We start from the raw sequence: 230,686 nt of genomic DNA, 5'->3' as shown, positions 1-230,686 counted from the left end.
CGAGTGCCACCAGCTCCTTGCCCTTCTTTACCAGCGCGTCGAAATCCGGCTGACGATCAGCGGTGCACGGAGTCATCAGGGCCGGAATGGTGCCGGTAAAAATGTTGTCGCTCATCTCGTTTCCTCACATTCAGATAGGGTCAATTGCCAGTGCTGGCAACCTGGGCCGTACGCGCGCTCGCCGTCTCGTCGGTGCTTCACGTCACCCGGACGGCGGCTGGCCGCCTCTTGTTTGCCTCGGTGCCGAAACGTTGCCTCCGGTTTCGACCGAGAGTCAGCCATCGACGAGTGCCATTCTAGTCAGTCCGGATATTTTATACAATATAAAATAAAAAGGGCGTGACGCGGAGCGTTGTTTCGAGGAGTGGGAAGGGTGGAGAACCGCGTTCTGGCGGCCTTCGGCGGGGACGGCGGGTGCACTCGACAAAGCTAGTCGACGCCGCGTTCCGGCTCGCCTGATGGCCTTGGCAGCCCGACTGAGGCTCCGCAAGCTTATCCCCGCCGCACTTTCCTTCGACCAAAAACATCCGTCTCGCAGGCTTCCATCCCGGTCGGCGTACCCCCCGCCCGCCGTGTCGCATTTCTGCCGAAAGCATTTTTGAGATTGCATGGATTGGGTATTGGATATTGTATAAAATCTTTCGGCGCGCTTACTCGCGAACCGCCCCGTCAAGGGAAATGGAAGACAACGAGAGGAGATACGGAGATGACAAGTCAGGTTGGCGAGGCAGTCTCGCCCGGTAGTGCGGCAGCCGTGCAGGACACGGCGTCGAAACGGGAATTGAAGCGGGTCGTCGCGGCGTCGATGGTTGGGTCGGTGGCGGAGTGGTACGAGTTCTTCCTGTATGGAACGGCGTCGGCGCTGGTGTTCGGCACGCACTTCTTCAAGAAGACGGGCAACCCGATCGACGGCCTGCTCGCCGCGTTCGCGCTGTATGCGGTGGGGTTCGCCGCGCGGCCGATCGGCGGGCTGGTGTTCGGTTACTACGGCGACAAGTTCGGCCGCAAGTACCTGCTGCAGGTCAGCCTGATCGTGGTCGGCATCACGACCTTCCTGATGGGCTGCCTGCCGACCTTCGATGCGATCGGCTATTGGGCGCCGGTGCTGCTGGTGTCGCTGCGGCTGATCCAGGGCTTCGCGTTCGGCGGCGAGTGGGGCGGCGCGATCCTGCTGGTCAGCGAACACAGTCCCGACAACCGCCGCGGCTACTGGGCCAGCCGGCCGCAAGCCGGCGTGCCGGCCGGCAATCTCGTCGCGACCATCATCCTGCTGGTGCTGTCGAGTTCGCTGTCCGAGGCCGACTTTCTGTCGTGGGGCTGGCGCGCGGCGTTCTGGTTCTCGGCGGTGGTCGTGCTGATCGGCTTCTGGATTCGCCGCAAGGTCGACGATGCGCCGATCTTCAAGGAAGCGCAGGCGCGCCGCGCGCAGAAGCAGGAAAAGCAGCTTGGCGTGGTCCACGTGCTGAAGTATCACTGGCGGCAGGTGCTGATCGGTATCGGCGCGCGGTTCGCCGAGAACATCCTGTACTACATGGTCGTCACGTTTTCGCTGACCTACCTGAAGCTGGTGGTCGGGGCCGACACCACGCGGATCCTGAAGCTGATGTTCGCGGCCAACGCGATCCACTTCTTCTTCATTCCGCTGATGGGGCTGCTATCGGACTTCGTCGGCCGCAAGCCCGTGTACCTGACGGGCGCGGTGCTGACCGCCGGCTGGGGCTTCGTCGCGTTTCCGATGATGGATACCGGCAACGACTGGATCATCATGGCCGCGATCGTGCTCGGTCTGTTCATCGAATCGATGACGTACTCGCCGTATTCGGCGCTGATGACCGAGATGTTCCCGACCAACGTGCGCTATACCGCGCTGTCGCTGTGCTACCAGGTCGCGCCGCTGATGGCCGGCTCGCTCGCACCGCTGATCGGGCTGTCGCTGCTCGAACGCTATCACTCGTCGACGCCGATCGCGCTGTACCTGGTCGCCGCGGCCGTGATTTCGATCGTGTGCGTGGGTGTCGCGAAGGAAACGCGCGGCAAGTCGCTGCGCGATGTGGATGCGGAGGCGAGCCGGCGCACGCATGTGTGACGCGGGGGTGACGCGGGCGTGATCGCTGATGGGAAGCCACCCGGGAGGGTGGCTTTTTTGTGGGGTATCGCCGGTTGGGGCGCGGGGAGGAATGGCGGCGTTCGTCATTCATCCATTCACCGTCACCCTCCGCTGGTTCGGCCGACCGAACCGGTTCGCGATGTACGGGTTGCCCTCACGCAAGAACCTCACCAGTTGCGGCAACAATGCAGGGCGAGGGTGTACTTCATCGGGACATTGATCCGGCGGCTGCGCGTCTGCGAACGGAAATTCGCGAAAGACCGACGCTCTTCATAGGATGCTCGGCGCTCATTTCGTCGAACCGAGAACACTGGACCGGATTACCTTTCGGGATCAGCGCACCTTTGGACACTCACCAGCGCCAGCGCCTCGAATATAGCGGGCGTGCGTTCCAGGCGGGCAATCGTCCGCGCGCCTTCGAGCGCGGCTACCAATGCAGCGGCGGTGGAGGAAGCGCGCGGGGGAGCGAAACCGCACGCTCTAAAGTGCTCCGCAATAATTTCGGTCGACTCAACAAATCCGCGCGCTACCCGTTGGGTGAGCTCGGCGTCGAGCGCGGGCAGCTCATTCGCCAGATTCTGCATCAGACATCCATACTGGAAATCAGAAGCGACCATTTCAGCCGCGAATGTCCTGAAAATCTGATGAACAAAATTCAGGGCGTCACCCGTCGTACTCGCCGAGATGTCTCGCAATACAGCGATTCGATCCGCAATGTAACTATCGATTGCTTCTTCTGCGAGTTGCGCCTTGCCGCGCGGAAAGTGGAAGTAGAACGATCCTTTAGGCGCACCGCTTTCTTCAAGGATCTGGGTCAATCCCGTCGCAGTGTAGCCCTGGATGCGAAACAGTCGTTGGGCCGTGGCAATCGCGCGAGCGCGGGCGTCAGTCTTACGTGGCATGCCGAGAACATAGCACGTTTCACTTGATGGTTCTATGGCGATTGGCATACTATGGTGATCACCATATACGGAGCCCCGGTGATGCCTCCCGACCCAATCGCAAGTCAAGAAGGTTCGCTCAGTTGTGCGCAGCCTGCCGAGATCGCGGCACGAATAACCGAAACCCGCCGGCCGAATCGTTCGTCGCGTGCGTCTTCGCTGACGCTGGAGGCAGCGCTCGCACGGGGACGGGGCGTTCCATCATGAGCCGTCCACTTCGCTTCCGGCCGTCGGCGTCCAGACGAGCCTTCCTGGCGATGGGCGCGGTCAGCCTGTTTGTCCCCTTGATTCGACCTGTCCACGCAACCCCGATAGGAGGAGTTGACTTGTCCACATCAACATATGGCAATGGAACGCTTCCGAAGAGGGTCCGCTCGCGCATGATCCACGGGGTCAACGGCCTCGATGTCCATATTCTCGAGGCCGGTTACGAAAACCCCGGCCGGCCGCTCGCACTGCTTCTGCACGGTTTTCCCGACTTGGCTTACGGATGGCGACACCTGATCCCGATTCTCGCCGACGCCGGCTACCACGTCGTGGCGCCCGACCAGCGGGGTTTTGGCCGCACCACCGGTTGGCTGAACGACTATGACGCACCGCTGGCACCCTTCAGCCTTTTGAATATGACGCGTGACGCTCTCGGATTGGTTTTGGCGTTGGGGTATCGGCGTACGGCAATGCTCGTCGGGCACGACCTCGGCTCGCCCGTCGCGGCCTATTGTGCGCTAGCCCGACCTGACGTCTTTCCCTCGGTGGTGCTGATGAGCGCACCGTTCCCCGGTCCGCCGACGCTTCCGTTCAACATTGCGGAAAGCGAGATATCGTCGGTTCAACCGAACACTGGCAATCAAAAGTTGGCGGCCGCGCTGGCGGCGCTCGACCCGCCGAGAAAGTATTACCAGCAATACCTGAGCACACGTGAGGCGAATCATGACATGTGGCAACCCCCACAAGGCTTACACGCGTTTCTTCGTGCATTTTTCTACGTCAAGAGCGCCGACTGGCCGGGCAACAAGCCGCATCCGTTGAAGGCGCCAACCGCCGCCGAACTTGCGCAAATGCCCACCTATTACGTCATGGAACTCGGCAAGACGATGCCCGAGACCGTCGCTCCATTCCAACCTTCCTCCGCCGAGGTCCTGGCCGGCAAATGGCTCACCGAGCCGGAACTTGGGGTGTACACGGAAGAGTACGGCCGCACGGGGTTTCAAGGCGCCCTGCAGGCTTATCGTGTCCTTTCCGATCCTGGCCTGAACGCCGAGTTGCGCCTGTTTTCGGGCAAGACGATCGATGTCCCGTCGCTCTTCATTGGCGGCAAGAGCGATTGGGGCACGTATTCGGCGCCGGGCGCGCTCGACCTGATGAGGACGAAGGCGACGACGAGAATGGCGGGAATCGAGCTGATCGACGGCGCTGGTCACTGGATCCAACAGGAGCAGCCGGGTCGGCTCGGCGAACGCCTGCTCGCCTTCGCCAAGGAGGTGGGTGGGGCGGATCACACGCGCAGTTAAGTTGAGGAATGGCTATCGTTGCTCGTGCAAATATCGCCCGGCTTCCAGACCACCGTCCCGTCCGTCACGCTTTAGTGAAGCGTCTCGGGTTGGATGGTTCCAGCTCTATCATTAGCCTCTGGCTCCTCCGCCCTCGATCGGGGAGTAACGCTTGCTCCTCGACGTTGAACGACGTCTCGGTGCTGGATGCACTTAACGACTGAAAGACGTCCCTACGCCGGACACCTACTTCGCGTCGGCCCCGAAGGAAAGATCGGTGCAGCTTTACACCACCAAACCGGCGTTCGTTGATGCCTGCGACCTGACCGGTGTGGCGCTATGCGTGTCGCTGGTGCTTTGAGATGCGACTGACGACGAGGTCGCGTGTGCTTAGCGCGCGCCGACGCGCTCGTTCTTGCCCATCAGCTCAACAACGAAGTCAAGAAAAGCCCGCGTCTTTGCCGGCAGGTGATGCCGGGACGGGTAGTACGCGTATAGCGGAAATCGCTCGTCTGCCCATTCGGGAAACAGATTGATCAATTGGCCGCTCGCGATCAGGGGCTCGGCACCGAGCAGCAACATCTGCGCAATTCCGGAACCGGCGAGGCATGCGTTGAGCAGGGCGCCCGGATCGTTGACCGTGAGGCGTCCCCGCGTGTCCACCACAATGCGTTTTCGCCGGCGATGGAATTCCCACGCGAACGGCTTGCCTGTCTCCGGGTTGCGAAATTCAATGCATCGGTGGCTTCGGCTTTCCAGGTCCTCGGGTTTTGTCGGTCGTCCCCAGCGAGCGATATACGCGGGCGACGCGACCGTAACAATGCCGGTATCGAGCAACTTTCTTGCGATCAGCGTAGAGGCTCGGGGCTCGCCGAATCGCACGGCGATGTCGAAGCCATCCATGACGAGGTCGCCAAGACTGTCTCGCGCGATGAGCTCGATTTCGAGTTCCGGGTGCGCGTCCATGAACGCATCGAGTTGCGGCCCAAGAATGGTCCGGTAGACGACAGGATCCAGATTGACTCTCAGCTTTCCACGCACAGCGGAGGCGCTACCTGCCGCGGCCGCGGCTGCTTCCTCCAGCCCGGCGAGATGGGGCATGACCTGCTCGTAAAAGCGGCGGCCCTCTTCAGTGAGCGAGACGGAGCGTGTCGTTCGGTTGAAGAGCCGGATGTTCAGCTTTTTTTCCAGCCGCGCAATCGCGCGACTGACGCCCGGCGGCGTCATTCCGATGACTTCCGATGCGGCCGCGAACGTCCCCATGTCCACCACGGCGGCGAACACGCTGATGCTGCCGGACAGCTTCTCGTTACTGGATCTCATGATTGCTCGAGTGAATACGGGCGGTGGATCACGACCGACCAACTTGCAGGCCCACGCGCCAAAGCTGCACCGTGCAGCAACGCAGGATAACGCCGTTGATCATGCCGCATTGATGACTCGTTGTCACTTATCTGATGCCATCCATGTCATTTTGTTTCGGTCTGCGTTTGTCCAGAATGCGTGTCACCGAGACACCCGATGTATCCACACATGGAGAACGAGCAATGTATGCAATAACAGGAATCACCGGCCAGGTCGGCGGCGTACTGGCCCGCGAGCTGTTGGCCACGGGGCAGCCGGTGCGCGCGGTCGTGCGCGATGCGACGCGGGCAGGATCATGGGCAGAGCGAGGTTGCGAGATCACGACGGCGTTCATGGAAGACGCTTCGTCGCTCGCCGCCGCGTTCGAGGGCGCCACCGGCGTTTTCATCCTGCCGCCATCGGAGTTCGATCCGGCGCCCGGGTTTCCCGAAGCGCGGAAGGTGATCGAGGCTGTATCCGCAGCGCTCCTGAAGGCGCGGCCCGAAAAAGTCGTTTGCCTGTCGACGATCGGCGCACAGGCCGACGAGGTCAATCTGCTCACGCAACGCACGCTGATGGAGCAGGCACTGCGCGAGATGCCGATGCCGGTGACGTTCCTGCGGCCTGGCTGGTTCATGGAAAACGCCGCATGGGATGTCGCGTCCGCGCGCGACGATGGCGTCATTGCCAGTTACCTGCAGCCGCTCGACAAGCCCGTGCCGATGGTCGCTACCGCGGACGTAGGCCGCGTTGCGGCCGAACTGCTCCAGCAGACGTGGCGCGGTGTGCGTGTGATCGAGCTCGAGGGCCCGCGCCGGGTGAGCCCCAATGATCTCGCACTGGCCTTCGCGCGCGTGCTGGGTGCGCAGGTACGCGCGGAAGTTGTCGAGAGACAGACGTGGGACGCGCTGTTCCACGGGCAGGGCATGAAGCATCCTATGCCCCGGATGCGCATGCTGGACGGCTTCAACGAAGGCTGGATCGATTTCGAAAGTAATCCTGATGGAATCGTGCGTGGTCGCGTCGAACTGGAGACGGTTCTACGAGAGCTAGTGTCGCGTGCGATGTGACCGGAGCCTCGATCCGTCGGATTGGCCGATCGCCATGTCTTGTACGGAGCGATCGGCAACTTGGAACTATACTGGGGCAACCTGGAGGGTTCCATGACTGATCACGACAGACTGCATCCGCTACGTCCGTTCCTGAAAAATTGGGTTTGGGAGCATGGCCGAATCGGGACTCGCTATCTGGACTGCGTCGACTGCGAAATCAAGTTTGATGAAGGCAAGAAGTCGCATTTCGCAGCGGAAAAATATATCTACGTGCCCCTTGGCAATGGCGCTGACGACGATGCGTCTGTGGAGGGGCCCGCAATTCAGGAGGCCGGCCTTGCCCGGTTTTTGCGGGCTGCGCAGTTGGGTAAGCCGGAAGAAGCCGGTTCTGTAGCGGAGGTGCAGCGCGCAGTGCAGGACTGCGTCGAGATTGGCCTGTTCAGTGCGTACCAAGGGGAGGCTCGCGACGCATTTGCCCGATACGCGCAGGAACCCATGTTCGACGACGAAATCCGCGCGGCGGTTGTCGACGACATCCGGCGTGTTTATGTCGGCATGCGCGAGCAACTTGGGCTGTACGATTTTAGTGTGCTATACGGCTTGCCCCAGCCACTGCTTATCGGCGACGCGCCCTTTATTGACTGGCGCGTATCCGCGAGTCCGGCACTTCCGTTCGTGTCGCTTCCGCTGGGACCTTACTGCCTGCTGGTCGGCGCGCCATCGGGCAGGAAAAGCCGCATCGGCCCGGTGGTCTGGAAGGCCGCTGCCACGATGGGCCCGTTGAAAGACCACAACCGCCGGATCAAGGAGCAGGCGCGTCTGTGGCTGGTGGCGACTACGGATGATCAACTCGTTGCTGTGCAAAGTCGCATGGCTGCGGCTAGAGGGGCCGGGGAAGGGGAAGGGAAGCCCTGAGTGATGTATACGGTGATCAATCTATCGGAGCCGGCGGCGCTCGAAGCAGCATCGGTATTGAAGAAAATGGTGTGAGGGCACAGTTCGTCGTCTCCCTTCCTTTGCCGCGCAATTTTGATCTCGACGAGTTGCGGCAGTTTCTTATGGAGACGGCAAACGTCGCCAGACGCATCTCGAACACCTTTGTTGTCGCGGCAGAACGGGAGCTTGAAAGCGATATCGACAGAAAGGTCGACGATGGACTACCAAAGGTCCTTGCAGAGGATTGGACATGCGAGCGGATTGTTGTCCCAAGGCATCTGATTTCGGTGCCTCTCAGATGTTTCGCAACGTTGGTCGAGTCGGATCAAGCCATTCTGCTTAAGCGAACGTCAATGCCATGAATCGATGGGGGACTTCGCTGTCAGTTCATTCAAAAACTGTTTACTTTTTCTTGAAATGAGAAAGCGACTTCCATCGATTGACGCGTCAGTTCAGAGTCACAACGGGAACAAGACGCGAGCACCTGATCGAAAGCAAATGGAATCGGCGCGTCCGTTATCCGAGGATTTGATTGTCTCGTACGAGCGGCTTACCTCCATATGGCTATAGCCATGGTCGAGCACCAGACTGGCTGCTTGCTGTTTGAACTCCGGGGGAAAACGGACGTCCGTGCTTGTTCGTCAGACACCGCTTCATGGCGACCATTCTCGCCAAAATCAGTGTCCGAATTCATTCGACCACTACACATCTGATAAATCCATCTACGATTCGGCCCAGCGGGCCGGCCTTATTGTGCGAGGCTCGGCGAATGGTGATGTCGGCACCTGGATCTTCTACGACACCGCTAGCCAGACCCTCACGCTCGACCGCTCTAGGTCCGGCAACATCCGATTCTCGAACGCGTTCAGCAAGCAGCACATTGTCTATATGCCGTTGGAGAACGGGAAGTTGCGCCTTACTGGTCGACCGGAATTCAGTGGAAGTGTTTACGGGCGACGGCCGTACCGTCATCACCGACCTCATCTTTCCGGCACCCGACGACAATCGCGTTTCGGTCTTCGCCGACAACGGCGAGGCGACGTTCAGCGATATGACGATTACCCGTCTCGCTGATCCACGCGGTGCAAAGCAATAGTGCCATGCGTTGGATCGAAAGCTGGGCCCGCCAGAACGCATCGCATCTACAGCAAGGACTTGCCTGGTTCTCCCGGACGTGCCGCGTTGAGAACGCCAAGTGTATCGCTGCCGTCAAGGCATGCAGGATGGTCCGTCACGCCGAACGGCGCGCGACTTTGAACTATGTATGTAGTTCCACGGATGCCGGCTGTAGGGCCAATCCCATCGGGCATCGGCCTGACACAATCAAGCGGTTGACACCTTCAATTGCGTGCTCTTGACTAGACTCGCATTTCGTAAAAATTACGGTGTGCTACCAGCTATTACTCAGGAGAGAAATGATGATGAGTAGCTGTTTTCCGCAGAGCCGGCTGCTCCGCCCCCACCTGCTCGCGAGCGCAGTTTCTGCCGTCGTGATGATGATCGCCACGACACCAGCTCAGGCGCAATTCCCAGCCCCGACACCTCACTCCCAACAGGCATTCGATCCGGCTGCCAGCTTTACCTCCCGATGGACAAGGGCGGATGCCCGGCAGATCAAGGCCATGTCCCTTCCCACTACAGTCGGCGGGAACTCGCTGCCCCCGGCCCTCACCATGCCGAACATCCGCGCGGACTTCCCTGACACCAATGCCGACTTCTGGGTATGGGACACCTGGCCGCTCGCGGACCTGCACGCAGTGCAACTCAGCTACAAGGGCTGGGACGTGATTTTCTCGCTGACCGCCGATCGCCACGGCGGCTATTCGTTCGATGACCGGCACGTGCATGCGCGCATTGGATTCTTTTATCGCAAGACGGGCATTCCCGCGTCACAGCGGCCCGCGAACGGCGGATGGATCTTCGGCGGCCATCTGTTCCCGGATGGCTCGAGCATCAGGGTTTTCAGCCCCACCGTGCCGATCACGCAAAACGCTGAATGGTCCGGCTCTGCCAGGCTCACCAGCGGCGCCAACGTGAGTCTCTACTACACGGCGCTGGCGTTCAACAAAACGTCCCCGAACGGCCCGGACATCACCCCGCCGGTCGCGATCATTGCGCGCGCGGACGGCCATATCCACGCGGACGCCACGCATGTGTGGTTCGACGGTTTCAATGATCACCAGGCGCTGCTGCAACCCGACGGTGTCCTGTATCAGAATGGTGCGCAAAATAATTTCTACAACTTCCGTGACCCGTACGTGTTCCTCGATCCGGCTCATCCGGGCGACACGTACATGGTGTTCGAGGGCAACACCGCCGGCCCGCGTGGGGCGCCCACGTGCACTGCCGACGACCTTGGCTATGTATCCGGCGACCCGTTCGCCGAGACTGTCGCAGCTGTGAATGCTTCCAGTGCGGTACTGCAGAAAGCGAACGTTGGCCTCGCGATCGCGACGAATCCTCAGCTCACTGCATGGAAGTTTCTTCCACCGATTCTTTCCGCGAACTGCGTGGACGACCAGACCGAGCGGCCGCAGATCTATCTGAGCAACGGCAAATACTATCTGTTCACGATCACCCACCGCTCGACCTATGCGACTGGCGTCGACGGGCCGGATGGCGTGATGGGTTTCGTCGGCAACGGGATCCGCAGCGATTTCCTGCCGATGAACAAGGGCAGCGGCCTGGTGCTCGGCAACCCGACCGACCTCACTCAACCTATCGGCTTTCCGTTTGCGCTGGATCCAAACCAGAATCCACGTACATTCCAATCGTATTCGCACTATGTGATGCCGGGCGGCCTGGTCGAATCCTTTATCGACGCAATCGGTCCGCGGCGCGGTGGGTCGCTCGCGCCGACCGTGAAGATCAACATTGGCCTCACGACGTCGGCGGTTGATCTGACCTATGGCACTGGCGGTCTGGGCGGCTACGGTGATATCTCTGCCAACCAGCCGGCTCTCGGCCGGGGCGGTGCGAACAATGGAAAGGGAGGCGGCAACGCGCCGTAAGCTGCGCCTGATTGTTACAGGGTAAGTTTCGCGGAGAGCGGCATACCCGTATGCTACCCGTCTCGATCCGGGTGCGGCCACGAGGCCGCACCTTACTTGCTTTGCGACTGCAAATGCCGGTGCGCATCGCGCGAAAAGTCCGGGTGTGCCGGCCATCTGCAATACGAGCATTCCTGCATGATCAATCCGGCGGTCATTTTCCAACGCCGGGCACGTTACGATCAGACCGTCTTCAAACTCGAACTGTTGCGCCGCGTGTTCACAAACAGCGGGTGCCGGTAAGGTCCAGTTGTTGATATTGCCTATCGGCGTGTCAAAGTGCGGGCCGAAGGGCAAACAGCCCCGGCGTGAAACACACATGAAACCGGGGCTGTCGGGTACGTCAATGCAGTTGTCGCTTTAGATCGGAAAGTTCCGAATGCATCGTACTGACTGCATTCATGATCTTGGCATCAAGACTGCCGGCCTGTTGGCAAGCACGCTCTGCACGATCACCGATTCGTTCGAGATCGTCGACGCATTGCCGAATACGATCTTCATCGTTGGACGCCATGAGCTTCTTCGCCGATTTGCATTCCTTGTCCAACTCATCCACCCAGTTGATCAGGTCCTTTGGAATCGTCCTGTCGGCGTGACAGGTACGTGATGCCTCGCTCACGGTTTGCTGCAGATGGGTAAAGCGCTTTTGGATTTCACTGGTTTGCAACATGATGAACTCCTCCTTGAACGTCGGTTCCAGATGAGCTCAGGCAGCAGATAACTCCGGCGTCGCCCGTGGTATCGCCAGTCGCTCGCTTCGATCGGCCGGCGGCAACACTGCATTGCATCGAAGCTGCAACTGCAACCGAGCCCGCGGAACGTGTAAGTTCTAGTGTAGGCCACTCCCGCAGGGAGTAGTAATCCGGGCAGGCCGCCAAGATGCGACATCGACGGATACTCCGTGCACCGCCGCCGGCGCAGGCTGATTGCTCGAGGCAATATCTCCTGTGCGCTCGCGCCCTGTGAGCTGCAAGGAGCTGCAAAGGCTCCTTACCCCGAATACGCATGGCCTTGGATGCCGGACTCGTCGTCCCATCGGTAAGCGATCGATAAAAGACAGAAACCGGCCAATTTCAGCCGTTCGACACGGACGCTCGGATCGTTGACAATCGATGGCCAACCCCGCCGGCAGGCCTACCAACCGCACGTGGCGACCATCCGCGTCGGGCCATTTCGTTCTCTGACATCACGCTCCGCCGCCCAATACGGCCGCCGGAAGCCGCTCACGTTCAAACCGGAACGGCTGGAGCGCAACGTGGGGCGGACAGTGACCGCACCCTACGCGTTGGTCTCTCCCGTCACCAGGTCCTGAACGTCTCTCGGCCGAAGGATTTTCTCAACCAGGCGTGCCGACATCTCGCGGCTCAACAGTCTCTGCAAATTGGCAAGCAGCCGGTTCCGGGTTCCAACAATCCGATGGCTCCGATTGCGATCCAGCGCCCACAAGGCATCCTGCACCACACTCGCGACAGGCATCGGCGTGCCGACGGCCGCCTCCTGCGCGCCAACGACATCGAAAAAGGCGGTTTGCGTCGCCCCGGGACATAAGGCGACGACCCGGATGCCGCGATGCCGGTTCTCAGCCCAAACGGCTTCTGAAAATGACAACAGAAAGGCCTTGGTTGCGCCGTAGACGGCCATATAAGGATCGGGCTGGAATGCGGCTGTCGACGCGACGTTGATGACCACGCCAGCGGAACGCGCCTGCATCCCCGGCAGCAGAAGATGAGTCAGCTCGATTGCGGCCATGCAGTTCACCAGCACTTCGTCGCGTTGGCGCGTCCACGGAATCGTTTCGAAGCGCCCGTAAGCCGCAAAGCCCGCATTATTGACGAGTACATCGATGACTTTGCCGGTCACCTTCAGGTGGCAATCGATCGTGTGTACGGCATCAGTTGTGCTCAGGTCGGCCGTCAGGAAATCGGCGTCGCACGCATAGTCGCGTCGCAGTTCCGCGGCCAGATCGCGCAGCTTGTCGCGAGAACGTGCGACCAGCAGAAGTCTCGCACCACGTTTGGCCAATGCATAGGCAAACGCGCGCCCGATACCCGACGATGCACCCGTGACAAGTGCTGTTTTTCCGTGAAAATCGAAACGATCTCTCATAGCCCGCGGATGGAGTGGAAGGTGACTTGGACTGTAAACCGTTGACTACAGGCAACGGTCAAGCCTTAATGACGGTCCACAACATTGAATGGAGGCAGCATGCGCATCGGCGAACTATGCAAGCGGGCGGGCGTTTCGCACGATACCGTGCGCTACTACGAGCGAATGGGGCTGCTGGACAAAGCAACACAACCTCACGCGACAAATACGTACAAGCACTACTCCGAACGCTCGTTACAGCGGATACAGCTGATTATCCATGCGAAGGCATTGGGCTTCACGCTCACGGAAATTGGCGACGTCATTCATGTATGGGACAGTCCGACATTCGGTGTTGCGAAAAAGGTCGCTTGCCTGCAAGCAAAGCTCACAGAAATCGACGAAAAGAGCCGCGCGCTGACCCTGCTGCGCGCAGGGCTGGTGAATGCGCTGGCCAAAGTTGGCAGCGATTGTGTCGAAGGACACATCGCGTGGTGAGGCGCTGTTGGTGAAAGCGACAAACCGACTCAAGCAAGAGTGTCAATGGCCGCTTCGGTTTCAGGCGAGCGTCCGCTCCGGATCGGCAAGCGACATCCGCGCAGAACCCTTCTGTTGTCTGAGCGAGCGGCACGGCGGCGTGACCATAGGCATCCGCCGCCCCCCAAGACCCCTCTGCTAATATTGTAGAAAATATGCAATATCCGCCGCCGCACCGGCGCTTGCCTGTCCGCCTTCCCCCAGTCCGAATCGCAACATGAACGAGAAACGCCCTGCTCTTGTCTACGCCACGCGCGCCGAAGCCGCAGCGAACGAATTGCGCCGCCGTATCCTGACAGGGGAGTATGTCGACGGTTACCAGCTTCGCCAGGATGCGCTCGCGACCGAACTCGGCATCAGCCGCATCCCCCTGCGCGAAGCGCTCGTGCAGCTCGAGAGCGAAGGGCTCGTGAAGATCCTGCCCCACAAGGGCGCGATTGTGTCGGAGCTGTCCCCGGATGACATCACCGAACTCTTCGAATTGCGCGCGCTGCTGGAACCCGTGCTGCTGAAAAAATCGATTCCGAAGCTCACCGCCGACGATTTCGCGCGGCTCGATGCGATTCTCGCGGAGTACAGCGAAGTGCTGCATGCGAGCCAGTCCGGACGCTGGGGCGAACTGAACACCGAACTGCATCAACTACTGCTGTCGCGTGCCGACCAGCCGAAGACCACGGCGATCGTCGCGTCGCTGCTGCAACAGACCGACCGTTACACGCGCGTGCAACTGTCTCTATCCGAGGCCGCGCGCGACGTGGCCGAATCGGAACACGCCGAACTCGTCTCGTTGTGCCGCAAGGGCGATGCGCGCGCGGCGGCGTCGCTGCTCAAGCGGCACATCGAGCATGCGGGCGGTGAGTTGAATGCGTTCCTGCGTGACCGGCGGCTGGGTCGTTAAAGTCGTGAGGGGCGCGATAGCCGACATCCCGCACTGACGACCGACGCTGAAGCAGGGTCGCATGCGATGCGCGGCCATCCGGGCATCGCCGAATTCCGATTAGCCGCCGCCGATTCCCTGCAACACCTTGCCGGTTCCGCCGCATACCGCGCATTTCTGCCCTTCGACCATGCCGGTGCCGCGGCATACTCCACACAGATCCTCGCCGACGCCCGGCGCATCGGGCGGCCCTTCGTCGCCCGGATTCAACGGCGGGTCTTGATTCTGGCCCGTCGGCGTTCTGGTCGTCTGCATAGCACACCTCCTTTCGCGTTTCCGACGTCGCTGCGAACACGCATCACCCGTGCCCGCTGCGACGACACGCGCGCCATCTCCGGCCCACGTGCCCAAAGCGCATGACAGGCGCACCGCCCGATGACGCGACGCTCCGCGTGATTACCGGAGAATCGACGTCATCGCATCGTCATTACAACGACGGCGCCCATGTCGAGCCGAACGGGTTCGACTGGTCGATGCCGGGGAAGTCGACGAACGCCTTGCTGCAGTCGAGCACGTTGCCGGGGCGCGCGTTGCGGGTGGCCTCGCCGTTCGCGACGATGCGGTTCGCGCTCGACGCGAACACGGGCAAATTCACGTTGTGCAGCGTGAGGTTCGCGTCGGGTGCGATTGTCGAGATCCCGTCGGGAGTGTCGGCGGTCGCGACGAGCGCCGCGAATAGGGCGAGCACGCGCGGGCGGGCGCTCGACCCGGAAAGTCGGGATGCCATGACGGATGTCTCCTGGTGAGGCAGTGTCCGCGGACGCTGCCGGGTTGGTATCGGGTCGGTCGAGGCGGGGCGGCGGCGTGGGCCGTAGCCGCCCTTGTGAACAGTCATCCTATGATGTGAGGCAGGGAAACGAAAGACGGCATTCGGCATCAGGAAAACGACGCAACCTATCTCCGATTCAAATACAGACCCATTTCCGGAAAACGTTTCGCGAGCATCCGCCTAAACAGAGAACGCTTTTCCCCCTATCCCTCCGTGAACCCGCTACAGAGGCGCTTATAGGGGTATGCACCAAGTGAGTTAAACGATTAACCGACGTACATTCGCTCCCACACGTCATACAACGTATGACTGCGATTCCTCGAAGGCCTAAGCCAGACCCCTGCGAAAGCCACCCGGATCGCCGCCAAATAGCGAGCTACAACCGACAAGGAGACTGACGATGACGCACCGATTCCCCCGCTCCCGTACCGCACTGGCCGTCGCGCTGATGGCCGGCTTCGCGATGTCCGCGCAGGCCCGCGTATTCCGCTCGGCGGACGTGCACGGCGACAGCTTCCCGACCAACATGGCGGTCAAGTACATGGGCGACGAGCTGTCGAAGCTCACGGGCGGCAAGGACTCGATCAAGGTGTTCGGCAACAGCGCGCTCGGCTCGGAGAAGGACACGGTCGACCAGGTCCGCATCGGCGCGATCGACATGGCGCGCGTGAACGGCGCGTCGTTCAACGAGATCGTGCCGGAGTCGCTGATCCCGTCGTTTCCGTTCCTGTTCCGCGACGTCGACCATTTCCGCAAGGCGATGTACGGCCCGGCCGGCCAGAAGATCCTCGACGCATTCGCGGCGAAGGGGATGATCGCGCTGACGTTCTACGAGAGCGGCGCGCGCTCGATCTACGCGAAGCGTCCGGTGCGCACGCCGGCGGACATGAAGGGGCTGAAGGTGCGCGTGCAACCATCGGACCTGATGGTCGACGAGATCCGCGCGATGGGCGGCACGCCGACGCCGATGCCGTTCGCCGAGGTGTACACGGGCCTGAAGACGGGCCTCGTCGACGCGGCGGAAAACAACCTGCCGTCGTACGAGGAAACCAAGCACTTCGAGGTGGCGCCCGACTACTCGGAGACGCAGCACGCGATGACGCCGGAAGTGCTGGTGTTCTCGAAGAAGATCTGGGACACGCTGTCGCCGCAGGAGCAGGCCGCGATCCGGAAGGCCGCGGCCGATTCGGTGCCGTACTACCAGAAGCTGTGGACCGCGCGTGAGGCATCGGCGCAGCAGGCGGTGACGAAGGGCGGCGCGAAGATCCTGCCGGCCGCGCAGGTCGACCGCGCGGCCTTCGTGAAGGCGATGCAGCCGCTGTGGGCGAAGTACGAGAAGACGCCGCAGATGAAGCAGATCGTCGACGAGATCGAGGCAACCAAGTGACCCGTCGCACTTCCCTGAACGGCGCGGCGGCCGTGGGCTCGCCGGACGCGGCCGCCGCGGACGGTGCGGCGCCGGGCCGGCCGCGCGTGGCCGCGCCGCTGTTGCGCTGCGCGAACGACCTGCTGTTCCGCGCGCTGGCGGTGATCGCGTCGCTGTGTCTCGCGGCGCTCACGCTGCTGGTGTTCTACGCGGTGGTGATGCGCTACGTGTTCGAGAACGCGCCCGATTTCGTCGAGCCGATCGCGCTGCTGCTGGTGATCGTGATCGCGATGTTCGGCGCGGCGATGAAGGTGCGCGACGGCGGCCATATCGGCCTCGACTCGTTCGTGCGACGCCTGTCGCCGGGCCCGCGCACCGTGGTGATCGCGATCCAGCATCTGAGCCTGATCGCATTCGCGATCGCGATCATGGTCGGCTGCGGCAGCATGGCCGCCGAGACGATGGCCGACCGCATCCCGATCATCGGGCTGCCCGAAGGCGTGCGCTACCTAATCACGATTCCCGCGGCGATCGCGATCGTCCTCTTCTCGCTCGAGCACCTGCTCGCGCTTCGTCGTTCTTCGTCGGGACAATAACGCCATGGAACTCGCGATCCTGTCCGTCAGTTTTCTGATTTTCCTCGTGCTTGGCGTGCCCGTCTCGTTCGCGCTCGGCATTTCCTGCGTGCTGACCTACCTGGTCGAAGGGCTGCCGATCGCGACCGCGATGCAGTCGATGATCTCGGGGATGAACGCGTTCTCGTTTCTCGCGGTGCCGTTCTTCATCTTCTCCGGCGAGCTGATGCTGCATGGCGGCATCGCGGACCGGATCCTGCGCTTCGCGCAGGCGACCGTCGGCCATTTCCGCGGCGGCCTCGGGATGGCCAACGTGGTCGCCTGCACGCTGTTCGGCGGCGTGTCGGGCTCGCCGACCGCCGATACGTCGGCGATGGGCGGCGTGGTGATTCCGCTGATGAAGCGCGAAGGCTACAGCGCGGCTTACGCGGTCAACGTGACGACGCACGCGTCGCTCGCCGGCGCGCTGATGCCGACCTCGACCAACATGATCATCTACGCGTTCGCCGCGCAGGGGATCACGGGGATGCTGCACGGCCAGCAGGTAAGCGGCGTGTCGATCGGCGACCTGTTGTTCTCCGGGCTGCTGCCGGTGTTGTGGGTGATGGGCTTCGTGCTCGTCGCCGCGTACTGGCAAGCGGTGCGTCACGGCTATCCGCGCCGTGAAGACGGTTCGTCCGCGCTGCCGTCGTTCCCGGGCTGGTATGCGGTGCTGCGCAGCTTCGTCGGCGCGGTGCCGGGCCTGATGGTGATCGCGATCATCCTCGTGTGTGTCGCGAAGGGGATCGCCACCGCGACCGAAGCGGCCGCGATCGCCGTCGTGTATTCGCTCGTGCTGACCGCGATCGTGTACCGCACGCTGACCGTCGCGAAGCTGCGCCGTGCGCTGTCGCATGCGGCGCGCACGACGGGCGTCGTGCTGCTGCTGATCGCCGTGTCGAACATGCTGCGCTTCCAGATGTCGTACCTGGAGATTCCGGATGCGATCGAAGGGCTGCTGAAGCAGTCGACCGCCGCGCCGTGGCTGATGCTGCTGTACATCAACATCATCCAGGTGTTCCTCGGCACGTTCGTCGACATGGCCGCGCACATCCTGATCACGACGCCGCTGTTCCTGCCGATCGCGATGGCGTGCGGCGTCGGACCGGTGCAGTTCGGGATCATGCTGCTGCTGAACTGCTCGCTCGGCCTCGTGCACCCGCCGATCGGCTCGGTGCAGTTCGTCGGCTGCGCGATCGGCAACGTGTCGATCGGTGAGACGACGAAGATGGCGTGGCCGTACTACCTCGCGATCTTCAGTGCGATCAACATCGTCACGTACATGCCGTTCTTCTCGACCTGGCTGCCGAGCCTGATCAGCGGCCACGCGGTGTTCTGACCGCCTGCCTTGCATATCGCGGCGCCGGGCGACCTCCGGCGCCGTCATCACGTCAACGGTTTTTTCACGTATCGCGTATCACGGATAGCGTATCCATCCCCATGAACCACAACACAGCATGGCGCGCCGTCGCGGCCGCCGCATTCGCGCTGGCCGCAACGCTCGCGCATGCCGCGACGTATGCGTACGTATCGAACGGCGACAGCCGCGACATCTCGGTGTTCGGCGTCGACACGTCGAGCGGTGCGCTGCGCGCGATCGAAACCGTGCCGGTCGACGGCACCGTGATGCCGATGGCGTTGTCGCCCGATCATCACCGGCTGTACGCGGCGCTGCGCTCGACGCCGTATCGCGTCGTCAGCTTCGCGATCAATCCGCTCGACGGGCGGTTGATCGAGCTGGGCCGCGCGCCGCTCGCGGACAGCATGGCGTATGTGTCGACCGATGCGTCGGGCCGATACCTGTTCTCCGCGTCGTACGGCGGCAACCTGCTCGCGGTCAACCGGATCGCCGAGAACGGCGTGGCCGGCGACGTGCAGCAGACGATTAAGACCGGCCCGATGGCGCATGCGATCCGCCAGTCGCCGGATGGCCGCTACGCATTCGCGTCGGTGCTCGGCGCCGACGCATGGCTGCGCCTGCCGTTCGATGCGTCGACCGGCAAGCTGACCGACACGGCCGAGCCCGCGTACCGGCTGCCGGAGAAGTCGGGCCCGCGCCATTTCGTGTTTTCGTCGAACGGGCGGTTCGCATACCTGATCGATGAGCTCGACGGCAAGCTGCACGTGCTTGCGCTGTCGCATGGCGGCGCCGATGCGCGGCCGATTCAGACGGTGTCGATCCTGCCGCCGGATTTTCATGGCGACAAGCCGTGGGGCGCGGACCTGCACCTGACGCCGGACGGCACATTCCTCTACGCGTCGGAGCGCACGTCGAGCACGCTCGCGGCGTACCGTGTCGATGCGGCATCAGGCAAGCTCGCGCGAGTCGGTACGTTCGCGACCGAGCGGCAGCCGCGCGGCTTCGCGATCGATCCGTCGGGCACGTATCTGCTCGCGGCCGGGCAACTGTCGCCGACGCTCGCGGTGTATCGCATCGACCGGCACACCGGCCACCTCGACGCGATCGGCAAGTATCCGGTCGGCAAGGGCGCGAACTGGGTCGAGATCGTCACGTACGACGGGACGAACTGATCCGCGCGACGAAGCGCAATCGACTCAAGTTGAACCAGCCGCTGTCGTTAACCGACTAGGGATAACTTCGAGAGTCGATTCACCATGCGCGATCTGAAGGTAAAAAACAGTTTGCTCGCCGTGCTGGCCACGTTTGCAGCGATGATCATCGTCGGCGGCATCGTCGGGGTCGTTGCGCTCGGCAGCGCGAACACGAACGCGAAGCGCCTGCACGCGATCGCAACGCAGACGTCGCTCGTCAACGACGCGTACAAGGACAGCACGCGTACCCGCTCGGCGCTCGTGCGCGCGTATTCGGCACTGAAGGAACACAACGACCCGGCGCAGCGCGACTCGGCCTTGCAAAGCGCGCAGCGCACGTTCGATCTGTCGGCGAAGGAAACGCAGGCGTTCAAGGACACCGCGCCGATCGGCAGCCTCGGCGCCGACCTGAAGCAGGCACTGGTCGAATCGTCGACGCATCTCGCGGGCGTCCTCGCCCGCGCGAGCGACGCGCTGCGCAATGGCGATACCGCCGCGTATGCCGAGATCAACGACAAGGAAATCACGCTCGCCGGCCAGGTGTATTCGGCGAACGTCGAGAAATTCCAGCGCACGGCCAATAAGCTGGCGGAAGACACGATCGACGACGACAACGCCGCGTACACGCGCATCGTCGCGATGGTCGGAATCGGTGTCGCGCTGGCGCTCGCGCTGATCGCCGCGACGCACTTCGCGTTGCGCGCGATCGTGTCGCGACCACTCGCGAACGCGGCCGCGCTGCTCGACCGGATCGCATCGAACGACCTGACCGTGAACGTGCCCGATGCCGGCCGCAATGAGATCGGCCAGTTGTTCGCGGCGATGAAGCGGATGCAGGCAGGCCTCGCGACGACCGTCACCGGCATGCGCGACAGCAGCGACGCGATCCATACCGCCGCGCGCGAGATCGCCGCGGGCAACCTCGACCTGTCGAGCCGCACCGAACAGCAATCCGCGTCGCTCGAGGAAACGGCCGCGAGCATGGAGCAGCTGACGTCGACGGTACGCCAGAACGCGGACAACGCGCAGCAGGCGAGCACGCTCGCCGCGAGCGCGGCGGATCTTGCCCAGCAAGGCGGCGAACTGGTCGGCCGCGCGGTCGACATGATGGGCGTGATCAACACGAGCTCGCAGAAGATCGCGGAGATCACCGCGATGATCGACGGCATCGCGTTCCAGACCAACATCCTCGCGCTCAACGCGGCGGTCGAATCGGCGCGCGCGGGCGAGCACGGGCGCGGCTTCGCGGTCGTCGCGGGCGAGGTGCGCACGCTGGCCCAGCGCAGCGCGGGCGCCGCGCGCGAGATCCGGCAGTTGATCGGTGCGTCGATCGACGACGTGCGCGACGGCAATGCGCTCGTGTCGCAGGCGGGGCGCGCGATGGACGAGATCGTGTCGTCGGTGCGGCGCGTGGCGACGATCATGACCGAGATCACGACGGCCACCGTCGAGCAGAGCGCGGGGATTGACCAGGTCGGCCAGGCGGTCACGCAGATGGACCAGATGACGCAGCAGAACGCGGCGCTCGTCGAACAGGCCAGTGCCGCGGCGAGCGCGCTCGAGCAGCAGGCCGGTTCGATGCAGGCCGCGATGTCGGTGTTCCGGGTTGCGCGGGCGCGGTGAATGGCTGGCCGGAGCGGCCGTGTGCGGATTGGCGTGTGAAACGGCACTGCCGCCCACCGCCCACCGCCCACCGCCCACCGCCCACCGCCCACCGCCCACCGCCCACCGCCCACCGCCCACCGCCCACCGAACACCGAACACCGAACACCGAACACCGAACACCGAACACCGAACACCGAACACCGAACACCGAACACCGAACACCGCCCGCACGTGCCCCCGGGCATGAACGCTCAATCCTGACGAGCATCCACCGCGGCGTCGCCGTCCGACCTGTCATCGGCCGGCCGATCGTCGCGCCAATGCGCAAGCTCGCGCCACAGCGCCGCGCGCGCATGGTCGCGCGGCGGCAGCTCGATCACGTACGCGACGCCGCGCACGTTGACCACCGCGCCGGAGTCGGGCAGTGCGGCCGGCATACCGGGAAATGACGGATCGTCGTCCGGTTCTGCGGCGAGGCCCGGGCAGGGCGGGTGGGGCGATTTCATGCGAGTTCTCCGTGGCGCATCGAATCGGCGCATCAGTAACGGACTCGCCCGATCAGGCCGAGCGGGTCGATCGCGTGCTGGACGGCGCCGGCGAGTTGCCGTTGCGCGGCCGGCACGTGCTTGCGGTAGTACGCGACGTTGACCGGGCCAATTCCGTGTTCCGCGCTGAAGCAGCCGCCGGCGCGCACGACGCGCTCGTACAGCGCGCCGCGCAGCGCGACCTGCTGCAACGGCCCGTAGCGCTGCGCGTCGTCATGCGGAATCGACACGACGAGGTGACAGCCGCCGTCACCGAAATGGCCGAACGCGTGGCAGCGCAGCGACGGATGCGCGTCGGCGAGCCACTGCTCGGCGCCGGTGACGAACGCCGCCAGCGCGCCGCGCGGAAACGATACGTCGAACGACAGCGGGATCCCTTCCTGCGCGACCGCGACCGGTAGCGCGTCGCGAATCCGCCAGAAGCGTTCGGCCGCCCCGCAGGCCGCATCGAGCACCACACGCTCACCGGCCAGCGCTTCGAGCGTTTCCAGCGCGCGCGCTTCGAGCAGTGCGTCGAGCCCCGGCATGCCGGTCGCGATCTCGACGAGCGCATGGCACGCGGCGGCGTCCGTCGCGCACGGAATGCGCAGGTCTGGACACGCAGCCGCGACGCATCGCACGGCCGTGGCCGACATGAATTCGAACGCCGACAGCAGCTCGCCGAACGCGCGTTCGAACGCGAGCAAGCCGGCGAGCGCCGCGTCGTACGACGCGAATGCGACGAACACTGCGCACGACGAGCGCTCGATCGCGGCGAGCGCGAACGACACGGCCGTCACGAGCCCGTTCGCACCGTTCGCGCCGATGAAGCAGTGCGCGACGTCGAAGCCGGCGTTGCGCTTGCGCAGCGGCGCGAGCGCGTCGATCACGGTGCCGGCCGCATCGGCGAGCACGACCTCGACGCCGAGCAGGTTGCGGCGCACGTCGCCGTACTTGATCAGGCGGCTGCCGCCCGCGTTCGCGCCGACGAGGCCGCCGGCCGCCGGATCGCTGCCGAGATCGATCGGCAGGCAGAGGCCGGCTTCGGCCGCCGCGCGGTTGATTTCGGACAGGCGCACGCCGGCGTCGACCGTGATGCTGCGGTTCGCCGCGTCGAACGCGCGGATCGCGCGCATCCGATCGAACGACACCACGCATTGCGTGCCGCTGCGATCGGGTATCGCGGCGCCGACGAGCCCGCTGCGCGCACCCTGCGCGACCAGCGCGATCCGGTGTGCGGCCGCGACCTGCGCAAGCGTGCTCGTTTCGGCGGTCGACGCCGGGCGCGCGACGCCGAGCGCGGTGCCGCCGTACCGCGCGGCATCGGTCGCATACGGCTCGCACGCGTCGCTGTCGAGCCAGCCGTCGCCGAGCGCCGCGGCGAGCGCGTGCCGTTGCGCGCCGCGTTCGGGCAGTGCGCTCATCATCAGTGCGCGTGCGCGAGTTGCCGGCGCAGGCGGCCGCGCACGATAACGAGCGCGAGCAGCGGCACGACGCCGCCCCACAACGGGCTATGTCGCATCGTGATCGACACCGCGAGCGCGACCGCCGTGACCGCGAGCATCACGAACGACAGCGAGCGGACGCGCGCCTGATCGGCGGCCGTGCCGTCGACGAAACCGCCCGCCGACCACGCGGTGTGCACGATCCCGACCACCAGCACGCAGACGAGCATCGCGGCCGGCCCGAGTTCCTCGCCCCACAACCGGCTACCTGCCGGCGACACGATCGCGAGCACCGCGCCGATCACGAGGAACAGGTCGACGCCGAGCGCGATGCTGTTGCGTTGCGCGCGCCGCATCAGCCATGCGCCATGCACGAGCGCGAGTACGCCGCCGATCAGGAACGCATGCGTCCAGCGCTCACCCGGCTGGCCGGGGCCGAGCCGGCCGTAGAACAGGAACACGATCGCCGGCAGGAAGTTGCTCGCATGCAGCAGGTAGTCGGTTATGGGATTGTTCGCTTTCATCCGGTTTTCTCCATCGTCGAAACAGCGGCCGACGCGTCATGCGTCATGCCAGCGGAACAGCCGCGCGGCGGCAAACAGGAACAGCGCCGTGCTCGCGGCCATCCCGAGCAGTTGCGGCGCGAGTTGCACGTACGATGCGCCGTCGAGCAGCGTGCCGCGCAGCGCGACGGCGAACTGGTTGGTCGGCAGGAACGCGAGCGCGGTTTTCAGCCAGGCCGGTGCGTCGTGCATCGGAATCGTCAGGTCGCTGAAGAACAGCAGCGGGTAGTAGGTGACGTTGCACGCGAGTTCGGCGGCCGCGAGCGAGCGCGTGCGGCTCGCGAGCAGCACGCCGATACTGAGCAGCATCGCCGCGCCGAGCAGCACGATCGGCAACGCGCGCAGCCCGTCCGGGCCCGCGATCGGCAGCGCGATGCCGAATGCGACGCGCGCGACCGTCAGCAGCACGAGCGCGGACAGCGCCATCATCACCATCCGCGCGACGATCAGCGCGGCCAGAAACACGCCGCGCGACACGGGGAAGCACACGTAGAGCTTGAACGTATTGCGTTCGCGCAGCGCGGCGATCGCGGTCGTCGTCGAGTTCAGCCCGATCGCCATGAACGCCATCACCAGCAGGCCGGTCGCGAAGAACGCGCCGTAGTCGAACGGCCGGCGCGCGGGCGCGCTGTTCTCGAAGCGCGCCTGCGCGGCCGGCACGCCGAGCCGCTGCGCGGCGCAGCGCGCGAGCGCGATCTCGACGACCCGCGACGCGGCCTTCACCGCGAGCGAGCCGTTGAAGTCGTAGCGGATCGTCGCCGGCGTGTGTTCGTCGGCACCCAGCACGACGGTCACGCGATCGGCAGCGGTGCCGCGGCCGAACGTCGCTTTCACCGTGTCGCTGTGCGACAGGCTGTCGACGATCTGCGCTTCGCATGCGCGGCTGTAGGCGCTCGGGCCGCCCGGCACGTCGAACGCGATGTCGGCCGTGCCGAGCGAGCCCGAGCCGCCGAACGCGAACAGCATCACGCTCAGCAGGAACACCGGGAACACCAGCGTCCAGAACAGCGACGAGCGGCTGCGCAGATAGCCGAGCAGCTCGTTGCGCACGAGGATCAGAAATACCTTAGTCACGGGCCGGGCCCTCGGTGCACAGACGCAGCAGGTCGCCCGGCGTGCTGGGCGCGAGCGCGAGATGCTGGATGCCCCGTTCGCCGACGATCCGGTGCACGTTCGGATGCAGCGTCGCGTCGCCGAACACTTCGACGACATGCGAAGGCGATACGCGCACGCCGGTCACGCCGGGCAGCGCGGCAAGCCGCTTGCGCAAGGCGCGCGCATCGGCTTCGTCGCGGCAATGCAGCTCCGCGCGCGCGTCGCCGACAAGCTCGGCGCGCAGCGTGTCCTTGTCCCCCTGGTAGCGTATGCCGCCGTCGCGCACCCACACGAGATCGTCGGCGGCGGCCAGCTCTTCTTCGGAATGGCAGATCATCGCGACGCTCGTGCCGCGCGTGCGGTCGCCGAGCAGGTCGATCACGACGCCCGCATAGCGGCGGTCGAGCCCGGTGAATGGTTCGTCGAGCACGGCCAGCTCGGGCCGGTGCGCGAGCGCGACGTACAGGTCCACGCGTTGGCGCTGGCCCTTCGACAGCGCGCGGCACGGCTTGTCGAGCAGCTCGGCGATGCCGAGCGCGGTGGTGATCGCAGGGTCCGCCTGTACGTACATCGCGCGATGCAGCGCGACGATCTCGGACACGCGCAGATGGTCCGGATACTCGACCTTCTGCAATTGCGCGCCGAGCCGTCGCAGCGAACGCGTGTCGCGCATGAAGCGCGTGGCCGGCTCGTCCAGCACGCGCACGTCGGCCGCGCCGCGCCGGAAGCCGAGCAGTGCTTCGAGCAGCGTGGTCTTGCCGGACCCGTTCGGCCCGACGATCGCGGTGATCGCGCCGAGCCGGAACCGCACGTGCTGCGCGCGGAAGCGGAAATCGCCGGCCGTGACGTCGAGCGCACGCGCGCCGAGCGCCGCGGCGGGCACCTGCGCGTCGGGCAGCGGCTGCGCGCCCGAACGCTGCGGCCGGTCGAACGCGGGCGGCGGGCCGAACAGCGCGCGCACGGAGGCGAGTAGCGAGTCGCTCATCGTCGGCATCCTGTCAGTCGAACAGCATGACCTGCGTGTCGCGCGCGCCCCGGTACGGGTTGCGGCCATGCGCGACCAGCATGTTGTCGACGACGAGCACGTCGCCGGACTGCCACGGGAACGACAGTTCCTCGTCGTCGAACGCATCGTAGACGGCCACCAGATCGTCGAACGGCATCGGCGAGCCGTCGCCATAGCGGATCTCATACGGGAACGCCGCGCGCGCGCCGTACACGCGCTGCAGGTAGCGATAGCTGAGTTCGCCCATCGAGCGCGGGTTCGGGTGTTGGGCGCTCGCCTGGTTGAACCACACCGTTTCGCCGGTGCGCGGATGCGCGCGCAGCGCGCTGCCGACGTGCGAGACAGTCACGCTGCCGTCGTCGAGCCAGCGGCAGCCGACGCCGCGCGCCGCGCACAGCCGCTCGACCTCGTCGCGCTCGGTCGTGCCGAACGCGTCGTCCCACGGCCGGTGGTATTCGGCGAACGGCAGGTTCGGATTGGCGGCGAGCCCGTGCGCGCGATCGCCGGGCGCCGCGAAATTGCGCAAATACATCACGCCGCGCGCGGCGAACCGATCGCGCAGCGCGGCCGGCACACGCGCCGTCACGCGCCGCATGTCGCAGATCGGCGTTTCGCCGCCCGCGTCGGCCGGTTGCCGGCAATAGAACGCGACGAGGCGCGGGAACGCGGGCATATAGGCCATTTCCTGATGCAGCCCGATCTTGAACGGCGGCGGCATGCGGGTCGACTCGTACACCTGGCCGTCGAGTTGCCTGCGCGGCGCGGCGCCCGCCGTATAGCCGTTCGCGTGTGTCGGATACAGCGCGCCGAGGCGGCCGAACGCGGCGGTGTCGGGCACCGCGAAGCCGCGCCACAACAGTGCGCCGCACGCGTCGAGCAGTGTGTCGATCGTATCGAGCCGCGAGCGGTACCACGCGACGAACATCTCCGGCGAGGTCGCGAGTTCCGCGCTGCGCGGCGTCACGCACAGCGGCAGCGTCGCGCCGGGCGCGACCGGCGCGCAGTGGACGTCGTCGGCGCCGAGCCGCATCGCGGCGTGCGCGGCGAGGAAGGCGAGATCGGTCATCGCTCAGGCCAGCGCCGGTTTCTTCAGCAGGATTTCGAAGCCGAGCGCGCCGAGCCCCGCGCTCGGGCTATAGATCGACGCGACGTCCGCGAGACCGGCCGCGGCGACGAGCGCATGCGCTTCGTCGAGCGTGATCTTTTCCTCGACGTGCGTCGGCGGATAGTCGGCCGCCGCGCGCATCTCGGTGAAGCGATCGAGCAGGTGCTGCGGCGCGTCGCGACGCATGTCGTGCACGAGCGCGATGCCGCCCGGCGCCAGCACGCGATACATCTCGGTCAGGCTCAGCGCCTTGTCCGGCAGGTGGTGCAGCGTCGCGCGGCCGACCGCCATCGTCAGCGTGCCGTCGTCGAACGGCAGCGCGAGCGCGTCGCCCACGCGCATCTCGATCGTGTCGTCGAGGCCGAGTTCGTGGATGCGCGGGCGGCCTTCGTCGAGCATCGCCGGGTCGAGGTCGATGCCGACGTAGCGCCAGCCGCGCATCGCCGGATCGGTCGCGAGGCGCACCGGCACGACGCCGGTGGCCGTGCCGATGTCGGCGATCACGCCGGGCGTCATCGCGCGCGCGAGCTGGCGGATGCGGCTGATGAACAGCAGGTCCCACGGTTCGAGCGTTTCGGTGGCGAAGCGATCGTAGTCGTTCGCCGGGCGCAGGTTCTTGAGCAGCATGACGTTCCTTTGGCTGAAGGGGGCTGAAGGGTGGAGGATCACAGCCAGCCGACCGGCACGGCGGCCAGCAGCCGTCGAGCGGTCGCGCTGTTGACGCCGAACGCGGGACGGCGCCGGCGCTCGACCGCATGCGCGGCCATCGCCGCGATGCGCGCGCCGAGCCCGACGCCGACGCCCCACGACGGCGCCGTAACGCCGAGGTCGAGCAGCGTGGCCGCCGTCAGGAAATCGATGTTCGGTCGCAGGGCGCGGCGCGCATCGGCCTGCGCGCAGCACGCGTCGAACAGCGTCAGGTACGCGCCGTCGAAACCGCGTTCGGCGAACTGCCGGCGCATGTGCGGCGGACGCGGATCGGCGACGAACAGCGGATGGCCGAAGCCGTACAGCGTGCGTTTCGCGTCGAGCGCCGCATCGATCGCCGTGCGGCCGGCGGCGTCGAGCGCCGCGTGCGGCGCGGCGGTGCCGTCCGGCACCGAGCGCGCGAGCGCGCCGAGCCAGTGCATCGCCTCGAGCGCGGCGCCGACGTGCGACGGGCCGCTCGCGAGGAAGCCGGCCGCGATCGCCTGCGTCAGCGTGACGCCGGTGCCGATCGCGACGCGCGGCGCGAGGACGGTCGGCGTGATGTAGCCGAAACCGGCGTGCCACGCGACCAGCAGCATGTCCATCGCGGCTTGCGCCGGCGCGTCGTCGCGGGTCGCGCCGGTCAGCGCGAGCATCCGCTGCGCGTGGGTCGATGCGTGCTCGAGCGACGCGGCCGCGGCGTCGTCGCGGGCGGCGAACGGGCGGCCTTCGATCGCGGCATGCAACAGGAACGGCGCGGCGGCCACGCACAGCAGCATCGCATCGAGGTCGGCATTGTCCGGGGCGTTGTCGTCCACACGTGCGAGCACGTCATCGAAGCCGCGCAGCAGGCCGGACGCGGCCGCGAACACCGGCGCGACGCCGGCCGCGCCGAGATTCGCGGCGACGCACTGCGCGGTCGAGCCGGGCGCGAGCGCGGCGGCGAACGCGGCCAGCCGCGCGCCGAGCGCCGCCTGATGCGTGCGATGCGCGTCGCTGCCCGGCGCGACGTCGAACCACAGATGCGCGAGCGCGCCTTCGAACGTCGTCGCGCCGATCAGCGTGTTCAGGTCGAGATCGCGCACGCGCAGCGCTTCGGGCTCCAGCGTCGCGCCATCGATGTCGGTGCCGCGATGGCGGCTGGCCGGGCGGCCGAGCAGGTTGCGCGGCGCATCGCCGGTTGCGGCGGTTGCGATCGTGTTTGCAGTGGAAGCGAGCGTCGTATCCATGTCATTCCGCCTGGACGAGTTCGTCGCTGCTCACGCTGATCGCCGCATGCGCCATCGCGGCCAGCACCGCCGCATGCTGATCGACCACCGGCAGCACGTTCGCGAAGTAGTAGCGCGCGCTTTTCAGCTTGCCGCGATAGAACGCGAGTTCGGCCGGCGCGTCGGCCGTGTCGGGTGCATCGAGGCGGCGCGCGGCGATCGTGGCCGATTCGAGCAGCACCCAGGCGGACGTGACGACGCCGAACATCTCCAGAAAGCGCGTGTAGAACTGGCTGCTGCGGTGCGTATGACCGTCCTGGACATCGCGCGCGATGTCGTCGAGCGCGGCGGCGATCCGGTCGGCGCCCGCGCGCAGCGCGTCGAACAGCGGGCGCAGTTCCGCGTGGGTGCTGCCGTGATGCTGGTGCGCGAGAAACGCGTCGAGCTCGTCGCGGTAGTACTGGATCAGCCGCGAATGGCGGCCGAAGCCGAGCTTGTCGCGCACGAGGTCCTGCGCCTGGATGTAGTTGGTGCCTTCCCAGATCGACAGGATCTTCACGTCGCGCGCATTCTGCTCGACGGGGCTCGCATCGGTGTAGCCGAGCCCGCCGTGCACCTGGATCGCGGTTTCGCAGATCCGCCATGCCTGGTCGGAGATGAACGCCTTGCAGATCGGCGTCAGCAGCAGTTGCAGCTTGCGATGGCGCTCGATTTCGGCCGGATCGGCGTCGGGTGTCGCCTCGAGCATCGCCGCGCGCGTCGCGGTCGCGGCGAGCTTGCCGAGCAGGCCGCGGCAGCCGTCGACGCGGCTCTTCATGTCGACCAGCATCCGCTGCACGTCCGCATGCTCGACGATCGCGACGCGCGCCGCATTCGTGTTCGACGCACGCTCGATCGGCCGGCCCTGCAGCCGGCGGCCCGCGTATTCGACCGCATGCAGGTACGCGCTCGACGCAACGCCGACGCCGAACATCCCGGTGCTCATCCGCGCCTGGTTCATCAGCGGCATCAGTTGCAGCAAGCCGACGTTGCGGCGGCCGCCGAGCAGCCAGCCGCGGGTCGTGCCGTTCGCGCCGAACACGAGGTGCGTGTTCGCGCAGCCCTTGAGCCCCATCTTGCGCGGCAGGCCGATGCAGTCGACGTGGTTCGGCTGCAGTTCGCCGGTTTCCTCGTCCGGCCAGAAGCGTGGCACGACGAGGCACGACAGCGAGAACGAGTCGGGCGACGCGCTGTCGATACGGCCCAGCACGAAGTACAGCGTGTTTTCCGTCAGCTCGTGCATGCCGGCCGAGATGTAGACCTTCTCGCCGTCGACCGCGTAGATGTCGCGTTCGAGCGGTGTCGCGCGCAGCGCGACCGCGGTGAGATCGGTGCCGGCCTGCGGTTCGGTCGCGCAGAAGCACGCGTCCCAGCGGTACGCCTCGAGCGGCGCGATCAGCGTTTTCTGGTGCGGCGTGCCGTGCATCTGCAGCAGCTTGACCGCGGGACGCGTGAAGCCGCCATACGTCATGAACGACGGATTGGCGCCCATGAACATCTCGTAGATCATCTGCGTGACGATCGGCGGCAGCCCGTGCGCGGTGCCGAACAGCGTGTTCGACCATTCGTCGCGAAAGCGCGCCCACAGCGCGTGGAAATGCGACGGGATGCGCACCTGGCCGTCGTCGAGGAGCGTGCAGCCTTCGACGTCGGCCTGCTGGTAGCTGCGCCCGAGGTCGAGCGCGAAGTCGCGCGCGCGTTCGAGCAGGGCGTCGATCGACGCGCGATCGTGCGTGCTGTAGGGCCCGCGTTCGAGAAAGTGCCGGTCGGCCTCGAACAGTTCCCACAGAAAGAAGCGCAGTTCGCGCAGGCTCACCTTGTATGCGCTCATCACGCTTCTCCCTCGATATCGAGCGCGGCGTCGAAGCCGCCGGTCAGGTCGACCACGGCTGCGCCCGCCGCGCCATGCAGCGCCGCGTCCCACACGAGCACCGTGCGGCGCTCGCCTTCGTCGAGCGCGCCGGCGAGCCGGATCAGCGCCGCCGCCGATTCGGCCGACGACAGGTGGCCCGATGCCTCGTGCTGGACTCGTGCGGCGAGCGGGATCGATGCGGCGTCGGCCACGCGCGCCGCGAAGCCCGGATCGAAACCGGGCGGCACGCACCAGTCGATGTCCGTGGTGCGCAGGCCGGCCATGTCGAGCGCGCGGCGAATCGCGCGGGCGGCGACCGGTGCGAGCGTGTCGCGCAGTGCGGCCGGCGCATCGGCCCACGGATCGGCGATCGACGGCCCGAACTCGACCGCGACCGCGCGCACGCCGCCCCATGCCGCCGGCTCGGGCGCCGGGCCCGCGCACGACACGAGCAGCGCGGCGGCCGCGTCGCCGTAGCCGACCAGATCGCCGAACTGGCGGAAGAATGGATACAGCCACTTGTCGCTGAGGATCACGAGCGCCTGGTCGCCTTCGTTCAGCAGTCCTTCGAGCAGCGTCAGCGCCGAGTACCAGCCGAGCGTGCCGTTCTGGCCGAGCGCGAACGGCGTCACGCGCTGCAGCCCGAGCTCGTACTGCATGCGGCCGACGACCGAATCGCCGATGCCTTCGTTGAGCGCGCAGCTCGCGACGATCACGTGCGTGGTGCGCGCGAGCTGCGCGGAGCCGAGCTGGTCGCGCAGGTCGAGCGCCGCGTCGGCGGCGAGATCGGCGAGGCTGCGCCCGGGTGGCGCGACGCGCAGCACCGGGCGGCCGCCGGGTGCGAGGCGCACGCCTTCCTCGGGCGTCAGCGCACCGAGCCCGCGCGGCCGCGCGAAGCGCGCCTGCGGCAGCAGCAGGTGACGGTAGCCGGGATGGCGCTCCTGCGCCTGGATCGCGCTGAATACGACGGCGGGCGGCAGCACCACGACGCCGCCGGACAGCGCGAGCGTGCCGGGCGCGGCGATACGGCGCGCGCCCACGCGGGTTTCGTCGAGCGTCGACGGGGTCATGCGGCGGTCTCCTCGAGGTTGGGGCTCGCGAACGTGTCGCGATAGCGCGCTTTGAGCGCCGGGCGATCGATCTTGCCGTTCGGATTGCGCGGCAGCGCGGGCAGCGGCTCGACGACGAGCGGGCTCATGTAGGTCGGCAGCGCTTCGCGGCACGCGCGTGCGATGTCGGCGCGGCATGCATCCGCGTCGAGCGTCGACACGACGCAGGCGGCGATCGCCTCGCCGAGCGCCGGGTGCGGCACGCCGAATACCGCCGCTTCGGCGATGTGCGGCAGCGCGAACAGCACGTCCTCGACTTCGGTCGGGCTCACGCGATAGCCGGACGTCTTGATCATGTCGTCGCCGCGCGCGACGAAGTACAGGTAGCCGTCCGCGTCGCGCCGCACGATGTCGCCGGACCACACGGCGACGTCGTGACGCGGAATCTCGCCATGCCGGCGCGGCAGCGCGCGAAAGCGCTGCGCGGTCAGCTCGGGCCGGTTCCAGTAGCCGAGCGTGACGAACGCGCCGCGATGCACGAGTTCGCCGGGCTCGTCGGCCGCGCATTCGCTGCCGTCGGCGCGCAGCACGAGAATCTCCGCGTTCGGCACGGCCTTGCCGATCGACGTCGGCCGCAGCGCCGCATCCGCGGGCGGCAGGTAGGTCGAGCGGAACGCTTCGGTCAGTCCGTACATCAGGTACGGGTCGGCGTGCGTGAACAGCGCCTGCAGGCGCTGCAGCAGCGGCGTCGCGAGGTGGCCGCCGGTGTTCGCGAAGCGGCGGATCCGCGCGCGTGCGGTGTCGCTCCAGCCGGCGGACGCGAGCTGCATCCACAGCGGCGGCACGCCGGTGATCGACGTGACGCCGAACGCGTCGCAGTGGCGCGGCACCTCGGCCGGCTGCAGGAAGTCGAGCGGCGCATAGCAGGCGCCGGACGCCAGCGCGGTCGTGAGCTGGCTCAGGCCCGCGTCGAAGCTGAGCGGCAGCACGCCGAGCACGACGTCGTCGTCGGCCAGTTGCTGGTACGCGGCGACGCTGAACGCGCCCGACACGAGATTGCGGTGCGACACGACCACGCCCTTCGGCTTGCCGGTCGAGCCGGACGTATAGAGCAGCGCGGCCGGATCGTCGTCGACGGGCCGGCCGGCCGCATGCGATGCGTCGTCGGCGCCCGACGCGAAGATCGCGGCGGTCAGTTCCTCGATCAGGAGCGCACGCGCAGCGACGAGCGTCGCGAGCGTTGGCAGCCGCTTGAGGCGTTGCGCACCGGTGACGAACAGCGCCGCGCCGCTGTCGGTGACGATGTGTTCGATCTGCGCTTCCTTCAATTGCGGATTGACCGGCACGAAGATCGCGCCGAGCGCGTTGGCCGCGAGCATCGCGACCACGGTTTCGATGCGCTTGGGCGCGTAGATCGCGACGCGCTCGCCGGGCCGGACGCCGCGTGCGGCGAGCACGGTGGCGGCGCGCCGCACCGCGTGCGCGAGCTGTTCGTACGTCATCCGGCCGCCGCCGTCGGCATATGCGACATGGTGCGGCCAGTGCTGCGCGCCGCGCTCGAGCAGGTCGGCGATGCTGATCAGTGCGTTCATGATCGGCTCCTTGGGAGGTCTAGGCGGGCCGCACGTAAACGTGCGCGGCTTCGTGGGACAGGAAATGCGCCATCGCGTACGTGCGGTGATACGCGCCGCACCGGGCGAACACGGCGATGTCGCCGACCTGCGGCGGTGCGCCCGTGTCGTCGCGGCCGATCACGTCCGCGCGGCTGCAGGTGCTGCCGACGTAGAGGGTCGGCACGCCGCGCGACGGTGGTGCGGCGCCGCGGCGCACGAGCGACGGCGCGGCGAGCCGGCGCATCACCGATTCGGTCTGCGCGAGCAGGAACGCATGCGACAGGCCGCCGTCGCACACCGCGATCGTGCGGTCCTGCCACGGCTTGACCGCGACGACCCGCGTCGCGAACACACCGGCGTCCGCGAAGATCGCGCGGCCGGCTTCGTGCGCGAGCGTGTAGTCGCCGGCCAGCGGCGCGAGCGCGGCCGCATAGCGTTCGAGTGCGGCGTCGCCCGGATGATCGTCGGCAAAGCCGCCGCCGAGGCTGAGCGCACTGAGCGGCGCGCCGTTGGCGGGCGCGAGATCGCGGGCGAGCGCGGCGAGCCGCTCGGGCAGCACGAGCGTATCGGGCTGCGTCGCGTCCTGGCGGATGAACGAGTGCGGGCCGGAGAACACGTGCAGCCCGGCCGCGGGCAAGCCGGCGGCCGCGAGCGTGCGCACCGCGTCGTGCGCTTCGTTCGGCGTCATCCCGAAGTGGTCGTGCCACAACGCACGCGCGTGTTCGCCGGCGAGCGCGCCCGCATTCATGCGCAGCAGCACGGCGCCCGGCGTGGCGCCGCCGGCCGCCGCTTCGCGCGCCAGCGGCACGAAGCGCGCGACCGCGTCCGGGTTGTCGAGCACGAAATGACAGCGCGATGCGAGCCCCGCGCGCATGAACATCTCGTCCATCGACGGGTTGTTCAGGTAGCGCGGCGTGCGGATCCGGCCGATCATCGCGTCGAGTTCGCCGCGGCTCGCGAGCTCGACACCGTCCTCGTACGCATGCGCGCAGCGCGCGAGCATGTCCTGGTTCGGGTTCGCCTTCAGCGACACGATCAGCTTCGTGCCGAGCCGCGCCTTCAGCGACCGGTAGCGCGCGATCGCGACTTCCGGCTCGTACACGTAGCAGGGCGTGCGCAGGTCGGCGAGCCAGCCGTAGTCGGGCGCGGTCGGAAGCGGGCGCTCAGGCGTCATGGCGGCCCACCGGATGAAGCGTGGCGGCCGCATAGGCGCCGCAGTTCGACTGCATCACGCCGAGCACGCGCTTGCCGTGCGCGACCGCGTCGAGCCCGACGTCCGCGACGTTGATCGGGAAATCCGAACAGCACGCGTGGCCGCGCGCATGGATGTTGTGCGCATACAGCCGCTCCGCCGGCACGCGCATCGCGCGGCACAGCGCGTTCCAGCCGGGCAGATCCGCGTTGTGCGGCAGCACGAGCTCGTACGCGTCGAGCGCGTGCGGCTCCAGCGCGACCGCGGCGTCGATCGCCTTGCGCGTGTATGGCCACTCCATCATGATCAGGTCGGCCTCATTCGCGGCGACGGTGTCCGAGCCGCGATGCCATTTCGCATGCGTCTCGATCGCGATCCCGCCGAGCCGGTTCTTCGTGCTGTTGCGCGCGATCAGCATCGCGGCCGCGCCGTCGCATTGCACGCCCGTCATCTGTCGCATCCGGAAATCCTCGCCGTACACGCGGTCGGACGACACGAGCAGCGCCGCGTCGAGCTGTGGATGACGGCGCATCAACGCGCGGATCGTCTCGATGCCGGCCGCGACCGACACGCAGTTCAACTGTGCGACGGAGCCGAGCCACAGCGGCTCGATCCCGAACCGCGCGGCGAGTTCGTGCGGCAGGCTGCGCGGCGCCGGCGGCACGCTGAACTGCTGCGTGTGCACGTGCACGATCGCGCCGATGTCGGACGGCTGAACGCGGGCCGAGTCGAGCAGGCGGCCGGCCGCCGCGATCGCGAGGTCGGTTTCGCTCGTGTCGAGCGCCATGTGGAAATAGCGGCTGCCCGACTGCGCGATCGCGGCCGCGCGCTGGGCCGGATAGTCGCGTTCGGCGGCCCAGGCCTCGATGTCGACGGGCGGGCCCGGCAGCTCGTAGGCCACCGCGTCGATGCCGATCCAGAAGCCGGGGTCGCGGGATGCTTGGGAAGAGGCCATCGTCATGTCAGTTGAGCGGCATCGCCGCGTAGTCGAGGACGTCGAGTTTTTCGAAGGTCGCCTGCACGGTCGGCGTGAGCAGGCCCATCTCGCGGATCGTCGGCACGAGCCGCCGGAAGATCGAGCGGCGGATCGAGCTCGACACCGGCGATTCGCGGACCATCGCGCTGCATTCGCGCTTCGACAGCCCCATCGGTTCCCAGATGTCGTCCGCGCACAGGTGCTCGTACAGCACGGCCGCGCCTTCGCACACGAATTGCTCGCGCTCGCGCAGCTCGTGCGCGCTCATCTCCGCATACACGCGGCACAGCGTGATCCGGCCGACCGCGAAGTGGCGCGACTCGTCGCGCTGGATCCGCATGAACAGGTCCTTGATGAACGGGTCCGTGCTGTACGCGACGACGCTCTGGAAGATCGACAGCGCGATGCCCTCGACGAGCACCTGCATCCCGAGGTTCGTCATGTCGAGCGCGCTGCTCGTGATCGTGTCGTGCAGCAGCCCCTTCAGCGAACGGCTCATCGGGTAGCTGACGTCGAGCTTCTCGTTGACGAGCTTCGCGTACGCCTCGACGTGGCGCGCTTCGTCCATCATCTGCGCGGCCGCGCACAGCCGCGCGCTCAAACCGTCTTCGGCCGACGCGAGCTTCGACGCGCAGATCAGCGCCGCCTGCTCGCCGTGCAGGATCTGCGACAGCAGCCAGCCCTGCGCGTGGTGGCGCACCTCGCGTTTGTCCGCGTCGGACAGCTTGCCCCACAGCTCGGTGCCGTAGATCAGCAGCGTCGGGTCGGGCATCCCGAGCGGGTTGGCCGGATCGAGTTCGTGGCTCCAGTCGACGTCGGTCGCGACGTCCCACTGCGCGGCCTTCGCCTTCTCGTACAGCCGGTTCAGCGCCTCTTCGCGCAGCGCGTAGTCGTTCGACATCAGCGCGTCGACGGGCATCGACCAGCGAATGTCGGCCGTGTCCTGCATAACGGTGAGCGTGTCAGTCATGTCATGGTCTCCCCGGCAGCGCGGCGGCGCCGGAATGATGGGCGGAATCGGATAACGCGGAAAACGCGGGTTGCGCGGAAAGCGGGACGGCGTGCGGCTCGACACGGATCGCATACGCGGGCCACGGGCCGCGCAGCTGCGCGTCGAACGCATCGGCGAGCCGCGCGGGCCAGATCGCGCAATGCACGCGGTTGTCGCCGGCGAACTCCGCGTCGCGCAGGATGCGGTCGCCGATCCACACGACCGGCGTGCCGCGCGTCGCATCGCGCAGCGCCTCGCCGTACAGGTTCACGCCGAGCAACACGTGCGGCGCGAGCAGCTCGGCCGGCAGCGCGCCGAAGTACGGCGCGCAGACTTCGATGAACAGGCGCGCATCGGCATGCACGGCGGCGCGCACGCGCCGTGCGAGGTCCGCGAGGAACGCGAAATACTGGACATGGTCGAGCAGCACGCGGCGCTCGCCGTTGGGCATGCGGTGCGCATCATGGGCGTCGCCCGCGGCTTCCGCGAGGGCCGCGCGCGCATAGTCGGCCGGCGTGTCGAGCGGCATCCGGTACGCGCTCGCGGCCACAGTGACCGGCTGCCGCGCATCGCGCTCGATCCGGTAGGTGAAGTGAACGGGGCGCACCATGTCAGGCCTCGCCGTCGAGAGAGAGCAGGGCGTCCGGCGCGAACGCGACGTCGGCGATCGCGTAATAGCCGTTCAGCGCGAGCGAGCAGACGGCCGCGCGGCGCGGCGTGTCGCCGTCGCGATGCGCGAGCAGCACCGACAGCCACGGATCGCTGCCGAACGCATGACCGAACAGCCCGTGGCCGTCGGGCAGCAACGGGGTCGTGCCGACCGACGCGAGCAGCGCGCGGCGCGACGTGGCCGGAAAGAACGGCAGCGCCGCGCGCACGCCGGGCCGCGCCGCGCAGAATCCGCGGATGTCGCGGCCGAGCCGCACGACCGCGCTCGCGGGCGGCGCGGCATCCGCGAGCACCGACGGCGTCGCCTCGCGGCCGACGTCGACGAGCAGCGTGCACACGCCGAAACCCGAGCGGCCCCACGCGGGGTTGCCGTGCCAGTACGTATAGCCGTGCACGTCGATATCGACGATCTGCAGCAGCAGCGTGCGCGGCCCCGTCTCGGCGGCCGTCGCGAGCGTGCGGCGCAGCACGTAGCCCCAGCCCGCGCACTCGTACGAGCACGTCATCCAGTCGGGCCCGTAGTCGTTCGCGCCGGCCAGCGCACGCGCGAACACGCGATGCTGCGGCGAGTCGTTCATCAGCAGCATCGACAGGATCGTCGAACTGAGCACGTAGTCGTCCGCGCCGATCGCGCCGCACACGCGTTCGCGCTCCGCGCAGGCGAGTGCGCCGATCACCCGCGCCGTGTCGTCGAGCGGCACGGCGTGGCCGTCGCGCGACGGCGCGACGCGCCGGTACGCGAGCGCCTGCACCGTCAACGCGGTGGCCGGGGCCGGCAGCGCGGCGTCTTGCGCCGCCGCGGTGGCAAGGGGCGCGAGCATCGCCGGGTCAGGCCGCGTGCTGCTGGCGACGCAGTTGCGCGTCGAGCTGCTGCAGCGTCGTGTACTGCGTGATGTTCAGCGCTTCCGGATCGATCGAACCGTACAGCTGTTCGCAGAACACGATCAACTCGACGATGTTCAGCGAATCGATGCCGAGCTCGCCGATGCCGGCGTCCGTATCGACGGTTTCGACGTTGAGGATCTTCGCGACTTCGCGGGACAGGATGTCGAGTGCGTCGGCCGGAACGTTCTGGGTCGTCATGAGAGGAGCTCCTTGGGTCTTGAGTTGGGTTGATCGGGATCGATCGGCCTGTCGCGGGGTCAACTGCCGGCTTCGCAGCGCAGGCTCTTGCGAAGCTCGTGATAACAACGGTACGAACTGCCTTCCATTTTCGAAAACGCGAGCAGGTCGCGCTGGTCGTCGAACGTCGCGACCTTGCCGTCGCGCACGAGCGCCGTCAGGAACTCGTTCGATAGCAGCTTGATCGCGAGCACGCGCTGCACCTTGCCGAAGCTGTAGTTCGCGTAGTCGGTCTGCGCGTGCGCGGCCGCGGCGATGAAGCTGTGCACGGCGCGCGCGTCCGCGTCCAGCTCGACGCGGCCGGTCGCCTCCAGCCAGCCGATGTGCGCCATCAGCGCGCGCACGAAATACGGCCGCACGACGGTCAGGTACTTGTTGAATACGGTCGGGCCGCCGATCCGCAGGCGGTCCTCGGCGTGCACGCGCACCTGGCCGGCGACGTTCGCGAGCTGCAGGTTGCCGGCGAGGAACGGCGCGCCGCACGTCACGCGCGCGAGCTTGCGGTATTCGTCGGGCCACACGAGATACGCGGCCGGGAACATCACGCCCGGCAGGCGGGCGGCGACGACGGCCATGCAGTCGCGGTGCGCCTCGATGCCCCACACCTTGTCGACCGCGAGCGCGAGGCCCTGGTCGTCGCTGCGCACCGCGGTGCGCCACGCGGCGAGGGTCGGGCCGCCGCCGTCGCTCATCAGGAACGCGAAGTTGTGGCCGGCATCGATGCAGTCGCACGCGCGGCGGTTCTGGTCGTCGGAGAAGAACAGCCCGAACATGATGCGGATGAACGCGCGCATGAACGGCTTGAACAGATGGTGGAAACCTTCGCGGCCGATCTGCGCGAGCAGCGCCTCGGTGAGCGGCGCTTCGTCGTGGCGCAGCGGCGTCGCGGCCGACGAGTCGGGCAGCACGTCCGGCGTCGCGGCCCGCAGCGCGATCACCATCTCGCTGTCGAGCAGCCGCACGGCGGCGGCTTCGACGAGCCGGGCGGCCGCGCGCGGCGGCGTCGCGATCAGGTCGAGGTGGCGCAGCACCGGATACGCGGCCTGCTCGGCCACGCGCGGCACGCGCGGCGACAGCAGCGCGGCGGACGAAGCGGACGAGGCGGGAACGGAAAGCGTGGACATGGCGGAGTTCCTGTCAGAAGCGCACGCGCACGGCGGCGTCGATTCGGGTGGCGAGACCGACCATCCGGTACTCGGAGTGGCTGTCGGAGAACGCGTGCGACACGGCGACGTCGACGCTCACGCGCTTGTTCACGTCGGCGACGACCTGCGCGATCGCGAGCAGGCCTTTGTCTTGCGGCGAATAGACGCCGCGCAGCGAATACTCGACGCGGCCGATCTTCTTGCCGAGTCGCGCGAACAGGTAGTCGCGCAGGTTGCCGTCGACGCTGACGAAGTTCGCGGTGCCGCCGAGGCCGGCCAGGGCCGCGCCGGGCGCCGCGGGCAGCAGCGCGTTGTTCGCGCGCACCGCGCCGACCATCCGGCGCCATTGGCTCGCATCGAAGCGCGCTTCGTCGTGCGACCACTCGACGATCAGCGACAGGTTGCCGGGCAGCGCGCTCTGCATCCCGAGCGCGCTGCGCCACATGTACTGGCGGTCGTTGCGGCGATCGATGGCGTCGTACGCGGCCGGCACATCGAGCGGCGTGCCGTTCGCGATGAACGCGGGCAGTGGCCGCGTCGTGCCGCGCTCGACCCACGCGCTCGCATAGACGGTGTTCGACCTCGCGACGTCGAACGACAGCGTCGCGCCGGCGCCGCCGCGGCCCGCATGGCGGCCGACGAGCAACGCGGCGGAGCCGCCCGACCCGTTGTATGCGCCGCGCACGAGCTGCGTCGCGCCCTCGACGTCGCGGTTGTCGACATCGTTGCGCAGCGTGCGGTTCTGGCCGGCGATGAACTGCAGCGTGGTCTGCTCGCCGGCCCATTTCGCCTCGACGAGCGGCGTGCCTTCGACGTCGCCGTAGCGGTCGTAGATGTCGGCCGTCGCCGCGCGCTTCTGGAAAAAGCCGAGCGGGAAGAACGCCTGCGACGTATCGAGCGTGTCGATCCGCTTGCCGGCCGTCAGCGTGATCCCGTTGTCGAACGCGTAGCGCACGCCGACCTCGTTGAAGCGGGTGGCCTGTGCGCCGAGCGAGTGATTGCTCGCGACGACGCGCGCATTCATGAACAGGTTCTCGCCGTCGATGCGCGCGAGCACGCCTGCCTGCTGCTGGTTGCGCGGCTCGTCGCCGATCAGGCTGCCGAGCAGCGCGTGGCCGTCCATGCTGTCGACCGAGCGCGCGTACGCGATGCCGTTCAGGGTGCTGAGCTGTTCCATCAGCGATGCTCCGTGCGCGAACGGGCAGCCGAGCGCGAGCGGCACGGCAAGCGCGGCACCGTGCCAGTTGCGGCGGGTGCGGCCGGCGCGATGGCGCGATCGGCGAGGGCGGTCACGATGAGCGTCGGCATCGGCGTCGTACTCACTGACCATCGGCGAGCGTGTCGGGATTGAACCAGCCCGACGGAATGCGGTGCGGCCCGCCGTCGAGAATGTCGACGACGCTCGCGCGCTGCTTCTCGATCTCGTTGCGATACGTGATCTTGCGGATCACCTTGCGGCCGTTCGCATCGACCGGCGCCGAGAAATCGGCGCTGCGAAACAGCAGGCCGCTCGCGAGGAAGAACTGCGCGCGCACCGGCACGTCGGTGTCCGGCACGACCCACAGCTTGATGGTCGGATAGACGTTGTCCGGGTCGGTCGCGGTGAGGTCGAGCTCGGTGGCCGGCTTGCCGGCGATCGTCGTCTTGCCGGGCGCGGTGCTCGCGCGATAGCTGTCGGCCCAGTGCGTGCGCGTGATGTCGCTGATCACGACTTCGCCCTGCAGCCGCTGCATCCCGTTGATGCGCACGGCGCTGCGCGTGTTCGGCACGTAGAACCAGTGGCCGCGCGTCGTCGCCAGATACTTCTGGCCGTCGTTCTCGCCGCTGCGGGTCAGCGCGAGCGTGTCGCCGTTGCCGCGCGTGTAGACGAGGTAGCGCGTCGCGTCGCCCGACTGGCCGCCGACCACGTTCGTGATCTCGATGTTGGTCTGCGTGTCGGCGGCCGTGCTGCGATACGCATCGGCGCGCGCGAGCATGGTCTGCGCGGCGCCCGGCGCGTCCGACGCGCGGGCGGCCGGTGCGCACGCAACCATCGTGGCGAGCGCGGCGAGCGTCGCGCGAATGAGGCGAATGCGGGTCATGGGGCGAGTCCTTCGAGGATGTTGCGTTTGGCGAGCCCGAGCGTCGCGAGTACCGCGGCAGCGACGCCGAGCACGACGAACGCGCATTCGACGGCGGCGATGGCGGCCGGCGATACCGCGAATTCGAGCAGGATCGGCTTCACGCGGCCCGGCGGCGCGGGCAGGTGGATCTGCGCGTGGTTGAGCGCGACCATCGCGAGCAGCGCGACGGCGATGCCGGCGGCGGCGCCGAGCAGGCCGAGCAGCGCGGTTTCGCGGATCAGCACGCCGCGCACCGTCGACGCCGGCACGCCGAGCGCGCGCAGCGTGGAGATTTCGCGGCGACGCTCGACGATGCTCATCAGGATCCAGTTGCTCATCGACAGCAAAATCGTCACGCACAGAATCGCGCCGAACACCGAGAACTGGTTCCTGTACAGCGCGACGACCTGGTGATAGAGCGACACGAGCTGGTCCCAGGTCCGCACGTCGAGTTGCGGCAGCGCGGCGCGCAGTGTCGCGGCGGCGGCCGGTGTGTTCGCGGTGTCAGACAGGAACACCGCGATGCGCGACGCACGGTCGGTGCGCAGCAGCGCCTGCGCCGCGCCGAACGTGACGTCGACGATCCGCTCGTCGACATCCTTGTTGCCGGTGCTCATCACGCCGACGATCTGCGCGTCGGTCGCGTTGATCCCGCCGTGCGCGGTCGACGCCATCAGCTGCACGACCGAGCCGACATGCACGCCGAGCTTGCGCGCGAGCTCCGCGCCGACGACCACTTCGGTGCCGGCATTCGTTGCGGACAAATAGCGGCCCGACAGCACCGTGTGATAGTCGAAGAAGCCGGGCGGCTCGCGGTTCGGCTCGACGCCTTCGCCGACGAAGCCGTAGCTCAGGTCGCCATTCGACACGAGCCCGTCGAAGTCGATCCCGCGCGCGGTGGTCGCCACGCCCGGCAGTTTCGCGACGGCCTGCGCGGCGGCGGCCTGTTCGTCGGCGGTGAGCCCGTACTGCAGCGGGCGCTCGCCGATCAGGTCGAGATAGCCGTGGTGCAGCAGCTGCACGTGACCGACGCCGCTGTCGATCGACCCTTCGCGCACCGCGTCGAAGGTCGCGATCACGTAGCCGAGCGCGACGCTCGACGCGAACGCGGCGACGCCGATCATCGCCATCGTGAGCAGGGTCCGGCGCCGGTTGCGCCAGAGGTTACGCCACGCAAACGTCGACCAGTTCACGGTTCACTCCCGGTACGCCGTCGCGCATCTCGATGCGGCGAGGCAGGCGCGCGCACAGACGATCGTCGTGCGACGCAATCAGAAAGGCGGTGCCCAGCGTGCGGTTGGTGTCGAGGATCAGCTCCGCGACGGCCCGCGCGTTGGTGCTGTCGAGGCTCGCGGTCGGCTCGTCCGCGATCACGATCGCGGGCTCCTTCGCCAGCGCGCGGGCCAGCGCGACGCGCTGCTGCTCGCCGCCGGACAGTTCGCCGGGGCGATGACGTTCGCGCGCGGCCAGGCCGACCGCGTCGAGCATCGCGCGGGCGCGCTCGCGGCGCGTGCGCGGCGTGCCCCATGCGAAGCAGCCGAGCTCGACGTTTTCGAGCGCCGACATCACCGGAATCAGGTTGAACTGCTGGAACACGAAGCCGATGCGCTCGCGGCGAATCCTTTCGAGCGTGTCGGGCGCATTGTCGATGCGGCGGCCTTCGATCCAGCGTTCGCCGCTCGTCGGCACATCGAGGAAGCCGGCGAGGTTGAGCAGCGTGCTCTTGCCGCTGCCCGACGGGCCGACCAGCGCGACGACGTCGCGCGGGCCGATCGACAGCGTCGCGCCGCGCACCGCGACGACGTGCCCGGCGCCTTCGTACACGCGCGTGACGTCGCGCAGCTCGAGCACCGGCGGCGGCGCGGCGGTCTGAGCGGCCGTCATGCGTACGCTCCTTGCTGAGCTTCGGCTCCGACGCCGGCCGCCGTCTCGCCCGGCGCGGCGATCACGGCCAGCGCGCCGGTCGCATACAGATCGCGACACTTCAGCCGCTGCAGCTTGCCGCTCGTCGTGCGCGGCAACGAGCCGGGTTCGACGAAACACAGATCCTGTGCGGCGAAGCCGATCCGCGATGCGAGCAGCTGCTGGCATTCGGTGCGCGTCTGCGGCGTGGCGTCTGCCGGCCGTGCCTCGATCGCGACGACCAGGCGTTCGGTGCCCGTCTGCGGATCGGGCAGCCCGAAGGCGATGCAGGTGCTCTTGCGCAGCGCCTGATGCGCGGCCAGCGCTTCCTCGATCTCGTGCGGGAAGTAGTTGCTGCCACGAATGATGATGACTTCCTTCTTGCGCCCGAGGATATGCAGCTGACCGTCGGCGACGTAGCCGATGTCGCCGGTGCGGAACCAGCCGTCGGCGGTCAGCGGCGCGGCGATCGCGCCGTCGTCCGGGTTCAGGTAGCCGAGCATCAATGACGTGCCGCGAATCGCGACTTCGCCGACCGTGCGGGCCGCGAGCGGATGGTCGCCGTCGTCGAGGATGCAGAACGCCATGCCTTCGATCGGCGTGCCCATCGCGAGCACGGTTTCAGTTTCCGCGTGCGGGTCGCGGTTGTCGTCTTGCGTGACTGGTTGAGCCGCGCGTTGCTCGATCAGCGTGCGCCGGCCGATCGTGTCGGCGATCACGTACGGCGCACCGTCGATCGTGCCTTCATGCCACGCGCGGTGCATCGATACCGCGAGCGTCGATTCGGCCATCCCGTAGCACGGCTGCAGCGCCGATGCGGCGAGGCCATAAGGCGCGAACGTCGCGGCGAAATCGCGCAGCGTGGCTTCGTCCACGCGTTCGCCGCCGATGAAGATGTTGCGGCACGCGGACAGGTCGACGCCGTCCATCGCGGCTGCATTGAAGCGGCGCACGCAGTAGCGCAGCGCGAAGGTCGGCACCGACGTCGTCGTCGCGCGCGTCGACGCGATGCGCTTGAGCCAGCCGAGCGGGTTACGGATGAAGCTGTTCGGCTGCATCATCAAGAGCGGCGCGCGGTAGTGCAGGTTCGACAGCAGCGTCAGCAGCCCCATGTCGTGATAGAGCGGCAGCCACGACGCGGTGCCGTCGCCGGCCGCGATGTCGAAGCGCACCGATCCGCCGATGCCGAGCACGTTCGCGATCACGTTCTCGTGGCTGAGCACGGCCGCTTTCGGATGCGACGTCGAGCCGGACGTCAACTGGACATGATGCGGATCGCGGCCATGCTTCGCGCTGATCAGCGCGCGCGCGCCGCTGTCCGCGGCCATCGACAGCGTCGCGAGATCGACCACGCGCGTCGACGCGGCCGGAAATGCAGCGTCGTGCCACGCGGCGGCCTGTGCGTCCGCGGCGACGACGACGCGCGGACGATACCGCTCGCACGCGACGTCGACCACCTGACGCCCGGCCGCGGCGCGTCGTGCGGGAACCGGCACGGTGCACGGCAACGCGCCGATCATCACGCAGGCCATCATCGCGACCGCATGCTCGACGGACGCCGGCAGTGCGAGCATCACCATGTCGTTCTCGTGCACGCCGAGTTCGCGCAGCGCGCCGGCCTCGCGGAACACCGCTTCCGCGAAACGCCGGTACGTGATGCCGGCTTCGTTGCCTGCATCGTCGACGAACGTCATGCGATGCGTCGCACCGTCGACGTTCTCGAGCGACTCGATCAGGCGATGAATGGTGGATGCGCACTTCGTCACGAGGATTCTCCCGTTGCGGAACACGGCCGCTCGCGCCACGGTGCCGGCGGCGCCGTTCGTCGAGTGAGGAGGATTCTTGCCGCATCGACGCGAGCCGACAAACGGAATCTATGCAGGCAATGCATGCGCGGCACGCATCCACGAGGTGAACGGTCGGTACGCATTCGACCGGTCGTCTAATTCACGATGTGGTGCGCTCATGCGCGGGCGTCATGCAATGCGTTCGGAAAATTCGTTTGTCCGCGGCATCGACTCACAGAAGAATTGCATCCCGGCGCGCGCCAGCGTTGCCGTGTCATGGTGCCGGGCAGGGTCCGGCCAAGGAGAGCGCTTTGTCCGTCACCTCATCGCTTGTCGCCCGCCAGAAATCGGCTACAGACATGAAGAGCCGCCCGAGCAACGTGGTTTTCTCGCTGAAGCTGGCGGTCTACGTCGCGCTTCTCGCGCACGGCATGCTGTTCGCGCTGTCTGCGTTCGTCGTCCTGAAGATCGTCGGCGTGCTGCTGATCGGTGCGACCTATGCGCACGGCGTCGAGCTGCAGCACCAAGCGCTGCATTACCAGGGGTTCCGCAGCAAGCGGCTCAATACGGTGTTCGGCGTGCTGGTCGGCATGCCGATGCTCGTGTCGTTCCATGCGTACCAGGACAGCCACCTGCGTCATCACCGGTTGCTCGGCACGCCCGAGAACAAGGAGTTCTTCGACTATGGCGACCAGTACGGCGCCAGCCCGGTCGTGAGCGTCGGGCTGTGGGCGTGGCGGCTGTCGATGGCCGCGCACTATCTGCAGTTCGCGAAGAACGTCGCGAAGCTCGTCGTGCCGGGCGCGCGCTTCGGCGACAACCCGCTCGTGTCGCGGGCGATTCGCCGCGATCATCTGCTGATGGTCGCGGCGATCGCGCTGCTGGCCGGCGTGTCGGTCGCGCTGCATACGTGGTTCGTCGTGTGGGTGTGGGTCGTGCCGCTCGTGCTCGTCGCGACGCCCGTGCATGCGCTGATCGAGATGCCCGAGCATTACCGCTGTGAGCTGACGAGCACCGATCCGTTTCGCAACACGCGCACGATCGAAAGCAATGCATTCATGACGTGGTTCACGAACGGCAACAACTATCACGTCGAGCATCACATGATGCCGAACCTGCCGATCGAGCGGCTGCACGATCTGCACGGCGTGATCGCGCCACGCATCCGCCATTACCACCGCACCTATCGCCAGTTCTACTACGCGTTGCTGCGCGGCCGGCTGGCGCCGCGCACGGTGGACGACGACGCGGACGAGCGCGAAGCCGATGCCGACGCGGCCGCGCCGGCATCCACGCAGTCGGCATGAGCGCATGAGCGCCGCGGCCGGTCACGAACCCGAACGCTTCCCGATGACGGTGACGACGATGCTCTATCCGGAACTTTTCAGATCGCTCGAGGCCGTGCGCTGGGACATGGAGAAGGACATTCCGTGGGACAGCTTCGACGCGTCGCTACTCACCGACGAGCACGCGAAGACGATCAGGATGAACGCGATCACCGAATGGTCGGCGCTGCCCGCAACGGAAATGTTCCTGCGCGACAACCAGCACGACAGCGACTTTTCCGCGTTCATGAGCGTGTGGTTCTTCGAGGAGCAGAAGCATTCGCTCGTGCTGATGGAATACCTGCGCCGGTTCCGGCCGGAAATGGTGCCGACCGAGGAAGAGCTGCACGCGGTGCGCTTCCCGTTCGATCCGGCGCCGCCGCTCGAGACGCTGATGCTGCACTTCTGCGGCGAGATCCGCCTGAACCACTGGTATCGCTGCGCGGCCGACTGGCACACCGAGCCGGTCATCAAGCACATCTACGAAACGATCTCGCGCGATGAAGCGCGCCATGGCGGCGCTTACCTGCGCTACATGAAGAAGGCGCTGAACAACTGCGGCGACGTCGCGCGCGCGGCGTTCGCGAAGATCGGCGTGCTGATGGCGTCGGCGCGCCGCACCGAGAAGCCGCTGCACCCGACCAACCTGCACGTGAATCAGGCGCTGTTCCCGCGCGACACCGTGCAGTCGCGCCTGCCCGATCCGGAATGGCTCGAGCGCTGGCTCGACGAGCAGATCCGCTTCGACGGCGAGTGGGAAAAGAAGGTCGTCGACCGGATCCTGCACAACCTGTCGATCCTGTTCGAGCGCACGTTCGCGACCGCGCAGGAGTTGAATCGCTATCGTCGCGAGGTCACGGCGCGCGTGCACGACACGGCAGACAGCGTGTAGCCGGTCGCGCGGGCTGCCGCGCGGTGGGCGGAACGGGGCCATGAAGCGCCGGGCGGCGACGCTGTCCGGCGAGCTCGGCCATTGGCGCGCGTAATCGACCAGATCATTTTTTAAAAACGGTGTGACAAACCGCCGCATATTTTCGTGTTTAGCCGGTTCAAATAAACACTCGAATGCCGATTTTCGGATGGGGTGGAACCGGATCCAGTGTTTATGAAATTCCCATAATCCGGGAAATTGATTATAAAGACAGGTAATTGAAATTGTATTGTAGGCGCATATTTTTCTGTCCGCCGAAGCCTCGGAACAGACGAATGAACACCGAATTTCATACTGGAACCCTTATGTGGAGGGCGTTTATGGCGTAATTTCCCGGGTCGATCAATTGATGGTTCGATTTACAGAATTAATATTTCATAATGCTAATGTAAGAATAAGATGTTGAATCGACGTTGATATATAAATATGAGTGTCACGGTTGAAAGCAAGAATGATAATCGTCTATGCTTCGCTATAAAATCGTTTCCGGTTTCAAATGGAAATAAAACGATCTCAGGGAGACGGAAGGCGACTTGTCTGTTGGTAATGTCATTTTGAGGCGGCGGTATGGCGAATGTGAGATTGGCAAAACGGTTGCGAGGGATGCCTTCGCTTGATTTCCTGAGGGGCTTCGAATGCGCGGCGCGGCATTTGAGCTTCACGCGGGCAGGGCAGGAGTTGAACGTCACGCAATCCGCCGTGAGTCGCCAGGTCAAGGCGCTCGAGGAGCAGCTGCGGATCGAGCTGTTTCACCGGCACATCCGTTCGCTGACATTGACCGACAAGGGGCGCGAGCTGTACGACGCGATCTCGATTGCGTTGTCCGATCTGGAATCGGTCGTGGGCAAGCTGTCGTCGAGTGTCGGCCAGCGCTCGATCTCGCTGTCGACCACCGTGTCGTTCGCGGCGCTCTGGCTGATTCCGCGTCTCGGTTCGTTCCGCGCAAGCTATCCGGACATCGATGTGCGCGTGTCCGCGACGAGCGAAATCGAGGATCTCAAACGCAAACGTTTGCACCTGGCGGTGCGCTATGCGGGCCCGTGCACGCCGCTCGACGACACGCAGGTGCTGTTTCGCGAACGCGTCGTCGCGGTGTGCAGCCCATCACTCGCGACGGCCGTCGGCGGCCGTCCGTCGATGACGCCGGACGATCTCGACAAGCACGTGCTGCTGCATCTCGACGATCCGCGCGGCGAATGGCCGTGGTATGCGTGGAGCAATCTGCTGAAGGCGCTCGGCGTGCCGCGGCTGCGGCCGGTCGGTGCGCTGCACTTCAGCCAGTATGACCAACTCGTGCAGGCCGCCGTCGACGGGCACGGCATCGCGATCGGCAGGCGCCCGCTGATCGACGGTCTGCTGAAGCAGGGCCGGCTCGTCGAGCTGTTTCCCCACTGCACCGTTCCATCGGGCAGCTATGCGGTCGTGCAGAACCCCGACGCGTGCAACGAATTCGACATCGCGGTGCTCACCAACTGGCTGCTCGACGAAGCCAGCGTTCCGCCCCAGGCGCCCCCGGACAACGCGGGCAGCAACGTGCTGCCGCTGTATCGCGTCGGCTAGCGCCCGCGCGCCGCGTGGATGGCCGCTCCGCGCTCGCGTCGCGCGGCGCGTCGTTGCCGCCGCACGCGTCACGCGTCATCCGCAAACGCCGCTACCTGTGCGATGATTCGCGGCTTCGCGTGCGTCGCAATACGCCGCTGACCCAGGCGCCCGGTTGCGGGCCGCCGTCGATCGTCCATACGTACATGAACCCGGAGGCGCGATGCCCACACTGACCATCCAGCACAGCACACTGCATTACCAGGATCACGGCACCGGCTTTCCGGTGCTGCTCGGGCACAGCTATCTGTGGGACGCGGCGATGTGGGCGCCGCAGATCGACGCGTTGTCCAGCCGCTATCGCGTGATCGTGCCGGACCTGTGGGGGCATGGCGCGTCGGGCCCGCTGCCCGATGGAACGCAGACGCTCGACGATCTCGCCGCACACGCGAGCGCGTTGCTTGATGCGCTGGAGATCGAGCAATGCGCGGTCGTCGGCCTCAGCGTCGGCGGGATGTGGGGCGCGCGGCTCGCGTTGCGCGAACCGCGGCGCGTGCGCTCGCTCGTGCTGATGGATGCGTCGCTGGAAGCCGAGCCCGACGCGACGCGCCTGCGCTACTTCGCGATGCTCGATGCGATCGAGGCCGCCGGCAGCGTCGTGCCGCCGCTGCTCGATGCGATCGTGCCGCTGTTCTTCCGGCCGGACGTGAACTTGGCCGACCCGGTGCCGAGCGCGTTTCGCGCGGCGCTCGCGAAGCTGCCGGCCGACCGGCTGCGGGAATCGATCGCCCCGCTCGGCCGGCTGATCTTCGGGCGACCCGATACGCTGGCCGCGCTCGCCGACCTGGACGGCGAACGCACGCTGCTGATGTGCGGCGCGGGCGACATGGCGCGCCCGCCGTCCGAGACGGTGAAGATGGCGAGCGTGATCGGCTGCCGCCACGCGCTGGTGCCGGACGCCGGCCATATCTCGAACCTGGAGAATCCCGCGTTCGTCACGCGGATGCTGCTCGACTGGTTCGACGAACAGAAGCTCGCGGCGGGCTGACCTTCATGCGCGCGACGCCGGCGGCGGATGCCGCGCGGCGTCGTGTGATGCGGGCCTGCGTGATGCGGCCCGGCGTGATGCGCGTAACGCGTGTTACGCGCGTTCGCCGATCGGCGTGAACTTGCGGTCGCGCACGCGCCCTTCGTCGGCGCCGCGGCGAATCAGGTCCTGCGCTTCCGCGCGGCTCGCGACGCACGGCGCGGAGCCGGGCAGCGGCCGCCGCGCGGTTTCGCGCAGCGCGAGCACCGACACGATGCCGATGAACGACGCACCCATCAGGTAGTAGGCCGGCATCATCAGGTCGCCGGTGCGATCGACGAGCCATGCGGTGACGAGCGGCGTCGTGCCGCCGAACAGCGACACCGACACATTGAAGCCGATCGCGAGCGCGCCGTAGCGGATGCGCGTCGGGAACAGCGCGGGCAGCGCGGACGGCATCACGCCGGTGAAGGTCGACAGCAGCGTGCCGTAGATCAGCATCCCGCCGAACACGGGCAGCATTCCGCCCGTACGGATCAGCAGCAGCGCCGGCACCGACAGCACGAGCAGACCCACGCAGCCGGCCATCATCACCGGCTTGCGGCCGACGCGGTCGGACAGATGGCCCGCGTAGAGCGTCATCGGCATCATCAGCAACATCACGATCAGCACCATGAAGAGGCCGTGCGTCTCGTTGAAGTGCAGCGTCGCCGACAGGTAGTTCGGCAGATACGACAGCGCCATGTAGTCGGTCACGTTGAAGATCAGCACGAGGCCGACGCACTGCAGCAGCGGCCTCCACTGTTCGACGAGCAGCGTGCCGAACGACTGCTTCGGGCGCGCTCGTTCGTCCGCTTCGCGCGATTCGGCTTCCTTCTTGAACGCGGGCGTTTCCTCGAGCCTGAGCCGCACGTACAGGCCGACGAGGCCGAGCGGCCCGGCGATGAAGAACGGCACGCGCCAGCCCCACGACAACAGTGCTTCCTGCGACAGCGTGGCCGTCAGCACCGCGACGGTGGCCGCGCCGAGCGTGTAGCCGATCAGCGTGCCGAACTCGAGGAAGCTGCCCATGAAGCCGCGTCGCCTGTCGGTCGCGAACTCCGCGATGAAGGTGGCGGCGCCGCCGTATTCGCCGCCGGTCGAGAAGCCCTGCACGAGGCGGGCGACGAGCAGCAGCACGGGCGCCATGATGCCGATCGATGCGTAGCTGGGAATCAGGCCGATCGCGAAGGTGCCGACGGCCATCATGATCATCGTGGCGGCGAGCACGCGCTGGCGGCCGATGCGATCGCCGAGCGGGCCGAACACCATGCCGCCGAGCGGGCGCACGAGGAACGCGGCCGCGAACGTGCCGAAGGTCGCGAGCAGCTGCGCGGACGGGCTGCTCGACGGGAAGAACACCTTGCCGAGCGTGACGGCGATATAGCTGTAGACGCCGAAGTCGAACCATTCCATCGCGTTGCCGAACGCCATGGCCCCGACCGCGCGTTTCAGGACGGCCGGGTCGACGATCGTGATGTCGTCCAGCTTCAGGGCCTTGCGCGAAGACCGGGCTTTCGCGGGGTGCGCTTGCGATGAACTCAAGGAACGCTCCTGGAAGGAGCCTTCGCGGCCGGCCGAGCGGGCGCACGGGGGGCGGGCGCGGAACCGTCGGGGACGAAGGCGGTTGTCTCTGGATCGCCGTGATGTCGAGCGCGCGGCGCGCGCCACGCGACACCCGGCAAGGGTGTGTTGGTGTAAAGCAGTGTAGAGAAACGGGGAAAGCGGACTATCGGTCATGCGCCCGGAAACCGGTCGTAAACGACACGGATGGCGCAGGCGGGCAACTCGTTGGGCGGCGCCTGCAAGGGGGGCGGCGGTCCGGGCAGCGTCGACGGTGGTCTATACCGGAGGCGAGGCGCGGGGGCGGCGGTACGTCGCGCGATCGTGCAGGCATGATGCGGCTGAGCACCCCGACCGATACATCGCGCACGGATTCGCACGCGCAATGAAAGCCGCGTCGAATCCGATGTGCGGTTGCGCCATCGCGCGGCGAACGCGGCGAACGCGACGAACGCGACGAACGCGACGAACGCGACGAACGCGACGAACGCGACGCAATATGATTCGGACTACGAATGCAGAAGGGCGGCAGTTCGGCGAAGGCAACCGCCGCCCGCGCACATCAGAACACGTGACGAATCCCGAGGTTCGCGCCGACGGTCGTCCCGGTGACCGCGTAAAGCGCGTTGTTGATCCCGAGCCCGGTGTTCATCGCGCCGTGGTTGTTGACCATCGCGACCTGCGCGTACAGCGCAGTGGCCTTCGACAGGCTGTAGGTCGTGCCGACAGCCGCGAGCAGCGAGTGATTGGCCGTGTCGTTGCGGTCGCTGGTGAACCACACGCCACCGTTCAGGTCGACGGCCGGCGTCGCCTGGTAGTCGAGGCCGCCGCCGTACACGTTGTTGCTGAACGATCCGCCGACCTTGTAGCTCGCGAACGACGCCTTCGCGGTGACCGGGCCGAACCGGTACGCGGCGCCGATCGTGCGGCCTACGAACGCGACGGTGCTCGGCGTCGGCGTCGGGTTGGTGCCGTCGTTGCCGTCGTAGAACGCGGCGTTGATCATGAAGCCGTCATGCTCGTATTTGACGCTCGCCGAATACTGGCGCCCGGCCTGGAAGTCGCCGGCCTTGCCGCCGAACGCGAACATCGCGCTGCCGGCGAGGCCGGCGATCGTCGGGCTCGTATACGACACGGCGTTCGGATTGAACAGGCCCGTCACGAGCACGTTGTCGACGTAGTTGATCAGCCCGCTGCCGAAGTGCGAGAAGTTGCGCGGATCCGAATCGAAGATCGCGAGCAGGAACGGCGAGTACTGCACGCCAGCCTTGATCGTGCCGAAGCCGCCGTCGAGCCCGACCCACGCCTGGCGACCGAAGAAGTTGCCGTTCGAATGGGCGAACGCGCCGTTGGTGACGGCAAAGCCGCTTTCGAGCTGGAATTTCGCCTTGAGGCCGCCGCCGAGATCTTCGGTGCCGGTCATCCCGAAGGTCGTCGGCGTCATGCCGGTATCGGTCATCGCGAACTGATGGCCGGCGTTCGCGCCGGTGGCGGCGTCGAGCGTCTTGCTCGTGTACAGCAATGCGGCGTCGAGGTTGCCGTACAGCGTCACGGCGCTTTGCGCGAAGGCGCCGGTGCTGGCCATCGCGCCCGCCAGCGCGGCGCAACCGATCACGATTCTGTTTTTCATTGGGATGTCTCCAGTGTTGTTGTACGTCCATGCATCGAACAGGGATGTGACGCACGCCGCGCATGGCGGGTCCGTCGTGCAGGCCGCGCACGCAGGGTGGGGCGCGGCGGGACGCACGTGCGCGGCCGGGTGTCGGCCGCGCGCGACGCGTTCATGGCCCGGATGGGCGCCGGAACGCGCGTGCGTCGAGGATGTAGGGGAGGCCGGCCGGTGCCGGCCTCGTGATTCAGAGCGACTGGCCGAGCTGATCGAGGATCGCCGGGTTCTCGAGCGTGGACGTGTCCTGCGTGATCGCCTCGCCCTTCGCGAGCGAGCGCAGCAGGCGCCGCATGATCTTGCCCGAGCGCGTCTTCGGCAGGTTGTCGCCGAAGCGGATGTCCTTCGGCTTCGCGATCGGCCCGATCTGCTTACCGACCCAGTCGCGCAGCGTCTTCGCGAGCGCCGCCGCTTCCTCACCTTCCGGACGCGAACGCTTCAGCACCACGAACGCGACCACCGCCTCGCCCGTCGTGTCGTCCGGACGGCCGACCACCGCCGCTTCCGCCACCAGCTCATGCGAGACCAGCGCCGACTCGATCTCCATCGTGCCGAGCCGGTGGCCCGACACGTTCAGCACGTCGTCGATGCGGCCCATGATCGTGAAGTAGCCGGTGTCCTTGTCGCGCACCGTGCCGTCGCCGGCCAGATACAACCGACCGCCGAGTTCCTCCGGGTAGTAGCTCTTCTTGAACCGCTCCGGATCGCCCCAGATCGTGCGGATCATTGCCGGCCACGGCCGCTTGACGACGAGGATCCCGCCTTGCCCGTTCGGTACGTCCTGGCCGGTCTCGTCGACCACCGCGGCCATGATGCCCGGCAGCGGCAGCGTGCACGAACCCGGCACCGTCGGCGTCGCGCCCGGCAGCGGCGTGATCATGTGGCCGCCGGTTTCGGTTTGCCACCACGTGTCGACGATCGGGCAGCGCTCCTGGCCGACGTGCTTGTGGTACCACATCCACGCTTCCGGATTGATCGGCTCGCCGACCGTGCCGATGATGCGCAGGCTCGACAGGTCATAGCTCTTCGGGTGCACCTTGTCGTCGGCTTCGGCGGCCTTGATCAGCGAACGGATCGCGGTCGGCGCGGTGTAGAACACGCTGACCTTGTGATCGCCGATCATCTTCCAGAAGCGCCCGGCGTCCGGATAGGTCGGCACGCCCTCGAACACGACCTGCGTGCCGCCGCACGCAAGCGGCCCGTACGTGATGTACGTATGGCCCGTGACCCAGCCGATGTCGGCCGTGCACCAGAACACGTCGGTGGGCTTCCAGTCGAAGGTCCACTTCATCGTCTGCGCGGCCCACAGCAGGTAGCCGCCGGTGCTGTGCTGCACGCCCTTCGGCTTGCCGGTCGAGCCCGACGTATACAGGATGAACAGCGGATGCTCGGCGCCGACCCATTCCGGCGCACATGTGTCGGACTCGGCGTCGGCGAGTTCGTGCATCCACAGGTCGCGCCCGGCGTGCCAGTCGACCTTGCCGCCGGTGCGGCGATAGACGATCACGCTCTTCACCGCGTCGCAGCCGCCCATCGCGATCGCTTCGTCGGCGATGCTCTTGAGCGGCAGCGTCTTGCCGCCGCGCGCCTGCTCGTCGGCGGTGATCAGCGCGACCGCGCCGACGTCGACGAGCCGCTCGTTCAGCGATTTCGCGGAGAAGCCGCCGAACACGACCGAGTGCGTCGCGCCGATGCGTGCGCAGGCCTGCATCGCGACGATGCCTTCGATCGACATCGGCATGTAGATGACGACGCGGTCGCCCTTCGCTATTCCGCGTTTCTTCAGCGCATTCGCGAAGCGCGACACGCGTGCGAGGAGATCGGCGTAGGTGACGCGCGTGACGGTGCCGTCGTCGGCCTCGAAGATCACCGCGACGCGCTCGCCGTTGCCGGCTTCGACGTGACGGTCGAGGCAGTTGTACGACGCGTTGAGTTCGCCGTCGTCGAACCACTTGTAGAACGGCGCGTCGCTCTCGTCGAGCACCTTCGTGAACGGCTTGTGCCACGAAAGGCCTTCGCGGGCGAGACGCGCCCAGAAGCCTTCGTAATCGCGCTCGGCTTCGGCAGCCAGCGCCTGGTAGGCCGGCATGCCGGAAATGGTCGCGCGCTCGCGCGTGTCGGCCGTCGGTTCGAAGATCCGGCGTTCCTGAAGGATCGATACGATGGCGGTCAAGGTGTTCTCCATGGAAATCGTAGTGTGTGGCTTGACGGTTGAAATGCAACTTGCATGCCAATCGCTCGGATATTCGGCCGGAACGGCGTGTGTGCGCGGTGCGATGCTGTTGCTGCCTTTCGATCTGCACTGCAAATCAATGATGAAGGGAGCGGCCCGTGTACCTGCCGGCTTTCCGCTTGCGTCGAAATGCAGCAGACGTGTTGCAGGCTTCAACACGGCGTGCGATTAGTGACGAGCGCTGCCCGCGATGCCGCCGAGTACTACGCGATGAACGACCGGAGCAGGCCGAGCGTGTCGGACGCTCGAAGGCGGGCGAGCGCCGACGCCTCGATCTGCCGCACGCGTTCCGCGGACAGGTTCAGCTGGCGGCCGATGTCGCGCAGCGAGCAGCCTTCGTCCGTGTGCAGCCCATAGCGCAGCTTGAGGACCATCGCCTCGCGCGGCGGCAGCCGGTCGATCACCGCGGCGATCGTGCTGCGCAACTGGGTGGCGCCGGCCGCGTCTTCGGGAGAAGGCGTCGACGTGTCCGGCGCGACGTCGGCGAACGTCATGTCGCCTTCCGGCGAGACCGGCACGTCGGCCGACACCGGTTCCTTCACGATGGCCATCAGGTCGCGCACCTTGTCGACCGGCTCGCCCATGTGGACGGCCAGTTCGGCCGGCGTCGCCGCCGTGCCCGCGCGCTGGCGATGCTCGCGCGCGAGCCGCGACAGCTTGTTCAGCGCGTCGACCGTATGCGTCGGCACGCGGATCGTGCGGCCGAGATCGGCGAGCGCATGCGTGATCGCCTGCCGGATCCACCAGGTCGCGTAAGTCGAGAACCGGAAACCGCGCCGGTAGTCGTAGCGCTCGATCGCCTTCAACAGTCCGATGTTGCCTTCCTGGATCAGGTCCGCGAACGGCAGGCCGCGATCCGGATAGCGCTTCGCGATCGACACGACGAGCCGCAGGTTCGCATCGAACAATCCCGCCTTCGCCGGCTGCATCGCGCGTTCGATCGCGCCGAGTCGTGCATCGAGCGACGCGGTTGCGCCGGGCGGCAGTTCCGATGCGGGCGCCGCGCGCAGGATCGCGTCGCGTGCATCGACGAACTCGGCCGCGCGTCTCGTCAGCGTCGGCGCGCAGGCCGGGTGTGCGGCGATGCATGACGCGAGCCAGCCGGCGTGATCGTCGTCGGCCGCGTGCGCCAACGACGGCGGGACACCCACGTCGGCCAGCATCCGCTCCAGTCGGCCGCGCAACGCGCGGTGCCGGCGTGCGCGGCCGCGCAGCGGCTCGCTCATCCGTTCGAGCGCGCGGGCGGACAAGCCCAATGTGCGGAGCAGTGCCGCGGCGTCGCGTACGTGCGAGCGATACGCGGCGCAAGCGCTGCCGCCGGACGCCAGTGCCGCGCGCATGCCGTGCGCAAGTGCATCGATGCGTGCGAGCTGCGCCGCCACCGCGTCGCGCCAGCTCGAATCCTCGGTCTGCGTATCGGCCTCCGTATCGTCGTCGCGCGCGGGTTCGCCGGCGGCGGTGGCCGACGTGCCCGCCTCGGCGTGATCGGCCGCCGTGTCGTCGTGCGGGCCATCGTCGAGAAAGATCACATAGGTCGACGCGGCGGTCCGGCATTGCGCGATCTCGACGCGAATCGACACGAGCGCGTCGAGCGCATCGGGGTCGCCGCACAGCGCCGCGGCCGACGCGGCGCGGCCACGCTCGATCCGTCGCGCATACGCGAACTCCTCGTCGCGCGTGAGGAGCGGCGTCGTGCCCATCTCGCGCAGATACAACCGGACGGGATCGGTCGTGCGCGGCGCGAGCAGGTCGGCCGCGACGAGCGTGCCGGCGCCGTCGGTCCATACGCGCGCGGGCGGTGCGGGCCGGAAGTAGCGCTCGAGCGTCCAGCCGCTTGCAGTATCGGCGCTGTCGCACACCGCGATCCCGAGTTCGCCGAGCACCGCCGCCACCGCATCGACGCCGCTGTCATTCGCATCATCGTCGGGTAGCCCGTCGATGATGTCGCCGCGCGTGACGAAGCCGCGCGACAGGCCGGTCGCGATCAGTGCGTGGAGGTGCGCGACGGCGTGCGGCGCTGCGCCGTCGTCGCGGCCGGCCGTGGGCACCACCGCGTGCCGCGCCGGCATCCCGTCGCGCGACGCGTCACGCGCGCTTCGCATACACGTTGCACCAGCCGTCCGCCGCGACCGACTTGCCGCCGAACATCGGGCACGTGCCGCTCGCATCGGCCGCTTCGCCCTTGTAGAAGCGGCAGTTCGAGCAGCGCTGTCCGGCCTGGTATTTCGGGAACTGCGCGGGGTCGACGCTGGACGCATGCGCGCGATAGCCGAGCGTCTTCGCGGCGGCGTCGTTCTCGTCGACGAGCGGCGGCGCCGCATAGGCGGTGCGGCCCGCGGCGAGCGCGGCGCACAGGCCGATGGTGTTGACGATGAAGGTTCTGCGGGAGGTGGAGTGCGTCACGGTCGTGTCCTGGTCAAGATGAAATCGTGGGGAAGGGCGCGGCCCGCATTGCGTGGCGGAGCCGCTTGCCCGGTGTTACTGGCTCGCGTTCGCGTCCTTGTGGGCGGCGGGGCCGGCGATGAGCGGCGCCGTCGACGCGCGTGCGGCATCGGCCGTCAGCTTGTTCTTGCTGGCGATATAGCCGTTCGATGCGAGCAGGAAGGCCATCAGGTCCGCGTAGTCCTCGTCCTTGAGCTTGCCGGGCTGGTCGGCCGGCATGTTGGTCGCCATGTAGCCGAACACGCCGCCGATCGTCAGGTGCGAATGCGACAGCGGCGCGAACGACGTGCCGCTCAACGCGGGCGCGGTGTTGCCTTCGAGGTCGGCGCCGTGGCACTTCGCACATGCATTGCCGTAGAGTTCCTTGCCGTGCGCGGCCTGTGCGGCGTCGAACGCGGGTGCGGGGTCGCCGGCGCCCGCCGCGACGCGGATGAAGCCCCCGCCGGCAGTTGCGTTGCGCGCGCGCAGGAGGCCGCCCGATTGACGGCCGCCGGCGGCCGTCGCGCCGTCGAGGAAGCGCGCCGGCGTGCGCGATTCATGCGACTCGTGCGCTTCGAGGGCGCTGCCGGGCAGTGCCCACTTGCGGGTCAGCGCGGCGAGCCGGCCGTTGTTCTTCATCTGCGTGAGGGCCGCGTCGATGCGCTGCTGCAGCGCGGCCGAGCGCGGTGCGAACGCGAACGTGAGCTGCCACTCGGCATACGGCGACGACGTCGCACCGATGCGGAACGCCTGCTTCGGATGCGCGGCCTGATACGCGACGACCGCCGGATACCAGACGATCGCGCGATGCGCGCGGCCGCGGGCGACCGCGTCGACGGTTTGCTCGGACGTGTTCTCGAGATCGAAGCGCGCGTCCTTCTGCTGGACCGCGATCAGCTGCGCGGGGCTCGCGTAGGTGGCCGCGACGATTTCGCGGCCGGCCGTCGGCGTGCCGGCGTCGCGGCGCGTGACGCTCACGTAGCCCGATCGCAGGTAGCCCTGCGAGAAGAGCAGCTTCGTATCGGATGCATCGGCGATCGCCGAGCGCGGGAAGCCGGCGAGCACGTCGCAATCGCGTTCGAGGATGCGGGCGAGCTCGTGCGCGGACACGCCGTCGTCGTCGCTGCCGCCCGCGTCGTGCGCGGAGAAGGTGGCGGCGATGCCGGCCGCGCGGAACACGTCACGGGCGATGGCCTTGTCGAGCGCGGCCGTCGGCGTGCCGGGCAGCGAGCAGACGCGCACCGGCGTCGCGGCCGTGGACGGCACCGGGAGCAGCGCCGTGCCTGCCGCGAGCGCACAGGCCACGGCGAGACGGGAAAGTGGAAGGTTCATGATCGTCGCTCGGTTGGAAACGGGGGAGGCACCCGCGCCGTCGGCGCGGGCGCAATACGGTTGGCCGGGTGGAGATCAGCCGCGGTCGAGGGCGAACACGTACAGCGTGCCGCCGCGCGGCACGTCGTCCGCCGCCTTGGCCATCGGGCCGCCCCAGATCGGGTTCGCGCCGCCGTAGCCGGCCAGTACCGCTACGTACTCCTTGCCATCGACTTCAAACACCGACGGCTGCGCGATGATCCCGCTCGCCAGCTTCGGGCTTTCCCACAGCACCTTGCCGGTCGACACGTCGAACGCGTACAGGTGGCCGTCGAGCGAGCCGCTGAACGCGAGGCCGCTTGCGGTCGTCGCGACGCCGCCGTTCCACGGCAGCTTGCTCCAGTGGCTCCATACCTTCTTGCCGGTGTTCACGTCGATCGCCTGGAGTTCGCCGTAGCCTTCGCTGCCCGGCTCCGGCTTGATCTCGAAGCCTTCGCCGAGATACGGCAGCCCTTCCATGTAGTTGACCGACTTGCCCGACAGGCTCATGCACGCATGCAGTGACGGCACGATCGCGAGATGGCGTTGCGGGTCGTACGACACCGACCACCAGTTCTTGCCGCCGAGGAAGCTCGGGCACGTGTCGATCGTCGTGCCGACCTTCGGATACTTCGCGGGATCCTGGATCGGCGCGCCGTCTTCCGTGTAGCCGGTGACCGAGGTCGCCTTCACAAACGGTTCCGCATAGATCAGCTTGCCGGTGTCGCGATCGATCGCGTGGAAGTAGCCGTTGCGGTCCGCGTGGATGATCGCGTCGTGTTCCTTGCCCTTGTACTTGATCGTCGCGAGCACCGGCGTGTTGACGCCGTCGTAGTCCCAGGTGTCGTGCTTCGTGTACTGGTAGTGCCACTTGAGGTCGCCGTTCTTCGGGTCCAGCGCGAGCAGCGAATCGGAGTACAGGTTGTCGCCCGGGCGCAGGTCCGCGAGCCACGGCCCCGGGTTGCCGACGCCCCAGTACAGCGTGCGCGTCGCCGCGTCGTAGGTGCCGGTCAGCCAGGCCGGTGCGCCGCCGTGCGCCTGCATGCCGTCGGGCCAGGTATCGGCGTGCTTCTCGCCCTGGCCGGGGATCGTGTAGCGCTTCCACAGCAGCGCGCCGTCGGTCGGGCTCAACGCGGCGATGAAGCCGCGCGCGCCGTACTCGCCGCCCGAGCTGCCGACCACGATTGCACCGTCGATCGCGAGCGGCGCGAGCGAGAACGAGTAGCCGAGGCCTGGCTCGAACATCTGCTTCTTCCACACGAGCGCGCCGGTCTGCGCATCGAGCGCGGCCACTTCGCCGCTCAGCATCGCGACGTAGACGTTCTTGCCGTACAGCGCGACGCCGCGGTTCACGACGTCGCAGCAGGCCGTCTTGAACGACTCCGCGCCGAGCTTCGGTTCGTATTTCCACAGCTGCGCGCCGGTGGCCGCGTCGAACGCGTACACGTTGTCCTTCGGCGTGGTCACGAACAGGTAGCGCCCGTTGACGATCGGCGTGGCTTCGAAACCCTGCTTCAACTGGGCCGGAAACTTGTAGCTCCACGCCTGCGTGAGCTGCTTCACGTTCGACGGATCGATCTGCTTGAGCGGCGAATGCGACTGGCCGTTGTACGTGCGGTAGTAGGTGAGCCAGCCGGGATCGCGTTGCGCGTCCGTGAGGCGCTGGTACGTGACGGCCGGATAATCGGCGGCGGCGTCCACGAGGCCGGGATTCAAGGCGATGGCGACGGCTGCCGCGATGCCGATCGTTGCCAGTCGGCGCGTCGAAGCCGAGAGTTTTTTCATGGTTGTCTCCTGAGTCATTGTGGTCGCACCGCGGCCAACTCATGGCCGGGCCGGCAAGGGTGGGGATCCGGGTCCAGTGCGCAGCCAGTCACGCAAATCGCATGCCATTGCGGCGGAAGCATTGCCACGCAAGGCGTAGCGGGCGATTGGGCGCGTGGTCGCGACGCATGCGGCGCAGCGCGGGCGATCCGCGGGTGTTGCGTTCGGGGACAGTCGCGGGCGGAGTGTTGCGAAACATGACAGTGGGTTGATGGGGGTGCGGGTGCATCGCGTGCGGTGGAGCGTGTTCGTTTGGTGAGGTCTTTGGAGGCGTGAATGCGCGGCGCAAAGCTCGCGATCGCCATGGACGGAGCGCAGGGTTCGCGTATGGTGTTGTGCCGGCGACGATGCGCACGCTACCGGCAGCTCTGGGCCGTGCACGCGAGGCGTGCGTGGCGACCGGGTTGCCGCGTCCCTGATCCAGATCGACACAGGTGCGACTGCGGTGACACGGACTGCATAGGGACGCGCCGCGCGCCGTTGCGTGGCAGCGGCTGCATGCCGCCGGCTAGCCGGTGCATGTGTCGGTCTGCTTCTTGCCGCTGTCGACCTCAAACGATCGCGTGCGATGACACAGTGCATTGACCGTTCCGATGCTGCCCGCAGCTCCGGCCGATCAAAGGAGCGTCGATTGCCGTCCACGCATCGTTACGGATAACGACATAAATAAATGGCGGAAGGAGACATGGAGATAAAGGAAGCCGAAGCGTCGAAGCGCCGCTTCGTCGCCGGGCGCGCGCTATGCGTGGGACTGAGCGGGCGATTCGGCCGGCGAGGGTGGGTCCGCGACGGCGGTCAGCATCTCACGCACCGCACGCGCGACGCCATGCGCGAGCGCGTCGTCGCTCGCAAGATGCCCGGCCTGCACGCGTTCGACGATGGCGGCCGGCACCGCGCGTGCGAGACGGTCGACGTTGTCGACCGGGCACACGCGGTCGCGCGTGCCGTGCACGGCATGCAACGGCACGCCGGCCTGTGCGGCTGCTCGCGCCAGCGCGAGCAGCCGGCGCTCGCCGAGCCAGCATGCACGTTGCAGGTAATGCGCCTGGATCCGGTATTTGTCGATCAGCCGGTCGACGGTGCGTTGGGTCGGGCGCGCCCCGCGTGCAGGCCGCCCGGTCAGGATCGCGTCTTCATACGCGCTCCACGCGAGCGCGAGCGCGCGTTGCCGCGCCGCACCGGCGCCCGGCTGCAGACGCCGCGCGCAGCAGCCGATCAGGCGATCGGCGCGCGTCGTGCCGGCGGCAGCGGTCAGGCGCTGCCATTCCCGAGGTGCCCGCACGCGTGCGCCGATGAACAGGCCGCGCACTTCGCGCGACGACGTGAGGAACAGCCCGCGCAGCACGACGCCGGTCACGCGCGACGGATGCTGTCCCGCGTACGCGAGCGCGAGCGCCGCGCCCCACGATCCGCCGACGACACCCCAGCGCGCGATGCCGAGCTGCACCCGCAGCGCGTCGAGGTCGCCGATCAGCCGCATCGTGTTGTTATGACGCAGGCCGCCGCGCGGCGTCGACGCGCCCGCGCCCCGCTGGTCGACCAGCACGACGCGCGTCCGCGTCAGATCGAACAAATGCAGCACCGCTGCCGGTCGGCTGCCGCTGCCGGGGCCGCCGTGCAGCACGACGACGGGCTGGCCGAGCGGATTGCCGGCTTCGGTCCACGCGATCCGGCATGCGTCGCGAGACAGCGCGGGCGGGGAGGCGGAAGTAGCGCGGCGCGGTCGGTGTGATCGGTGCGTCATGTCGTCAGAGCGTCGGGGCGTCGGGGCGTCGGTGCGTCATGTCGTCATTGCGTCGGGGCGTCGGGGCGTCGGCGCGTCATGTCATCAGAGCGTCAGAGCGTCGGTGCGTTATGTCGTCGAGGCGTCGGGGTTGTCGGAATCAGGGTAATGACCGAGGCGGCAGGGACCACAAACGGGCCGCGCCTTGACCGACATCAAAGCTAGAATCACGCCAGCGACGACGATCGGAATCATCCGGTAACGGCGACGGGTGCATCCGCATTCGCAATGCCTCTCACGTCGGCAGTCGTCGCGAGCGTCCGGCGCTTGCTTGCATCTTGCTTTCATTGGGCATCGACGCAGCGATCCACGACGCGCGGTTGAAGCAGCCTAGCCACCGTGGCCCGAAGTTTGCTTGATTCAGGACAAACAGTCCGGCAGCGACCGGAAGGATCCCCGGAGGAGACAATGCGCGATGACGTTCATCCGACGGCCAACGCACGGGCCACGCATGCGCCCGGCTGGCCGACGCCGACGATCCAGAAGTCCCATGAGCGGTCCGAGACGTTCGGCCTGCAGGCGACGGCACGTCCCGACTACGACCTGCTGTCCGGCGCCGCGCTGTCGCTCAAGCGCGAGCAGAACCGCGTGCTGTGCGTGCATGCGATGCCGGTGATGGAGACGCTGCACGAGCAGATCGTCAATACCCAAAGCATGATCGTGCTGACCGATGCGGAAGGATTGATCCTGCATTCGATCGGCGACGACGATTTCCTGCGGCGCGCGGAACGCGTCGCGCTCCGTCCGGGCGCGAACTGGGCGGAGAACCGGCAGGGCACCAACGCGATCGGCACCGCGCTCGCGGAGCTGTGCCCGATGGTCGTGCACGGCGACCAGCACTTCCTTGCGGCGAACCATTTCCTGACCTGCTCGAGCGTGCCGATCCTCGATCCGTACGGCGACGCGATCGGCGTGCTCGACGTGACGGGCGACCACCGCAGCTATCACCAGCACACGATGGCGCTCGCGAAGATGTCGGTGCAGATGATCGAGAACCACCTGTTCACGACGACCTTCCAGGAGACGCTGCAGGTGTCGTTCCACGGCCGCCCCGAATTCCTCGGCACCTTGATGGAAGGGATCGTCGCGTTCACCGCGGACGGCCGCTTCCTGTCGGCCAACCGCAGCGCGCAGTTCCAGCTCGGGATGCCGCTCGCCGCGCTGCGCGCGCATACGCTCGCGTCGCTGTTCGACGTGACGAGCGCGCAGCTGATCGACCGGATGCGCGCAAGCACCGAGCCGCACGTGTCGCTGAACCTCGGCAACGGCGCGGTGGTCTGCGCGCGCGTGCAGTTCCGCCGCGCGATGCGGGCCGAGGGCAGCCGGCCCGCCGAAGTGCACGATGGCGCCGCGCCGGCCGCGCGGCCGCCGGCTGCGCAAGGCGCGGTGAACCTGTCGCGGCTCAGCTATCTCGACACCGGCGATCCGCAGGTGGCGGCGGTGATCGCGAAGGTCCGCAAGGTGATCGGCAAGGACATTCCCGTGCTGATCACCGGCGAGACCGGCACCGGCAAGGAGCTGCTCGCACAGGCGATCCACAACGACTCGCCGCGCCGCGATGGGCCGTTCGTCGCCGTCAACTGCGCATCGATTCCGGAGACGCTGATCGAATCCGAGCTGTTCGGCTACGAGGAAGGGGCGTTCACCGGCGCACGCCGCAAGGGCGCGACCGGCAAGCTGCTGCAGGCGAACGGCGGCACGCTGTTTCTCGACGAAATCGGCGACATGCCGTACCCGCTGCAGGTGCGGCTGCTGCGCGTGCTGCAGGAGCGCATCGTCAACCCGCTCGGCTCGACGAAGGCGATCGGCGTCGACATCGCGATCATCTGCGCGACGCACCGCGACCTGCGCGACATGATCGCGCAGAACCGTTTTCGCGAGGACCTGTATTACCGGCTCAACGGCCTCGTCGTGCGCCTGCCGCCGCTGCGCGACCGCACGGATCTCGCGGTGGTCGTCCAGAAGATGCTGCAACGGGAAACGCTGTCGGGGCCCGGGCGCCGGCCGTTGAGCGTCGCGCCCGACGTGATGGCGCTGTTCGAGCGCTGCGCGTGGCCGGGCAATTTCCGGCAGCTCGCGAACCTGCTGCGTACGGCGGCCGCGATGGTCGACGACGACTGCGAGATCCGCTGCGAGCATTTGCCGGACGATTTCTTCGACGACGTGCGGCGCGACGACGGGCCGGCGGAACAAGGCGCCTGCGCGCCGCCGCCGCTCGCCGCGCCAGCGTCAGCGCCCGCGTTCGCGGCCTGCGATGCGCGGTTGCAGGACGTGGCCGCGTCCGCGATCGCGGCCGCGCTCGCGCGCCATGGCGGCAACGTGTCGGCCGCCGCGCGCGCGCTCGGCGTGTCGCGCAACACGATCTACCGCAAGATGCCGGCCGCCGGCCCCGATGCGCTGGAATCCGACGAGCGCTGACGGCGGCGCGAGTGTCACAGGGGTGTGTCAGGTTGCAACACCCGGTGTTCAAGGATTCAACACCTGCTCAACCGGACACACATGCAGCACACCGTCCGAGCAAGGTTGATGAAATTACGTTGTATGGAAATAGAAAGAATGTCGGTGGCGTGACCACCCGGCGGCTGCCGCATGTCCTCGCGCGCCGCCGCGCGACGCAAATCGCGCCCCGGCATGCTCCTTGCTGAATAGGTATCGGCCGCTCGATCGATGCGGTTGTTATCGACTCACCAACTCAACCAGGAGACACATCATGCAGTGGACCACGCCGGCTTATACCGACCTGCGTTTCGGCTTCGAAATCACGATGTACATCGCCAACCGCTGATCGACGCGCGCAGTGCCGCCCGCATCGACGGACACGATGCGGGCGGCACCGGGAGCATACGCAGATGAAGATCAAGATACTCGGCTCGGGCGCCGGCGGCGGATTGCCGCAATGGAACTGCAATTGCGGCAACTGCCGTCGCGCGCGGGCCGGCACCGACGGCATCGTGCCGCGCACCCAATCGTCGATCGCGGTCAGCGGCGACGGCGTCGACTGGGTGCTGGTGAACGCGTCGCCGGACATCCTCGCGCAGCTGCGCGCCGATCCCGACCTGCAGCCGGCCCGCGCGATCCGCGACAGCGCGATCGTTGCCGTCGTGCTGTGCGACGCACAGATCGATCACGTGACGGGCTTGCTGATGCTGCGCGAGCGCACGTCGCCGTTGCCGCTGTACGCGAGCGCCCCCGTGCTCGACGATTTGTCGACGGGGCTGCCGCTCGTGCCGCTGCTCGGCCACTACTGCGGCGTCGACGTACACCCGATCGTGCCGGGCGAACCGTTCGCGATTCCCGGCGCCGGCGGCATCCGCTTCACCGCCGTGCCCGTCGACAGCAAGCCGCCGCCTTATTCGCCGCGGCGTGCGGCGGCCGTTCCCGGCGACAACATCGCACTCCTGATCGAAGATACGGCCACGGGCCGCCAGGCATTCTACGCACCGGGGCTCGCCGACGTCGACGACGACGTGCGCGCCGCGATGCGCGACGCCGATCTCGTGCTGGTGGACGGCACGTTCTGGACCGGCACGGAAATGATCGACCTCGGCCTGTCGTCGAAGCACGCGGCCGAGATGGGCCATCTCGCGCAGTGCGGCGATGCCGCGCAGCCGGGGATGATCGACCGGTTGCGGCCGTTGCCCGCGCATACGCGCAAGGTGCTCACGCACATCAACAACACGAATCCGATTCTCGACCCCGGTTCCGCGCAGCGTGCGCAGTTGCGTGAGCACGGGATCGAGGTCGCCCACGACGGCATGCAATTCGAGGTCTGACGATGAACGCACCGATTCCCGCCGCGGCGCTGCACGCGACGCCGTGGAGTGCGCAGGAGTTCGAGGCGCGCCTGCGCGCGCTCGAATCGCGCTACCACATCCATCACCCGTTCAACCGGCGGCTGAATACCGGCGCGTGCTCGCCCGAGCAGATCCGCGGCTGGGTCGCGAACCGCTTCTACTACCAGATCAGCATTCCGCTGAAGGACGCGGCGATCCTGTCCAATTGCCCGGACCGCGATACGCGCCGGCTGTGGGTCGAGCGGATCCTCGATCACGATGGTCACGGCGGCCAGGAAGGCGGGATCGAGGCATGGGCGCGCCTCGGCGAAGCGGTCGGCATCGAGCGCGCGGAACTGTGGTCGCTCGTGCACGTGCTGCCCGGCGTGCGGTTCGCGGTCGACGCGTACGTCAATTTCGCGCGGCATGCGCCGTGGCAGGAAGCCGTGTGCTCGTCGCTGACCGAGATGTTCGCGCCGCAGATCCATCTCGACCGGCTCGCGGGCTGGCCGTCCCACTATCCGTGGATCGAGGCGGACGGGCTGCAGTATTTCCGCAGCCGCGTGCCGCTCGCGCAGCGCGACGTCGAGCACGGGCTCGCGGTGACGCTGAACCATTTCACGACACCGGACGCGCAACGGCGCGCGCTCGACATCCTGTCGTTCAAGCTGGATGTGCTGTGGTCGATTCTCGATGCGATTGAAAAGGCCTACCCCGCATGAACTCCAACGACGCCGTCAGCGGCGTGCCGCTGCGCCCCTCGCTGAGGGGCATGTACCGCCTGCAGTGGGAGGCGGCCCAGGATGCGTACGTGCTCCTGTATCCGGAAGGCATGGTCCGGCTCAATCCGAGCGCGGGCGAGATCCTCGCGCGCTGCGACGGCACGCGCGAGCTCGACGACATCATCGACGAACTCGAGCGGCTGTTCAGCACGTCTGACCTCGCGTCGGACGTCTATCGCTTCCTCGATCATGCGCGACTGCGCGGCTGGCTCGACTGACATGGACACGACACCCGCACCGACCCGGCCGTCCACGCCGCTGTGGCTGCTCGCCGAACTCACGTACCGCTGTCCGCTGCACTGCGCGTTCTGCTACAACCCGGTCGATTTCGCGACGCACGGCGCCGAGCTCGATACCGACGCATGGCGCACGGTGATCAGCGACGCGCGCGCGCTCGGCGCCGCGCAGATCGGCTTTTCCGGCGGCGAGCCGCTGCAGCGCGACGACCTGGAGGTGCTGGTCCAGCATGCGCGATCGCTCGGTTTCTATACCAACCTGATCACGTCGGGAGTCGGCCTGAACGCCACGCGCATCGATCGGCTCAAGGCGGCCGGGCTCGATCATATCCAGCTGTCGCTGCAGGATTCGACGCGTGAGCTGAACGATTTCCTGACCAGTACGCGCACCTTCGACCTCAAGCGCGACGTCGGACGGCTGATCAAGGCGCACGGCTATCCGATGGTGCTGAACTGCGTGCTGCACCGGTACAACCTGCCGCACGTCGGCCAGATCATCGAGATGGCGCTCGACCTCGGCGCGGATTTTCTCGAGCTCGCGAATACGCAGTACTACGGCTGGGCGATGCTGAATCGCGACCAGCTGATGCCGACCGCCGAACAGCTGCGCGAAGCCGAGGAAACGGTCAATCGCTACCGCAAGCTCGTCGGCGAACGATGCAAGATCCTGTTCGTCGTGCCCGACTACTTCGAGCAGCGGCCGAAGGCCTGCATGAACGGCTGGGGTTCGGTATTCCTCGGCGTCGCACCGGACGGCACCGCGCTGCCGTGCCACGCCGCGCGCGGGTTGCCCGGCCTCGTGCTGCCGAACGTGCGCGACCGGTCGCTGAAGGAGATCTGGTACGACAGCGACGCGTTCAACGCGTTTCGCGGCGACGGCTGGATGCGCGACCCGTGCCGCACCTGCGACGAGCGCCATACGGATCATGGCGGGTGCCGGTGCCAGGCGTACATGCTGGCGGGCGATCCGGCGGAGGCTGATCCGGTGTGCGCGAAGTCTGCGCATCACGGCCAAGTCGAGCAGGCCGTGCAATTCGCGCGGCGGGCGGGGCGGCAGGATGAGCGTCCGCTGATCTTTCGCAGTGTGGCTAATTCGGTCGGGCGCTGAGCGGGACGGGATTCGCGATCGGCGCGCGTCACTTGCTCGATCGTTTCCTCGATTGCCGCGCAGCCTGCTCGAGCAACGCCGCGAACGCCGCTTCATCCGCACGCAGCCCCCTCGGCGTGCGCCGCACCTCCAGCGTCGCGAGCAACCCGGCCTCGAATGTATCGAGCACCACCGGGTGGATGTAGCAGCGCCGGCACACGGCCGGCGTGTTGCGTAATGTGTCGGCGACCGTCCGCACCGTCTCGACGATCTGCTTGCGGGCATGCGTGACGCCCTGATGCGGGATGCGCCTCAACAGCGCGAGCGCCTGCACGCTGCCCGCCCACGTCCGGTAATCCTTCGCGGTGAACTCCGCACCCGCTGCGTCGCGCAGATAGTCGTTCACGTCGGACGAGCCGACGGAATGGCGCACACCGTCGTCGTCCAGATACTGGAACAGCTCGTGCCCCGGCAGCTCCGCGCAGCGCCGCACAATGCGGCCGATGCGCGGATCCTCAACGGTCACGTCGTGCTCGATGCCGCTCTTGCCTGTAAAACGCAGGCGCACCTGGCCTGGCCGGATCGTCACGTGTCGCTTGCGCAGCGTCGTCAGCCCGTACGACGCGTTCTCGCGCGCATATTCGGCGTTGCCGATCCGCGCGAGCGTCGTGTCGAGCAGCCGCACGATCGTCGCGACGATCTTGTCGCGCGGCATCCCGGGTAGCGCGAGATCGCGGTCGACACGCGCGCGGATGCGCGGCAGCGCACGGGCGAAGGCCGCCATCCGCGCGTACTTGTTCGCGTCGCGCGTCTCCCGCCACAGCGGGTGATAGCGATATTGCTTGCGTCCGCGCGCATCGCGGCCGGTCGCCTGCAAATGGCCGTTGGGGTCCGTGCAGATCCACACGTCGGTGTACGCGGGCGGAATCGCGAGCGCTTTGATGCGGGCGATTTCGTCGGCGTCGCGGATCCGTTCACCGTCCTTCGTGTAGTACGCGAAACCGTTGCGCAGCCGCCGGCGCGTGTAGCCGGGGCGGCGGTCGTCGACGTGGCGCAGCCGCACGGTCGAACTCGCGACGGCGGCTGCAAGAGCTTCGGCGGCACCGCGTGGCGTGGGCTTCTTCATGCTGCGATGCGCCAATCGATCGGAGCCTCCACGCGCAGCGTGCTGCGTTCATGCATGGCGGGCATTGTTGTTCTCCTTGTTGCGGGCGGCCCGCCGCGATGCGCGAGCGGTCCTGCCAGCGCCGCAGCAAGATTCGTGCGCCGTCTGTGGATTTGCCGCCGAGCCGACTTCGCGCGTTCCGCGTTGCCTGCACGACGGCCGCTGCCGCGACCGCCCACACGCGGGCTGACGCCATTCCCGCACAACCCCGCCAGCAGCCCACCACCCCTTAGGTGTTTATACGTATGCCGATACCGATATCGCTTCAATCCAAGATTTCATTGGAAGGTTATCGGACTTGTTCCTAGACTGATCCGGGGCATGCATACCGGGTTGGCGCGCAAGCGCAGGCCGGGCGAGCCCGCACCGCATCCGCGCCACGCAGAATCAGAACAGCGCAGCACAGCACCGCGCAAGGCCGGCGCAGCGGCATACAACGACACCATCGGAGACGGACCATGACATTCATCAGGAAGCTGGCGGTCGGCGCGATCGTCGCCGCGGCGACGGTGCTGGCCACCGGCGCGCACGCGCAGCAAAAACCGATCACGCTCGGGTTCTCGCAGGTCGGCGCGGAGAGCGCATGGCGCACGGCGAACACCGTGTCGGTGAAGAGCGCGGCGAAGGACGCCGGCATCAACCTGAAATTCTCAGACGCGCAGCAGAAGCAGGAGAACCAGATCCGTGCGATCCGCTCGTTCATCGCGCAGAAGGTCGACGTGATCGCGTTCTCGCCGGTCGTCGAGTCGGGCTGGGAGCCGGTGCTGACCGAAGCGAAGGCCGCGCACATCCCGGTGATCCTGACCGATCGCGGCGTCGACGTGAAGGATCCTTCGCTGTACGTGACGATGATCGGCTCCGACTTCCTCGAGGAAGGGCGGCGCGCCGGCCACTGGATGGAAGAGCGCTACAAGAACGACGCGGGCCCGATCAACATCGTCGAGCTGCAGGGCACGGTCGGCTCCGCGCCGGCCAACGATCGCCGCGCGGGCCTGCTGGAGGTGATCAAGAGCAATCCGAAGTTCAAGGTGATCGCGTCGCAGAGCGGCGACTTCACGCTCGCCGGCGGCAAGCAGGTGATGGAAGCGTTCGCGAAGACCTACGGCAAGCAGATCAACGTCGTCTACGCGCACAACGACGACATGGCGCTCGGCGCGATCCAGGCGATGGAAGAAGCCGGCATCAAGCCCGGCAAGGACGTGAGCGTCGTGTCGTTCGATGCGACCAAGGGCGGCTTCCAGGCGATGGTCGCCGGCAAGATCAATGTCGACGTCGAATGCAGCCCGCTGCTCGGCCCGCAGCTGATGACGGCGGTGAAGGACGTGGTCGCCGGCAAGCAGCTGCCGAAGCGCATCGTCACGAACGAGACGGTGTTCCCGATGAACGTCGCGGCGCAGGTGCTGCCGACCCGCAAGTACTGATTCTTGACGGACGCGGGCGGCGGCGCGGGCTGCCGCCGTCCGGCAACCGCTTCGAAGCGAGGGCGTTCCATGACGAATCCGCCGGTGGTCGAGATGATCGGCATCGACAAGGCGTTTCCAGGTGTCCACGCGCTGCAGCGCGTGAACTTTCGGCTGTTTCCGGGCGAGATCCATGCGCTGATGGGCCAGAACGGCGCGGGCAAGTCGACGCTGATCAACGTGCTGACCGGCGTGCACGCGCACGACGCGGGCGAGATTCATGTCGGCGGCGCGCCGGTGCGCTTCGCCGCGCCGCGCGAGGCCGAGGCGGCCGGGATCCAGACGCTGTACCAGGAAGTGAACCTGTGCGCGAACCTGTCGGTCGCCGAGAACATCTTCGCGGGCCGGCAGCCGATGCGGCGCGGCGCGATCGACTGGAAGACGATCCATGCGCGTGCGCGCGCGGCGCTCGCCGAGCTCGACCTGTCGCTGGACGTCACGCGCTCGCTCGACGCGTATCCGATCGCGGTGCAGCAGATGGTCGCGATCGCGCGGGCCGTGTCGGTGGACGCGCGCGTGCTGATACTCGACGAGCCGACGTCGAGCCTCGACGACGGCGAGGTCGCGCGGCTCTTCGACGTCCTGCGCCGGCTGAAGGCGTCGGGCATCGCGATCCTGTTCGTCACGCATTTTCTTGAACAAACCTATGCGGTGTCCGACCGGATCACGGTGATGCGCAACGGCGAGCGCGAAGGCGAGTATCTCGCGCGCGACCTGCCGGTCGACAGCCTGGTCGCGAAGATGACCGGCCGCGCGCCGATGTCCGGCACGCTGCAGGCGGGCGCGGCGGCCGTGCAGCGCGATGCCGGCGCGGCCGCGCCGTTCCTGTCGATGCAGCAGGTCGGTCGGCGCGGAATGATGAGCCCGCTCGATCTCGACGTGCGGCCCGGCGAAATCGTCGGGCTGGCCGGGCTGCTCGGCTCGGGGCGCACGGAAACCGCGCAGTTGGCATTCGCCGCGGAGCGCACCGACACCGGTGCGATCGAGATCGACGGCGCGCGCACGCGGCTCGCGTCGCCGCACGACGCGGTGCGCCACGGCATCGCCTATTGCCCAGAGGATCGCAAGAAGGAGGGGATCGTCGCCGCGCTGTCGATCCGCGAGAACATCGTGCTCGCGCTGCAGGCGCGGCGCGGCTGGTGGCGGCTGATCAGCCGCGCGCGCCAGCGCGAGCTCGCCGATACCTACATCGCGCGGCTCGGCATCAAGGCGCGCGACGCGGAGCAGCCGATCGGGCTGCTGTCGGGCGGCAACCAGCAGAAGGTGCTGCTCGCGCGCTGGCTCGCGACGGAACCGAAGCTGCTGATTCTCGACGAGCCGACCCGCGGCATCGACGTCGCCGCGAAATTCGACATCATGGAGCGCGTGCTGGCGCTGTGCGCGCAGGGGCTCGCCATCCTGTTCATCTCGTCGGAGATCAGCGAAGTCGTGCGCGTGAGCCACCGGATCGCGGTGCTGCGCGACCGGCGCAAGGTCGCCGAACTGAGCGGCGCCGACGCGTCGGAGGAACACGTGTACCAACTGATCGCGGGAGGCCGGTCATGATGCGGCTACGCACATTGCTTCGCCATCCGCTCGTATGGCCGCTGTTGACGCTCGCGCTGCTGCTGGCGCTCGACGTCGCGCATCGGCCGGGCTTCCTGTCGATCTCGCTGCTCGACGGCCACCTGTTCGGCGCGCCGATCGACATTCTCAATCGCGCGGCGCCGCTGGTGATCGTGTCGCTCGGGATGACGCTCGTGATCGCGACGCGCGGGATCGACATCTCGGTCGGCGCGATCGTCGCGATCGCCGGCGCGGCCGCGGCGATCGTGCTCGACGGCGACCCGTCGCGGCTCGGTATGGCGCTGGCCGCCGCGCTCGGCGTCGGCGTGCTCGCCGGTGCGTGGAACGGCGTGCTCGTCGCGTTCGTCGGGATGCAGCCGATCATCGCGACGCTGATCCTGATGGTCGCCGGACGCGGCATCGCGCAGTTGCTGACCGGCGGGCAGATCATCCCGATCGGCGCGCCCGGCTACCTGGAGATCGGCGGCGGCTATCTCGCGGCCGTGCCGTGCTCGGTGTGGATCGCGATCGCGACGATCGCGGCGACCGCGCTGCTGGTGAACCGCACCGCGCTCGGCCTGTTCATCCGCGCGATCGGCGTGAATCCGGTCGCGACGCGGCTCGTGGGGCTGCGCGCCGGCGCGGTGGTGTTCGGCGTGTATCTGTGTTCCGGCGTGATGTCGGCGCTCGCGGGCATCCTCGCCAGCTCGAACGTGCGCAGCGCCGACGGCAACAACGCGGGGCTGCTGCTCGAGCTCGACGCGATCCTCGCGGTGACGCTGGGCGGCACGTCGTTGCTCGGCGGCCGGTTCAGCCTCGCCGGCTCGGTGCTCGGCGCGCTGATCATCCAGACGCTCACCTACACGACCTATTCGATCGGCGTGCCGCCGGAGGCGACGCTCGTCGTGAAGGCGATCGTCGTGATCGTCGTGACGCTGATCCAGTCGGACGCGGCGCGCGCGCTGGTGCTGCGGCACGCGTCGCGGCTGCTGCCTTCCGCGCGTTCGCGCGCCACCACCGGAGCCACGCCCCGATGAACCGATTCCTCGCCCGGCTCGCCGACCCGCGCACGCTGCCGATCGTCGTGACGATCGTGCTGTTCGCCGCGCTGTTCGGCTTCGGATCCGTGATGTACACCGGCTTCTTCTCGATGCAGGTGTTGACCGGGCTGCTCGTCGACAACGCGTTCCTGCTGATCGTCGCGATCGGGATGACGTTCGTGATCGTGTCGGGCGGCATCGACCTGTCGGTCGGGTCGGTCGTTGCGCTGACAACGATCTTCTGCGCGGTCGGTGCCGAGCGGCTGCACTGGCCCGTGTGGGCGATCGTGCCGCTCGTGCTCCTGTTCGGCGCGCTGTACGGCGCGGCGATGGGCGCGCTCATCCATTACTTCCGGCTGCAGCCGTTCATCGTCACGCTGGCCGGGATGTTTCTCGCGCGCGGCGCGTGCTTCCTGATCACGACGCAGTCGATCACGATCAACGAACCGACGTTCCATGCGCTCGCGGGCATCAGCGTGCCGATCGGCGGCGGGACGCTGAGCGCGGGCGCGCTGATCGCGCTCGCGACGCTGGCTGCGGCGATCTACGTCGCGCATTTCACGCGCTTCGGCCGCAACGTCTATGCGATCGGCGGCAACGAGCGCTCGGCGCTGTTGATGGGGCTGCCGGTCGCGCGCACGAAGGTCGGCGTGTATGCGCTGAGCGGCTTCTGTTCGGCGCTCGGCGGCGTGGTGTTCACGCTGTACGTGCTGTCCGGCTACGGGCTGCAGGCGCAGGGGATGGAGCTCGACGCGATCGCCGCGACGGTGATCGGCGGCACGCTGCTCACGGGCGGCGTGGGCTACGTGATCGGGTCGGTGTTCGGCGTCGGCATCCTCGGCACGATCCAGGTGCTGATCACGTTCGACGGCACGCTGAGCTCGTGGTGGACGCGGATCGTGATCGGCGCGCTGCTGTGCGTGTTCTGCCTGCTGCAGCGGGTGATCGAGCGGCATGCGGCGCGGCGGCGTACCGGCGGCACCGGGCTCGATCCGAAACGCCGCAAGCGCGACGCCGCGCGGGTCAGGCCTGCGGCGGCGGGCGACGACGCGGCGCTGGTGTCGACGATGCGGCGGTTGTAACGACTGTCGCGTCAGGTGCGATCGTCCGCACGCACCTGCGAGGGAGTGCGTGGCCCGCTGTCACTGGCTTCATGAGCGGCGCGGCGATCACGCCGACCTTGCCATGTCCGGCTCCGCATCGAACGATGCATCGACGATACCCATCCGTTTCAGCGACTCGGTCAGCCGCTCGATCGCGTGCAGATCGAGCGCGTCGAGACGCTCGCGCATCGCCTGCACGAACGCGGCATGGCGCGGCGCATGCGCATGCTGGCCGAGCCATTCCTCGATATCGGTGAGGCGGCCTTCGCTGGCTAGCACGGCCAGCTCGTCGAGCGCATCCGGCGACGGGCAGCGCATCGCATGCGCGTCGCTCAGCGATTCGTCGGGTTCGACGGGCTCGGCCGGCCGCATCAGCGCCGACGCCGGGATCAGCGCATGCCCGATCGCCGGTGCGACGATCTGGAACGTGAACGACGTGCCGACGCCCGGCTGGCTCGTCACGGAGAGCTCGCCGTTCATCGCGCCGACGATCCGCTGCGCGATGAACAGCCCGAGCCCGGTTCCGCCATTCACCGCCTGAACCTGCTGGTACGCGCGGAAGATGTCGCTCGTCTTGCCGATGTCGATCCCGATCCCGGTATCGGCGACCTCGAACACGATGCGCCACGCATCCCCCTGCGGATACGCGCCGACCGACAGCGTGACCGTGCCGTCGCGCGTGAACTTCGACGCATTCGACAGCAGGTTGAGCAGCACCTGCTGCAGCCGGATGCCGTCGATCGACAGCTTGCGCGGCAGCGGCGTCAGCGGCCGGTAGTCGAACCGGTTGTCCTGCTGCCGGCACAGCGCGAGCGCATAGTCGCCGATGTCGGTCAGCAGGCCGGGCAGGTCGGTCGCGTCCGGCGAGATGCCGAGCGGCTGCAGCTCGGACTTCGTGTATTGCAGCAACTCGTCGATCAGCGTGAGCTGGTAACGGATGCTGCGGTCGATCGAGCGGATCAGCCGCGCCTGGCTGCGGGTCGCGCTTTGCAGCAGCAGCTTCGCGTAGCCGTTGATCGTCGACAGCGGCGCGCGCAGGTCGTGGCTCACGTAGCCGAGCGTCTCGATCTTCTGCTGCATGTGCGTCCTTACCTGCTGCAACGCGTCGTTGAGCGCGACCGTGCGTTTCGCGACCTCATCGCGCAGGCGATCCTGTTCGGTGAGCTGCCACTGCTCGAGCCGCTTGCGCGCCTCGGTGCGTTGACGGCCGACGTGGTGGATCCACGCGGCCAGCACCAGCAGGTGCGTGGCGAGCCCGATGATCGCGACCACGGGATTCGGATGGATGTCGGATTTCAGCCAGAGCAGCCACGTCGGTATCGCATCGCGTCCGTCGAGCACGCGCACCAGCATGTTGAAGCTCGCGAACCCGACGGCGATCAGCATCACGCGGGCGCTCGGCGTGCGCCGGATCGCGAAGGTCAGCGCGAGGCCGATGTTCACGACCGCCATCACGGTGTTCAACCGCAGGCAGAACCACGTGAAGGTGAGCAGGTCGCCGTACGCCGCGCCGGCCATGCCGATGCATTCGAGCGCGAAGAACGCCATGTAGACGGCGCGCATCGGCATGCTGGCTTTCTCGCGGTGCGCGACCATCAGGATGAAAGCGATGAAGCAGGCGACCGACAGATAGACGAAGATCACCTCGCCGCGTGCCGACCATTCGTACGCGCCGGGCCACAGATACATCACGGTATAGCCGCGGTACGTCGCTTCGAACAACGTCGTGCTCAGCGCCAGCACGGCCAGCACGACGAACATGCCGCTGCGCGAAAAGAATCCGATCAGCAGCGCACACCAGACAAGTGCGAGCAGGCCGCCGAAGAAACCGAAGTTCCACATCGCGGCGCGCAGTTCGTACGCGTGCCATGCGGTGGGCGTGAACACGGACGGCGCGAGCCGCATTTCCTTGCGCGACGTGATGCGGATCAGCACGGGCATCCGTTCGCCTGGCCGCAGCGTCGTGTCGAGCGTCGGATATCGGGAAGCGGGATGCTCCGCGTCGCCGCGGTCGGCCGGAAAGCGTGCGGCGAGCGTCCACGCGCCGCCGCGCTCGACATAAAAGTCTGCATGGTCGAGACGTGCGTCGCAAATCGCCAGCACCAGCGGGCGCTCGACGCTGTCGTGATTGACCAGCGTCGCGGCGACCCACCATGCCGAGCGGGAAAATTCGATGTTGAACGACGGACGCGCTGCGGACGCGGACGTGCCGGTTGGCGCAGCCGCGAGTCGCGCGGCGGCCTGATCGACGGACATCGTCGCGCCCCGATCCTCGACGATCGACACCGCGTCCAGTTGTGCAGCGTTTTCCGTCGCTTCGGCGCGGTGCGTCGCGCACGCGATCAGCGCCACCGCGAGCAGCAGGAAGGTGTACCAGCCCGACGCGCGGCGCCTAGGCATCGCGCGGGTGATCATGCGTCGCGGGCAGTGCGTCGACCGCCGGACGCTGGCGCCGCCAGTCGGACGGCGTGATGCCGAACCGTTCGCGAAACGCCGTCGCGAAATTGCCCGGCGTCGAGAAGCCGATTTCCTCGGCGATGTCGCCGATCCCCATCGACGTCTCCGCGAGAAAGTGCTTCGCGGCGCGCAGCCGTGTGTCGCGCAGGTATTCGAACACGGTCTGGCCGAGATGATCGCGGAACACGCGCGACAGCCGCTTTTCGTGCGTGCCGACCTGCCGCGCGAGTTCCTCGAGCGTCGGCGGATTGCGCAATTCGCGCAGCAGCACGTCGCTCGCCGCACGCACCAGCGCGGCGTCCGGATGATCGGGCAGCTCGGGCAGGTGCGCGAACGGCTGGCTGCGCCGCGCGCGCTTCAGATGATTGCGGATCCGCGCAATGACCTCGACCGGCTCGAACGGCTTCACGATGTAGTCGAGCGCACCGGTTTCGAGCCCCGCGATGCGATCGTCGAGATCGGCGGCGGCGGTCAGGATGATGATGGGTATGTTCTGCGTCGACGGCGTCGATGCCAGCAGGCGGCACGCGGCGAAGCCGTCCATGCGCGGCATCCGGACATCCATCAGGATCAGGTCGGGCGCGACGGCCTGCGCGCGGTGATAGGCCTGCAGCCCGTCGAACGCGACACTGATCCGGCATCGCGCCGAACGCAGGATCTCCGTCAGGAGCCGCAGGTCGTTCGGCCGGTCGTCTACAACGAGAATGTGTGCGCCAACGAGATCCGGCGTGGCGCGCAGCGACGCCGGACTGGACGAGCGGGATGACATGGTTGCGAACGCGTTGGGGAGGTAGGCCGGGGTCGGACTCGATGCATCTATGCGCACGATTGTTGCAAAAAATTATATGACGACAATAGCGCCCGCGGTGGGGTTTCCGTGCGCCGCGTGTGGGCATGTTTGACAGTGCGCGCAACCTTCCTGGCGGTGCGCCCGCACCGCGAAAACGGGCTGGGAAAAAGTGCCGGGCCGGCTATTAAATTCCGGTCGTTATTGCCGATATGAATCGGCGTAAATGGAATTGGCCCGAATGATGAATCGAGTTGAAATGTGTCGTGCAGGCAGCCTGTTTCGACGCGGATCGCGGTCATCAATTTCGTGTCCCCGTGATTAAGTTTTTATGGATCGCTGGTTAAAAATGCTTTCGCGTTTAAGTCGATCGGGATGCCGGAATGTATGAATGTAAATATCGTCCGGCCGGGAAAACAGTTTGTCCGCTCGGGAAAAGGTTCGCGCGCCGGAGTCCCGGCACACTAGGCCCGATGTGACTGGAGCGGTTGTTCGGCAGAACGGCGTTCCACACGAATTTCATTTGTCGCGGCGGCATGTTTGAGTGCGCAATATTCAATGTGACATTGAGTGCTGACAATCTCAAATTCCGGGATTCCGGTGCTGCGACGAGAGTCGGCACGAGGGCAATGCAAGCTTCCCACCCTTCGAATTGGCTTGATATAAGAGATGAAGGGAATGGCGTAGAAGCTGAGAGAGTGTGACATACAAGGCAACAAGAAATAGTCAAAGAAAGTCAGTCGATTAATTCGATGCAGGGGTCGTCCGGCCTATCGTTGGTTTTTCCGGAAATCCGGAATCTCCGGCGCGCGCCTGGACGGAAAAGGGGTGGGTGGGTTCGCGTCGGCCGCCGGGCAGTTCGGTCCTTCAGGCGGCGGTCGCGCGGGCGCGCTCTCGAATCAGGCGGCACGAAAAACATGAATATGAAAGGCACGGCAGATCACAGCACCGGTTCGCCCGAACCGGCGGCGGCTGTCAGCGTCCGCGGTCCGGCGGCGCATGCTTCATTCCCCGGGGCCGCACGACGTCATCCTCCCCCTGAATGACCCAGGACGGGCCGCCCGGCGCATTCGGCGCGGCTTTCGTTCACCGACGCTTCCTCATGAAATTCGAGTTCGCCGCCCATGGGCCGGCGCGACGGCGTGCGCACGCGTTTTTCCGCGTTGTGCCGCCCGGCATGCCGCCGCCTGATCGGCGAGCTCGACTTCCATGATTCGATAACCCGCGATCGTCGCCGTGCATCGTGTCGTCCGACACGGACGGCGTGCGGTCGTGTGATCGCGACGTGTGTCGCGCGTGTCGTGCAGAGCCGTTCAGCAGTTCAGTTAGATATGCGAATCAAGTAGCGTGGCGTCGCGAGACGGGAGACAAAGAAGGTGGAGACGGTCTGCTCCCGGCCGCGTTCGCTGTTGCGTCATCCAGCACATGTGAACCGAGGGAAAACAAGATGAACAAGTCGTTCAAGTCGATCTGGAACGAAGCACTGGGGGCGTGGGTTGCGGCGTCCGAGCTCGATCGCGCGCGCGGCAAGCGCGTGGCGTCGTCGAGGAGCGCGGGCGAGCACGCTGCCCACGAAGGCGCCGCCGCGAGCATGGCAACGCCGCCTGGGCTGTCGCCCCGGCGACTGGTCATGATGATGGCCGCCGCGTACCTCGGACTGTTTCAGATGGGCGCCCACGCGCAGTATTCGGCCGGTGGCGGCTCCGCGACGGGCGGCGCCAGTTCGACCGCGGTCGGCAACGGCGCGCTTGCCTCGCAGACGAATGCGACCGCGTTCGGTAATCTGGCGACGGCGGCGGGCGTGTCGTCCACGGCGATCGGCCCGGGTGCGCACGCGATGGCGGATGGCGGGACGTCCATCGGCATCAACTCGCAGGCGACCGGCGTCAACAGCGTGGCGCTGGGCGTGCAGGCGATCGGTTCAGGCGCTTTCGCGGTCGCGGTCGGCAACCTGTCGAGCGCGACGCAAAGCGGCTCGGTGGCGCTCGGTAGCGGTGCGGCGGCGACCGGCGTATCCGCGATCGGGCTCGGCAACAATGCGTTCGCGTCGGGTCAGTATGCGGCGGCACTCGGGCTCGGGGCGAGCGCGGCAGGGGCGCAAAGCATTGCGCTCGGCTATGCGTCGCATGCCGACCTGACGGGCTCGGTCGCCCTCGGCAACCAGTCGACGGGTTCGGGGGCGGCCGCCGTTGCCGTGGGCAGCGGCGCGCTGGCTTCCGGCAATTCGGGCGTGGCAATGGGGGTGAACAGTGGCGCGAAGGGCACGTCGTCGATCGCCATCGGCTGGGGCGGCACCGCAGGCGTACCCGGCTCGGGCACGCAGTCGCTCGGCACCAGTTCGATCGCGCTGGGATCGAATACGACGGCCGGCGCCAACAACGCGGCCGCATTCGGCCTGAACGCCAATGCATCGGGCCTCAGCTCGATCGCGATGGGTGTGCAGTCGACCGCGACGCAGCAGTATGGCGTTGCGCTCGGCAACCTCGCGCTCGCGACCGGTATCTCGGCAAGTGCGCTGGGGCCGGGCGCGACGGCGTCGGCATTGAATTCGACGGCGGTCGGCATCAACAGCGTGGCGGCGGCGACATCGACCGTCGCGATCGGCGACAGCAACTCGGTCGCCGCGGGCACAGGTGCCGGCTCGATCGCCGGCGGCAATTTGTCGAAGGTCCTGGGCGGCACCGGCGCCGTCGCGCTCGGCTTTGGCCAGACCGTCAGCGGCAACGGCGCGGTCGCGATCGGCGACCCGAGCACCGCGATCGGCACCGGCGCGGTCACGGCCGGTTCGAACAACACCGCGAACGGCGACGGCGCGGTGGCGATCGGCAACTCGAACATTGCGCAAGGCATCGGCTCCGTCGCGCTCGGCAATACGTCGACGGCGGCCGCGGCGGGCGCGGTGGCGTTCGGCGCGTCGGCCGTCGCGAACAATGCAAACGACGTCGCGCTCGGCTCCGGTTCGGTGACCGCCGCGCCGCATCCGACCGCCACGGGCACCATCGGCGGCGTCACGTATACGTTCAACGGCGTCAATCCGGTGAGCGTCGTCAGCGTCGGCGCTGATGGAAGCGAGCGGCAGATCACCAACGTCGCGGCAGGGCGCATCAGCCCGACGAGTACGGATGCGATCAACGGCTCGCAGCTCGATGCGACGAATCAGGCGGTGACTTCGCTGTCGACGTCGACGTTGTCGAGCATCACGTCGTTGTCGACTTCGACGTCGACCGGGATCGGTTCGTTGTCCACGGGCCTGAGCTCGACCAACAGTTCGGTGGCGTCGCTGTCGACGTCCACGTCGACGGGGCTGTCGTCGGCCAATAGCGCGATCACGTCGCTGTCCACGTCGACGTCGACCGGCATCGGTTCGTTGTCCACCGGCTTGAGCTCGACCAACAGCGCGATCACGTCGTTGTCGACGTCGACCTCGACGGGCCTCAGCTCGTTGTCCACCGGCCTGAGTTCGACCAACAGCACGGTCACGTCGCTGTCCACGTCGACCTCAACGGGCATCGGCTCGCTGTCCACCGGCCTGAGCGCGACGAACAGCAACCTCACCTCGCTGTCGACCGCCACGTCGACGGGCATCGGTTCGCTGTCGACGAGCCTCAGCTCGATCGTGAACAACAACACCAATCTCGGCAACAGCACGGCCGGCGCGATCGGCGGCGGCTCGACCTACGACCCGACGACCGGCACGATTTCGGCGCCGTCGTACGTGACGTACAACAGCGACGGCTCGACCACGATCAACAACAACGTCGGCTCCGTGGTCGACAACATCAACGCGCACGGCATCAAGTATTTCCATGCGAACTCGACCGCGCCGGACAGCCAGGCGCTGGGCGTGGACAGCGTGGCGATCGGGCCGAACGCGATCTCGCGCGTGGACGGCAGCATCGCGCTTGGCTCGGGCTCGGTGGCCGATCGCGCGACGACGCCGTCGTCGGGCATCATCCGCAACGGCACCGCGGCGATCCCGTTCAACACGACGGACCAGACGCTGCTCGGCGCGGTGTCGGTGGGCGACACGACGAACCGCACGTATCGCCAGATCACCAACGTCGCGGACGGCACCGGGCAGCAGGACGCGGTGACGGTACGGCAGCTGACCGGCGCGTTGCAGTCGTTCGCGGTCACGGGCCAGAAGTACTTCCACGCGAATTCGACGGCCGGCGACTCGCTCGCGGTCGGCGCGGAATCGGTCGCGGTCGGGCCGACGACGGTCGTGAACGGCGACAACGGCGTGGGCATCGGCAACGGCGCGATCGTCGACCAGACCGCGCCCGGCGGCGTCGCGATCGGGCAGGCCGCGAGTTCTGCGCAGGCCGATGCGATCGCGCTCGGCAGCGGCGCGTCGGCCCTCGGCGCGCAGTCGGTCGCGCAGGGTGCCAATGCGTCGGCGGTCAGCGTGGGCAGCGTCGCGCTCGGCTCGGGTGCGCACAGCACCGCCACCGATGCGCTCGCGCTCGGCGCCGGCGCGTCGGCGACGCTCGCGAACAGCGTTGCGCTGGGCGCCGGTTCGCTGACCACGGTCGGCGCGCTGACGAACTACGTCGCGTACGGCCTGAGCAGCCCGCAGTCGTCGGCCGGTGAAATCAATATCGGCAACCGGCAGATCACGGGCCTCGCCGCGGGCAAGAACGGCACGGACGCGGTGAACGTATCGCAGCTCGACTCGGTCGCGAACCAGTTGACGACGCTGATCGATCAACGCACGACCAATCTCGGCGGGCAGTACACGACGAACCCGCCCGGCGGCAACGTGCCGCCGGGGGCGAGCGGTTCGAATTCGTCGGCAGGCGGTTCGGGCGCGGTCGCATCGGGCTCGAACAGCACGGCGGTCGGCAACAGTGCGACGGCGTCCGGCAACGGCTCGACGGCGATCGGGGTCGGCTCGATCGCATCGGGCAACAACTCGACGGCGATCGGCGCGGGCAGCAACGACGGCGGCCGGTCGAACGTCGTCGCGGTCGGCTCCGCGGATTCGCCGCGCCAGGTCGTCAACGTCGCGGCGGGCACGCAGGGCACCGATGCGGTGAACGTGAACCAGCTGAATGCGGTGTCGAACCAGTTCACGCAGTCGCTGAACACGGTCAACAACCAGATCTCGCAGATGCAGCAGCAGATCCAGCAGACCGATTCGATGGCGCGTGAGGGGATTGCCGCGACGGCCGCGTTGGCGTCGATTCCGCACATGGACCGCGACTCGAACTTCGCGATGGGCGTCGGTACGGCGACGTTCCAGGGTCAGAAGGCCATGGCCGTCGGCGTGCAGGCGCGACTCACGGAGAACCTGAAGGCGACGCTGAACGGCGGCTTCGCCGGCAGCCAGCGCGTCGTCGGCGCGGGCGTGCTGTATCAGTGGAAGTAATCGCGCGCGGCGGTCCGTTCCGGCATGCGCTGCCGGAGCGGACCGCGTCGAACGCAACCGCACGCGGATGCGGCCGCGCCATCGCGCCGCACGCGTTGCGCCCATCGCATTTTCGGAGTAACCAAGTGAAAAACATCCAACTTGCCCTGCTGGCGTCCGTCGTTTCCCTCGCTGCCTGTTCGAGCGCGTCGGGGCCGACTTACAACGCATACGAATTGCAGTCCCGTGACGGCATCCGCACCTTCCGCGTCGACTGTCACGGCATCCTGTCGAGCGCGAAGACCTGCATGAAGGTCGCGACGCGCATGTGCGGCAACGACGCCGTGCGCGTGGTCGATGCCACGACGCCGTATCGCGACGGCGCCGATCCGCACTCGATGGTGTTCCAGTGCGGCGCGGCACCCGCGCCGGTCGCCGCGGCCGCAGCGCCCGCGCCCGCTGCGGTCGAGAAGGTTAGCCTCACCGGCGATGCGTATTTCGCGACCGACTCGGCCGTGCTGACGTCGGCGGCCACCGCCGCGCTCGACAAGCTGCTGAACCAGCAAGGCGACCGGCATTTCGCGCGCGTGGACGTGGACGGCTATACCGACGCGACCGGCTCGGATGCGCACAATCAGGCGCTGTCGAAGCGTCGGGCCGATGCGGTCGCGGCGTATTTGCGTGAACACGGGCTGAAGGCCGATGCGTTTGCCGCGACGGGGCATGGAGAAGCCAATCCGGCGGCATCGAACGATACCGCCGAAGGGCGCGCGCGCAATCGCCGGGTGGAAATCTCGCTGCAGAAGTAAGACGTGGCGACCGGGTCGCCGCACGCGTGGCCGTCGTAGGCGGACGGTTCGCGCGCGGCGGCGATGCCGTGCGCCGTGCCGCCGGATGCGCGACGTCGACGAAGGCAACGCCTCAGCGGTGCGTGCGCGGAGTCATCGTTGTCGCAGGGGACGACGCTGCCGCACGGCGACTTACTTGCGCGTCCGGCACGCAAGTCATTCGTCCGCGCAGAGCAGCCCATCAGTGCCGGATCACGCAAACGGCCACGATTTCATATCCGGGGTCGGCATGCGTATTTGCCGCCTTTTCGGCTTCCTCATACGAACCGAACGACGCCGCATCTTCAATCGACGGTGCCATGCCGATATCGCCGTCCTCGGCAGTACAGAGGAATTGCTCGCCGGTCTTCACGACGTACACGGACATCATGATTCCCTCCAGGGTTTGCAGGGGGAAATACCAGTCTAGCAGCCGGACGTGCACAATACCGGCATGCGAACCCCCGACCTTGAATGTCTTGTCACCGTTACCATGCCCTTCGGAAAATACAAGGGCCGACTCCTGGCCGACCTGCCCGGGCCTTACCTCAACTGGCTGGCGCGCGAAGGATTCCCGCGCGGCGAACTCGGCCGACAGCTCGCGCTGGTGCACGAGATCGACCATAACGGTCTGAGGGAACTCCTGGCGCCCCTGCGCAAACCCGGCTATCCACCCGCCGATGCTGACATAAAATAACAAAAGGCTCTGTCGCGGATAAACCGCTGGCAAAAGAGGGGTGCCAACATGAGACGCCTTTATTTTCTCGTACCCGATACGCAGATGGCGAAGGCGATCGTCGATGACTTGCTGCGCGCCCGCATCATCTGGCGCCATATCCATGTTCTCGCCGATCACAGCGTCACGCTTGATGAGTTGCCCGAAGCATCTCTGCTGCAAAGCAGCGATGTCGTGCACGCGCTCGAGCGGGGCGTCGCACTCGGCGGCGCGACAGGCGCGCTCATCGGTCTCGTCGCGCTGGTATTCCCTCCCGCGCAGCTCGTGATCGCGGGCGGCGCTGTCGTCGGATTGACGGTGGCGGGCGCGGGCTTCGGCGCGTGGACGGCCGCGATGATCGGCATTGCTGAACCGAATGGGCGGCTCGCGCGCTTTCGCGAGGCCATCCGCGAAGGCCAGATCCTGATCATGGCCGACGTGCCGCCGCTGCGAGAGGAGGAAATCTCGCAGATGGTCGCGCAGCATTTTCCCCAGGCGGACATGGAAGGCGGCGAGCCCACGACGCCGATCTTCCCCTGACACGCCAAAACCGGCACACGCGAACACCCGCGCTCATCGACGCGATTCGTCGGACGCATGTTCGCGTTGCCGCGACCGTGGGCGGCATTGCGTTGCGTTTCGACGCGGCTGCCCGTGGCGTTGCCGAATCGCGGGGCGAACGTGTTGCGATGCGCTGCGCCGGCTCGCGCCCGGCGATTTCGAATCGCACACGGCACATACTTTTTGACGCGAAGGGCGCGTTCTGAACCTGAGTGCTGAAGCTGAACCATCAGCAAGGAGGTCATATGGAACTGCACATGCAATCGCACCATTGGGAACGGCGCACGCCGGACTGGGTCTCCGCCGCCGTGGCCGGCCTGGCGGGCGGTGCACTGGTGATCGCGCTGGAATTCTTCTGGTCGACGCTGGTGCTCCATGAAAGCCCGTGGCGACCGACCCACAAGATCGCCGCGATGGTGATGGGCCGCGGTGCGCTCAGCCAGTTGTCGCAATTCAACCTCGAAATCGTCGCGATGGCGCTGCTGCTGCACTACGTGCTCGGCGCGCTGATGGGGATGATGCTTGCCGCGATCATGGCGCCTTTCCGGTTCGATTCGAGCGTGGGCATGGAGGCGGTGATCGGGCTGGCGTTCGGGCTCGTCGCGTACCTGTGGAATTTTTATGTGATGACGGCCGTGTTCCCGTGGTTCATCTCGGAGCGCGGTTCCGGCCCCTTGCTGGCGAACCTGCTGTTCGGCGTGGTGGCGGCCGTCGCCTATGGCCAGCTGGAGCGATGGCGCAGGCCGAGCAGGATGGAGTGACGCGCCGGCGCTGAACCTCCGTCGGCTCCGCTAGACGGCCGCGCCGGCAATCCTTGCCGGAGGCGGCCGTTTTTGCATCGCATCGCCGCATGCGACGCCGCGGTTCGCGCGTTTCGTGCGCGACATGCGCGACATCCGCGGCGTGCGTCTGCGCGTTTCGCCGCCTTGCACGATGCAGGGCAGAGGACTACCTTTTCTTAAGAGCCGTCGTGGGCAGCGCGTCGCGAAGCGGCGCCGGCACAGGTGCCGGCGCGGACGATACGACGAATGCGAAATGCGCCGACGCGGCGCGGCGACGCCAGCAGCGTCGTGTCGACGGCTCGGGTGCGTGACACGCAGCGAGGCGGCCTATGGCCCTTGCGATTGCTCTGGTCCTGATCATCGCAGTGGCGGTGGGGTTTCACTTTGCCAGCCCGTGGTGGATCACGCCGATCGCGTCGAACTGGGTGCGCATGGACGACATGCTGACGATCACGCTCGTCATCACCGGCGCATTTTTCATCGCGATCAACCTGTTCATCGTGCTCGCGCTGCTGCGCTACCGGCATCGCAGCGGCCGTCGCGCGGCCTACGAGCCGCACAACAGGCGGCTCGAATGGTGGCTGATCGGCCTGACCTCGGTCGGCGTGGCTGCACTGCTGGCGCCGGGGCTCTTCGTTTATGCGGACTACGTACGACCGCCGTCCAGGGTGCTGCAGATGGAAGTGCTCGGCCAGCAATGGCAATGGCGCTTCCGCTTCGCCGGCCCCGCCGGCAAGCTCGGCACGACGGACGTGCGCTACATCAGCGACGCCAACCCGTTCGGCCTGAACCCCGGCGACCCCAACGGCCGCGACAACTACCTGATCGATTCATCCGAAGTGCACTTGCCGCTCAACCGGCCGGTGCAGGTGCTGGCACGGTCGCGCGACGTGCTGCACGACTTCTACGTGCCGCCGTTCCGCGCGCGGATGAACATGGTGCCGGGCATGGTGACCACCTTCTGGTTCACGCCGACCAAGGCCGGGCGTTACGACATCCTGTGCGCGCAGCTCTGCGGCATCGGGCATTCGAACATGCGCGGCGTGGTGGTGGTGGAAGACGAAGCGTCGTTCTCGCGCTGGCTCGCGCGCCAGCCGACGTTCGCGCAGCGGCAGCAGGCGAACGTGCAGGCCGCGCCGGCCGCCGCGGGCGGCAGCGCCCAGGCGCTGGCCGACCAGGGCAAGGCGCTCGCGGCCGCCAAGGGCTGCATCGCCTGCCATACCGTGGACGGCACGCCGCGCGTGGGCCCCACGTGGAAGGGCCTGTACGGCAAGACCGAAACGATGGCCGATGGCAGCACCGCGAAGGTGGACGACGCGTATCTGCGCGCGTTCATCACCAACCCGACGGCCCGCGTCGTGAAGGGCTTCTCGCCGATCATGCCGCACTTCGACCTGAGCGATCAGGAACTGGCCGCACTGGTGGCCTATATCAAGGCGCAAGGCGGGCCGGACGCCAGCAGCGCGGCGCAGCGCTAGCGGAGCACACCCCATGACTTACGCGCATTCCGATCACGCCCCGCAGAGCTTCTGGACCCGCTACGTGTGGAGCCAGGACCACAAGGTCATCGCCGTGCAGTACGCACTGACGGCCATCGCCATCGGCCTCGTCGGCCTGGTGCTGTCGAACCTGATGCGGCTGCAGCTCGGCTTCCCGGGCAAGTTCGCGTTCATCGACGCGAACCACTACTACCAGTTCGTCACGATGCACGGGATGATCATGGTGATCTACCTGCTGACGGCGGTGTTCCTCGGCGGCTTCGGCAATTACCTGATCCCGCTGATGCTGGGCGCGCGCGACATGGTGTTCCCGTTCCTCAACATGCTGAGCTACTGGGTCTACCTGCTGGCCGTGCTGGTGCTGACCGCGAGCTTCTTCGTGCCGGGCGGGCCGACCGGCGCTGGCTGGACGCTGTATCCGCCGCAGGCCATCCTGCCGGGCACGCCGGGCGTGGAATGGGGCATCGTGCTGATGCTGGTGTCGCTCGCGATCTTCATCGTCGCGGCGACGATGGGCGGCCTGAACTACGTGACCACCACGCTGCAGGCGCGCACGCGCGGCATGACGCTGATGCGCATGCCGCTCACGGTGTGGGGCATTTTCACCGCGACCATCATGGCGCTGCTGGCGTTTCCGGCGCTGTTCGTGTCGGCGGTGATGATGCTGTTCGACAAGACGCTCGGCACCAGTTTCTTCGTGCCCGCCGTGGTGTCGATGGGGCAGACGCTCAACCATGCCGGCGGCAGCCCGCTGCTGTTCCAGCACCTGTTCTGGTTCTTCGGGCACCCGGAGGTCTACATCGTCGCGCTGCCGGCGTTCGGCATCGCATCGGACCTCATTAGCACGCACGCGCGCAAGAGCATCTTCGGCTACCGGATGATGGTGTGGGCGATCGTCATGATCGGCGCGCTGAGCTTCGTGGTCTGGGCCCACCACATGTTCATCGCCGGCATGAATCCGTATTTCGGCTTCTTCTTCGCCACCACCACGCTGATCATCGCCGTGCCGACCGCGCTGAAGGTCTACAACTGGGTGCTGACGCTATGGCGCGGCGATATCCACCTGACCGTGCCGATGCTGTTCGCGATCGGCTTCATCAGCACCTTCGTGCTCGGCGGGTTGACGGGGCTCTTCCTCGGCAACGTGAGCGTGGACATTCCGCTGTCGAACACGTACTTCGTGGTCGCGCACTTCCATATGGTGATGGCCGTGTCGCCGATCCTGGTGGTGTTCGGCGGCCTCTACCACTGGTATCCGCTGGTGACGGGCCGCATGCTGAACGACACGCTCGGGCGCCTGCACTTCTGGTTCACGTTCGTCGGCACCTATGCGATCTACTTCCCGATGCACTATCTCGGCGTGCTCGGCATGCCACGACGCTATTACGCGTATGAAGGCTACAGCTTCATTCCGCATTCGGCGCAGACGCTCAACGCGTTCATCACCGTCGTGGCACTGATCGTCGGCGTGGCGCAGCTGCTGTTCCTGTTCAACCTCGCGTGGAGCCTCAAGCACGGCAAGCGTGCCGACGGCAACCCGTGGCGGGCCACCACGCTCGAATGGCAGACGCCGCAATCGCCACCGGCGCACGGCAATTGGGGCGCGGCGCTGCCGATCGTCTATCGCTGGGCATACGAATACAGTCCCGCAGGGGAGGCGGAAGATTTCGTCCCGCAAAACCGGCCGCCCGCGACGGCGCCCGAGCCCACGCCGGCCCGGCCGACGCTTCACTCCGACGAGGCACACGAATGACCACGCTGCCGCGCCCCTTCGGTCCCGACGCGCAACCGGTCTTGCCGAATGCGGGCCGCACGGGCCTGATCGTCTTCATGGCGGTGGCCACGACGTTGTTTTCGCTGCTGCTGCTCGCTTACGGGATGCGCATGCGCGAGCCCGACTGGCAACCGATTCCGCATCCGGTGCTGCTGTGGTGGAACACCGGTGCGCTGGTGCTGGCCAGCATCGCGATGCAGCGCGCCCGGCGGATGACCTTGCACCGCGCGGTGTGGCTGGTATCGGGCGGCGTGCTGGCGGCGCTGTTCGTGATCGGGCAACTGACCGCGTGGCGCATGCTGTCCGCCGCCGGGCAGACCGTCAACGTCAATCCTTCCAACAGCTTCCTGTACCTGCTCACCGGCCTTCATGGGTTGCATGTGCTGGGCGGGCTGGTCGCCTGGGTCGTCACGATCGCGCTTGTGCGGCGCGCGGACCCGTTCCGGGCCCAGCGCGCCATTGCGCTGTGCGCGACCTACTGGCATTTCCTGCTGGCTGTCTGGCTCGTGCTGCTGGCGGCGATGTGGTGGATGACCCCGGCGATCGTCGCCGCCATCTGCGGGCCGCTGTATGGAGCCGCGCCATGACCGTGCCCACGCTCCCCACCGAATCGTCTGTCGGCGAATCGGCCGACATCGCCCCCGCCGACGCCGGGCCCGACGGCTGGCGCGGCATCGTCACCGACTGGGCGGGCGACCGCGAAGCCTTCAAGGTGCCGTGGGGCAAGGCGATGATGTGGATCTTCCTGCTGTCGGACACCTTCGTCTTCAGTAGCTTCCTGATCGGCTACATGTCGGTGCGCATCTCGACCACGGCGCCGTGGCCCGATACGTCCAAGGTATTCGGGCTCACGGTGGGCGGCGTGGATGTGCCGCTGCTGCTGATCGCGATCATGACGTTCATCCTGATCAGCAGCAGCGGCACGATGGCGATGGCCGTCAACTTCGGCTACCGGCGCAACGCCAAACGCGCCGCCGTGCTGTTGCTGGCGACCGCGCTGCTGGGCGCGGCCTTCGTGTCGATGCAGGCGCTCGAATGGACCAAGCTGATCGTCCATGAAGGTATCCGGCCATGGGGCAACCCGCTGGGCGCGGCGCAGTTCGGCGCGTGCTTCTTCACGATCACAGGGTTCCACGGCTTTCACGTGACCTGCGGCGTGATCTACCTGCTGCTGATCGCACGCAAGGTGCTGCAGCCGGGGTTCACCGAGCACGGCAACTTCCAGATCGTCGAGATTGCCGGCCTGTACTGGCACTTCGTCGACCTGGTGTGGGTGTTCATCTTCGCGTTGTTCTACTTGTGGTGAGGCAGGCCATGGACCACACCGATTCCGCCGATCGACCCGACGCCGCGCACGGCCAGCAGCATCCGATCGGCGTCTACCTGAAGATCTGGGGCCTGCTGTTCGTTCTGAGCACGTTGTCGTATCTGGTCGACTACTTCCACGTGCAGGGCGTGCTGCGCTGGGTGCTGATCGTCGTGCTGATGATCGCCAAGGCCGGGCTGATCGTGTCGATCTTCATGCACATGATGTGGGAGCGGCTGGCGCTGGTGTACGCGATCCTGGTGCCGCCGCTGTGCCTGCTGGTGCTGATGGTGCTGATGGCCGCCGAAGCGCATCACACGTTCGGCATGCGGGCACTCTTCTTTCACTGATCCGCGCGCATCCGTTCGAGGGAGACTCTCATGAAATTTTCACGTCGACGTTTCATTACGGCGACCACCGTGCTGGCTTCCGCGCTGGCCGTCGGCCGTCGCGCGGCGGCGGCGGATGCCGTTGTCGTGCAGGAATCCGATGCAAACGCGCAGGCGCTCGGCTACAAGACCGACGCGAGCCGGGTCGACCGTAAGAAGTTCCCGAAATTTCAGCCGGGCGAGGCCTGTGCGAATTGCCAGTTCTACCAGGGCAAGGCCGATGCCGCGATGGCGCCGTGCGCCATTTTCGGCGGCAAGCAGGTCAACGCGAAAGGCTGGTGCAGCGCCTATGCGAAAAAAGCGTAGCGAGCAGCGCGGCCCGCGCGGCGCAACGGGGCGAGCACATACAATGTGAGCGTTTGTCGGCCTGCGCTTCGCCATGACCTGGGTGACGCGCGGGCCGCTCCGCCCGCGACCCGCCAAGGCCATCATGGAAATCAAATGGATCGAGGACTTCCTCGCGCTCGCTCAATATCAAAGCTTTTCCCGTGCGGCTGAATTTCGCAACGTCACGCAGTCGGGCTTCAGCCGTCGCATCCAGTCGCTCGAGCAGTGGATCGGCGCGGAACTGATCGACCGCAGCAGCTTTCCGCCCGTGCTGACGCCGGCGGGCCGGCTGTTTCGCGAGACGGCCGAAGACGTGCTGAGCCGCCTGTTCGACACGCGGGCCATCATCCGCACCGAGCAGCGGATCGCCGGCAAGAGCCTGCAAATCGCCGCGGGCCACACGATCGCGCTGAGTTTCCTGCCGGGCTGGCTCAAGGCGCTCGCGCCGCATTTCGGCGAAGTGCGGGCGCGCGTGATTCCGACCAACGTCCATGACTCGATCCTGATGCTCGTCAACGGCAACTGCGAGCTGATGTTTGCCTATCACCATCCCGAGCTGCCGCTCCATCTCGACCCGGCGAAGTACGCGCACCTGACGGTCGGCCTCGACACGTTGATGCCGGCATGCCGGCCGAACCGGCACTCGGCCCCCGCGTTTCGCCTGCCCGGAACGAAGCAGAGCCCGCTGCCGCTGATCTCCTATACGGAAACCAGCTACTTCGGCCGCTGTCTCGCGCTGCTGCTCGCCCGTGCCCCCCATACGCCCGCGCTGCAGCTGCACTACGAGTCGGACATGGCCGAGGTGCTGAAGAAACTCGTGATGGAAGGTGAGGGCATCGCGTGGCTGCCGCGCAGCGCCATCGCCGCCGAACTGGCGGCCGGCGAACTCGTCCCGGCGGGGCCCGCGACGTGGAATCTGGACGTCGAGCTGCGCGTGTATCGCGACGTGTCCAACCGCAGTGAATTCCTCGACACGCTGTGGCAGCACCTGCGCGAGGCGCCTTCCCGGCTCGGCTGAGTCGGGTTTTTCCCGCCTTATGCGGCGCTCGCATACCGCCATGTTGCACCGGCATCACCGTTTTATCGACCATCCCTACCATTCGTTCCAACGGCAATCGTGACGCGTGACCGGCGTCGCGCGGCCTTCTTCGCAGCGCCTGTCCGCCGCCGGCGGCAGGGCGCCACCCAAGGACGGATGGACATGAAAAATCGCCTTACCTTCAGCATTGCAGTCGGCATGATCCTCGGTGTCGTCGCCGGCTATGCGTGCCACACGCACATCGCGGATCCGGCCACGCTCAAAACCGTCGCCGGCTATTTCTCGATCGTCACCGACATCTTCCTGCGCCTGATCAAGATGATCATCGCGCCGCTGGTATTCGTCACGCTCGTGTCCGGCCTGGCCGGCATGGACAGCGGCGAGGACGTCGGCCGCATCGGCCTGCGCTCGATCGGATGGTTCGTCTGCGCGTCGCTGATTTCGTTGAGCCTCGGCCTCGTCATGGCCAATGCGCTGCAGCCGGGCGCCGGCCTGAACCTCGTGGCATCCGGCGGCGAGGTCGGCACCGGGCTGAATACCGCCGCGCTGAACGCGCGGGACGTGATCACGCATGCGTTCCCGACCAGCCTGCTCGACGCGATGGCGCGCAACGACATCCTGCAGATCCTGGTGTTCTCGGTCTTTCTCGGCATCGGGCTGAGCGCGCTGAAGCACGACAAGCGGGTTGGCGTCGTGATCCAGTCGATCGACGGCATGGTGCCGGTGATGCTGCGCCTGACGAACTACGTGATGCGCGCGGCGCCGCTCGGCGTATTCGGTGCGATCGCCGCGTCGGTCACGCTGCGCGGGCTCGACGTGATCTATACGTACGGCAAGCTGATCGGCGCGTTCTACCTCGGCTTGCTCGTCCTCTGGACGCTGCTGATCGGCGTCGGCTACGTGTTTCTCGGGCGGCGCGTCGGCAGCCTGCTGAAGGCCGTGCGCGAACCCGCGCTGATCGCCTTCTCGACCGCGAGCAGCGAGGCCGCCTATCCGCGCCTGACCGAGCAGCTCGAGCAGTTCGGCGTGGACAAGAAGGTGGTGGGCTTCACGCTGCCGCTCGGTTACGCGTTCAACCTGGACGGCTCGATGATGTATCAGGCGTTTGCCGCGATCTTCATCGCGCAGGCGTTCGGCGTGCACATGCCGGTGTCGGAGCAGGTGTTCATGTTGCTGGTGCTGATGTTGAGCAGCAAGGGGATGGCGAGCGTGCCGCGCGGCTCGGTGGTCGTGGTCGCGGCGGTCGCGCCGATGTTCCATCTGCCGGTGGCCGGCGTTGCGATGATTCTGGCGATCGACCAGATTCTCGACATGGGCCGCACGATGACGAACGTGATCGGCAACAGCGTGGCGACGGCGGTGATCGCGAAGTGGGAGAGCCGGCGCACGGCGAAGTCGCAAGCCGCCGCCGTATTCGATCAGCCGGAGAGCGCGTGATGCAAACGGATCGCGTGAATGCGCGGCGCAAGTTCGGCGTGGTCGGCGGCCTCGGGCCGCTGGGCAGTGCCGACGTGTTCTTCAAGATGGTGAAGGCGACGCCTGCGTCGTCCGACGACGAGCACGTCGACATGATTTTCGAGCAATACCCGTTCAAGGGCGCGGGGTCGGGCAGTGCTGCGACCATCGAACGCAAGCTGTATGTGTTCGACATGATCCGCGCGTTCGAGAAGCGTGGCGTGACGACGGTCGTGCTGCCGTGCTTCCTGAGCCACACGTTCATCGACGAGCTGAAGGCGAATACGCGCCTGCCGATCGTGGATATCGTCGAAGCGGTGCGCAGCCATGTACGGCGCAAGTTTCCCGACGCGACGCGCATCGGCGTGCTGGCGTCCGATTACGTGCGGGACAAGCGACTTTTCGAAGCGTATTTCCCGGCGCCGCAGTTCGACATCGTCCATCCGCGATCGCACCACGGGATCGACCTCGTGACCGAAGCGATCTACGGCCGCGACGGCATCAAGCGCGGCAATCTTCGTGGCCGTCCGGTCGAGCTGTTGCGCCGTGCGTGCGACGACCTTGTCGATCAGGGCGCACAGGTAATCGTCCCGGGGCTGACGGAGATCGCGCTGGTCGCCGATGAAATCGGCCCGCAGCGCGTGCCGCTCGTGGATTCGAACCTCGCGTATGCGCAGTACGCGGTGGCCGGGCAACCGGATTCACGCACGGCGACGTTCAAGATCGGCGTGGTCGGCGGCGTCGGTCCGGCGGCGACCGTCGATTTCCTGGACAAGATCGTGCGCAACACGCCGGCGTCGCGCGATCAGGACCATGTCAAGCTGCTGGTCGAACAGAATCCGCAGATTCCCGATCGAACCGAGAACCTGGTGGGCGCCGGCGCGGATCCGACGATTTCCCTGTACGCGACCTGCAAGAAACTCGAGGACGGCGATGCCGACGTCATCGCGATTCCGTGCAACACCGCGCATGCGTTCGTCGAGCGGATTCAGCCCTGGCTCGGCATTCCGATCGTCAACATGCTGAGCGTCACGGTCGCCCACCTGCGCGACACCTATCCGGCGCTGCGGGAGGTCGGTGTGCTGGCCACGTCCGGCACGATCGACAGCGGGGTCTACCGGAAGGCGCTGGAATCGCAGGGGCTGCGGCAAGTGGCGCCGGCGCCGGCGTTGCAGGCGCGCGTGATGGAAGCGATCTACGGCGCGCAGGGTGTCAAGGCCGGCTTCACGACCGGACGGTGCGAAGAGGATATCGGCGCGGCGATCGACGCGTTGATGGACGAAGGCGTGAGCGTGATCGTGCTCGGCTGCACCGAACTGCCGATCCTGCTGCCGGGCGACGAATATGTCGCGCGCAACGGGCGCCGCGCGACGCTCGTCGATCCGACCGACGTGCTTGCGCGCACGTGCATTGCGTATGCGATGGCGGGCGGCGGCTGAGTCGGCCCCTGATCCAGGCTGGCGTCGATGAGCGGAGTGATCCGGCCCGTTTTCGCCCCTTCGCGCCGCTCGTGGAAAACTGTATGAATATACAGTATAGTATCCGTCGAACTCGAGCGGCGCGGGCATGACCCGTGCGGCACGTGCGCCGCGTCTGCGGGCATCCGCCGCAGCGTTCCGGCACCATGATTCCGGCTAACTCATTCAGACGGGCAGGCAAATTGTCATCCAGCAATCTGATCCGCATTCGCGGAGCACGTCAGCACAATCTCAAGAACCTCGATCTCGATCTGCGCACCGGCGAAATGACGGTCGTCACCGGGCCGTCGGGCTCCGGCAAGTCGAGCCTCGTATTCGACACGCTGTACGCGGAAGGCCAGCGGCGCTACGTCGAGACCTTCAGCGCGTATGCGCGGCAGTTCCTCGACCGGATGGACCGCCCGCAGGTCGAGCGCGTCGATGGCGTGCCGCCCGCGATCGCGATCGATCAGACCAACCCGGTCCGCAGCTCGCGCTCGACGGTCGGCACGATGACCGAGCTCAACGATCACCTGAAGCTGCTGTACGCGCGCGCGGCCGAGCTGTTCGACCGCCAGACCGCGCGGCAGGTGCGGCATGACACGCCCGAGACGATCTACGCGGAACTCGTCGAGCGCACGCGCGCCGACGATCCGCGCGTCGTCGTCACGTTCCCGGTCGAGCTGCCGGAAAGCGCGTCCGAGGACGAAGTCGCGCAGTGGCTGTCCGCGAGCGGCTACACGCGCGTGCAGGCGCAGCGCGAAGTCGCGTCGCCCACTGGCCCGCGCAAGCTGCTCGACGTGGTGGCCGACCGCTTCCGCGTGCAGCAGGCCGACAAGGTGCGCGTAGTCGAGGCAATCGAGGCATCGCTGAAGCGCGGCGGCGGCCGCGTGAACGTCTACGTGCTGGCGCCGGAATCCGACACCGCGCTTGCCGCAACCGCCGAGCCGCAGGTATGGCGTTTCTCCACCGGGCTGCACGATCCCGACAGCGACCTGCGCTACGCGGAGCCGCAAGCCGCGCTGTTCTCGTTCAACTCGGCCTACGGCGCATGCGAAACCTGCCGCGGCTTCGGCCGCGTGATCGGCGTCGATCTCGGCCTCGTGATCCCCGACGCGCGCAAGACGCTGCGCGGTGGCGCGATCAAGCCGATGCAGACGCCCGCGTGGAAGGAATGCCAGGACGACCTGATGCGCTACGCGGCGAAAGCCGGCATCCCGCGCGACACGCCGTGGTCCGACCTGACGGACGCCCAGCGCGCATGGGTGATCGACGGCTCGCCGGACTGGAACGGCAAGTGGCAGAGCCAGTGGTACGGCGTCAAACGCTTCTTCGGCTATCTCGAGTCGAAGGCGTACAAGATGCATATCCGCGTGCTGCTGTCGAAGTACCGCAGCTACACGCCGTGCGACGTGTGCGGCGGCGCGCGCCTGAAAACTGAGTCGCTGCAATGGCGGCTCGGCTCGAAGGCGAACGCCGACGCGGTGCTCGCGCCCGCCAATCGGTTCCTGCCGCGCGGCGTCGACTGGACGCGCGCGCAGCTCGAGGCGCTGCCGGGCCTGACGGTGCACGACCTGATGCTGCTGCCGATCGAGCGCATCCGCCGCTTCTTCGACGACGTGAGCCTGCCGAGCGCGCTGCTCGACGACGCGCTGAAGCTGCTGCTCGCCGAAGTGCGCACGCGCCTGAAATACCTGTGCGACGTGGGCCTCGGCTACCTGACGCTCGACCGGCAGAGCCGCACGCTGTCCGGCGGCGAGGTCCAGCGGATCAACCTGACCACGGCGCTCGGCACGTCGCTCACGAAAACGCTGTTCGTGCTCGACGAACCGAGCATCGGCCTGCATCCGCGCGACCTCACGCGCATCGTCGAGGCGATGCAGCGGCTGCGCGACGCGGGCAATACGCTGGTCGTCGTCGAGCACGATCCGTCGGTGATGCTCGCTGCCGACCGGCTGATCGACATGGGCCCGGGGCCCGGCGAGCGCGGCGGCACGATCGTCTACGACGGCACGCCGGGCGACATCCGTTCCGCGCACACGCTGACGGGAGAGTATCTCGGCGGCCGCAAGCACGTCGCGCACGCGTCGAACTGGGCGCGCCGTCCGGTGGACGCGAACACGCCGCGCATCGTGCTCGCAGGCGCGACCGAGCACAACCTGCGCGACGTGACGGTCGAGATTCCGCTGCAGCGGCTCGTGTGCGTGACGGGCGTATCGGGTTCCGGCAAGTCGACGCTGCTGCAGGACGTGCTCTATCCGGCGATGGCGCGCCACCACGGCAAGGCGACCGAGTCGCCGGGCGCGTTCCGCGAGTTGACGGGCGCCGACCAGGTCGGCGACGTCGTGTTCGTCGATCAGTCGCCGATCGGCAAGACCACGCGGTCGAACCCGGCCAGCTATGTCGGCGCGTTCGACGAGATCCGCAAGCTGTTCGCGAAGGCGCCGCTCGCGCTGCAACGCGGCTACGGCGCCGGCACGTTCAGCTTCAACTCGGGCGACGGCCGTTGCCCGACGTGCGGCGGCTCGGGCTTCGAGCACATCGAGATGCAGTTCCTGAGCGACGTCTACCTGCGTTGTCCGGACTGTGACGGCAGCCGCTACCGCGCCGAGATTCTCGAAGTGCGCATCGAGCGCGACGGCCGTGCGCTGAACATCGCCGACGTGCTCGACCTGACCGTCAGCGAGGCAACCGCGTTCTTCGCGACCGACGCCGAGGTGCTGCGCGTGCTGCAGCCGATCGTCGACGTCGGTCTCGAATACGTGAAACTCGGCCAGCCGGTGCCGACGTTGTCCGGCGGCGAGGCGCAGCGGCTGAAGCTGGCCGGCTTCCTCGCCGAATCGGCGGCGGCGGCCGGCGGGCGCCGCGTCGCCAGCGAGGAGGCGCGCGTCGCGCGGGCGAAGCTGTTCATGTTCGACGAGCCGACCACCGGGCTGCACTTCGACGACATCGCGAAGCTGATGCAGGCGTTCGGCAAGCTGCTCGCGGCCGGCCATTCGCTGATCGTGATCGAGCACAATCTCGACGTGATCCGCGCGGCCGACTGGCTGATCGATCTCGGCCCGGAAGGCGGCGACGGCGGCGGCCGCGTGCTGTGCGCGGGTACGCCCGACGACGTGAAGGCCTGCGCGGAATCGCATACCGGCGTCGCGCTGCTGCAGTACGACCGCGCGATGGACGGCGAAACGGCGCTGGCCGACGAAGGCGTGCCGCTGCAGGCCGTGCTGAACGCCGCACGCGAGCGGCGCGCGATCGAGGGCGAGGACGTCGTGCGGATCGTCAATGCGCGCGAGCACAACCTGAAGGCGCTCGACGTCGATATCCCGCACGGCAAGTTCAACGTGATCACCGGCGTGTCGGGTTCCGGCAAGTCGACGCTCGCGTTCGACATCCTGTTCCACGAAGGCCAGCGCCGCTACCTCGAATCGCTGAACGCGTATGCGCGCTCGATCGTGCAGCCGGCGGGGCGGCCGGAAGTCGACGCGGTGTACGGCATTCCGCCGACGGTCGCGATCGAGCAGCGCCTGTCGCGCGGCGGGCGCAAGAGCACGGTCGCGACCACGTCCGAAGTCTGGCACTTCCTGCGGCTGCTGTATGTGAAGCTCGGCCTCCAGCATTGCATCCACGACGGCACGCCGGTCACGTCGCAAACGGTCGAGTCGATCGCCGCGCAGCTGCTGCGCGACCATCGCGGCGAGCACGTCGGGCTGCTCGCGCCGCTCGTCGTCAACCGCAAGGGCGTGTATACCGATCTCGCGAAGTGGGCGAAGGCGCGCGGCAGCACGCATCTGCGCGTGGACGGCGAGTTCGTGCCGGTCGATCCGTGGCCGAAGCTCGACCGCTTCCGCGAGCACACGATCGAGCTGCCGGTGGCCGACATCGTCGTGTCGCCGGACGACGAAGCCGGATTGCGGCGGGTGCTCGACGAGACGCTCGAACTCGGCAAGGGCGTGATGCACCTGCTCGCGCCGCTCGACGGGCTGCACCACGCGATGCAGAACGATCATTCGACCGCGCGCGTCGGCGAGGTCAAGGTGCTGTCGGTCAAGCGCGCGTGCCCGGTGTGCGGCACCAGCTATCCGGAACTCGATCCGCGGATGTTCTCGTACAACAGCAAGCATGGGTGGTGCACGACCTGCGTCGGCACGGGCGTCACACTCACGCGCGAACAGCGCGCGGCGTACGACGACACCGTGCGCGCCGGGGACGATCGCGGCCGCGAGCAGACGCTGCCGTCGGACGAGCAGGAACCGGAAGGCGTCGGCAACGAGCCGTGCCCGGATTGCAGCGGCACGCGCCTGAACCCGTCCGCGCGCGCGGTCACGTTCGACGCGCATCCGATCGTCGAGGTCGCGCAGTGGACGGTGTCCGATACGCGCCGCTGGATCGACGCGCTGGAACTGACCGGCCGCGACGCGCAGATCGCGCGCGACATCGTCAGCGAGATCGGCAGCCGCCTCGCGTTTCTCGAGGAGGTCGGGCTCGGCTACCTGAGCCTCGATCGCGCGGCGCCGAGCCTGTCGGGCGGCGAAGCCCAGCGCATCCGGCTCGCCGCGCAGCTCGGCAGCAACCTGCAGGGCGTGTGCTACGTGCTCGACGAGCCGACGATCGGCCTGCATCCGCGCGACAACCGGATCCTGCTGGACGCGCTGCGCAAGCTCGGCGACAAGGGCAACACGCTCGTCGTCGTCGAGCATGACGAGGACACGATTCGCCGCGCCGATCACATCATCGACGTCGGCCCGGGCGCCGGCAAGCGCGGCGGCACGCTGGTCGCCGAGGGCGCGGTGGCCGATCTGGCCGCACAGCCGGATTCGGTGACGGGGCGCCTGCTCGCGCAGCCGATGACGCACCCCCTGCAACCGCGTCGCGCGGTGAGCCTGGCGGGCAAGAAGGGCGCACCGGCGGTGCCGGAGGCCTGGCTGACCGTGCACGGCGCGACGCTGCACAACCTGCGCGACGTCACCGTCGGCATTCCGCTCGCGCGGCTCGTCGCGGTGACGGGCGTGAGCGGCTCGGGCAAGTCGACGCTCGCGCGCGACGTGCTGATGACGAACCTGCTCGACGCGGTCGGCCGCTCGGTGCTGTCGTCGCCGGCCACGCGGCGCGCGCGCAAGGCCGCGCAGCAGGACGCGCCGGCCGCCAACCGCCGCTCGAGCGTGCTCGCGCGCAGCGCACCGCGGCCGTCGCTGAACGTCACGCATGCGTGGCAGGGTTGCGCGTCGCTGAGCGGCTGGGAGCGGATCGACCGCGTGCTCGAGGTCGACCAGACGCCGATCGGCAAGACGCCGCGCTCGTGTCCGGCCACCTATATCGGCGTGTGGGACACGATCCGCAAGCTGTTTGCCGATACGCTGGAAGCGCGTGCGCGCGGCTATACGGCGTCGCGTTTCTCGTTCAACACCGGCGACGGGCGCTGCCCGGCCTGCGAAGGGCAGGGCGTGCGCACGATCGGGATGAGCTTCCTGCCCGACGTGAAGGTGCCGTGCGACGTGTGCCACGGGCAGCGCTTCAATCCGGAGACGCTCGCGGTTACGTGGCGCGGCCGGAACATCGGCGACGTGCTGACGATGGAGATCGACGAAGCAGTGGAGTTCTTCGCACCGATTTCAAACATCGCGCATCCGCTGCAGCTGATGAAGGACGTCGGCCTTGGCTACCTGACGCTCGGCCAGCCGTCGCCAACCTTGTCCGGCGGCGAGGCGCAGCGCATCAAGCTCGTCACCGAGCTCACGAAGGTGCGCGACGACATCACGCGACGCGGCCAGAAGGCGCCGCACACGCTGTACGTGCTCGACGAGCCGACGGTCGGCCTGCACATGGCCGACGTCGCGAAGCTGATCCGCGTCCTGCACCGGCTGGTCGACGGCGGGCATAGCGTCGTCGTGATCGAGCACGATCTCGACGTGATCGCGGAAGCCGACTGGATCATCGATCTCGGTCCGGAAGGCGGCGTGGGCGGCGGCACGATCGTCGCGGCGGCGCCGCCGGAAGGGCTCGTGCAGGTGAGCGCGAGCCACACGGGGCAGGCGTTGAAGCCGGTGCTGGCGCGAACGGCAGCGGATGGCGGTGAAGCGGAGCGGCAGGACGAAGCGCGGGTCGGTTGAACGCGGTGTTTGCGGTGAGCGGCCCCGGTGTCTGGAAAGACACCGGGGCCGTTGTCATTTTGTCATGCGAGCCGCCGCGCTCAATCACTCTTGACGCCGATCGCGTCGATGATGGTCTGCAGTTGCTGGCTCATCGGCAGGTTCAGACTCACGCCCGACGGAAGCGGGCGCAGGAACCAGCGCTTGTACTGACGCGTGATCTCGCCGTCGACGGCCAGCTCCTCGAACGTGCTCTTCACGACCTGCGCGAGCTGCGGATCGTCCTTGCGGAACATGATGCCGTACGGGTCGTATGACAGGTAATCGCCCACCACGTCGTACTGGCCGCCCTTGCCCGCATTCTCGGCGATCAGGCCGTACAGCAGCACGTCGTCCGTGGCGAACGCATCGGCGCGGCCGTTCGCGACGAGCGCGAAGCCCTGCGCATGATCCGGCACCACCTGCAACTGGATCCCGAGCTTGAACCGCCCGTCCAGGTCGCGCAGCGCCTTCTCGTTGGTCGTGCCGGCCGTCACCGCGACCTTCTTGCCCGCGAGATCGCGGAACGAGCGGATCGGCGAGCCTCGCTTCACCATCACCTTCGTGCCGGCCACGAAGATGATCGGCGAGAACGCCACACGCTGCTGGCGCTCCAGGTTGCTCGTCGTCGAGCCGCACTCCAGATCGACGTTGCCGCTGACCACCGCGTCGATGCGGTTGTCGGACGTGACCGGCACCCAGCGGATCGTCAGGCTCTTGTTGACCGCATCCTCGATCGACGACACGAGCGCCTTGCAGAGCTCGATCGAATAGCCGATCGGCTGGTTGCGCGCATTCAGGTACGAGAACGGTATCGACGCGTCGCGATAGCCGAGCGCGATCGTGCCGCTGCTGCGCACCTTCGCGAGCGTGCCAGTCAGTTGGGCGGGCGCGAGCGGCTCGACGCGCGGCGGCGGTGCGGGCGCATCGTCCGCGCGCGCGGTTGCGCCCGCGGCAAGCAGGCTTGCGAGCGCGAGCGCGCGCCAGAATCGCTGCATCTTCATCGCCGGGCCTCCGTCAGACATCCGCCGGATGCGCGATCGTGCCTTCCTGCTCCGCCTCGATGCGCGCCAGGTTGGCCTCGGCTTCCGCTTCCGACATGAGCTGGCCTTCCCACTTCGCGACCACGGCGCTCGCGATCGAGTTGCCCACCGCGTTGGTGGCCGAGCGGCCCATGTCGAGGAACGTGTCGACGCCGAGGATCAGCAGCAGCCCGGCCTCCGGCAGCCCGAACTGGTGCAGCGTGGCCGCGATCACGACGAGCGATGCGCGCGGCACGCCGGCCATCCCCTTCGACGTGAGCATCAGCACCAGCAGCATCGTGATCTGCGTGCCGAGCGACAGGTGCACGTTGTACGCCTGCGCGATGAACAGCGACGCGAACGTGCAGTACATCATTGAGCCGTCGAGGTTGAACGAATAGCCCATCGGCATCACGAAGCTCGAGATCTTGCGTCGCACGCCGAACCGGTCGAGCGCATCGAGGATCTTCGGGTACGCGGCTTCGGAGCTGGCGGTCGCGAACGACAGCATGAACGCTTCCTTGATCAGCGCCAGCAGCTTGAACACGCGTCGCCCGAGGAACGCCATCCCCGCACAGACGAGCAGCGCCCACAGCAGGAACAGGCTGAGGTAGAAGTCGCCCATGAAGACCGCGAACTTCAGCAACACCGACAGCCCGTTGACCGCGACGGTCGCGGCCATCGCGGCCAGCACCGCGAGCGGCGCGAGCTTCATCACGTAGCCGGTAATCTTGAGCATCACGTGCGACAGCTGGTCGATCGCGGCGACGAGGATCTTGCCGCGCTCGCCGAGCGCGGCGAGCGCCACGCCGAAGAACATCGAGAACACGACGATCTGCAGGATCTCGTTGTTGCTCATCGCCTCGGCGAACGACTTCGGCACCATGTGGCCGACGAAATCCTTCAGCGTGAACTTGGAGGTCGCGAGGTTCGCCGAGGCGCCGATGTCCGGCAGCGGCAGGCCGAGGTTGTCGCCGGGGCGCAGCAGGTTCGCCATGAACAGGCCGAGCAGCAGCGAAATCAGCGACGCGGTGACGAACCAGCCGAACGCCTTCACGAACACGCGCCCGACCGATGCCGCGTCGCCCATGTGCGCGATGCCGACGACCAGTGTGGAGAATACGAGCGGCCCGATCACCATCTTGATCAGGCGCAGGAACACGTCGGACACGAGCGAGATGTAACCGGCGATTTCGGTGGTGGCTTTCTTGTCGGGAAAGCTCGTGTAGATCATGTAGCCGATCACGATGCCCGCCACCATCGCGACCAGGATCCAGACGGCTGCAGCATTCTTTTTCTGCATCGTGAGCCTCCCATGCACCGGTTCGGCAACCGGGGATGGAAGGACAATACAGGACACAAAAGGCGATGAACAGTGCAACCGGGGTCGGGGTTTGCGCTAGCGCCGGGTCGCGACGGATTGCCCGGCGGGGATTGCGTCGGTAGCGCCTCGATGCTCGGCGGCGGCGCAACCGGGGCTCTATTTGTGCGACGCAGCACTGCGCCTGTTCGACCGCGCGACAGTCTCCGTTGGCGCTTGCCGGAGCCTTCCTATGAAGTCGCAGGTCAGGCGGGCATGCGTCGCGTGAAGCCCCGCATGTTCATCGTCGGCGATGCGCTCGGGCATGAACGCATCGCGTCGAGCCTGTATTCGGGCCGGATGTTGAAATCGTTTCCGCTCGGCGGCGCGGTGCGGTGCGGATCTCGCCGCTCTGTTCTCATGCGTCATGCGCTGGACGATATCCAGCGATTCCAGGCGATTACAGTGACGCTGGCGGCGAACGGCCCGGCGCTTCCGGGCCGTGTCGCATCCGGCGCCGGAAAACGGCCGTGCAATAGGTTCGGGCTATGACCGGCAGAGCGAATCGATAGTTGTGGCCGTCCGAGATTGCGCGTGTAATGGCTCGCGGTACCGGATGACGCTAGTGACCCGATGGAGGAGCAGCGCGTGAAGATCATAGTAGCGAGGAAACGGGTAGCCGATTGCAACGTGAAGGTCCGCGTGAAGTCGGACAACACAGCCGTCGACATCGCGAACGTGAAGATGTTGGTGAACCCGTCCGACGAAATCGCGGTCGGCATCTCGGATGCGATCCAGCATCTGGCCGGCATGAAGGATTCGAAGGTCATCGTCGCGATCAACAAGGATTCCGAAGCACCGATCTTCAGCGTGGCCGACGACGGCTTGGTCGGCGATCCGTTCGAGCGGGTGCCGGAGGCGATCGATGCCGCCTAATGCCGCGATGCGCGCGAGCATTGGACGCTCGGCGCCTGCCCAGTCATACCTGTTCGTGCCGGGCAACAAGCCCGAGCGGTTCGACAAGGCGCTCGCAAGCGGCGCCGACGCGGTCGTCATCGATCTCGAAGATGCTGTCGAACCGGACGCGAAGGTGGCGGCGCGCGACGCGATCGCGCAGTGGCTTTCGCCCGAGCATCCGGTGCTCGTGCGGATCAATGCGCGTCACACGCCGTGGTTCGAGGCCGACGCCGCGCTTGGCGCGTTGAAGGGCGTGGCGGGTATCGTGCTGCCGAAGGCCGCGCGTGCGGACGATGTGTGCGCGGCCGTCGCGCTTGCGCGCCGGCGTGTGCCCATCTATCCGTTGATCGAAAGCGCGCACGGCATGTGGAACGCGCTCGACGTCGCGAAAGCGCCGTACGTCGAGCGGCTGATGTTCGGCACACTCGATTTCATCGCGGACATGGGCATGTTGGACGATGGCGTTTCGCTCAATCACTTTCGGTCGCAACTGACATTGATCTCGCGGGTGGCCGGTATCGAGTCGCCGGTCGACGGCGTGACGCCGGACATTCACGATGGGGAGCGGATCACGCGTGACGCGCTCAACGGGAAGCAACTGGGATTCGGCGCGAAGCTGTGCATTCATCCGAAACAGATCGCATTCGTGCACCAGTGCTATCGGCCGAGCGAGGACGAGGTGCGCTGGGCGCGGCAGGTGCTCGATGCGATGCGCGAGTCGAATGGCGGCGTGGTGACGATCGACGGGAAGATGGTCGATCGGCCCGTGTTGCTGCGTGCGATGCGGATCGACGAGCTGGCGTCATCCGCCAGCGCGGCAGCGGAGGGGGCGGCCCGCGCATGATCCGACGCGGAGGCCGACGCCACCCGGACGAAGGGCGCGGTCGCGCATGACGCACGTAACGTGCTCATTGCGGCTCCACGGGAGCAGGGGCGTTCATCAGCTCGACGACCCAGTCGATGAACGCACGCAGCTTGGCGCTGACGTGGCGGTTCGGCGGATACGCGATGTATAGCGGCATCGGATCGAGTTGCCAGTCGTCGAACAGCGTGACGAGTTCGCCGCGTTCCAGATGCGCTTTCGCCATATAGTGCGGCAGCCACATGATGCCGAGGCCGGCCACGCCGGCCGCGAGATAGGCATTGCCGTCATCCACGGCGAGCGCGTAACGGCCTTGCACCGCGATGGTCTCGCCGTGGCGATGCATGACGAGCGGATAGAGTTTGCCTGCGCGTCCCCACGAGAACCCCACGATCCGGTGATGCGAGTTTTCGAGTTCAGCGGGATGCGAAGGCGTGCCTGCGAGCGCGAGATAGCCGGGCGACGCAACGATGCCGAGCGACAGGTCCGCCACGCGCCGGGCGACCATCGACTGATCGTTCGGCTCGCCGCCGCGCACGACGCAATCCACGTTCTCGCCGATGATGTCGACGGTGCGGTCGCTCACGCCCATGTCGAGCTGAATGTCCGGATAGCGGGCGAGGAAGGCCGGCAGCGCGGGGATCAGGATCAGCCGCGCGAACGGACTCGGCACGTCCACGCGCAGCCGGCCTCGTGGCACCGCCGATGCGCTCGACAGGCTCGTTTCGGCGTCGTCCATGTCGGCAAGCAGCCGGGTCGCGCGCTCGTAGTACGCGATGCCGTCCGGCGTGACGTTGATCTTGCGCGTCGTCCGGTTCAGCAGCCGGACCCGCAAGCGCGCCTCGAGCTGCTGGACCAGCTGCGTGACCGTGGTCTTGCTCATATGCAGCGTCTCGGCGGCCTTCGTGAAGCTGCCCGCCTCGACGACCCGGACGAAAGCGCGCATCGCATCGAAGCGATCCATGAGTGTGTGCCTCGCATTTGAATTGTTTGCATTTTACAAACGGTCATGGACAGGGATGGTCGTTTATCGCGTGGGTGTCGGTCGGTACAGTGTGCCGATCGAAACCAGTGATCCATGGAGGTGAAGGTGGGTAACCGCGATGTGGTGTTTGCGCCGGGACGTCGGGCGCTGTACGAGCGCAACCGATACTCGCCGGCCGTACGGGCTGGCGGGTTGCTGTTCGTCTCCGGTCAGGTCGGCAGTCGCGAGGACGGCACGCCCGAGCCGGACTTGCAGGAACAGGTGCGGCTCGCTTTTCGAAACCTGAATGCGATCCTGCACGCGGCCGGCTGCACGTTCGACGATGTGGTCGACGTCACCGTGTTCATGGTCGATCCGCAATCGACGTTCGAGCGCGTCTGGCAGGTCGTGCCGGAGTTCTGGGGCGACGCGCCGCATCCGGCGCTCACCGCGGTCGGCGTGACCTGGCTTTACGGCTTCGACTTCGAGATCAAGGTGGTGGCGAAGCTTCCGGTCGCCGAATGACGCGATTCGAGGGTTCCCTGTAAAATTGGCCTCTTCTGCGTTTTCGGTAACCGCTCGTCATGCATCGAATCGGATTCTTCGTTTGCCGTGGCTACGATGCGCTTGATCTTGGCGGGCCACTGGCGGCCTTCAATCAGGTGGCCACGGCCGCGGGCCATACGCCGTACGATCTTCATGTCATCTCGCAAGCCGGCGGCCCGGTGCACGGCAATACGGGCCTGTCGATCGACACGAAGCCCGCCGCAAGGCGCACGTTCGACACCGTCGTGTTCGTGGGCGGCGATATCGATCCGATGCAGACATCGGAGAATATCGCCGCCGCCAGAAAATTGGCGGCCAGGGCATCGCGGGTCGCGAGTGTCTGTACGGGCGCATTTCTGCTCGCGGAAACGGGCTTGCTGGATGGCTTGAGAGCCGCGACGCACTGGCGATACGCCGCGCTATTGCAGGCGCGCTTTCCGCGCACCCGGGTCGACGGCGACAGCATCTACGTGGTGGACGGGCACGTGTGGACGTCGGCGGGCATCGCTTCCGGCATAGACCTGGCGCTCGGCATGATTGAAAGAGACATGAGCGCGGAGACGGCGCGCGCTGTCTCGAGGCTGTTGGTCGTTCCGTATCGTCGACCGGGAGGGCAGTCACAATTCTCGGCCATGTCGCAGATGGAGCCGGAATCGGATCGCATCCGCATCGCGCTGAATTTTGCCAGGGAGCATCTGGCTGAAGCGTTGCCCGTCGAACGGCTTGCCGATGCCGCGAGATTGAGTGTGCGACAGTTCGGCCGCGCCTTTCGCCGGGAAACCGGAGAAACACCGGCCAAGGCAGTCGAGCGTTTGCGCGTCGAAGCCGCGAGGCTGCGCCTGCAGAGCGGCAGCGAACCGATCGAACAGATCGCGTTGGCGGTCGGGTTCACCGATCCGGAGCGGATGCGACGGGCCTTCATCAAACTGCACGGGCATCCGCCGCAAGCGATTCGACGCGAGAGCAGATCGAACGGCGCGCGCTGATCGACCGACGGCGGATCGGCGCGCTGCGTGGTCAACGCCCGTCGAACGGGCGATTTCGCCGGCCGCTCAATGGTCGGCGGTTTTGACCGGAGGGTAGTCGTTCCACATGTCGCGATGCAGCTTCCACTCGCCGGCCTGCTTCACAAACACGAGGATCTGCTTGCCGCGGATCTTGAGCTTTCCATCGTGGTCGCGCACGTCCGCATCCGACACCTCCGTCACCATCCAGTCGTCACCGTAGAACTCGTAATGGCTGAACGATACGGTGCCCGGTTTCGTTCCGGCATAGCCCTTGGTCAAGTACTCGGCGATCGCGCGGCCCCCGGTGACTTTGTCGCCACCGGGCGGCAAGAGTGTGCCGTCGTCGGTGTAGAGGCGGCCTATCGCCTCGTAGTCTCCGCGCGCAAAAGCATTCGCCCATCGGGCGTTTTCGGCCTTGATGGCCGCTTCGGGCGGACGTTGCGTGCCACCGGCTGTGGCCGGCGCCGTGAATGCGAAAAAGGAGACGCAGGCTGCAAGAGCAGCGGTACAAAGACGGATCTGTTGCATCGTGTGATTCCCGAACGGGCTTGAATTGAAAAGGCGGCGCCAAATGGGCCGGTGGAGCGGGCAGGTGGCCGCGGCCTTCATCGAGGCCGGCCGCGGGCTGCACCTGTTGCAGACAAGCGTTTCAGCGAACGCCGGGGATGCGTGCGAGCCCCCTCGATGCGCCGGGCAGCTTCTTGTCGACCATCGCGATGACTTCCGGCCGCGCGTCCCGAGGATGACCGGAGTGGAACGGCGGCGCGGGGTCGTATTCGATCGCGAGCTGCGTGAATTCGGCGGCCTGTCGACCGCGCAGCTTCGCCGCCACGCGAAGGGCGAAGTCGATGCCCGCCGTCACGCCGCCGCCGCTCATGAACCGGCCGTTGTCGTCTTCGACGAAGCGCTCGGGAACGGGAATCGCGCCATATTCGGACAGCTTGTTCACGAAGGCCCAATGGCACGCGCTTCGCTTGCCGTTGAGCACGCCGGTTGCCGCGAGCACGAGCGATCCGTTGCATACCGACGTAACGTGCTTGGCGCTCTCCGCCAGACGCCGGATCTGCGCCTGATACGCCGGTCGCATCGGCGCCGTCAGATCGGACCCGCCGGGGACGAGGATCACGTCGGTCTGCTCGATATCGGCCAGTCGTTCGGTGTTGCCATACACGACGCCAAATTCGAGCGTTACGTTGCCGCCGTCGAGGCTTGCGTAGCGAACGTTCGTATTGGGTAGCCGGTGGAAAATCTCGCTGGGGCCGGCGAAGTCGAGCAGCGTACCGCCGTCGTAATTGACGATCAGAATGTTGAGCGGGGCATTCGGGGGAAGTAACCCCTCGCTGCGTGTCTGTGCGCCAACCGGTGTGGCATGCGCGAGCAACGCGCCGCCGCCCAGGACGGCGCCGAGCGTGGCGGCGCTTCCAAGCTTGAGCACATCGCGGCGCGAGCGACCTGCTCGGGTGAGTGGCTTTACGAAAGCATTGTTATCGCTACTGTCGGTCAAGATGAGTTCTCCTTGCACTTCGGCCGCTCGGCGCGTGCCACCGGGCTGGGCCGGATTGAATCAACGCCACGACGAACCGCGTGGCGGACATGAACCGCAGGCTCAGAGCTGCGACGCACCGCCATCGACGACCAGTTCGGTGCCGACGACGTAGGCGGATTCGTCGCTGGCAAGATAGAGCGCCGCGTAGGCAATGTCCTCGGCCTTGCCCATGTGGCCCAGTGGAATAGCCGCGGCGAACTCGGCCCGACGGTCGCGAACCCATTCGTCGGACATGCCCCACTTGGTGATCAGGGGCGTGTTCATCACGCCGGGCGCGATCGCGTTGAAGCGGATTTTCCGGTCGAGAAACTCGTAGGACCAGCTGCGGGCGAGCGATCGCACGGCGGCCTTCGCAGCGGCGGTCAACGAGATGCCGTGCTTGCCGGTCTGCGCAACGAATGATGTGTTGAGGATCACTGATGAACCTTCACGCAAGTACGGAAGCGCCGCTTGAAGCGTGAACACCACACCCTTGACGTTGACGTCCATGATCTCGTCATAGAGTTTGTCGTCGATGTCGTCGACCGCGGACGGGAAAGCCCAGCCGGCGTTGGCGAACACGACATCCAGCCCGCCGAATTGCGCGTTTACGTCGGCTGCAATCGCGCGCATGTCCTGGATCGAACGCACGTCGCCCTTCAGGACCAGCGCATGCTCGCCAAGCTCGGCCTTCACGCGCTCGAATACGGAATCGTCGCGGCCGGTAACCGCTACTCGCGCGCCTTCCGCAATGAACAGCTTCGCGGTCGCAAGACCGATGCCGCTGGTTCCGCCCGTGATCAACGCGGACTTGTTCTTGAGCCTCATCTTCCATTCCTTTCCATGTCGTGATTGATCCGGGCGAACGCTCGAAACGCAATCGCGTTCGTGCCTTTCCCGGCGTGATCTTTCGATGTGAAGTATGGAATGTGAGGCGAATGGCGCAAAGGTCGTATAACCCTCAAAAAGCGCCATGCAAAGCCGCACGTCGGCCGGAAGCACGAGTCGCCCCGCGCGGCCGTGACAGGCCGACGGTACCTGCCAATCTCGACAGGTTGTTCCGCCGTACCGCGCGCGCGATGATTTGCGTGCTCATTGCGAGCCTGCCCCGCTTGCGTTCCGTGCAATCAAGCCCCATTCCGATCCGCTGCGGCGCAACAGGGGTGATCGGCTGGTTCGCAATGACGACCTTCCGCAGCGCGACGACGAGGCGAACCATGACATCCAGCAGACTCGAGCAAATGCAGGCCAATCTCACGTTGGCCTATGTTCTGAACAACGCAGCAGTCGACGGAGTCGGGAGGGAACTCAAGCATCCGACTGCGTCGCAGGTCAAAAAGATCATCGTGGATCGCCTGAACCGATCCAAGATGACGCGGAACGATCGGTTCGAAATTGCGTGGGGGCCGGCGATCGTATTGGATCCGAATGGCGAAGCTGCCAATGTGACCGTCGTCTTGCAATTGGCCGGTAGCGGCGAATATACAGTGGTGACGAGCGGCACCAATTTCACGTCCCCGCTTGATGTTCTGAGCGATTTTTCCTATGACACCCTCGAGCCATTCAGCGCGTATGTGCCGAACTGTCCGTCGGACGCACGCATATCGGCGGGCACGAACGGAGCGCTGTACCACGTACTGAAGACGCCCGATGAAAGTCATCAGACGCTCGTCCAATTCCTGAGCACCGTGCCACCGTCATCGATAGTCAACGTTGTCGGGCACAGCCTCGGAGGCGCGTTGGCGTCCGCGATCGTGTTGTACCTGAAGAATCAGACTGGCTTGCAGTCTCTGACGTACCACTGCCAGACGTTTGCCGCGCCGACAGCAGGCAACAAGGTGTTCGCCGACTATTTCGACGAGCAGATGCGAGGCAATGCGGTACGCATATTCACGACGCGGGATATCGTGCCAATGGCATGGAATGCGGACAGCCTCCAGAAGGTGAAACACGTCTACAGCGACGTTCCCCCTCATGACACCCCTGACAACGTGCAAATTGCTGTCGATATGGTCAGCATTGCGACAAATTCGCTGAAGTACACCCAATGGGGAACGTCTGAACCATCAGGGCCCGTGGCGACGGCGATGGAGTACCCGCTGAAGGCGGACGTCAATAAAGCCATTCTGGATTTTCAGGCGCAGGTTGGCTTTCAGCATATCGACGGATACATTGCCTGCCTGGGTATGGCCCGCAGCGACATTGATCTCCCCCCGCTGCCACAGGTCAACCCCAAGGTCGGTAAAACGCCCGTGTGAAGCAGTACGAAGCAAAACCCATAAGAACACTGGCACGCAGTGTGAAAACCCGCTTCGGCGGGTTTTTTCATGCTTGATTTCTGCCGGGGCCGCAATGGCTTGGGTCGCCGCCGTCGATATGTCGTGGGATCGACGCTTGGCAAAGATCAAGCGCACGTTGCGGTTTTGCATTGTTCACTCTGGAAGTAACAGAACGTTCAATCGTCCGTCATTTATCACCCGGTTGCGACTCAGTAGAGTGCTTTCCCATGTCGTCGGCCGGCGACAACCCGAATGAAAGGAAGCCAGGCATGACGCAACACACTTTGTCGCCCGGGGCTCCACAAACGGCACGCCGTTATGGCGCAGGCGTCGCAACGATGGCCGCACGGTTCGGCGCCGGGCGCGCTCGAATCCGCTGAAATCCAGGTGTGCGGTGCGTGCCGGACCGGACACCGCCGCATTCTTTCCAGCCGATCCACAAGGAAACGCTCATGCAATACAAGCAACTGGGCCGCACGGGCCTGTATGTCTCCGAGCTGTGTCTCGGCACGATGACGCTGGGCGGCAATGCCGATGCCGGCATGTGGGCGGCGATCGGCGCAGTGGGCCAGGACGACGCGACCCGATTGATCGCCCGCGCGCTGGCCGCCGGAATCAACTTCATCGATACCGCCGATATTTACTCCTTTGGCCACGCCGAACGCCTCGTCGGACAAGCGCTCCGGGACCTCGGCGTCCCGCGCGGCGAGATCGTGCTAGCGACCAAGACGGCCGGCGTGATGGGCCCGAAGCCCAACGATCAGGGCGCGTCGCGCGGCCACATCATGGATTCGGTGCAGCGAAGCCTGGAACGGCTGCAGGTCGACCATATCGACCTTTACCAGATCCACGCGAACGATTCCGTCACGCCGATCGAAGAGACGCTGCGGGCGCTCGACGATCTGACGCGCCAGGGGCTGGTGCGCTATGTCGGTGTCTCGAACTGGCGCGCAGGCAAGATCGGCAAGGCGCTCGGACTCAGCGAAGCGCTCCGCGCGACGCGCTTCGAGACGCTCCAGGCCTACTATTCGATCGCCGGGCGTGACGTCGAGCGCGAACTCGTGCCGCTCGCGATCGAGGAGCGGATGGGGCTGCTCGTCTGGTCGCCGCTCGCCGGCGGTTTGCTGTCGGGGAAGTTTGGTCCGGGGGCGCCAACAGAAGAAGGTGCGCGGCGCAGCCATTTCGATTTCCCGCCGGTCGATCTTGACCGGGCGTGGTCGTGCGTCGCAGCGATGCGCTCTATCGCCGACGCGCGAGATGTGTCGGTCGCTCGGATCGCGCTCGCATGGTTACTCGCCAAGCCGCATGTCACGAGCGTCATCATCGGTGCCAAGCGGGTCGAACAGCTCGAAGACAATCTCGGCGCGGTCGATGTCGTCCTGACCGACGACGAGCTGGCGCGTCTCGACGCCGTGAGTGCTTTGCCTCCGTGTTACCCGGGCTGGATGATCGATCGTCAGGAGTCGGGCAGGCGGCCGAAGCCGTTCTCGCGCGTCGTGTCGAACTAGGATCGGCGACGCCCCGGTCCATCCGTTCGCGTTAAAGCGACGCGCCACCACACATGACGATCTGCTGTCCCGTGATCGCGCTCGCATCCGTGCTCAACAGGAAGCCGGTCAGCGCGCCAACCGCTAGAATTGCGGTTTTAGCCCGGAACACGTCCATGTCTTTTGCCTCGCTCGGCCTGATCGATCCCTTGCTGCGTAATCTGCAGGACCTCAATTACCAGACACCTACGCCGGTGCAGGTCAAGGCGATTCCCGCGGTGCTCGGCGGCAAGGACGTGATGGCCGGCGCGCAGACCGGCACGGGCAAGACCGCGGGTTTCGCGCTGCCGCTGTTGCAGCGGCTCGTGCAGCAGGGCCCGGCGGTGTCCAGCAACCGCGCGCGGGTTCTGGTGCTGGTGCCGACGCGTGAGCTGGCCGAGCAGGTGCTGCAAAGCTTCGTCGCTTACGGCAAGGGCCTCGACTTGCGATTTCTGGCCGCCTACGGCGGCGTGAGCATCAACCCGCAGATGATGAAGTTGCGCAAAGGCGTCGACGTGCTCGTTGCGACGCCGGGCCGTCTGCTGGATCTCAACCGCCAGAATGCGGTGCAGTTCGATCAGGTCGAAACGCTGGTGCTGGACGAGGCCGACCGCATGCTCGATCTGGGCTTCGCGCGCGAGCTCAATGCCGTCTTTGCCGCGCTGCCCGTTCAGCGCCAGACCCTGCTGTTCTCCGCGACGTTTACCGACGATATCCGCGCGATGGCGGCGAGCATTCTGCGCAGCCCGGTCAATATCAGCGTCAGCCCGCCGAATGTCACGGCGAGCAAGATCAAGCAGTGGGTGGTGACGGTCGACAAGCGCAACAAGCCGGACCTCTTCATGCACCTGGTGGCCGAGAACAACTGGGATCACGCGCTGGTGTTCGTCAAGACGCGCAATGGCGTGGAGTATCTGGCGGCCATGCTGGACGAGGCCGGCTACGCGGTCGACACGATCCACGGCGACAAACCGCAACCGGCGCGGCTGCGTGCGCTCGAGCGCTTCAAGACGGGCGAAGTGCAGATGCTGGTCGCCACCGATGTGGCGGCGCGCGGGCTGGATATCGATGACTTGCCGCTCGTGATCAACGTCGATCTGCCGATCGTCGCGCAGGATTATGTGCACCGGATCGGGCGTACCGGGCGCGCGGGCGCGAGCGGCGTGGCGGTGTCTCTCGTGTGTGCGGATGAAGCCCCGCAACTGGCCGCGATCGAGGCGCTGATCGGGCAGACGCTGCGCCGCGAAGAAGAGCCGGGGTTTGAAGCGGAACATCGCGTGCCGGAAACCAGCTCGACCGGGCAGATCATCAAGAAGCCAAAAAAGCCGAAGAAGCCCAAAGTGCCGCAAGGTGGGGCGGCGGCCATGCCGGTGGCCGGGAAAAAGCCGCGGCCGCAAGGCGGTGAGGGCAAGCGCAAGGGTGGCGGAGCCGCGGGCAAGGGCGCAAGCGTGTTGAACGGTAGCCCGTTCAGCGTGCAGAAACCGCGCGGCAAAGGCAAACCCGCTGGCAAGGCGGGTGTGGGCGCGCGCAAGCCGGCTGGGAAGCCTGCGGGAGGTCGCGGTAAACACTAACGCTGATTCGTTGGGTGGCTGACGCCGGCCATAGAAAGGACGGGCGATTTGAGGTCCGCGGGCGGGTGGCGCGGCTTTGCCGCACATCGGGTCGGCAGGCAAGGGCGCACTGAATCCGGCATCGCTTACAACTTGGCGGCCGAACGGACGTTTAAACCGTGCAAGTCAAGACCTAATTTCTCAGTCAGCGTCAGATCGGGTCTGAGATTGCTCGGCCGTCACTTCATCAAGGGCCGTCATCGACCCGGGGCGGACCTTGACGTCTTGGCAAAGCGGATTGAACCGTTGAATTAGCGGGATCGTCACTTGGGTGTAAATCTGCGTGGGCGAGATACATCATGGGGGCGTCAAAAGCCTCGTGGCTGTCTGGGTTTCCAGCCCGTCATCGGTGGCGACGTCACCAGGAAAACGTCATGTGGAGGGCTCTCCGATCGAATGAACTCGGCTGCCCTTTGATTGTTTCGTTCCGCACCATCAAGGTCAATGGGCGGCTCAGCACCATCCCAAATGCAGTCCAACCTCGCTTCGAATCCGGGAAAATGCCATATGCCACCTTCGATTCGAGCGACAACCAAGCCGTGTTGGGCCGCCCGCTCACAAACTGCAACTGCCGCGTCGGTAGAAAGCTTCATCACAATGCTTCCATCGAGGGAGAAAAAATCGTCCGCCGAATCGTAGACGCGAGAACGATCGATGTTCATTGGGCTCACTCCAATTTAATCCAGCTGTCAGGAATCCATTTCGGATCGTTCTTCTCGATTGCCGATGACGCCATTGACCGCTATGCGCAGCGGTTAGCCGACTGATGCGATTGACGAAGCCGCCTTATCTGACAAGGCCGCTAACGGCAAGCTACCCGCTCAACCTACGCTCGCTCATCATTGCCCGACGGCTTGTCTCTGACGTACGGGGCGGCGAAGTCAGCATCGAAAGTGCCCCTCCACGACCGCACACGCATCGAGGTGGTGTAGTAATACTCATAGTTTGCGCGTGGGATCTTGTCCGTCGGAACTGCGACGCTCGAAAAAACCCCATCTCGTATGGTTTGGTCCCCCGTGCAAAGGTATGAGACCACGGCAAGTTGTTCGTCGAGCATCTTCCGGATGAACTCAACTGCACCAGCAGCCTCGTCAGCATTACCTAGAACGGAGAAAAAATGCCGATGGGTTGTTGCGTAGAAAACCGTCACCTCGCCGTTGTATAAGGACGAAACCTCTAAGGGGCCACCTTTCGATGCTGCGAGCGCCGGCACCCGAACATTGAAGTAGTTCTCACCAGCGTCGGCGACAATAGATAGATGGCTCCTCCAGTTCGGGAAGACTGAGAGAAGGTCTTCCGCCATTTGGCGAGAGAAGGGCTCAAGCAATTCGATCATGATGACTCCCCGCCGCAGCTTGCGTATAGAGTAGCGCGATCGCGGGCAATCCTATGTCACAAGTCGATCGACCTCTGCCGGGGGCCGTTATCGAATGCGGATTCAACCCGCGTCGATGAAACACTCCGTGCTGCTATGCAGCCTCAAGTGTGTTGCATCGACGGGTTGAATCCGCAACCCGAAGCGGTCCATCAATTCGACGCAAACCGGCCATTCGTCTTGCAACCTATCGTGGAACCGTCCGGTAATTCCAGCCTCGCGCTTGTGTTAGCCATTGATCGTACGTCCTTTGGCGATCTACCAGCTCCATGCTCAGCGCTGCCATGGCCATGTACTCCAGCACGCGCCAGTTCGCATCGTCTCCCTTCCTGAAAGAGACTTCGATGGCGTCCAGCGCCAGTTCGAACTCGTTGTGATTCAAGAATTCCTCAAATTCGGCGATCTCATCCGCGCACACTCCCTCGGCAGTTTCGGAGAGGTGAGCTCGCGCCTCGCGAAGATACTCCGAGGTCTTGCTCGAGGTCGAGTGGAAATCGCGATCAGCAGGCATATGAGTTCTCTATAGATCGAACGTCCCCAATTGTCGGCAATTTGAGCTCAAGTGTCGAATGACCGATTGTGGCCGAACTCGGCCGGGGTCATCAGTCACGTCACATGGCGAGACCACAACGTTTCGAATGCCTCCATCGTTGTTTCCCGTGCTACGAACTGCGGGTCGGCGTTTATCTCGGACAATGCGGGCACCGGCAGCAATCCGAGTTGCGTCCCCAATGCCGATCTCTTTTCGTCTGAAAATCCAACTCGCCCGTCGCGAAAGAATTCAAGTTTACAAATCTCATAACGATTCCGGTTGAGGACGGACACGAGACGGATAGGCTCCGTGTCAGAATCGTGCTTCCACATGACGTCGATTGCGCTCAACCCATCTTCCATTGACTTTCCCCCGCGCGTCGAAGGAACTTCTATTAGCGCTGCCTCGTTGGATTGTCGACGATTCCGGTATCGAGTGCCAGTGACCATTCGTGGCCGACTACAGCCCGACGGCGAGCCGTTGTCGGATGCCGGCGTCGAACGGACTGCATCCGGCGGAAGCCGACCCATCAGGGACGTTCAACTCTCGCTAAAGCAGACATTGAGATCAATAGGGTTCGCCGTTCTTGTGCTCGAAAACCCATTGCCCGTTTGAACCCATAACAGCGACGAGGTCGTCCGTTGCATAGCCCACTGCGTCGCCTGATACTCGGCTGCCGACCTCGATGATCGTGGCATCGCCTGTCGAGTTGTTTTGTAGATGATGCGGCGCGCCGTTCGCGCGAAAGCCCGCGCACATTCCAGCCCGCATTAGATAGTTTTGCTCACCGACGTAGAGGGTGACCTCACCACTAAGGACATACACCCACTCGTCCTGTTTCGAGTGCTGATGGTGTAGAGCAGACACCGCGCCGGGGCTCAGCGTCGTCAAGTTCACACCAAACTGACTCAAACCGAACGGATCGCCAAGAGGTTTTTTTTCCCGTCCCGTCATGCGAGACGCAAACGGTTCTGGGTAGTTTGAGGGCTTTGTGCGCGGTGCGGCATCGGCGGCCACCATGTAAGCTTTGGGCTGATCCATTCGCAATCCTCGTTCCGTCAAAAGGGCCGAAGAGAATTCTGTAAATCAACGAATGAAATGTCAATCTTGATTCGAATAATCAACCTATCCTTTGTTTTACCGCAGTCGCTTTGAGCGCCTTTGGTTTTCCAAGCGATTGTTGACGATTCTCGCGTCAGACCGAGTGTCTCTTCCTGGCCGAACCGAGTCAGACGAACTGACGCTGCCTGTTCGGTCTAGTCCAGCCTTATACATTTAAACCATGCGTGCGAGCGCCGGATCGCGGGCGTCACGGCGATGTGTCCGCTTTTCACAGCGGCTCGGCGCGAACATTCCAGTCCTGTCCGCGGGCGCTTCGCCGCCCGCTACTCCGTCTGCTGGCGCCGGTATTCGTCCTGTTTCATTCGCAAGTACTGCTGCCGGTCGATTTCGTGCAGCTGCCGCGCATATTGCTCGCTGGAATTGAACCACGTGCTCAGGCGTTGCTCGAGCTGCTTGTCGGGCGGGCTCGATAGCGCGGCAAGATAGGCATCGATGGCCAGGTAGTAGCGCATGGTGTTGCGCTCCACGAGGCCTCGTATGCCATCGACGTATTCCGCTTGTGCCGCGGACGGACTGGCGACGTTTGTGAAGCCGATCTTGCCGCGGTCAAACGTTGCCAGAAAGCTTTTCATCGCAAGGCGCCCGACCAGGCCATAGCTGAATGCATAGGTCAGATGCAGGAACGTGCGGTTGCTAGCGAGCTGCACCGCTTCCAGGACAATCTGATAATCCCGGGTGTTCAACGGTCCGCTGTCGGCGTGGAGTTTGACCTTGAAGTATCCCGGGGCCCGGGCCGCCGCGTCGTAACGGAAATACAGGCGGTAGGTGGCCGGGAGCTCCGCGGCGGCTTCCCGTTTGCTGATATTCAGGGCCAGCATGTTGTCGCTATTCGTGCCGGGCGCACGGCAGTACTTGATGTTCGGATGCAGGATCAACAGCTCGCACCAGTTCGCGAGACCCTGCGACTGGTAATCCAGGACGTTGCTGACGGTCGCGAACGGGTAGTCCACTTCTGCGTAGACTTCACCCGTGACCGTGGAGAACGACTCCTGCGAATCCAGATACAGCCGCCGATGAAACGCGTTGTTATCGAGCTGCGGCTTCAGATTCTGGTATAGCGCGCGCAAACGGGTGGCGTCGTCGGAGGTTCCAGCCCACAACCCCACGCACGGCAGCCAACAGGCCGCCAGAACGATCAACATCCACGCCTTCCTGCGTAGCGCGGCGCTCGCTGGGTTTCGGTCACGCTTGCTCATCAACGTGCTCCGGCTGACTACTCCGATGGGCGGGGCCCATCGCACCTGTACACCTCGATCGCGGTCGCGGCTTGCGCGCGCGGCGCGCATGCGGCTATCCCGACGCCGATCGATTCCTGCTAATACTATGGCGCGCGTCGCGGAGATGACATTAGGATTTCAGCCGATCATTCAGCGGCCGGTCACGCGTGGGTAGTCGGGTGACGCGCGTCGGCCGGTACGCCGATACATCTTCGCCGATCAAACTTGGGTCACCCGCGGCGCGACCGCCGCGCCATCCGCGTCGCTCGTCCCCGGTGCGACTTCCTCCAGCGCCTGCCGTCCCGTTTCGACCCGCAGCAGCCCGATCGCGACGCACAGCACGCCGAGTGTCGCGCTGACCATCGCGATCACGCCTGACACGCCGAACGCCTGATAAAGCGCGAGTGCCAGCGCGGGCGTCCCGATCGACGACATCCGCCCGCACATCCCCGCGACACCCGTGCCACGCAGCCGCACCTCGGTCGGAAACAGCTCGGGAATATACCCAAACAACCCGAGCGTCGTGATCGTATAGATCGCACTGACGAGACAGAACCCAACCAGAATGATCGCCGTGGTATCGCGCAGCGACACATACAACCAGCCCAACGCGATGCTGAGCAGCGACGCAATCACGATCCCCCGCGCACGGCCGATCCGGTCCGCGATCAGATACCCGATCAACCCGCCGACCGGCGATCCGATCGACATCAGGAACACGAAGCCGAGCGACTTGACGACCGACAACCCCTGCGTGACGAAAAACGTCGGCAGCCATGCAATGAAGCCATAGAGCCCGACGTTTACCCCGATCGCGGTCAACGCGGCGACCGCCATGCGCCCACGCATCCCCTTCGAAAACAGCACGCCGAGCGGCACCTTCCCGACATGCAGATCAATGGTGCGCCGCACCGGCGGCAGCGCGCCGACCTGCTGGCTCACCTCCTGCTCGATCGCAGCCAGCGTCGCCTCCGCCTCGTCGAGCCGCCCGACGGATTCGAGCCAGCGCGGCGATTCCGGCATCCGCTTACGCATGAACCACACGACCAGCGCACCGATACCGGCCAGCGCGAACATATAGCGCCAGCCGAGATGCGGAATGATCCAGTACCCCGCGGCCAGCGCGGCAAAGAGGCCGCTGTTGGTAATGATCGCAAGCAGCGACACCCACTTCCCGCGCGTGTCGGGCGGCACGAACTCGGCGAGCGTCCCGGCTGCAACGACCAGTTCCGCGCCGAGCCCGATCCCCATGATGAACCGCAGCACGATCAACCATTCGATGTCGGGCGCAAAACACGCGGCGATCGACGCGAGCCCGAACACCGCGAGATTGAGCTGATACGAATACCGCCGCCCGAGCCTATCACCGACATACCCCGCGACGAACGCGCCGATCATCATCCCGACGAACGTCGACGACACGAACATCGCGCCATGCCGCAGATCGGTGAAGCCGTCCTTGACCATCGACGCGACCGAGCCGTTGGCGAGATAGATGTCGAATGCGTCGAGGAACGCGCCGCCGGCAATCAATCCAAGTATCTTCCAGTGGAACCTTGAAACGGGCAGCCGGTCGAGCCGGCCGGCGGCATTGACGGTGTTCGCCATGATGTCTCCGGAGGTGTGGCGCTCTCGCGTCTGCTGACCAGACGCGGAGACGCTTCGATAGTGTGATGAGGGGCGCGCTTCGCTCAGCGCGGAAAGGCCCGGTCAGACCGCGCCGGACGCATGCAACGCGTGAATCTGTTCATCGGCATAGCCAAGCTCGCGCAGCACGGCGTCGGTATGCTGCCCGAGCGCCGGCACGGGATCCATGCGCGGCTCGTCGCTCGGCGCGATGCCGGGCGGCAGCAGCGCGGGGATCTCGCCGGCGGGCGTATCGACCCGCGTCCAGCGCTGCCGGGCGGCGAGCTGTTCATGCGTCCACACGCCGTGCATGTCGTTCATCCGCGCGTTCGCGATGCCGGCCTGCTCGAGCCGGTCGATCACGTCGGCGGCCGTGAGCGTCGAGAACGCGCGGACGATGACTGATGCCAGCTCGTCGCGATTCGCGACGCGGCGGCTGTTCGATCCGAAGCGCGCGTCGGCCGCGAGCTCGGGCATGCGGAGCACGGTCTCGCAGAAGCTTTTCCATTCGCGCTCGTTCTGCAGGCCCAGCATCACGGTGTGGCCGTCACCGGCCTTGAACGGACCGTACGGAAAGATCGTCGCGTGCGACGCGCCGGCTTGCCGCGGCGGCGGCTGGCCGTCGATCGCGTAGTAGAGCGGATAGCTCATCCACTCGACCATGCTTTCGAGCATCGACACGTCGATGTGCCGGCCGCATCCGGTGCGTCCGCGCGCGATCAGCGCGGCGAGGATATTCGAATACGCATACATGCCCGCCGCGATATCGGCGATCGAGCAGCCGGCCTTGGCCGGCTCGCCGTCGGCGCCGGTAATGCTCAGGAATCCGGATTCACTCTGGATCAGCAGGTCGTATGCCTTCTTGTCGCGGAACGGCCCGTCGAGCCCGTAGCCGGAGATGTCGCAGACGATCAACCGCGGATAGCGCGCGCGCAGCGTGTCGTAGTCGAGCCCCAGGCGCTGCGTCGCGCCGGGTGCGAGGTTCTGCACGAACACGTCGGCATCCGCGAGCAGCTTGTGCACGACGTCGAGCGCCGCGGGCTGCTTGACGTCGAGCGTGATGCTTTCCTTCGAGCGGTTGGTCCACACGAAGTGCGACGCGAGTCCCGACACGCGTTCGTCGTAGCCTCGCGCGAAATCGCCGACGCCCGGCCGTTCGATCTTGATCACGCGCGCGCCGAGATCGGCGAGTTGACGCGTGCAGAACGGCGCGGCGATCGCATGCTCGAACGTGACGACCTTGATGCCTTCCAGTGGACGCATGCTCGTCGCTCCCGTCAGAACGACCGCGGCAGGCCGAGGATGTGCTCCGCGACATACGACAGGATCAGGTTCGTCGAGATCGGCGCGACCTGGTACAGGCGCGTCTCGCGGAACTTGCGCTCGACGTCGTATTCGCACGCGAAGCCGAAGCCGCCATGGAACTGCAGGCACGCGTTCGCGGCTTCCCACGACGCGTCGGCCGCGAGCAGCTTCGCCATGTTCGCCTGCGCGCCGCACGGTTCGTGCGCGTCGAACCGGCGCGCGGCGTCGAAGCGCATCAGGCTCGCGGCCTCGACGTTGATGAACGAGCGGGCGATCGGAAACTGCACGCCCTGGTTCTGGCCGATCGGGCGGCCGAACACGACGCGATCCTTCACGTACTGCGACACCTTGTCGACGAACCAGTAGCCGTCGCCGATGCATTCGGCGGCGATCAGCGTGCGTTCGGCGTTGAGTCCGTCGAGGATGTACCGGAAGCCCTGGCCTTCGTCGCCGATCAGGTTCTCGGCGGGGATTTCAAGGTTGTCGAAGAACAGCTCGTTCGTCTCGTGGTTGACCATGTTCGGAATGGGGCGCACGGTCATCCCGTTGCCGATCGCGTGATGCAGATCGACGATGAAGACCGACATCCCCTCCGACTTCTTCTGCACGTCCGACAGCGGCGTCGTGCGCGCGAGCAGGATCATCAGATCGGAGTGCTGCACGCGCGAGATCCACACCTTCTGGCCGTTGATCACGTAGCGGTCGCCCTTGCGCACGGCGGTCGTCTTGATCTTCGTCGTGTCGGTGCCGGTGGTCGGTTCGGTCACGCCCATCGACTGCAGGCGCAGCTCGCCGCTCGCGATCTTCGGCAGATAGCGCTGCTTCTGTTCGGCAGAGCCGTGGCGCAGCAGCGTGCCCATGTTGTACATCTGGCCGTGGCACGCGCCGGAGTTGCCGCCCGCGCGGTTGATTTCCTCCATGATCACCGACGCTTCGGTCAGCCCGAGGCCGGAGCCGCCGTATTCCTGCGGAATCAGCGCGGCGAGCCAGCCGGCTTTCGTCAGCGCGTCGACGAACGCTTCGGGATAGCCGCGCGCTTCGTCGATCCCGCGGAAATAGTCGGCGGGAAACTCGCCGCACAGGTCGCGAACGGCTTCGCGAATGTCTTGGTACGCGTCGGTAGGGTTCATGCGTCGTATCGGGGAAAGCGTCGGAATGGGTCAGGCGAGGGTCGCGCTCGCGGACATGGTCAGCCAGCCGTCGTGGTCGTTCGCCCAGAGCTCGACGGTCTTGCCGTCGTCGGCGAGGCGGCCGCACACGCTGAAGGGGTGGCCGAGAAAGGTCGGCCGCACCGCGCGATACGCGTATTCGCTGATCGTCGCGCCGGGCAGCGAGCGCGTGACGAGGTCGAGCAGCAGCGTCGAGATCAGCGGGCCGTGCACGACGAGATCCGGATAACCTTCGACGTCGCGCACGTAGCTGCGGTCGTAATGAATCCGATGGCCGTTGAAGGTCAGCGCGGAATAGCGGAACAGCATCACTTCGTCCGGCGTGATGTCGCGCCGCCATTGCGCATGCTCGGGCGCGGCCTTCGGCGGGGGCGCGACGGTGCCGGGCGCCGCCGCGCCGCGATAGACGATGTCGTGTTCCTCGCGGATCGCGACTTCGCCCGCGGCTTCGATCACGTGCTCGACGGTCACGAAGCCGAGCGTGCCGCTGCGGCCTTCCTTGCGCTCGACCGACAGCACGCGCGACGTGCGCGTCGCGATCGCGCCGATCGGCAGCGGGCGTTCGAACGTCAGCCGGCCACCGGCCCACATGCGGCGCGGCAGCCCGAGGTCCGGCAGGAAGCCGCCCTTGCGCGGATGGCCGTCGGGGCCGAGTTCGGCCTGCGGCGCGATCGACCAGAAATATAGCCAGTGCCACGCGGGCGGCAACGCATCGCCGGCGGCGGGAACGCTCGGGTGATCGAGCGTGGCCGCGAGTGCGGCCGCCCGTTCGGCGCTGATTAGGTCGGTCGCGACCTGCTGCACATCGTCACTGGCATTCGACCGGGGAGCATTCACTGTCACCTCCATCGCCGGGCGGCCGGCGCTTCTGACTGGGCATGAAGTGACTGTAGGTGAAGCGCGGGCGCGGCGGAAATACCGTTTGAATGTACCCGTCATAGGGGTACCCTATGGCTTTCGCTTCGATCGAACCGCCATGGACATCCGTCAGCTCCGCTACTTCGTCAGCATCGTGGAATACGGGAGCCTCGGGAAAGCGGCCGAAAAACTCTTCGTCGCGCAGCCGTCGCTGAGCCAGCAGATCGCGAAGCTCGAAGGCGACCTCGGCGTCGCGCTGCTGGTGCGCAGCCCGCAGGGCGTAAAGCCGACGGCGGCCGGGCAGGCGCTGTACCGCCATGCGCGGCTCGTGCTGCGGCAGATGGAGCAACTGCGTCAGGAAGTGCGGGAAGGCGCGGGCAGCGAGTCGGGCACGGTCGCGGTGGGGTTTCCTACCACGATGACGTCGATCCTCGCGGTGCCGCTGTTCGAACGAATCCGGGCGCGTTATCCGGGCATCCGGCTGCAGTACATCGAGACCATGAGCGGCTTCATCAACGAGCTGCTGGCGAACGGGCGGCTCGACCTCGCGATCCTGTTCCGCGAATCGAACACCACCGGCATTACCGCGATGCCGTTGTTCGACGAGGTGCTGTATCTGCTCGGCGAGCCGGGCGGCGCGGTGCCGTCGCGCGCGCGAACCTGTTCCCTCGCGTCGCTCGCCGGCGTGCCGCTCGTCGCACCGGGCGTGCAGAACGGGCTGCGCCTGTTGCTCGAGCGCACGTTCGCGCGTGAAGAAGTGCCGCTGAATATCGTTGCGGATATCGATTCGCTGCCGACGATGATATCGCTCGCGCAGGCGGGCCTCGCGTGCACGATCCTGCCTGCTTCCGCGCTGGCGTCGCGCGAGCCGTCGAGCCGGCCGAAGATGCGCCGGATCGTCGAGCCGGAGATTCGCCGGCCCGCGAGCCTGTGCTGGTCGAACACGTCCCCCGTCAATTCCGCCGCGCTCGCCGTGCGACAAACGATCGTCGAACTGATCGGCGAACTGGCCGCGAGCGGCGCGTGGACGGGCATCACGCTGCGCGCAGGTGATGCCACGCCGGCGTGACGGGTGGGGTGCGCGGGCTGGGTTCGCGAGCCTATGCGCAACCTGACTGGCACTGTGGTTGCGTCAGCCAAAGGCCGATCCCGATTAAGCCAGCGGCGCGACCGACGCGCCCGTGATCCCATGGCGCTTCAACGCATCCGCGACGAAGCCCGACGCCTTCATCTCCTCGACGAACTCGCAGAGCAACGCGGCGGCCGCTTCGCCGCGGCTCTTCGGTACCCCCATCGCCTGGCGGATCACCATGAAGCGCTCGTCGAGCAGGCGCAGGCCCGGCGTCTTCGCGGCATCGGCTTCGAGTTGCTGCTTCACGCCCGCCGCCACTTCGAGCTGCTGTTCGACGAACGTCTGCACGACGGCCTGCGACGTCGGCGCGCGCACGATCTGCGCGGCTTTCAGCTCGCGCGTGAGGAACAGGTCGTACGCGCTGCCCTTGCCGACCGTCACGCGGTTGTGCGGCTGGTCGACGTCCGCATTGCCGCAGATCGGCGAATCATCGCGCACGAGATAGAAGCCTTCGATCAGCACGTAGGGCGCGGTGAACGCGACCGTTTCGCCGCGCAGCGGATCGACCGCGAAGAAGCCGAAATCGGCGCGTTCTTCGGTCAGCGCCTGCACCGACTTGCCGGCGGTGTCGAACACCACGAGTTCGAGCTCGGCCGACAGCCGCTCGGCGAACGCGCGCGCGAGGTCGATCGACACGCCAAACGGCTCGCCGGTGGACGCGTCGCGGTTCGCGAGGATCGGATTGCCGAGATTGATCGACGCGCGCAGCTTGCCGGTCGGCGCGAACGCGGAAAGGACGGAAGGGTCGATGGTCATGAAAGCCTCGCGGGAAATCGGTGCGCCGGTCGCACTGGCGCTCGGGGGTTTCAGAATGGCACCGATGCGGGACAGCGCATCGAGCGTATGCGGCAGATGTGCGCTTACTTGACCGCCACTTCCGTATGCACGACTTGCGGCGGGCTCTTGAAGAACGGCCCGGCCAATTGGCGCCACGCCTGGAAGTCGTCAGATTGCCGGAAATGCACCATGTGATCGTCCACGGTGTCCCACTTGACGACGAGCAGGTAACCGCCGCTGCGCTCGATCACGCGGTGCAGCTCGGCGCCGCCGCAGCCGCGCGCCCGCGCGAACAGCGGGAGTGCCTGGCGAACCGCCGCCTCGAACGGCTCGGCCTGCGACGGGTCGATTTCGAGCGATGCCATTTCCAGAATCATGAATGCTCCATACAGGTTGAAAGATGCGAACGGATAGTGACGCGCCGCGCGCCGCGCACCGCGCATCCGGCAACGATACCGTAATTCGGCATCCCGCTCGGCCGAGCCGCCTGATGGCGTACCGCAACGCCATCGATCGCGACCAGGCGTTGCGGCGAGCACGTGACGCCGATCGACCTGCTGCTTGCCGATCCGCATGAGCCGCCGGCTGACTTCATGACGCTTCACGTGCACAATTCGGTGCGGGAGAAGATGGGCGATTGCCGTGCGCGGTCCGGCATCGCGACCGCCCGCTTGCCACGCTGCATTCAATTCCGGAGAGAGGAGCTCGACATGGCAGAACTGGACGACGTGCTTTACGAGCGGATCGGCGCGCTGAGCGAGGCGGGTGATGCGTTGGTCGAAGACGGCGACTACGCAGGCGCGCTGGAAAAATACTGGCAAGCGTTCGACCTGCTTCCCGAACCCAGGACCAACTGGGAGGCCGGAACCTGGTTGATGGCAGCCATCGGCGACACGAATTTCCATCAAGCCGACTACGAGGCCGGACGCGACAACCTCGGCCATGCGATGCATTTCCCCGACGCGATCGGCAACCCGTTTCTGCACCTGAGGCTCGGCCAGTGCCAGTTCGAGCTCGGTAATCTCGACCGTGCCGCGGACGAGTTGATGCGCGCCTACATGGGTGGCGGCCCGGAGCTGTTCGAGGACGAGGACGACAAATACCTGCGGTTCCTGGCCACGCGGGCGGAAGGGATCAAGGCGCCCTGATACGAACGTTCGCTCCGCGCGCGGATCAGCGTTTTCCCCGATGTGGAAGCGGCCGCCCAGGCCGATGTCACAGAGGTAGTGAAGACAATTGATCCGAGGCCAATTATGACGACATCCGCGATGAACGGAGCGAACGATGCACTACCCGAAACGATCGCCGAAGCCGCATCCGGCGACACCGCTGCTGCTGCGTCGATCCTGCTGGTCGACGATGAACCGAGCGTGCTGTCCGCGCTCAAGCGCGTGTTGCGGCCCGCGCGCTACGGCGTCCTGACCGCCGACAGCGGCGAAGCGGCGCTCGAGATCCTGGCGTCGACCGAAGTCGACCTGATCGTGTCCGACATGCGGATGCCGAACATGAGCGGCGCGGCGTTTCTGTCGCGCGCCCGCTCGCTGTACCCGGACACGATGCGCATCCTGCTGACCGGCTATTCCGACATCGCGTCGATCGTGGAGGCCGTCAACGAAGGCGGCGTGTACCGCTACTTGAACAAGCCGTGGGACGACCACGATCTGCTGATGACGATCGAGCAGGCGCTCGAGCAGCGGCGCTTGCGCGCCGAAGCCGCGCGGCTCGCCGCATTGACCGAAGCGCAGAACGAAACGCTGCGCCGCTTCAATACGGATCTCGAAACACAGGTGCGCGCGCGCACCGAGGAACTTGCGCAAACCGTGCTGTTCCTCGAAGCGGCGCAGGCCGACCTGAAAAGCAGTTTCACCGCGATGGTCCAGGTGTGCGCGAGCATGATCGAGCTGCGCTGCGGGACCGCCGGCGGCCATGCGATGCGCGTCGGCGAAATCGCGCGGCATCTCGCGCTATCGGCCGGAATGAGCAACCTGCACGCGCAGGACGTCTATTTCGCGGGGCTGCTGCACGGCATCGGCAAGCTGTCGCTGCCCGACGAGCTGCTGCACAAGCCGCTCGTGAAGATGACGACGGACGAGCACAGCCTGTTCCAGCAGCATCCGCTGCGCGCGCAGATGGTGCTCACGCCGGTCGCGCAATTGCACAAGGTCGCGTCGATCGTGCTGCACCAGTACGAGCGATACAACGGGCGCGGCACACCGGACGGCCTGACGGGCGACGCGATCCCGCTCGGTTCGCGGATCGTCGCGATCGCGCGCGACTTCGAAGGGCTGCGCAACGGCGAGATCGGTGCGCCGCATTCGGTCGAGCAGGCGATCGACGTGCTGCACTCGCAGGCCGGCGTGCGTTACGACCCTCTGCTCGTCGCGCGCTTCATCGAACTGATGCGGCATCCGGCGAGCCTCGGCATCGCGACGTCCGTCGCGGAGGTTCAGTCCGCGCAGCTGCGCGAAGGGATGCAACTCGCCGACGATCTGCGCACGCATCGCGGCGTGCTGCTGATGACGAAGGGCAGCGTGATGTCGGCGCACCAGATCGAGCTCGTGCGTCGCTTCGAGGCGCGCGAAGGAACATCGTTCGACATTCTGGTGCTGACCGGTGCCGCCGCGTCGAAGCAGGCGCCGGCCGACGCCGCGCCGCCGGCCTGACGTCGCATACTGCACGCCCGCGGCGCGCGATCGTCCGTGCGCCGCGGCAACGCGTTCCTCTCGACCGAGGGTTCGATCATGCATGGCACCTACGATCCGCTGCTTGTCCTGCTGTCGCTCGTCATCGCGACGTTGGCCTCCTATACGGCGCTCGACCTGGCCGCATTCATTTCGCTGCTCGACAACCCGAAGCTCAAGCGCGCATGGCTGGGCGGCGGCGCGGCCGCGATGGGCACCGGCATCTGGTCGATGCATTTCGTCGGCATGCTGGCGCTATCGTTGCCGATTCCGCTCGGCTATGCGCTGCCGGATACCGTCGCGTCGCTCGTCATCGCGGTGCTCGTGTCGTATTTCGCGCTGAACATCGTCACGCGTGCACGGTTGAGCCGCCGGCGCCTGCTCGCGGGCGGCGCGCTGATGGGCGCGGGGATCGTCGGGATGCATTACACGGGGATGGCCGCGATGCGCATGGCGCCCGGCATTCGCTACGATCCCGTGCTGTTCGCGGCGTCGATCGGCATCGCGGTGATCGCGTCGACCGCCGCGCTCTGGATGGCGCAGGCGCTGCGCGTGCAACAGGCGCGCCATGCGACCGCGCTGCGCATCGGGGCGGCGCTGATCATGGGCGTCGCCATCACGGGCATGCACTACACGGCGATGGCGGCCGCGCATTTCGCGCCGGATGCGCGATGCGGCGCGGCGAACGGGATCGATGGGCCGTGGCTTGCGACGACGATCGCACTGTTCACGATGGCGACGCTGATCGTCACGCTGCTGGTGTCCCGTTTCGATGCGCGGACAACCTTTCTGCGCGGGATGACGGATACGCTCGAGCGGCTGGTGCGCGTGCGGACCGCGGAACTCGAAACGGCGTTGCGACGGTACGAGCAGACGACCGCGATGCTGCAGCGCACCCGCGAAAACATGGCGACCGAGATCGACGAGCGCAAGGCGGCGCAGATCCGGCTCGAGCAGGAGAAGGACGAACAGCGGCGCCTGCTGCGGGCACTCGAGGAAACGCACGTGCAGCTGCTGCAATCGGAAAAACTCGCATCGATCGGCCAGCTCGCGGCCGGCGTCGCGCACGAGATCAACAATCCGGTCGGCTTCATCAGCGCGAACCTCAACACGCTGAAGACGTGGGTGCGCGGCCTGCTCGACGTGATCGCCGCGCACGAGGCCGCGCTGCCGCAGCTGGAACCCGCCCAACGGGACGCGCTTGTCGCGATGGGGCGCGCCGCCGATCTGGACTACGTGCGCGATGAGATCGCGACGCTGATCGACGAGTCGATCGACGGCGCGCTGCGGGTGCGGCGGATCGTGCAGGACCTGCGCGATTTCTCGCGGCCGGGCAGCGGCGAATGGTGCGTGGCGGACATTCACGCGGGCCTCGAGAGCACGCTCAACGTCGTCCACAACGAACTCAAGTACAAGGCCGACATCGTGCGCGAGTACGGCGACGTGCCGCCCGTCGAATGCCTGCCGTCGCAATTGAACCAGGTCTTCATGAACCTGCTCGTCAACGCGGCGCATGCGATTCCCGAGCGCGGCGTGATCACGATCCGTACGTCGAGCGATGACGAACAGGTGTCGATCGCGATCAGCGACACCGGCACCGGCATGACGCCCGACATCGTGCGGCGGATCTTCGATCCGTTCTTCACGACGAAGCCGGTCGGGCAGGGCACGGGGCTCGGCTTGTCGGTGTCGCACGGCATCGTCGAGCGCCACCGCGGCACAATCGACGTGACGAGCGTGCCGGGGCGCGGCACGACCTTCCGCATTCGGCTGCCGATCCGGCGCGCAGAGGCGAGCGAGAGCGAGAGCTTGAGCATGAACGAGACGGCGGCCGTCGAGCAGCGCGCGTGAGCGCGAGGCGGCGCAGCGTCGCCGCTACCGCTTGCGCCGCCGCCTTCGGAAGAAATTCCAGAACATCGCGGTGGCGTCCGGCCCCGTCGCTGAGTGGAACGCTTCGCGCGGATCGCCGCCGCTCCACGCGTGCGCGAGGCGGCGAACGATGCAGACGCGGACGATCACCCGGCCGCCGCGCAGATAGTCCGTGTAATCCGTGTCGTCATGCACGTAGGTGTGCCGCTCGCCGACGCGCAGCTCACCGTGTTCGTCGACGAGCCGATTGATCCGCGCGAACGCGACGCCGAGCTGCAGCGCGTTTTGCTCGGCGACGACCGTGTCGAGCCCGCCATGCATGACGAGCGCGGGCATGCCCGGATAAGCTCGCACGTCGACGCATGCGTCGACCACGTGTATCGGGTCGTCGCGCAGCCCGCGGCGCATCAGGCTCATCGCGGCCATCGTCGACAACGGCGGCGCGATGGCCGGGCCGGAATGCAGGCCGACGGCCGCGAACAACTCGGGATACGCGAGCGCCAGCTGCGCGGCGAGCCCCGCGCCGGCCGACATGCCGGCCAGATAAATGCGGTCGCGGTCGAACCCGCGCTCCTGCACGATCGCGTCGATCAGCGACGCGACCGCCGGAAGCTCCGACTGCGTCGCATCGCCATGCCAGTTCCAGCAGCGATGCGCGTGGGCGGTCTTCGCCTGTTCGGGGAACAGCACGGCAAACCCGGCACGCTCCGCGACGCGGCATATGCGCGTGCCGGCGGCGAACGACTCGGCGGTCTGCTTGCAGCCGTGCAGCATGACGACGACCGGCATGCCGGCGGTCGTCACCGGTGCGGCGGGCAGGTACAGCGCGTACGCGAGATGGTTGACGAGGCGGCCGGCGGTCGGGCGCGCGGAATGAAACGAACGCAGCCAGGTGCCCGGTGCGTGGCGCGGCGACGGATGGGCGGCCGGCGCCGGCGTGCGGGTGCGACGCGGCGTCCGTACCGTGGCGGGGCGCTTGACCGCCGCCGCCGGTTTGGCTGTCTTGCGTTTCGGTCGCGTGCTCGTCGCGGCGGAAAACAGGTCGAAAGGCCGTAGCCAGAGGCTGGTTTTTTTCCTGGGCATGGACGAATCTCGTGCCGGCGGCGCGCGCCACAGCTTGCGGCGCGGCCGGCCGTCGGATGGAAGTCGAATGCGGGCAGAGCACGATTCGTGCTTGCGGGAAGCGGCCGCGTCGCAGCGGCCTCGCAGGGCCGAACACGAAGGCGGATGGCGAAGTAAATGCCACGCCACGCGACATCTTTACAGCCGGGTCGCGATTCGCACGGGCCACCCGGCATGCTAGCAGGGTCGCTCGTATCGGGTGCGATGGTTTCGTGACGGATCGGTGAATGCTTCGACCCCGTCGTGGGGCCGGGCGTCGGTGCCGCCGTGCTGCGCGAGCCGATTGCCGACGCGGCGCGATACGTTACCGGCCGCCGACGGCGCGGTTCGCGAGATGGTCGACCATCCGCTGGGCGGCGGGTTGCAGCGTATCGAAGCGCTGGAAACACACGATGAAGCGGCGCTTCGCCCATGAGTCGGTGAGCGGGATCATGTGCACGCCGAGCGACTGCCGGTAAGCCGCCGCCACTTCGACCGGAATGACGCTGATGCCGAGGCCCGCGGCCACGACGCGAAACGCCGCGTCGAAACTCGACACGATCACGCGATACGACACGGTCCGGCCGCGGTCCGCGGCGGCCCGCTTGAGCATCGTGTGAACGGCGGTGGCCGGCGGCAGGCCGACATGCTCGAATTCGAGCGTGTCGTCGAAGCCGATCGACCGACGGCCGGCGAGCGGATGCTCGGGATGCACGGCAAGCGCCAGCTGGTCGTGGCGATAGGACCGCTCCTGCAGCCCTTGCAGGTCGACGTTGTCCCAGCACACGCCGAGCGCGGCAGCCCCTTCGCGCACCTGCCGGACAAGATCGCGCGACAGCCGCTCTTCCACGTCGACCTTGATGTTCCGATTGGCCGGATCGCGCATGAACGACGCGATGTCGTCCAGCAAGGCTTCCGCGATCGCCGATGCCGACGCGCAGATGCTCACGCGCCCCTGCAGCCCGTCGCCGATCGCGGTGACGTCGGCTGCGATCCGCTCCATCGTGAACAGCATGCTGCGCGCATGCTCGAGCAGCGCGATGCCGGCCGGCGTGGGCGCGACGCCGCGTCGTGACCGCGTGAGCGCCGGCACGCCGAGATCGCTTTCGAGCTGCGCGATGCGCTTGCTGATCGCCGAAGGCTCGATGTGCGCTTCTTGCGCGGCACGCGCGATATTGCCGTGATCGCACACCGCCACGAATAGCCGCAGGGTCTTGAGGTCGATGTCGCGCATCGGTGCAGTCTCCGCGTGTCGGAACATTCCGGGCCGGAATTTTGCAGTTCGATTCCGCCGGCTTCCGGGTTCTCCGGGAATGCCAGAAATTACCACGATGGCCGCCACGCGTCGCTCCGCCCGTGTTGCTTTCGAAATGCCTTCACCGCGTGCCGTGAAGGGATTCCATTTCGGAACGATGTCGGTTCCAAACCGATGCTTTACGTTTTTTCGGGAATCTCTAAAGTGGGGCTATCGCCGGCGTGTGACGACCGGCCACCGATTGCGGAGACAGCCACCCCATGCGTTCTTTCCCCACCCACGTCGTGATTCGCGAGGTCGGATTGCGCGACGGCCTGCAAAGCATCCAGGCCGTTCTCCCGACCGCGCGCAAGCTCGAATGGATCGCCGGCGCCTATGCGGCCGGCCAGCGCGAGATCGAAGTCGGCTCGTTCGTGCCGGCGCGGCTACTGCCGCAACTGGCCGATACCGCCGAACTCGTCGCATACGCGAAAACGCTGCCGGGCCTCGCCGTGTCGGTGCTGGTGCCGAACCTGAAAGGCGCGCAGCGCGCACTCGAAACCGGCGCCGACCTGCTGCTGGTGCCGTTGTCCGCGAGCCGCGAACACAGCCTCGCGAACCTGCGCAAGACGCCCGATGAAGTCGTCGCCGAGGTCGCACGCATCCGCGCGGAACGCGATGCCGCCGGATCGACGACGCTGATCGAAGGCGGCATCGGCACGGCATTCGGCTGCACGATCCAGGGGCGCGTCGAACCGGACGAGGTCCTGCGCTGCATGCAGGCGTTGCTCGATGCGGGCGCGGATCGCGTCAGCATCGCCGATACGGTCGGCTACGCGGGGCCGGGTGCCGTGCGGGCGCTGTTCGAGCGGGCGCGTCGCGTCGCCGGCGATCGCTTCTTTTGCGGGCACTTTCACGATACGCGCGGCCTCGCGCTCGCCAACGTCTATGCCGCGCTCGAAACCGGCGTCGCGCGTTTCGACGCGACGCTCGCCGGCATCGGCGGCTGCCCGCACGCGCCGGGCGCAAGCGGCAATGCGGCGAGCGAAGACCTGGCGTTCATGCTCGCCGACATGGGCATCGATACCGGCATCGACCTGCCGGCGCTGCTGGCGCTGCGCGCCAAGGTCGCGCGCTGGCTCGACGGCGAATCGCTGCACGGCGCGCTGTGGCGGGCCGGCCTGCCGAAAACCCATCGCGCGTCGATCGCGCTCAATGCCTGAGGATTTCATGGAAACCAACGCAAGACTGCCGCTCGACGGCGTGCGCGTGATCGAATTCACGCACATGGTCATGGGGCCGACGTGCGGGATGATCCTCGCGGATCTCGGCGCGGAGGTCATCAAGATCGAGCCGCCCGGCGGCGACAAGACCCGCAAGCTGCCGGGCCTCGGCATCGGCTTCTTCCGCACCTTCAACCGCAACAAGAAGAGCGTCGTCCTCGACATCAACACGCCGGAAGGCAAGGACGCCGCGGTCGAACTGATCGGCACCTGCGACGTGATGCTCGAGAATTTTCGTCCGGGCCTGATGACGAAACTTGGTCTGGACTACGATACGTTGTCGAAGGCATTCCCACGGCTCGTCTATGTGTCGCACAAGGGCTTCCTGCCCGGGCCGTACGAGAAGAGGCTCGCGCTCGACGAAGTCGTGCAGATGATGGGCGGGCTGTCATACATGACGGGGCCGGTGGGCCGGCCGTTGCGCGCGGGAACGTCGGTCAACGACATCATGGGCGGCATGTTCGGGGCGATCGGCGTGCTCGCCGCGCTGCGCGAACGGGACGTCACCGGACGCGGCCAGGAAGTGCAAAGCGCGCTCTTCGAGAACTGCGTGTTCCTCTGCGCGCAGCACATGCAGCAGTATGCGATGACGCACGAAGCGCCGCCGCCGATGCCCGCGCGCGTGTCCGCCTGGAGCGTGTACGACGTGTTCACGCTTGCCGACGACGAGCAGCTATTCATCGGCGCCGTCAGCGACAAGCAGTTCGTCACGCTGTGCGACGTGCTCGGCCGGCCGGATCTGCCCGCCGAGCCGCGCTTTGCCAGCAACGCGTTGCGGGTGGCGGTCCGGCCGGCGTTGCTAGACGTGCTTGGCGACATCCTGAAGGGGCACCGAATCGACGAACTGACGCCGAAGCTCGAAGCCGCGGGCATTCCGTATGCACCGATCGTGCGACCGGAGCAATTGCTCGACGATCCGCATCTGAAGGCGAGCGGCGGCCTCGTGCCGATGGAGGCCGACGACGGCACGACGACCGATGTCGTGCTGCTGCCGCTGACGATGGGCGGCCGGCGGCCGGGCGTCCGGCAGGCGCTGGCCCGGGTCGGCGAACACACGCACGAGATTCTTTCGCGGCTGACCGGACGCGCGGCCGCATGACCCGCTACCGCCTCGGCAGCGATCCGATCGGTCGAGGTGTCGCAGCACGAAACCGATGAGAACCATGCGCCGCGCATGACGTGCGCGGCGCGCAACACCGGCAGACGGACCGCGATCGAACAACAAGGCCGTCGACATTCGCCGTATCAGGAGACAGACATGCAGCCTACCGTCACCGCGGATTCGCGTCCGCATGATTCGCCCTTCATCGATGTCGACGCCATGCCGGGTGCAGCGATCGCCGCGCGCATGGATCGGCTCCCGATCACCCGCCATCTGTGGATGCTGGTGCTGCTGATTTCACTGGGCGGCTTTTTCGAAGTCTACGACCTGATCTTCACCGGCTATATCGCGCCGGGCATGGCGAAGAGCGGCGTGCTGCAAACCACCACGCACGCATTTTTCGGCTTCACCGGAATCGCCGGCTTCATCGCCGCGACGTTCGCCGGCTTATTCGTTGGTACGTTCGGGCTGGGCTGGATGCCCGATCGCTACGGCCGGCGCGCGGTGTTCACGGTGTCGCTGCTCTGGTATTCGATCGGCTCGGTGATCATGGCGTTTCAGACGACCGCCGAAGGCATGATCCTCTGGCGCTTCATCACCGGGATCGGTGTCGGGGTCGAGATCATCACGATCGACAGCTACGTGACGGAACTCGTCCCGCAGCAGATGCGTGGCCGCGCGATGGCGTTCAACCAGAGCGTGATGTTCGCGGCGGCGCCGGTCGCCGCGATCCTGTCGTACTGGCTGGTGCCGACCACGGTGTTCGGTATCGACGGATGGCGCGTCGTGGTGCTCGCGGGCGCGCTCGGCGCGTTGCTGGTGTGGTTCATCCGGCGCGGCGTGCCGGAGAGTCCGCGGTGGCTCGCGATGCACGGACAGGTCGACAGGAGCGACGCGATCGTGCGGCACATCGAGGCGATCCTCGAACGTCAGTCGGGGCGGCCGCTGCCGGCGCCGTCGCCGATCGTCGAACAGCCGCGGCATCGACGCGCATCGCTCGCGGAATTGTGGCAGCCGCCGTATCGTTCGCGCCTCGTGATGCTGATCGTCTTCAACTTTTGCCAGGCGATCGGCTATTACGGTTTCGCGAACTGGGTGCCGACGCTGTTGATCAGCCAGGGCATCACGGTCACGAAAAGCCTGCTCTATTCGTTCATCATCGCGTTCGCGTTGCCGGTCGGGCCGCTGCTGGCGATGGCCGTCGCCGACCGGATCCAGCGCAAATACCTGATCGTCGGCGGCGCGCTGGTCGTGATCGTCTGCGGGACGGCGTTCGCGCAGGTCAGGGCCGTGGTGCCGCTCATCTTGCTCGGCGTGTTGATCAGCTTCGCCGGCCAGATCATCTCGGTGTGCTACCACGCTTACCAGGCCGAGTTGTTCCCGACGGCCGTGCGGTGCCGCGCCAATGGGATCGTGTACTCGGCCAGCCGGGTCGGCGCGATGATGTCGGGTTTTGCGATCGCGTTCCTGCTGCGCGATTTCGGGTTGCCCGGCGTATTCGCCGGCATCACGGCGTGCATGCTGGCGGTCGCGGTATCGATCGGGTTCTTCGGGCCGAAGACCAACGGCCTGCGCCTCGAGGAGCTGAACCGTTGACGGGCCGTTGTGCGGGTGGCGGCGCGCTCGCCACCGTAAAGCTTTACCGATACGTCCACACCCGATGTATCACGAACATCGTCGGCGGGATCAGCAGCGCGATCGCGACGATGGCCCAGCCGCGCGGCACGTCGAGCAGTTCGGCGGCGCGCGCGAGCAGCATCGTTTCGGCGAAGCCGGCCAGCGCGACCGTCAGATAGCGCACCAGGTTGCGCGACTGCACCGTCGACGAGAAGCTCCACAGCGTATTCGCGAGATACGAGAACGCTGTCGCGCACACGAACGCGACGGCGTTCGCGAGCACCTGCGTCGCATCGAACAGCGCATACATCGCGGATGCGACCAGCACGTGCAGCGCGGTCGAGCACAGTCCGGACAGACCGAAGCGCGCGAGCCGCACGCGCTCCGCGCAGAGCAGTTCGAACATTGCGATCTCCGCCGGTCAGCGCGAGCCGACCCGCACGCGGGCCGGCTGGACGCGCCGGCGTGCGGCCGTGCGCCGCGCATCGCGCGCGACCGGCAGCTCGATCACCTTGGCGTGCGCCTCGTAGCGGCGGCGAATCAGATAGACGGGGCGTTGCTTCGACTCGTCGTAGATGCGCCCGATGTACTCGCCGACCACGCCGATGCCGATGAGCTCGATCCCGCCGATGAACAGCGTGACCGACAGCAGCGACGCATAGCCGAGCACCGGGTTGCCGAACAGCAGCGTACGGCCCACGATGAACGCGCCGTACAGGAAGGAGAGCGCGGCGATGCCCAGGCCGATATAGGTCCAGCTGCGCAGCGGCACGGTGCTGAAGCTCGTGATCCCCTCGAGCGCGAAGTTCCACAGCTTCCATCCGGAGAACTTCGAGTGCCCGGCGCTGCGCGCTTCGCGCTGGTACTCGATGATCACGGTCCGGTAGCCGACCCATGCGAACAGCCCTTTCATGAAACGATGCCGCTCCGGCAGGCTGCGCAGCGCGTTCACGACCTTGCGATCCATCAGCCGGAAGTCGCCGACGTTCTCCGGCAGCTTCACGTCCGACAGCAGGTTGTGGACGCGGTAGTAGATCGAGGCGGCGGTGCGCTTCGCGAACGAATCGCATGCGCGGTTGCTGCGCTTCGCGGCGACGACTTCCACCCCGTCGCGCCAGTGCTCGAGCATCACCGGAATCAGGCTCGGCGGATCCTGCAGGTCGGCGTCGAGCGGGATCACGGCGTCGCCGGCGGCTTCGTCGAGGCCGGCCGTCAGCGCCGCTTCCTTGCCGAAGTTGCGCGTGAGATCGATGACGCGCACGCGGCGGTCGCTCATGCTGATCCGGATCAGGCGTTCGAGCGTGTCGTCGCGGCTGCCGTCGTTGACGCAGACGATTTCGAAACGGATCGCGTCGAGGCCGGCCATCAACGGAATCACGACGTCGAAGAAGCGTTCGACGGCTTCGCCTTCGTTGTAGAACGGCACGACCAGCGAGACGAGTGGCGTGTAGAGTGATTCGCGCATGATGGTTCCCCTGTGATCGCGTATCAGCGGCCGATGCCGAAGCTCGGGCGGCCGGTGCGGCGCAGTCCGTGCGCCGGGCGGTGATGTGAGCGCAACGGATGCGTGAAGCCGGTTTCGGTCGTGTCGTCGCGTGCGTCGGGCATCGACGGCACGTCGTGCCTTTCCCGTGCGATCCGGCTGACGAGCAGCGCCAGCGACGCGAGCGTGACGAGCGGCATGAACTGGAACGACAGGTGCGGGACCAGCACGAGGCCGGCGAGCGGCATCACCCACAGCACCAGCAGCCATTCGCGATCGAAGCGCCGCCAGCCGTGCGTCCACGCATAGCGTGCGTACCAGGCGATCACGAGGCCGTACCAGGTCAGGTCGTAGTCGTACAGATAAGGGCTGACGATCAGGCACGCGCACGCGAGGGTCGCCGCGCGCAGCGCGTACGAACACGCGCCGCGCCACGCGTACACGACGGCGATCGCGGCGGTCGCGGCCGACAGCAGCTGCAGCACGCGCGCGACGGCGGCGGGCCAGCCGGCCATCGTCGCGAGCGCGAACACGGTCGGCATGCGTGCGAGCCTGGCGTGGCCGGCGCCGACGATCTGGTATGCATCGTTGATGCCGTGCGCGAACGCGACCCACGAACCGATCCCGAACGCGAGCGTCGACAATGCGACGCCACCCGCGATCGTCGCGGCCCACGCGGCCAATGCGCGCCATTGGCCGGCGCACAGCAGCGCGAGCGGGAACAGGATCGCCATCTGCGGCTTCATCGTCAGCAAGCCGAAGCAGATGCCGGCGATGACGGGGCGGCGGTTCAGCGTGAGCAGCCCGACGCCCGCAAGCGTCGCGGTGAAGAGGCTCGTCTGACCGACGATCACCGTAAGGAATGCGGCGGGGAACGCGAGCGCGCAGAGCAGCGCGGCATCGCGCTGCACGGTCGCGCGGATCGTCACCGCGAACAGCACGCACGTCACGCCGAGCCACAACACCAGCGCGAGCAGGTACGGCATCCAGCCGAGCGGCAGCACCAGCAGCAGCATGGTCGGCGGATAGAGCCATGGCAGCGAGCCGTTCGCCGCGCTGATCGTCGGGATCGCGAGTTTCTCGATCGCGAAGAGCGACGGGAAATGCCATGCGTCGATCGCGTGCCCGAGTGTGGCGAGCCGTGCGGCGCTCCAGATCGGCGCGAGATCCTGCGCGAGCGGTTCGGGCACGGACGTATGCGACCCATGCACGCGGGCGACGTAGAGGCAGATGAACAGTAACTCGGTGAGCAGTACCGCTGCCGCATAGAGGCGCACCCGATCACGATTGAGCCAATGTGGGAAACGGCGGGGCCCTGCGATTGGCAGCTCGGGATGGGCGTCGACCGCCGAACCGACGTGCAGGAGGGAGAGCGGCGATTTCATTGCGCGCTCCGCGGCGCAAGGCTTGCGCGACGCACGACGACGAACAGGAGGGCGAGCAGCACGATCGGGCCGATCTGCGGCAGCTTCATTATCCGGTTGAACACCTCGAATATCGGCAGCAGCCACGCGAGCACGATCACGATCTGATCTCCCGGCAGCCAGCCGTCTTCGAGGCCGTGAGCGATCACGCAGAAGACCGCGATGCCGAGCCATGCCAGCTCGTAACTCCACAGATAGGGTGTCGTCAACAGCGTGGCGACCACCAACGCAGCGCCGCACAGCCGCATGTCGGCCGTGCGGCGCCAGACATGGACGGCGGCTGCGATGGCGAGCAGTCCGACGGCGGCTTGCGCGGCGAGCGCGATCGGAATCGATGCACCCGCGAGCCGCAGCGCCGCGAACGTCGTCGGTGAAACGAACCAGTAGGCAGGCAGGGTGAAATGCATGCCGCGCACGATCGACATCGCGTGGGCCAGGCCGGTCAGCGAGCTGGTGCCGGTCAGCGCGATGCCGGCCACCACGAACAGCGTGGTCGTGAGCGCCGCCGCCGCGAAGGTGCGCCATGCACGCGCCGCGATCAGCACGAACGGAAACACCATCGCCATCTGCGGCTTGATGGCGAGCAACCCGATCAGCACGCCGGCGATGATCGGGCGCGGGCCAAGGAAATGCAGCGCGAGCGCAGCGATGCCGGCGGTCAGGATGCTGTTCTGCCCGTACAGGACGGACGCGAACACACCTGAATAGGCGAGCACGACGAGCGCGGCGGCGCGCGGAACGGGCAGGTGCGCACGCAGGCCCGACAGTCGCAGCACGGCGTACGCATAGCATAAAAGACTGCCCGCAAAAAAGAGGAAATACGCGGGCAGGAAAGGCACGAGGGCAATCGGCGCGACGAACAGCAGCATCGTCGGCGGATAGAGCCAAGGCAGCGATTGGCGACCCAAATAGCCACCGAACTGCGCTACCTCGGCATGGGAGAAGAAGACCGGATCGTAGATCGCCGCGGCATGGCCTTGCAGCACGAGTTGCGATGCGGTCCAGAAGACGGAGAAGTCGACGCCCGGCCGGGCGGTGGTTTGCGACGTGAAGGTATTCGTGACGGCGCCCCAGGTGATCAGGAATCCAACGCAGAGCATCAGCATGATGCAGCTGTACGGAATGATCCGGTCCGCTGTCAGCCATTGAGCACAGCGTTTGGCGCGATAGTCCACTCCACGATTGGCTGTGTACATGATGCCCCGTCTGCAGTGAAGGCCGCATGGTGTGCCGCAGCCTTTTTGTGTTGTCGTGTATCCGGAGCGAATCGCATTCGATGGCGCTGTCCGGTGAATGCATTGTTGGAGAAAAAAACGCGTGACGCAAACCGCCGGCTGAATCGTGAAATATCGATTTGGCGGCGACAGGGCCGAAAACCGGGTTTTGACGTCAGAAACAACCGCGCCGGCGCAAATGATGTTTCTCGCTTGAAACATTCCGGGTTTTTGGCCGGTCCGGCACGTCGTGGAACCGGCGTCGGAGGAGCGGCCTCGCGGATTCGGGAAAGTCCCGAGAAAATTTTTTGATGCCTTGCACAGCGCGGCGGCGCTCACGCCGGCACGTCACGGCGACCGGCACGCGTATATCAAATCTGAAACATTTCGCGCATCGGGCCGAAGCCCCACTGGTGGGCGAATCGCCCGAACCCTTGCTGCGCCTGGCTTTCTTTGCGGCTGGCCTGCTCTTTGCGTCAAGGTCCGCACGACAGTCGACGATGTGACGAATGACCGGTTCAAGCAACGGACTCACCGAACCGGACTGAATCACCTGCGGAAAGCAACGGATCGAGGGCGCATCGGGGAATACGCCGCCCAGGCCTTGAAAACCGCCGGAATCGTCGACCGAGCGATACGCGACGGCATCGTCCGCGCAACAAGAATCACATGACAGCATTTGGGGAATAAAAATGAAAGACCGGAGCACGCCGCGGCTTGCACGCCGCGCAGAAGATCTGCAGCAGCATCGACGCGTTGGCGTCATCCGCTCAATCCGTATTCATGCCCGGAACGGTCTCGCCGTTCTGCTCGATCGCGCGTTCCGCCCGATCGCAGCATGCATGCATATCGCACGCATCAGCTCACCGACGATCGTTCGCCAGGCCAGGCTCGTACCTTGCCGTGTGCGTCGCTGAGCGCTACATCCGCATTCTTTTGTTGTGCCGGTAGTACCCCGCTCCCCGCGTCGATCCCCGACAACGGGATTTTCATAGTAGTGCGAAAGGAGAAGAGCCATGTCCAAGTTCATCCAGAAGGTCCGCGGTTTCGTCCAAGACGAGAAAGGCGTGACGGCCATCGAATACGGCCTGATTGCCGCACTGATCGCAGTCGGACTCGTTGCAGCGCTGACGGCGGTCGGAACGGATCTCAAGACCGTGTTCAACACGATTGCAGACGATCTCAACTCGGCCATCTGAATGGCGGGGCGGCGAACGGTGGGTCCGGCCCGTTCGTCGCCATCCCGTCACGCGTGCAGGGCCGGACGCAACACCAACAGATGTCGGATGCAACGAACGGCGGATGGCTCGGCCGGTGCAGTGCTCGAGCCGCCTCCGCTCTTTTGATCAAACCGAGTCGGAGGACGCCATGCGGGTCAGGGTACAGGCAGGTGCGATATCGCGATGGATCGACGACGAGCAGGGGGTGACGTCGATCGAATATGCGCTGCTTGCGGCGATGTTCGCCACCGTCGTGCTGGGAAGCGTCGTCACGCTGAAAGGCTCGCTTCAGGATATGTACGACATGATCGCGTCGGTCGTGACCGATGCAGTCAATACCGCACTGGGTCAGTGATCCCTGACATTACGTTCAATCGAGGTCCGCCATGTTGCTGCCTGCCGCGCTGCCTTACCCGGTTCCGTTGTGCGTGACGCTGCTCGCGATCGTCGCGGCCAGCACCGACATCACGAGCCGACGCATTCCGAACCGGCTCGTCGCGCTCGGTCTGGTCGGCGCGCTGATCGCACAGTGCGCGCTGCACGGGATCCAGGCAGGTGCGCTTGCGTGGCTGGCGGGCGCGGCGACCGGCTTCGGGCTGCTGCTGCCGTTCTATCTGCTGCGCGGAATGGCTGCAGGCGACGTGAAGCTGATGCTCGCGATCGGCGCATGGGTCGGCGCGCAGATGACGTTCTACATCGTGCTGGCCACCTTTCTGGTCGGCGGGATCGGCGCGATCGGCTTCGCACTGCTGCGCGGACGCATGCGCCAGATGTGCGCGAACGTGTGGGCGCTGATCGCGCACCGCTCGACCGGCGCGTATGCAGGGGCAACCGACGGCCCCGTGGAATTCGCGTCGGTTGGCGCGTTGCCGTATGGCGTAGCAATTGCCGCCGGCACGCTGGGCATGCTGTTCGTTTCGTCTGTATAGCGTGACGAACCCGCAACGAGGATGAAACGCACATGAACACGATCCCCACCGAACCGAAACGCGACGCGCAGGTTGCACACCTGCCGTATCCGCCGCCGTCGCGGGAGGTGCATGCGAAACCGGGCGCGCTGCTGCCGCCGGCGCCGCGCTCGCTCGAGGAAACCGGCTTGACCCAGGCGTTCGTCGCAGGGCTCGTGCTGAAGTCGACGCTGGTGCTCGGTCGCCCGTCGTACGGTGTCCTGATCGAGCGCCACTGCCTGCCGCTCGCGGTGCTCGATGATGTCTTCGCGTTCCTGGTGCGCGAGCATCTGGTCGAACTGACCCATCGCGGCAAGACCGACCTCGACGTGACGTTCCGCCTGACCGACGCGGGCCGCGTGCTCGCGCTCGAAGAGCGTGCGCGCAGCAGCTACAGCGGCCCCGCGCCGGTGACGCTCGACGCGTATCTCGATTGCGTGTCCGACCATTCGGTGCGCAAGCTGCGCGTGTCCCAGAACGACGTGTGGGCCGTATTCGAAGGCGTCGTCATGGACACGGCGGTCCTCGATTCGGCGGCCGCCGCGCTCAACGCCGGCCGTCCGCTGCTGATCCACGGCCCCGCCGGCAGCGGCAAGACTTTCCTCGCGGAGCGCCTTGGCGCGCTGATGGGCGGGCACGTGCCGGTGCCGCACGCCATTTACGCCGCCGGCGAAGTGATCCAGATCTACGACCCGATCGTGCATGTCGACGCGCCGTCGCAAGCCGACGGCCAATCGGTCGATCGCCGCTGGCGCCTGTGCGAGCGGCCGGTCGTGATGTCGGGCGGCGAGCTGACGCTCGCGGAGCTCGACCTGCGCCGCGACGAAGGGGCGGGTTTCTATCAGGCGCCGCCGCACATGAAGGCGAACATGGGCATGTACGTCGTCGACGATCTCGGCCGCCAGCGCGTCGAGCCGCGCGACCTGCTCAACCGCTGGCTGCGCCCGCTCGACCGCGGCGTCGATTTCCTGACACTCGAGTCCGGCAATCGTCTCGTGCTGCCGTTCGACGTCTGGCCGGTGTTCTCGAGCAACCTGGCACCGGAGCAGTTCGCCGACGATGCGTTCCTGCGCCGGCTCGGCTCCAAGCTTCACGTCGGCGCGATGTCGATCGACCACTACCGCGCGGTGTTCGATGCCGCATGCGTGTCGCTCGGGCTGGTGCCGGCACAGGACGCATTCGACTATCTGCTGCACCGGCTGCACCTGCCGAGCGGCAAGGCCTATCTCGCATGCTTCCCGATGGATCTGCTGCGCCTCGTCGCCGCCGGCGCGCGGTATCGCGGCGATCCGCCCGAAGTGACGCACGACGCGCTGTACGACGCATGGGCCAGCTATTTTGGCTCGGCGCCGGCGCGCGACGGCGGGCATCCGCCGCCTGTCGATCACGGCGGGCGCACGTACATAACCGGTTGAGCCGTTTCTTTCACGATTCGTTGAGGAGCATTGCCATGAAAAACAGTCGAGCGGTCATGATGCTGATCATCGCGATGGTCGCGGGGCTAGCCGCGGTCGTGTTCGCATCCCGCTGGTTGATGCATACATCCAGCAGCTCGGTCACGTCGGTCGCGGTCGCGACCACCGACCTGAACCTGGGCGAGCCGCTCGGGCCGAACCAGATCCACATGGTGAGCTGGCCGTCGGGCAGCGTGCCGACCGGCGCGTTCGCCGACACGAAGGAGCTCGAAGGGCGCGTCGTGCGCACGAGCCTCGCCCGCGGCGAGCCGGTGATCGAGTCGAAGCTCGCGCCGGTGGGCACGAAGGGCGGGTTGTCAGCGGTGATCGCCGACGGCAGCCGCGCGATCACAGTGCGGGTGAACGACGTGGTCGGCGTCGCGGGCTTCGCGCTGCCGGGCAACTACGTCGACGTGATCGTCAACACGCAGGAACAGCAGGGCAAGACCGACGGGCAGAGCATCTCGAAGATCGTGCTCGAGCACATCCTCGTGCTCGCCGTCGCGCAGCAGGTCAGCCGCGACGACACCGCACCGAAGGTCGTCAACGCGGTGACGCTCGAAGTCACGCCCGATCAGGCCGAACGTCTCGACCTCGCGCGCAGCGTCGGCACGCTGTCGCTCGTGCTGCGCAACCAGGTCGACCAGAAGACGCTGACCACCGACGGCGCAACCAAGCTGACGTTGCTCGGCAAGGCCCCGGTACCCGATGCGACGCCCGCACCGGCACCCGCGCACGTACGGACCGTGCGCGTGCATGTCGCGTCGCACGCCGCACCGGAAGCGCGCCGCGATTGCGTCGGTGTACTGACCGGTGTGCACGGCAGCGTCGAATGCTTCTGAAAATGCAGCACACATCCAGATAACCAGATTAACCAGATCGGCCGCCGTCAAGGCACGGCGGCCTTGCAAGGCAAAAACCGGCGACTCGCCGGTCACTCGGGGGATCAGACGAAATGAAGATCAATCCGCAATATTCAGGTACCCGCCCGGTGCGCACGCGCATCGCCCGGGGCGCGATGATGGCCGCGATCCTCTGTGCAGGAACGCTGACCGTGTACAGCGCACTGGCCCAGGAAGGCGCCGAATCGGCCGCGCTGATGAAGGGCGGTGCCAGCGCGCCGGCCGCCGTCGCGAAGGGGCCGATGCAGATGACGATCAGCATGGCGCCGGCGCCGGCCACCGCGGCCGCCGCATCGGCGGCGCCGATGCGCGGACCGAACTGCGTGGGCGCGGTGCGTGATGCGACCAGCGTCACCGTGCCGCTCGGCAAGTCGCTGCTCGTGCCGATGCCGGAGCCGGTGCGCAACCGCACCATCGGCAATCCGGCCGTCGCGCAGGCGACGATGGTGTCGCCGCAGACGCTGTACATCCTCGGGCTGTCGGTCGGCACGACCAACATGATCGTGCAGGGCAGGAGCGGCGCATGCCGCGTGATCGACGTGGCGGTCGGCGCGGACGCAGGCGGCCTGCAGTCGTCGCTGCAGCAGCTGATGCCGGGCGAGCGCGACATTCACGTGTCGACCGCCGCCGGCACGATCGTGCTGGCCGGCACCGTGTCGAACTCGCAGGCCGCGCAGCAGGCCGTGCAGATCGCCCATGCGTACAGCGACAGCGCCGGTGAGGGCGGCGGCGGGGCCGGCAAGGGCGCCGGCGTACTGAACATGCTGGCCGTCACGTCGCCGCAGCAGGTGATGCTCGAGGTGAAGGTCGCCGAAGTGTCGAAGACGCTGATCAACCAGATGGGCACCGCATTCAACATCCAGGGCGGCTTCGGTTCGTGGAGCGGTGCGTTGGTCAGCAACCTGCTCGCGGGCGTTGCCAGCGCCGGGATCTTCAACAAGGCGAACAACAAGCCGTTCAGCGTCGCGGCCGACGCGCAGAACACCGACAACCTCGTCAAGATCCTCGCGGAGCCCAACCTCGTGACGATCAGCGGCCAGGAGGCGACGTTCCTTGCCGGCGGCAAGATCTTCATCCCGGTCCCGCAGAGCAGCGGCACGGGCACGTCGTCGATCACGCTGCAGGAAGAGGAGTTCGGCGTCGCGCTGAAGTTCACGCCGACGGTGCTCGCGAACGGCCGGATCAGCCTGAAGGTCGCGCCGGAGGTGTCGGAGCTGTCGCAGACGGGCGTCACGCTGAGCGCGACGAACATCGGCGGCACGTCGATCCTGCCGCTGATCACGACCCGGCGTGCGTCGACGACGGTCCAGATGAGCGACGGCGAATCGTTCGCGATCGGCGGGCTGATCAAGGACAACGCGAGCGGCTCGCTCAAGGCGATCCCGGGCGTCGGCGAGGTGCCCGTGCTCGGCGCGCTGTTCCGCAGCACGTCGTTCCAGCAGGACCGCACCGAGCTGATCTTCCTGATCACGCCGCACCTGGTGAGGCCGCTGCAGACCGCCGACGTGCCGTTGCCGACCGACAGCTTCTCGAAGCCGAGCGAAATCGACGTGTACGCGACCGGCAACATGGAAGGCCGCAAGGGTGTCCGCAAGGCGACCATGCAACCGTCGAGCGGCGCGGCACCGCAGACGCCGGCTTCGGCACCGGCCCCCGCGCCGCAATCGGCCGCGCCGGTCGCACCTGCCGCCGCACTGCCCGCGCCGCGTGCGCCGCAGCCCGCCCAGGCCCCGGCGCCGGTGCCGGCCCAGCCGGAGAAGGCCGGCGCTGCAACGGCCGAGGCCGCGGGGGCGGTGAACGCCGAGCCGGCGCCTGCCGCGCGGCCGCAGCCGCAAGCGCCCGCGCAACCGCAGGCCGATGCGGCCGGCGCGGCACGCATCGCGCGGATCGAAGCCACCGCCGCGCGCCTCGCGGCGGCCGGCTCCGCCACGCCGGCGAAACCTGCGCCGCGTCCGACGCCCAACGTGCCGGCCGCCCATGCGCAGATCGCGCGGGCGAGCGCGGCACCCCAGTCCACCGATCGTTGAAGCTATCCAAGGGGAAGCTCATGAAATCCGCCTACCTCGTATTCGTGCGCCGCGCGGCGCTTGCCGTCCCGCTCGCGTTCGCGCTTGCCGGCTGCATGTCGTCGAGCCCGGTGTGGGACAGCCGCTTCGGCGACTCGGTCCGCGCCGTCACGCAGGCCCAGATCATCGATCCGCATGCCGGGGAACACGCGGCAACGCACGCCGGGGTCGATGGCCGGGCCGCCGCGTCCGCGCTCGACAACTACGACAAGTCGTTCAAGCAACCCGAGCCGAAAGCCAATGCATTCGTGATCGGCATCGGCAAGTCGGCGCAATAAAACAGGCACGCTCAGGGAGAACGCCATGTCCAGCGCAGCTCGTCATCCGAAGCTCACGCGTCACAGTCTGCATCGTCAGCAAGGCGCCGTCGCAATCATCGTCGGTCTCGCACTGGCGATGATGATCGGGTTCGTCGGTCTCGCGCTGGACCTCGGCAAGCTGTACGTCACGCGCAGCGAACTGCAGAACAGCGCCGATTCATGCGCGCTGTCCGCTGCGCGCGACCTGACGTCGGCCATCAGCCTGCAGGTCGCGGAAGCCGACGGCATCGCCGCCGGCCACGCGAATTTCGCGTTCTTTCAGCAGAACGCGGTACAGATGCAGACGGATTCGAATGTCACGTTCAGCGATTCGCTGACCAATCCGTTCCTGACCAAGACGGCGGTCGCCACGCCGGCGAACGTCAAGTACGTGAAGTGCACCGCGCAGTTGAGCAACATCGCGCACTGGTTCATCGAGGTGCTCAACACGATTCCGGGCGTGCAGGTCGCGAACGCGTCGCAGGTCGCGGCCAGCGCGATCGCGACGGTCGGGGCCGGGCAGACCACCTGTGCGATTCCGGTGTTCGTGTGCAAGCCGGCGTCCTCCGCGCCGTACAAGGTCGGCGACTGGATCTCGTCGCCGTCCGGCTCGTCGACGACGTACGGGCCCGGCAACTTCGGCTGGGCGGCGCTCGACGGCTCGACGAACGAGCCGACCATCGCCAGCGAACTGTCCGGCAACACCTGCAACATCACGTCGCCGCCGGACCTCGGTTCGACGGGCCTGAAGGCCGCATCGCTGCGCGCCTGGAACACCCGCTTCGGCATCTATACGAACGGCGCCAACGGCTCGAGCGGCCAGCCTGACTTCACCGGCTATGCGTATGTCGGCCCGAACTACGGACCGCCGGGAACCCCGGGCATCGTCGGCGACGCGTACACGCAGTTCGTGCTCGATCGCGCGAGCTTCAAGGCCTACCAGGGCGACGGCACGCCGCCCACCGGCAGCGGCATCTCGACCAACGGGACCGTCTCGGCCAGCAACTACCAGACGTATGGCGGCGACCGCCGGGTCGCGCTGGCCCCCGAGGGCGATTGCTCGACGCTGTCGGGCAGCAGCGGCAAGGTGCACGTCACGCAGTGGGACTGCGTGCTGATGCTCGATCCGCTGCCGTTCAGCCCGGGAGCCGGCGGGGTCGTGGCGCACCTCGAATACCTCGGCTCCACGGCCTCCGGCACCACGCCGTGCGCGACGCACGGCCTGCCGGGCAGTGGCAGCTCGGTCGGTATCAAGGTACCGATGCTCGTTCAATAGAGGAGACACGATCATGAAGAGGCTCCCGATTCGCCGGTCACGCATGCGCGGTGTCGCCGCGGTCGAATTCGCGCTCGTGCTGATGCCGATGATCGTGCTCGCGACCGGCGTGGCCGAGTTCGGACGCGCGATCTACCAGTACGAGACGCTCACGAAGGCGACGCGCAACGCGGCGCGCTACCTGTCGGTGTTTTTGCCGAACGACAGCGCGTATCCGCTCGCGGCGGCGCAGTGCCTCGTCGTGTACGGCAGCACCACGTGCGGCTCCGCCGGTACCGAGCTGGTGCCGGGGCTCACGACGTCGATGGTGATCGTGTGCGACGCCACGCATTCGACCGATTGCGGCGACGCGTCCGACCCGTCGCAGTTCGCGAACCTGCCGACCTACGACTCGACCAACAACGCGCCAAGCGGCACGGCGACCGGCAGCATCAACCTCGTCGAAGTGAAGGTGAAGGGCTATCAGTACCAGCCGATTCCGGCCTACCCGGGGCTGTCGTCGATCACCTTCGGCAACATCGTCACCGTGATGAGGCAAGTGTCATGAACCCGCGTCCCTCTCCGCCGTCGCGCCGTCGCGCCCAACGCGGCTCCACGATCGTCGAATTCGCGCTGATCGCGTCGATCCTGATCATGCTGCTGATCGGCATCTTCGAATTCGGGCGCGTGCTGTTTTACTGGAACACGGCGAGCGAGGCCATCCGGCTCGGCGCCCGCACGGCGATCGTCTGCGACGTGAACGCCGCTGGCGTCGTGAAGCGCGTGCGGTCGCTCATGCCGATCCTGGCCGACTCGAACGTGTCGGTGAGCTACTCGCCGTCAGGCTGCGACGTGAGCTCCTGCTCGTTCGTGACCGTCAGCATCAGCAATGTCACTGTCAACACGATGATCCCGATCGCGAACGTTGCGATCACGATGCCGTCGTTCACCACGACGCTGTCGCGGGAAAGCCTGAACTCCTCGACGGGCGGCAGCGCCTGTCAATAACGAACCGACGAGGCACAGTCATGATCAATATCCTCGTAGCCGCCGACGATACCGCCCGGCTCATGCAGATCGCGCGTCTGGTCACGGACAGCGGACACTATCGCGTGACACGCGCGCACGGTCGGCCGTCCCAGATCGAGCATCGCACCGATGGACTCGATTCATTCGATATCCTGCTGATCGACGGCGCATTGACCGATGCGGCCGAGCTGTCGGCGATCGAGCGGATCTGCCGGCTGCACCCGTGCCTGATCGGCATCCTGGTGACCGCGGATGCAGCGCCCCATGTGCTGCTGGACGCAATGCGCGCCGGCGCGCGCGACGTGCTGCAGTGGCCGATCGATCCGGCCGCGCTCACCCGCGCGCTCGAACGCGCCGCCGCGCAAAGCACGCGGCGCGACGGCGACGACACGCGCTTCGTATCGTTCATGTCGTGCAAGGGCGGCGCGGGCACGAGCTTCGCGGCGAGCAACGTCGCGTACGAGATCGCCGAAGCCCACAAGCGCCGCGTGCTGCTGGTCGATCTGAACCAGCAGTTCGCGGATGCCGCGTTCCTCGTCAGCGACGAAACGCCGCCGTCGACGCTGCCGCAGCTCTGCGCGCAGATCGAGCGGCTCGACGGCGCGTTTCTCGACGCGAGCGTCGCGCACGTGACGCCGACCTTCCACGTGCTGGCGGGCGCGGGCGATCCGGTCAAGGCCGCCGAGATGCGCGAGGATGCGCTCGAATGGATCCTCGGCGTCGCGGCGCCGCGCTACGACTTCGTGATCTTCGACATCGGCGTGAGCATCAACCCGCTGTCGATGATCGCGCTGGACCGCAGCGACCAGATTCAGCTCGTGCTGCAGCCCGCGATGCCGCACGTGCGCGCGGGCCGCCGGCTGCTGGAGATTCTCGTGTCGCTCGGCTACCCGGTCGACCAGTTGCGGCTGGTGGTGAACCGGATGACGCGCGCGGGCGACCGGTCCCGCGCCGCGCTCGAGGAAGTGCTCGGCCTGCATGCGAGCTGCACGATACCCGACGACGTCGACACGGTGCGCGAAGCGCTCGACCTCGGGCATCCGGCCTCGCGCGTCGCACGTAGCGCTGCCGTTACGCGGGCATTGCAGGCCTGCGCGAAGCAGATCGTCGAAGGGGACGTGCGCACGCGGCACGGCACGTCCAGCAGCGAACCGTTGATGTCCCGGCTGTTCGGCCGCAAGGCCACGCCGAAGCTCAAATCCATGTGACTCTTTCGGGGAAACCATCATGTCATTGCGCGAACAGATGTCCTTGTACCGGACGCAGCCGCAGGCGGCGGGCACCGAACCGGCAGGTGCGGCGCATTCGTCGGTACGCGATGCGTACCAGAAGCTGCGCCGTGAAATTCACCTGACGGTGCTCGATCGCGTCGAGCTCGAGCGCCTGTCACGCCTGCCGCAGGAACAGGTCCGGCAGGAAATCTCGTCGCTGATCTCGCGCATTCTCGACGAGGAGCGGCTGCTCGCGAACGACATCGAGCGGCGCCAGCTCGCGATCGATGTGTATGACGAAATGTTCGGTTTCGGCCCGCTCGAGTCGCTGCTGCGCGACCCCGGCATCTCCGACATCCTCGTGAACACGTACCGGCAAGTCTACGTCGAACGCAGTGGCCAGCTCGAGCTGACCGACGTGACGTTCTACGACGACGCGCACCTGATGAAGGTGATCGAGAAGATCGTGTCGCGGGTCGGGCGGCGCATCGACGAATCGACCCCGATGGTCGATGCGCGTCTGCCGGACGGTTCGCGCGTGAACGCGATCATTCCGCCGTCGGCGATCGACGGGCCGCTGATGTCGATCCGGCGCTTCGCGGTCAACCCGCTCAAGATGGACGACCTCGTGAGCTACCAGAGCCTCACGCCGCCGATGGCGGAACTGCTCGACGCGCTGGCCCACGCGAAAGTGAACGTGCTCGTATCGGGCGGCACCGGCAGCGGCAAGACGACGCTGCTTAACATCCTGTCGGGCTTCATTCCGCGCTCGGAGCGGATCGTGACGATCGAGGATGCGGCCGAGCTGCAGCTGCAGCAACCGCACGTGCTGCGGCTCGAAACGCGGCCGCCGAACATCGAGGGCAAGGGCGAGATCACGCAACGCACGCTCGTGCGCAACGCGCTGCGGATGCGGCCGGACCGGATCATTCTCGGCGAAGTGCGCGGCGCGGAAGCGCTCGACATGCTCAATGCGATGAACACCGGCCACGAAGGCTCGCTCGCGACGATCCACGCGAATACGCCGCGCGATGCGCTGACGCGGCTCGAGAACATGATCAGCGTCGGCGGCCTGACGCTGCCGCCGAAGACGATGCGCCAGCAGATCGCGTCGGCGATCTCGGTGGTGGTCCAGGCGACGCGGCTCACCGACGGCAAGCGCAAGATCGTCAGCATTCAGGAGCTGACCGGGATGGAAGGCGACATCATCAACATGCAGGAGATCTTCACGTTCAAGCGCACCGGCATGGATCGCGACGGTACGGTGCGCGGACACTTCTGCGCGACCGGCGTGCGGCCGAAGTTCGCCGAGCGGCTCCAGGCGTTCGGCATCAACCTGCCGGATTCGCTGTACGACCCGGCGCAGCGTTACGAGACGAAGTGACGACGCGCCATCGTCTGATTCCGGGGAGGCCTCATGGACTCGATCTATTACGGTTTTGTGATTCTCACCTTCGTCGCGGTCGTGCTCGCGATCGAGGGCGTCTATCAATGGTGGAACGCGCGTCATGGTGCCGCGGCACGCCGGCTCGAGTCGCGCCTGCGCGCGATGTCGGCCGGCGGCAGCGTGCAGCAGGAGCGACTGTCGATTCTCAAGAAGCGCATGCTCGACGAGTCGAAGCCGTTCGACCGGCTGCTGATGCGGGTGCCACGTATTCAGGCGCTGGACCTGGTGCTGCAGCAGTCGGGGCTCGACTGGACGGTCGCAAAGCTGGTCACGATCAGCGCCGTATTGCCGGTCACGGCGGCGCTCGCCTTGGCCGTCAGCCCGTTGCCGCTGATCGTCGTGCTGCCGATTGCGCTGCTGACCGCATGCCTGCCGGCCATGTACGTGATGCGGCATCGCAACCGGCGGATGCTGAAGCTCGAGCGCCAGCTGCCGGATATCTGCGACATGATCGCGCGCGCGTTGCGCTCCGGCCATTCGTTCTCGAGCGCGCTCGGGATGGTCGGCGAGGAGTTTCCGGATCCGATGGGCGGTGAATTCCGGATCACGTTCGACGAGATCAACTACGGCGTGTCGCTGCACGATGCGCTGGTGAACCTCGCGACGCGCGTGCCGGCCCACGACCTGCGCTACTTCGTGATCGCGGTGCTGATCCAGCGCGAGACCGGCGGCAACCTGGCCGAGCTGCTCGACAGCATCGCGTCGCTCGTGCGCGAGCGCTTCAAGCTGTTCGACAAGGTCCGCGTGCTGTCGGCGGAAGGGCGGCTGTCGGCCTGGATCCTCGGGCTGTTGCCGTTCGGCACCGCGGCCATGATGGCAATGATGAACCGGGAGTTTCTGTCGGTGCTTTGGCAGGATCCGGCAGGCATCAAGATGGTCGGCGTGATGCTGGGGTCGATGGCATTCGGCCTGCTGTGGATTCGCCGCATCATTCGCATTCGCGTCTGACGCGTGTCTCAGGCTTCACGAACCGATTCGAGGCTGTCATGCAAACCCTGAGCGTAATACATACCGTGATGCTGGCCGGCTTGTTCATCTTCGTCGCCGGCGGCGTGCTGGTCGCGATGCTGCTGTTTGCGCCGCGCAACATCGAGCGCCGGATTCAGCAGGCGAGCGGAGCAAGTGTGGGCATCGGCGGCGGTGCGGACGGCGACGGGCAAACGTCGCGCTGGATCGCGAAGCTCGTCGAGCTGTCGCAGCCGATTTCCCGGCTGTCGGTGCCGCAGGAAGGCTGGGAGAATTCTCCGCTGCGGATCCGGCTGATGAATGCCGGCTGGCGCAATCCGAACGCGGGCGCGCTTTACTTCGCGGCGAAGACGGTGCTCGCGCTGGTGCTGCCGGGCGCGGCGCTGCTGGCGCTCGCCACGACGCGGCTCGCGGAGCAGCGCATGTTGCTGTCGTTCATTCTCGTCACGCTCGCCGGGATCGGCTACTACGTGCCGAACGTGATCCTCTCGCGGCGGATCGCGACGCGTCAGCGGGTGATCTTCGAGGATTTCCCGGATGCGCTCGACTTGCTGACCGTCTGCGTCGAAGCCGGGCTCGGGCTCGATGCGGCGCTGATGCGGGTGAGCGAGGAACTGCGCTTTCGCAGCGAAGTGGTCGCGGGCGAGCTCGACTTGCTGCTGCTCGAGATGCGTTCCGGGTTCACGAAGGAAACCGCGCTGCGCAATTTCGCGCTGCGCACCGGCGTGGAGGATATCGAATCGTTCTGCGCGATGCTGATCCAGGCCGACCGCTTCGGCACGAGCATCGCCGAATCGCTGCGCGTGCTGTCCGACATGCTGCGCACGCGGCGGCGGATGCGCGCCGAGGAACGGGCCGCGAAGATCGCGCTGAAGCTGCTGTTCCCGCTGATCTTCAACATCTTCCCGGCACTCATGTGCGTGTTGCTCGGGCCGGCGATGATTCACGTGTATCGCGTGCTGCTGCCGTCCTTCGCCAGCATCGGACACTGAGTAGCGGCGCGAGTGGCCGCGCGAAACGGACGGGCGTGCCGGCCCGGCAGCACGGGTCGGCCGGTACGATAAGGTCTTCATGGGAGGCTCCTCCTCCCCCGGGCGGCGCCGCGAGGCAGGTCGATCAAAGCGGCGTCAACGCAACCCGGACCCATGGTCGACCGTGGACACAGCCGTAGTCCACTGCCCGTGCGGGTGGCCCCCTGCGGCTAGTCGCGAACGCAGCCGCGGCAGCGCGCCGGCCGGACGGGAAGTCGGCCCGGAAAGACCGATGCGCACCGCGCGTGCCGCTCGAAAATCCCCTTGAAATTCCCGTTTCGAATTCCTACGATTATTCAAAATCAGGCTCGAACGACGGTGCGCACGGGCGATTGACCTGCGTGCCCGATATATCGAACACGACAACTGAAAATCGAGCGTCTGCCCGACGATACGGAAAACAGGCCAGTCGTCCACGATCAAGGCCGGGGGAACCATGAACGAACACACAGCGCGACGCACGCGGTCCGACGCTTCATCGAACAGGCGCCCCTCCGCGTGGCGCGAACCCGCGAACCCGCCGGGCATCGTCGCGCATTCTCTGCCTCCTGACTCCTGAGCACCGGCGCCCGCAACCGCGCCCGGTACACCATCTTCTCATCGACACCTGCGCATCGGCGCCCACGCGGCCGGCGTGGCGACGCGCGTCGCGCAGTCGACGGGCCGACATAACAATTCGAACGAGGGACGCAGCATGGCCATCCATGTGCCTGTGACACGCCGGACGTTTCTGAAGCTCGCCGGTAGCGGCGCCGTCGTCGCCGTGTCGGTCACCCATTTGCCGGCCGTCGTGCTCGCCGCGGGCGACGCAGCGCAGGCCGACGCGAACGGCCCGAACTGGGCGCCGGTGCCCGGCAAGGCGCGCTGGCGCATCGACGGCATGCCGAAGGTCACGGGCCAGAAGATCTACGCGCGCGACTTCAAGGCTCGCGACTTCGTCGGCTGGCCGCAGCGGGAAAACTGGCTCTATGCGTTGCGCTGCGACCGGGTCGACGCCGTGTACCAGGGCTACGATCTCAGCGTGCTGCCGCCCGAGCTGCGACCGATCGCGATCGTCGACAGCGCGTTGCTGAGCGCGCGCCGGATTCCGCTTGCGCCCGAACCCGATCCGATCGCGAACCAGGACATCTACTGGCTCGCGCGGCCCGGTCATCCGGCGGACTGCTACGGGCAACCGGCCGCGCTGCTGATCTTCGAGAACTTCGACGTCTATCGCCGCGCGAAGAAGCTGCTCGACTTCAATCGCAGCGTGATCCGCTACGGCGCATCGACCGGCACGCGCCCGGCCGCACCGGTCGTGCCGTATCTGCCGGTGACCGTCTACGTGCGCGACGACGAACGGCGGTTCAACTACGTCGACAACTACCAGACCGACAGCAACGGCAAGCCGAGCGCGAAGTACCTGGAGGAACGCGAGGCGGCAGTCGCCAACATCGACGCGACGATTGCCCGGCAGGCGGCTGCCGGCGCGTGGATCGGCGTTCGCGCGACCGGCGACAACGGCTTCCAGACGCCGGCGATCGACCCGATGTTCATGGAGCCCGAGTCGGGACTCGCCTGGTACGACACGTCCGCCGCGAAAATGAGCCTCGTGCTCGGCACGCAGTCGGCGAACGACGATGCGACCGGCGCGTGCGCGCTGTTCGACGGCAGCGACATCGCGGTCAAGGAGGCGCATGTGATCGCGTGCTACCCGGGCGGCGGCTTCGGCGGACGCGACAAGTCGTATTTCCCGCTGTATCTGGCGCTGGCGGCGCCGTTCGCGAAGGGCGCGCTGCGCTGGCAGCAGTCGCGCTACGAACAATTCCAGGTCGGCCTGAAACGCTGCGAGACGCAGTTTTCCGAATCGCTGTGGTTCGACCGTCGCGGCAAGCTCCAAGCGATCACTTGCGATTTCCTGTTGAACGGCGGCGGCAAGAAGAACCTGTCGCCGTACGTCGCGCAGCTTGCCGCGTTGAGCGCGATGAGTTGCTACGAGATCCCGCGCGCACGCGCGCAGGCCGCGTCCACCTATACGCGGGAAGTGTTCGGCGGGTCGCAGCGCGGCTTCGGCGGCCCGCAGGCGTTCATGGCGATCGAGACGCTGATGGACGAGGCCGCGCGCCGGCTCGGGCTGTCGCCGTTCGAGATCCGACGCGCCAATCTGCTCGGCAAGGCGCCCGGTCCCGGCAAGGGCCGCGCGATCACGGGTGCGCCGATCCTGTTCGACCTGCAGCTCGACGCGCTGCTCGACCGGCTCGAGCGTCATCCGCTATGGCTCGAGCGTGAGCAGACACGTGCCGAGCGCAACGCGCGCAACCTCCGGTATGGCGTGGGTCTCGCGATGGCGAACGAGGCGTACGGCACGTCCGGCGACGGGATGTTCGGGATGGTGCAGATCCTGCCCGACGGCAACCTGCGCGTGATCACGCCGTACACCGACATGGGCAACGGCGCGGCCACGACGCTGGGTCTCGCCCCGGCTGAATTTCTCGGGCAGAACGCGCAAACGATTGCGATGAGCGAGATCGCGCCGTTCAACGCGCTCGGGCTCACTCCTAAAGGCCCGTCGAGCGCCCCGAATTGGGTGCGCTACTACTACGGTTCGTCGAGCGCGTGCCTCGGCGCGTTCCATCAATACCACGCGGTGAAGGGGGCCGCGCAGGCGCTGTTTCTGCAAAGCGTGCTGCCGGCCGCGCGCGCACGGTGGGGCGTGAACGTGCAGGCCGCGGACGTGCGCTGGGTCGATCGCACGCTCGTCGCGAACGGCCTCGCGCCGATTCCGTGGCCGGTGCTGCTGGGCACGATCGGGAAGCTGGGCCTGCAGACCGTGGCGGCCGTGCATGCGAGCTATGCCGGCTACTTCTGGAAGGGTACCTATCCGTTCGCGTCCGGCAGTGCGCAGATCGACTACGACTACGTGGCGGTCGGCCTCGACCCGTATCGCCTCGCGCCGCTGCAGCGCGTGCTGCAGCCGCCGCCGGTCAACACGTCACTCTACGGGCGCACGACCTATGCGCCGTCGGCGACGCTCGTGGCGGTGGCGGTCGATCCGGCGACCGGGCGCGTGAAGGTCGAACACGTGGTGACGGCCGTGAGCGTCGGCCGGCAGTTGTCGCCGGAACTCGTCGAAGGGCAGTCGCAGGGCGCGGTCGCGATGGGAATCGGCAACGTGCTGACCGAGACTTGCCCGCTGGGGCCGGACGGGCCGGGCGGCGGCAGATGGAATCTCGATCGCTACGAGGTCACGCGGCTGCCGGACATCCCCGTGCAGGAGCTGATCGCATTGCCGCCGCCGGCCGGCGATCCGGCCAATGCGCGGGGCATCGCGGAAGCGGTGATGTGTCCGATCGCACCGGCGCTGCTCAACGCGCTCGCGATGGCGACGGGGCGGCGGTTCCGGGTGACGCCCGTGACGCCGGAGAAGATTCGGGAGGCGCTGCAATGAGCAATCCGGTCCGGATGACCATCAACGGCAAGCCCGTCGAAGCAGATGCCGCCGACGGCGACATGAACCTCATCGACTTCCTGCACGAGCGGCGGGATCTGACGGGCACGAAGCTGTGCTGCGGCATCGGCGTGTGCCGCGCGTGCACGGTCGGCGTGCGCAACACGCCCGATGCGCCGATGGAAAAGACGCTGTCGTGCTCGACGCCGGTCAGCGCGATGGCCGACATGCACGTGTACACGATCGAAGGGCTCGCGCAGGGCGGCGCGCTGTCGCCGCTGCAGCAGAGCTTTCTCGAGTCGTTCGCGTTCCAGTGCGGCTACTGCGCGTCGGGCTTCCTGATGGCCGCGACCGCGATGCTCGACCATCTGCGCGCGCAGCCGGTGCACGAGCGCGATCTGGACGCGATGATCGAAACCTGGGTCGGCGGCAACATCTGCCGTTGCACCGGCTACGTCAAGTACATCGAGGCCATTCGCAAGGTGGCGCTGCGCTACACGAAGGGGGCGGCATGACGACGAGAACCCGCGTCGCCGCGCTGGCGATGCTGCTGGCCGTGCAGGCGGCACCCGGCGTATCGGGCGCGCTCGCGGCGGAAAACGCCGATGCGTCGCTGCATGCGTATGCGCAGCAGTGCACCGACGAAATCGGCGAGATTCCCGCGTTCGACTGCAACGCCGGCACCGATGTGCCGATCACCGTCAACGGCCGCGTGCCCGCGCGCTATGCGGCGCACATGACGTGCGATCGCCCGGCGCTGCTGCCGTATGACGCGCCGACGTCCGGGCAGTGCACGCCTTACTCGAAGATCCTCGACCTGTCCCACGGCGACACGCAGATCTCGGCGTTTTGCCGTCGCAAGCAGATCCGCGCGAACCGCAGCCCGTATTACGACGAAGTCGACATCGTGCTGCACCATGCGGGCAACGGCAAGACCTGCTGGTTTCATGCGGAGAAGGGCGGCACGGCCGGCATGAACGCGGCGCGCGTGCCGCCGCCGAACGAGACGACACCGCCGCCCGGCCATCCGTCCGCGGCCGAGTTCTGGTGGAAGCCGTCCGCGACCGCATCGAAGCGTTGCGTGTCGTGTCACGACGCGAGCCCGGTCATGTACAGCCCGTGGATCGGGCAGGTATGGAACAAGGTGCCGACCGATCCGTGGGGCAAGTATGTAAATCTCGGCGCCGACTTCGCGTCGTGGACTTCGCATGCGATCAGCACGCCCGGCAACACCTGCATCGGCTGTCATCGGATCGGCGACCAGAACAGCTGCAAGATCTACGTGCCGCTCGCGGCCGGAATGCTGCCGCCGCCGAAGGGCAGCAACGCGCGCGCGAGCCGGTATCCGCTCACGCACTGGATGCCGATCGACAACAACAAGAGCCTCTACGAATGGAATGCGGCGAACGCGAAGTCGGTGAGCGACCTGCTCGAATGCTGTTCGGCGCGGGGCAAGAACGATCCGAAGTGCAGCTTCACGCCGGCGGCGCAGGCGGCGCAGGCGGTGAAATAGGGGGCCTGCGATTGCCGGCGCCGGTGTGTCACGGCCGCCCCTCGCTCGGCACGTCCGACGCCTTGCTGAGCTCGGCCATGATGATTCGCGCGATCTCGTTGGCCGGTGCGCGTCCGTCGGGGCCGGCCCCCGTGTTCGCCCACGTGACGATCGTCGTCTTCGTCTCCGGGTCGTAGCCGGCGAATGTATTGAAGCCCGGTATTTCACCGGTGTGTCCGTAGAACGTACCGAACTTCGCGAGCCCCATGCAGTAACTGGCCGATGCGGGATTCGACGGATCGATCGGCATGCAGCTCGCGAGCCGTTGCGCCTGCAGGTCGGCGTTCAGGTAGCCGCCGCCGACCATGCGCTGCACGTACGCACCGAGTTCGGTCGCGGTCGAGATGCCGGAGCCGGCCGTCCATGCCCATGACGTATTGACGGTCGTCACGTTGGCGGGCTGCAGTGTGCCGTTTTTCGCGGCCGCCTGGCGTGCCGGGGACAGCGCGTCGCTGTCGATCGTCTCGGTATTGGTGCCCCATTGATAGCCCTGCGGCGACGGCGCCCGCAGCGCCGTGTTGTCCTGCGGCGGCAGGGCGGTTTCGGTCAGGCCGAGCGGCGCGAAGAGCCGCGTCCGGATCGCATCGGCGGCGCTCATGCCGGTGAGCTGCTGGATGATCAGGCCGAGCAGCACGGTATTCGTGTTCGAGTAGCGGAAATCCGCGCCCGGCGCGAAATAGACGGGCTGGCTCTCCGCGATGCCCAACAGCTCATCGGTGGTCCACACCTTGTCAGGCTGCGCATCCAGCGTCTGGTTGAACGCGAGATTCGTCGAGTAGTTGTAGAGGCCGCTGCGCATGGTCAGCAACTGCTCGATCGTGATCGAGTCGCCGTTCGGCACGTTGGCGACGTACTGGCTGACGTGATCGGTCAGGTGCAGCCTGCCTTCCTGCACGAGTTGCAGGATCACCGTGCCCGTCCACGTCTTCGTCACGCTGCCGACGCGGAAGTGCGCGTTGGTCGGGATCGGCGTGTTCGTGCCGCGCACGGCCGTGCCGAACGACGCGAGCCAGTTGCCGTGTGGCGATTGCACATAGACGACGGCGCCGGGCGTCATCGTATCCGCGAGCAATGCGTCGATCTGCGGACGCGCCTCGGTCGCGAAGGCGGGTTCGCCCGAGCTCACCGAGCTGTCGCCGCCGCAGGAGGAAACCGCGATGCCGACGGCCAGCGCCGGTGCAATCGCCGCCACGCGACACATCAGCCGCTTGGCGGCGCGCGGGAAAAGCCGGGGAGGAGCAGAAGTCGCCATCGCGTGTTCCCTTCCTGTTCGTGATGTCTTGGTGTCTCCTTGCCATCCCCAGAACTATAGGACACGCATTCACGGGCCGACGGTGCATGTTGTTCGTCATACGATACCGACCCCGGCCGACGCTGGCGGCCAGGGCTGCGCGCTACTGAAAGTGATGCACATACCGCAACACCATCCGCGTGCCCTGCGGCCGGTTGCGCGCATAGACCTCGAAATACGCGTTGAACATGAGGTGATCCTGCGGCGAGAAGCTGACCATCGCGCCCGGCCCGATCGCCAGCACGGCTTCCCGCGTGCCGGCAACATCCTGGCCGTTCGCCTTCATGTCGGTGGTCTGGCGCAGCCAGTAGCCGTTGAGCCCCAGCCGCAGCCCGGGCCGCACTTCGTACTCCGTCGCGAAGTTCGCATGCACGGCCTGACCGGCCTGCGTCGACGTGACGTCAGGCCCGAGCGCGGCGGCCGGCTCGTGATTGGTCGCATTCCACAAATAGTGCAGCCGCCATGACACGGTCCACTTCGGCGTGACCCAGAACGTCGCGGCCCAGTACGGATCGAACGACCAGAAATGGCTGCCCGGATTGATCGCCCGCGCCGGATCGTAGGCACCGGTCGGCGCGATGAACTGGAATTCCACGCGCTGCGCGAAGCGCGGGCCGTGCGCGCCCATCACAGGGTCGAACTGGATGAACGGGCCGACCAGCAGGTCGCCGAACCCGGCACGGGAATTCAGCGCGACGTTGCCGATCCCGTCGTTGGTATGCACGGACGCCACCCACGGCAGGATCACGTCGAGCCCCGGATGCATGCCGCCGAACGTCAGCGGCGACTGGTAGACGAGCTGGCTCAATCCCGCGAACAGATCGATGTCCTGCTTCGGCAGCCCGACCTTGTTGCCGGCATTGTCGTTGATGCGGCCGGCCGTGTAGTACTCGAGATACTGCGTGCCGTACCAGCCGGAGCCGGCCGGTGGCATCCCGTCGAGAAAGCTGGTCATCCCGAGGTTGACCGCCGGCAGGTCGGTCGCATGGGCCGGCGCGGGTCCGCTCAGGCCGGCGAACACAAAGCCTGCGATCGCAAGCAGGCGAGAGCCGCATTTCATCATCACCATCTCCTGGATATTTGTTTGTATTACTGATCAAGCGGCGCGAGAAAAATCGGGATGCGCCGAGATCGCGCGATACTGGCCCGCATGGAACACGAGCGGCGCATGGCCGTTCGTATCGAATGCCTCGATCTGGCCGATGAACAGCAGGTGGTCGCCGCCTTCGTAATGGCCGACGTTGCGGCACACGAAACGCGCGCTCGTGCCGTCGAGGCAGGGCACGCCGCCCGCGTCGGCGTCCACGTGCGGCACGCCGTCGAACTTGTCGGCGCTCGGCGTCGCGAAACGGCGCGACAGTTCGATCTGGTCATGCGCGAGGATGTTGATCGCGAAGTGCGTGGCCGCGACGAAATCGGGGCGGCTCGGCGCCACCTTGCGCAGGCTCCACAGCACGAGCGGCGGGTCGAGCGACAGCGACGAGAATGAATTCGCGGTGAGGCCGACCTTGCGCCCGTCCGGCGCGCGCGTGGTGATCACGGTGACGCCGGTTGGAAACTGTCCGAAAGCGGCGCGCAGTTGCAGCGGGTCGAGGGCCGGGTTGCCGGAAGTGGTGGTGTCCATGTCGCTTACTCCGAACGCTCGGCGTGTTCGCGGATCAGCGCCGCGCAGGCCGACGGCTCGAACCACCACGGCGCGAACTGGCGCGGATCGTCGAAGCCGTTGACGATCGTCGCAGCCAGCGTCGGCAACTGTCCGGCCGCACCGAGCAGTTCGAGAATGTGCGGCGGCGGCGGGGTGAGCAGCGAGTTGGTCCAGCGCACGACGTGCTGCGCATATGCCCAGTAGCGTTCGAACGTTTCGTGCATCCAGCCTTCGTCGAACGGCGCGGCTTCACGCGCGAGGATCGCGTCGCCGTACACCTTCGCGCATTTCGCCGCATTGTTCGAGCCCTGGCCGGTGATCGGATCGTTGACGACCACCGCGTCGGCCATGCCGAACACGGTGCGGCCCGACGGCAGGCGGAAGAACGGCTTGCGCACGGTCGGCGTGAAGCGCCCCGACAGCGTGCCGTTCGCGTCGGTGAGCTCGACGTCGCGGCAGCGTTCGAATTCCCACGGCACGTACTGCTGCAGGAACGACAGGCTGCGGTCGAGATGCTGCTCGGGTGTCTTCACGTCGGCCCAGCAGTCGAGCGGGCCGCCGGGGATGCCTTCGAACACCATGATTTCGCACGGGCCCGTCGTGGTCAGCGCCGGAAACACGAAGTATTCGCCGATGCCCGGCAGCAGGTTGAAGCGCACCCGCGAATACGGCTGGCTCGGCGTCATCCCCTTCACGTAGGTGAGGGCCAGCGCGCGTTGCGGGCGCTCGAACGCGCTGCGCGCGTCGTCACGGCCCAGCAGGTTGACGATTTCACCCTTGCCGGCCGCGAGCAGCACGAGATCGTGGCTGCGCGCGAGATCCTCGAGTTCCGGCACGCCGACGTCGCAGATGCGCACGTCCGCGCCGCGGCGCGCGATCGCGTCGAGCCAGTCGGCCATCTTCACGCGCTGGTCGACCGATTGCGCGTAGCGGGTCAGCCGCGACGACCAGTCGATCGCCTTGCGGCCGTTGCCGTCCGGATGCGGCACCGCGATGCCGATGCCGTCGACGGACGGGCACGCTTCTTCCCAGGTGTTCAGGCCGAGATCGCGCTCGATCTGCAGCGCGGTATGGAACATGCACTGGCTCGACATGACCTTGCCGGAGCGGATCTGTTGCGCGTCGCGGTTGGTCGCGAGCGTGACGTGATAGCCCTGGTCGAGCAGCGTGAAGGCGAGTTGCAGGCCGGACTGGCCGGCGCCGACGATAGCGATGCGTTTCATGACGAAATCCTTTGTAGAACGAATGACTTGAGTCGGAATGCGGGCGGTGGAAGCGCTCGCGGTTACTCCGCGAGGCGCGGAATCGCCGGCACCGCCTGCTCGGGGCCCATCGCGGAATAGCCGCCGTCCACCGCGTAGTCGGCGCCCGTCACGAAGCTCGCGGCGTCGCTGCACAGGAACGTGACGACCTGCGCGACTTCCGCCGGATCGCCGACACGGCCGAGCAGATGAAACGGCGCGGCCACGCGATCGGTCTTCGCACGGTCGCCGTGCGTCAGCTCGTCCATCACGCGCGACCAGGTCCAGCCAGGCGACACCGAGTTGACGCGAATCCGGTCGGCGGCGAGATCCATCGCCATGCTGCGCGTGAGCTGGCGGATCGCGGCCTTCGAGGTCGGGTAGAGCCAGCGGCCGGTCTGCGCGCATTGCGCGGAGATCGAACTGAAGTTCACGATCGCGCCGCCGCCGCGCCGCACCAGATGCGGATGAACGGCCTTGACCAGCATCGCGGCCGACACGACGTTGACGTCCATCGCCGCGAGCCAGTCGCGGCGCGACGCCTGGATGCCGTTGTCGACGTAGCTGCACGCGAGGTTGATCAGCAAATCGATCGCGCCGAAGCGTTCGGCGACGGCCGACACCGCGTGTTCGATCGCGCGGTCGTCGGTGATGTCGGTCGCGATGAACATCCCGCGTTCGCCGAGCGTATCGGCCACGCGCGCGCCGTTTTCCGCATCGAGATCGAGGATCGCGACGCATGCGCCGGCGCGGCTCAGGTCCTGCGCGACGGCGGCACCGATCAGCGTGGCGCCGCCGGTGACGAGCGCGACTTTGCCAGCAAGGGCAGTCATGGGGTGTCTCCTGGAATGATTGAATCAAGGCGGTACGCGTTCGGCGCGCCGCCTGCGCCTCTTGCCTATTCGCCGGCGTTCACGCGCTGTCGTGCCAGCGCCGCATCAGTCCGTTCGACGGCACGGTTTCGTCGAGCAGCTTGCGCGCCGTTTCGACACCCGCGACGGGCAGCGCGGCCGCGTCGAGCAGCCCGATCTGCACGAGCACGCTCGCCTGGTCCCAATAGATGTGTTCGTGATACAGCTTGTCGCCGCGGAACTTGACGATCGCGACGAGCGGAATCTCGACGCGCTTGCCGGTCGGCGCGACGCCGGGCAGCATCCAGTCGATCTCGGTCGTGTGCGTGAAGCAGAACAGCAGCTCGTCGACGATCTGGCTCGCGCCGATCGTGCGTGAGATCGGCGTGATCGTCGTGTCCGGCGGGTTCGCATGCACGAAGTGATGCGTGTAGAAGCGCTTGAGCTCGTCGTGGCCGACACCGCCCGTCAGCGTCGGGATATGGTTCACGTAAGGCTGCGCGACCATCGTTGCCATCGTCGCGTCGACGTTGCGCGTGTCGAACTCGTGCCGCAGATGTTCTTCCCACAGCGTGGACAGGTCGTAGTGCGGGCCGAGCGCCGCGCGGAACGCGGCGATCGCGCGCTGGTGCGCCATGATCGCGGCCGCCTTGTCGAAATGATCGCCGCCGACGCGCGCGAACGCATGATCGACGCCCGGGTATACGTATACTTCAACGCCATCGCGCCCCGCCAGCGCGGCGGCGATGCGTTGCTGCGCGTCGGGCGGGCAGAAGCGGTCCTGCGCGGGGATCTGCAGCACGAGCCGGCCGCGCAGGTGAGCGGCTTCGTCGAGCGCGTGCTCGATCCCCACGCCGTAATAGCAGACGGCGGCCGCGACGTCCGGCAGCCGGCACGCGGCGAGATACGCGAGCTTGCCGCCCAGGCAGTAGCCGAGCACGCCGGCCCGCCCCGTGCATTCCGGCCGTTGCGTCAGCACGGCCAGCGCGGCGGCGACGTCCTCGACGCCCTTGTTTTCGTCGTACTCGCGGTACAGCGCCATTGCGCGCTCGGCGTCGGCCGCGGTGTAACCGAACTCGATGCCGGGCGCCTGGCGCCAGAACAGGTCGGGCACGAGCACCGTGTAGCCTTCCTCGGCGTAATAATCGGCCACGTCGCGCATGGTCGCGTTCGCGCCGAAGATCTCGTGACACAGCACGATGCCCGGCCCCGTGCCGCCGGCCGGCGTGCTCAGGTACGCGCGAAACGCCCCGCCGTCCGGCGACGGGATCTCGATGTGTCGTCCTTTCATGTGTCCCTCCAATTCGTTCGTGATTTTCATGGACCCAGTATTGGCGGACGAAACGCGCGCTTCTATCCGCTTTCTTCGGCCGGTATCCGCGAATTCCGGAAACCTGTGGATCGGCCTGCCGCGCCGGGCCGGCACGCGAGGCACTGCGGGTATGTGCGGATGCGGAAGTCCCGCACAGTTTTCTACGATGCGCGAACGGCCCGCTTCTTGCGTCATGGGCGCAGCGCTTGCGTAGTGTAACGACGCGGACTGTCCGGATACGCCGACGCTATCCGGCTCGTGCAGCGCGATTCCCCGAAATCGGGATTGCATGCACAGCGCAAGTGCGATCGGGCACGACGGGAGAACTTCGATGGGGCAATCTGCCGGAACGGGCTGGCTGGGCGACGCCGCCTGTTTCAATCACGACACGCTGCTGCTGCAGTCGAACGATCTCGACGAGGTGCGTGCGCGCGTGGCGGACGTGTTCAAGCCGCATCGGCTCACGTTGACGGGCGACTCGCGCGCGCTGCACAGCTGCATGCACCATGCGCGCTGGGGCAACCTGTCGCTGAATCTGCTCGATTACGGTGGCGAGGTGTCGATCGAACCCGGGCCGCTCGAGCACTTCTATCTGTTGCAGATTCCGCTGCGCGGTGACGCCGAGATCGAATGCGGCACGACGCGTTTCGTGTCGTCGCCCGACACCGCGTCACTGCTGTCGCCGACGCTGCCGCTCAGGATGCGGTGGGGCGACGCGTGCCCGCAAGTGATCCTGCGCATCGAGCGCGAGGTGATGGAGCGGCATGCGCGGCGGCATTTCGGCGACGACCGGCGCGTGCCGGTGGAGTTCGAACCGGAATTCACGCTGTCGTCGCCGCAGGGCGCGTGCCTCGCGCAGATGCTGCCGATGCTCGCCGATGCGATCGCGACCGACGGGCATCCGCTGCGCCATCCGCTCGCGTTCGAGCAACTCGAATCGACGCTGCTCAACCTGCTGCTGTATGGCCAGCCGAACAGCGCACGCAATGGCGCGCGCGTCGCGCCGGCGCCGCTCGCGCCGTTCTATGTGAGGCGCGTCGAGGAATACATCCGCACGCATGTCGACGAGCCGCTGACGATCGAACGGCTCGCCGAACTCGCGGGCGTGAGCCCGAGCACGCTGTTCGCGGGATTCCGCAATCGCCACGGCATTACGCCGATGGCATTCGTGCGTCAGTTGCGGCTGCAACATGTGCGCGACGAACTGCTCGACGATGCGACACCGGGGCTCGCTTCGGTGACGGACGTCGCGCTGAAATGGGGCTTCGCGCATCTCGGGCGATTCGCGATCGACTACAAGCGTGCGTTCGGGGAATCGCCGTCGGCAACGCTCCGGATGCGGCGCGTGCGCGGCTGACGGTCGCAGCGGCGGCGGGAACATCGCGTTCGGCCATACGGGGCGCATGCTCGTCGCGGGCCCGTGGGAGTAGGTGTGTGACCGGCTGGCGATCGTTGCCGGTCTGACAGCGGAGGGTGCGGAGAATGTGTCGCGCCGGCAAGCCTCGCGGCTTGCCGGCGGCATCGCGCGAGGAGCCCGCTTGCTGCAGCGGGCCTCCTCGCGCGTGGTTCAGAAATGCACGACGGTCCGGATGGACTTGCCTTCGTGCATCAGGTCGAACGCTTCGTTGATGCCGGTGAGCGGCTTCGTGTGCGTGACGAACGGCGCGAGCTGGATCGTGCCGGCCATCGCTTCCTCGACCATGCCCGGCAGTTCGGAGCGACCCTTCACGCCGCCGAATGCCGTGCCCAGCCAGCGGCGACCGGTGACGAGCTGGAACGGGCGCGTCGAGATTTCCTGGCCGGCGCCCGCGACGCCGATGACGACCGACTGGCCCCAGCCGCGGTGCGCGCATTCGAGCGCCGCGCGCATCACGTTGACGTTGCCGATGCACTCGAAGCTGTGGTCGACGCCCCAGCCGGTCATCCCGACGATCACCTGCTGGATCGGCTCCTGGTAGTCCTTCGGGTTCACGCAGTCGGTGGCGCCGAACACGCGGGCGAGGTCGAACTTGCCCGGGTTGGTGTCGATCGCGATGATGCGGCCGGCCTTCGCGAGCTTGGCCCCCTGGATCACCGCGAGACCGATGCCGCCGAGGCCGAACACGGCCACCGTATCGCCCGGCTGCACTTTCGCGGTGTTCTTCACCGCGCCGAGGCCGGTCGTGACGCCGCAGCCCAGCAGGCAGACCTGCTCGGGGTTCGCCTGCGGGTTGATCTTCGCGAGCGAGACTTCGGCGACGACGGTGTATTCGCTGAACGTCGAGCAGCCCATGTAGTGATAGATCGGCTGGCCGTTGTAGCTGAAACGCGTGGTGCCGTCGGGCATCACGCCCTTGCCCTGCGTGGCGCGCACCGACACGCACAGATTGGTCTTGCCGCTCTTGCAGAACAGGCACTCGCCGCATTCGGCGGTGTAGAGCGGAATCACGTGGTCGCCGGGCTTGACGCTCGTCACGCCTTCACCGACTTCCACCACGATGCCGGCGCCTTCGTGGCCCAGCACGGCGGGAAAGAGGCCTTCCGGATCGTCGCCCGACAGCGTGAAGGCGTCGGTGTGACAGACGCCCGTGTGGGTGATCTTGACGAGCACTTCGCCCTTGCGGGGCGGCTCGACGTCGATTTCGACGATCTGCAGCGGCTTACCCGCCTCAAACGCAACAGCGGCACGTGATTTCATGGCAATCCTGTTAAAAAAATCATCGAATGGCTCGGACGTCGACGCTCCCCTGTCGGTCAGCGCAGATAGGACCGAACGAGGGTCACGATATCGTCGATCGATCCTGACGAGGGCCGCGGGGCGTCCGCGAGCTGGGTGAATTCCTCGCGCAAATGGCTTTCGAGCACGCCGGCCATCACGCCGTTGATCGCGCCGCGGATGGCAGCCAGTTGCTGGAGTATCGGACCACAGTCCGCTCCCTCCTCGAGCGCCTGCTCGAGCGCGTTCAGTTGCCCGCGCACACGGCGCACGCGGGTCAGCACGCGTTTCTTTTCTTCGGGGGAATGCGGCATGGGATCGTGGTTTCCGGATACTGGGGGGCAGTATAGAACATTGCCGCGCGGAGGTATACGGAATCATTGACCGCCACGGCCCGACCGGCTTCGGATGGGGCGTGGGCAGGGTGCGGCGGAAGGCTGCACCGCCATGCTTGGCTCTCTGGTCCGTGGCCGGTTTGGACCAACGATGAATTTTTGACGTCGATATGCTGCGTTCACGTTGGATCCGGCCCGGCACCCGCGCTTTGGAATGGGCCCTGGGACAAGCGGGGGGGAAGTAACGCCGTCCACACGCCGATATCGATTCACGGGTCCGTGACATGAAGTTAGAAATCCTATCGAAATGGTTTAATTCAAGGAGACGATATGCAGATGCAGAATACTGAAAGCGTGATGCAGGGCGACACGACGGATTGGTTGCCGTTGATCGCCCTGTTCATGGTCGGAATCTTTCCGAACGGCGTATTGCTGTGCGCGCCCGCACTCGGCAACCAGCTCGTCAACGAGTTTGCGTTCACCCCCGAACAGCTGGGAAATTTCTTTTCACTGGAGTTTTGCGGGTTCGCGGTCGCCGGCATCCTCGGCACCTACGTGATGCCGAGGGTGAACTGGGTGAAGCTCTTCAACTTCGCGCTGTTCGTCTTCGTCGCCGGCTATCTCGCGTCGATTTTCGTCCTGCCCGATGTCAAGGGGCTCATGGCCGTGCAGGGCGTCACGACGATCTTCGGCGGCTGTTCGATCAGCCTGCTCGGCTTGTCGTTCTCGGGGCGGGTGTCGAGGCCGGCCCGCGGATATGCGATGTTCATCCTCGGCCAGCTGGCGTCGGGCACCGTCGGCCTCCTGGTCCTGCCGATGCTGTTCCAGGCCTATGGCCTGAAAGCATTCTTCGTCGCCGAAGTCCTGCTGGCGTTGTCGATGCTGCCGTTCATCAAGTGGCTCCCGGCCACGCCGCCGTCCGCGAGCGCGGGGAAGACGGTGCAGGCAAAGGTGCCGTTCCACTTGCTGCTGCTCGGGCTCGGCACCGTGACGGCGTTCTACTTCGGGCTGGCCAGCGTCTGGACGTTCGTCGGGCAAATCGGCACCAGCATCCATCTGACGGACGCGAGCATCGGCACCGCGCTGGCGATTTCCACCGTGGCCGGGATGATTGGCTCGGTCGTCGTCGGCGTGCTCAGCGGCCGTGCGCAAGCGGCGCTCCTGATCTCGGCTGGCATGGGCGCGATGCTCCTGTCGTGTTTCGGACTGGTCGACGTGCGCTCGCTCGCGCTGTTCACGCTGTCCGCGATCCTGTTCAAGTTCGCGTGGACTTTCGCGCTTCCGCCGATGCTGGAAGCCATTGCGCAGGCGGACGACAGCAGCCGCTTGCTCGCGTTCTCCAGTTCGGGCATCGGCGTCGGCCTGATGGTCGGCCCCGCGATTGCCGGCTGGATCATCTCGATCAGCGAGGGCTATACGGCGATGCTGCTCGTTTCCGCATTGATGTGCTTGCTGGCGTGGCTCGGTTGCCTGGCACTCGTACGCGTCAATCGACGCACGACGAAGGCCGTCCCGGCGCGATGATCCGCGCCTCGATGACCGACAGACAAAAATTACCCGATCGTTTGGAGAATCCATGAAGCATAAAACGGCAATGCTGTGCACGTTGTTCTGTGCGGTAACAAACGCGTCCGCGCAGGACAGCGTGACCCTGTACGGCCTGATCGACCAGGGCATTGGCTTCACGAACAACGCCGCCGGCAAGCAGGCGTGGCAGACGCAGAGCGGCTGGACCGCGGGTGACCGTTGGGGGCTCAAGGGCGTCGAATCGCTCGGTGCAGGAAACGCGGCCATCTTTACGCTGGAGAACGGATTTGTGCTCGATTCGGGCCGGGACCTGCCGTCGGGTATGCTGTTCGGGCGCCAGGCGTTCGTCGGCTTGCAGAACACGCAATGGGGCAGCGTGACGTTCGGCCGGCAATACGACTCGATTCAGGATTACCTTGCGCCACTGACTGCCAATGGCCGCGATGGCGGATGGCCGTTCGCGCATCCGTACGACAACGACAATGCGGTCGCGACGTTCCGCTTGAGCAACGCCGTGAAATTCAGTAGCGCGAACTATGGTGGGCTGCAGTTCGGCGGCGTGTACGCGTTCGGCAATACGGCGAGCTTCGCGAACAATCGCAGTTTCAGCCTCGGTATAGCGTACAAACTATCATCGCTGTCGCTCGCGGCTGCGTATCTGCAGGCCGACTCGCCGGGCACGACGGGCGCCGGCGCCGTATCGTCGACCGATGCCAATTTCGTCGCGCGGCGCCAGCGCGTGTGGGGCGCCGGCGCAAATTATGACTGGGGGCCAGCGACGCTCGGCCTGACCTATACGCACACGGTGTTGAACGATCCGGTTTCTTCCACCTATTTCGGCACGCTGCCGGCCGGCGCAACCTTGCTCCGGTTCGACAACGTCGAGGCAAACGTCAGGTATCAGGTCACGCCGACCGTGGTATTCGCCGCGATGTATGCGTATACGCTCGGCCGGTTCGACGGGGCGTCGGGCGAGGCAACGCCGCGCTGGCATCAGGCCGGCCTGATGCTCGACTACCTGCTATCCAAGCGGACGTTCCTGTATACGCAGGCGGTCTATCAGCATGTGGGCGGCGATGCGGCGGGCACCGTCTTCGGCAACGCGTACATCACCGGGTCGGCGGGTATCTCGTCGACCCGCTCGCAGGTGCTTGGCCGCGTCGGTATTCGGACAGTCTTCTGACGTGTCGCGGTTCGTTCGAACCGCAGCGGAAACCCTCGGAGAACGGCATCTGGATGGAAATGCCGGTTCGATCCACTACTTTCCGGTGATATCAGGAGAGTTGCCGGGCCAGCGGGATGACCGATCGGTCCGGGGAAACAACGAAGCCGACGACGCCTGTCGTCGGCTGTCATTACACGATCGACACGATCGCGCTTTGCACGAACGCTAACGCGCCACATGCACCGGCGGCCGCCGGGTCGCCCACGGACGCGCCTGTTCGAGCTGGGCGGCCAGTTGCAGCAGCGTGGCTTCCTGCCCGTAGCGACCGGCGAAGTGCACCCCGACCGGCAGCCCGCTTTCCGTCACGTGCAGCGGCAGCGACATGGCCGGTTGCCCCGTGATGTTGAAGACCGGCGTGAACGGAATATAGGAGAACACCTGCTTCGTCCATTCGAACGCGGCGATGCCCGCGCGATCCTGGTTCAGCTCGCCCAGCGGCCGGGGCAGCCTGGCCAGGGTGGGCGTCAGGAAGACATCGACGGTTTCGAAGAACGCGCCGACCTGCCGGCAGACCGCGTTGTGCTGGCCCAGCGCACCGATCAGGTCGGTGGCCTTGAAGTTTTTCCCTTCTTCGTACGACGCGAGCGTCGCGGCCTCGAGATTGTGCGGGCCGGGCGTGCGACCGGTCGCCAGCGCGAGCTGCTGCGCGCTGGCCGCGATGAAGCTCATCCACACGACGTGCGTCGCATCGAGGAACTGCTCCCAATCGTAGACGGGCGCATCCTCGACCACGATGTGACCGAGTTCCTCGAGCAGGCGGACGGTCCGATGCACGGCCTGCATGCAGTCGGCGTCGGGAAGCTCGCCGGATCCCGTCTTCGTCGACCACGCGATGCGCAGCGGCCGCGGCGGTTTTGTCATGGCGGTGGCGTACGGCTCCAGTTGCGGCAGCGGATGTCCGGGCGCACCGACGTCGGCGCCCGACACCGCATCGAGCAGGGCGGCCGCGTCGCGTACCGTGCGGGTCAGCGCAAACTCCGAGATTGCGCCGAATACGAGTTCCGCACCGTGGTTCGGCCCCCACGGCGTCCGGAAGCGGCTCGGCTTGAGGCCGACCAGCCCGTTGCACGACGCCGGAATCCGGATCGAGCCGCCGCCGTCGTTGCCGTGCGCGACGGGTACGATGCCCGCGGCGACGGCAGCGCCCGCACCGCCGCTCGAGCCGCCGGCGCTACGCGTGAGATCCCACGGGTTGCGCACCGCGCCGTGCAGCCGTGGTTCTGTCGACGGGCTGTACGCGAACTCCGACGTCTGCGTCGTGCCCGCCAGCACGAGGCCGCATTGCCGGAATCGCGTCATCAGTTCGGAGTCGGCCGGTGCAACGAGCCCTCTCGCGAGACCGGAGCCCATCTCGCACTTCACGTCCTTCGCCTGCAGCACCGCTTCCTTGATCAGGAACGGCACGCCCGAGAACGGGCCCGCGGGAATCCCGGCCGACACGGTGCCGGTTGCCTGCTCGCGCAGGACCTGCAGCACGGCGTTGATGGCCGGGTTGACCTTGTCGATGGCGGCGAACGCGGTGTCCAGCAGCTCTTGCGGCGCGACGTCCTTTTTGGCGACGAGCCCGGCCAGGCCCAGGCCGTCATACCGTGCATACTCTTCCAGGGAAATCATGGGGGTGTCCTGTCGTCAGATTGAATAGCCAGGGCGAACCGCGAGGCCGTCCGCCGGCCTCCCGGGATCACCACGTCACGGCCGTCCGTCGGTTCATCGTCGATGCCGCGCCGGCCGCGTTTCGTACGGCGCGGGCCATACGAGCGCCGCGCCGTAAACGACGAAAACGGCCTTGACGCTTGCAGCAAGACGGTCGATTGTTTTATCCAGCCACATGGCTTCTCCGCTCGAACGCGATGACGATCGGGTCGTCGTGACGTGAGTGATCGCCGGCAGGCGATGTGTCGGCACCGGCGATCGAGCAGGCGTGCGCCGGCCGCTTCGTCGGTCCGAGACCACTATAAGCAGGCAAAAGCGGGCGTTGTGGGACCAAGCCGGCGTGGATCGAAGGTGCCAAGTCGGGGGGATGCCGGGGCCGCGACAATCGCGATCGCGAGCCGCGGCGACATAGGGGCAACCGAGTGTTTGGCGAGTGTTTGCGGCGCAGTAAGATCGGGCGGGCGGCAGCGCGTGGTACACGACGGGCGTGACGAGCGCGGCCGCTTTCTTTGCGTTCGAGAGGATCCCTAGCGGTGGAGAAGCCATCAAGCCGAAGCAGAAAAAGTTTGAGCGTCCTGTTCACGCTGGACGGCAAAGGGGTGCTGGTCGACCAGCTGGTTAGAGCGTTGCGCATCGAGATCGCGAAGGCACAACCTGGCACGCGACTGCCGCCGACGCGCGATCTGGCGAAAGAACTCGGCGTCTCCCGAAACACCGTCACGACGGCTTACAGCGAGCTTGTGAACGAAGGGTGCATCGTTAGCCGCTTCGGCGCTGGATCGGTCGTTGCGGAGCGCCTCGCCGGCAAGCCGGCAGCGGCAGCTCCCACGACGCATGCAGCGACGCCCGCTCCGGTGCTGTCCCATTTCGCGAGACGCCTGCGGAGTCTCGAACCGTCGCCGATCCTCGAGCGGCCGGAGCTGAAATACGACTTCAGGTACGGCCTGCCGGTGACGGACGACTTTCCGTTTTCGAAGTGGTCGCGGATCGTCGCGCGGCGCGCGACCGTCAGCGCCACATCCAATATCGGCTATGGCCATCCGGGCGGCTATCCGGCGCTGCGCACCGAGATCGCCGAGTATCTGGCGCGGGCCCGCGGAATCCAGTGCCGGCCGGACGATATCGTCATCACGAACGGTTCACAGCAGGCGCTCGACCTGATCGCGCGGCTGCTGATCGATCCGGAGGACGGCGTGGTCATCGAGGAGCCGCATTTCGAAGGCGCGCGGGAAGCATTCGCCGCGGCCGGCGCACGGATCATCGCGGTGCCCGTCGACAAGGACGGCCTGCAGACCGCGAAGTTACCGGGCGCTTCCGCGCACTGCCGGGCCGTCTATGTGACGCCGTCGCATCAGTTTCCGACCGGCGCGATCCTTTCCGCGACGCGGCGCCGCGAACTGCTCGACTGGGCCGGCGAACACAATGCGTTCGTCGTCGAGGACGACTACGACGCGGAGCTACGCTACGACGTGCGGCCGCAAGCGTCGATCAAGGCCGTGGACAGCGGCGACCGTGTCATCTACGTGGGGACGATGTCGAAGGTGCTTTTCCCGTCGCTTCGGATCGGCTACATCGTCAGTCCGAGGCACCTGCTGCCCAGTCTGCTGGCCGCGAAACACGTCTGTGACCGGCAGACGCCGCTGCTGTTGCAGTCGTCGCTGAGCGACTTCATCTCGCAAGGCCATTTCGACCGCTACCTGGTCGAGCAGAAGCGCCTCTGCGGCCGCAAGCGTGCCGCGTTCATGCGCGCGGTGGACGAATGCCTGGGCGAGCACGTCACGGTGCAGGGCATCAGCGCCGGCATCCATGCGCTGGTCTGGCTCAACAAGCGCACGTCCTGCGACGTTCCGAAGCTGATCGACGCGGCCGCGCAGGCCGGCGTCGGCATCTATCCGGTGACGCCGTATTTCCTCCACGCGCCCCGAAAGGCCGGACTACTGCTCGGCTATGCGTCGATGGAAGAGGCGCTCATCCGCGAAGGCATCGAACGTCTGGCGCGCGTGGTGCGCGGCTGATCGGCGGGCCGGCCCGGTTTCGTCCGCGGCACCGGCCGGCATTCGACTTGGCTCCTTCGAATTCACCGCCTTTGGACCGTCAGCGGGCTTTTTTGCCTGCCTATATTGGGCCGTCCGTCACTCGCAAACCGCACACGCCGGTTCGAGCGACGAGCGACTGCCCTTCAATCCAATCACCAGGAGCCCGTAATATGTCTGTCTATCTGAGCATGCAGCGAGTGCGTTTCTCGAGCCCCGATGGTTACGAGAAGTTCAAGATGGTGTTCGCGGACGTGCGCAACCACCTGAAGGAAGTCCCCGGATTCATGCACCTGACGTGGTGGGTGCATGCGGACGATCCCGCCTGGTTCAACGAAGTCAGCTTCTGGACCAGCTTCGATGCGCTGCGCGACTGGCATGCGAACGTGTATCACAAGCATGCGAAGGAATGGGCGGTCCGCACCGGCGCGATCATGGAAGACATCATCACCAATTTCGAGCTGAAGAACACGCGCCTCATCCGCGTCTGCCCGTGCTGCGGGACCGCCGATGACAGCCCGTATCCGCTCGAGCGGGAGCAGGAAGTGCTTGGACAGCCGTGCGGGCAATGCGGATTCAACTTTCCCGTGACGTCCGAAAACACGGCGAGCACGGCGCTATACAAGGACGTCGGCGTCTGACGCTCGAAGTTTCGGTGAAGACTGCGGGCCGGTTTCAATGTGGTCCGCGTGCGGCGCCTGCCGGATCGGTGCATTTCCTGCGCGCATGGCTCACCGTACACCGTCAGATCAACAGCGTCAGCGTGCGGAACAGCGCGAGATCCTCCTTCCGCGCCGAGCGCGCATGCCGCCGGATCGTCTGCAGCAGGCAGTCGATGAAGCAGCGCGCGGCGTCGCTCAGCGTGCTGCTGCGACGCGTGACGATGCCGAGTTCGCTCGGCTCGAAGGTTTCCTTCAGCGACAGCACGCGCATCCGCTCGCCGAACGGCGGCACGGCCGCGAGGATGGTCGGGCACCACGTGCACATGCCGGCCTGTTCGAGCATCGTCTGCAGCATCGCGACCGACTGCGCGCGCACGATGCGCCGTTCGTCGATCTGCGCACCGTGCCGCGTGAACAGATAGTCGACGAGCGCGGCCTGACCGTCGGGCGACGAATTCAGCACCCAGTCACAATCGAGCAGGTCGTGCACCGACTTCGCGCGCTCGCGCGGATGGCCGGCGCGCACCATCACCGACGTGTCGTAGCGCAGCAGCGGCTCGAATGCGAATTCCTGCGCGCCGCTGCCGGGCTGCACGTGGCCGAGCGCGAAATCCATGCTGCCGTCGCGCAGCAGCGGTTGCGCGACGGCCATCAGCGCTTCATACAGCTCGAGGCGCACGTCGGGCATACGTTCGCGAAACCGCAGCACGGTTTCCGCGAGGAACGTCATCGTCAGCCACGGCGTCACGCCGACGCTCAGCCGCCCCTCGACGCGCCCGCGCATCCGCTCGAGATCGCTCTGCGCGTGCTCCAGTTGCTTGAGCACGAGCTTCGCGTGCGTGAGCAGGGTCTTCCCGTACTCGGTGAAGCCGATGCCTTCCGGCGCGCGCACCAGCAACGGCAGGCGCTCGCTGGCCTCCAGCTCGCGCAGCGCGCGCGTGACGGCCGCCTGCGACAGCCCGAGCGTGCGCGCCGCGCCGCGGATGCTGCCGGCCTCCGCGCTCGCGACGAGCGCCTGCAACTGATGCAGCTTGATCGTGCTCATGGTTTTGATGGAGCTGAGGGCGCGATACCCGACAACGAAAGGTTGTCATCATAACGAAACTGCGGCTGTTCGCCGGTTTTTTCGCTGCCTACGATTTCGCCACGATCTGCCATTCCGGCGATCGGCAACCGGCACGCATCGAGGAGTATCAGGGTTTGGATCGAGCACGCATTCCGCCTGAAATGGCGGCCATCGAGACCGAGATGATCGCGCTGCGCCACCGGCTGCACGCGCATCCTGAGCTCGGTTTCGAAGAAGAGGCGACGAGCGCGCTCGTCGCCGACTGCCTGACAACATGGGGTTATCGGGTCACGCGCGGCCTGGGCGGCACCGGCGTGGTCGGCACGCTCACGCGCGGCGCCGGCAAGCGGCTAGGGCTGCGCGCGGACATGGACGCGTTGCCGATCCGCGAGACGACCGGGCTTCCGCATGCGAGCCGCCGCGACGGTGTGATGCACGCGTGCGGCCACGACGGCCACACGGCGATGCTGCTCGCGGCGGCCCGGTGTCTGGCCGAGCGCGGGCGCTTCAGCGGCACGCTGAACCTGATTTTCCAGCCGGCGGAGGAAGGGCTCGGCGGTGCGAAGCGGATGCTCGACGACGGACTGTTCACGCAGTTCCCGTGCGATGCCGTATTCGCGATGCACAACGTGCCGGGGCTGCCGGCCGGCGTGCTCGGCTTCTGCGACGGCCCGGCGATGGCGTCGGCCGACGAAGTGCGCGTGCGGGTGATCGGGCGCGGCGGCCATGGCGCAGCGCCGCACACGACGATCGATCCGGTGGTCGTGTGCGCATCGATCGTGATGGCGCTGCAGACGGTCGTGTCGCGCAACGTGAATCCGCAGGAGCTGGCGATCGTCTCGACGGGCTCGATCCACGCGGGCACCGCATCGAACGTGATTCCGCCGCATGCGGATCTCGAACTGAGCGTACGTGCGCTGTCACCGGACGTGCGCGCGCTGCTGGAGCGGCGCATTCGCGCGATCGTGCAAGGTCAGGCCGACAGCTATGGCGCGACGGCCGAGATCGACTATCGCCACGGCTATCCGGTGCTCGTCAATCACGCGGCGGAAACGGCGTTCGCCCGTGACGTGGCGCGCGAATGGGGTGGCGACGACGCGCTGATTCCGCATCTGCGGCCGATCGCGGCGAGCGAGGATTTCGCGTTCATGCTCGACGCGTGCCCGGGCAGCTACCTGTCGATCGGCAACGGCGACGGCGCGGCCGGCTGCGGGCTGCACAATCCGGGCTACGACTTCAACGACGCGTGCCTCGCGACCGGCGCGAGCTACTGGATCGCGCTCGCCGAGCGCTATCTCGCGTGACGCGAACACACGGATTCGATTCACCTTCAACAACGGAAGCAAGGAGACGGGCAATGAAACAGTGGATGGCGGCGCTCGCGGTGGCGCTGACGGCGACGACGATGGCAGGGGCCGCGCAGGCGGGCGACTGGACCGGCAAGGAGATCCGCCTCGCGGTCGATCCGACCTACCCGCCGCTCGAATACAAGCTGCCCGACGGCACGCTGACTGGGTTCGGGATCGACATCACGAACGCGTTGTGCGCGGAGCTGCGTGCGCGCTGCGTGTGGGTCGAGTCGAGTTTCGACGGGATGATTCCGGGGCTGCTCGCGCGCAAATTCGACGTGATCGCGTCGTCGATGACGATCACGCCGAAACGGATGCAGCAGATCGCGTTCACGAACCGGATCTCGAACGCGCCGGCGCGGCTGATCGCGCGCAAAGGCTCGCCGCTGCTGCCGACGGCCGCGTCGCTGAAGGGCAAGCGGGTCGGCGTCGAGCAGGGCTCCGCGCAGGCCGACTATGCGATCGCGAACTGGCAGCCGGCCGGCGTGCAGATCGAGTCGTACCAGAACCAGGACCAGGTGTACGCCGATCTCGTGACGGGCCGGCTCGACGCGGCGTTCCAGGCGTCGATCGCGGCCAGCGACGGCTTCCTGAAGAAGCCGCAGGGCAAGGACTTCATGTTCGTCGGTGCGGCGATCGACGACGCGAAGTACTTCGGGCAGGGCGACGGCCTCGGCCTGCGCAAGCAGGACACCGACCTGCGCGACGCGTTCAACCGCGCACTCGCGACGATCCTCGCGAACGGTACGTATCAGAAGATCAACAAGAAGTATTTCGACTTCGACATCTACGGCACGAAGTAAGCCTGGCCGCACCTCGACGTGCGGCTTGGAATCAACATATCAATAAGGAAAACGAATGAACTGGAGATTGATTTTCGTCGCGATGCCGGCGCTCTGTGCGGCGCCGGCCTTTGCACAAGGCAGCGTCACACTGTACGGGCTGGTCGATGCCGGCATCGACTATACGAACAATGTAGGCGGCCACAGTGCGTGGCAGATGGCGAGCGGCTTCGCGCAAGGCAGCCGCTGGGGGCTGAAGGGCACCGAGGATCTCGGCGGCGGCTACAGCGCGCTGTTCCAGATCGAGAACGGCTTCAACGTGAACAGCGGCACGCTCGCGCAGGGCGGCCGCATGTTCGGGCGGCAGGCTTACGTCGGGCTCGGCAACACGCGCTTCGGCACGCTGACGCTGGGCCGCCAATATGACTCGGTCGTCGACTATCTCGCGCCGACGACCGCGAACGGCAGCTGGGGCGTCTATCCGTTCTCGCATCCGCTCGACAACGACAACACCGGCAACACGTTCCGCGTGAACAACACGGTCAAGTATGCGAGCCCGGATTTTGCCGGTTTCTCGTTTGGCGGCACGTACAGCTTCAGCAACGACACCGGGTTCGCGAACAACCGGCAGTGGAGCGTCGGCGCGCAGTACGAGCAGGGCGGCCTGCTGGTCGGCGCGGCATTCCTGAATGCCGACAATCCGGGCGCGACGGCCGGCGGTGCGATCGCGGGTTCGGGGTCGGTCGGGGCGGATGCGAACTTCGCGTCCGCGCGGCTGCGGATCTTCGGGGCCGGTATCAACTACACGGCCGGGCCTGCGACGCTCGGCTTCGCGTACACGAACAGCAACGTCACGCGGCCGACCGCGAACGTCGGCTACCTGTTCGGCGACGAGACGATCGAACCCGTCGCGGGGCCGCTCGCGGGCGGCACGGTCACGGCGATCAAGTACCAGAACTTCGAAGTGAACGGCAAGTATCAGTTCACGCCGGCGTTCTTCGTGGGCGCGCAGTATGTGTATACGACCGTGCGCTACGACGCGACCACGGGCAGCGCGAAACCGAAGATCCATTCGATCGGGCTGATGGCCGACTACAACCTGTCGAAGCGCACCGACGTGTACCTGATGGGTGCGTACCAGCGGGTTGCCGGCGACGCGACCGGCTCGTCGCTCGATCAGGCGGTTATCCCCGGCGCGGCCGATCTGTCGTCGACGTCCAAGCAAGTGATGGTGCATGCGGGGATCCGTCACAAGTTCTGAGCGGATTGGGCGGGAAGCGGGGCGGCGGCGCGTTGCCGCCGCCCCGTGTTCATGCCGGCTGGACTGCGTCGCCCGACGCCGAGTTCCGGATGGCAATACGCAATGGCACGTCCCGGCGGGCCGGCTGCGTCACCCCCTCACCACCCCCGTCGACTCCCGCACCACAAGCTCCGGCGCACCGATCGTATGCACGGCCGCGGCCGGTTCGATCCCGTCGATCATGTCGAGCGTCAGCGCGATCGCCCGCGCGGCGATCTGCGACGTCGGGAACCGCACCGTCGTCAGCGCGGGGCGGAACTGGTGGGCGAGCTGGATATCGGTCATGCCGACCACCGACAGATCGGCCGGCACCCGCAGGCCGAGATCGGCGGCCGCCTGCATCGCGCCGATCGCCATCAGGTCGTTGGTCGCGAACAGCGCGGTGAGGCCGGGCTTCTCGCGCAGCAGCGCGGCGGCCGCTTCGTAGCCGCCTTCGATCGAATCGTGCGCCGACACGGTCATCAGCGCATCCGCCGGATGGCCGCGTGCCGCGAGTTCGTCGGCGAAGCCGCGCAGCCGCACCGACTGCGGGCCGCCCGAGCCCTTGCCGACGAGCGCGCCGAACGCGCGATGCCGCAACCCGGAAAGATGCGCGGCTGCCAGCGCGCCCGCCGCCGCGAAATCGACGGTCACGCACGGCAGCGTGCGCGATGCATGCACGTGCTCCCACATGCACAGCACGATCGATGCGCCGTGACGCGCGATATCGGCGAGTTCGGCTTCGGCGAGATCGGTGTTCATCACGATCGCGCCGGCCGCGAGCGTCCCCGCGATCCGCTCGAGGTAGTTGCGCGTGATCGCAGGATCGTCGTCGGTATTGGACACGAGCAGGTAATGGCCGCGCTTGCGCGCCTCCCGCTCGGCAGCCAGCACGAACTCCGGATAGAACGGGTTCGTGATGTTCGACAGCATCAGCGCGAGCGTCGACGTGCGGCCTTCGGCAAGCGCCCGCGCGGTGAGATTCGGCCGATAGCCGAGTTCACGGATCGCCGCCATAACGCGTTCGACGGTTGCCGGCTTCACCTTCTGCGGATTGCGCAACACGTTGGAGACGGTTGCGGCGGTGACGTTCGCGCGCCGCGCGACTTGCGCGAGCGTCACCATGCGCGACCTGCGGCCGGTCGGGCAGCGCTACGCGATGGAAGTGAAGCGGGGGAGTGTCTGCTCATATTCTGGGAGTGCGTCCCACAAGTTGCACAGGGACAGGCGATACGCTAATTTCTCGACACAACAGATGAAGGAGACGACATGGTACGGCGAACCGCGCGAACTGCGCCACCGAAATTTAAGCGGTTAAATTTTTCGCTCCGAAGCGCCTGACCGAGGAGAGGAGATCGCGATGACCGCCATTTCATTGAAGGATGTCTCGAAGCGCTACGGCGACCATGCGCCGGTGCTGCGCGACGTGAACCTCGAGATTGCCTCGCACGAGTTCTGCGTGTTTCTCGGTCCGTCGGGCTGCGGCAAATCCACGTTGTTGCGGATGATCGCCGGGCTCGAGGACGTGACCGAAGGCGAGCTGCGGATCGGCGGCGCGCGCATGAACGACACGCCGCCTGCCGAGCGCGGCGTCGCGATGGTGTTCCAGAGCTATGCGCTGTTTCCGCACATGACGGTGTTCGAGAACATCGGTTTCGGGCTGCGCATCGCCGGCACACCGAAGGACGAGATCCGCCGACGCGTGACCGAGGCCGCGCGCGTGCTGCAGCTCGACGCACTGCTCGATCGCAAGCCGAAGGCGCTGTCGGGCGGGCAGCGGCAGCGCGTCGCGATCGGCCGTGCGATCGTGCGCGAGCCGCGCGCGTTCCTGTTCGACGAGCCGCTGTCGAATCTCGATGCGACGCTGCGCGGCCAGACGCGCGTCGAGATCGCCCGCCTGCACGCGCGCTTCACGCAATCGAGCTCCGTCTACGTGACGCACGACCAGATCGAGGCGATGACGCTGGCCGACCGGATCGTGCTGCTGCACGCGGGCGACGACGTCGCGCGCTTCGGCAGCATCGCGCAGGCCGGCGCGCCGCTCGAGTTGTATCACCGGCCGGCCAACCGCTTCGTCGCGGGCTTCATCGGCTCGCCGCGGATGAACTTCCTGCCGGCGGTGGTCGAGGCGGGCGATGCGCACGGCTGCCGGCTGCGCCTGGACGGCACCGGCGAAACGCTGACGCTGCGCGATCGTCCGTTGCCGCGCCACGTCGGTAGCGGCGCGCGCGTGACGCTCGGGATTCGTCCCGAACATCTGACGGTCGCGGGGTCCGGCGAGGCCGGCCTGCCGGCGATCGTGCGCGACGTCGCGCTCGTCGAGCAACTGGGCGAAGCCGCGTACGTGCATCTCGATCAGCCCGGCGGCGTGCCGCTGCTCGCGAAACTGCCGGGCCAGGCTGCGCTGCGGCGCGGCGAGCGTCATGCGTTCAGCGTGCCGCCGTCGTGCTGCCACCTGTTCGACGAAGCCGGCATCGCATTGCCGGCCATCCACGCCGAAGCGGCATTCGCATAGCGGCGCGGCGCCGATCCGCCGCGCGCGGCGCGGCACCCATCACACCAATACCAGGAGACAACGATGAGACTTCGTGCGAGCCGACTGCTGCTTGCCCTGACGACTGCCGCGGCGTTCGCCGCGGGGACGGCCGACGCGGGCACGCTGAAGGTGAACGTCGCCGCGCGCGGCAACCAGCGCGCGACGTGGCAAGCGGTGTTCGACCAGTTCCACAAGGCGAATCCGGACATCGACCTGAAGGTCAGCTACGTCGGCGAGGAGGCATACAAGGTGCAGATGTCCGGCTGGCTCGCGACCGATCCGCCCGACGTGCTGAGCTGGAACAACGGCGAGCGGCTCGCGTATTTCGCGAAGCGCGGGCTGATCGAGGACCTGAGCGCGGACTGGCAGAAGAACGGCTGGAACGACACGTATGCGGCCGTGAAGCAGTCGTCGACCTACGGCGGCAAGCTCTACAGTTTGCCGCTCGGCTATGACGCGTATGGGCTCTTCTACCGCAAGGACCTGTTCGAGAAGGCGGGCATTCACGGCGAGCCGGCGGACTGGACGCAGTTTCTCGATGCGTGCCGCAAGCTGAAGGCGGCCGGCATCGCGCCGATCGCGGTGGCCGCGCGCGACGCGTGGACGCTCGCCGCGTGGTTCGACTACCTCGACCTTCGGATCAACGGCTATGCATTCCACCAGAAGCTGATGGCCGGCGACGTCGCCTATACCGACCCGCGCGTGCGTGCCGTGTACGCGGCCTGGAAGAAGCTGATCGACGACAAGTATTTCATCGACAACGCGCTGTCCTACGACGTCGATTCGCTGAGCCCGCTGATCGTCAACGGCCAGGCCGCGATGACGCTGATGGGCACCTGGTATTCGGCGGGCCTGCTGAGCGCGACGCGCAACCCGATCAGCTTCTTCCGCTTCCCGGTGATCGACGCGTCGGTGCCGCTCGCGGAGGACGGTCCGGTCAACGTGCTGATCGTGCCGGCGAAGGCGCACAACAAGACGGACGCGCGTCGCCTGCTCGCGTTCATGGGGCAACCGGCGGTCAGCGGCGAGTTCGCGAAGGGGATGGGCCAGCTGCCGTCGAACAACAAGGCGCCCGAGCCGCAGGACCCGATCTCGAAGATCGGCTTCCGCACGCTCGCGACGACGCCCGGCGGCATCGCGCAGTTCTACGACCGCGACATGACGAAGGAAATGGCCGACGAGGGGATGAAGGCGATGCAGCAGTTCCTGTCCGATCCGACGCAGCTCGATGCGATCCTGCAGCGCCTCGAGCAGACCCGCAAGCGCATCTACCGGAAGTAACGAGGCACGCGGCCGAGCCGGCCATGCTGGTTCGGCGTCGCGTCGTCACCGTCACGCCCGGTTCGTCTCGTTTCGTTCGTTTCGTCGAAGGTCACAACAATGTCAACCAGCCTGTCCGAAAGCGCCGCGCGCCGCGAAGCCGGCCACGAGCGGCATGCGCGCGCGTCGCTCGCGCGCCGGCGCAACCGCGCGGCGCTGCTGTTCGTGCTGCCGGGGTTCGCGCTGTTCACCGTGTTCGTCTTGTATCCGATCGTCAGCAGCATCTGGCTGAGCTTCCATCACTGGGACGGGATGACGCCGATGACGTACGCGGGGCTCGACAATTATCGCGAGCTGCTGCAGTCCGACACGTTCTATGTCGCGCTGAAGAACAACGTGCTGTGGCTCGTGCTGTTTCTCGCCGCGCCGCCGCTCGGCCTCGCGCTCGCGCTGTACCTGAACCAGAACGTCTACGGAATCCGGCTCGTGAAGTCGCTGTTCTTCGCGCCGTTCGTGTTGCCGGGCGTCGTCGTCGGCCTGGTGTTCTCGTGGTTCTACGACCCGACGTTCGGGCTGCTGAAGCTGATCGTCGGGCACGGAATCCCGGTGCTCGGCGATCCGCGCTATGCGACCTACGGCGTGATCGTCGCCGCGCTGTGGCCGCAGATTCCGTTCTGCATGATCCTGTACCTGACCGGGCTCACGGGCATCAACGGCGAGATCGTGGAGGCGGCGCGGATGGAAGGCGCGCGCGGCTTCACGCTGCTGTGGCACGTGATCCTGCCGCAGTTGCGGCCCGCGACCTTCATGGCGGTGGTGCTGACGGTGATCGGCGCGCTGCGCAGCTTCGATCTGATCTCGGTGATGACGGGCGGCGGCCCGTTCGACAGCTCGACCGTGCTCGCGTACTTCATGGTCGACCAGGCGATCAAGTATTACCGCGAAGGCTATTCGGCCGCGATCGCGGTCGTGCTGTTCGCGATCATGCTCGTCTATATCGTGTGGCAGCTGCGCAAGCTGGTGCGCGTCGAATCATAAGGATAACCAAAATGTATCCGATGCCCATGTCCCGCTGGGGACGTCCCGCCCGCTTGCTGTACCGGCTGTCGCTGCCGTGCGCGCTCGCGCTGTGGCTCGTGCCGCTGCTCGCGGTGCTCGTCACGTCGATCCGCTCGACCGACGAGATCATGGCCGGTCATTACTGGGACTGGCCGAAGCAGTTCGCGCTGGTCGAGAACTACGGCAGCGCGCTCACGCAGACGCCGATGCTGCATTACTTCGCGAACAGCATCCTGATCACGGTGCCGTCGGTCGCCGCGTCGATCCTGCTCGCGTCGCTCGCCGGGCACGCGCTCGCGAACTACCGGTTCCGCGGCAATATCGTGCTGCTCGGGCTGTTCGTCGCGGGCAACTTCGTGCCGATCCAGATCCTGATGATCCCGGTGCGGCAGATCATGCTCGGCGTCGGCCTGTACAACACCGTATGGGCGCTGGTGCTGTTCCATACCGCGTTCCAGACCGGCTTCTGCACGCTGTTCCTGCGCAACTTCATCCGCGAGCTGCCGTTCGAGCTGATCGAGGCCGCGCGCGTCGAAGGCGCGTCGGAGTGGGCGATCTACTGGCGCGTCGTGCTGCCGCTCGTGCGGCCGGCGCTCGCGGCGCTCGCGATCCTCGTGTTCACGTTCGTGTGGAACGACTACTTCTGGGCGCTGTGCCTCACGCAAGGCGACGACGCGGCGCCGATCACCGTCGGCGTCGCCGCGCTCAAGGGGCAGTGGACGACCGCCTGGAACATCGTGTCGGCCGGCTCGGTGCTGGCCGCGCTGCCGTCGGTGCTGATGTTCTTCGCGATGCAGAAGCACTTCGTCGCGGGGCTCACGTTCGGCGCGACGAAAGGCTGATGGCCTCCCACCTTCCACTCTCCAGCAAGGAATCCACGATGCACCTCGGCGTTTGCTACTACCCCGAACACTGGCCGCGCGAACAATGGGCGCGTGATGCGCGGCGGATGGCCGAACTGGGCCTGACCCGCGTGCGGATCGCCGAATTCGCGTGGAGCCGGATGGAGCCGGAGCCCGGCCGCTACGACTGGGCATGGCTCGACGAAGCGATCGACACGCTCGCGAGCCGCCAGTTGAAGGTCATACTCGGCACGCCGACCGCGTCGCCGCCGAAATGGCTCGTCGATCGCCATCCGGAGATTCTGCCGGTCGGCGCGGACGGCGCGGTGTGGCAATTCGGTTCGCGTCGCCATTACGACATCGCGAGCCCCGTGTATCGCGAGCACTGTGTGCGCATCGCGGACGCGATGGCGCGGCGCTACGGCGCGCATCCGGCCGTGATCGCGTGGCAGACCGACAACGAGCTCGGCTGTCACAACACGCTGCCGAGCTATACGCGTGCGGCGCTCGAAGGCTTTCGCGCGTGGCTCGCCGTGCGCTACGGCGACATCGGCGCGCTGAACCGCGCGTGGGGCAACGTGTTCTGGAGCATGGAATATCGCGGCTTCGACGAGATCGAGCTGCCACGCCATACGCCGACCGACGCGAACCCCGCGCACCTGCTCGACTTCCGGCGCTATCAGTCGGACGAAGTCGCGCGATTCCATGCGGCGCAAGTCGATGCGATCCGTCCGCACGCGCCGGGCCGCGACGTGCTGCACAACTTCATGGGATTTTTCACCGAGTTCGATCACTACGCGTTCGCCCGCGGCGGCCTCGATGTCGCCGCGTGGGACAGCTACCCGGTGCCGCGCACCGAAGTGCTGCCGCTCGACGAAGCCGACAAGCGGCGTTGGGCGCGCACCGGCCATCCCGACGTGTCGGCGTTCTCGCACGACCTGTATCGCGGTGTCGGCAACGGCCGAATGTGGGTGATGGAGCAACAGGCGGGGCCCGTCAACTGGGGGCCGTACAACCCGGTGCCGCACGCCGGCGCGGTGCGGCTGTGGACATGGGAAGCGTTCGCGCACGGCGCGGAGCTCGTGTCGTATTTCCGCTGGCGGCAGTATCCGCATGCGCAGGAGCAGCTGCACTCGGGGCTCAACGCACCGGACGACCAGTTGTCGCCGGGCGGCCGTGAAGTGGCGCGTGTCGCACGCGAGCTGGCCGCGCGGGATCCCGCGCTCGTCGCCGGCGCGCGCGAGCCGGCCCGCGTCGCGCTGCTGTTCGATTACACGGCCGACTGGATGATCCGGATCCAGCCGCACGGCGCCGGTTTCGACTATCAGCAGCACACGTTCGACTGGTATCGCGCGCTGCGCGAACTGGGGCTCGACGTCGATATCGTCGCGGCCGATGCCGACGTGTCGCGCTATGCGCTCGTCGTCGCGCCGACACTGCCGGTCGTGCCGGATCGCGTCGTCGAGCAGGCCGCGCGCGGGAACGCGCACTGGCTGTTCGGGCCGCGCACCGGGTCGCGCACCGCCGAGTTCGCGATCGTGCCGGGCCTCGCGCCGGGCAAGCTGCGCGACGTGCTGCCGGTGCGGATCGCGCAGGTCGAGTCGCTGCGGCCGTCGCTCGCGCCGCGCGTCGCGTTCGACGGTGTCGACGGCCATGCGCTGAAATGGCGCGATCACATTGACCTCGACGCGAGCAGCACCATCGACGTGCTCGCTGCCTGCGACGACGGCGTGCCCGCGCTCGTGCGGCACGGCCAGGTGACGATGGCGACTGCGTGCTTCGATCCCGCGCTGTTGCGCGCGATCGTCGCCCGCTGCGCGCGCGACGCCGGACTGCCGGTGCGCGAACTGCCTGACGGCGTGCGCTTGTGTCGGCGCGGGCGCGTCGTGTTCGCGTTCAACTACAGCGATACCGCGTGCACGCTGCCCGCGCCGGACGGTGCGCGCTTCGTGCTCGGCGGCCCCGAACTCGGCGCGGTCGACGTCGCCGCATGGGTCGGGCCGGACTGACGCGATGCAGTCGTTGCAATCGCCGCGATTGCATGTCGCGCGCCTCGCGCGAGTCGCGCATTTCGTGCCGCTGTCCGCGGCGGCGCTGATGCTCGGCGTCGCGATGTCGTTTACCGCGCCGTACCTGTCGCTGTTCGGCGTGGAGGCGGCCGGGATGTCGCCGTTGCTCGCGGGCGTCTTCATGACGCTGATCGCGGCGAGCGGGGTGGTCGCGAGCACGTGGGCCGGGCGTTGGTCGGATCGTCGCGACCGCCACCGGCCGCTGCTCGTCGTGTCGCTCGCTGCGGCCGCGCTCGGTTTCGCGCTGCTGTGCGTGCTGCGCGCGCACGGGCCGGTGATCGCGGCCGGCACGATCCTGCTCGGCGCGGGCGCCGTGTCGCTGTCGCAGATCTTTTCGTTCGCGCGCGCGGTGCTGCCGGTCGACGACGATGCGCAGCGCGAGCTCGCGTCGGCCGCGCTGCGCACGATGCTGTCGGTCGCGTGGGTGTTCGGTCCCGCGCTCGGCGCGCTGATCCTCGCGCAGACAGGCTTTACCGGGCTCTTTCTCGCGGCTGCCGCGGGTTTCGTCGCGTGCGCGGCGATCGTTGCGAGGATTCCGGAGCCCGCGCGGCGGCCGGCAGCCGTTCATGTGCAAGCGGTCGGCGACGACGCAACGACACCCGTCGATACGACGGCGATCGTCGTCGCGCCGCGCGCGAGCGTGCGGCGAACCCTCGTCGCGCTCACGCTGATCGGGCTCGCGGCGAACGCGACGATGATCGTGTTGCCGCTGTACATCGTGCGCGGGCTCGGCGGCACGCCCGCGAACGTGTCGGCCGCGCTGGGTCTCGCCGCATTGCTCGAGATCCCGATGATGCTGTGGCTTGGCGTCCGGTCGACGCGGCTCGACAAGGCACGCTGGCTGACCGCATGCGCGGCCGTGCACGCCGCGTATTTCATCGGGCTCGCGGTCGTGACGCGGGTCGACATGATCCTGCCGCTGCAACTGCTGAGCGCGTGCGTGGTCGCGATCACGTCCTGCCTCGGGATGACGCGCGTGTGCGATCTGATGCCCACGCGCCCCGGCACCGCGACCGCGATGTTCTTCAGCACCGCGCGGGTCGGCTCGATTGCGTCGGGCGTGCTGTCGGGCGCGTGTGTCGACCTGTTCGGCTATCGCGCGACGTTCGCGGGATGCTGCGGGCTCGCGCTCGTCGCATTCGCGCTGCTCGCCCGGGATGCGCGGGATGCGCGCGGCGAGCGGGGCGGTGCGCGTGATGCAAGCGGCAAGGCGGCGCCTTCGAGGCGCCGCTTCGATGCACCGCACTGACGCGCAAGGCGCCGGTGCGGTGATGACGTGATGTCGTGAGACAGAATGGATCAGCGCCGGCGGAACGCGTCGAGCGACGACAGCGCGTTGCCGTGGAAGTCGAACCACGTGTTGTTGTCCCATTGATCGCCCGCGCCGACCTTCCAGCCCACGGCCGGCGTCGGGATCCATTCCGGCTCCCACCAGAACACGCCCTTGCCGCGATTGCCCGGCACGCCCTTCACGATATCGACGACCGCCGCGAGGAATTGCGCCTGGCCGGCCGGTGACGGCGGGAACGCGGTCGAGCCCGTGTTCGTCATCGCGTTCGGTTCCGAGTCGCCGTCGCTGGTGGTCCACGGATACGCGGTTTCCACGACGATCAGCTCCTTGTCGTAGCGCACCGCGAGGTCGTTCGCGTTGTTGCGCAGGTCGTCGAGAGAGCCTTGCCACTGCGGGTAGTACGACAGGCCGATCACGTCGAACGTCACGCCGCGCTGCGTCGCGCTGTCGAACCACCAGCGGCTTTTCGCGTTGTCGCCGCCGCTGTCGATGTGCAGCATCACCTTGATGCGCGGATCGACGGCCTTCACCGCATCGCGGCCCGTCTTCAGCAGCTGCGCGAGGTTGTCCCACTGGTCGTAGCGGCCGAGCGGCCACAGCATGCCGCCGGTGATCTCATTGCCGATCTGCACCCACTCGGGCCGCACGCCGGCGCGCTGCAGCTGGCGCAGCACGTCGGTCGTATAGGCCGACAGCAGCGCGCACGTATCGGCGAGATTCTTGCCGGCCCACGCATGCGGCGGGTATTGCTTGCCGGGGTCGGCCCACCAGTCGCTGTAGTGGAAGTCGATCAGGATCCGCATCCCGAGCGCGGCCGCACGCTTCGCGAGCGCCACGACGTGTGCGGCATTGTTGTAGCCGGCCGCATCGCTCTGGTTCGCGGGGAAGAAGTCCGGGTTGCCGGGATCGTTCCAGACCTTGATGCGGATCGAATCCACGCCATGCGCGTGCAGGATCTTCAGGCAGTCGCGCGGGTGCCCGCGGTCGAAGTATTGCGCGCCGTGCGCTTCGAGCTCCGGCAGCGTCGACACGTCCGCGCCCATCGCGAACGGGACGCCGCCCGCGCCGCGCGCAACGCCTTGCGCGACGGCCGGCAACGCGCCGGCCAGGTCGACGCAGGCGAGCGCCGCGGTCGAGACACTCCAGCGCAACATCGATCGTCTGTTCATTGTCATCCTCCAAGTGTTGGGCCCGGTCCTTCGATTGCCTAATCGCGGGCTTCTGCAGTTTAAGCGCTTAAATTTCAGCCTCGATACGAGACGACACGAGGCCGGAACGAGCGTAGCGCAGCCGCCGATGCCGATGCAAAGAACGCGTGCGTTGCCTACTATCTGGCGCTACCCCCGCACGCCGACCCGATACCGCGTCGTCTGGCGATAGGTGTCGCCCGGCTGAAGGATGGTTTCGTCACGCAGCGCGTTCATGTTGACCTGGTTCGGAAAGAACCCGGCTTCGACGCACAGCGCCGCATGCTGCACGCACGCCACGCCGCCGCTTGCGCGCACGCCGTCCAGATAGTTGCCCGTATAGAGCTGCAGCCCGCGCTGATCCGTCGACACGGCGAGCTCCCGGCCGCTTTCCGGATCGTAGATCGCCGCGACGGGCCGCACGCCGCGCCCGGGGTCGCGCAGCACGTAGCAGTGGTCGAAGCCGCGCCCGCGTGCGAGCTGCGCATGCGGCCAGTCGAGGCGCGCGCCGATCGGCGCGCTCTGCCGGAAATCGAACGCGCTGCCCGTCACGTCGGCCGTGCCGGTCGGGATCAGCGCGTCGTCCACTTCGACGAACGCATCGGCGTCGATCTGCAGCAGATGCCCGCGCACGTCGCTGCCCGCGCGTCCGCTCAGGTTGAAGTAGCTGTGATTCGTCAGGTTCAACGGCGTGGGCGCATCGGTTACGCCCGTATAGTCGATCGTCAGCGTGCCGTCGTCGTCGAGCGTATAGCGCACCTGCACGCGCACGTTGCCGGGGAACCCGGCATCCCCTTCCGGCGAATCGAGCCGCAGCGTCAACCCGCCGTGGTCGTCGATCACGTCCCAGCGCGCGCGATGAAAGCCGCTCGCGCCACCGTGCAGCAGGTTGCCGTTCTCGTTGCGGTCGAGCGTGTAGTCGACGCCGTCGAGCGTGAAGCGCGCCGCCGCGATCCGGTTCGCCCAGCGGCCGACGGTCGCGCCGAGGTATGCGCCCGAGTCGATGTAATCGGCCGGCGTGTCGTGGGCCAGCACGATATCGGCGAAGCGCCCGGTGCGGTCGGGGGCGAGCCACGACACGACGGTCGCGCCGAGATCGCTGATGACGACGCGCATCCCGTGCGCGTTGCGCAGCGTATAGCGCCGCACCGGATCGCCGCCGGGCGGCGTGCCCCACGGCTCGGACGGAATGCGGCCGACGTCAGCTGCCGGGCGGGAAGTGTCGATATCGATAGGCATGAGTGGGTTCGCTTTTGGGCGGTGAATTCAGTGGGCAGGCGCGGTGCGTTCCTGGTATTCGCGCGGCGTGCAGCCGAGTTCGCGGCGGAACACCGCATACATGTATTGCAGCGACGTGAAGCCGCAGCGGATCGCGACTTCCGCGCTCGACGCATTGCGGGCCGCGAGCAGCGCCTGGGCGGCCTCGAGCTTGTGACGCAGGATTTCCTGGTGCACGGTGCGCTGCAGTTCGCGCCGGAAGTGTTCTTCGAGCAGCGAGCGCGACACCCCGACGTAGTCGGCGACCTGTTCGGTCTTGATCCCCTGGCACGCGTACTGGCGGATGAAATGCCGTGCTCGCATCACGTGCGGGCTCGCGAGCGGCTGATGGCGCGTCGATTCGAGCACGTTGATGCCGACCGGCGGCACGAGGATGCGCTGCCCCGGAAAACGCGCGCCGCGCAGCATCCGGTGCAGCAGGTGCGCGGCGGTGCGGCCCATTTCCTCGGTGCCCTGGATCACCGACGACAACGGAATGCGCGTCAGCGTGCGAGTGAGCGGATCGTTGTCGATGCCAATGATCGCGACCTGTTCCGGCACCGCGATGCCGGCGATCAGGCACGCCTGCAGCAGGTGCCGCGCACGCGCATCGGTGACGGCGATCACGCCGACGGGTTTCGGCAGCGCATGCAGCCAGCCGATCAGCTGCTCGATCGCGTGATCCCAGCCCGACGCGCTCGTCGACACGCCACGGTAGATCGGCGCGTCGAGCCCGTCCGCGCGCGCGAGCCGGTCGAACGCGAGCTCGCGCTGCTGCGCCCAGCGATTCTCCTGCGCGGCCGGCAGGCTGTACATCGCGAAATGCGCGAGCCCCGCGCCGATCAGGTGCGTATAGGCGAGCGACACGAGCTTGGGGTTGTCGGTCGCAATATATGGGACGCCGTCCGGATACTGCGCCGAATCCTCGTATGACGAGCCGACCGCCACGATCGGCAGCGGCGAGCCGGCGAGCGCGTCGGCGACGGCCGGATCGTCGAAGTCCGCGATGATGCCGTCGCCGTCGAAGCGCTCGATGCCGGCGAGCCGGCAGCGGAAGTCGTCTTCGAGGAACAGGTCCCACACGACGCGCGTCGTGTGCAGATATTGGCCGATGCCGCTGATGATCTCGCGGTCGTAGACCTTGTTCGCGTTGAACAGCAGCGCGATGCGGTGCGGTGTCTGGGCGGAAGGGGCGCGGTTCATCTGGTGTCGGGGCACGCGCGCCGGGCGCGTCGTGCCGTTGTCTCCGGGGGCGCGCCCGGGGCGGCGGCGCGCGGTGTTCTGGTGTCCGGCGATTGTAGGACGGAACGCGTGCCGCGCGCAGCAACTGGCAAGAAACGTTAAGCATGCTGCGCAATTTCGCAATTGCCGGCCGGCAGGCGCACGGGCACGATCCAGTCAACCGAATTCGGCCGCGTGCGTCGCCGCGACGCGCGTTGCGCTGCAACAAGAGCCTGCACGGAGACACCATGTCGTATTTCGAACACATTCCCGCGATTCGTTACGAAGGTCCGCAGTCGGACAACCCGCTGGCCTACCACCATTACGACGCCGAGAAGCGTGTGCTCGGCAAGACGATGGCCGAGCATCTGCGGATTGCCGTGTGCTACTGGCACACGTTCGTATGGCCGGGGCACGACATCTTCGGGCAGGGCGCGTTCCAGCGGCCCTGGCAGCAGCCCGGCGACGCACTCGAGCGGGCGCGGCTGAAGGCCGATGCGGCATTCGAATTCTTCACGAAACTCGGTACGCCGTTCTATACGTTCCATGACACGGACGTCGCGCCGGAGGGCGACAGCCTGCGCGAGTACGCGGCCAATTTCGCGCGGATGGTCGACTATCTCGGCGAGCGCCAGCAGGCGAGCGGCGTGCGGCTGCTGTGGGGCACCGCGAACCTGTTCTCGCACCCACGCTTCGCGGCGGGCGCGGCGACGAACCCGAACCCCGACGTATTCGCGTGGGCCGCGACCCAGGTGTGCCACGCGCTCGACGCGACGCACCGGCTCGGCGGCGAGAACTACGTGCTGTGGGGCGGCCGCGAAGGGTATGAGACGCTGCTCAATACCGACCTGAAGCGCGAGCGCGACCAGTTCGCGCGCTTCCTGTCGATGGTCGTCGAGCACAAGCACCGGATCGGCTTCAAGGGCGCGCTGCTGATCGAGCCGAAGCCGCAGGAGCCGACCAAGCACCAGTACGACTATGACGTCGCGACCGTGCACGGCTTCCTCGTGCAGTACGGATTGCAGAACGAGATCCGCGTGAACATCGAGGCGAACCACGCGACGCTCGCCGGTCATTCGTTCCATCACGAGATCGCGAATGCGTTCGCGCTCGGCGTGTTCGGCAGCGTCGACGCGAACCGCGGCGATCCGCAGAACGGCTGGGACACCGACCAGTTTCCGAACAGCGTCGAGGAACTGACGCTCTCGTTCTACGAGATCCTGCGCCACGGCGGCTTTACCACCGGCGGGATGAATTTCGACGCGAAGGTGCGCCGCCAGAGCGTCGATCCGGAAGACCTGTTCTACGGCCACGTCGGCGCAATCGACGTGCTCGCGCTCGCGCTGGAACGTGCGGCGGTGCTGGTCGAGAACGACCGGCTCGACGCGCTGCGCCGGCAGCGCTACGCGCAGTGGGACGATGCGTTCGGACAGAAGATCCTGTCGGGCGGCTATACGCTGCAGTCGCTCGCCGACGACGCGCTCGCGCGCGGCGTGGATCCGCGGCATGCGAGCGGCGCGCAGGAGCGGCTCGAGAACATCGTGAACCAGGCGATCTACGGGCTGCGCTGACGCCATGTATATCGGACTCGATCTCGGCACGTCGGGTGTGAAGGCCGTTCTGCTCGACCGCGACGGCGCGGTGCGCGCGAGCGCGAGCCGCCCGCTGACGGTGAGCCGGCCGCGGCCGCGCTGGTCCGAACAGGCGCCGCGCGACTGGTGGGACGCGGCATGCGGCGCGCTCGCCGCGCTCGTCGATGAAGCACGCGCGGCCGGCATCAACCCGCATGACATCGCCGCGCTGGGGCTGACCGGGCAGATGCATGGCGCGACGCTGCTCGACGCGCAGGGCGATGTGCTGCGCCCAGCGATTCTCTGGAACGACGGTCGTGCGGATGCGGAGTGCGCGGAACTCGAGCGGCTCGCGCCCGCGCTGCGCACGGTGGCCGGCAACATCGCGATGCCCGGCTTTACCGCGCCGAAGCTGCTGTGGGTGCGCCGTCACGAGCCCGACGTGTTCGCGCGGATCGCGCACGTGCTGCTGCCGAAGGACTATCTGCGCTACCGCCTGACCGGTGCGTTCGCAACCGATCCGTCGGATGCCGCCGGCACGCTGTGGCTCGACGTCGCGAAGCGCGACTACGACGACGCGCTGCTGGCCGCGTGCGGACTGTCGCGCGCGCAGATGCCGGCCGTGGTCGAGGGCAACAGTGTGACCGGCACGCTGCTGCCGGCCGTCGCTCGCTCGCTCGGGCTGCGCGAGATCCCGGTGGTGGCCGGCGGCGGCGACAACGCGGCCGGCGCGGTGGGCGTCGGCATCGTGCGGCCCGGCGACGCGCTGCTGTCGCTCGGCACGTCGGGCGTTTATTTCGCGGTGTCGGACGGGTTTCGCGCGAATCCGGAATCGGCGGTGCACAGCTTCTGTCACGCGCTGCCCGATACGTGGCACCTGATGTCGGTGATGCTGAACGCGGCCGGCTGCCTCGACTTCAGCGCGCAGCTGGCCGGTTACGGCGGCGTCGCGGCGCTGCTCGACGATGCCGAGACGAACGCGCGCACGAGCCGCCCGTGGTTCCTGCCGTACCTGAGCGGCGAGCGCACGCCGCACAACGACGTGAATGCGAAGGGCGTGTTCTACGGGCTCACGCCCGACACGCAGCGTGCGGATCTCGCGAACGCGACGCTTGAAGGTGTCGGATTCGCGCTGCTCGACGGCATCGACGCGCTACATGCGGCCGGGCTCGCGCCCGACAGCATCACGGTGATCGGCGGCGGCTCGCGCAGCGCGTACTGGACGCAGATGCTCGCCGACCTGAGCGGCCGCGCGCTGACGCTGCGCGCGGGCGGCGAAGTGGGGCCGGCGCTGGGCGCCGCGCGCCTTGCGCGTCTCGCGCTCGAACCGGATGCGCCGCTCGACGACGTGTGCCCGCAGCCGCCGATCGTCGCGGTGCGCGAGCCCGACCTCGCGCGGCATGCGTGGTATCGCGACGAGCGGCGTCCGACGTTTCGCGCGCTTTACCGCGCGCTCGAACCGGTGTTTGCAACGGGCGCATGACGGGCTGATGGCCTGTGCGTTGCAGTGACTCGATGCGGGCGGCGCATTCCGGCGGCCGCCCGGCGTTCGTGAGGTTGTCCAATAACAAGGAGTGGAGACATGAAATCCGTGACGCGTCGTACCGTATTGAGCTCGCTTGCCGGCGCCGCTGCGCTGGCAATCCTCGCGCTGGGCGCACCGCTCGCGCATGCGAGCAAGGACAAGCCGGAGATCGGCTTCTGCATCGACGACCTGCGCGTCGAGCGCTGGTCGCGCGATCGCGATTACTTCGTCGCGGCCGCGACAAAGCTCGGCGCGAAGGTGTCGGTGCAGTCGGCCGATGCCAGCGAGGCGCGGCAGATTTCCCAGATCGAGAACCTGATCTCGCGCGGCGTCGACGTGATCGTGATCGTGCCGTTCAATTCGAAGACGCTCGGCAACGTCGTCGCCGAAGCGCGGAAGGCCGGCATCAAGGTCGTGTCGTACGACCGCCTGATCCTCGACGCGGATGTCGACGCGTACATCTCGTTCGACAACGAGAAGGTCGGCGAACTGCAGGCGCAGGGCGTGTTCGACGCGAAGCCGAAGGGCAACTACTTCCTGCTCGGCGGCGCGCCGACCGACAACAACGCGAAGATGCTGCGCGCGGGCCAGTTGAAGGTGCTGAAGCCGGCGATCGACCGCGGCGACATCAAGCTCGTCGGCCAGCAATGGGTGCCCGAGTGGAGCGCATCGACCGCGCTGCGGATCGTCGAGGATGCGCTGACCGCGAACAACAACAAGATCGACGCGATCGTCGCGTCGAACGACGGCACCGCGGGCGGCGCGATCCAGGCGCTCGCCGCGCAGCATCTGGCCGGCAAGGTGCCGGTGTCCGGGCAGGATGCGGACCTCGCGGCGGTCAAGCGCGTGATCGCCGGCACGCAGACGATGACGGTCTACAAGCCGCTGAAGCTGATCGCGAGCGAAGCCGCGAAGCTCGCCGTCGATCTCGCGAAGGGCGCGAAGCCCGCGTTCAACGCGCAATACGACAACGGCAAGAAGAAGGTCGACACGGTGCTGCTGCAGCCGACGCTGCTGACGAAGCGCAACGTCGACGTCGTCGTGAAGGACGGCTTCTACACCCAGGCCCAGCTGGCGAGCCAGTAACGGCACGACGGAGGCGATGCACGCGGCCGGCCAGGCAGGCGGCCGCGTGCGCACTGCGAGGCGATGAACGTATGACCGAACCCTTGCTGACGATGCGCGGCATCGTCAAGGCATTCGACGGCGTGAAGGCGCTCGACGGAATCGACCTGACCGTGCGGCCGGGCGAGTGCGTCGGCCTGTGCGGCGAGAACGGCGCCGGCAAGTCGACGCTGATGAAGGTGCTGTCGGGCGTCTACCCGCACGGCACGTGGGACGGCGAGATCCGCTGGGAAGGCGCGCCGCTCGTCGCGTCCGGCGTGCGCGACACAGAGCGCGCGGGCATCGTGATCATTCACCAGGAGCTGATGCTCGTGCCCGAGCTGTCGGTTGCCGAGAACATCTTTCTCGGCAACGAAATCACGCTGCCCGGCGGGCGCATGCACTACGCGGAGATGGTGCGGCGTTCGGAAGCGCTGCTGCGCGAGCTGCGGATCGACGCGATCAACGTCGCGCAGCCGGTGATGAACTACGGCGGCGGCCACCAGCAGCTGATCGAAATCGCGAAGGCGCTGAACAAGCGCGCGAAGCTGCTGATCCTCGACGAGCCGTCGTCGTCGCTGAGCGCCGCCGAGACGCGCATCCTGCTCGACATCGTGCGCGACCTGAAGCGTCGCGGTGTCGCGTGCGTGTATATCTCGCACAAGCTCGACGAAGTCGACGCGGTATGCGACACCGTGACCGTGATTCGCGACGGCCGCCATGTCGCGACCGAGCCGATGAGCACGCTGACCACCGATCGGATCATCGCGATGATGGTCGGCCGCGAGATCCGCAACCTGTATCCGCGCGAGCCGCACGAGATCGGCGACGTCGTGCTGGAGGCACGCAACGTGACCTGTCACGACGTGGCCAACCCGCGCCGCAAGCGCGTCGACGACGTATCGTTCAGCGTGCGGCGTGGCGAGATCCTCGGCGTCGCCGGGCTCGTCGGCGCGGGGCGCACCGAGCTGATGCAGGCGATCTTCGGCGCGTATCCGGGCGCGAGCACCGCGAGCGTGCGGATGAACGGCCGGCCGCTCGCGATCCGCGCGCCGGCCGACGCGATCCGCGCGGGCATCGCGATGGTGCCGGAGGACCGCAAGCGTCACGGGATCGTGCCGCAGCTCGGCGTGGGCCACAACATCACGCTGTCGGTGCTGCGCCGTTTCGCGACGCGCGGACGGATCGACGCCGCCGCCGAGCTCGATGCGATCCGCACCGAGATGCAGCGGCTGTCGGTGCGCGCCGCGCATCCGTTCCTGCCGATCGCGAGCCTGTCCGGCGGCAACCAGCAGAAGGCGGTGCTCGCCAGGATGCTGCTGGCCGACCCGCAGGTGCTGATCCTCGACGAGCCGACCCGCGGCGTCGACGTCGGCGCGAAGGCGGAGATCTACCGGCTGATCTTTGCGCTCGCGAAACGCGGCGTCGCGCTGATCGTCGTGTCGTCGGAGTTGCCGGAAGTGCTCGGGCTGGCCGATCGCGTGCTCGTGATCGGCGAGGGCGAGCTGCGCGGCGATTTCGTGAACGACGGCCTCACGCAGGAACAGATCCTCGGCGCCGCGCTGACGCCCGCGCGGCGTCCGGCCGAACCCATTGCAGCGAGTGCTCCATGAATACCGAACTGTCTTCCTCTTCCGCCGTGCCGCCGGACGCCGACGTGCGCCGCGCGCACGGCCATCCGTTGCGCCAGGTCTTCGTGCGCTACAAGGTGCTCGCGCTGCTGTTCGCGGTCGCGGCGATCTGGGTGTTCTTTTCGGTGCTGACCGACGGTGCGTTCGTCACGCCGCGCAACGTGTCGAACCTGCTGCGGCAGATGTCGATCACCGGGATGCTTGCGTGCGGGATGGTGTTCGTGATCATCGCGGGCGAGATCGACCTGTCGGTCGGTTCGCTGCTCGGGCTGCTCGGCGGCGTCGCCGCGATCCTCGACGTCAATCGTCACTGGCCCGTCGCCGCGACGGTGCCGGCGGTGCTCGCGCTCGGCGTGCTGGTCGGGTTGTTCAACGGCTGGTGGTCGACCTACCGTCGCGTGCCGTCGTTCATCGTCGGGCTGGGCGGAATGCTCGCGTTTCGCGGCATCCTGCTCGGCGTGACGGGCGGCTCGACGATCGCGCCGGTGTCCGACGGCTTCGTGTTCATCGGCCAGGGCTACCTGCCGCGCGTGGCGGGCGACGGCCTCGCGCTGCTGCTGTTCGCGCTCGTCGCGCTGCTGGTCGTCCGGCAGCGCGGCACGCGGCGCCGTTACCGGCTCGCGGTCGCGCCGCTGTGGCAGGACGTCGCGAAGATCGTCGGCGCCGGGGCCGTGCTGTTCGCGTTCGTCGCGATGCTCGACCGCTACGGCGGCATCCCCGTGCCCGTACTGCTGCTGCTCGCGCTGCTCGGCGCGTTCTCGTGGATCGCGACGCAGACCGTGTTCGGCCGACGCATCTATGCGGTGGGTTCGAACCTGGAGGCGACGCGGCTGTCGGGCGTCGATACGGATCGCGTGAAGCTGGCGATCTTCGCGCTGATGGGGCTGATGTGCGCGTTCGCGGGGATCGTCAATACCGCGCGGCTCGCGGCCGGCTCGCCGTCGGCCGGCACGATGGGCGAACTCGACGCGATCGCCGCGTGCTTCATCGGCGGCACGTCGATGCGCGGCGGCTCGGGCACCGTCTATGGCGCGCTGATCGGTGCGCTCGTGATGGCGAGCCTCGACAACGGGATGTCGATGCTCGACGTCGACGCGTACTGGCAGATGATCGTCAAGGGCGCGGTGCTGGTGCTGGCGGTGTGGATCGACGTGGTGTCGCGGTCGAACCGGCGGTGAGGGGGCGTTCTATCCCTTCTATTCCGCATCGGCCTTGATGAAGTCGACGAAGGCGCGCAGCGGAGCCGGTACGAAACGCCGCCCCGGGTAGTACAGATACGGGCCGGAGAACGGCCGCCACCAGCCGTCGAGCACGGGCTCGAGCGCGCCGCTCGCAAAGTACGGACGCAGCCAGTCTTCGTACAGATGCACGATGCCGAGCCCCGCACAGGCCGCGTCGACGATGAGATCGACGGCGCCGCCGATCTGCACGACGAGCGGGCCCGAGGGCTCCACGCGCACCACTTCGCCGTCGCGCTCGTATTCCCACGCCGGCATCGCGCCGCTCGCGAAGCGGCCGCGCAGGCATGCGTGATCGAGCAGGTCGCGCGGATGGGCGGGGCGGCCGCGCCGGTCGAGATAGGCGGGCGCCGCGGCGGTCGCGAGGCGTTGCGAACGTGGGCCGATCGGCACGGCGATCATGTCCTGTTCGAGGCGCTCGTCGTAGCGAATGCCGGCGTCGCAGCCGGCCGCGAGGATATCGACGAAGCTTTCGTCGGCCACGACGTCGAGCCGTATCTCCGGATACGCGTCGAGAAAGCGCGGGACGATCGACGGCAGCACGAGCCGCGCCGCGCTCATCGGAACGTTGAGCTTCAGCGTGCCGACCGGCTTCTCGCGGAACGTGTTCACCACGTCGAGCGCCGCCTCCACCTCGCTCAGCGCCGGCGTGAGCCGTGCGAGCAGACGCGCGCCGGCTTCGGTCGGCGACACGCTGCGCGTCGTGCGGTGCAGTAGCCGGACGCCCAGTTGCGCCTCCAGCCTGCGCACCGCTTCGCTGAGCCCCGATGCACTGGCGTTGGCCACGCGCGCGGCCTCGCGGAAGCCCTTCGCGCGCGCCACCGCCACGAACGCGTTCAGATCGCCGAGATCGACTTGCATTGTTCGCCTTTTCGTACAGGTTGTGCGCATTATGACCGCTTATCGTGCAGCGCCGCGCGGCGTAACCTGCGATTCACTCGTTCACACAGGAGCACGATCATGTCCCCCGTCGTTCAATCCGGTACGTTTTCCTTGGCGGGCCGCCGCGTTCATCGCCTCGGCTACGGCGCGATGCAACTGGCCGGGCCGGGCGTGTTCGGGCCGCCGAAGGATCGCGACGCGGCGCTCGCCGTGCTGCGCGAAGCGGTCGAAGCAGGCGTCGATCACATCGACACCAGCGACTTCTACGGTCCGCATGTGACCAACCAGCTGATTCGCGAGGCGTTGCATCCGTATCGCGACGATCTGCTGATCGTGACCAAGATCGGCGCGACGCGCGGCGACGACGGTTCATGGCTGCCGGCGTTCTCCGCCGACGCGTTGGCGGCCGCCGTGCACGACAACCTGCGCAACCTGGGTCTCGACGTGCTCGACGTCGTCAATCTGCGGATCATGTTCGACGTGCACGGCCCGGCCGAGGGCTCGATCGAGGCGCCGCTGTCCGCGCTGGCCGAACTACAGCGGCAGGGCCTCGTGCGACACATCGGGCTGAGCAACGTCACGGCCGCGCAGATCGCCGAAGGCCGGCGGATCTGCGACATCGCGTGCGTGCAGAATCATTACAACCTCGCGCATCGCGACGACGATGCGCTGATCGATGCGCTCGGCCGCGACGGCATCGCATACGTGCCGTACTTTCCGCTCGGCGGCTTCAATCCGTTGCAGTCGTCGACGCTCGATGCGGTCGCCGCGCGGCTCGGCGCGACGCGGATGCAGACAGCGCTCGCGTGGCTGCTGCGCCGCGCGCCGAACATCCTGCTGATTCCGGGAACGTCGTCGGTCGCGCATCTGCGCGAGAATCTCGCTGCCGGCGCGCTGGTGTTGCCGGACGACGCGGTGCGCGAACTCGACGGGGTCGGGGCTGCTGGCGGTTGACGTGGGCAGGGGCGCTGGTGTCGGACATCGCGTCATCCGGTCGCTGCGTCCGCGCCGGCCGCCGAATTCAGCGAGCCTGACCCAGTTGCTCGTCGATCGTGCGCGTCAACGGTGACTCGACATCGCCGGTGTGCTTCGTCTGCACGGGCTCGATCAGCACGATCCAGCATTCGTCGTCGGCGACGGGGTTATGCTGCGTGCCGCGCGGCACCACGTGCATCGAGCCGGCGGGCAAGTCGACGACGCGGCCGCCTTCATACTCGATCTTCAGGCGCCCGCGCACGACGAAGAACAGCTCGTCTTCATGCGCATGGTCGTGCCACACGAGCTGACCGCGAACCTTCGCGACTTTCACGTACTGATCGTTGACCTGCGCGACGACCTTGGGCGACCAGTATTCGGATACATCGGCGAAGGCAGCCTCGAGGTCGAACGATTCGGCGAACGCAGCGGCGGGAAGGGTCATCTCGTCTCCAGATCCAGTTGTGGCATGCGGGATCGAAACCGGCACGTTGCCGATTCATCGATATGTGGGGGTCAGGCCGATTATATTGATGCCGGCGTTACGGCGCACGGCGGCGTCGCGCCGCGCTCAGCGGACCAGCGCTGCCGCAAAGTCGCGGTACGCGTGCAGCGGGCGGCCGAGGATCGCGGTCAAGCGCTCGACATCGCCGGCTTGAGGCACCATCCCGTCGCTGACGTAGCGTTCGGCCATCAGGCGCATCTCGTAGGCCATCCATTTCGGCATGAAAGTCGCGAAATTGCTTTCGAACGCCGTGGGATCGTCGCCGCCGTAGGCCACCGGACGACCAAGCAGCTCCGACCAGATCGACGCCAGTTCCGTGCCCGTCAGTGTGTCGGGCCCGACTAGGTTGACGGTCTCGACCGGCAGCTTGCCGGGCGCGTCGTTGCGGCGGATCAGCTCGATCGCCGCGACTTCCGCGATGTCGCGCACGTCGACCATCGCGACGCCCTTGCTGCCGATCGGAATCGGGTAGACACCGTGATCGACGATCGTGTCCTTGATAATCAATTCGTTGTCCATGAAATACGCGGGGCGCAGGATCGTCGCGCTGAATCCCATCTGCTCGATCATCCGCTCGGCGCCGGATTTCACCGCGAAGTGCGGCACGTTGACGAAGCGGTCGGCATCGAAGACCGACAGATAGACGACGCGCTCGATACCCGCCTCGCGTGCAAGATTCAGCGCGATCAGCGCCTGCGTGAATTCGTCGCCCGCCACGCCGTTGAGCAGGAACAGCGTGCGCACGCCGGAGAAGGCCGTGCGCAGCGAGTCGATGTCGAGCATGTCGCCCTGAACGACATTCACCGCCGCCGGAAAATCGGCTTTGGACGGATCACGCACCAGCACGCGCACGTTGGCGCCGCGGTCGACGAGTTGATGGACGACCTGGCGGCCGACACGGCCGGTGGCGCCGGTAACGAGAATGGTCATGATGTTCGCTCCTGAGAGTACGGTTGGGTTGACTGCCCACGTAAGTTAGGTGATCCACACATGATCCGGAAGATGTGTTAAATAGACCCGGTGTCTCACAGGTGGAACACATGGACCTGCTCGCTCTCGCCGATTTCAATCTCGTCGCCCGTCATGGTAGCTTCGGGGAAGCCGCACGCGCGGCCGGGCGCCCGAAGGCGACGCTGTCGCGCCGCGTCGCGGAACTGGAGAACAGTCTCGCGCTGCGCCTGTTCGAGCGCGGCTCGCGCGGCGTGACGCTCACGCAGGAAGGGCGCGCACTTTACGAGCGCACGGGTGCGCTGCTCGCCGAGCTGGCCGACAGCGCATCGGCGATCGCATCGCGCGGCGAGCGGCCGCACGGCCGGCTGCGCATCAGCGCGCCGATGCTCTTTTCGCATTTCGCGATGGGCAAGCTGGTGGCGACGTTTGCGTTGAAATATCCGGACGTGCGGGTGGAAGTCACGACGGAAGACCGCCCCGTCGACATGATCGACGAAGGCTACGACCTCGTGATTCGCGTGAACCCCGACCCGGACGAAAGCCTGATCGGGCGCGTGTTCCTGCGTGACCGGCTGGTCGTCGTGGCCACGCCGGCGCTGGCACGGCCGAGCGGCGACGCGGCCGCACCGGCCGTCGTTCGCGGCAGCGACGACAGGCGCGCCGCATGGGACGTCACGGGCCCGGCCGCGACGTCACGTATCGCGATCGAGCCGGTGGCCCGGCTGTCGTCGCTGATCATGGTGCGCGATACGGTCCGGCTCGGGCGGGGCGCCGCTTGCTTGCCGGTGTCGCTCGTGAGCGGCGATCTCGCCGCCGGCACGCTCGTCAGTTGGGGCGACGTGCCGGGGCCCGACATCGCCCTGTGGGCGCTTTATCCTTCCAGGCGATTGTTGAGCGCGCGCGTGTCCGCGTTTCTCGATCACCTCAAGAGCACGTTTCCGTCGGGCACCCCGCAAGAACTGGCCGCCTATATCGACGGGCAGCAGTGAAACCGCGCCGCGCGCGGGGCGGGGTTCGCGATACCGCGGCGGCGCGCGTGCGTTACGTCCGGTCGCGGGTGCGTGCGCGTACCGCGCCCGTGATCACCGCGATGCCGAACAGGATGACGGCGACGATCTCGATGATGTGCTGCGACACGTGCAGCGTCATCAATCCCCATGCCACGCCGCCGATGAAAATGATCCATCCGACCAGGTAGATAAGCAGAGTCATCATTTTTCTCCTTGCGGTTCGGGTTCTCGCTCGGATTGCCGTCGCGCGGCCGCCGCTTTCTCCGGCAGCGGTTCGTGCGGATGCAGGCCGAGGCGTTCCATCAGGCGCCCAGCGTCGAACGGTGCTTTCGTTTTCACGTCGTTGTCGAAATAGCAGTACACGTCGCGCCGCTGCGCGCGCGGCGGCGCCAGATCCGGCGCCGCAAGGCGCGCATCGGCGGGCTGCGCGCCGCCGCACCACGACGTGATCCTGCGCGCCCACCGATCGAGCGACGCATCGGAATACTCGCCGGAGTACTTCGTTTCCGTGCCGTGCAGCCGCATGTAGACGAAGCGCGCGGTCAGATCCTCGAACTGCGGCCACGCCTCGGTGGAGTCCGACACGACGAGCGCGGCCTTGTGGCGGCGCAGCAGCTTCACGAACGCGGGATCCACGAAGCTCGCGTGACGCACTTCGACAGCGTGACGCAATTTGCGCTTGCGGTCGATGTGCAAATACGGCGTCTTGACCCTGCGGTCGTGCTGTTGCGCGAGGGCGAGCGCGGCTTCCGTGTCGGGCGGCAGCAGCCTCAGGAAATGTTCCATGTGCTCGGGGTCGAAACGCAGCGATGGCGGAAATTGCCATAGGATCGGCCCGAGCTTGTCATTCAGCGCAAGGAGCCCCTGCGCGAAGAAGTTCGCACATGCCGTCGTCGCCGTTTCGTCGCGAAAGCGCAGCATGTGGGTCAGATAGCGCGAGCCTTTCACGCTGAACGTAAAACCCGGCGGCGTTTCGTCGTACCAGCGCCGCCAACTGGAGAGCGATTGCAGGCTGTAGTGCGTGCCGTTGATCTCGATCGTCTGCATCCGGCCGGACGCGTATTGCAGCTCGGCGGCCTGCTTCAGCCCTTTCGGATAGAAGGTGCCGCGCCAGCCGTCGTAGCGCCAGCCTGAGATGCCGATGTGTATCTCGCCGGTTGTGCCTTTCACGTCGATGCCCGGAAGTCCGTGGATATCCGTGGCAAGTAGCAACGCGCGTGCCACGGCGTGCGGCATGCGCGTTGCCGTGGGCACTCGGCGGGCCGTGCACGTCGGCGCGCGGCGTAGCGGCCCCCGACCGTCTGCCGACGGCCGGCTCGCCGCAGCGCCGGTAGCGGGCCGGCCTGGGTCACAGGCGGACGTTCGACGTCAGCACAGCACCGCGACACCGTCCGCGGCACGCACGCCGCGGCCGGCCTCGAGCACGAACAGCGGATTGATTTCCGCTTCGACGAGCCGCGGACCGAGCTGGCGCGCCATCCGTGCAAACGCGACGAGCGCGTCGGCGAGCGCGTCGACGTCCGCTTTCGGGCGGCCGCGATAGCCGTCGAGCAGCGGCCACGTGCGAAGCGCGCGGATCATGTCGAATGCATCGTCGCGCGACAGCGGCGCATCTTCCGGCAGCATCCGCAACACCGTGTCGTTGAAAATCTCCGCGGTCACGCCGCCCATCCCGAGCAGGATCGCGGTGCCGAGCGGGTCGCGGTGCAGGCCGACGATCATTTCAACGCCGCCTGAGACCATTTCCTGCACCAGGAACGCATCCGGCGCAAACCCGGCGCCGGTCTCGACGTCGTCGCGCATGCGTTCGAGCCGTGCACCGATCGCATCGGCGTCCACCCCGACCGCGACGCCGCCGATGTCGCTCTTGTGCGTGACGCGGTTCGACAGCAGTTTCAGCACCACGCGATCGCCGAAGTGCCGTGCCGCCTGCTCGGCGTCCGCCGCATCGCGCACGACGCGCTCGCGCACCGGCGTCACGCCGAAGCGCGCGAACAGCGCCTTTGCCTGCGCTTCGTCGAGCGGCCCGCACGGCAGGTCCCGCACGTCGACGCCGGTTGCCGCGGTATCGGCATCGGCGATCGCAGCCGCCGCCCGCGCGCGCCAGCGGCCGGCGTCCCGCATCGCGGCCAGCGCGCTCGCGACGCTCTCCGGCGACACGAACGCCGGCACGCCGAGCCGGTTCAACGCGTGCGTGACGGCCGGCGCATGCGGGCTCACGAACGCGACCACCGGCTTGTCGGTGCCCGGCAATGCATCGCGCACGGCGCCGGCCATCAGCTCCGGCATGCCGATGCTCGACGAGCCGGCGATCACGGCGACAGCGTCGTACGACGGGCTGTCGGCGAGCGTGCGGATCGCGCGGCGCAGCAGGTCGGGTTGCAGGCCCGCGAGCGTCACGTCGATCGGATTGCGATCGAGCACCGCGTGATCGCCGGTCTGCAGCGCGCGCAGCGCGGCGGCCGTGTCCGCATCGGGCTCGGGCGTGTCGAAGCCGGCCAGCCCCAAGTTGTCCGCGACGAGCGTGCCCGCGCCGCCGGTCGACGTGAGAATCGCGACGCGCGAGCCGCGCAGCGTGCGCCCGGCCGCGAAGGCGTTCGGCAGGTCGAGCAGATCGCCGAACGTCTGCGCGCGAATCACGCCGGCGTCGCGGAACAGCGCGTCGTACATCCGGTCCTCGCCGGCGAGCGCACCGGTGTGCGAGACGGCCGAGCGCGCGCCGGACGCCGATCGCCCGATCTTGTACGCGACGATCGGCTTGCCCGCATGCGCCGCGTGGCGCGCGGCCGCGCGAAACCGCGCGGGATCGCGCAGCCCTTCGAGGTACAGCGCGATCACGGACGTCGCGTCGTCGTCGATGAAGTAATCGATGAAGTCACTCACGTCGAGGTCGACTTCGTTGCTGGTCGATACGAGCTTCGACAGGCCGATCCCGCGATCGGCCGCGCGCGACAGCAGCGCGCCGAGAATGCCGCCGCTCTGCGACACGACGCTCACGCCGCCGACGGCGAAGCCGTCGGTGTCCAGCGCGCCGCTCGCGGACAACGTGACGCGATCGGTGAGGTTGACGACGCCGATCGTGTTCGGCCCGAGCACCCGCATCGAGCCGGCCGCCTCCTTCAGTTGCGCCTGGCGGCGTGCGCCGGCCTCGCCGGTTTCGGCATAGCCGCTCGCGAGCACGATCGCGGCGGCGGTCCCGCGTTTCGCGAGCGCCGCGACCGCGACGTGCGCGCGCTCGGCGCCGAGCAGCACGATGCCGACATCGGGTGCGTGCGGCAGCGATTCGACGTCCTCGTAGCAGCGCAGGCCGGCAATCGACGGATAGCGCGGATTGACCGGATAGATGTCTCCGCCGAAGCCGTGTTTCTGCAAGTAGGCGACGGGCCGGCCGGCGGTCTTCGCGGGATCGGCGGACGCGCCGATGACGGCGACGCGGGCCGGCCGCATCAATTTTTCAATGGCGTTCATCGGAAGTTCCTGGCGGCGCTCAGCGCGCGTTGTCGAGGAAGGCGCGCACGGCATCGCGGTGCTCGCGGCTCGTGTAGCAGATCGCCTGCGCCTGGCTGCCTTGCGACAGCACTTGCGGTGCCGACAGCTCGTAGCTCTGGTTCAGGATCGCCTTGCCGAGCGCGAGCGCGGTGGGCGAACCCTGGATCAGTTCGCTCGCCCACGCGGTGGCGTCGGCGAGCAGCGTGTCGGGCGGGCTGATCCGGTCGGCGATGCCCAGTTCGCGCGCCTCGCGCGCGTCGACCTTGCGGCCGCTGAAGATCAGGTCCTTGGCGGCCGCGAGCCCGACGCGCCGCGGCAGGAAATACAGGCCGCCGCCGTCGGGAATCAATCCGCGCTTGATGTAGCTCCACACGAACGTCGCCGCTTCCGACGCGATCACGAAATCGCACGACAGCGCCATGTCGGCGCCGAGCCCGGCCGCGGCGCCATTCACGGCCGCGATCGTCGGCTTCGGCATCGTGTGCAGCAGCGAAACGGCATGATGGACGCGCTGCTGGCGCGACCAGCCGTTGAACGCGACCTCGTCGGCCGGCGCATCCATGCGCTGCGCCATCCCGGCGATGTCGCCGCCTGCGCAGAACCCCTTGCCGCTGCCGGTGACGATGACGGCGCGCACTTCCGGTGCGCGGGCGAGCGAATCGAGCGCTTCGATGAGCTCCCCGCGCATCGCGTCGCTGACGGCGTTGCGCTTGTCGGGGCGGTTCAGGGCCAGGGTCGCGATGTTCGATTGGATCGTGACGTCGATGGTTTGCATGATCTCTTCCTGCGTGGAAAACGAAGCGGTGCGATGAATCGGCGATGCTTAGCGCGGGGCCGATCCGGTTGCTGCAAGCGTAGCGCGGCCCCACGCGGCTGCCATCGGCACGGTTTCACTGAATGAAACTGTCAGGTGGCCGGTCGTTGTTTCATCTAGTGAAACAGCGCGGTTGCGGCTTGCCGCCAGCCGCCGATAATCGATTTCACCGCGACAGGTGAAAACAACACACCGATTCGGCGTCGCGGCGCAATCAACAAGACTGGAGACAAGATGCAACACGCCATTGCAACGGAACCGCTCGAGCGAAGCGGCGCCGATCGGCCGGCACTCGACGCGGTATATGCGAAGGTCACGCGGCGGCTATTGCCGTTCCTGTTCGTCTGCTACGTGTTCGCGTATATCGATCGCGCCAACATCGGCTTCGCCCATCTGCAGTTCTCGCGGGACATCGGGCTGAGCGAAGCGGCGTTCGGTTTTGGCGTCGGCCTGTTCTACGCCGGTTACATGCTGTTCGAGGTGCCGAGCAACCTGTGGCTCGCGCGGGTCGGCGTGCGCAAGACGCTGATGCGGATCATGGCGTTGTGGGGGCTCGTATCGGCGGGTACCGCGTTCGTGCAGACGCCGATGCAGTTCTACATCGCACGCGTGCTGCTCGGCGTCGCGGAGGCCGGTTTCTTTCCCGGCATCATCCTGTATTTCACGTACTGGTTCCCGTCGGCGCGCCGCGCGCGCGTCACCGCGCTGTTCATGACGGCGATCTGCGTGTCGGGCATCGTCAGCGGCCCAGTGTCCGGTTTGATCCTGAACAACCTGTCGGGCGCGCTGGACCTGAAGGGCTGGCAGTGGCTCTTCGTGATCGAAGGGTTGCCGTCGGTCGTGGCCGGCTTGTTCGCCTACCTGTATCTGACCGATCGTCCGGAGCAGGCGACGTGGCTGAGCGACGACGAGAAGGCGCTGCTGCTGCGCGAACTCGAACACGATGCGGCGCTGAAGGCATCGCATGCGCACGGCTCGATCTGGGATGCACTGAAGGAGCCGAAGTTCTATTTCCTGACGTTCGCGTATTTCAGCGTGCCGTGGGCGAGCATCGTCGTGCACGTGTGGGCGCCGAGCGTGATCCGCAAGAGCGGCATCACGAACTTCTGGACCATCGGGCTGCTGTCGGCGATCCCGTACGTGTTCGGCGCGGTCGCGATGTATCTGCTCGGCCGGCACTCCGATCGCAAGCTCGAACGGCGCTGGCATTTCATGGGCAGCGCCGTGATGGCCGCGCTCGGCGTCGCGCTGCTGCCGGCCGCCTCGTCGCAGCCGACGGCACTCATCGTACTCCTCTGCATCGCGACGGCCGGCTATCTCGGGATGCTGTCGCTGTTCTGGACGATTCCGCCCGCGTATCTGTCGAGCACCGTGGCCGCGAGCGGGATCGGCCTGATCAGCAGTCTCGGCCAGTTCGGCGGCATGGCGGCGCCGTCGGTGATCGGCTACACGTCGACGCACTTCGGCAGCAGCGCGATCGGCCTCTACACGGTCGCGATCGTGTCGGTGCTCGGCGGGCTCGCGGTCGTGCTCGGCATTCCGGCCCGCGCGATTCGCGAACGCTGACGCCTGCGGAAGCGATTCGTCGTCGCGTCAGCTGTCGAGGCGCAGCGTCGCGGCCACGATGTCGTCGCGCAAGGCCAGCAGCGCCGCCGACAGGCGCGCGGCGACGGCCGACGGCGCATCGAGCGTGCGCACGCTGAAATTGAGTGCGAGCGTGCGGTGGCCCGCGATGTCGAGCGGGGTCGCGAGCGCGACGACTTCCGGCTGCCAACTGGCGACGCAGAACCCTTGCGCGCGCACCGATGCAACGGCCTCGTCGATTTCGGCACGGATGCGCGGCCATGAAGTGCGATGCCGTTTGAGCTCGGCGAGTTGACGCGCCTGGTCGGCGTCCGGCAGCGACGCAAGAAACGCGCGGCCGAGCGAGGTCAGCGCCATCGGCACGCGCTGGCCGCTGACGACGGTGCGAAGCGACGCGCGCGGGCTGTAGCGGATCGATTCCAGGTAGACCATGTCGTCGCGGTCAGGGCCTGCGATGCCGACGTTGATGTGCAGCGACTGGGCCGTCTCGCGCAAGCGCGGGGCGGCGGCCTGCAGCACCGTCGAGCCGCTCCTGAGCGCATGCGCGAGGCCGAGCACCGGCAGTCCGAGCCGGTAGCCGCGATGCACGGGATCGTGTTCGAGATAACCGGCTTCGACGAGCGTGCGCGCGAGCCGCGTGACCGTGGCTTTCGGCAGACCGGTGAGTTCGACGAGATCGCCGTTGCCGAGCAGGGTCGCGCCGGAACCGAACGCGCGCAGCACGTCGAGCCCGCGTTCCAGCGAGCGGTTGGACACCGTCGACGACGGAGCGCGCGTGGCCGTGGCGGGCGAACGGGAAGGGTGGGAGTCACGCATGCGGCATAGAAATACAGGTTCATCAGGGCTTTGTCAAAGCACGCGTGAGGCACCGTGCCGGCGCTCCGGCGCTTGCCACGCCGCGCGGCAAACGCCGCTTTCAAGTCAATCACAAGGAGCACGCATGAAGAAACGGATAAGCTGGCGGGCAGCGCTCGCCGTCGCCGCGGGGATCGCATTCGGCGCAGCGCCTGCGGCCGCGCACGCGGACGACATACACGTGCTGGCGACGGGCGCGTTGCACGGCGCGTTCGAACGGCTGGCGCCCGCGTTCGAGCAATCGTCCGGCCACCATCTGAAGATTGAATGGGGGCCGTCGTACGGCACGTCGCCGGAGGCCTTGCCGATGCGCGTGCGCAATGGCGAACCCGTCGACGTCTGCTTCATGATCAAGCCCGCGCTGGAGCGGGAAGTCGACGCCGGCAGGTTCGACCGGACGACGCTCGAAGACATCGCGGCGACCGGCATCGGCGTCGCGGTGCGCCACGGCGTGGCCGTGCCCGAGGTCGGCACGGTCGACGCGTTGCGCCGCGCGCTGTTGGACGCGCGTTCGGTCGCGTTCTCCGAAGGTGCGAGCGGGACCTATATCGTCGGCGTGCTGTTCGAGAAACTCGGCGTCGCCGAGCAGATGAAATCGAAGAGCGTGCTCGTTCGCGGCAAGGAGCTGGTCGGCACCGCGCTGGCGCGCGGCGACGCGGAACTCGGCCTGCAGCAGATCAGCGAATTGAAGGTGACGCCCGGCATCGACTTCGCCGGCCCGCTGCCGGCCGACGTGCAGAAGACGAGCGTAATTGCATCCGCCATCGCCGTGGATGCACGGGCCGCCGACGCGTCACGCGCGTTCGTGGCCTTTCTGAAGACCGCGCCGGCCGCCGCGATCCTGCAACGCAGCGGCCTCGATCCACGTTGACGCGAATGCCTGCGCGGTGCGCCGCGAGGTCGCGATCAACGCGATCAAAGCGATGAAAGCGACGTCACACACGCCGCGCAACGATCACGACGCGGACAACCTCACCGACACGCCCGTCGCCGTATAAACCGGCGTCGCCTTGAAGCCGTCGACCGTCACCGTCGAGAACTTCGCCGCGCCCGCTGCGCCGTCGATCAGCGCGATCGTATCGCCGGCCTTCGGCGCATAGCCGTTCACGAACTTCACGTGCAGCGTGCCGCCCGCGACGGTCAATTGCCCGCCCACGCGCAGCCGACCGCCGCCGTTGCCGTCGATGTCGAGCTCGAGCGTCGCGTTGTCGAGCTGGGTATAGCGCGTCGCGATCGTGACGGGTGCGCTCGCCGCGATCCGGACGCTGCCACCGGCGCCGACGTACACGTCGCCATTGCCGAACGCCGACGCGGAGGCCGCGGCGAGCGTGCCGCCACTGACCTGCGTCCCGCCCGCATAGCGGTTGTTGCCCGCCAGCGTCAGCGTGCCGGTGCCTTGCAGCGTCAGCTTGCCGGCGCCGGCGATGTCGTTGCGCCACTGGTCGGCCGCGTTGAGTCCGCCCTGCGACGCGTCCATCGACACGATCACGTTGCCGTTGAACGCGCCATAGCCGTCGGCCGCGGCGAACAGGTTCAGGCGGCCCCACCCTTCCGCATCGTCCATCACCGGGTAGCCGGACTGCAGCTCGGTCGTCTTCAGCACGACGCGTCGCTGGTCGGCGCTCAGGTACGGGAAGCGCGTCTGCAGCAGGATCTCCGCGCCCTTCGGCACGACGGGCGGTGCGTCGGTCGACTCGATCGCGCCGAAGCCGTACGTCAGGCGGCGCGCGAAGGCCGCCTTGTTCGCCGTGTAATCGGCGAACCGGTCGTTGGCCGGCGTGCCCGAGTGCGCGAACGCGGCGAACGTCGTGCCGGTCGTCCCCGTGAGCTGCTGCAGCGCCTGGTGGGCCTGGTTGTACGCGGCCTGCGCATCGCTCGCGTACGCGCTCAGGTTCGCCGCGCTGACCGCCAGCGCGAGCATGCGACCGCCGATCACGTCGAGCGGCGAGTGCATGCCGGCGAGGATCCGGTTCTCGCCCAGTTCGAGGCCGCGGCTGACCATCTCCTGGAATCGCTCCGGCACGAGCCACGCCATCGTCATCGCGTCGCGCATCGCTTCGGCCTGGTGGCCGCTGATGAAACCGCCGTCGGTCGCGGGCGTCGTGCTTTCGGCCGGGACGAGCGTCGGCGCGACGATGACGCTGGAACTCCAGCGATACGGCCGCGCATACTTGTAGAAGCGCTTCGACGGTTCGGTCGACGCGTTGTTGCCCATTTCGTTGAGCAGATCGACGACCTTGCCGAAGCTCGCGTTCGTGCTGCTGCCGACACCGACGTTGTTGCCGGCGTCGTTGTAGAGCACCGTCGTCGCGTCGGCGGGCACGCTGGTGATGCTGGTGGTCTGCTGCGCGGCCGTGCGCCATGCGCTGGTGAGCGGGCCCATGCCGTCGGTCACGCTATAGCCCTTGCCGCGCCGGTCGTCGAAGTAGGCGGCGTCGGCCTGCTGCTGCGTGCGCGCGGTCGTTGCGTTGATCACGTACTGCACATTCGCCGCCAGCACCGTGTCGTTGAGAATCGTGCCGCACGGCGTGCCGCTGCCGGGCAGGCCCGAGCAGGTCGACGCAGAGATCGCCGGAAACGCGCCGTTGGCCGGCGCGCTCACGCCCGCATCGACCAGCATCGTCGACGGCTGCCACAGGTCGAGGAAGCGGCTCACCACGCGCACGGCCGCGTTGGTCGACAGCGTCGCATAGCGTGCGTCGCCGCGCTGGTTGGTCGCGATGTTGTCGACGAAGGCCGGCACGCTCGGCACGGGGGCGCTGTCGACGAAGCCGGGGTCCGCCGGCGGCGCGGGAACGGCCGCGATGGTCGGGTTCGTCGACGCGACGTCGTCACCGCCGCCGCAGGCGACCAGGACGAACGCACTCGACAGCGCTGCGACGTGCAGCGGGAAACGGCTCCGTGATACCAACATGCAAGACTCTATCCTGAGGGTCGAAGATGGCGGATTGTCGGGGGCGATCGTGACGTGGCGGTTAAGGATTTGTTGCGGCGCGCGGTCGACGCGCACGAATTCTCACTATTTGGTGAATTCGTGATGCTGAACATGCCGGACGGAGCGATCCGGTCGTCGGCGACGGTCGATAGTGGACCGCGACGCGCAAGCCGCGCATGCATGCACGGTCGAATCAGGAGACCGGAACCACGGCACTCACGCCGGTTGGGCGAGCGATTCCACGTCGGCGACGCACACGCGGTTTCTGCCCTGGCGCTTGGCCGCATAGAGGGCGAGGTCGGCCTGATGCGTCAGCGCATGCATTGACGGCGGCCGCGCGCGATGGCCGGTCGCGCAGCCGATGCTGACCGTGAAGGCCGGCATCGTCGCGTCGAACCCGTCGAGCCGGTTGCGCTCCACGGCGCCGCGAATCGCCTCGGCGACCTGCTGCGCACCGCGCTCGTCCGTGTCGGGCAACACCGCGACGAATTCCTCGCCGCCGTAACGTGCGGCGAGATCGCCGCGCCGTCGCGTATGCGCGCGGATGCATTCGGCGAGAAAGCGCAGCGCAGTGTCGCCTTGCGCATGGCCGTAGCGGTCGTTGTACTGCTTGAAGTGATCGGCGTCGATGAACAGCACCGACAGGCTGCCGTCGCTGCCGCGCTGCAGCCGTTCCCATTCGTCGGCGAGCGCGGCATCGAGCGCGCGACGGTTGTGCAGGCCCGTCAGCGGATCGGTGCGCGTGAGGTCCGTGAGCAGCGTCTGCTTGCGCAGGTTGTCGCGCAGCGCGAACGCGAGCAGCCACACCACCGCGCAGAACAGCGCGCCGATGACGGACGCCGACACGCCTGCCGTCCACGTCAGACGCGTGATGCCGGCCAGCACGTCGCGCTCGGCCGGCGCGACCACGGCGATCAGCGGCGTGCCGGGTACCCGCTGGTACGTGTAGAGCCGCAAGGTCCCGTCGATGCTCGAGCGCGCGGCATAGAAGCCCGCTTCGCGGCTCACCATCCGCTCGAACGACTTCGACCGGCGCAGCCGCACCATCTGGTGATCGGTCAACGGCGGATTGCGCGCGAGGATCGTGCCGTCCGCGCGCAGGATCGCGCTGACGCCGTGCGGGCCGACGTTCAACCGCGATAGCAGCTGATCGAAGTAGGCGAGATCGACGGCGACCACCGCGATTCCGTTGAACGCATGATCCGGCCGTTCGATGCGGCGCGACAGCGCGATCGATTCGGTGCCGCCGCGCGAACGCGCGCGGTACGCCTCGGACACGTAGAGGCCGACGTTGTCCGAATCGCGATGGACCTTGAAGTAGTCGCGATCGCTGAAGTCCCAGTTGTGGGTCGGGCCGCAACAACCGTCGATCAGCCGCCCGTCGCGGTCCGTCACGCCCATGCCGGTCACGTATTGCGCGGCCGTGCGCTCGAACAGCACGTCGTGACGCAAGCCGGCCTTCAGGCGCACGATCGCGGGATTGCCGAGATCGGCGGCGAGCGACACGAGCGCGTTGTTGGACGTTTCGACGGTGCGCGCGATCTCGCTGACGAGGACGGCCGCGACATTGCGCGACGTCTCGTGCGCATGTTCGACGACTTCGCTGCGCGCGGCCCACAGCGTCACCGCGCTGATGCCGAGCGCCGCGACCGACATCAGCGTGCCCAGCACACCGACGATCAGGTGGTGGCGACCGGCCCAGTCGGCAATTTTCTCGATCGAAGGGGATGCAGGCATGGCTCGCGCTCGTACGGGAAGCGGGCTGCGACGGCAGCGGCGCTGGTCAAATCCGGGTTAACGGCAGGTGTGCCCGGAAATCGAGGCCGGCATGCGGGGCGATGACTGCGCACAGGCACCGCAAACGTGTGCGAGCGGGGCGCGCCGGCAGTGGGCGCCGTGCAACGACTGCGTGACGATTGCGTAACCGCCGCGAATAAGCGCGGCGGCGCGGCCTCACTCGAGCCCGCCCTGGCACAGGTACTTGATCGACAGGTAATCGTCGAGGCCGTAGCGCGAGCCTTCGCGGCCGTAGCCCGATTCCTTCACGCCGCCGAACGGCGCGGCCTCGCTCGCGAGCGCGCCTTCGTTGATGCCGACGAGGCCCGTTTCGAGCCGTGCCGACACGCGCGCGATGCGGCGCAGGTCCTGCGTATAGAAATACGCGGCGAGCCCGAACGGCGTGTCGTTCGCGGCGTCGACGGCTTCGTCTTCCGTGTCGAACTTGAACAGCGCGGCGATCGGCCCGAAGGTTTCCTCGCAGGTCAGCTGCATGTCGGCGGTGGCGTCGCCGAGCACCGTCGGCGCGTAGTAGTTCGGCCCGAGTTCGGCCAGGCGCTTGCCGCCCGTGAGCACGCGTGCGCCGCGCTCGATCGCGTCGCCGACGTGGCGCGCGATCTTGTCGACCGCGCGTGCGTTGATCATCGGGCCGATTTGCGCGGCCGGGTCGGTTGCGGGCGCGACCTTCAGCGCGGCGACACGGGCGGTGAGTTTGGCGGCGAACGCATCGTAGACGCCGGCCTGCACGTACACGCGGTTCGGCGACACGCAGGTCTGGCCGCCGTTGCGGAACTTGGCGGCCATCAGCCCGTCGACTGCCGCGTCGAGTTCGGCATCGTCGAACACGATGAACGGCGCGTTGCCGCCGAGTTCCAGCGACAGCTTCTTCAGCGTCGCCGCCGATTCGCGTGCGAGCAGCTTGCCGACCGGCGTCGATCCGGTGAACGTGATCTTGCGCACGCGGCCGTCGGCGAGCCAGTCGGCCACTGCGTCGATGCCGCGTTCACGCGACGCGGCGATCATGTTCAGCACGCCGGGCGGCACGCCGGCTTCCTGCGCGAGGAAGGCGAGCGCGAGCGCGGTGAGCGGCGTGTCTTCCGCCGGCTTCGCGACGACCGTGCAGCCGGCCGCGAGCGCGGGCGCGATCTTGCGCGCGATCATCGCGAGCGGGAAATTCCACGGCGTGATCGCGGCGACGATGCCGATCGGCTCCTTGACCGCACTCAGCCGCTTGCCGCGCTGCTGCTGCGGAATCAGGTCGCCGTAGGTGCGCGTCGCTTCCTCGGCGAACCACTGCACGTACGACGCGCCGTACGCGACTTCGCCGCGCGCTTCGGCGAGCGGCTTGCCCTGTTCGCGCGACATCAGCTTCGCGAGATCGTCGGTATGCGCGACGATCGCCGCGTGCCATGCGCGCAGGATCGCGGCGCGGTCGCGAGCGGGCGTCGCGCGCCACGCGGGCAGCGCGCGGGCTGCCGCGTCGGTCGCGGCGCGCGCGTCGGCGGCGTCGCTGTCGGGGGCGTGGGCCACGGTGTCGAGCGTGGCCGGATCGGTGACGTCGAAGTGACGGCCGTCGCGCGCGTCGCACCACGCGCCGTCGATCAGGTTGGCGGTGCGAACGAGTTCGGGTCGGGAGAGCGTAAGCGGCATGACAGGTCCTTGTGTGAAGCGATTCGGTGACGACAGCGGCGGCGCGGGCGCGTGACTACCCCGCGCGGACAGCGAACTGCCGCGCTCATGGGTGCCGCACGCCGCGGTAGTCAGTGACGTTCGCCGAACAGCGATTCGAGCGGGTAGTGCCGTTTGACGAACGGCGACTTGATGATCACGTAGCTGAAATACTTCTCGATGCCGATGTTCTGCTCGAGCAGCCCTTCGACGATCGTCTGGTAATGGCTCACGCTGCGCGTGATGAACTTCAACAGATAGTCGTAGCCGCCGCTCGCGAGATGGCATTCGACGATCTCGTCGACGTTGCGGATCGCCGCGACGAAGCGGTCGAAGTCCTCGCGGCGGTGGTCGGCCAGCGTGACCTCGGTAAACACGACCTGCACGTCGCCGAGCTTCTCGAGCTGGATGTGCGCGCCGTAGCCGCCGATGTAGCCGGCCTTCTCGAGCCGCTTCACGCGGATCAGGCACGGACTGGGCGACAGCCCGACCGCATCGGCCAGTTCGACGTTGGTCATGCGGCCGCGCTTCTGCAACTGGGAGAGGATGCGCAGGTCGATGCGATCCAGCTTGCTGTCCGTCATGTTCACGTGAGAGCGGAAAAATGGAATGTCCGGTTACTTTAGAGTCGAACGATGGCCGCCACAAGCCCGGCTTTCCCTCGGCCGGCTCAGGCCGGCTGCGCGTGCGCGGCGTCCAGCGCGCGCTGCACGCCCGCGTCGGCCAGCACGTCGTCGAGCGTCTTGCGCACGCGTTCGAACAGCAGGTCGAACTCGCCCGCCGTGAAGCTCAGCGCCGGCGCGAAACCGAGCACGCCGTCGCCGAATGCGCGAAACACCACGCCGTTCGCGTACGCGGCCGCCGCGATCCGGTCGGGCACGTTCAGCGCCGCGTCGAAGCGCGTCTTGCGCGCCTTGTCGGACACCAGTTCGAGCGCGCCGAGCAGGCCGACCGAGCGCGCATCGCCGACGAGCGGATGCGCGCGCAGCGCATCGAGCCCCGCCGCGAAGCGCGGCGCCATCGCCTGGCCGTTCGCGAGCAGCCCGCCTTCGTGATAGAGCTTCAGCACCTCGAGGCCGATCGCCGCGCTCACCGGGTGCGCGGAATACGTATGCCCGTGACCGACCACGGCCGACTCCGCGCGGCTGCCCGCGAGGCCTTCGTAGATTTCGTCGGACATCAGCACCGCGCCCATCGGCGCATAGCCGGCGGTCAAGCCCTTCGCGACGGTCATCAGGTCCGGATCGACCTGCTCGGCCTCGCACGCGAACAGCGGGCCCGTGCGGCCGAAGCCGGTGATCACCTCGTCGGCGACGAACAGGATGCCGAGGCGCCGGCATGCATCGCGCATCGCCTTCAGCCAGCCGGGCGGCGGCACGATCACGCCGCCGGAGCCTTGCACGGGTTCGCAGAAGAACGCGGCGACGTTGTCCGCGCCGAGCTCCGCGACCTTCGCTTCGAGCGCGGCGACCGACGCGGCGATCAGCGCTTGCGGATCGTCGCCCAGCGGGTGGCGATACGGGTAGGGCGACGGAATATGGTGCTGGTCCGCGCGCGGCAGGTCGAAATGGCGGTGGAACGCGGGCAGCGCGGTGAGCCCCGCGCCGATCGACGACGAACCGTGATAGCCGCGCTCGAGCGCGATCATCTGCTTCTTCGACGGGCGGCCGGTCGCGTTGAAATAGTGCGTGATGAAGCGCACCGCGGAATCGACCGCATCCGAGCCGCCGAGCGTGAAGTACACGCGGTTCAGCGACGGCGGCGCGAGCGCCGCGAGCCGTTCGGCGAGCTCGATCGCGGGCTGCGAGCCGAAATGGAAATAGCCGGTCGCGTAAGGCAGCTTCTTCATCTGCTCGGCGGCGGCCTTCACGATGCTGTCGCGGCCGTAGCCGACGTTCACGCACCACAGGCCCGAGAACGCATCGAGCAGCGTATGGCCGTCGCCGTCGCGCAGGAACACGCCGTCCGCGGATTCGAGGACGGTGACGCCGCGCGCCTCGTGCGCGCGATAGTTGACGACGGGGTGGATCAGGTGTTGACGATCGGCTTCGATCAGCGCGGCTTGGTTCATGGCAGGGCGGGACTCTCGTCGGGTGTCAGCGGTGAGTCCATGCTACCGGGCGAGAATTCCGCACGCGTCTTCAATTTGTCGCCGGAAACGTATGGTCGCGGCGTTTGCACGGGGCGCTGCGGCATTTTCTGCTGCGCGCCCCGCCGGGCCGGGCGAACGCGTCAGTAGCCGCGCGCGCGATCGACGATGCCGATCATCGGCTGGCCCGCGCGATGGCGCGCGAGGTTCTCGAGCACCGCGTCGACCGCGGTGTCGGGCCGCGTCGCGCTCGCGATGTGCGGCGTGATGCGAATGCGCGGATGCGTCCAGAACGGGTGGCCGGCCGGCAACGGTTCGGGCTCCGTCACGTCGAGGATCGCGCTGTCGAGCCGGCCGCTGTCGAGCGCGGCGAGCAGCGCGGCCGCATCGAGCTGCGGGCCGCGCCCGACCTGCACGAGCGACGCGCCGGCCGGCAGTGCATCGAACACGCGTGCGCCGAGCAGGCCGCGCGTGCTGTCGGTGAGCGGCAGCAGGCAGATCAGGATGTCGGTGCGGGCCAGGAACGCGTCGAGCGCCGCGTCGCCCGCGTAGCAGTCGATGCCGTCGAGCGTGCGCGGCGTGCGGCTCCAGCCGGCGCACGGGAAACCGAAGCGCCGCAGCGTGTCGAGCACGGCCTGGCCGAGCGTGCCGAGCCCGAGCACGCCCACGCGCCGCGACGCGGCCGCGCGCACCGGCTTCTCGCACCATGCCTGGACGCGCTGTTGCGCCGCATAGTCGAACAGGTCGCGGTGGATCGTCAGCACCGCCTGCGTCACGTATTCGACCATCCCTTCGACGATGCCCGGCTCGATCATCCGCACGACCGGAATGTGTGCCGGCACGCGTGACAGGTCGAACTGATCGATGCCGGCGCCGACCGAGAACACGACCTCGAGGTTGGGCAGCAGCACGACCGGGTCGTCCGGCGGTTGCCACGCGGCGAGGTAGCGCACGTCGTGCGGATCGCCGAGATCCGGCCAGATCCGGAATGGGAGGTCGGGCGCGCGTTGCGCGAAGCGTTGTGCCCATTGCGCGCCGCGCACCGGGTCGGCCTTGTACAGGAAGCTCATCGTGCGTGCCGCTCAGCCGAGTGCCTGGTTGACGATCGCGAACGCGCGCAGCGCCGGATCGCGCGCGGGCGCCGCGCCGCGCGCCATCGCGACGACGGTATCGACATGCGGCAGGCCGAGCCCCTGCAGCCAGTCGGACAGCCCGCTGTCGCCCGGCACGTCGAGGCGCACGAACATGCCTTCGTGCAGCGCGAGCCAGTGGCTGATGAGCGCCTGCGCGCGCAGCGCGTCCGGCGCGATCACCGGGCCGATCACATGGCCGCGGCCGAAGCGGCGGAACAGCGCGAAGCCGAGCAGTTCGCCGTCGCGATCGAGCGCGATCCCGTTCGCGATGTCGAGCAGCGCATCGGTCACCGCGCCGCGCTCGTAGCCCGCCGCGCGCGACGCGAGCGCCGCGAGGCGCGGCCCGTCGTTCGTGCCGAGCGGGCGCAGGCGCTCGCCCGGCGGCAGCGAGATCAGCGGCGGCTGGAACGCAGCGCCCTGGTGCTGGTCGATCGTGGCGATCGCTTCGAAGCCGAACTTCACATAGAGCGGTTCGCCGGACGGCGTCGCATGCAGGAATATCGTGCGCGCGCCGAGACTGTCGACGACGCGCGTGAGCAGTTCGCGGCCGATGCCGCGACCCTGATGTTCGGGCGACACGATCACCATGCCGAGCGACGCGTGTGAATCGTCGAAGCGCCAGCCGAGCGCGGTGCCGACGACGCCGGATGCGTCCTCGGCGACGAAGCCGCCGCCGAGCTGGAGCGCGAAGCGCCAGTCGTCGAGGCGGTGCGGCCACTTGACCGCTTCCGACAGGCGGTGCGCGGCGGGCAGGTCGGTGTCGACGAACGGGCGATAGGTAAGCGTGCGGGAAGGATTGAGGTCGGCCACGCCGGACTCCGGATGGGTAGAAATGACCTATCGACTCTGCCAGCGACCCACCGGCGCGGATAGGACGATTCGCCTGTTTTCCGGCGTCGACGGGCGGCCGCGCGAGATCGATGCAAGCCGGCTCGATCGGCGCGGACGAACGCGCGCGTCGTGCCGGCCGGGCCCGTCATTCCGACAGCTTGTGCTGGATGAACGCCGGTACGATGGGAGCAGGATGGCGCGGCGGCGGTTGCCGCGCCGCACCGCGTGGCGGCCGTGCCGCGCATGCGCGTGGCGGTGTCGCGAGGCACGTCGGTCGGCCGGCGCGCATCGCCCGGGCGCGCACCGCAGATCGTGCCGTGCAGGGCGCGCAACACGCGGCGATCGTGCGTTTCGGGCGGCATCGAACGACGTGCGACGGACTTTTTGCCCTGATTCAATTTCATACAACCCAGCCCGTCCCCGGCCCTGCCGGGGCTTCACACCGACAGGACGTCACCATGATCCAGTTTGAACCGAAGTACATCACCTTCGACTGCTACGGCACGCTGACCCATTTCCGGATGGCCGAGACGGCGCGCGAAATCTATGCGGATCGGTTGTCGCCGGCCACGATGGAGGCCTTCGTGCGCGCGTTCGCCGCGTATCGGCTCGACGAGGTGCTCGGCGCATGGAAGCCGTACCGCGACGTCGTCGTCAATGCGGTCCGCCGCACGTGCGCGCGGATCGGCGTGAAGTTCGACGAGGCCGAGGCCGAACGCTTCTATCTGGCTGTGCCGACGTGGGGCCCGCATCCGGACGTGCCGGCCGGCCTGTCGCGGCTCGCCAGCAAGTACAAGCTCGTGATTCTGTCGAACGCGATGGATGACCAGATCATGAGCAACGTCGACAAGCTCGGCGCACCGTTCCATGCGGTGTTTACCGCGCAGCAGGCGCAGTCGTACAAGCCGCGCATGCAAGGCTTCGAATACATGTTCGACAAGCTCGGCTGCAAGCCGGAGGACGTGCTGCACGTGTCGTCGAGCCTGCGCTACGACCTGATGACGGCCGAGGATCTCGGCATCAAGCACAAGGCGTTCGTGAACCGCGGTCACGAGCCGGGCACGCCGTTCTACAACTACTACGAGGTGTCGGACATCGGCCAGCTCGCGACGCAGCTCGGGCTGTAAGCCGGCTGCGCCGGCCGATTCATCGAGCGCCGGGACGCGGCCGTGATGCCGTCGCGTCCCGGCGCGTTCGGTCAGCGCACGAAATGAGGGTAATTACCGATATCGAGTCGTTCAAGCCGGGGCCGCCCGGGCCGATATATGTACCGAACGGTTAATATTTCGAGGCCCCCGCATGAAGTTGTCCACCAAACTGCTGATGCTCGTCGCCGCGGCGCTGCTCGGCGTCGTCCTGCTCGCCGCGTTGTCGCTGCACACGCTGCGCGACGCGCTGATCGACAGCCGCCGCGAAGAGATCGTCATTCTGCTGACCAAGGCCGAGCACCTGGTCGATTCGTATCGCGCGATGCAGACGAGCGGCACGCTCACGCAGGAGCAGGCGCAGCAGCAGGCCAAGGCCGCGCTGGCGGCGCTCAACGCGAATTCGAAGAGTTACTTCTGGGTCACGACGTCCGACGGCGTCAACCTCGTGCACCCGAACGCGAAGTTCATCGGCACGCGCGCGAAAGGCAACCGCACGACCAGCGGCCTGACCGACAGCGACGCGTACCGCGCGGGGATGGCGCAGGCGCATTTCGCGCTCGTCGACGTGCTGATCAAGCGCAGCCCTGACGCGGACCTGGAGCCGAAGCTGCAGGGCGTGGTCGCGATTCCGGACTGGAACTGGTGGATCGGCACCGGATTTTTCTACGACGACATCAACGCGGCGTTTGCCCGGCTCGCGATGGTGCTGGGCGCCGTCGCGCTCGTCATCGCCGCGGCGCTCGCGGCCATCGCATGGGGCGTGCTGCGCAGCGTCAGGCGCACGCTGGGCGGCGAGCCCGCGCATGCGACGCAGATCGCCGCCCGCATCGCCGCCGGCGAACTGGACGTGCCGTTCGATACGGCGCACGCCGCGCCCGGCAGCCTGCTCGTCGCGCTGGGCGACATGAAGGCGCGGCTGACCGACACCATCGCCGAGATCCAGACCACGACCCACTCGATCGCCACCGGCACCGGCGAGATCGCGCAAGGCAACCTGGATCTGTCGCAGCGCACGGAGCAGCAGGCCGCATCGCTGCAGGAAACGGCGGCGAGCATGGAGCAGATCACGTCCACGGTCAAACAGAACGCCGACAACGCGCGGCAGGCGAATGCGCTCGTGGCCCAGGCGAAGGATGCGACCGAACTCGGCGGCGCCGCCGTGCAGGCGGTCGTCGAAACGATGCGGCAGATTTCGGATGGATCGGTGCGGATCGCCGACATTACCGTCGTCATCGAAAGCATCGCCTTCCAGACCAACATTCTCGCGCTCAACGCCGCGGTGGAAGCCGCGCGGGCCGGCGAGGAGGGGCGCGGGTTCGCCGTCGTCGCGTCGGAAGTCCGCTCGCTCGCGCAACGCAGCGCCGCGGCCGCGAAGGACATCAAGGGATTGATCGACGCGTCGGTCGAGCGGGCCGGCAGCGGCAGCCGGCTCGTCGAGACGGCCGGCGAGCGCATGACGGAGATCGTCCGGTCGATCGACCGGGTGGCCGACATCATGGGCGAGATTTCCGCGGCATCGGCCGAGCAAAGCACCGGCATCGAACAGATCGGGCTGGCGGTCGCGCAAATGGACGAAGTCACCCAGCAGAACGCCGCGCTCGTCGAGCAGGCGGCTGCCGCCGCTTCGTCGCTGGACGAGCAGGCGGCGCGCCTGCGGGCCGCCGTATCGGTATTCCGGCTCGCTGCGTGACGGCTTCGCGCCGTCCGCTCGCGGCCGGCGTATCACCCTGCCTCTGGGCGTCGCGCCGGCGCCCGCCCGGCGTGCGCGGCGACATGCCGGTGACGCACGCGTCGCCGCACGCGGGCGCGGCGCCTGACGGCTGCATGCGCCCGGTTTCCGGGCAGTCCCGCCTGCTTCCCGGCTTCCCGCCAAGCCGTTCCGATCGAGCGGCATTCTTCTGAACTTTCCTGCGCGACGTCCCGTCGCGATCCCCACCGTCGACGCCCGTGCATGCGGCGATCTGCCGCAACGTGCCGCTCGTGTCGGCCGTCGTGGGCAGGCGCGCACGCATTCGACACAAACGTGCGGTTTGCGTGAGCCAAACGCGCGCCGGATGCCGAACGGGCAATTTTGTCGGCGCAATCTGCGGCGGCCGCGGCCTTACGATTTCCTGCATCGACACGGGTTCGGCAACTACCGCGACACGCCGCCGGGCCAACGGCGACACGTGCGTGCACGCAGCAATTCATGCTGCGCGGGCCGCTCAAAACGGTCGATTCGTATCGTGCGGGCCGCCCGAATCGCGACAAACCGCATTTTGGCGATGCTTAAATGAATTGCATGTGTACGACGTTGCGCCCGCCACCAGCAAGCGGGCGCGGCGGGATTCGAGAACCACGCTGGACCCAGGACCCCACTTTCCACAGTCAGGAGCAGTTCGGATGAGCGACGATATCGACAACGGCGGCAAGGGCGGCTTCACGCGCCGCGACATGATGAAGGTCATGGCGGCGAGCGGCATGATGGCCGCCGGCGCCGGCGGACTGCTGATGACCCCCGGCTCTGCATTCGCCGCGCCCGCGCCGAAGCGCGGCGGCAAGATCCGGGTCGCGAACGAAGCCGGCTCGACGTCCGATACGCTCGACCCGGCCAAGGGCTCGACGGGCGCGGACTACACGCGCTTCTTCATGTTCTACAGCGGCCTCACGCAGCTCGATGCGAGCCTGACGCCGCAGATGAACCTCGCCGAGTCGCTGCAGACGACCGATGCGAAGACGTGGATCATCAAGCTGCGCAAGGGCGTCACGTTCCACGACGGCAAGCCGGTCGGCCCGGCCGACGTGGTGTTTTCGCTGATGCGCCACAAGAACGCGGCCACCGCGTCGAAGGTCAAGACGCTTGCCGAACAGTTCGCGGACGCGAAGGCGAGCGGCCCGGACGAAGTCACGCTCACGCTCGCCAGCGCGAACGCGGACCTGCCGGTGATCCTCGCGACGCCGCAATTGGTGATCGTCAAGGACGGCACGACCGACTTCTCGACCGGCATCGGCTGCGGCCCGTACAAGCTGAAGTCGTTCAAGCCGGGCGTGTCGACCGTCGGCGTGCGCAACGACAGCTACTTCAAGCCGGGCAGGCCGTATCTCGACGAGATCGAGCTGATCGGCATCAGCGACAGCGCCGCGCGCCTGAACGCGCTGCTGTCGGGCGACGTGCACCTGATCAACGCGATCGATCCGCGCTCGACGCAGCGGGTCTCGTCGACGCCGGGCTACGCGCTGAAGGAAACCAAGTCGGGCCTCTATACCGACCTGATCATGCGCAGCGACAACCCGATCGTCTCGAGTCCCGATTTCGTCGAAGGGATGAAGTACCTGTTCGATCGCGAGCAGCTCCGCACGGCGGTGTTTCGCGGCTACTCGGTGATCGGCAACGACCAGCCGATTCCGCCGGGGCACCGCTACTTCAACGCGTCGCTGCCGCAGCGGGCGCACGATCCGGACAAGGCGAAGTTCCTGTTCAAGAAGGCGGGCGCGCTCGGCGCCACGTTGCCGCCGGTCTATGCGACGTCCGACGCGAACGGGTCGATCGAAATGGCCGTGCTGCTGCAGCAGGCCGGCCAGAAGATCGGGCTGAACCTGCAGGTCAACCGCGCGTCGCCCGACGGCTATTGGTCGAACCACTGGATGAAGCACCCGCTCACCTTCGGCAACATCAACCCGCGCTCGAGCGCCGACGTGCTGTTCACGCAGTTCTTCAAGTCGGATGCGCCGTGGAACGAGTCGGGCTGGAAGAACGCGAAGTTCGACCAGTTGCTGCTCGCCGCGCGTTCGGAAACCGACGACGCGAAGCGCAAGCAGATGTACGGCGACATGCAGGTGATCGTGGCGCAGCAGGGCCGGGTCGGCATTCCGGCGTTCATCAGCTTCCTCGACGGCTACGACAAGCGGCTCGCGGGCCTCGGCTCGATCCCGACCGGGCCGATGATGGGCTTCACGTTCGCCGAGAACGTGTGGTGGAACGCATGACGTTGTGGCTGGCCGCCGTCGCGCGGCCGGTGCGAATCATCGCGCCGGCCGCACGCGGCTTTTCCGGGAGTGCGACTCCATGAACCGAATTCTCATCGGGCTGATCGGCCGGCGCATCGCGGTCACCGCGCTGACGCTGCTGATCGTATCCGCGATCATCTTCACGATCACGAACCTGCTGCCGGGCGACGCCGCCCAGGCCGCGCTCGGCCAGTCGGCGACGCCGGAGACGGTCGCCGCGCTGCGCCAGCAGTTCGGTCTCGACATGCCGGCGCACGTGCGTTACCTGCACTGGCTCGGCGGGCTGCTGCACGGCGACTTCGGCCGGTCGTTTTCCGGCGACATGCCGGTGTCGGAGCTGATCGGCGGGCGCCTGCCGAAGTCGCTCACGCTGGCGGCGATCACCACCGCCGTGTCGGTGCCGATCGCGCTGCTGCTCGGGATCCTCGCGGCGGTCAAGCGCGAGTCGGCGATCGACCGCGTGATCAGCCTCGGCACGCTGTCGCTCGTCGCGACGCCGGAATTCCTGATCGCGACGGTCGCCGTGCTCGTGTTCGCGGTGAAGCTGCACTGGCTGTCCGCGCTGTCGTACAGCGGCCCGATCGAAAGCCTGCACGATTTCCTGCGTGCGTATGCGATGCCGGTGCTGACGCTGTGCGCGGTCGTGATCGCGCAGATGGCGCGGATGACGCGCGCCGCGGTGATCGAGCAACTGAGCGCGTCGTATGTCGAGATGGCCGTGTTGAAGGGCGCGAGCCCCGCGCGCGTCGTGCTGCGCCATGCGTTGCCGAACGCGATCGGCCCGATCGCCAATGCGATCGCGTTGAGCCTGTCGTATCTGCTCGGCGGCGTGATCGTCGTCGAGACGATCTTCAACTATCCGGGCCTCGCGAGCCTGATGGTCGACGCCGTCAGCAACCGCGATTTCCCGTTGGTTCAGGCCTGCACGCTGATCTTCTGCGTCGCTTACCTGACGCTGGTGCTGTTCGCCGACCTGTGCTCGATCGTGTCGAACCCGCGACTGCGCACCTGAGTGTTTCGTTTTCCTTCCGAGATGCCGCCCATGCAACCGATCGAACCCGTACAACGCAGCAGCGCGCTGCCGCCATCCGGCGACCCGCCCCTCGGGCGGGGCAGCATGCCGCCTGCCGCGCCCGCCCCCGACCGGCCGCGCAAGCGCCGCGCCGCGCGCATCGCCTTGACCGCCGGCGGCCGCGTCGGCCTGTCGATGGTCGGCCTGATGCTGTTCGTCGCGGTGTTCGGGCCGCTGATCGCGCCGCATGACGTCGGCGCGATCGTCACGCCGGACGTGTTCGCGTCGTTCAGTGCGAAGCTGCCGTTCGGCTCCGACTTCCTCGGCCGCGACATGCTGAGCCGGATCCTGTACGGCACGCGGCTGACCGTGCTGCTCGCGCTCGCCGCGGTGCTGCTCGCCGCGGTGACCGGCACGACGCTCGGACTGCTCGCGACCGTGTCGGGCCGCGCGGTCGACGAGACGATGAGCCGGCTGCTCGACGCGCTCACGTCGATTCCGTCGAAGATGTTCGCGCTGATGTTCGTCGCCGCATTCGGCTCGTCGCTGCCGCTGCTGGTCCTCACCGCCGCGATCAGCTACATGCCCGGCTCGTACCGGATCGCGCGCGCACTGGCCGTCAACATCAGCACGCTCGAATTCGTGCAGGTGGCCAAGGCGCGCGGCGAAAGCGCGCTGTACATCGCGTGCGTCGAGATGCTGCCGAACATGATCCACCCGATGCTGGCGGACACCGGGCTGCGCTTCACGTTCGTCGTGCTGCTGCTGAGCGGCCTGAGCTTTCTCGGGCTCGGCGTGCAGCCGCCGTATGCGGACCTCGGCTCGCTCGTGCGCGAGAACATCGCGAGCCTCGGCGACGGCTCGGCCGTCGCGATCATGCCCGCGGTCGCGATCGCGATCCTGACGGTGGGCGTCAACCTGTTGATCGACGGCCTGCCGCATCGCGGCCGCCGCAAGGGCGCGGCCGGCGCCGCGGGAGAACGCTGATGCGAGATGAATCGACTCCGCTCGTGCAAGTGCGCGGGCTGCGCGTGGTCGGCGGCCGTCCGGGCGGCGTGGAAACGACGATCGTCCACGACGTCGACTTCGACGTCGCGCGTGGCGAGGTGCTCGCGCTGATCGGCGAATCGGGCTCCGGCAAGACGACGATCGCGCTGTCGCTGATGGGCCATGCACGCGCCGGCTGCCGGATCGCCGGCGGCTCGGTGAAGCTCGGCGGCACGGACGTATGCACGCTGTCCGCGCAGGCGCTGACCGCATTGCGCGGCCGCAAGGTCGCGTATATCGCGCAGAGCGCCGCCGCCGCGTTCAACCCGTCGCGCACGATTCTCGACCAGGTGATCGAGAGCGCGCTGATCCACAAGACGATGACGAAGCGCGATGCGCAGGCGAAGGCGGTCGAGCTGTTTCGCGCGCTCGCGCTGCCGGAGCCGGAGACGATCGGCAAGCGCTATCCGCACCAGGTGTCGGGCGGTCAACTTCAGCGGCTGATGGCCGCTATGGCGTTGATCACCGATCCGGAGCTGGTGATCCTCGACGAGCCGACCACCGCGCTCGACGTAACCACGCAGATCGACGTG

General features: G+C 66.9%; 198 protein-coding genes and 3 pseudogenes (2 of these 201 cut by a window edge). 104 read left to right on the top strand and 97 right to left on the bottom strand.

Annotation, left to right across the window (positions count from 1 at the left end):
* Positions 1-115, bottom strand: partial view of a dihydrodipicolinate synthase family protein gene (locus ABIC50_RS12525; RefSeq protein ID WP_012372215.1) — the beginning only. It extends 827 nt beyond the left edge of the window; 115 of the gene's 942 nt are visible here — the first part of the coding sequence; it begins with the start codon at positions 113-115; its stop codon lies beyond the left edge, outside the window.
* 591 nt (positions 116-706) lie between these two features.
* On the opposite strand from ABIC50_RS12525, the gene abaF reads away from it, so the two are divergent.
* A complete protein-coding gene (gene abaF, locus ABIC50_RS12520; RefSeq protein ID WP_354164116.1) occupies positions 707-2,086 on the top strand; it encodes a fosfomycin efflux MFS transporter AbaF in 1,380 nt (459 codons plus the stop codon).
* A gap of 341 nt (positions 2,087-2,427) precedes the next feature.
* On the opposite strand, the gene ABIC50_RS12515 is transcribed toward abaF, so the two are convergent.
* Positions 2,428-3,009, bottom strand: a complete 582-nt coding sequence (locus tag ABIC50_RS12515) for a TetR/AcrR family transcriptional regulator (protein WP_354164114.1) — start codon at positions 3,007-3,009, stop codon at positions 2,428-2,430.
* A gap of 419 nt (positions 3,010-3,428) precedes the next feature.
* On the opposite strand from ABIC50_RS12515, the gene ABIC50_RS12510 reads away from it, so the two are divergent.
* Entirely contained in the window at positions 3,429-4,559 is a 1,131-nt protein-coding gene (locus ABIC50_RS12510) for an alpha/beta fold hydrolase (RefSeq protein ID WP_354164490.1), read from the top strand.
* A 369-nt stretch (positions 4,560-4,928) separates the two neighbouring features.
* Here the strand turns inward: ABIC50_RS12510 and ABIC50_RS12505 are convergent, their stop codons facing one another.
* Complete coding sequence (locus ABIC50_RS12505) at positions 4,929-5,861, bottom strand: LysR family transcriptional regulator (protein ID WP_354164112.1); 933 nt, start codon at positions 5,859-5,861, stop codon at positions 4,929-4,931.
* A gap of 224 nt (positions 5,862-6,085) precedes the next feature.
* Between ABIC50_RS12505 and ABIC50_RS12500 the strand changes: the two genes are divergently transcribed.
* From ABIC50_RS12500 to ABIC50_RS12485, 4 genes and pseudogenes are all read left to right on the top strand, one after another.
* The gene (locus tag ABIC50_RS12500; RefSeq protein WP_354164110.1) at positions 6,086-6,952 is read left to right on the top strand and encodes an NmrA family NAD(P)-binding protein; all 867 of its coding nucleotides are present in this window, start codon (positions 6,086-6,088) and stop codon (positions 6,950-6,952) included.
* A 93-nt stretch (positions 6,953-7,045) separates the two neighbouring features.
* Positions 7,046-7,849: a hypothetical protein gene (locus ABIC50_RS12495; protein ID WP_354164109.1), complete on the top strand. Its 804-nt coding sequence runs from the start codon at positions 7,046-7,048 to the stop codon at positions 7,847-7,849.
* Between the two features lie 750 nt (positions 7,850-8,599).
* Positions 8,600-8,966, top strand: a pseudogene (locus ABIC50_RS12490) (glycoside hydrolase family 32 C-terminal domain-containing protein); the annotation flags it as partial.
* Between the two features lie 319 nt (positions 8,967-9,285).
* On the top strand, positions 9,286-10,881 hold the full coding sequence (locus tag ABIC50_RS12485) for a glycoside hydrolase family 68 protein (RefSeq protein ID WP_411162247.1): 1,596 nt from the start codon (positions 9,286-9,288) through the stop codon (positions 10,879-10,881).
* Between the two features lie 382 nt (positions 10,882-11,263).
* Here ABIC50_RS12485 and ABIC50_RS12480 read toward each other — a convergent pair whose 3' ends face one another.
* Positions 11,264-11,590 carry a hypothetical protein gene (locus ABIC50_RS12480; RefSeq protein ID WP_082089716.1) on the bottom strand — a complete coding sequence of 109 codons (327 nt, stop codon included), beginning with the start codon at positions 11,588-11,590 and terminating at the stop codon, positions 11,264-11,266.
* Between the two features lie 608 nt (positions 11,591-12,198).
* Positions 12,199-13,026 carry an SDR family NAD(P)-dependent oxidoreductase gene (locus ABIC50_RS12475; RefSeq protein ID WP_354164108.1) on the bottom strand — a complete coding sequence of 276 codons (828 nt, stop codon included), beginning with the start codon at positions 13,024-13,026 and terminating at the stop codon, positions 12,199-12,201.
* A 99-nt stretch (positions 13,027-13,125) separates the two neighbouring features.
* Between ABIC50_RS12475 and ABIC50_RS12470 the strand changes: the two genes are divergently transcribed.
* Both ABIC50_RS12470 and ABIC50_RS12465 read left to right on the top strand, forming a co-directional pair.
* Positions 13,126-13,503: a heavy metal-responsive transcriptional regulator gene (locus ABIC50_RS12470; RefSeq protein WP_011660994.1), complete on the top strand. Its 378-nt coding sequence runs from the start codon at positions 13,126-13,128 to the stop codon at positions 13,501-13,503.
* A 256-nt stretch (positions 13,504-13,759) separates the two neighbouring features.
* Positions 13,760-14,440 (top strand): GntR family transcriptional regulator, encoded by a 681-nt coding sequence (locus ABIC50_RS12465; RefSeq protein WP_354164106.1) that lies wholly within the window; start codon positions 13,760-13,762, stop codon positions 14,438-14,440.
* Between the two features lie 99 nt (positions 14,441-14,539).
* Here ABIC50_RS12465 and ABIC50_RS12460 read toward each other — a convergent pair whose 3' ends face one another.
* On the bottom strand, positions 14,540-14,734 hold the full coding sequence (locus ABIC50_RS12460) for a hypothetical protein (RefSeq protein ID WP_105830208.1): 195 nt from the start codon (positions 14,732-14,734) through the stop codon (positions 14,540-14,542).
* 172 nt (positions 14,735-14,906) lie between these two features.
* Positions 14,907-15,134: pseudogene (locus tag ABIC50_RS12455) on the bottom strand (endopolygalacturonase); the annotation flags it as partial.
* 514 nt (positions 15,135-15,648) lie between these two features.
* Between ABIC50_RS12455 and ABIC50_RS12450 the strand changes: the two are divergent.
* The 5 genes from ABIC50_RS12450 (at position 15,649) to ABIC50_RS12430 (ending at position 21,404) form a co-directional block, all read left to right on the top strand.
* The gene (locus tag ABIC50_RS12450; protein ID WP_175731941.1) at positions 15,649-16,635 is read left to right on the top strand and encodes a TRAP transporter substrate-binding protein; all 987 of its coding nucleotides are present in this window, start codon (positions 15,649-15,651) and stop codon (positions 16,633-16,635) included.
* Positions 16,632-17,210 carry a TRAP transporter small permease gene (locus tag ABIC50_RS12445; RefSeq protein WP_354164104.1) on the top strand — a complete coding sequence of 193 codons (579 nt, stop codon included), beginning with the start codon at positions 16,632-16,634 and terminating at the stop codon, positions 17,208-17,210. Before ABIC50_RS12450 ends, ABIC50_RS12445 begins: the two co-directional genes overlap by 4 nt.
* A gap of 4 nt (positions 17,211-17,214) precedes the next feature.
* Positions 17,215-18,567: a TRAP transporter large permease gene (locus tag ABIC50_RS12440; protein WP_011661000.1), complete on the top strand. Its 1,353-nt coding sequence runs from the start codon at positions 17,215-17,217 to the stop codon at positions 18,565-18,567.
* Between the two features lie 101 nt (positions 18,568-18,668).
* Entirely contained in the window at positions 18,669-19,760 is a 1,092-nt protein-coding gene (locus ABIC50_RS12435; protein ID WP_354164102.1) for a lactonase family protein, read from the top strand.
* A gap of 84 nt (positions 19,761-19,844) precedes the next feature.
* Complete coding sequence (locus ABIC50_RS12430; protein WP_354164100.1) at positions 19,845-21,404, top strand: methyl-accepting chemotaxis protein; 1,560 nt, start codon at positions 19,845-19,847, stop codon at positions 21,402-21,404.
* Between the two features lie 233 nt (positions 21,405-21,637).
* Here the strand turns inward: ABIC50_RS12430 and ABIC50_RS12425 are convergent, their stop codons facing one another.
* From ABIC50_RS12425 to ABIC50_RS12315, 23 genes are read right to left on the bottom strand one after another with little or no spacing between them, the layout of a single operon-like run.
* Complete coding sequence (locus ABIC50_RS12425) at positions 21,638-21,892, bottom strand: hypothetical protein (RefSeq protein WP_011661003.1); 255 nt, start codon at positions 21,890-21,892, stop codon at positions 21,638-21,640.
* A 32-nt stretch (positions 21,893-21,924) separates the two neighbouring features.
* Complete coding sequence (locus ABIC50_RS12420) at positions 21,925-23,334, bottom strand: FAD-binding oxidoreductase (RefSeq protein WP_354164099.1); 1,410 nt, start codon at positions 23,332-23,334, stop codon at positions 21,925-21,927.
* Positions 23,335-23,336: 2 nt separating this feature from the next.
* Positions 23,337-23,879 carry a permease gene (locus ABIC50_RS12415; protein ID WP_354164097.1) on the bottom strand — a complete coding sequence of 181 codons (543 nt, stop codon included), beginning with the start codon at positions 23,877-23,879 and terminating at the stop codon, positions 23,337-23,339.
* A 36-nt stretch (positions 23,880-23,915) separates the two neighbouring features.
* Positions 23,916-24,992: an ABC transporter permease gene (locus ABIC50_RS12410; RefSeq protein ID WP_354164095.1), complete on the bottom strand. Its 1,077-nt coding sequence runs from the start codon at positions 24,990-24,992 to the stop codon at positions 23,916-23,918.
* On the bottom strand, positions 24,985-25,998 hold the full coding sequence (locus ABIC50_RS12405; protein ID WP_354164093.1) for an ATP-binding cassette domain-containing protein: 1,014 nt from the start codon (positions 25,996-25,998) through the stop codon (positions 24,985-24,987). The genes ABIC50_RS12410 and ABIC50_RS12405 overlap by 8 nt, the downstream gene beginning before the upstream one ends.
* A 13-nt stretch (positions 25,999-26,011) precedes the next feature.
* Positions 26,012-27,085, bottom strand: a complete 1,074-nt coding sequence (locus ABIC50_RS12400) for a TauD/TfdA family dioxygenase (protein ID WP_354164092.1) — start codon at positions 27,083-27,085, stop codon at positions 26,012-26,014.
* A 3-nt stretch (positions 27,086-27,088) separates the two neighbouring features.
* Positions 27,089-27,751, bottom strand: coding sequence for a class I SAM-dependent methyltransferase (locus tag ABIC50_RS12395; RefSeq protein WP_165754307.1), 663 nt, complete (start codon positions 27,749-27,751; stop codon positions 27,089-27,091).
* A 38-nt stretch (positions 27,752-27,789) separates the two neighbouring features.
* On the bottom strand, positions 27,790-29,040 hold the full coding sequence (locus ABIC50_RS12390; RefSeq protein ID WP_354164091.1) for a citrate/2-methylcitrate synthase: 1,251 nt from the start codon (positions 29,038-29,040) through the stop codon (positions 27,790-27,792).
* A 1-nt stretch (position 29,041) separates the two neighbouring features.
* Positions 29,042-30,889, bottom strand: a complete 1,848-nt coding sequence (locus ABIC50_RS12385) for an acyl-CoA dehydrogenase family protein (protein WP_175727866.1) — start codon at positions 30,887-30,889, stop codon at positions 29,042-29,044.
* Positions 30,889-31,980, bottom strand: coding sequence for a hypothetical protein (locus ABIC50_RS12380; protein WP_354164089.1), 1,092 nt, complete (start codon positions 31,978-31,980; stop codon positions 30,889-30,891). Before ABIC50_RS12380 ends, ABIC50_RS12385 begins: the two co-directional genes overlap by 1 nt.
* Complete coding sequence (locus tag ABIC50_RS12375) at positions 31,977-33,551, bottom strand: acyl-CoA ligase (AMP-forming), exosortase A system-associated (RefSeq protein ID WP_354164087.1); 1,575 nt, start codon at positions 33,549-33,551, stop codon at positions 31,977-31,979. The genes ABIC50_RS12380 and ABIC50_RS12375 overlap by 4 nt, the downstream gene beginning before the upstream one ends.
* A gap of 19 nt (positions 33,552-33,570) precedes the next feature.
* Positions 33,571-34,746, bottom strand: a complete 1,176-nt coding sequence (locus ABIC50_RS12370; RefSeq protein ID WP_354164086.1) for a type III PLP-dependent enzyme domain-containing protein — start codon at positions 34,744-34,746, stop codon at positions 33,571-33,573.
* Positions 34,736-35,725 carry a beta-ketoacyl-[acyl-carrier-protein] synthase family protein gene (locus ABIC50_RS12365; protein WP_354164084.1) on the bottom strand — a complete coding sequence of 330 codons (990 nt, stop codon included), beginning with the start codon at positions 35,723-35,725 and terminating at the stop codon, positions 34,736-34,738. The genes ABIC50_RS12370 and ABIC50_RS12365 overlap by 11 nt, the downstream gene beginning before the upstream one ends.
* A gap of 1 nt (position 35,726) precedes the next feature.
* Positions 35,727-36,710, bottom strand: a complete 984-nt coding sequence (locus ABIC50_RS12360) for a ferritin-like domain-containing protein (protein WP_011661016.1) — start codon at positions 36,708-36,710, stop codon at positions 35,727-35,729.
* Between the two features lies 1 nt (position 36,711).
* Positions 36,712-37,341, bottom strand: a complete 630-nt coding sequence (locus ABIC50_RS12355) for a hypothetical protein (RefSeq protein WP_354164082.1) — start codon at positions 37,339-37,341, stop codon at positions 36,712-36,714.
* A 1-nt stretch (position 37,342) separates the two neighbouring features.
* Entirely contained in the window at positions 37,343-38,221 is an 879-nt protein-coding gene (locus ABIC50_RS12350) for a hypothetical protein (protein ID WP_354164080.1), read from the bottom strand.
* A gap of 7 nt (positions 38,222-38,228) precedes the next feature.
* Entirely contained in the window at positions 38,229-38,483 is a 255-nt protein-coding gene (locus ABIC50_RS12345) for an acyl carrier protein (RefSeq protein ID WP_011350104.1), read from the bottom strand.
* Positions 38,484-38,542: 59 nt separating this feature from the next.
* The gene (locus ABIC50_RS12340; RefSeq protein ID WP_354164078.1) at positions 38,543-39,646 is read right to left on the bottom strand and encodes a hypothetical protein; all 1,104 of its coding nucleotides are present in this window, start codon (positions 39,644-39,646) and stop codon (positions 38,543-38,545) included.
* Between the two features lie 13 nt (positions 39,647-39,659).
* Positions 39,660-40,997, bottom strand: a complete 1,338-nt coding sequence (locus ABIC50_RS12335; RefSeq protein WP_354164077.1) for a hypothetical protein — start codon at positions 40,995-40,997, stop codon at positions 39,660-39,662.
* Positions 40,987-41,748 carry an outer membrane lipoprotein-sorting protein gene (locus tag ABIC50_RS12330; RefSeq protein WP_354164076.1) on the bottom strand — a complete coding sequence of 254 codons (762 nt, stop codon included), beginning with the start codon at positions 41,746-41,748 and terminating at the stop codon, positions 40,987-40,989. Before ABIC50_RS12330 ends, ABIC50_RS12335 begins: the two co-directional genes overlap by 11 nt.
* Positions 41,745-42,962: an ABC transporter permease gene (locus tag ABIC50_RS12325; RefSeq protein WP_354164074.1), complete on the bottom strand. Its 1,218-nt coding sequence runs from the start codon at positions 42,960-42,962 to the stop codon at positions 41,745-41,747. The genes ABIC50_RS12330 and ABIC50_RS12325 overlap by 4 nt, the downstream gene beginning before the upstream one ends.
* A complete protein-coding gene (locus ABIC50_RS12320; protein WP_354164072.1) occupies positions 42,934-43,653 on the bottom strand; it encodes an ABC transporter ATP-binding protein in 720 nt (239 codons plus the stop codon). The genes ABIC50_RS12325 and ABIC50_RS12320 overlap by 29 nt, the downstream gene beginning before the upstream one ends.
* Positions 43,650-45,437 (bottom strand): AMP-binding protein, encoded by a 1,788-nt coding sequence (locus ABIC50_RS12315; protein ID WP_354164070.1) that lies wholly within the window; start codon positions 45,435-45,437, stop codon positions 43,650-43,652. Before ABIC50_RS12315 ends, ABIC50_RS12320 begins: the two co-directional genes overlap by 4 nt.
* Positions 45,438-45,817: 380 nt before the next feature.
* Between ABIC50_RS12315 and ABIC50_RS12310 the strand changes: the two genes are divergently transcribed.
* The 4 genes from ABIC50_RS12310 (at position 45,818) to ABIC50_RS12295 (ending at position 50,301) form a co-directional block, all read left to right on the top strand.
* Positions 45,818-46,765, top strand: coding sequence for a fatty acid desaturase family protein (locus tag ABIC50_RS12310; RefSeq protein WP_354164069.1), 948 nt, complete (start codon positions 45,818-45,820; stop codon positions 46,763-46,765).
* A 49-nt stretch (positions 46,766-46,814) separates the two neighbouring features.
* Positions 46,815-47,675: a ferritin family protein gene (locus ABIC50_RS12305; RefSeq protein ID WP_354164488.1), complete on the top strand. Its 861-nt coding sequence runs from the start codon at positions 46,815-46,817 to the stop codon at positions 47,673-47,675.
* Positions 47,676-48,281: 606 nt separating this feature from the next.
* Positions 48,282-49,274 carry a LysR substrate-binding domain-containing protein gene (locus ABIC50_RS12300; RefSeq protein ID WP_354164068.1) on the top strand — a complete coding sequence of 331 codons (993 nt, stop codon included), beginning with the start codon at positions 48,282-48,284 and terminating at the stop codon, positions 49,272-49,274.
* A gap of 202 nt (positions 49,275-49,476) precedes the next feature.
* Positions 49,477-50,301: an alpha/beta fold hydrolase gene (locus ABIC50_RS12295; RefSeq protein WP_354164067.1), complete on the top strand. Its 825-nt coding sequence runs from the start codon at positions 49,477-49,479 to the stop codon at positions 50,299-50,301.
* Positions 50,302-50,394: 93 nt separating this feature from the next.
* Here ABIC50_RS12295 and proP read toward each other — a convergent pair whose 3' ends face one another.
* From proP to acs, 3 genes are all read right to left on the bottom strand, one after another.
* Positions 50,395-51,864, bottom strand: coding sequence for a glycine betaine/L-proline transporter ProP (proP, locus tag ABIC50_RS12290; protein WP_354164066.1), 1,470 nt, complete (start codon positions 51,862-51,864; stop codon positions 50,395-50,397).
* 580 nt (positions 51,865-52,444) lie between these two features.
* Positions 52,445-53,512 carry a porin gene (locus tag ABIC50_RS12285; RefSeq protein ID WP_354164064.1) on the bottom strand — a complete coding sequence of 356 codons (1,068 nt, stop codon included), beginning with the start codon at positions 53,510-53,512 and terminating at the stop codon, positions 52,445-52,447.
* Positions 53,513-53,738: 226 nt separating this feature from the next.
* Entirely contained in the window at positions 53,739-55,733 is a 1,995-nt protein-coding gene (acs, locus tag ABIC50_RS12280) for an acetate--CoA ligase (RefSeq protein ID WP_354164063.1), read from the bottom strand.
* On the opposite strand from acs, the gene ABIC50_RS12275 reads away from it, so the two are divergent.
* Complete coding sequence (locus tag ABIC50_RS12275) at positions 55,711-55,953, top strand: hypothetical protein (RefSeq protein WP_354164061.1); 243 nt, start codon at positions 55,711-55,713, stop codon at positions 55,951-55,953. The two genes, acs and ABIC50_RS12275, sit on opposite strands and share 23 nt — an antisense overlap.
* Positions 55,954-55,984: 31 nt before the next feature.
* Here ABIC50_RS12275 and ABIC50_RS12270 read toward each other — a convergent pair whose 3' ends face one another.
* The 5 genes from ABIC50_RS12270 to ABIC50_RS12250 form a co-directional block, all read right to left on the bottom strand.
* On the bottom strand, positions 55,985-57,850 hold the full coding sequence (locus tag ABIC50_RS12270) for a sigma-70 family RNA polymerase sigma factor (RefSeq protein WP_354164486.1): 1,866 nt from the start codon (positions 57,848-57,850) through the stop codon (positions 55,985-55,987).
* Positions 57,851-57,866: 16 nt separating this feature from the next.
* The gene (locus ABIC50_RS12265; protein ID WP_175679242.1) at positions 57,867-58,184 is read right to left on the bottom strand and encodes a high-potential iron-sulfur protein; all 318 of its coding nucleotides are present in this window, start codon (positions 58,182-58,184) and stop codon (positions 57,867-57,869) included.
* Between the two features lie 75 nt (positions 58,185-58,259).
* A complete protein-coding gene (locus ABIC50_RS12260; protein WP_354164060.1) occupies positions 58,260-59,534 on the bottom strand; it encodes a c-type cytochrome in 1,275 nt (424 codons plus the stop codon).
* A gap of 75 nt (positions 59,535-59,609) precedes the next feature.
* Positions 59,610-61,337 carry a methanol/ethanol family PQQ-dependent dehydrogenase gene (locus ABIC50_RS12255; protein WP_354164058.1) on the bottom strand — a complete coding sequence of 576 codons (1,728 nt, stop codon included), beginning with the start codon at positions 61,335-61,337 and terminating at the stop codon, positions 59,610-59,612.
* 778 nt (positions 61,338-62,115) lie between these two features.
* Positions 62,116-63,120: an alpha/beta fold hydrolase gene (locus tag ABIC50_RS12250; RefSeq protein WP_354164056.1), complete on the bottom strand. Its 1,005-nt coding sequence runs from the start codon at positions 63,118-63,120 to the stop codon at positions 62,116-62,118.
* 447 nt (positions 63,121-63,567) lie between these two features.
* Here ABIC50_RS12250 and ABIC50_RS12245 point away from each other — a divergent pair, with 447 nt between their 5' ends.
* The 6 genes from ABIC50_RS12245 (at position 63,568) to pqqE (ending at position 69,058) form a co-directional block, all read left to right on the top strand.
* Positions 63,568-65,577: a sigma-54-dependent Fis family transcriptional regulator gene (locus tag ABIC50_RS12245; protein WP_354164054.1), complete on the top strand. Its 2,010-nt coding sequence runs from the start codon at positions 63,568-63,570 to the stop codon at positions 65,575-65,577.
* A gap of 292 nt (positions 65,578-65,869) precedes the next feature.
* The gene (gene pqqA, locus ABIC50_RS12240) at positions 65,870-65,944 is read left to right on the top strand and encodes a pyrroloquinoline quinone precursor peptide PqqA (protein WP_006410019.1); all 75 of its coding nucleotides are present in this window, start codon (positions 65,870-65,872) and stop codon (positions 65,942-65,944) included.
* 64 nt (positions 65,945-66,008) lie between these two features.
* Positions 66,009-66,932, top strand: a complete 924-nt coding sequence (gene pqqB / locus ABIC50_RS12235; protein WP_354164052.1) for a pyrroloquinoline quinone biosynthesis protein PqqB — start codon at positions 66,009-66,011, stop codon at positions 66,930-66,932.
* A gap of 2 nt (positions 66,933-66,934) precedes the next feature.
* On the top strand, positions 66,935-67,654 hold the full coding sequence (gene pqqC, locus ABIC50_RS12230; protein ID WP_012372244.1) for a pyrroloquinoline-quinone synthase PqqC: 720 nt from the start codon (positions 66,935-66,937) through the stop codon (positions 67,652-67,654).
* Positions 67,651-67,932, top strand: coding sequence for a pyrroloquinoline quinone biosynthesis peptide chaperone PqqD (gene pqqD, locus ABIC50_RS12225; protein ID WP_006751646.1), 282 nt, complete (start codon positions 67,651-67,653; stop codon positions 67,930-67,932). Before pqqC ends, pqqD begins: the two co-directional genes overlap by 4 nt.
* Position 67,933: 1 nt before the next feature.
* Entirely contained in the window at positions 67,934-69,058 is a 1,125-nt protein-coding gene (gene pqqE, locus ABIC50_RS12220) for a pyrroloquinoline quinone biosynthesis protein PqqE (protein ID WP_006751645.1), read from the top strand.
* A 28-nt stretch (positions 69,059-69,086) separates the two neighbouring features.
* Here pqqE and ABIC50_RS12215 read toward each other — a convergent pair whose 3' ends face one another.
* Positions 69,087-70,163: a DNA topoisomerase IB gene (locus tag ABIC50_RS12215; protein ID WP_354164050.1), complete on the bottom strand. Its 1,077-nt coding sequence runs from the start codon at positions 70,161-70,163 to the stop codon at positions 69,087-69,089.
* Between the two features lie 497 nt (positions 70,164-70,660).
* Here ABIC50_RS12215 and ABIC50_RS12210 point away from each other — a divergent pair, with 497 nt between their 5' ends.
* The 4 genes from ABIC50_RS12210 to yjfF all read left to right on the top strand — a co-directional run bounded on the left by ABIC50_RS12210 (position 70,661) and on the right by yjfF (position 75,329).
* Positions 70,661-71,623 (top strand): ABC transporter substrate-binding protein, encoded by a 963-nt coding sequence (locus tag ABIC50_RS12210; protein WP_011661068.1) that lies wholly within the window; start codon positions 70,661-70,663, stop codon positions 71,621-71,623.
* A 69-nt stretch (positions 71,624-71,692) separates the two neighbouring features.
* Complete coding sequence (locus ABIC50_RS12205) at positions 71,693-73,207, top strand: sugar ABC transporter ATP-binding protein (protein WP_011661069.1); 1,515 nt, start codon at positions 71,693-71,695, stop codon at positions 73,205-73,207.
* On the top strand, positions 73,204-74,244 hold the full coding sequence (locus ABIC50_RS12200; RefSeq protein WP_175661701.1) for an ABC transporter permease: 1,041 nt from the start codon (positions 73,204-73,206) through the stop codon (positions 74,242-74,244). The genes ABIC50_RS12205 and ABIC50_RS12200 overlap by 4 nt, the downstream gene beginning before the upstream one ends.
* Positions 74,241-75,329: a galactofuranose ABC transporter, permease protein YjfF gene (yjfF, locus tag ABIC50_RS12195; protein WP_354164048.1), complete on the top strand. Its 1,089-nt coding sequence runs from the start codon at positions 74,241-74,243 to the stop codon at positions 75,327-75,329. The genes ABIC50_RS12200 and yjfF overlap by 4 nt, the downstream gene beginning before the upstream one ends.
* 87 nt (positions 75,330-75,416) lie before the next feature.
* On the opposite strand, the gene ABIC50_RS12190 is transcribed toward yjfF, so the two are convergent.
* Together ABIC50_RS12190 and ABIC50_RS12185 are read right to left on the bottom strand one after the other, a co-directional pair.
* Complete coding sequence (locus ABIC50_RS12190; RefSeq protein ID WP_354164046.1) at positions 75,417-77,750, bottom strand: sensor histidine kinase; 2,334 nt, start codon at positions 77,748-77,750, stop codon at positions 75,417-75,419.
* Entirely contained in the window at positions 77,743-78,576 is an 834-nt protein-coding gene (locus ABIC50_RS12185; RefSeq protein WP_105830876.1) for a response regulator transcription factor, read from the bottom strand. Before ABIC50_RS12185 ends, ABIC50_RS12190 begins: the two co-directional genes overlap by 8 nt.
* 1,465 nt (positions 78,577-80,041) lie before the next feature.
* Between ABIC50_RS12185 and ABIC50_RS12180 the strand changes: the two genes are divergently transcribed.
* Complete coding sequence (locus ABIC50_RS12180; protein ID WP_354164045.1) at positions 80,042-83,965, top strand: YadA-like family protein; 3,924 nt, start codon at positions 80,042-80,044, stop codon at positions 83,963-83,965.
* Positions 83,966-84,090: 125 nt separating this feature from the next.
* Positions 84,091-84,753, top strand: a complete 663-nt coding sequence (locus ABIC50_RS12175; RefSeq protein ID WP_354164043.1) for an OmpA family protein — start codon at positions 84,091-84,093, stop codon at positions 84,751-84,753.
* 220 nt (positions 84,754-84,973) lie between these two features.
* Here ABIC50_RS12175 and ABIC50_RS12170 read toward each other — a convergent pair whose 3' ends face one another.
* Complete coding sequence (locus ABIC50_RS12170; RefSeq protein WP_175676046.1) at positions 84,974-85,162, bottom strand: hypothetical protein; 189 nt, start codon at positions 85,160-85,162, stop codon at positions 84,974-84,976.
* Positions 85,163-85,225: 63 nt separating this feature from the next.
* Between ABIC50_RS12170 and ABIC50_RS12165 the strand changes: the two genes are divergently transcribed.
* From ABIC50_RS12165 to uvrA, 13 genes are all read left to right on the top strand, one after another.
* Entirely contained in the window at positions 85,226-85,468 is a 243-nt protein-coding gene (locus ABIC50_RS12165; protein WP_354164041.1) for a DUF3820 family protein, read from the top strand.
* A 48-nt stretch (positions 85,469-85,516) separates the two neighbouring features.
* Positions 85,517-86,026: a hypothetical protein gene (locus tag ABIC50_RS12160; RefSeq protein WP_011661081.1), complete on the top strand. Its 510-nt coding sequence runs from the start codon at positions 85,517-85,519 to the stop codon at positions 86,024-86,026.
* 266 nt (positions 86,027-86,292) lie between these two features.
* Positions 86,293-86,808, top strand: coding sequence for a hypothetical protein (locus ABIC50_RS12155; protein ID WP_012372279.1), 516 nt, complete (start codon positions 86,293-86,295; stop codon positions 86,806-86,808).
* Between the two features lie 350 nt (positions 86,809-87,158).
* Entirely contained in the window at positions 87,159-88,307 is a 1,149-nt protein-coding gene (locus ABIC50_RS12150; protein WP_126224339.1) for a cytochrome c oxidase subunit II, read from the top strand.
* Positions 88,308-88,320: 13 nt separating this feature from the next.
* Complete coding sequence (gene ctaD, locus ABIC50_RS12145) at positions 88,321-90,081, top strand: cytochrome c oxidase subunit I (protein ID WP_354164039.1); 1,761 nt, start codon at positions 88,321-88,323, stop codon at positions 90,079-90,081.
* Positions 90,078-90,689: a cytochrome c oxidase subunit 3 gene (locus ABIC50_RS12140; RefSeq protein ID WP_126224343.1), complete on the top strand. Its 612-nt coding sequence runs from the start codon at positions 90,078-90,080 to the stop codon at positions 90,687-90,689. The genes ctaD and ABIC50_RS12140 overlap by 4 nt, the downstream gene beginning before the upstream one ends.
* A complete protein-coding gene (locus ABIC50_RS12135) occupies positions 90,686-91,408 on the top strand; it encodes a heme-copper oxidase subunit III family protein (RefSeq protein ID WP_105830869.1) in 723 nt (240 codons plus the stop codon). Before ABIC50_RS12140 ends, ABIC50_RS12135 begins: the two co-directional genes overlap by 4 nt.
* Positions 91,409-91,416: 8 nt before the next feature.
* The gene (locus ABIC50_RS12130; RefSeq protein ID WP_006756511.1) at positions 91,417-91,758 is read left to right on the top strand and encodes a cytochrome C oxidase subunit IV family protein; all 342 of its coding nucleotides are present in this window, start codon (positions 91,417-91,419) and stop codon (positions 91,756-91,758) included.
* A 30-nt stretch (positions 91,759-91,788) separates the two neighbouring features.
* Entirely contained in the window at positions 91,789-92,103 is a 315-nt protein-coding gene (locus ABIC50_RS12125) for a high-potential iron-sulfur protein (RefSeq protein ID WP_011661087.1), read from the top strand.
* 124 nt (positions 92,104-92,227) lie between these two features.
* Positions 92,228-93,142 (top strand): LysR substrate-binding domain-containing protein, encoded by a 915-nt coding sequence (locus ABIC50_RS12120; RefSeq protein ID WP_354164037.1) that lies wholly within the window; start codon positions 92,228-92,230, stop codon positions 93,140-93,142.
* Positions 93,143-93,325: 183 nt separating this feature from the next.
* A complete protein-coding gene (locus tag ABIC50_RS12115) occupies positions 93,326-94,600 on the top strand; it encodes a dicarboxylate/amino acid:cation symporter (RefSeq protein WP_354164035.1) in 1,275 nt (424 codons plus the stop codon).
* Complete coding sequence (cuyB, locus tag ABIC50_RS12110) at positions 94,600-96,057, top strand: cysteate racemase (RefSeq protein ID WP_354164034.1); 1,458 nt, start codon at positions 94,600-94,602, stop codon at positions 96,055-96,057. The genes ABIC50_RS12115 and cuyB overlap by 1 nt, the downstream gene beginning before the upstream one ends.
* Before the next feature lie 221 nt (positions 96,058-96,278).
* On the top strand, positions 96,279-102,182 hold the full coding sequence (uvrA, locus tag ABIC50_RS12105; protein WP_354164032.1) for an excinuclease ABC subunit UvrA: 5,904 nt from the start codon (positions 96,279-96,281) through the stop codon (positions 102,180-102,182).
* 80 nt (positions 102,183-102,262) lie between these two features.
* Here uvrA and ABIC50_RS12100 read toward each other — a convergent pair whose 3' ends face one another.
* A complete protein-coding gene (locus ABIC50_RS12100; RefSeq protein ID WP_354164030.1) occupies positions 102,263-103,204 on the bottom strand; it encodes an amino acid ABC transporter substrate-binding protein in 942 nt (313 codons plus the stop codon).
* A 13-nt stretch (positions 103,205-103,217) separates the two neighbouring features.
* A complete protein-coding gene (locus ABIC50_RS12095; protein ID WP_105832175.1) occupies positions 103,218-104,525 on the bottom strand; it encodes a dicarboxylate/amino acid:cation symporter in 1,308 nt (435 codons plus the stop codon).
* Between the two features lie 294 nt (positions 104,526-104,819).
* On the opposite strand from ABIC50_RS12095, the gene ABIC50_RS12090 reads away from it, so the two are divergent.
* The 3 genes and pseudogenes from ABIC50_RS12090 to ABIC50_RS12080 all read left to right on the top strand — a co-directional run bounded on the left by ABIC50_RS12090 (position 104,820) and on the right by ABIC50_RS12080 (position 106,323).
* The gene (locus ABIC50_RS12090; protein ID WP_354164028.1) at positions 104,820-105,074 is read left to right on the top strand and encodes a hypothetical protein; all 255 of its coding nucleotides are present in this window, start codon (positions 104,820-104,822) and stop codon (positions 105,072-105,074) included.
* 204 nt (positions 105,075-105,278) lie between these two features.
* Positions 105,279-105,458, top strand: a pseudogene (locus ABIC50_RS12085) (electron transfer flavoprotein subunit alpha/FixB family protein); the annotation flags it as partial.
* The gene (locus ABIC50_RS12080) at positions 105,448-106,323 is read left to right on the top strand and encodes an HpcH/HpaI aldolase/citrate lyase family protein (RefSeq protein WP_354164026.1); all 876 of its coding nucleotides are present in this window, start codon (positions 105,448-105,450) and stop codon (positions 106,321-106,323) included. The pseudogene ABIC50_RS12085 and the gene ABIC50_RS12080, both read left to right, overlap by 11 nt.
* 64 nt (positions 106,324-106,387) lie before the next feature.
* Here the strand turns inward: ABIC50_RS12080 and ABIC50_RS12075 are convergent, their stop codons facing one another.
* Complete coding sequence (locus tag ABIC50_RS12075) at positions 106,388-107,305, bottom strand: LysR family transcriptional regulator (RefSeq protein ID WP_354164025.1); 918 nt, start codon at positions 107,303-107,305, stop codon at positions 106,388-106,390.
* Positions 107,306-107,431: 126 nt separating this feature from the next.
* On the opposite strand from ABIC50_RS12075, the gene ABIC50_RS12070 reads away from it, so the two are divergent.
* The gene (locus tag ABIC50_RS12070) at positions 107,432-107,830 is read left to right on the top strand and encodes a RidA family protein (protein ID WP_354164023.1); all 399 of its coding nucleotides are present in this window, start codon (positions 107,432-107,434) and stop codon (positions 107,828-107,830) included.
* Between the two features lie 59 nt (positions 107,831-107,889).
* Entirely contained in the window at positions 107,890-108,837 is a 948-nt protein-coding gene (locus ABIC50_RS12065; protein WP_354164021.1) for a GlxA family transcriptional regulator, read from the top strand.
* A 66-nt stretch (positions 108,838-108,903) separates the two neighbouring features.
* On the opposite strand, the gene ABIC50_RS12060 is transcribed toward ABIC50_RS12065, so the two are convergent.
* From ABIC50_RS12060 to ABIC50_RS12050, 3 genes are all read right to left on the bottom strand, one after another.
* Positions 108,904-109,386, bottom strand: a complete 483-nt coding sequence (locus ABIC50_RS12060) for a YybH family protein (RefSeq protein WP_354164019.1) — start codon at positions 109,384-109,386, stop codon at positions 108,904-108,906.
* A 121-nt stretch (positions 109,387-109,507) separates the two neighbouring features.
* Positions 109,508-110,362 carry a DJ-1/PfpI family protein gene (locus ABIC50_RS12055; RefSeq protein ID WP_354164017.1) on the bottom strand — a complete coding sequence of 285 codons (855 nt, stop codon included), beginning with the start codon at positions 110,360-110,362 and terminating at the stop codon, positions 109,508-109,510.
* 102 nt (positions 110,363-110,464) lie between these two features.
* Positions 110,465-111,211 (bottom strand): SDR family oxidoreductase, encoded by a 747-nt coding sequence (locus ABIC50_RS12050; RefSeq protein WP_354164015.1) that lies wholly within the window; start codon positions 111,209-111,211, stop codon positions 110,465-110,467.
* Between the two features lie 389 nt (positions 111,212-111,600).
* Here ABIC50_RS12050 and ABIC50_RS12045 point away from each other — a divergent pair, with 389 nt between their 5' ends.
* Positions 111,601-112,641 carry a lipase family protein gene (locus ABIC50_RS12045; RefSeq protein ID WP_354164013.1) on the top strand — a complete coding sequence of 347 codons (1,041 nt, stop codon included), beginning with the start codon at positions 111,601-111,603 and terminating at the stop codon, positions 112,639-112,641.
* A gap of 473 nt (positions 112,642-113,114) precedes the next feature.
* Positions 113,115-114,170, top strand: coding sequence for an aldo/keto reductase (locus ABIC50_RS12040; RefSeq protein WP_354164011.1), 1,056 nt, complete (start codon positions 113,115-113,117; stop codon positions 114,168-114,170).
* 31 nt (positions 114,171-114,201) lie between these two features.
* On the opposite strand, the gene ABIC50_RS12035 is transcribed toward ABIC50_RS12040, so the two are convergent.
* Positions 114,202-114,327, bottom strand: coding sequence for a hypothetical protein (locus ABIC50_RS12035; protein WP_268040288.1), 126 nt, complete (start codon positions 114,325-114,327; stop codon positions 114,202-114,204).
* Here ABIC50_RS12035 and ABIC50_RS12030 point away from each other — a divergent pair.
* Positions 114,326-115,759, top strand: a complete 1,434-nt coding sequence (locus tag ABIC50_RS12030) for a DEAD/DEAH box helicase (RefSeq protein ID WP_354164009.1) — start codon at positions 114,326-114,328, stop codon at positions 115,757-115,759. The genes ABIC50_RS12035 and ABIC50_RS12030 overlap by 2 nt on opposite strands.
* A gap of 347 nt (positions 115,760-116,106) precedes the next feature.
* On the opposite strand, the gene ABIC50_RS12025 is transcribed toward ABIC50_RS12030, so the two are convergent.
* The 10 genes from ABIC50_RS12025 to ABIC50_RS11980 form a co-directional block, all read right to left on the bottom strand.
* The gene (locus ABIC50_RS12025) at positions 116,107-116,391 is read right to left on the bottom strand and encodes a colicin immunity protein (protein WP_244097235.1); all 285 of its coding nucleotides are present in this window, start codon (positions 116,389-116,391) and stop codon (positions 116,107-116,109) included.
* 233 nt (positions 116,392-116,624) lie between these two features.
* On the bottom strand, positions 116,625-117,134 hold the full coding sequence (locus ABIC50_RS12020) for a hypothetical protein (protein ID WP_175703448.1): 510 nt from the start codon (positions 117,132-117,134) through the stop codon (positions 116,625-116,627).
* A 226-nt stretch (positions 117,135-117,360) separates the two neighbouring features.
* Positions 117,361-117,684 (bottom strand): hypothetical protein, encoded by a 324-nt coding sequence (locus ABIC50_RS12015; protein ID WP_354164007.1) that lies wholly within the window; start codon positions 117,682-117,684, stop codon positions 117,361-117,363.
* Positions 117,685-117,779: 95 nt separating this feature from the next.
* The gene (locus ABIC50_RS12010) at positions 117,780-118,037 is read right to left on the bottom strand and encodes a DUF6881 domain-containing protein (protein ID WP_354164484.1); all 258 of its coding nucleotides are present in this window, start codon (positions 118,035-118,037) and stop codon (positions 117,780-117,782) included.
* Between the two features lie 235 nt (positions 118,038-118,272).
* A complete protein-coding gene (locus tag ABIC50_RS12005) occupies positions 118,273-118,746 on the bottom strand; it encodes a cupin domain-containing protein (RefSeq protein WP_175673603.1) in 474 nt (157 codons plus the stop codon).
* 344 nt (positions 118,747-119,090) lie between these two features.
* Positions 119,091-120,023: a hypothetical protein gene (locus ABIC50_RS12000; RefSeq protein ID WP_354164006.1), complete on the bottom strand. Its 933-nt coding sequence runs from the start codon at positions 120,021-120,023 to the stop codon at positions 119,091-119,093.
* A gap of 240 nt (positions 120,024-120,263) precedes the next feature.
* Positions 120,264-121,652 carry an MFS transporter gene (locus tag ABIC50_RS11995; protein ID WP_354164004.1) on the bottom strand — a complete coding sequence of 463 codons (1,389 nt, stop codon included), beginning with the start codon at positions 121,650-121,652 and terminating at the stop codon, positions 120,264-120,266.
* Between the two features lie 102 nt (positions 121,653-121,754).
* The gene (locus ABIC50_RS11990; RefSeq protein WP_354164002.1) at positions 121,755-122,933 is read right to left on the bottom strand and encodes a CaiB/BaiF CoA transferase family protein; all 1,179 of its coding nucleotides are present in this window, start codon (positions 122,931-122,933) and stop codon (positions 121,755-121,757) included.
* Between the two features lie 14 nt (positions 122,934-122,947).
* On the bottom strand, positions 122,948-124,105 hold the full coding sequence (locus tag ABIC50_RS11985) for an acyl-CoA dehydrogenase family protein (protein WP_354164001.1): 1,158 nt from the start codon (positions 124,103-124,105) through the stop codon (positions 122,948-122,950).
* A gap of 30 nt (positions 124,106-124,135) precedes the next feature.
* Positions 124,136-124,993, bottom strand: coding sequence for an HTD2 family dehydratase (locus ABIC50_RS11980; RefSeq protein ID WP_471685624.1), 858 nt, complete (start codon positions 124,991-124,993; stop codon positions 124,136-124,138).
* Positions 124,994-125,120: 127 nt separating this feature from the next.
* Here ABIC50_RS11980 and ABIC50_RS11975 point away from each other — a divergent pair, with 127 nt between their 5' ends.
* A complete protein-coding gene (locus ABIC50_RS11975) occupies positions 125,121-126,071 on the top strand; it encodes a LysR substrate-binding domain-containing protein (RefSeq protein ID WP_175734507.1) in 951 nt (316 codons plus the stop codon).
* Between the two features lie 84 nt (positions 126,072-126,155).
* Here the strand turns inward: ABIC50_RS11975 and ABIC50_RS11970 are convergent, their stop codons facing one another.
* Together ABIC50_RS11970 and ABIC50_RS11965 are read right to left on the bottom strand one after the other, a co-directional pair.
* Positions 126,156-126,890, bottom strand: coding sequence for an ABC transporter substrate-binding protein (locus ABIC50_RS11970; protein WP_354163997.1), 735 nt, complete (start codon positions 126,888-126,890; stop codon positions 126,156-126,158).
* 104 nt (positions 126,891-126,994) lie between these two features.
* Positions 126,995-127,288, bottom strand: coding sequence for an antibiotic biosynthesis monooxygenase family protein (locus ABIC50_RS11965; RefSeq protein WP_006753336.1), 294 nt, complete (start codon positions 127,286-127,288; stop codon positions 126,995-126,997).
* A gap of 162 nt (positions 127,289-127,450) precedes the next feature.
* Here ABIC50_RS11965 and ABIC50_RS11960 point away from each other — a divergent pair, with 162 nt between their 5' ends.
* The 3 genes from ABIC50_RS11960 (at position 127,451) to ABIC50_RS11950 (ending at position 131,443) form a co-directional block, all read left to right on the top strand.
* The gene (locus ABIC50_RS11960; protein WP_354163995.1) at positions 127,451-128,059 is read left to right on the top strand and encodes a tetratricopeptide repeat protein; all 609 of its coding nucleotides are present in this window, start codon (positions 127,451-127,453) and stop codon (positions 128,057-128,059) included.
* 105 nt (positions 128,060-128,164) lie between these two features.
* Complete coding sequence (gene nosR / locus ABIC50_RS11955) at positions 128,165-129,574, top strand: response regulator c-di-GMP phosphodiesterase, NosR family (RefSeq protein ID WP_012372321.1); 1,410 nt, start codon at positions 128,165-128,167, stop codon at positions 129,572-129,574.
* A 78-nt stretch (positions 129,575-129,652) separates the two neighbouring features.
* Entirely contained in the window at positions 129,653-131,443 is a 1,791-nt protein-coding gene (locus tag ABIC50_RS11950; protein WP_354163993.1) for a histidine kinase, read from the top strand.
* Between the two features lie 24 nt (positions 131,444-131,467).
* Here ABIC50_RS11950 and ABIC50_RS11945 read toward each other — a convergent pair whose 3' ends face one another.
* Positions 131,468-132,544: an extracellular catalytic domain type 1 short-chain-length polyhydroxyalkanoate depolymerase gene (locus ABIC50_RS11945; RefSeq protein WP_354164481.1), complete on the bottom strand. Its 1,077-nt coding sequence runs from the start codon at positions 132,542-132,544 to the stop codon at positions 131,468-131,470.
* A gap of 343 nt (positions 132,545-132,887) precedes the next feature.
* Positions 132,888-133,796: a LysR family transcriptional regulator gene (locus ABIC50_RS11940; RefSeq protein ID WP_011661152.1), complete on the bottom strand. Its 909-nt coding sequence runs from the start codon at positions 133,794-133,796 to the stop codon at positions 132,888-132,890.
* Positions 133,797-134,077: 281 nt separating this feature from the next.
* Here ABIC50_RS11940 and ABIC50_RS11935 point away from each other — a divergent pair, with 281 nt between their 5' ends.
* The 3 genes from ABIC50_RS11935 to ABIC50_RS11925 all read left to right on the top strand — a co-directional run bounded on the left by ABIC50_RS11935 (position 134,078) and on the right by ABIC50_RS11925 (position 137,777).
* On the top strand, positions 134,078-135,019 hold the full coding sequence (locus ABIC50_RS11935) for a hydroxymethylglutaryl-CoA lyase (protein WP_354163992.1): 942 nt from the start codon (positions 134,078-134,080) through the stop codon (positions 135,017-135,019).
* A 7-nt stretch (positions 135,020-135,026) separates the two neighbouring features.
* Positions 135,027-136,178 (top strand): CaiB/BaiF CoA transferase family protein, encoded by a 1,152-nt coding sequence (locus ABIC50_RS11930; RefSeq protein WP_175661629.1) that lies wholly within the window; start codon positions 135,027-135,029, stop codon positions 136,176-136,178.
* Between the two features lie 159 nt (positions 136,179-136,337).
* Positions 136,338-137,777, top strand: a complete 1,440-nt coding sequence (locus ABIC50_RS11925; protein WP_354163990.1) for an MFS transporter — start codon at positions 136,338-136,340, stop codon at positions 137,775-137,777.
* A gap of 43 nt (positions 137,778-137,820) precedes the next feature.
* On the opposite strand, the gene ABIC50_RS11920 is transcribed toward ABIC50_RS11925, so the two are convergent.
* The 4 genes from ABIC50_RS11920 to ABIC50_RS11905 are packed head-to-tail and all read right to left on the bottom strand — an operon-like array spanning position 137,821 to position 141,901.
* On the bottom strand, positions 137,821-138,204 hold the full coding sequence (locus ABIC50_RS11920) for a GtrA family protein (RefSeq protein ID WP_354163988.1): 384 nt from the start codon (positions 138,202-138,204) through the stop codon (positions 137,821-137,823).
* Positions 138,205-138,219: 15 nt separating this feature from the next.
* Entirely contained in the window at positions 138,220-139,263 is a 1,044-nt protein-coding gene (locus ABIC50_RS11915) for a glycosyltransferase family 2 protein (RefSeq protein ID WP_012372329.1), read from the bottom strand.
* A gap of 23 nt (positions 139,264-139,286) precedes the next feature.
* On the bottom strand, positions 139,287-140,666 hold the full coding sequence (locus tag ABIC50_RS11910) for a glycosyltransferase family 87 protein (protein ID WP_354163986.1): 1,380 nt from the start codon (positions 140,664-140,666) through the stop codon (positions 139,287-139,289).
* A complete protein-coding gene (locus ABIC50_RS11905) occupies positions 140,663-141,901 on the bottom strand; it encodes a glycosyltransferase family 87 protein (protein WP_354164479.1) in 1,239 nt (412 codons plus the stop codon). Before ABIC50_RS11905 ends, ABIC50_RS11910 begins: the two co-directional genes overlap by 4 nt.
* A 1,034-nt stretch (positions 141,902-142,935) precedes the next feature.
* On the opposite strand from ABIC50_RS11905, the gene ABIC50_RS11900 reads away from it, so the two are divergent.
* The 17 genes from ABIC50_RS11900 (at position 142,936) to ABIC50_RS11820 (ending at position 160,686) form a co-directional block, all read left to right on the top strand.
* Complete coding sequence (locus tag ABIC50_RS11900) at positions 142,936-143,118, top strand: Flp family type IVb pilin (protein WP_175727791.1); 183 nt, start codon at positions 142,936-142,938, stop codon at positions 143,116-143,118.
* A gap of 169 nt (positions 143,119-143,287) precedes the next feature.
* Positions 143,288-143,494, top strand: coding sequence for a Flp family type IVb pilin (locus tag ABIC50_RS11895; RefSeq protein WP_354163984.1), 207 nt, complete (start codon positions 143,288-143,290; stop codon positions 143,492-143,494).
* A 34-nt stretch (positions 143,495-143,528) separates the two neighbouring features.
* A complete protein-coding gene (locus tag ABIC50_RS11890; protein ID WP_126224483.1) occupies positions 143,529-144,068 on the top strand; it encodes an A24 family peptidase in 540 nt (179 codons plus the stop codon).
* A gap of 32 nt (positions 144,069-144,100) precedes the next feature.
* A complete protein-coding gene (locus ABIC50_RS11885) occupies positions 144,101-145,501 on the top strand; it encodes a DUF8689 domain-containing protein (protein ID WP_354163982.1) in 1,401 nt (466 codons plus the stop codon).
* Positions 145,502-145,536: 35 nt separating this feature from the next.
* Positions 145,537-146,382: a Flp pilus assembly protein CpaB gene (gene cpaB / locus ABIC50_RS11880; RefSeq protein ID WP_126224487.1), complete on the top strand. Its 846-nt coding sequence runs from the start codon at positions 145,537-145,539 to the stop codon at positions 146,380-146,382.
* Positions 146,383-146,495: 113 nt separating this feature from the next.
* Positions 146,496-148,469, top strand: coding sequence for a type II and III secretion system protein family protein (locus tag ABIC50_RS11875; RefSeq protein WP_354163980.1), 1,974 nt, complete (start codon positions 146,496-146,498; stop codon positions 148,467-148,469).
* A gap of 20 nt (positions 148,470-148,489) precedes the next feature.
* The gene (locus ABIC50_RS11870; RefSeq protein ID WP_011661166.1) at positions 148,490-148,786 is read left to right on the top strand and encodes a hypothetical protein; all 297 of its coding nucleotides are present in this window, start codon (positions 148,490-148,492) and stop codon (positions 148,784-148,786) included.
* A gap of 25 nt (positions 148,787-148,811) precedes the next feature.
* Positions 148,812-150,083, top strand: a complete 1,272-nt coding sequence (locus tag ABIC50_RS11865) for a pilus assembly protein TadG-related protein (RefSeq protein WP_354163979.1) — start codon at positions 148,812-148,814, stop codon at positions 150,081-150,083.
* 13 nt (positions 150,084-150,096) lie between these two features.
* A complete protein-coding gene (locus ABIC50_RS11860; protein ID WP_011661168.1) occupies positions 150,097-150,630 on the top strand; it encodes a TadE/TadG family type IV pilus assembly protein in 534 nt (177 codons plus the stop codon).
* Complete coding sequence (locus tag ABIC50_RS11855) at positions 150,627-151,070, top strand: TadE/TadG family type IV pilus assembly protein (protein ID WP_354163977.1); 444 nt, start codon at positions 150,627-150,629, stop codon at positions 151,068-151,070. Before ABIC50_RS11860 ends, ABIC50_RS11855 begins: the two co-directional genes overlap by 4 nt.
* 20 nt (positions 151,071-151,090) lie before the next feature.
* Positions 151,091-152,299, top strand: coding sequence for a CpaE/TadZ family protein (locus tag ABIC50_RS11850; RefSeq protein ID WP_175700369.1), 1,209 nt, complete (start codon positions 151,091-151,093; stop codon positions 152,297-152,299).
* Positions 152,300-152,318: 19 nt separating this feature from the next.
* On the top strand, positions 152,319-153,686 hold the full coding sequence (locus ABIC50_RS11845; protein ID WP_006753053.1) for a TadA family conjugal transfer-associated ATPase: 1,368 nt from the start codon (positions 152,319-152,321) through the stop codon (positions 153,684-153,686).
* A 33-nt stretch (positions 153,687-153,719) separates the two neighbouring features.
* The gene (locus ABIC50_RS11840; protein WP_175747064.1) at positions 153,720-154,697 is read left to right on the top strand and encodes a type II secretion system F family protein; all 978 of its coding nucleotides are present in this window, start codon (positions 153,720-153,722) and stop codon (positions 154,695-154,697) included.
* Between the two features lie 38 nt (positions 154,698-154,735).
* Positions 154,736-155,707 carry a type II secretion system F family protein gene (locus ABIC50_RS11835; RefSeq protein ID WP_354163975.1) on the top strand — a complete coding sequence of 324 codons (972 nt, stop codon included), beginning with the start codon at positions 154,736-154,738 and terminating at the stop codon, positions 155,705-155,707.
* Positions 155,708-156,440: 733 nt separating this feature from the next.
* On the top strand, positions 156,441-159,173 hold the full coding sequence (locus ABIC50_RS11830) for a xanthine dehydrogenase family protein molybdopterin-binding subunit (RefSeq protein WP_354163974.1): 2,733 nt from the start codon (positions 156,441-156,443) through the stop codon (positions 159,171-159,173).
* Positions 159,170-159,688 (top strand): (2Fe-2S)-binding protein, encoded by a 519-nt coding sequence (locus ABIC50_RS11825; RefSeq protein ID WP_175665750.1) that lies wholly within the window; start codon positions 159,170-159,172, stop codon positions 159,686-159,688. The genes ABIC50_RS11830 and ABIC50_RS11825 overlap by 4 nt, the downstream gene beginning before the upstream one ends.
* Positions 159,685-160,686, top strand: a complete 1,002-nt coding sequence (locus tag ABIC50_RS11820) for a hypothetical protein (protein WP_354163972.1) — start codon at positions 159,685-159,687, stop codon at positions 160,684-160,686. The genes ABIC50_RS11825 and ABIC50_RS11820 overlap by 4 nt, the downstream gene beginning before the upstream one ends.
* Before the next feature lie 28 nt (positions 160,687-160,714).
* On the opposite strand, the gene ABIC50_RS11815 is transcribed toward ABIC50_RS11820, so the two are convergent.
* The 6 genes from ABIC50_RS11815 to ABIC50_RS11790 form a co-directional block, all read right to left on the bottom strand.
* Complete coding sequence (locus tag ABIC50_RS11815; RefSeq protein WP_354163970.1) at positions 160,715-161,977, bottom strand: serine hydrolase domain-containing protein; 1,263 nt, start codon at positions 161,975-161,977, stop codon at positions 160,715-160,717.
* A 142-nt stretch (positions 161,978-162,119) separates the two neighbouring features.
* On the bottom strand, positions 162,120-163,079 hold the full coding sequence (locus ABIC50_RS11810; RefSeq protein WP_354163969.1) for a SphA family protein: 960 nt from the start codon (positions 163,077-163,079) through the stop codon (positions 162,120-162,122).
* A gap of 33 nt (positions 163,080-163,112) precedes the next feature.
* Positions 163,113-163,640 (bottom strand): flavin reductase family protein, encoded by a 528-nt coding sequence (locus tag ABIC50_RS11805; protein WP_354163967.1) that lies wholly within the window; start codon positions 163,638-163,640, stop codon positions 163,113-163,115.
* Positions 163,641-163,645: 5 nt separating this feature from the next.
* Positions 163,646-164,884, bottom strand: a complete 1,239-nt coding sequence (locus tag ABIC50_RS11800) for a styrene monooxygenase/indole monooxygenase family protein (RefSeq protein ID WP_354163965.1) — start codon at positions 164,882-164,884, stop codon at positions 163,646-163,648.
* Positions 164,885-164,946: 62 nt separating this feature from the next.
* Positions 164,947-165,735 (bottom strand): SDR family oxidoreductase, encoded by a 789-nt coding sequence (locus ABIC50_RS11795; protein ID WP_175734531.1) that lies wholly within the window; start codon positions 165,733-165,735, stop codon positions 164,947-164,949.
* 79 nt (positions 165,736-165,814) lie between these two features.
* Positions 165,815-167,044 carry a dienelactone hydrolase family protein gene (locus ABIC50_RS11790; RefSeq protein WP_354163963.1) on the bottom strand — a complete coding sequence of 410 codons (1,230 nt, stop codon included), beginning with the start codon at positions 167,042-167,044 and terminating at the stop codon, positions 165,815-165,817.
* A 352-nt stretch (positions 167,045-167,396) separates the two neighbouring features.
* On the opposite strand from ABIC50_RS11790, the gene ABIC50_RS11785 reads away from it, so the two are divergent.
* Entirely contained in the window at positions 167,397-168,422 is a 1,026-nt protein-coding gene (locus tag ABIC50_RS11785) for an AraC family transcriptional regulator (protein WP_354163961.1), read from the top strand.
* A 210-nt stretch (positions 168,423-168,632) separates the two neighbouring features.
* Here the strand turns inward: ABIC50_RS11785 and ABIC50_RS11780 are convergent, their stop codons facing one another.
* A complete protein-coding gene (locus tag ABIC50_RS11780) occupies positions 168,633-169,742 on the bottom strand; it encodes an S-(hydroxymethyl)glutathione dehydrogenase/class III alcohol dehydrogenase (protein WP_006753041.1) in 1,110 nt (369 codons plus the stop codon).
* 56 nt (positions 169,743-169,798) lie between these two features.
* Complete coding sequence (frmR, locus tag ABIC50_RS11775) at positions 169,799-170,074, bottom strand: formaldehyde-responsive transcriptional repressor FrmR (RefSeq protein WP_006753040.1); 276 nt, start codon at positions 170,072-170,074, stop codon at positions 169,799-169,801.
* A gap of 357 nt (positions 170,075-170,431) precedes the next feature.
* Between frmR and ABIC50_RS11770 the strand changes: the two genes are divergently transcribed.
* Both ABIC50_RS11770 and ABIC50_RS11765 read left to right on the top strand, forming a co-directional pair.
* Positions 170,432-171,619, top strand: a complete 1,188-nt coding sequence (locus tag ABIC50_RS11770) for an MFS transporter (protein ID WP_354163959.1) — start codon at positions 170,432-170,434, stop codon at positions 171,617-171,619.
* 52 nt (positions 171,620-171,671) lie between these two features.
* Positions 171,672-172,805 carry a porin gene (locus ABIC50_RS11765; protein ID WP_354163957.1) on the top strand — a complete coding sequence of 378 codons (1,134 nt, stop codon included), beginning with the start codon at positions 171,672-171,674 and terminating at the stop codon, positions 172,803-172,805.
* A 207-nt stretch (positions 172,806-173,012) separates the two neighbouring features.
* Here ABIC50_RS11765 and ABIC50_RS11760 read toward each other — a convergent pair whose 3' ends face one another.
* Together ABIC50_RS11760 and ABIC50_RS11755 are read right to left on the bottom strand one after the other, a co-directional pair.
* On the bottom strand, positions 173,013-174,461 hold the full coding sequence (locus ABIC50_RS11760) for an amidase (protein WP_354163956.1): 1,449 nt from the start codon (positions 174,459-174,461) through the stop codon (positions 173,013-173,015).
* A gap of 93 nt (positions 174,462-174,554) precedes the next feature.
* Positions 174,555-174,677 (bottom strand): hypothetical protein, encoded by a 123-nt coding sequence (locus ABIC50_RS11755; protein ID WP_279607327.1) that lies wholly within the window; start codon positions 174,675-174,677, stop codon positions 174,555-174,557.
* Positions 174,678-175,066: 389 nt separating this feature from the next.
* Between ABIC50_RS11755 and pdxR the strand changes: the two genes are divergently transcribed.
* Together pdxR and ABIC50_RS11745 are read left to right on the top strand one after the other, a co-directional pair.
* Positions 175,067-176,515 (top strand): MocR-like pyridoxine biosynthesis transcription factor PdxR, encoded by a 1,449-nt coding sequence (gene pdxR, locus ABIC50_RS11750; protein WP_158380554.1) that lies wholly within the window; start codon positions 175,067-175,069, stop codon positions 176,513-176,515.
* A 191-nt stretch (positions 176,516-176,706) separates the two neighbouring features.
* Positions 176,707-177,174, top strand: a complete 468-nt coding sequence (locus ABIC50_RS11745) for an antibiotic biosynthesis monooxygenase family protein (protein WP_011661189.1) — start codon at positions 176,707-176,709, stop codon at positions 177,172-177,174.
* Between the two features lie 103 nt (positions 177,175-177,277).
* Here ABIC50_RS11745 and ABIC50_RS11740 read toward each other — a convergent pair whose 3' ends face one another.
* The gene (locus ABIC50_RS11740; protein ID WP_011661190.1) at positions 177,278-178,240 is read right to left on the bottom strand and encodes a LysR substrate-binding domain-containing protein; all 963 of its coding nucleotides are present in this window, start codon (positions 178,238-178,240) and stop codon (positions 177,278-177,280) included.
* Positions 178,241-178,395: 155 nt separating this feature from the next.
* On the opposite strand from ABIC50_RS11740, the gene ABIC50_RS11735 reads away from it, so the two are divergent.
* The 3 genes from ABIC50_RS11735 to ABIC50_RS11725 are packed head-to-tail and all read left to right on the top strand — an operon-like array spanning position 178,396 to position 181,653.
* Positions 178,396-179,565, top strand: a complete 1,170-nt coding sequence (locus tag ABIC50_RS11735; protein WP_354163954.1) for a M20 aminoacylase family protein — start codon at positions 178,396-178,398, stop codon at positions 179,563-179,565.
* A 53-nt stretch (positions 179,566-179,618) separates the two neighbouring features.
* On the top strand, positions 179,619-180,413 hold the full coding sequence (locus ABIC50_RS11730; RefSeq protein WP_354163952.1) for an ABC transporter substrate-binding protein: 795 nt from the start codon (positions 179,619-179,621) through the stop codon (positions 180,411-180,413).
* Between the two features lie 55 nt (positions 180,414-180,468).
* Positions 180,469-181,653, top strand: a complete 1,185-nt coding sequence (locus tag ABIC50_RS11725) for a porin (protein WP_011661193.1) — start codon at positions 180,469-180,471, stop codon at positions 181,651-181,653.
* A gap of 129 nt (positions 181,654-181,782) precedes the next feature.
* On the opposite strand, the gene ABIC50_RS11720 is transcribed toward ABIC50_RS11725, so the two are convergent.
* Entirely contained in the window at positions 181,783-182,796 is a 1,014-nt protein-coding gene (locus ABIC50_RS11720; protein WP_354163950.1) for a LacI family DNA-binding transcriptional regulator, read from the bottom strand.
* 235 nt (positions 182,797-183,031) lie between these two features.
* On the opposite strand from ABIC50_RS11720, the gene ABIC50_RS11715 reads away from it, so the two are divergent.
* The 6 genes from ABIC50_RS11715 (at position 183,032) to ABIC50_RS11690 (ending at position 190,686) form a co-directional block, all read left to right on the top strand.
* Positions 183,032-184,186, top strand: a complete 1,155-nt coding sequence (locus tag ABIC50_RS11715; protein WP_354163949.1) for an ABC transporter ATP-binding protein — start codon at positions 183,032-183,034, stop codon at positions 184,184-184,186.
* 63 nt (positions 184,187-184,249) lie between these two features.
* Positions 184,250-185,488, top strand: a complete 1,239-nt coding sequence (locus ABIC50_RS11710) for an ABC transporter substrate-binding protein (protein ID WP_175715200.1) — start codon at positions 184,250-184,252, stop codon at positions 185,486-185,488.
* Between the two features lie 99 nt (positions 185,489-185,587).
* Positions 185,588-186,505: a carbohydrate ABC transporter permease gene (locus ABIC50_RS11705; protein WP_354163947.1), complete on the top strand. Its 918-nt coding sequence runs from the start codon at positions 185,588-185,590 to the stop codon at positions 186,503-186,505.
* A gap of 11 nt (positions 186,506-186,516) precedes the next feature.
* Positions 186,517-187,368: a carbohydrate ABC transporter permease gene (locus ABIC50_RS11700; protein WP_354163945.1), complete on the top strand. Its 852-nt coding sequence runs from the start codon at positions 186,517-186,519 to the stop codon at positions 187,366-187,368.
* Positions 187,369-187,406: 38 nt separating this feature from the next.
* Positions 187,407-189,377, top strand: a complete 1,971-nt coding sequence (locus tag ABIC50_RS11695) for a beta-galactosidase (protein ID WP_354164476.1) — start codon at positions 187,407-187,409, stop codon at positions 189,375-189,377.
* A 4-nt stretch (positions 189,378-189,381) separates the two neighbouring features.
* A complete protein-coding gene (locus tag ABIC50_RS11690; RefSeq protein WP_354163944.1) occupies positions 189,382-190,686 on the top strand; it encodes a sugar efflux transporter in 1,305 nt (434 codons plus the stop codon).
* Between the two features lie 50 nt (positions 190,687-190,736).
* Here ABIC50_RS11690 and ABIC50_RS11685 read toward each other — a convergent pair whose 3' ends face one another.
* From ABIC50_RS11685 to ABIC50_RS11675, 3 genes are all read right to left on the bottom strand, one after another.
* On the bottom strand, positions 190,737-191,897 hold the full coding sequence (locus ABIC50_RS11685; protein ID WP_354163943.1) for a glycoside hydrolase family 53 protein: 1,161 nt from the start codon (positions 191,895-191,897) through the stop codon (positions 190,737-190,739).
* 168 nt (positions 191,898-192,065) lie between these two features.
* Positions 192,066-193,154 carry an aldose epimerase family protein gene (locus tag ABIC50_RS11680; RefSeq protein ID WP_354163942.1) on the bottom strand — a complete coding sequence of 363 codons (1,089 nt, stop codon included), beginning with the start codon at positions 193,152-193,154 and terminating at the stop codon, positions 192,066-192,068.
* A gap of 27 nt (positions 193,155-193,181) precedes the next feature.
* The gene (locus ABIC50_RS11675; RefSeq protein ID WP_354163940.1) at positions 193,182-194,375 is read right to left on the bottom strand and encodes a XylR family transcriptional regulator; all 1,194 of its coding nucleotides are present in this window, start codon (positions 194,373-194,375) and stop codon (positions 193,182-193,184) included.
* A gap of 266 nt (positions 194,376-194,641) precedes the next feature.
* On the opposite strand from ABIC50_RS11675, the gene xylA reads away from it, so the two are divergent.
* From xylA to ABIC50_RS11650, 5 genes are all read left to right on the top strand, one after another.
* Positions 194,642-195,964 (top strand): xylose isomerase, encoded by a 1,323-nt coding sequence (xylA, locus tag ABIC50_RS11670; protein WP_354163938.1) that lies wholly within the window; start codon positions 194,642-194,644, stop codon positions 195,962-195,964.
* 4 nt (positions 195,965-195,968) lie between these two features.
* A complete protein-coding gene (gene xylB, locus ABIC50_RS11665; RefSeq protein WP_354163937.1) occupies positions 195,969-197,447 on the top strand; it encodes a xylulokinase in 1,479 nt (492 codons plus the stop codon).
* Positions 197,448-197,546: 99 nt separating this feature from the next.
* A complete protein-coding gene (gene xylF, locus ABIC50_RS11660) occupies positions 197,547-198,575 on the top strand; it encodes a D-xylose ABC transporter substrate-binding protein (RefSeq protein WP_354163935.1) in 1,029 nt (342 codons plus the stop codon).
* A gap of 71 nt (positions 198,576-198,646) precedes the next feature.
* The gene (gene xylG / locus ABIC50_RS11655; RefSeq protein ID WP_175707902.1) at positions 198,647-200,206 is read left to right on the top strand and encodes a D-xylose ABC transporter ATP-binding protein; all 1,560 of its coding nucleotides are present in this window, start codon (positions 198,647-198,649) and stop codon (positions 200,204-200,206) included.
* Complete coding sequence (locus ABIC50_RS11650) at positions 200,203-201,402, top strand: sugar ABC transporter permease (RefSeq protein ID WP_354163933.1); 1,200 nt, start codon at positions 200,203-200,205, stop codon at positions 201,400-201,402. The genes xylG and ABIC50_RS11650 overlap by 4 nt, the downstream gene beginning before the upstream one ends.
* An 18-nt stretch (positions 201,403-201,420) precedes the next feature.
* Here the strand turns inward: ABIC50_RS11650 and ABIC50_RS11645 are convergent, their stop codons facing one another.
* Positions 201,421-202,323: a LysR family transcriptional regulator gene (locus tag ABIC50_RS11645; RefSeq protein ID WP_354163932.1), complete on the bottom strand. Its 903-nt coding sequence runs from the start codon at positions 202,321-202,323 to the stop codon at positions 201,421-201,423.
* A 99-nt stretch (positions 202,324-202,422) separates the two neighbouring features.
* Here ABIC50_RS11645 and ABIC50_RS11640 point away from each other — a divergent pair, with 99 nt between their 5' ends.
* On the top strand, positions 202,423-203,298 hold the full coding sequence (locus ABIC50_RS11640; RefSeq protein ID WP_354163930.1) for an aldo/keto reductase family oxidoreductase: 876 nt from the start codon (positions 202,423-202,425) through the stop codon (positions 203,296-203,298).
* Between the two features lie 67 nt (positions 203,299-203,365).
* On the opposite strand, the gene ABIC50_RS11635 is transcribed toward ABIC50_RS11640, so the two are convergent.
* Together ABIC50_RS11635 and ABIC50_RS11630 are read right to left on the bottom strand one after the other, a co-directional pair.
* Entirely contained in the window at positions 203,366-203,764 is a 399-nt protein-coding gene (locus ABIC50_RS11635; protein ID WP_354163929.1) for a cupin domain-containing protein, read from the bottom strand.
* A 126-nt stretch (positions 203,765-203,890) separates the two neighbouring features.
* Entirely contained in the window at positions 203,891-204,754 is an 864-nt protein-coding gene (locus tag ABIC50_RS11630; protein ID WP_354163928.1) for an SDR family oxidoreductase, read from the bottom strand.
* Positions 204,755-204,864: 110 nt separating this feature from the next.
* Here ABIC50_RS11630 and ABIC50_RS11625 point away from each other — a divergent pair, with 110 nt between their 5' ends.
* Positions 204,865-205,764, top strand: coding sequence for a LysR family transcriptional regulator (locus ABIC50_RS11625; protein ID WP_354163927.1), 900 nt, complete (start codon positions 204,865-204,867; stop codon positions 205,762-205,764).
* A 52-nt stretch (positions 205,765-205,816) separates the two neighbouring features.
* Here the strand turns inward: ABIC50_RS11625 and ABIC50_RS11620 are convergent, their stop codons facing one another.
* From ABIC50_RS11620 to ABIC50_RS11605, 4 genes are all read right to left on the bottom strand, one after another.
* Complete coding sequence (locus ABIC50_RS11620; RefSeq protein ID WP_011661214.1) at positions 205,817-205,990, bottom strand: hypothetical protein; 174 nt, start codon at positions 205,988-205,990, stop codon at positions 205,817-205,819.
* Positions 205,987-206,955 (bottom strand): DUF72 domain-containing protein, encoded by a 969-nt coding sequence (locus ABIC50_RS11615; RefSeq protein WP_354163926.1) that lies wholly within the window; start codon positions 206,953-206,955, stop codon positions 205,987-205,989. Before ABIC50_RS11615 ends, ABIC50_RS11620 begins: the two co-directional genes overlap by 4 nt.
* 198 nt (positions 206,956-207,153) lie before the next feature.
* Complete coding sequence (locus ABIC50_RS11610) at positions 207,154-209,253, bottom strand: acetate--CoA ligase family protein (RefSeq protein WP_354163924.1); 2,100 nt, start codon at positions 209,251-209,253, stop codon at positions 207,154-207,156.
* 19 nt (positions 209,254-209,272) lie between these two features.
* Entirely contained in the window at positions 209,273-210,049 is a 777-nt protein-coding gene (locus ABIC50_RS11605; protein ID WP_354163922.1) for an enoyl-CoA hydratase/isomerase family protein, read from the bottom strand.
* A gap of 273 nt (positions 210,050-210,322) precedes the next feature.
* On the opposite strand from ABIC50_RS11605, the gene ABIC50_RS11600 reads away from it, so the two are divergent.
* The gene (locus tag ABIC50_RS11600; protein WP_354163920.1) at positions 210,323-211,654 is read left to right on the top strand and encodes an MFS transporter; all 1,332 of its coding nucleotides are present in this window, start codon (positions 210,323-210,325) and stop codon (positions 211,652-211,654) included.
* A gap of 27 nt (positions 211,655-211,681) precedes the next feature.
* On the opposite strand, the gene ABIC50_RS11595 is transcribed toward ABIC50_RS11600, so the two are convergent.
* A complete protein-coding gene (locus ABIC50_RS11595; RefSeq protein WP_354163918.1) occupies positions 211,682-212,488 on the bottom strand; it encodes an IclR family transcriptional regulator in 807 nt (268 codons plus the stop codon).
* Positions 212,489-212,612: 124 nt separating this feature from the next.
* On the opposite strand from ABIC50_RS11595, the gene ABIC50_RS11590 reads away from it, so the two are divergent.
* Positions 212,613-213,398 carry a substrate-binding domain-containing protein gene (locus ABIC50_RS11590; protein WP_354163916.1) on the top strand — a complete coding sequence of 262 codons (786 nt, stop codon included), beginning with the start codon at positions 212,613-212,615 and terminating at the stop codon, positions 213,396-213,398.
* Positions 213,399-213,482: 84 nt separating this feature from the next.
* Here ABIC50_RS11590 and ABIC50_RS11585 read toward each other — a convergent pair whose 3' ends face one another.
* From ABIC50_RS11585 to ABIC50_RS11555, 7 genes are all read right to left on the bottom strand, one after another.
* Positions 213,483-215,441, bottom strand: coding sequence for a phosphatase PAP2 family protein (locus tag ABIC50_RS11585; RefSeq protein ID WP_354163914.1), 1,959 nt, complete (start codon positions 215,439-215,441; stop codon positions 213,483-213,485).
* A gap of 237 nt (positions 215,442-215,678) precedes the next feature.
* Positions 215,679-217,199: a diguanylate cyclase gene (locus tag ABIC50_RS11580; protein ID WP_354163912.1), complete on the bottom strand. Its 1,521-nt coding sequence runs from the start codon at positions 217,197-217,199 to the stop codon at positions 215,679-215,681.
* A gap of 216 nt (positions 217,200-217,415) precedes the next feature.
* The gene (locus ABIC50_RS11575; RefSeq protein WP_354163910.1) at positions 217,416-218,888 is read right to left on the bottom strand and encodes an NAD-dependent succinate-semialdehyde dehydrogenase; all 1,473 of its coding nucleotides are present in this window, start codon (positions 218,886-218,888) and stop codon (positions 217,416-217,418) included.
* 110 nt (positions 218,889-218,998) lie between these two features.
* The gene (locus tag ABIC50_RS11570) at positions 218,999-219,490 is read right to left on the bottom strand and encodes an Lrp/AsnC family transcriptional regulator (RefSeq protein WP_006749694.1); all 492 of its coding nucleotides are present in this window, start codon (positions 219,488-219,490) and stop codon (positions 218,999-219,001) included.
* An 86-nt stretch (positions 219,491-219,576) separates the two neighbouring features.
* Positions 219,577-220,977, bottom strand: coding sequence for an aspartate aminotransferase family protein (locus tag ABIC50_RS11565; RefSeq protein WP_228910154.1), 1,401 nt, complete (start codon positions 220,975-220,977; stop codon positions 219,577-219,579).
* Positions 220,978-221,138: 161 nt separating this feature from the next.
* Positions 221,139-222,065: a 2-hydroxyacid dehydrogenase gene (locus ABIC50_RS11560; RefSeq protein WP_354163908.1), complete on the bottom strand. Its 927-nt coding sequence runs from the start codon at positions 222,063-222,065 to the stop codon at positions 221,139-221,141.
* A 12-nt stretch (positions 222,066-222,077) separates the two neighbouring features.
* A complete protein-coding gene (locus ABIC50_RS11555; protein WP_175727759.1) occupies positions 222,078-222,938 on the bottom strand; it encodes a GNAT family N-acetyltransferase in 861 nt (286 codons plus the stop codon).
* A 479-nt stretch (positions 222,939-223,417) separates the two neighbouring features.
* Here ABIC50_RS11555 and ABIC50_RS11550 point away from each other — a divergent pair, with 479 nt between their 5' ends.
* The 6 genes from ABIC50_RS11550 to ABIC50_RS11525 all read left to right on the top strand — a co-directional run.
* Positions 223,418-224,086 (top strand): haloacid dehalogenase type II, encoded by a 669-nt coding sequence (locus ABIC50_RS11550; RefSeq protein WP_105832101.1) that lies wholly within the window; start codon positions 223,418-223,420, stop codon positions 224,084-224,086.
* A gap of 172 nt (positions 224,087-224,258) precedes the next feature.
* Entirely contained in the window at positions 224,259-225,797 is a 1,539-nt protein-coding gene (locus ABIC50_RS11545) for a methyl-accepting chemotaxis protein (protein WP_175791837.1), read from the top strand.
* Positions 225,798-226,489: 692 nt separating this feature from the next.
* A complete protein-coding gene (locus ABIC50_RS11540) occupies positions 226,490-228,073 on the top strand; it encodes an ABC transporter substrate-binding protein (RefSeq protein WP_175669999.1) in 1,584 nt (527 codons plus the stop codon).
* Between the two features lie 79 nt (positions 228,074-228,152).
* Positions 228,153-229,106, top strand: a complete 954-nt coding sequence (locus ABIC50_RS11535) for an ABC transporter permease (RefSeq protein ID WP_012372394.1) — start codon at positions 228,153-228,155, stop codon at positions 229,104-229,106.
* Positions 229,107-229,136: 30 nt separating this feature from the next.
* Complete coding sequence (locus ABIC50_RS11530; RefSeq protein ID WP_354163907.1) at positions 229,137-230,093, top strand: ABC transporter permease; 957 nt, start codon at positions 229,137-229,139, stop codon at positions 230,091-230,093.
* Positions 230,093-230,686 carry the beginning of an ABC transporter ATP-binding protein gene (locus ABIC50_RS11525; RefSeq protein ID WP_354163905.1) on the top strand. It continues 1,281 nt past the right edge of the window, so the window shows 594 of its 1,875 coding nt (coding positions 1-594); the start codon lies at positions 230,093-230,095; its stop codon lies beyond the right edge, outside the window. Before ABIC50_RS11530 ends, ABIC50_RS11525 begins: the two co-directional genes overlap by 1 nt.

Origin of the sequence: Burkholderia sp. 567, from assembly GCF_040545115.1 — a bacterium.
GTDB classification, from domain to species: Bacteria; Pseudomonadota; Gammaproteobacteria; order Burkholderiales; family Burkholderiaceae; genus Burkholderia; species Burkholderia ambifaria.
This window is presented reverse-complemented; position numbering and strand designations above follow the sequence as displayed.

Excerpts from the sequence above, each read along its gene's own strand:
- abaF (WP_354164116.1), top strand. The coding sequence starts at position 707 with ATGACAAGTCAGGTTGGCGAGGCAGTCTCGCCCGGTAGTGCGGCAGCC.
- ABIC50_RS12515 (WP_354164114.1), bottom strand. The coding sequence starts at position 3,009 with ATGCCACGTAAGACTGACGCCCGCGCTCGCGCGATTGCCACGGCCCAA.
- ABIC50_RS12510 (WP_354164490.1), top strand. The coding sequence starts at position 3,429 with ATGATCCACGGGGTCAACGGCCTCGATGTCCATATTCTCGAGGCCGGT.
- ABIC50_RS12505 (WP_354164112.1), bottom strand. The coding sequence starts at position 5,861 with ATGAGATCCAGTAACGAGAAGCTGTCCGGCAGCATCAGCGTGTTCGCC.
- ABIC50_RS12500 (WP_354164110.1), top strand. The coding sequence starts at position 6,086 with ATGTATGCAATAACAGGAATCACCGGCCAGGTCGGCGGCGTACTGGCC.
- ABIC50_RS12495 (WP_354164109.1), top strand. The coding sequence starts at position 7,046 with ATGACTGATCACGACAGACTGCATCCGCTACGTCCGTTCCTGAAAAAT.
- ABIC50_RS12485 (WP_411162247.1), top strand. The coding sequence starts at position 9,286 with ATGATGATGAGTAGCTGTTTTCCGCAGAGCCGGCTGCTCCGCCCCCAC.
- ABIC50_RS12480 (WP_082089716.1), bottom strand. The coding sequence starts at position 11,590 with ATGTTGCAAACCAGTGAAATCCAAAAGCGCTTTACCCATCTGCAGCAA.
- ABIC50_RS12475 (WP_354164108.1), bottom strand. The coding sequence starts at position 13,026 with ATGAGAGATCGTTTCGATTTTCACGGAAAAACAGCACTTGTCACGGGT.
- ABIC50_RS12470 (WP_011660994.1), top strand. The coding sequence starts at position 13,126 with ATGCGCATCGGCGAACTATGCAAGCGGGCGGGCGTTTCGCACGATACC.
- ABIC50_RS12465 (WP_354164106.1), top strand. The coding sequence starts at position 13,760 with ATGAACGAGAAACGCCCTGCTCTTGTCTACGCCACGCGCGCCGAAGCC.
- ABIC50_RS12460 (WP_105830208.1), bottom strand. The coding sequence starts at position 14,734 with ATGCAGACGACCAGAACGCCGACGGGCCAGAATCAAGACCCGCCGTTG.
- ABIC50_RS12450 (WP_175731941.1), top strand. The coding sequence starts at position 15,649 with ATGACGCACCGATTCCCCCGCTCCCGTACCGCACTGGCCGTCGCGCTG.
- ABIC50_RS12440 (WP_011661000.1), top strand. The coding sequence starts at position 17,215 with ATGGAACTCGCGATCCTGTCCGTCAGTTTTCTGATTTTCCTCGTGCTT.
- ABIC50_RS12435 (WP_354164102.1), top strand. The coding sequence starts at position 18,669 with ATGAACCACAACACAGCATGGCGCGCCGTCGCGGCCGCCGCATTCGCG.
- ABIC50_RS12430 (WP_354164100.1), top strand. The coding sequence starts at position 19,845 with ATGCGCGATCTGAAGGTAAAAAACAGTTTGCTCGCCGTGCTGGCCACG.
- ABIC50_RS12425 (WP_011661003.1), bottom strand. The coding sequence starts at position 21,892 with ATGAAATCGCCCCACCCGCCCTGCCCGGGCCTCGCCGCAGAACCGGAC.
- ABIC50_RS12420 (WP_354164099.1), bottom strand. The coding sequence starts at position 23,334 with ATGAGCGCACTGCCCGAACGCGGCGCGCAACGGCACGCGCTCGCCGCG.
- ABIC50_RS12415 (WP_354164097.1), bottom strand. The coding sequence starts at position 23,879 with ATGAAAGCGAACAATCCCATAACCGACTACCTGCTGCATGCGAGCAAC.
- ABIC50_RS12405 (WP_354164093.1), bottom strand. The coding sequence starts at position 25,998 with ATGAGCGACTCGCTACTCGCCTCCGTGCGCGCGCTGTTCGGCCCGCCG.
- ABIC50_RS12400 (WP_354164092.1), bottom strand. The coding sequence starts at position 27,085 with ATGACCGATCTCGCCTTCCTCGCCGCGCACGCCGCGATGCGGCTCGGC.
- ABIC50_RS12395 (WP_165754307.1), bottom strand. The coding sequence starts at position 27,751 with ATGCTGCTCAAGAACCTGCGCCCGGCGAACGACTACGATCGCTTCGCC.
- ABIC50_RS12390 (WP_354164091.1), bottom strand. The coding sequence starts at position 29,040 with ATGGATACGACGCTCGCTTCCACTGCAAACACGATCGCAACCGCCGCA.
- ABIC50_RS12385 (WP_175727866.1), bottom strand. The coding sequence starts at position 30,889 with ATGAGCGCATACAAGGTGAGCCTGCGCGAACTGCGCTTCTTTCTGTGG.
- ABIC50_RS12380 (WP_354164089.1), bottom strand. The coding sequence starts at position 31,980 with ATGACCCCGTCGACGCTCGACGAAACCCGCGTGGGCGCGCGCCGTATC.
- ABIC50_RS12375 (WP_354164087.1), bottom strand. The coding sequence starts at position 33,551 with ATGAACGCACTGATCAGCATCGCCGACCTGCTCGAGCGCGGCGCGCAG.
- ABIC50_RS12370 (WP_354164086.1), bottom strand. The coding sequence starts at position 34,746 with ATGACGCCTGAGCGCCCGCTTCCGACCGCGCCCGACTACGGCTGGCTC.
- ABIC50_RS12365 (WP_354164084.1), bottom strand. The coding sequence starts at position 35,725 with ATGACGATGGCCTCTTCCCAAGCATCCCGCGACCCCGGCTTCTGGATC.
- ABIC50_RS12360 (WP_011661016.1), bottom strand. The coding sequence starts at position 36,710 with ATGACTGACACGCTCACCGTTATGCAGGACACGGCCGACATTCGCTGG.
- ABIC50_RS12355 (WP_354164082.1), bottom strand. The coding sequence starts at position 37,341 with ATGGTGCGCCCCGTTCACTTCACCTACCGGATCGAGCGCGATGCGCGG.
- ABIC50_RS12350 (WP_354164080.1), bottom strand. The coding sequence starts at position 38,221 with ATGCTCGCGCCCCTTGCCACCGCGGCGGCGCAAGACGCCGCGCTGCCG.
- ABIC50_RS12345 (WP_011350104.1), bottom strand. The coding sequence starts at position 38,483 with ATGACGACCCAGAACGTTCCGGCCGACGCACTCGACATCCTGTCCCGC.
- ABIC50_RS12340 (WP_354164078.1), bottom strand. The coding sequence starts at position 39,646 with ATGTCCACGCTTTCCGTTCCCGCCTCGTCCGCTTCGTCCGCCGCGCTG.
- ABIC50_RS12335 (WP_354164077.1), bottom strand. The coding sequence starts at position 40,997 with ATGGTCAGTGAGTACGACGCCGATGCCGACGCTCATCGTGACCGCCCT.
- ABIC50_RS12330 (WP_354164076.1), bottom strand. The coding sequence starts at position 41,748 with ATGACCCGCATTCGCCTCATTCGCGCGACGCTCGCCGCGCTCGCCACG.
- ABIC50_RS12320 (WP_354164072.1), bottom strand. The coding sequence starts at position 43,653 with ATGACGGCCGCTCAGACCGCCGCGCCGCCGCCGGTGCTCGAGCTGCGC.
- ABIC50_RS12310 (WP_354164069.1), top strand. The coding sequence starts at position 45,818 with ATGAAGAGCCGCCCGAGCAACGTGGTTTTCTCGCTGAAGCTGGCGGTC.
- ABIC50_RS12300 (WP_354164068.1), top strand. The coding sequence starts at position 48,282 with ATGGCGAATGTGAGATTGGCAAAACGGTTGCGAGGGATGCCTTCGCTT.
- ABIC50_RS12295 (WP_354164067.1), top strand. The coding sequence starts at position 49,477 with ATGCCCACACTGACCATCCAGCACAGCACACTGCATTACCAGGATCAC.
- ABIC50_RS12285 (WP_354164064.1), bottom strand. The coding sequence starts at position 53,512 with ATGAAAAACAGAATCGTGATCGGTTGCGCCGCGCTGGCGGGCGCGATG.
- ABIC50_RS12275 (WP_354164061.1), top strand. The coding sequence starts at position 55,711 with ATGGCGGTCAAGGTGTTCTCCATGGAAATCGTAGTGTGTGGCTTGACG.
- acs (WP_354164063.1), bottom strand. The coding sequence starts at position 55,733 with ATGGAGAACACCTTGACCGCCATCGTATCGATCCTTCAGGAACGCCGG.
- ABIC50_RS12270 (WP_354164486.1), bottom strand. The coding sequence starts at position 57,850 with ATGCCGGCGCGGCACGCGGTGGTGCCCACGGCCGGCCGCGACGACGGC.
- ABIC50_RS12260 (WP_354164060.1), bottom strand. The coding sequence starts at position 59,534 with ATGAACCTTCCACTTTCCCGTCTCGCCGTGGCCTGTGCGCTCGCGGCA.
- ABIC50_RS12255 (WP_354164058.1), bottom strand. The coding sequence starts at position 61,337 with ATGAAAAAACTCTCGGCTTCGACGCGCCGACTGGCAACGATCGGCATC.
- ABIC50_RS12250 (WP_354164056.1), bottom strand. The coding sequence starts at position 63,120 with ATGACGCACCGATCACACCGACCGCGCCGCGCTACTTCCGCCTCCCCG.
- ABIC50_RS12245 (WP_354164054.1), top strand. The coding sequence starts at position 63,568 with ATGCGCGATGACGTTCATCCGACGGCCAACGCACGGGCCACGCATGCG.
- pqqB (WP_354164052.1), top strand. The coding sequence starts at position 66,009 with ATGAAGATCAAGATACTCGGCTCGGGCGCCGGCGGCGGATTGCCGCAA.
- pqqC (WP_012372244.1), top strand. The coding sequence starts at position 66,935 with ATGAACGCACCGATTCCCGCCGCGGCGCTGCACGCGACGCCGTGGAGT.
- pqqD (WP_006751646.1), top strand. The coding sequence starts at position 67,651 with ATGAACTCCAACGACGCCGTCAGCGGCGTGCCGCTGCGCCCCTCGCTG.
- pqqE (WP_006751645.1), top strand. The coding sequence starts at position 67,934 with ATGGACACGACACCCGCACCGACCCGGCCGTCCACGCCGCTGTGGCTG.
- ABIC50_RS12215 (WP_354164050.1), bottom strand. The coding sequence starts at position 70,163 with ATGAAGAAGCCCACGCCACGCGGTGCCGCCGAAGCTCTTGCAGCCGCC.
- ABIC50_RS12210 (WP_011661068.1), top strand. The coding sequence starts at position 70,661 with ATGACATTCATCAGGAAGCTGGCGGTCGGCGCGATCGTCGCCGCGGCG.
- ABIC50_RS12205 (WP_011661069.1), top strand. The coding sequence starts at position 71,693 with ATGACGAATCCGCCGGTGGTCGAGATGATCGGCATCGACAAGGCGTTT.
- ABIC50_RS12200 (WP_175661701.1), top strand. The coding sequence starts at position 73,204 with ATGATGCGGCTACGCACATTGCTTCGCCATCCGCTCGTATGGCCGCTG.
- yjfF (WP_354164048.1), top strand. The coding sequence starts at position 74,241 with ATGAACCGATTCCTCGCCCGGCTCGCCGACCCGCGCACGCTGCCGATC.
- ABIC50_RS12190 (WP_354164046.1), bottom strand. The coding sequence starts at position 77,750 with ATGCCTAGGCGCCGCGCGTCGGGCTGGTACACCTTCCTGCTGCTCGCG.
- ABIC50_RS12185 (WP_105830876.1), bottom strand. The coding sequence starts at position 78,576 with ATGTCATCCCGCTCGTCCAGTCCGGCGTCGCTGCGCGCCACGCCGGAT.
- ABIC50_RS12180 (WP_354164045.1), top strand. The coding sequence starts at position 80,042 with ATGAACAAGTCGTTCAAGTCGATCTGGAACGAAGCACTGGGGGCGTGG.
- ABIC50_RS12170 (WP_175676046.1), bottom strand. The coding sequence starts at position 85,162 with ATGATGTCCGTGTACGTCGTGAAGACCGGCGAGCAATTCCTCTGTACT.
- ABIC50_RS12165 (WP_354164041.1), top strand. The coding sequence starts at position 85,226 with ATGCGAACCCCCGACCTTGAATGTCTTGTCACCGTTACCATGCCCTTC.
- ABIC50_RS12160 (WP_011661081.1), top strand. The coding sequence starts at position 85,517 with ATGAGACGCCTTTATTTTCTCGTACCCGATACGCAGATGGCGAAGGCG.
- ABIC50_RS12155 (WP_012372279.1), top strand. The coding sequence starts at position 86,293 with ATGGAACTGCACATGCAATCGCACCATTGGGAACGGCGCACGCCGGAC.
- ABIC50_RS12150 (WP_126224339.1), top strand. The coding sequence starts at position 87,159 with ATGGCCCTTGCGATTGCTCTGGTCCTGATCATCGCAGTGGCGGTGGGG.
- ctaD (WP_354164039.1), top strand. The coding sequence starts at position 88,321 with ATGACTTACGCGCATTCCGATCACGCCCCGCAGAGCTTCTGGACCCGC.
- ABIC50_RS12140 (WP_126224343.1), top strand. The coding sequence starts at position 90,078 with ATGACCACGCTGCCGCGCCCCTTCGGTCCCGACGCGCAACCGGTCTTG.
- ABIC50_RS12135 (WP_105830869.1), top strand. The coding sequence starts at position 90,686 with ATGACCGTGCCCACGCTCCCCACCGAATCGTCTGTCGGCGAATCGGCC.
- ABIC50_RS12130 (WP_006756511.1), top strand. The coding sequence starts at position 91,417 with ATGGACCACACCGATTCCGCCGATCGACCCGACGCCGCGCACGGCCAG.
- ABIC50_RS12125 (WP_011661087.1), top strand. The coding sequence starts at position 91,789 with ATGAAATTTTCACGTCGACGTTTCATTACGGCGACCACCGTGCTGGCT.
- ABIC50_RS12120 (WP_354164037.1), top strand. The coding sequence starts at position 92,228 with ATGGAAATCAAATGGATCGAGGACTTCCTCGCGCTCGCTCAATATCAA.
- ABIC50_RS12115 (WP_354164035.1), top strand. The coding sequence starts at position 93,326 with ATGAAAAATCGCCTTACCTTCAGCATTGCAGTCGGCATGATCCTCGGT.
- cuyB (WP_354164034.1), top strand. The coding sequence starts at position 94,600 with ATGCAAACGGATCGCGTGAATGCGCGGCGCAAGTTCGGCGTGGTCGGC.
- ABIC50_RS12100 (WP_354164030.1), bottom strand. The coding sequence starts at position 103,204 with ATGAAGATGCAGCGATTCTGGCGCGCGCTCGCGCTCGCAAGCCTGCTT.
- ABIC50_RS12095 (WP_105832175.1), bottom strand. The coding sequence starts at position 104,525 with ATGCAGAAAAAGAATGCTGCAGCCGTCTGGATCCTGGTCGCGATGGTG.
- ABIC50_RS12090 (WP_354164028.1), top strand. The coding sequence starts at position 104,820 with ATGTTCATCGTCGGCGATGCGCTCGGGCATGAACGCATCGCGTCGAGC.
- ABIC50_RS12080 (WP_354164026.1), top strand. The coding sequence starts at position 105,448 with ATGCCGCCTAATGCCGCGATGCGCGCGAGCATTGGACGCTCGGCGCCT.
- ABIC50_RS12075 (WP_354164025.1), bottom strand. The coding sequence starts at position 107,305 with ATGGATCGCTTCGATGCGATGCGCGCTTTCGTCCGGGTCGTCGAGGCG.
- ABIC50_RS12065 (WP_354164021.1), top strand. The coding sequence starts at position 107,890 with ATGCATCGAATCGGATTCTTCGTTTGCCGTGGCTACGATGCGCTTGAT.
- ABIC50_RS12060 (WP_354164019.1), bottom strand. The coding sequence starts at position 109,386 with ATGCAACAGATCCGTCTTTGTACCGCTGCTCTTGCAGCCTGCGTCTCC.
- ABIC50_RS12050 (WP_354164015.1), bottom strand. The coding sequence starts at position 111,211 with ATGAGGCTCAAGAACAAGTCCGCGTTGATCACGGGCGGAACCAGCGGC.
- ABIC50_RS12045 (WP_354164013.1), top strand. The coding sequence starts at position 111,601 with ATGACATCCAGCAGACTCGAGCAAATGCAGGCCAATCTCACGTTGGCC.
- ABIC50_RS12040 (WP_354164011.1), top strand. The coding sequence starts at position 113,115 with ATGCAATACAAGCAACTGGGCCGCACGGGCCTGTATGTCTCCGAGCTG.
- ABIC50_RS12030 (WP_354164009.1), top strand. The coding sequence starts at position 114,326 with ATGTCTTTTGCCTCGCTCGGCCTGATCGATCCCTTGCTGCGTAATCTG.
- ABIC50_RS12035 (WP_268040288.1), bottom strand. The coding sequence starts at position 114,327 with ATGGACGTGTTCCGGGCTAAAACCGCAATTCTAGCGGTTGGCGCGCTG.
- ABIC50_RS12025 (WP_244097235.1), bottom strand. The coding sequence starts at position 116,391 with ATGAAGCTTTCTACCGACGCGGCAGTTGCAGTTTGTGAGCGGGCGGCC.
- ABIC50_RS12020 (WP_175703448.1), bottom strand. The coding sequence starts at position 117,134 with ATGATCGAATTGCTTGAGCCCTTCTCTCGCCAAATGGCGGAAGACCTT.
- ABIC50_RS12015 (WP_354164007.1), bottom strand. The coding sequence starts at position 117,684 with ATGCCTGCTGATCGCGATTTCCACTCGACCTCGAGCAAGACCTCGGAG.
- ABIC50_RS12010 (WP_354164484.1), bottom strand. The coding sequence starts at position 118,037 with ATGTGGAAGCACGATTCTGACACGGAGCCTATCCGTCTCGTGTCCGTC.
- ABIC50_RS12005 (WP_175673603.1), bottom strand. The coding sequence starts at position 118,746 with ATGGATCAGCCCAAAGCTTACATGGTGGCCGCCGATGCCGCACCGCGC.
- ABIC50_RS12000 (WP_354164006.1), bottom strand. The coding sequence starts at position 120,023 with ATGAGCAAGCGTGACCGAAACCCAGCGAGCGCCGCGCTACGCAGGAAG.
- ABIC50_RS11995 (WP_354164004.1), bottom strand. The coding sequence starts at position 121,652 with ATGGCGAACACCGTCAATGCCGCCGGCCGGCTCGACCGGCTGCCCGTT.
- ABIC50_RS11990 (WP_354164002.1), bottom strand. The coding sequence starts at position 122,933 with ATGCGTCCACTGGAAGGCATCAAGGTCGTCACGTTCGAGCATGCGATC.
- ABIC50_RS11985 (WP_354164001.1), bottom strand. The coding sequence starts at position 124,105 with ATGAACCCTACCGACGCGTACCAAGACATTCGCGAAGCCGTTCGCGAC.
- ABIC50_RS11980 (WP_471685624.1), bottom strand. The coding sequence starts at position 124,993 with ATGGAGGTGACAGTGAATGCTCCCCGGTCGAATGCCAGTGACGATGTG.
- ABIC50_RS11975 (WP_175734507.1), top strand. The coding sequence starts at position 125,121 with ATGGACATCCGTCAGCTCCGCTACTTCGTCAGCATCGTGGAATACGGG.
- ABIC50_RS11970 (WP_354163997.1), bottom strand. The coding sequence starts at position 126,890 with ATGACCATCGACCCTTCCGTCCTTTCCGCGTTCGCGCCGACCGGCAAG.
- ABIC50_RS11965 (WP_006753336.1), bottom strand. The coding sequence starts at position 127,288 with ATGATTCTGGAAATGGCATCGCTCGAAATCGACCCGTCGCAGGCCGAG.
- nosR (WP_012372321.1), top strand. The coding sequence starts at position 128,165 with ATGACGACATCCGCGATGAACGGAGCGAACGATGCACTACCCGAAACG.
- ABIC50_RS11950 (WP_354163993.1), top strand. The coding sequence starts at position 129,653 with ATGCATGGCACCTACGATCCGCTGCTTGTCCTGCTGTCGCTCGTCATC.
- ABIC50_RS11945 (WP_354164481.1), bottom strand. The coding sequence starts at position 132,544 with ATGCCCAGGAAAAAAACCAGCCTCTGGCTACGGCCTTTCGACCTGTTT.
- ABIC50_RS11940 (WP_011661152.1), bottom strand. The coding sequence starts at position 133,796 with ATGCGCGACATCGACCTCAAGACCCTGCGGCTATTCGTGGCGGTGTGC.
- ABIC50_RS11935 (WP_354163992.1), top strand. The coding sequence starts at position 134,078 with ATGCGTTCTTTCCCCACCCACGTCGTGATTCGCGAGGTCGGATTGCGC.
- ABIC50_RS11930 (WP_175661629.1), top strand. The coding sequence starts at position 135,027 with ATGGAAACCAACGCAAGACTGCCGCTCGACGGCGTGCGCGTGATCGAA.
- ABIC50_RS11925 (WP_354163990.1), top strand. The coding sequence starts at position 136,338 with ATGCAGCCTACCGTCACCGCGGATTCGCGTCCGCATGATTCGCCCTTC.
- ABIC50_RS11920 (WP_354163988.1), bottom strand. The coding sequence starts at position 138,204 with ATGTTCGAACTGCTCTGCGCGGAGCGCGTGCGGCTCGCGCGCTTCGGT.
- ABIC50_RS11915 (WP_012372329.1), bottom strand. The coding sequence starts at position 139,263 with ATGCGCGAATCACTCTACACGCCACTCGTCTCGCTGGTCGTGCCGTTC.
- ABIC50_RS11910 (WP_354163986.1), bottom strand. The coding sequence starts at position 140,666 with ATGAAATCGCCGCTCTCCCTCCTGCACGTCGGTTCGGCGGTCGACGCC.
- ABIC50_RS11905 (WP_354164479.1), bottom strand. The coding sequence starts at position 141,901 with ATGTACACAGCCAATCGTGGAGTGGACTATCGCGCCAAACGCTGTGCT.
- ABIC50_RS11900 (WP_175727791.1), top strand. The coding sequence starts at position 142,936 with ATGTCCAAGTTCATCCAGAAGGTCCGCGGTTTCGTCCAAGACGAGAAA.
- ABIC50_RS11895 (WP_354163984.1), top strand. The coding sequence starts at position 143,288 with ATGCGGGTCAGGGTACAGGCAGGTGCGATATCGCGATGGATCGACGAC.
- ABIC50_RS11885 (WP_354163982.1), top strand. The coding sequence starts at position 144,101 with ATGAACACGATCCCCACCGAACCGAAACGCGACGCGCAGGTTGCACAC.
- cpaB (WP_126224487.1), top strand. The coding sequence starts at position 145,537 with ATGAAAAACAGTCGAGCGGTCATGATGCTGATCATCGCGATGGTCGCG.
- ABIC50_RS11875 (WP_354163980.1), top strand. The coding sequence starts at position 146,496 with ATGAAGATCAATCCGCAATATTCAGGTACCCGCCCGGTGCGCACGCGC.
- ABIC50_RS11870 (WP_011661166.1), top strand. The coding sequence starts at position 148,490 with ATGAAATCCGCCTACCTCGTATTCGTGCGCCGCGCGGCGCTTGCCGTC.
- ABIC50_RS11865 (WP_354163979.1), top strand. The coding sequence starts at position 148,812 with ATGTCCAGCGCAGCTCGTCATCCGAAGCTCACGCGTCACAGTCTGCAT.
- ABIC50_RS11860 (WP_011661168.1), top strand. The coding sequence starts at position 150,097 with ATGAAGAGGCTCCCGATTCGCCGGTCACGCATGCGCGGTGTCGCCGCG.
- ABIC50_RS11855 (WP_354163977.1), top strand. The coding sequence starts at position 150,627 with ATGAACCCGCGTCCCTCTCCGCCGTCGCGCCGTCGCGCCCAACGCGGC.
- ABIC50_RS11850 (WP_175700369.1), top strand. The coding sequence starts at position 151,091 with ATGATCAATATCCTCGTAGCCGCCGACGATACCGCCCGGCTCATGCAG.
- ABIC50_RS11845 (WP_006753053.1), top strand. The coding sequence starts at position 152,319 with ATGTCATTGCGCGAACAGATGTCCTTGTACCGGACGCAGCCGCAGGCG.
- ABIC50_RS11840 (WP_175747064.1), top strand. The coding sequence starts at position 153,720 with ATGGACTCGATCTATTACGGTTTTGTGATTCTCACCTTCGTCGCGGTC.
- ABIC50_RS11835 (WP_354163975.1), top strand. The coding sequence starts at position 154,736 with ATGCAAACCCTGAGCGTAATACATACCGTGATGCTGGCCGGCTTGTTC.
- ABIC50_RS11830 (WP_354163974.1), top strand. The coding sequence starts at position 156,441 with ATGGCCATCCATGTGCCTGTGACACGCCGGACGTTTCTGAAGCTCGCC.
- ABIC50_RS11825 (WP_175665750.1), top strand. The coding sequence starts at position 159,170 with ATGAGCAATCCGGTCCGGATGACCATCAACGGCAAGCCCGTCGAAGCA.
- ABIC50_RS11820 (WP_354163972.1), top strand. The coding sequence starts at position 159,685 with ATGACGACGAGAACCCGCGTCGCCGCGCTGGCGATGCTGCTGGCCGTG.
- ABIC50_RS11815 (WP_354163970.1), bottom strand. The coding sequence starts at position 161,977 with ATGGCGACTTCTGCTCCTCCCCGGCTTTTCCCGCGCGCCGCCAAGCGG.
- ABIC50_RS11810 (WP_354163969.1), bottom strand. The coding sequence starts at position 163,079 with ATGATGAAATGCGGCTCTCGCCTGCTTGCGATCGCAGGCTTTGTGTTC.
- ABIC50_RS11805 (WP_354163967.1), bottom strand. The coding sequence starts at position 163,640 with ATGGACACCACCACTTCCGGCAACCCGGCCCTCGACCCGCTGCAACTG.
- ABIC50_RS11800 (WP_354163965.1), bottom strand. The coding sequence starts at position 164,884 with ATGAAACGCATCGCTATCGTCGGCGCCGGCCAGTCCGGCCTGCAACTC.
- ABIC50_RS11795 (WP_175734531.1), bottom strand. The coding sequence starts at position 165,735 with ATGACTGCCCTTGCTGGCAAAGTCGCGCTCGTCACCGGCGGCGCCACG.
- ABIC50_RS11790 (WP_354163963.1), bottom strand. The coding sequence starts at position 167,044 with ATGAAAGGACGACACATCGAGATCCCGTCGCCGGACGGCGGGGCGTTT.
- ABIC50_RS11785 (WP_354163961.1), top strand. The coding sequence starts at position 167,397 with ATGGGGCAATCTGCCGGAACGGGCTGGCTGGGCGACGCCGCCTGTTTC.
- ABIC50_RS11780 (WP_006753041.1), bottom strand. The coding sequence starts at position 169,742 with ATGAAATCACGTGCCGCTGTTGCGTTTGAGGCGGGTAAGCCGCTGCAG.
- frmR (WP_006753040.1), bottom strand. The coding sequence starts at position 170,074 with ATGCCGCATTCCCCCGAAGAAAAGAAACGCGTGCTGACCCGCGTGCGC.
- ABIC50_RS11770 (WP_354163959.1), top strand. The coding sequence starts at position 170,432 with ATGCAGAATACTGAAAGCGTGATGCAGGGCGACACGACGGATTGGTTG.
- ABIC50_RS11765 (WP_354163957.1), top strand. The coding sequence starts at position 171,672 with ATGAAGCATAAAACGGCAATGCTGTGCACGTTGTTCTGTGCGGTAACA.
- ABIC50_RS11760 (WP_354163956.1), bottom strand. The coding sequence starts at position 174,461 with ATGATTTCCCTGGAAGAGTATGCACGGTATGACGGCCTGGGCCTGGCC.
- ABIC50_RS11755 (WP_279607327.1), bottom strand. The coding sequence starts at position 174,677 with ATGTGGCTGGATAAAACAATCGACCGTCTTGCTGCAAGCGTCAAGGCC.
- ABIC50_RS11745 (WP_011661189.1), top strand. The coding sequence starts at position 176,707 with ATGTCTGTCTATCTGAGCATGCAGCGAGTGCGTTTCTCGAGCCCCGAT.
- ABIC50_RS11740 (WP_011661190.1), bottom strand. The coding sequence starts at position 178,240 with ATGAGCACGATCAAGCTGCATCAGTTGCAGGCGCTCGTCGCGAGCGCG.
- ABIC50_RS11730 (WP_354163952.1), top strand. The coding sequence starts at position 179,619 with ATGAAACAGTGGATGGCGGCGCTCGCGGTGGCGCTGACGGCGACGACG.
- ABIC50_RS11725 (WP_011661193.1), top strand. The coding sequence starts at position 180,469 with ATGAACTGGAGATTGATTTTCGTCGCGATGCCGGCGCTCTGTGCGGCG.
- ABIC50_RS11720 (WP_354163950.1), bottom strand. The coding sequence starts at position 182,796 with ATGGTGACGCTCGCGCAAGTCGCGCGGCGCGCGAACGTCACCGCCGCA.
- ABIC50_RS11715 (WP_354163949.1), top strand. The coding sequence starts at position 183,032 with ATGACCGCCATTTCATTGAAGGATGTCTCGAAGCGCTACGGCGACCAT.
- ABIC50_RS11710 (WP_175715200.1), top strand. The coding sequence starts at position 184,250 with ATGAGACTTCGTGCGAGCCGACTGCTGCTTGCCCTGACGACTGCCGCG.
- ABIC50_RS11705 (WP_354163947.1), top strand. The coding sequence starts at position 185,588 with ATGTCAACCAGCCTGTCCGAAAGCGCCGCGCGCCGCGAAGCCGGCCAC.
- ABIC50_RS11700 (WP_354163945.1), top strand. The coding sequence starts at position 186,517 with ATGTATCCGATGCCCATGTCCCGCTGGGGACGTCCCGCCCGCTTGCTG.
- ABIC50_RS11695 (WP_354164476.1), top strand. The coding sequence starts at position 187,407 with ATGCACCTCGGCGTTTGCTACTACCCCGAACACTGGCCGCGCGAACAA.
- ABIC50_RS11690 (WP_354163944.1), top strand. The coding sequence starts at position 189,382 with ATGCAGTCGTTGCAATCGCCGCGATTGCATGTCGCGCGCCTCGCGCGA.
- ABIC50_RS11685 (WP_354163943.1), bottom strand. The coding sequence starts at position 191,897 with ATGAACAGACGATCGATGTTGCGCTGGAGTGTCTCGACCGCGGCGCTC.
- ABIC50_RS11680 (WP_354163942.1), bottom strand. The coding sequence starts at position 193,154 with ATGCCTATCGATATCGACACTTCCCGCCCGGCAGCTGACGTCGGCCGC.
- ABIC50_RS11675 (WP_354163940.1), bottom strand. The coding sequence starts at position 194,375 with ATGAACCGCGCCCCTTCCGCCCAGACACCGCACCGCATCGCGCTGCTG.
- xylA (WP_354163938.1), top strand. The coding sequence starts at position 194,642 with ATGTCGTATTTCGAACACATTCCCGCGATTCGTTACGAAGGTCCGCAG.
- xylB (WP_354163937.1), top strand. The coding sequence starts at position 195,969 with ATGTATATCGGACTCGATCTCGGCACGTCGGGTGTGAAGGCCGTTCTG.
- xylF (WP_354163935.1), top strand. The coding sequence starts at position 197,547 with ATGAAATCCGTGACGCGTCGTACCGTATTGAGCTCGCTTGCCGGCGCC.
- xylG (WP_175707902.1), top strand. The coding sequence starts at position 198,647 with ATGACCGAACCCTTGCTGACGATGCGCGGCATCGTCAAGGCATTCGAC.
- ABIC50_RS11650 (WP_354163933.1), top strand. The coding sequence starts at position 200,203 with ATGAATACCGAACTGTCTTCCTCTTCCGCCGTGCCGCCGGACGCCGAC.
- ABIC50_RS11645 (WP_354163932.1), bottom strand. The coding sequence starts at position 202,323 with ATGCAAGTCGATCTCGGCGATCTGAACGCGTTCGTGGCGGTGGCGCGC.
- ABIC50_RS11640 (WP_354163930.1), top strand. The coding sequence starts at position 202,423 with ATGTCCCCCGTCGTTCAATCCGGTACGTTTTCCTTGGCGGGCCGCCGC.
- ABIC50_RS11635 (WP_354163929.1), bottom strand. The coding sequence starts at position 203,764 with ATGACCCTTCCCGCCGCTGCGTTCGCCGAATCGTTCGACCTCGAGGCT.
- ABIC50_RS11630 (WP_354163928.1), bottom strand. The coding sequence starts at position 204,754 with ATGACCATTCTCGTTACCGGCGCCACCGGCCGTGTCGGCCGCCAGGTC.
- ABIC50_RS11625 (WP_354163927.1), top strand. The coding sequence starts at position 204,865 with ATGGACCTGCTCGCTCTCGCCGATTTCAATCTCGTCGCCCGTCATGGT.
- ABIC50_RS11620 (WP_011661214.1), bottom strand. The coding sequence starts at position 205,990 with ATGATGACTCTGCTTATCTACCTGGTCGGATGGATCATTTTCATCGGC.
- ABIC50_RS11610 (WP_354163924.1), bottom strand. The coding sequence starts at position 209,253 with ATGAACGCCATTGAAAAATTGATGCGGCCGGCCCGCGTCGCCGTCATC.
- ABIC50_RS11605 (WP_354163922.1), bottom strand. The coding sequence starts at position 210,049 with ATGCAAACCATCGACGTCACGATCCAATCGAACATCGCGACCCTGGCC.
- ABIC50_RS11600 (WP_354163920.1), top strand. The coding sequence starts at position 210,323 with ATGCAACACGCCATTGCAACGGAACCGCTCGAGCGAAGCGGCGCCGAT.
- ABIC50_RS11595 (WP_354163918.1), bottom strand. The coding sequence starts at position 212,488 with ATGCGTGACTCCCACCCTTCCCGTTCGCCCGCCACGGCCACGCGCGCT.
- ABIC50_RS11590 (WP_354163916.1), top strand. The coding sequence starts at position 212,613 with ATGAAGAAACGGATAAGCTGGCGGGCAGCGCTCGCCGTCGCCGCGGGG.
- ABIC50_RS11585 (WP_354163914.1), bottom strand. The coding sequence starts at position 215,441 with ATGTTGGTATCACGGAGCCGTTTCCCGCTGCACGTCGCAGCGCTGTCG.
- ABIC50_RS11580 (WP_354163912.1), bottom strand. The coding sequence starts at position 217,199 with ATGCCTGCATCCCCTTCGATCGAGAAAATTGCCGACTGGGCCGGTCGC.
- ABIC50_RS11575 (WP_354163910.1), bottom strand. The coding sequence starts at position 218,888 with ATGCCGCTTACGCTCTCCCGACCCGAACTCGTTCGCACCGCCAACCTG.
- ABIC50_RS11570 (WP_006749694.1), bottom strand. The coding sequence starts at position 219,490 with ATGACGGACAGCAAGCTGGATCGCATCGACCTGCGCATCCTCTCCCAG.
- ABIC50_RS11565 (WP_228910154.1), bottom strand. The coding sequence starts at position 220,977 with ATGAACCAAGCCGCGCTGATCGAAGCCGATCGTCAACACCTGATCCAC.
- ABIC50_RS11560 (WP_354163908.1), bottom strand. The coding sequence starts at position 222,065 with ATGAGCTTCCTGTACAAGGCCGACCCGGTGCGCGGCGCGCAATGGGCA.
- ABIC50_RS11550 (WP_105832101.1), top strand. The coding sequence starts at position 223,418 with ATGATCCAGTTTGAACCGAAGTACATCACCTTCGACTGCTACGGCACG.
- ABIC50_RS11545 (WP_175791837.1), top strand. The coding sequence starts at position 224,259 with ATGAAGTTGTCCACCAAACTGCTGATGCTCGTCGCCGCGGCGCTGCTC.
- ABIC50_RS11540 (WP_175669999.1), top strand. The coding sequence starts at position 226,490 with ATGAGCGACGATATCGACAACGGCGGCAAGGGCGGCTTCACGCGCCGC.
- ABIC50_RS11535 (WP_012372394.1), top strand. The coding sequence starts at position 228,153 with ATGAACCGAATTCTCATCGGGCTGATCGGCCGGCGCATCGCGGTCACC.
- ABIC50_RS11530 (WP_354163907.1), top strand. The coding sequence starts at position 229,137 with ATGCAACCGATCGAACCCGTACAACGCAGCAGCGCGCTGCCGCCATCC.